Here is a 230,686-nt window from a genome sequence, read left to right on the forward strand (position 1 = left end):
TCTTGGGGGAGTATTATCGGACTGCAAATCGCTAGTCAATATCCCAAATATATAGAAGCATACATCGGCATCGGTCAAATCGTACATATGAAGCAAAACGAAGAATTACTATACCGACATTTAATTAGCTCTGCAAAAAAACATGACCATAAAAAGGCATTAGCTTCTCTTTTAAAGTTAGGGAAACCACCCTTTTTAGATACGAGACGTCTCATTATTCAAAGAAAGTGGCTTGGTACATTTGGCGGAGCAATACAAAACGGATCTTCCTTTTCTTTCATACGAAAAGGTTTCTTTTCTCCTGAATATACGCTATTAGACTGGTTCAAATTTCTCGCAGGAAATTTAAAATCCGGAGTTTTATGGGAAGAGATGCTAACAATCGATTTCTTTTCGTCTATTTCAAGTTTATCTGTTCCTGTTTATTTTTGTTCTGGTCGCTATGATTATCAAACTCCTTATGCACTCGTTCAACAATATTGCGATATCATTCAAGCTCCTATTAAAAAGATGGTTTGGTTTCCAAACTCGGCACATTCTCCAGATTTAGAAGAGCCTGAACTATTCGCCAAATCTTTACAATCAATTAAACAAGAACTATCTTTTCAACATACATAACGAAAGGCTCTTTTACATTTCATAGAAAACATTTTATAATGATATGTCGCAAGTATATGTCACTACAAACACTTGCTTGCCTTAACAGAATAAAAATTAGGGAGATTACATTTATTATGAACGCTGTACTCATCGCAGTAGCAGTCATGCTACTGCTTAGTTTGTTACGTGTCCAAGTCATTGTCGCCATTATCGTTGGAGCTTTAACAGGCGGACTTATCGGCGGACTCGGTATTTCAGAAACAATTAGTACTTTTACAGCCGGTCTTGGGAACAGTGCTCCTATCGCATTAAGCTACGCAATGCTCGGTGGATTTGCTATTTCCCTTTCAAAAACAGGACTTCCTGATGCAATGATCCAATCAGCTTTAAAATGGATCGGCAACGAACAAGACACGAAAAAACAAGTCTATTCTAAAATACTTATATTATTTATCATTTTAACAATGGCTTGTTTCTCACAAAATATTATCCCTGTTCATATCGCCTTCATCCCAATCTTAATTCCAGCACTTTTGAAAGTATTAAATGAGCTGAGGGTGGATCGTAGGCTTGTAACATGTCTTATTACATTTGGATTAATTACCCCTTACATGTGGGTCCCAGCAGGATTCGGAAAAATTTATCATGACGTATTACAAACAAATGCTGCGCAAAGCGGTCTTACATTTGATGTCGCACTTATTCCAAAAGCGATGACTATTCCAGCAATCGGTATGATTATCGGATTATGTGTAGCAGTTTTCATTACATACCGAAAACCACGTACATATGAAACAGAACAAATTCATGCTGCACAGAATGAAATCGTTCCCTATACGAAAAGAAGCATTACTTTTGGTTTATTATCAATACTCGCTACATTAACTGTGCAATTAGCAACAGAATCAATGATTTTTGGTGCTTTAGCAGGTATTATCGTCTTATCAGTTAGCGGTAGTCTCCCTCTTAAAGAAGCCGATGCTATTTTAACGAGCGGAATGCGTATGATGTCCTTTATCGGATTTGTTATGATTTCTGCCGCTGGATTTGGCGCTGTTCTTCGAAAAACTGGACATGTTGAATCTCTTGTGCAAACGAGTGCACATATAATCGGAAATAATAAACCGCTTGCTGCATTTCTTATGCTCGTTATTGGACTTCTCGTTACGATGGGAATTGGTTCTTCCTTTTCAACCATCCCAATCTTAACAACAATTTTCGTACCGTTATGCGTCCAGCTCGGATTTAGTCCCATGGCTACAATCGCAATTATCGGTACAGCTGGTGCACTTGGTGATGCAGGTTCTCCAGCATCTGATAGTACACTTGGACCAACGTCCGGTTTAAATGCTGATGGTCAGCACCATCATATATGGGATACATGTGTCCCAACATTTCTACACTATAATATACCGTTACTTATATTCGGCTTTATTGCCGCAATTACACTATAAAAGGTGCGTTTTAAAAACGCACCTTTTACTTTGTTGTTTCTCTCTCAATACATCTAAATTCTGTTTCCACTTCTTCTTGTTCCACTTGTTTCTTCTTTATTTTTCCTATTAACTGCTGAAAAGCTATTTCCCCATTTTCTTCTATATAACTTCCAATCGTCGTTAATGATGGACTTATCCATTCACCCTCTACACTCCCGTTAAATCCAATGATTTGCAACTTACCTGGTATATGAATATTAAGAGTTTTCGCCGCCCTGATTAGCTCAATAGCGACCTTATCACTTGAAGCTACAACCCCATCTATGTATGGATGCTTTTGTAACAATTCAAGAAACTGTTGATTCGTATACCCTTGGACAATTTCCTCTCGATAAGAAAGTCCTTCTTTCCAAGCAGTATCTAGAAATCCTGCCACATGCTCTTCCATTTCTTCACTCTCGACTCCCTCACCGATATAAGCAAGAAACTGGCAGCCTTTCTCTTTTAATAAAGAAACAGCTTTCTGTCCACTTTCATAATAGCTCATAAGAGATTGTCGTCCTTCAAGCACAGCGAAAGGAAGTGAGATCTCTCCTATACTTCGAAAAACAGATTTCGTCATTATAACGCCTGCAATGTTATTTTGCTCCAACATATCTATGTATCTATTCTTATTTTCTATATTACAAACTATTACTTGATACCCTTCTTTATATGCTATTTCCTCAACGAAACGGAGCAAAGTGATGTATGATGGATTATGCAAATTATCTACAAGTAATGCAATCATCGTTGAAGGCTGTTTAAATAAAGGCTTTGCTGTAGCATTCGGTCTATAATGTAATTCTTCAATTGCTTTTTTTACTTGTTTCACCGTATCTTCATGGACATATCCTTTTTCGTTAATGACTCTTGAAACGGTTGCGACTGAAACACCGGCCAATTTTGCAACATCACGTATAGTTGCCACATCTTCACCCCTTAATATGGTAATAGATTACAATTTTAAACTAAACCAAAATATAACATTCGTCAAGGTTATTGTTTTATATTTCTGAAAATTGTTACACAACTTCCACTCTACTCATAAAGTGAAACTTTAATCAGTGGGAGTTTTACTGCCCTCAAATGCGGGATAAAATATACTCCAGCTGAATTTCATGTGAAATCGCGATATTATCATAACCAATAAACGGGATTTCTTTCTTTATTTTTCGTGCTTCCTTTACCGCATCAATATACAAGTTCGTCATCATGAAGTTACGTTTCTGATAAAAACGAAGTGCGTTCATATTATCATTCGTCGTGATGAGCCACACTTTTTTACATTCGTTCTCTTTTGCCACTTGCAACACACAATCCACCAGTTTTGTACCAATCCCCTTTCCTTCCTCAAAACTATTTAACGATACAATTTCACACATATTTTCTATCACTTTACACGTTATGATTCCCACTATTCTGTTATTTCTAAGTGCAACAAAACCGGGTAATTCTTCTAATTGATGTACTCTGCCTCGCGAGACCATCATTGAGCTTCCCCAGTTTTCACACATAAAATCCTGAATTGCTTCTTTCATTTCTGGTGTGATTTTTTGTATATGAACCATATACGATTTCTCCCCTTTTCACATCATTGTGATACAATGTTAGTGTATCATATGTAGAGGTATTTGGAGGATGAGGTAAAGTATGAAACGTTTTTTTACAGCATTGTTTACTATACTAGGTGCACTAACTGCGATTGGGATTTTCTTTACAAATAAAGTTATGTACTTGAAGAAGAAAACAGAGGAAGAAGTTTTAGAACGCGAAACGAAAAAGCATTTTCATTTAGACGATTTTAAGGCTATTCAAAAAGAAGAGGTTCACATCCCTTCTCAATTCGGATACGAACTTCACGGATATTACATGCCAGCTGGTCATTCCAATAAATTTATGATTTTTTGCCACGGTGTGACCGTAAATAAAATCAATTCCGTTAAATATGCAAACTTATTTTTAAATAGAGGATATAACGTATTTATTTATGATCATCGCCGTCATGGTAAAACCGGTGGTAAAACAACAAGTTATGGCTATTATGAAAAACATGATTTAAAGTCAGTAGTTGACTGGCTAAAAGATCGTTTCGGAACGAATATTACACTCGGAATTCATGGTGAATCTATGGGTGCTGCAACTCTTCTTCAATATGCAGGACTTGTTGAAGATGGTGCTGATTTTTATATTGCTGATTGTCCTTTCTCTGATTTTTATGGACAGTTACAGCATCGTTTGAAAGTTGAGTTTCATTTGCCAAAATGGCCTTTATTACCTTTAGCAAATGCCTTTTTAAAAGTTCGTGATGGCTATACAATTCGTGAAGTTTCACCAATTGATTGTATAAAAAACATTAACAATCCTGTTCTCTTTATTCATAGTAAAGACGATGACTATATTTTATCTGATATGACGAAATCACTTTATGAAGCGAAAGAAAATAATAAACAGCTTTATATTGCAGAACATGGTGCACACGCTTGCTCTTATAATGAAAATAAAGAAGAGTACGAAGATGCCCTCGATCAATTTTTAAACACATATGTAAAAGAAACAAAAAACAGGCTTGCATAAGCCTGTTTTTTTACTGCGCTAAAACGTCTGTAACTTGTTCCATATTTTCAGAAATCCACTTTACTGCCTCGTCTAGCGTTGGGAATTCCGTCGTTTGAAAAGTCACCTCATCTTGAAGTAACCAAACATCTTTCGGTTCTTGTCCTACACCTGCGATTGACCAATGAAGTAAACTATATGGATGATTATCATTCAAAAATGATGCCCATGTGCGCTCATTTGCAATATTTTGTAGTGTTTGTAATTTTTTATCCATCTTTCGTCACCTTACTCTAGTCAGTTATAGAAACTATTATAACACTCTCTTCTCTCTCAAACAAAGTGCTCTTTTTATATTGTCAAGTACTCTCCCTAATTATATGATGAGAGTAAGCGTTTGGAAAGGAGGGATAACGTTGGCAAAAGTACAAATTAAAGTAAATGATAATGGCTCTTTTCGCGTTACAGGGGACGTGGAATTAGTTGACTCACAAGGGAATGTATTCCCAGCAAAACCGGCATTTTCTTTATGTCGTTGTGGTTTATCAAAAAACATGCCTTATTGCGATGCTTCGCATAAAGGAAAATTCGAGTCTGTTGTTAGAGCACCAGAGGCAGAATAAATATTTAAAGAGCATGCACATTTATTTGTGCATGTTTTTTCTTTTGATCAAAGCCTATACAGCCCTTCCCCTTTCAACATTTCTATTACTTTCGTCCCCATTCAAATCGGCATATATTTTCACACAATTCTTCACATTCGAACATTTTTTACTATGCTTTTTTCTTTTTTGTGCTATAATGTGAGCAAACAACATCCTTCGGGGTCGGGTGAAATTCCCAACCGGCGGTGATGAAGCGAAAGCTTCTAAGTCCGTGACCCGTTTTCAACGCGAAAACGGTGGATCTAGTGAAACTCTAGGGCCGACAGTATAGTCTGGATGGGAGAAGGATATGTTTTCTAGTAATTATATATAGCGAATACACTTTTATTTCAGTATGCATATTTTTAAAGGTTCATTTTGACTCTTTATATATGTTTTATTTTGTATACTTATGTTTCTATACTGAAATAAAAAGATACGACTAGCGTTTGAAAAACTCGATATTTTGCTAGGTTTTTTTCTTATACCAAAATATCAGTCATCGTTAGGTTTCTTTCCTATACTTTCGTATTCGAACTATATTTCTAGAAATCACGTCTCCCAAACCCCAAGGATTCTATATCCTTGGGGTTTTTTGATTTTTTCAGGAGAGGTGACGAGAATGACAGATCAAGAATATATGAGGATTGCCTTGCAGTTAGCACAAGGAACATCGGGACAAACAAGCCCAAATCCTATGGTTGGTGCTGTTGTTGTAAAAGATGGCAACATTGTCGGAATGGGTGCCCACATGCATGCCGGTGAAGAACATGCTGAAGTTCATGCTCTTCACATGGCTGGAGAAAGAGCAAAAGGCGCTACCGTTTATGTAACACTTGAACCGTGTAGCCATTTTGGAAAAACACCGCCTTGCTGTGAATTACTCATTGAAAAGGGAGTCCAGCGTGTTGTAATCGCCACCCTTGATTGCAATCCACTCGTTTCTGGTAATGGAAAAAGGAGATTAGAAGAAGCTGGAATCAAGGTGACTACTGGTGTTCTTGAAGCGGAAGCAACTTTATTAAATCGATACTTTTTTCACTATATGAAAACGAAACAGCCATTTGTAACAATAAAAACAGCAATGAGCTTAGATGGAAAAACAGCGACTGTAACGGGGGAAAGTAAGTGGATTACAGGTGAAGAAGCGCGAGCTGATGTTCACCAATATCGTCATATGCATGACGCTATCCTTGTCGGTGTGAATACAGTTATAACTGATAATCCACACTTAACAACACGAATTCCAAACGGAGGTAAACATCCTATACGCGTTATTTTAGATACCCACTTACGAACGCCGCCATCTTCTCATGTCATAACAGATAGCTTAGCTCCGACATGGATTATTGTCGGTAAGGATGTAAATAAAGAGAAAATAGCGTTTTATGAATGTAACAATATAGCTGTATTCCAAATGAAAACGAAGCAAATTGAAATACAAGATGTCCTATCCCTACTCGGGGAGAAACAAATTCTTTCTCTGTTCGTTGAAGGTGGTCAAACAGTACATGCAAACTTCTTAAAAACAAATAGTTTTAATGAAATTGTGACCTATATAAGCCCAAAGTTAATTGGCGGAAAAGATGCACCCACTTTATTTGGCGGAGCTGGTTTTTCGAAGTTACAAGATGCACTTTCCTTAACAATTCAAGAGATGAAACAAATTGGTAATGATATAAAAATTGTTGCAACCTTAAAAAGCGAGGTGACGGAATGTTTACAGGAATTGTAGAAGAGTTAGGAACGATATCAAGCATGACTCAAAGTGGTGAAGCAATGAAGCTAACTATTAGCGCAAATCAAATTTTATCGGATGTTAAGCTAGGTGATAGTATCGCGGTTAACGGCATCTGCTTAACAGTAACTACTTTTACGACTACTTCATTCACTGTTGATGCAATGCCTGAAACAATGAATGCAACATCACTTCGTATGCTAAAGCCAAGTGCCAAAGTGAATTTAGAACGGGCAATGGCTGCGAACGGACGATTCGGTGGACATTTCGTCACCGGACATATCGATGGCATCGGTACGATTTTAACTAAAAAACAACATTACAATGCCATCTATTACAAAATAGCAATTTCTGATGAATTACTACGCTATTGTTTGCATAAAGGATCCGTTGCTATTGATGGCACTAGTTTAACAATATTTGATATAGACGAATCTTCAATTACAATTTCACTCATCCCCCACACAGTAAGCGAGTCTATAATCGGAGAAAAAAAAGCCGGGGACATCGTAAACATTGAGTGTGACATGATTGGAAAATATATTGAACGCTTTATTTCAAAGCCCGCAAAAGGAACTGATTCAATGACCGAAAGCTTTTTACAAGAAAACGGATTTCTATAAGGGGGAAGTACAATGTTTCATCGTATTGAAGAAGCTCTAGAAGATTTAAAACAAGGAAAAGTCGTTATCGTATGTGATGATGAAAACCGAGAAAATGAAGGCGATTTTATTGCTTTAGCAGAGTACATTACACCAGAAACGATTAATTTTATGATTACACACGGTCGTGGTCTCGTTTGCGTACCGATTACGGAGCAATACGCAGAGCGTCTACAGTTAGAACCAATGGTTTCTCATAATACGGATTCACATCATACTGCTTTTACAGTAAGCATCGATCACGTTTCTACAACAACAGGCATTAGTGCTCATGAGCGTGCTACAACAATACAGGAATTATTAAATCCCGCATCTAAAGGAACTGATTTTAACCGCCCTGGACATATCTTTCCATTAATTGCGAAAGAAGGTGGCGTCCTTCGCCGCGCAGGTCATACAGAAGCTGCTGTTGATTTAGCAAAACTTTGCGGAACTGCGCCAGCTGGCGTCATTTGCGAGATTATAAATGAAGATGGGACGATGGCACGTGTACCTGATTTAATACAGTGTGCAAAACAATTTGATATAAAAATGATTACAATTGAAGATTTAATTGCTTATCGCCGCCATCACGAAACACTTGTGACGAGAGAAGTGGAAATTACATTACCTACAGATTTCGGTACTTTTCATGCAATTGGCTATTCTAACTCATTAGATATGAAAGAACATATCGCGCTCGTAAAAGGTGATATTTCAACAGGCGAACCTGTACTTGTACGCGTTCATTCAGAATGCTTAACAGGAGATGTATTTGGTTCATTCCGCTGTGATTGTGGACCACAGCTACATGCTGCACTTGCTCAAATTGAGCGTGAAGGAAAAGGCGTTCTTCTCTATATGAGACAAGAAGGACGAGGCATTGGCCTTCTGAATAAGCTTCGCGCTTATAAGTTACAAGAAGAAGGGTTAGATACTGTAGAAGCAAATGAAAAACTTGGGTTCCCAGCTGATCTTCGTGATTACGGTATTGGCGCTCAAATTTTAAAAGATTTAGGCTTACAAAGTTTACGATTATTAACGAATAATCCACGAAAAATTGCTGGCTTACAAGGTTACGATTTAAAAGTAACCGAGCGTGTACCGTTGCAAATGCCAACAAAAGAAGAAAATAAAACGTATTTACAAACGAAAGTAAGCAAATTAGGACATTTACTAAACTTATAATTAAGGGAGAGATACATTATGGTATTCGAAGGTCATTTAGTTGGTACAGGATTAAAAGTTGGGGTTGTTGTTGGACGTTTTAATGAGTTTATTACAAGTAAGTTACTTGGCGGAGCTTTAGATGGATTAAAGCGTCACGGTGTAGAAGAGAATGCTATTGATGTTGCATGGGTTCCTGGTGCATTTGAAATTCCTTTAATCGCTAAAAAGATGGCAAATAGCGGAAAATATGATGCTGTTATTACATTAGGTACAGTAATTCGCGGTGCTACAACGCATTACGATTACGTTTGTAATGAAGTAGCAAAAGGTGTTGCATCTTTATCACTACAAACGGACATTCCAGTTATTTTCGGTGTATTAACGACAGAAACAATTGAACAAGCGATTGAACGTGCAGGTACAAAAGCTGGCAATAAAGGCTATGAATCAGCAGTTGCTGCGATCGAAATGGCTCATTTATCAAAACAATGGGCTTAAAAAAAGAGGCTGCGGCCTCTTTTTTTTATTTTCTCACCTTTTTTCGTACATCTTCTATTAATTCATCCATCGTTTTTCCTTCTGTTTTTATACGAAGAGTTTGTGCTGTTCTCCACACATTTTCTCTCTTTTTCGCTTCTTCTATAATAGAAATTTCCTTCCTCACTTCTTTTAAATCCTTTCCTTCTGTTTCAAGTCCAAAATGTTCAGCTTTCGTTCGAAAATGCTGTTCAATTCTTTGCTGCATTTCTTTTTGTTCAGGATTTTCAGCCGCCTTAACTGGATCAGCACTTATCGCTTTTATTAAAATCAGACAAGTCATAATGGCTAATATGTATTTGTACATGTAAAATCCTCCAACCCGATATAAATTACATTTTTACTATGTACAATTAGAGCTTGGAAAATTCGTCCACAAAATTATTTTTCTCGTCCAAAAGTGACTACTATCAAGCGTTAATGGACTTTTTTTTTTTTTACAAAAAAAAAAGCAAACCCTTTAAAGAGTTTGCTTTTCATCTATCTTATAGCGCACATTCTTCAATCTCAAATCCTAAATCTTCAATCATACCCCAGTCCGCAGTCGGCTCTTGTCCAGCTGTTGTTAAATAGTCCCCGACAAAGATAGAGTTTGCTGCAAATAAACCAAGTGGCTGTACAGAACGTAAATTAAGTTCTCGACCGCCTGAAATACGAATTTCTTTTGTTGGATTTACAAAACGCATCATCGCCAGCACTTTTAAACATTCTACAGGTGTTAATTCTTTTTGTCCTTCAAGCGGAGTACCCTTTACAGCAACAAGAAAATTACACGGAATAGAATCCGCATCTAAACGTTGTAATTCAAATGCAATTTCAGCGCGCTGTTCAATCGTTTCTCCCATTCCGAAAATTGCTCCAGAGCATGGAGAAATACCGGCTTGCTTCGCTTTTTGGACTGTATCAACACGATCGTCATACGTATGCGTTGAACAAATGCTATCATAATTGTTAGCATGCGTATTTAAATTGTGGTTATAACGATGCACACCAGCTTCTGCTAACTGACCTGCTTGATCTTCATTTAAAAATCCTAAACAACAGCAAATTTTTAAATCTGTCGTTTCACGAATTTCCTTAACTGCTCCAATAACGTGATTTACTTCTTTATCCGTCGGACGACGACCAGATGCAACAATACAATATGTACCTGCTTTACGACGAATTGCTTCGTGCGCTCCTTCAACAATTTTCTCTTGTGTTAACCATGCATACTTATCAATCGGTGCTTCTGAAATAATAGACTGTGAACAGTACCCGCAATCTTCAGGACATAATCCAGATTTCGTATTTATAATCATGTTCAACTTTACTTTCTTACCAAAATGATGATGGCGAATGATGTAAGCTGCATTCATAATTTCTAAAACCTCTGCATCATCAACTTCTAATATTGCAATTGCATCTTCTTTCGTAATCATTTTCTCTTCTACTACGTCGTATGCAAGTTTTTTCCAATCCCTTTTTGTTTGTACTTGTTTCATTTCATCTCTTCCCCTCTTTTGTTATATACGTAAATAAAGCATGATATGTTGCTACTATCCCTTCTTTTTCCGTGAAGTCTCTTTCGTATATACGAAGCATCGTACGAAAGAGTGAAGGGCTTTGACAATAAGACTCTTCATTACTATTGGTCGCTCCTACTTTTCGAATAGAATGTAGGAATTCCCTAACTTCTGCAAATCTTTCTATGTAACATGTTTCAGAAACATGCACATCCCCTGTTTCTATCTTGCATATATGAAGCAACTGATCTTTCGAATAAAAACGTTGACCAATCAAAGTTTCATTTTGAATGTTTTTTTCCTCTTTCGCTCGCTGAAACGAAGCATGGAGCTCTTGAAAAGTTTCTTGTCCAAAGGTGGAAAAGAGTACTATCCCATCTGTAGACAAATGATGAAATAAATTTCTTATCACTTGTTTTACATTGTTAAGCCATTGAAATGTGGCATTCGAAATAATAACATCATATGATTCTTCTAATCGTAATCGTTCAATATCCTCACAATGAAACGTCACATTTTCGGTATTTTGTCTAGTTTTTGCAATCGTAATCATACTTTCAGCAAAATCAACGGCTGTAATTTGTGCTTTTGGAAATAACTTTGATAATTGCTCTGTGACATAACCTGTCCCGCATCCAAGTTCTAAAATACGTATTGATGATGTTTCACTATATCGCCGCTTCAATATAGAAAGTAACGAATGTGCCATCTTTTTTTGTACATTTGCATATTGATCGTAAGATACGGCTGCCCCATTAAACCGTTTTTGTAGTAACGTTTTGTTGATCATGTCGTATCCCCTCTACAAATTGGATTATCTCATTCGCGCAATATTCGAAATTCGTTACACATAATGCATGACCAGCCCCGCTTACTACTTTTAGCGTAGCATTCGTATTCTCCGTCATATTATGAGCTGCGGATAATGGACATATCACATCCTGTTCTCCATGAAGAAGTAACAACGGGACTTTGATATCTGTTAATTCGTTTCTCATATCTGTTTCTATTAAATAATCTAAGCCTAATTGTAAAGACTGAATCGAGTCCCCTTTAAAATTCAGCGCAATCTCTTTAAAACTCGTATTCTCCTTCAGCTCATTTTTTGTAAACATATTTTCATAGAAACGATTCAAAGTATCTTCTTTCTTTCTCGTTAAATTCTTTTTCATACGTTCTACATGCAAAGAATTCCATCCGCTTGTATAGTCGCTCGTATTTGTAAATTTAGCAGTACCACCAATTAGTACAATACCTTTCGCCTTAATCTTTTTATAAGCTTGAATTGCCGCTAATGCTCCTAATGACCATCCAACTAAAATTACATTTTCATCACGTGCTACCTCTATTATTCGTCCCGCAAATTCACTTTGTTCTTTCACATTACGCCAATCTAAACATTGAACAGGATAGTCTTTAAAATACGGAAGTACAAAAGTCCAAACATCTTCTTCCATTCCCCACCCAGGAATAAAAATAACCTTTAGCTCTTTCATACTAAAAACCCCTCTTCTTTACCGATGCGTATAATATGCTGAATGGCCCATTTTAAATCCGCCATTGTATGTTGTGACGTAACAGCAAAGCGAATTCGGGAACTACCAATCGGAACAGTTGGCGGACGAATTGCAATGGCTGCGATACCTATCTCTTGTAATCTTTCACTAAACCGTAAAGCATTTTCATTTGAACCGACTACAATTGGTACAATATGAGTTGAGCTATTCCCAATGTCAAAACCAGCTTCTTGTAAATGCGTCCTGAAATATGCACCATTCGCTATAAGGTTCTCTCTTCTTTCGTTATCTTCTTTTACAATCTCAATTGCTTTTTGCACTGCTCCTAATGCTCCTGGTGGTAAAGCTGTAGTAAAAACAAAGCTTCTCATCATATTTTGTAAGTACTCTATATAAATTGCATCACCTGTTAAATACGCACCATAACACCCTAAAGCCTTGCTAAACGTCCCCATATGTATATCGATTTTTTGAGCAAGATCTTTTTCTATATGAGATAATCCAGCTCCACCGATTCCATATATTCCACTCGCATGTGCTTCATCAACTATAATGATTGCCCCGTATTTCTCTTTCAGCTTCACTAAATCTCTCAAATATGCAGTATCACCATCCATACTAAAAACAGTATCAGTTACGATTAATTTCCTCTTTTCAGGTGACGCTACTTTCAACATCTTCTCTAAATGATCCAAATCATTATGACGATACCTTTTATGTTCTGCACCGCTTAATATAATTCCATCAACAATACTTGCGTGATTTAATTTATCACTAAAAACAATATCGTGACGACCAGCTAAAGAAGATAGTACACCTACATTTGCTGTATACCCACTATTTACGATTAACGCTCTTTCAGTACCTTTCCAGTTGCATATACTTCTCTCAACCTCTTCATACAGTGGATAATTTCCTACAACGAGACGAGATGCTGTCGCTCCAGTTCCATATTTTCTTGTGCAAGCAATAGCAGCTTCTTTCAACCTTTCATCTCCAGCTAACCCTAAATAATTATTTGACGCTAAATTTAGCATCCTTTTCTCATTTCGAATAAGCCATGTCTCTTCCGCTTTCTCTGTCACATGCAAATTACGATACTGTCCTTGCTCTCTTAATTGTTCTATTTTAGATTGAAGATGCGCGCGCCACTTTTGATTCATTTTGGATGGACTCCTCTAATTTTGAAATCATAATATGTTCTTTTGCCGATTCCAATAATTCTTCCCTAGTAAAATCACCTTCAAGGAATGGTAATAAACCTAAAACCGGTACCCCGCTCAACTCCTCAATCATTTCTTTGTTTTCTTGTACTCTTTCTTTTTCACATTCTTTACAACCAGACAAAATGACACCTGCTACTGTTAAGCCATGTGCCCTTGCATAAGAAATCGTTAAGACAGTATGATTCACTGTTCCTAGTGTAGGACGCGCTACTACAATAAGAGGAAGCTGTAATTCTTTTGCAAAATCGATTACTAAAGCATCTTCTGTATATGGGACTGCAAGCCCACCAGCCCCTTCTACAAATAGGCTATTAAACTCTTTTAGTAGTTCATTATAGTGATCAGTAATTTCTTTTAACGTTACTGTCCTTCCAGCTCTTTTCATAGCAAGTCTCGGAGCAAGTGGTTCTTCAATAGAATACGGACAAATTTCTTCTTCTCTTGTCGATACACCCGATAAGGCTTTTAACCTTGCTGCATCTCCCTCTGCGTTTGATGCAGCATGTCCACTTTGCAACGGTTTATATACCCCTACGTTATATCCCAATTCTCTAAATACACCTGCTAACGCACCTGCAACCACAGTTTTTCCAACTTCAGTATCAGTTGCCGTTATGAAAAAACCACTCATTATTCTTCCTCCGTAACATCCGAGATTGCTTTATATAAAATGCGTAACATCTCATCAATTTCAGCAATTGTAGATGCAAGAGGAGGCATAAATACAATGGTGTTACCAAGCGGACGTAAAATCATGCCTAACTCTCTTGAGCGTTTACATACTTGAACACCGACTCTTTCTGTCCATTCATACGATTCTTTCATTTCTTTATTTTTCACAAGTTCAATACCAATCATTAATCCGCACTGACGAATATCACCTACGTGCTTATATTCATTAAGCGCTTCTAATTGCCCCGCTACATATTCTGTTTTATGCGCAACAGATTCTATTAAATTAGTTTTTTCATATAGTTCTAGATTCGCAATTGCTACCGCACACCCTAACGGATTACCTGTGTAACTATGCCCATGGAAAAATGTTTTTTGTTCCTCATACTCTCCTAAGAAGGCATTATATATTTCGTCTGTCGTTACCGTAACAGCAATTGGTAAATATCCACCTGTTAAACCTTTCCCAGCTGTTAAAATGTCCGGCGTCACATTTTCATGTTCACACGCAAACATTTTCCCCGTACGCCCAAACCCAGTCGCTACCTCATCTGTAATAAATAATACATTGTATTTTGTACATAAATCGCGAAGCCCTTTTAAGTATCCTTTTGGCATTGTAATCATCCCACCAGCACCTTGCATTAATGGCTCCACAATGATAGCTGCTACTTCTTCATGTTTTTCTTGCAGCAATTCTTCCATTTCTTCTAAATGTTTCTTTACAATTTGTTCCTTATTATCTCCATAAGGAGAACGATATGTATATGGATACGGCATTTTAATTGCCTCAAATAATAGTGAACTATACACTTGGTGAAACAAGTCTATTGCTCCTACTGAAACAGCACCTATTGTATCACCGTGATATGCTTCTTTTAATGTAACAAATCTTTGTTTTCTCGGTTTTCCTTTATGCTGCCAATATTGAAAAGCCATCTTAATTGCAATTTCAACAGCGGTAGAACCAGAGTCTGAATAAAATACTTTCTTCAAGCCTTCTGGTACAACATCAATTATTTTTTCTGCTAATAAAATAGATGGAACGTTAGCAAGTCCTAACATAGTAGAATGAGCAATTTTATTTAATTGCTCACGAATTGCCTCATCTAGCTCCGGTACTTGATGCCCATGAACATTTAACCAAATAGACGAAACACCGTCCCAATATTCATTTCCATTTACATCGTATAGCTTTCTTCCCTCTCCACGTTCAATAATGACAGGATCTTCTTCTAAATAATCTTTCATTTGTGTAAATGGGTGCCATACGTAATCTTTATTCTTCTTCGATAATTCTTCATATGTATAAGACGATTTTTCACTCGTGTTACTATTAACAGCCACAATTGTCACCCCTAATGTTAACTTGTTTATAAATATAGTTAACATTAAAAACAAATGACTGTCAATTATTTTTAAATCAAATAGTTCTTAAAAAAGAACAACTTATCATACGATAAGTTGTTCTACTTTCCATGTTGTATCTTTCCAATTTCTAAAATAATCTCTTCCTCTTTTTTTCCTTCTGTATCAATTCCAAGTTGCTTAGCATGCTCAATTAATAAATCATGGCGCTGCTCAAACCTAGCGGTATCTACTTCTTTCGTAATCTCTTCTTTTGTTTTCCCTTCAGTAGAAACTCCTAGTTTTGCAGCTGATTTTTCCATCGATTTCTTCTCTTCAGTTTCTTTCACTTTCTTCACTTCTGACTGCTGTATTTGCTTTTGTTTCGACTGCTCTGATTCAGCTGCAAAAGCTGTGTAAATTCCAGCACTTCCGCCAACGACTAGTAAGGTGGTAAAAAGAATTATTTTTTTCTTCACTCTTTCCTCCCCTTTCAAATTCATTATAACGCACATTTTTACAGTATAAAAAACATTTCTCCTTTATTCCCCTAAAAAAATATCGAATATTTTTATTGACATGTATGATGAATATATGATAAAAATTTAACTAACATCATATGAATCGGCGTTGATAGGATTTAGTAGTATTTCGTTTTCTGATTTCAGAGAGCTGGTGGTCGGTGCGAACCAGTACAGAGCGATTTATGAATTACCCCCTGGAGCTTCTTTTACGAAACGTGAGGAGTAGTGAAAGACGGTTTAGACCGTTATGTCTAAAGAGTGGTGAAACGACACTGTTTCACAATTTAGGGTGGTACCGCGAATTTTTCGTCCCTGCATATATTGCAGGGGCGTTTTTATTTTATTAGCGCATATCATATGGCCCTTTATTTTGTGATACATTCCTTTCACAAGCTAGGGTGGTACCGCGATTTCTTCGTCCCTGCATAATTATATGCAGGGGCGTTTTTTTATTCCAATCTTTATTGAGCGATTATCCTAAAAATTTGAGATAGGAGAGATACAAAGCTTGATAAATCCCGATTTTTTAAACTTTATGATGAAAAACAATTACCGGTAATTTGTCACAAAATTCCAAATCTCAAAAGGGAATATACAGTATTGGCGAATTTTATATAAAAAAGAGCTATTTTAGATTAATTAGGAGGGGAAAACAATGATTTCAAAAATTGAATCTATTCTTTTAACATTTTTTATCTTTTTCTGTATTGGCTTTAGTGTTATTCAATTAGAAGTTTCACCACATATCCCAATTTTATTCGGCATCGTTATTTTATTAGCGTTTGGATTTATGAAAAAAATCTCTTGGTCTACTATGGAAAAAGGGATGATAAGTAGTATTTCAGCTGGTATTCCATCTATTTTTATTTTCTTACTTGTAGGAGTATTAATTAGTGTTTGGATCGCAGCTGGAACAATTCCAACTTTAATGGTATACGGATTCCAACTTGTATCTCCAAAAATTTTCGTTCCTACTGTTTTTGTTGTTTGTGCAATTGTTGGAACAAGTATCGGTAGTGCATTTACAACTGCAGCAACAGTAGGGCTTGCCTTTATGGGAATGGGTAGTGCTCTCGGATACGATCCAGCTCTTATTGCTGGTGCAATTATTTCTGGTGCATTCTTTGGGGATAAAATGTCTCCTTTATCTGATACAACAAACTTAGCTCCAGCTGTAACTGGTGTAGATTTATTTGAACATATTCGCAACATGCTTTGGACAACAGTCCCTGCTTTCATTATTGCTTTTATCGCATTTTTCATTTTAGGAAGCGGCACTAGAGGAGACGTTGATTTCACAAACTTTATTAGTACGTTAGAAAAAAATGCAACGATTTCTATCGTTACACTTATTCCGATTTTATTACTGTTCCTATTCGCATTTAAGAAAGTACCCGCAGTTCCAACATTACTTGCAGGAATCGTAGTAGGGATCATCATTCTCTTTATTTTTAACCCTAGTACTTCTTTAGCTGATTTAATGAAAATTATGCAAGATGGTTACGTTTCTAAAACTGGTATAAAAGATATTGATAGCTTATTATCTCGCGGTGGTTTACAAAGTATGATGATGTCAATTGCTCTTATTTTCCTCGCTCTTTGTATGGGGGGGTTACTACAAGGAATGGGCATTATCACGCAGCTGATGAATATCATCTCTAGCTTCGTAAAAAATAGTACACGCTTAATCGTCTCTACCGCTTTCACTGCAATTGGTGTAAACTTCTTACTTGGCGAACAATACTTATCAATCGTTTTAACAGGACAAGCATTCGCTAACAAATACGATGAAGTCGGTTTAGAACGTCGTAATTTATCACGAGTATTAGAAGATGCTGGTACAGTAATTAATCCGCTCGTACCATGGGGTGTAAGCGGCGTATTCTTAACAAACGTCCTTAGCGTTCCAACATTCGATTATGTTCCATACGCAATCTTCTGTTTAGCTTGCCCAGTCTTAACAATTATTGTTGGTTTCACTGGATTTGGTCTTTCATGGAAGAAAGAAAAAGCAGTACCAGTTTCATAATATAGAATAAAAAAAGGATTACCGTAATCGGTAATCCTTTTTTTCATACAACACTTTACTATCTATTTATTTGCTTTCTTTCTTCTAAATAACATAAGTAATCCCGCTCCAACAAACGCCAGACCAGCTCCAATTGTAGAAGCAATACTCGCACCTGTTTTCGGTAAATCACGTTCCTCTTTATCTGCTTCTTTATTTTCACTTACAGTTTCTTTTGAATTTTGATTATCCGTTGTAGTTTGTCCAGATCCTGCGTTGTTTCCATCTTGTTTTGGTTCATTTCCATTATTACCTTCATCTGTTAGCGGTGCCGTTGGATTCTCCCCATTATTACCATCACCTGTTGGTGGTGTCGTTGGATTCTCTCCATTATTGCCATCACCTGTTGGCGGTGTCGTTGGATTCTCTCCATTATTGCCATCACCTGTTGGCGGTGTCGTTGGATTCTCTCCACCCGTTTCCTTATCACCGTCGTTCTTCTTCGTTATATCAATTGCATATTTAGCGAATTCATTTTCAGATGGTCCAACATATGATATTTTTCCATCTTTCTTTATATATTTTTGTGCATTTGGTGAAGAATCAAATGTTGTATTTAATTTATCTGCAATAATCGGTTTAAACGCCCAATTTTGATCTGCTGCTGGATTAATAACTGGTGTTTCTTGCATGTACTTCACAATAATCTGACGTGTTTCATCTTGCGATTGGTATACAACTTCGCCTTTACTTACACCAGGGAACGTTTGGCTACTTCCGCGATAGTTATTTGTAGCTACAATGAACTCTTGATTGTCAGCTACAGGCTTACCTTCATACGTCATATTTACAATACGATTCGTATTTTCATTTACAACTTTGCCATCTTTATCGTATTTCGCTGGTTGCGTTACGTCAATTTCGTATTTTAAGCCATCTAAAACATCAAAATTATATGTAGGATAACCTATATTTACTAGTGGCTGTTCTTCTGTTTTCTTTGAATCAATTTGATTAAATTGACCAGCAGACATTTCAAGCCATTCTTTCACTTGTGCCCCGCTTACTTTTACAGCATATAATGTATTTGGATATACATATAAATCCGCTACGTTTTTAATTGCTAACGTCCCTGCTGGAATATCCGTATAATATGTAGCACCGTTTCGGCCACCTGCTTTAAATGGTGCTCCTGCGGATAATACCGGAATTCCTTTATATTTACTATATTGTCCGTTTTCAGCGAATAACTTTTCTACATACCATTTTTGTGCATTCGTCACAAGTTGTACGGAAGGATCATCTTGTACTAATGAAAAATAACTATTAATTGGTGCTGTCGTTTTACCTACAGCTGTATTTACATAGTTAATTGTTGCTTCATGATCATCTTTAATTTCATTAACTAGTTTTTGATCGGATTCTACTAATGGATTCCCTTTATTATCAGCAATTGGACGAACTTGTGGCTTAGATTGCTCTTTTTGTACTTGCCATTTTCCGTCTACCTTTTTCAATTGCATATCAATAATCCCTAAATTACTTCCAAAAACACCTGGCATTACAACCGGAACACCATTAAATGTATCTGTTACTACAGTATGTGAGTGTCCCATTAATACTGCATCAACACCAGGAATTTCTGTTAAATAATACGATGCATTTTCCATTCCAACGTTGTATCCACTCTTATCAACACCTGAATGAGCTAACGCAACGATAACGTCTGCACCTTCTTCTTTCATTTTCGGTACCATGTTCTTCGCTGTTTGAACAATATCTTTCGCTTTTACTTTTCCTTCTAAATTTGCTTTATCCCAGTTCATAACTTGGGGTGGAACAAATCCCATTACACCAATTTTCACTTTTTGTTTTTGGCCAGATTCATCCTCTACTTCTTTTTCAAAGATATGATATGGTTCAAAGTAATGCTTGTCATTCTCATCATTACCATCATGATCATCTTTATAAACATTCGAGTTAATAACCGGGAATTCTGTTTTACTAATCACTTTGTTTAAATAATCTAAACCGTAGTTAAATTCGTGATTCCCAAGAGAGATGACGTCATACTTCATTAAATTCATTAAACGATATAATGGATGTGTATAACTAGGATCCACAGGCTTCTTCGGATCATTTATTTTATTCGCTACATAATCTCCAAGTGGCGTCCCTTGTAATGCATCCCCATCATCAAATAGGACAGAGTTCTTTGCCTCTTCACGCGCTTTATTAACAAGTGTTGCAGTTTGCACGAGACCTACTTTATTATCTGTTTTCGTTTGATAATAATCGTAATTCATTAAGTTAACGTGAATATCTGATGTTTCTAGAATTCGTAAGTTAACTGTACTCTCCCCAGTTTTCTCATCCGCATGAGCTGTTGTTGGCAACACTTGTGGCGCTATTACACCTATAGCAAGTGTTGCTCCAGCTAGCATTTTTTTTGACTTTTTCACAAAAAATCCCCCTTATACAATTACCAGAAATAATGAAATGAATCCCTATCTGCCTCTAACCACATACCTTTTTTCTTCTATTAGAGACACGATTTTCATTTCATCCTGCGCTAACGAGTAGTCCCCTTAAACGCCCGATTGATGAAAACTAACAATTAACGGGAAATAAAGCCCCCACTAAGCAGAATTTCACCTTATCTGACATTATCATATATAAAGTTCTTTCATATCGTCAATATTTTTTGACAAACTTCAACAAATTTTCTGTAAAGTTATTATAAACTTTTCATAAACATATAATATGCCCTTACATTGCTAATACTGCTGAATATGATACAATTACCAATTACAAGGAGGATGAATTTATGAAAAAAGTCATCTTAACAATTGTTTGTCTCCTCCTTCTAATCATTTCTTATTCTAATTTTGAAAAGAACGATGAGACAAAACAAAACGAACCTGAAGAAAAAACAGAGAAAACATCTGCTCCAAGTTGGATTGATAAGCAAACAAACGACTCCTTTTATCACCTCGTATTAGGTGATTCACTCGCTAAAGGATATGGATCAACACAAGGTGGATTTGCCGAATTAGCTTCTAGACAATTAGAAGGACAAATTCATAAACCAATTACGGTAGAAAACCTCGGTGTAAATGGTCTCACTACAGATCGTCTCGTTAAGAAAGTCCAGTCAGAAGAAGTTCAACAAAAAATTAGGGAAGCAAATATCATTACTATTAGTATTGGAGGAAATAATTTATTCCACTTAAATCGTGATGTAGGTGTTATAGATGGTATTAAAATGTTAAATAAAGAAAAAGCCCGTTTTGAAACGGATGTAAAAAATATTGTAAAGACCGTTCGAGATCAAAATCCGAATGCTTTACTCATTCTCTCTGAACTCTATAACCCTTTACAACTAGATGACTCCATCGCAAGTTATGCAGATATGTTTTTAGACGGTTGGAATGATTCTATTTATTCTATTTCAAAAGCACATCAACCGTCGATTGTTTTACCAATTCGCAAATTAATATCGAATGATAAAAAAGAGTTACTATTTGACCAAGTACACCCAAATGATAACGGTTATGCAATTATTGCCAATACATTTACAAAGCAAGTGTTATCCTACAAATATTAAGGCTACCATGAAACAATTCTATTTTTATACCTTGTCTTTTTTGTTACAATGATAGTGGAAGGGGGCCGTTATATGGAATCACGCGAGTGGGAACGTATTGTTGATCATCTTCTTTCGCTAGTGCCTCTTTTTTATCGCAAATTTATGCTTCCTGGAGAGTTTTCTTCTCAAAGACATATGCCGCCATCACATACGCAAGTGTTACTGCTTTTGCATGAAAATGGTACATTAGCAGTTTCAGAAATTGGCAAGCGGCTAGCGATTTCACGGCCTAACATGACCCCTCTATTAAACAAACTTATTCAAGAAGAACTAATAGAGCGTCATTATAGCGAAAAAGATCGACGGGTCATTTTAATTTCCCTAACAACTGAAGGGAAATTGCTAGTAAATCAGTATCAGCAATTCATTTTAGACAAACTAAAAGAAAATTTTCAAACATTATCTGAGGAAGAGCGTGAAAAGCTCATTCATTCTCTTAAAACCATTCAAAATTTAATTTTGAAAACAAACGCATAAAGCTGCTTCTAAATAGAAGCAGCTTTATGATTCGTAATAATTACCATAGTATACATTTGAATATGGCCATGTCATTAAATACGGCTTTTGTTCTTGGACAGGTTGCTGCTGAGGCTGTTGCATTTGCTGTATTTGTTGCTGTGGATACACTCCGAATTGCTGCCTCATATCATTTACAGCATAATAATTTGTATACGGATATACTTGAGGTACGTAGTAATAATACATTCATTCTCTCCCCCTTTTTCTTAAACATATTCAAAGGAGAAAATGAATGTGACATTCTTTATATTTGTACAAGTGGTTCTCTCACTTGTTTCTTTCTTTTCTTCAAACGTAACTTACGATTCTTTTCATATAAATAATGCACTACGAAATATGAAATTACCCCAAACACAATTCCTATTATCGTCATACCAATTAATACATATACTTCACTCTGTAATAAGCTCTTTAACATCGTAAAAATATGGCTCGAAAATAAATCTGATATCGTAAATGGTTCATGATGTATTTTCTGTACATCAAATGGATAAATCATTTTCCCTAATGCATAAGCAAACGGAAATAAAAATACTGGGAGAAACGATATTTTCCCAATAATATTACCAATGACTGCGGCTGGAAAAGATCCCTTTGCTAACCTGACAATTGGATAAAATATTAAATATACGAGCGATGCCGTATAAATCACCAACATTTCTAAACCAAATCCAATAGCAAAACCTAACGACACTTTCTTTGCTCCTTCTGGCGATCGAAGCAACTTAAAATATTGAAACTTTAATATTCTCCACATTCGCTGAAAAAACGAATATGTTTTCTTAGTTGTTTTCAAATTCATCATCTCTTTAACTATATTTTTTTATCTAGTATGTCCTTACATGATATGAAAAATAAAGTGAAACTATAATCAGTGGGGGTTTTGTTCATCCCCCACTGATTATTAGCCTTCACCAATCGGGCGTTTACGGGCAGTTTATCTCCCACCTAACTTCTTTGCTCCAGCCGAATTTTGAGGTGGGAGTTTTACTGCCCGGCAAATAGCGGGATAAAATTAGTTTTCTCTTTTTATTATAAATGATATAGAGATAATTAACTAAATATACATCAGACATTTCAGCATAAAAAAACCTCCCTTTTAGGAAGGCTCCTCTATATTTTTAAACAAACTCACTAATAAAGCTTTTTGCGCATGCAGTCGATTACCAGCTTGCTCAAAAACGATAGACTGTGGCCCATCTATAATCTCTCCAGTTACTTCTTCTTCACGATGAGCAGGCAAACAGTGCAGGAAACGATATGTTTGCTTTGCATGTATAACAAGCTCTTTATTTACTTGGAAAGGCTGGAATAAAGTATATTTCTCTGCTTCTCCTTCTTGGCCCATACTCATCCAAACGTCAGTATAAATAAAATCCGCTCCACTTACCGCTAATTCAGGATTATGCAAAATCTCAATTTCAGCCCCTGTTTCATCTGCAATCGCTAACGCTTTTTTAACAATTTCTTCATTCGGTTCATACCCTACGGGAGTCGCAACAGTCATATTCATTCCGACTTTTGCACTTGCTAGCAATAGTGAATGACATACATTATTCCCATCACCTACGTAAGCTAATTTAATTCCTTTAAACGTATGAACTTCTTCATATATCGTCATTAAATCTGCCAACGCTTGGCAAGGGTGATGATCATCAGTTAAACCGTTAATAACTGGGATACTGGACTCTTTTGCAAGCTCTTCTACATCTGCATGCGAGAATGTACGTATCATAATTCCATCAATATAATGAGATAGTACTTTCGCAGTATCTGACACCGTTTCTCCTCTGCCAATTTGCATCTCTTTTCCACTTAAAAACATTCCATGTCCTCCGAGCTGTACCATCCCTGCTTCAAAAGAAACGCGAGTACGAGTTGAATGTTTATCAAAAATGAGACCTAATATTTTCCCTTGTAATAAAGGCTCCTGCTTGTTCTTTTTTAAATATATAGCGAACTCAATTAAAGAAATGATTTCTTCTTGCGTCAATTCTTCTAACGTTAAAAGATCTTTCGTATTTAATTTCGGTACTTGTACAGTTGACATGAAATTTCCCCCTTATATTATTGATGCATTTTTTGTACAAACCACTTCTTTTATCATATATACTGCCTGTTCTAGCTCTTCATTCGTTACAATAAGTGGTGGTAATAGTCTTATAACATTAGGCCCTGCTTGTAATACGAGAAGTCCTGCTTTTTCTAATTGTTCTATGAAATTTGCAACCTCATGCTTACATTCGATTCCAATCATAAATCCCTTACCACGAATATTTTGAACACATTCAACGTGTCGTAATTCTTCTTGCAATTTCTTTAATACGTACTCGCCCTTTTCCTGTACCTCTTTAAAAAACGATTGTTCCTTAATGAATTGCAATACTTCTTTCGCTGCAGTCATAGCGATATAATTCCCACCGAAAGTTGAACCGTGTGACCCTGCAGTAAAAGAAGAACCCAGTTCTTTCCGGCCAATCATCGCTCCAACTGGAATACCATTCCCAAGCGCCTTTGCGATGGTAACGATATCAGGACCTATTCCCATTTGCTCATAAGCGAATAGTGTTCCTGCCCTGCCTATTCCAGTTTGTACTTCATCTATAATAAAAAGAGCATTGTACTCATTACATAGTTTTTCAATTTCCTTCAAAAAGGATGGATCAGCTAATATTACTCCTCCTTCTCCTTGAACAACTTCTACCATTACCGCCGCAACTTCTTCATTCATTACTTCCTCTAATGCTTGTATATCGTTAAATGGTGTATGTAAAAAAGACGGAAGTAATGGACCGAATCCTTCTTTCACTTTATCTTGCCCTGTTGCACTCATCGTTCCAAATGTTCTCCCGTGAAAAGATTGTTCACATGTTACTACGAGAGATTTTCCAGTATGCTTACGTGCTAGCTTTAAAGCCGCTTCATTTGCCTCCGCCCCGCTATTACAAAAAAACACATAATCTAATGCTGTATCTTCTGTTAATAACGATGCGACCTCTTCTTGTAAGGAGTTCGTAAACAAATTAGATATATGCCATATGTTTCTAAGTTGCTTTTCTACTGCCTTTACAACAGTAGGATGACAATGTCCTAAGTTACATACGCCAATCCCCGACGTAAAATCTAAGTATTGCGTACCATTTTTATCAATGACTGTTGTTCCATTCCCCTTTACAAACTCAATAGTTCTCCTGCCATACGTTTGAAAAAGATGACTTGTCATATGATACTCACTCCTTTCGTTACCGTGGTTCCAACACACTTTCCTGTGACTTCGGCAAAATCCTTTGTACCATTTACGATACTAACCTTTTTCACTCCCATTTTTAACGATGTAAGTGCCGCCTGTACTTTCGGAATCATCCCGCCTGTAATGACACCTTGTTCTATAAAAGTAAGAATTTCATATTCATCCATTTTCTTTACCAATCTTCCTTCGTGTAATACTCCATCTACGTCCGTTATAAAAATGAGTTCTTTTGCGGATAGTGCATATGCAATTCCAGCTGCAGCAGTATCTGCATTAATGTTATAAACTTCATTACCATTTATCCCGATTGGAGCAATAACAGGAATATAATTCATATCTATCAACCCTTTTAATAAGGCTGTTTCTACATAACTTACTTCTCCTACATATCCTATCTCTTCACCAACAGGTTGAACTTGAAGTAAATTACCGTCACATCCTGAAAGCCCCACCGCAAGTAAATTATGTTTTTGTAAATTCATTACGATTTTTTTATTCGTACTTCCGCATAGCACCATTTGAACAACATCCATAACCTCTTTCGACGTTACTCGTAATCCATCTTTCTTTTCTACCTTGATATTTGAGTCTTCTAACTTGGCATCAATTTCTGGGCCACCGCCATGGACAATAACAACCTTATACTTATTTTGCAATTTCTTTATGCAATCAAAAAACACACTATTTAATCGATTCAACATGCTACCGCCACATTTAACTACAATATAATCACTCATCTTCTCTCTCCTTATGTACGATAACAAGCATTTATTTTCACATATTCATAACTTAAGTCGCAGCCCCAAGCTGATCCCGTTTCATCCCCTAAATGTAAACACGCATCAATTTTTATTTCATGTTCTTGTAATTTCTTTTTCATTTCCTCTTCGGAAAACATTTGAGGCTCACTATTTTTTAATACGGCGATAGATTGAAGAGTGATATCAATTGTATTTGGGTTAATAGTTACTTTACTTTGTCCAATACTACTAATAATTCGTCCCCAATTTGGATCCTCACCATATATCGCTGTTTTCACAAGACTTGAACCGACTATTTGTTTTGCAATTTGCTTTGCTTCTTCATTTGTTCTAGCCCCTAACACGTTTACTTCTATTAACTTCGTAGCACCTTCACCATCTTGTGCAATTTTTTTCGCTAAATCTTCACATACCTTTTGTAAAGCAACTAAGAAAGTTTCCCAGTCTTCATGTTCCATATTCATCGTTTTCGTTTCTGATAATCCACTTGCCATAACGATGACCATATCATTTGTAGACGTATCTCCGTCCACCGTAATTTGATTAAACGTATGATTCGTAATTTGTGATAATGCTGTTTGCAATACTTCATGCTCTATATTGGCGTCTGTTGTAATAAAACTAAGCATCGTTGCCATATTCGGTTTGATCATCCCTGAACCTTTTGCGACCCCAGCAATTTTCACTTCTTTCCCATCAATTATCATCTCATAGCAAGTTTCTTTCGTTATAAGGTCTGTCGTTAAAATTGCTTCACAAAAAGAATAAGCTTCACTTACTTCCTTTGTTGGCACAAGAGATTCAATTCCTTTTCGAATGATATCCATCGGTAAAGGTACTCCAATTACACCTGTTGAAGCGACTGCAACGTACTTTTCTTTTACTCCAAAGTGTTCCGCTCCTAATGTTCGCATCTCATAAGCATCTTGCAATCCTTTCATCCCCGTACAAGCATTTGCATTGCCGCTATTTACAACAATTGCTTGTAATTTCCCTTCTGCCGCTATGCTATCCTTCGTTACTTGCAACGGCGCTGCTTGTATTTGATTTGTTGTATACACAGCGGCACATGATGCTGGCACCTCACAAACGATTGCACCCACATCCTTTTTCACCTTTTTCAGACCATTTGCAGTACCGATTGCCAAAAAGCCTTTTGGTGTAACAATTGAACCATTTGCTAATTTTGTAATAGACGATGCTTTAATCATAATTTCCCCCTTATGGATAAAGCGGTATATGCTGTAAACCCGTTGTCTCTTCTAGTCCTGCTAATAAATTTGCATTTTGAACTGCTTGCCCTGCCGCACCTTTCATCATATTGTCTATAACAGAAACGACCGTAACTCTTTCTGTTCTTTCATCGTAAGCTATCCCAATATCACAATAATTTGAGCCCCTTACTTCTTTCGGACTTGGAAATTCTCCTTGCGAGCGAACTCGAACGAAAGCTGAGTATTCATACGTTTCTTCATACAACTTTTGAAGTTGCTCTATTTTCATTTCCTCTTTCACTTTCGCATAAAGTGTAATCATAATCCCTCGTGATATCGGTATTAAATGTGTACTAAACGTGATTGGCTTCGTTTCACGATTCCACTCTGCAAGCATTTGCTCAATCTCAGGAACGTGCTGATGCTGATTAACTTTATAAATGTGTAAGTTATCGTATAACTCAGGAAAGTGAGTCATTGTTGTTGGCGTTTTGCCCGCTCCAGATACTCCTGATTTCGCATCAATAATAATCGAAGCTTCTTCAATCATGCCGCTACGTACTAACGGCGCTACCGCTAATAATGCAGCTGTAGCAAAACATCCTGGGTTTGCAATTAAATTTGCATTTTGGATCTCAGGCCTTTTCCATTCACTTAATCCATATACTGCTTTCCTAAGAAGTTCTTCCTGTGCAGCTGGCCTTTTATACCACAATTCATATGACGAGGGATCTATCATACGAAAGTCTCCAGATAGGTCAATTACTTTTAAACCTACTGCCAATAATTTTGGTGTTAACTCTGCCGATACTCCCGCCGGGGTTGCTAAAAATACAATTTCAGCTTCCTTCTCTATTTTCTCCGCATCAATTTCTTGTAACGTACGGACAAGAACATTTCGAAAATGCGGGTATACATTTGTTATAAATTCACCAACTTGTGAAAAAGAATGGAGAGATGCTATCGAAAAATATGGATGTTGCTCTAATAACCGAATTAACTCAATACCTCCATATCCAGTTGCTCCAATAATTGCGACTTTCATAAGCTCCTCCTCATATCTATTCTTTAAATTAAGTATGATTATAATATTGCATAATTATAAAGTCAATTAAATATTTATAATTTTTAAAAACTTCAAAATATTAATCTTACTATAAAAGCAATATATACAAGTGGATTTTTATGCAAAAACAATGTATAGTAGCATTTCCATTTCACTTCAAGTACAATAAAACAATACATGTATACATACAGGCGGGGAAAAACATGAATGAAAAATTAATTGAGAAAATGATTATAAAAAGTTTTCGGCAATATCAATGTAATCCTGTTTCAAAAGAGGATCAGGAAATGCTAATTAAACATATTCAAATGATAATTCATTCAAATACTGAAATTGATGTATACGAGGCTGTTGAGGATATCGTTTACGATTATGTGACTGGAAAATAAAAAAATAGGAGATTTCCATATGGAAATCTCCTATTTTTTACTTAATGATTTGCCTGCAACACGTTCAAATAAACCTGGGAATAATACGTAGAGCTTTGGCCCCATTCCCATCCACTTCGGCAAGTTTACTTCACGTTTTTTCGTTTGCATCGCCTTTACGATTTGTTCTGCTACATATGTTGGTTTTAACATGTAACGTCCCATATTTTTCACATATGTACCTGATTGATCCGCTATTTCAAAAAAGTTCGTATCTATCGGTCCTGGGTTAATTGCTGTTACATACACATTTGTGTTAGATAACTCCATGCGCAAACTATTCGTAAATCCTAATACAGCGTGTTTTGTTGCTGCATAAGCACTCGACTTCGGAGTTGCAATTTTTCCAGCCAATGAAGCAATATTAATAATTTGTCCTTCGTTCCTTTTTACCATATAAGGTAATACCGCTTTCGTACTAGCTACTAATCCAAATACATTTACTTGAAACATATCCTTTACTTCATCCATTGAAGCATCTTCAAACGTTTTAAAAATACCAAATCCCGCATTATTTACCAATATATCAATACGTCCTACTTCTTGTAATACCTTTGAAAAAACAGATTGTACTTTCGTTTCTTCACTTACATCTAATACATAGTAATAGCAAGGCGTATTATAAGTTTCTTTAATTTTGTCTGCTAATGCTTGTAACTTCTCTTCTGTTCGAGCCATTAATACCGGCGTCGCCCCTTGCTCTGCAACCTGCATTGCAACTTGCTCTCCAATTCCACTAGAAGCACCTGTAATGACGATTACTTTTTCTTGTAAACGTCCCGTCATTGCTGTCACCTACTTTGCATAATAAATCAATTGTTGTGAAGATTCATCAATCATCACTTGTTGATTATATGCTAAAAAGTCTAATTGTCCAACAGTTTCTGAGATAGTAAGTGGCAATTGCTCTTTATATAATACCGGAAATAGTTTTACACATACTTCAAATGCTGTCATTGGCTTTTCCTTTAATAGTTCAAGCACTTTAAAAGCACGTGTCTCTTGCTTTTGTAATCTTGTTTCAATAAGTTGTTTCATATTCAGAACATCTTCCCCATGCCCTGATAAAATACGTGAAATATTCATTTCACTTAAACGTTTTAACGTTTGATTATACTGCAATAAAGGACGCGCTCTTTCTGTTTGCCCTTCATATGGTGGTTCTAATATTGGATTTGAAGAAATATGACTAATGAGAGCATCCCCACCAATTAATATTCCATCAGATTCTCTATATAATGAAATATGAGTGGAAGCATGACCCGGGGTTTCAATCACTGTAAATCCAGGTAACGAATCTATACGATCTCCCTCTCTCACGGTATGTGTTAACGATCTATTACAAGAATATTTAAGTGTCTTCGTCGTCAATAACGCCTCACCATTCAAAAACGCTGCTGGAACGCCGAACTGCAAGGCTGTCTCTTTAAAAAATTCATGATACCTCTTTAAAAATTCAGCATTCTGTGTAATCCACGGTTCATTCCAAGGATGTCCGATAATCTTTACTTTTTCAGAAAATGTATTTAAAAGTCCGCAATGATCCGCATGGTGATGCGTAATCACTACCGTTTCAATATCTTCTATCTTATATCCTAATGCACCTAATTGACTTTCTAATGCCTTCTTTGCTTCTTCTGTATTTGTCCCTGTATCAATTAACGTTAATGTTTCTCCCTCAACTAAAAACACATTCACTGTCTCAACTGCAAATGGAACAGGAATCTCCATTCGATGAATCGCCGTCATGCTTAGCCCCCCCCTGTCTTTTTCCGGTTCAAAATGAATACCTCTTCAGTTTACAACTTCCCTATAAATTTGTCATTATTTTCAGATAAAAAGAGGTGTTTTCCATAAAAAAACGAATGTATGTACATTTATAAGCATTTCTAACCAAATTCAAAGGAGGCACATCATGTCTATGCAAAACATTTCCTTTCTCGGTGCAGGCTCTATTGCCGAAGCGATTATTGGTGGTTTATTAAACGCAAATGTTGTTAAGGGAGAACATGTCACTGTAAGTAATCGTTCTAACGAGACAAGATTACAGGAGTTACATAAAAAATACGGTGTCAAAGGTACACATAATAAAAAGGAGTTACTTGCTGATGCAAATATTCTTTTTCTAGCGATGAAGCCAAAAGATGTCGCAGAAGCGATTATTCCTCTTAAAGAATACATAAATAATGACTTGCTTATTATTTCGTTACTAGCAGGTGTTTCTACTCATTCAATTAGAAACCTACTTCAAAAAGACGTTCCGATTATTCGTGCAATGCCAAATACATCTGCGGCTATTTTAAAATCCGCTACTGCTATCTCACCTTCAGAACACACAACGGAGGAACATATTCGCATTGCAACATCGTTATTTGAAACGATTGGTCTCGTCTCTGTTGTAGAAGAAGAAGATATGCATGCTGTCACTGCATTATCCGGAAGTGGACCAGCTTATATTTATTATGTGGTAGAGGCAATGGAAGAGGCAGCAAAAAAAATTGGTTTAAAAGAAGATGTTGCAAAATCACTTATTCTTCAGACGATGATTGGTGCTGCTGAAATGCTAAAAGTAAGCGAAAAACACCCTTCTATTTTGCGAAAAGAAATTACTTCTCCTGGCGGAACTACCGAAGCAGGTATTGAAGTATTACAGGAGCATAATTTTCAACAAGCATTAATCTCCTGTATTACACAAGCAACGAAACGATCACACGATCTTGGAAAAACATTAGAAAAAATAGCAGAAGAAAAATAAAAAACGGAGCTCAACTTTATTTGAGCTCCGTTTTTTATTTTAATCATATGATATGCTTTTAGTTATTACTCTTACCAAAAATCTCTTCTTGCAGACGACGACCTGTTGGTGTTGCTGCAAGTCCACCTTCTGCTGTTTCACGAAGTGCTACTGGCATCGTTTGTCCAATTCTAAACATCGCCTCAATGACTTCATCACATGGAATTGTACTAGTTACACCAGCTAATGATAAATCAGCTGAAATCATGGCATTCGCAGCTCCTGCTGCATTACGTTTTACACAAGGTACTTCTACAAGCCCTGCAACAGGATCACATACTAAACCAAGCATATTCTTTAATGAAATCGCCATCGCTGTAGCTGCTTGATCTTGTGTTCCACCAGCCATCTCAACTGCTGCTGCTGCTGCCATTCCACTTGCTGAACCTACTTCAGCTTGGCAACCTCCTGCCGCGCCGGAAATACAAGCATTATTCGCAACAACCATACCGAAAGCTCCTGCTGTAAATAAAAATTCAATCATTTCTTCGCGTGTCGGCTGTAATTTTTCTTGCAGTGCAAAGAGTACACCTGGCACTGTTCCAGCAGATCCTGCTGTTGGTGTTGCACAAATGATTCCCATCGCCGCGTTTACTTCATTTGTTGCGACAGCTCTACTCACTGCGTCCAAAATTGTATCTCCAGATAAGCCTTTTCCACTCTTTAAATACGCTTGGACTTTCACAGCATCCCCGCCAGTTAAACCAGTCGGTGATTTTACACCACGAATACCTCGTTCTACTGCTTGCTCCATCACGACTAAGTTCTTTTCCATTCCAGCAATTACTTCTTCACGTGAGATACTTCTTGTTTCCATTTCACATTGAATCATAATTTCTGCGATTTTTACATTTTGCTCTTTAGCTTGCGCCACTAGTTCCGCTGCGTTCCGAAACATGGTGTGTCCCCCCTGCAATTAATCCATAATAGTTACTTGACAAATATTTTGTTGCCCATTTATTTCTGCGATTACTTCATCTGCTAATAATTCATCTGTTTCAATGACCATAAGCGCTCTTCTTCCTTTTTCTTTACGAGAAACACTCATTGTACTAATGTTAATCTCATGCTTAGCAAGGATCGAAGCTACAGCTGCGATAGCACCAAAGCGATCGTTATTTACAATAAGTAGTGCTGGACTCGTGCCTGTTAATTGAAGATCGAATCCGTTTAATTCTACTACTTCAATTTTACCGCCACCAATTGAGCAAGCAACAACTTCAATTTCCTCTTCACCTTTATACAGACGAATTTTCGCTGTATTTGGATGTGGAGCATTTGCATCTTCTTCAATGAATTCCACTTCAATCCCGCGTTCTTTTGCAATATCTAACGCACTTGGAATACGTAAATCATCTGTTTCAAATCCTAGTATTCCACCGATTAGCGCTACATCCGTACCGTGACCACGGTATGTTTTTGCAAATGAACCATATAATGAAATGCTAACTCTCTCTGGCTCATGACGAAACAGCTGACGAGCAACTTGCCCCATTCTTGCCGCGCCTGCTGTATGTGAACTTGATGGACCAATCATAACCGGACCAATAATATCAAACACTGAGCGGTACTTCATCATAACTCCCCCTAAACCTCTATGAAAATTTTTTCTACTATTCTATTAAGCTGCCGAAACGGTTGCTTTTCCAGTCGTACCACGAATTTGTTCCGCTGTACGAATTGGATAGTTTTTGAATAACAATGAACCAATGTATTTTGAAATAATACCAGTTATAATAATAAATACGAAACTTAGTATTACCTTCATTTAAAAATGATATAAGATAATCCACAATAAAGTCTGGTAGCAATCCAAAGTTTAACACAGAACCCCTTACAAGCATAGCATAAACAAGTGAAACTCCCATTGCTTCCATACCTTTTGGTGCTTCAAAGCTAAAGAGTGAAAAAAGACTTAGTACAAATAATAGTAATATCCTTTTATAATCTCCATGTTGCTCTCTCTCAGTTTAGTCAACTTCACTTGTTACGACAAATGGCTAAAACGCATGTAGCCTACAATAAATTATAATCTGCCCTCATTATAGCTTGTATTTTATAAAACGCTTACTTTTTTTGAATTTTAAAAGTTCTGAATAAAAATCCTTTTTCGCTATTTGTATCACTTGTATGTCGTCTGACTTATATAACAGTTTTTCTAAATAATCGGTATTGTGTATTTCCATCCTATATCTTCACATCATTAAAACCTTCTGTGTCATCCAATATAAAAATAAAATGATAACAGTTTTAGTAAAAAAAAAATTTATTATAAATAAAAAAAATGGCAAACATATGTTACCATTTTTTTGAATATCACTTTTCTACTGGAAATGATTTCAAATCCATCGCGATTTCTGTATTAGAAAATAACTCTCTTGCTTCTTTCAGCAATTCCTTATATGTATCTCCTTGATAACGAGAACTAATATGAGTCAATATTAATCGCTTTACATTTGCATTTAATGCAATACGCGCAGCTTGTTCTGTTGTTGAATGGAAATAGTCATGTGCTTGCTGTTCATCTTCTGCCGCGAAAGTCGCTTCATGAACAAGTACATCAGCATCTTGCGCAAGCTCTCTACTCGCTTCGCAATATCTTGTATCGCCTAAAATTGTAATAACTCTGCCTTTTTGAGGCGGGCCGATAAAATCTTTTCCATTTAACACTGTGCCATTCTCTAATTCAACTACTTCACCATCTTTTAAGCGTTTAAAAACTGGACCAGGTTTCACACCCATTCCCAGTAACTTATCCACTAAAAGAGCTCCCTGTATATCTTTCTCTACAATTCGATATCCGAAACATTCGATTCCATGTGATAACCTTTTTGTTTCTACACAGAATTCATTATCCTCAAACACAATACCTTCTTCCGTAATCTCAACGATTTCAAGTGGATATTTAACATGTGTCGTACTTACTAATAATGCTACTTCAATAAATTGTTTAATTCCTTTCGGGCCGTACACTGTTAACGGCGTCGTTCCTCCTTGAAAAGAACGGCTCCCTAATAAACCAGGCAAACCAAAAATATGATCTCCATGTAAATGAGTAATAAATATTTTTTCAATGCGTCTTGGGCGTACAGATGTATGTAAAATTTGATGCTGAGTCGCTTCACCACAGTCAAATAGCCACGTTTGCCCTCGTTCTTCTAACAATTGTAAGGCGATTGCTGAAACGTTCCTTCCTTTTGAAGGAACACCTGCACCAGTTCCTAAAAATACAAATTCCACTTTCTTTCCTCCAGCTCTTTATATAATCTATCTTTCATCTTACGGAATGTTATTTCAAATGGCAAATTGAATTTACATAACCAATCATCTAGACAACTATATAACACGAACGTTCAAAATAAAAACTTAACAATCGTTCGTGTTTTGTAGTAATATAACTATATCACATATAAAGGGAGCGTTTTATTATGAAAGAAGTATTTCGTTTACAAACTGATTTTTCATCTTCATTTGATCGCTGGGTAAGTTCTTTCGTTTCTGATCACCCAGCACAACTAGAGTGGACGACTTTAAAAGAATTAATTCATGAATATACAACATCACATACAAATGAGACGTTACCAACATATATTTCTTCAGCTTTAACATATTACGCACAACGCGTTTCAACAACAAACAGCTCAGAGATTGTTATTTTTGAAAACCCTACAATCTCATAATCTATAATAAAAAGCACTGTAATCAGTGCTTTTTATTTATATCCATACTCCTTGTTTTAACTTGGCACGGGGCTAAAAAAGGATCTGACCGCTTCTACGCATGGCTAGCTCCTTTCTTCCATCTAAAAAAGAAGGGCTTAATTCCATAACACCTTTTACATATACCCATTTTTTCACTTTCAACAAATAAGCAACAGCTATGAATAATCCGACACACTCCATACTCGTTTGCTCTCCTTGTTTTCAACTTGGCATGGGGCTAAAAAAAGATCTGACCGCTTCTACGCATGGCTAGATCCTCTCTTCTATCTAAAAAAGAAGGGTTTAAATCCATAACTCTTTCTACATAAACTTATTTTCTAATTTTTGCTGAAACGACTTTTCTTGCTTACGTAATAGTTGACTACCTCGCTGTAAAAGAGCTGTTCCGTATTTATCATTAATTTGATTAATAACAGCAAGTAACGGCTCTTCTTTCGCATCTTCTTCAAATGAAAACAAATCTAACTGTTTCACCGATTCTGTCTTCCACTCTAATTCAGTAGCTGTAACACCTAACAGACGAACAGAATCACCATCCCAGTGTTGCTTCCATAAACGGGATGCCGCTTGAAAAATAACCCGTTCTTCCCATATTGCATTTTTCAATTGTTTACTCCGTGTTACTGTGCGGCGATCATGGTATTTAATCATAATTTGAATGTTATAACTAACGAGAGTTCGTTTTTGTAGCCTTTTGCTTACTGATTTCGATAATCTTTCTAACATATCAAGTAATTCTTTTTCTTCGTCCATATCCTTTGAGAAAGTCATCGAATTTCCAACGCTTTTATGTTGTCCCATTTGATTCGGGTCAACTTCCCTGTCATCCATACCTTTTGCACGTTTTTGTAAATCAACACCATGCTTTCCAATTTTAGCGCGAATGATATGCTCGTCTCCTTTTGCTAACTGTTCAATTGTATGTATATGAATGTCTTTTAATTTTTCAGCTGTTTTCTCTCCGATTCCATGCATCTCTGCAACTGATCGTGGCCAAATGATTTCTGGGATATCACGTTTTCGAAGTACTGTAATACCAAGAGGTTTTTTCATATCTGAAGCAGTCTTTGCTAGGAAAAGATTTGGAGCGATTCCAATGCTACATGGAAGCTGTAACTCTGTTAGTAACGCTTGTTGAATCATCTTCGCTATTTCAGGAGGCGAACCGAGCGCATAGCAATCTGTAATATCTAAATACCCTTCATCTATAGAGACTGGTTGTATCTTTTCTGTAAAACGAGAAAGGATTTGAAACATTTGAAATGAAGCTTCTCGATATAATGTAAAATTAGGGTGCCTTACAACTAATTGTGGGCATAACCTTTTCGCTTCCCAAAGAGGCATCGTCGTACGTATTCCATATTCTCTCGCCTCATAACTACATGTTATGATAATCCCTTTTCTCTCTTTTTCATTCCCCGCAATCGCTAATGGCTTTCCTTGTAATGATGGGTCATGAGCAATTTCAACAGATGCGAAAAAACAATTCATATCTACATGTAAAATAACACGTCCATTTTTCGGATACATTTCTCGCATACTACTCACCCCTCGAAGAACATTTGTTCCATCATTATATCAAATTTCTTTAAAAGTTATACTAATTATTGGCTTTTCTCTATCTATTTTTTGCTATACTGTACGTAACAAATGGATATTATTGTAAAGGAGATGAATCGTTATGAAACAACATAATAAACTCAATTATGTATTTATTATTATTATAGTAATCCTTGCGATTAATTATTTGTTACTTCCCCTTTTTAACATTAACATTTACGCTTTAGGAATCTTCTCTCATTTCATACGTTTTACAACAACTTATGTACTTCCATGGGTCTTCTTATATTGGCTTATCCGCCTTGTGAAAGCACTTGAATCAAAATAAAAAAAGACGTGTAAACCATAATTGGTTCACACGTCTTTTTTACTTTATTACTTACTTCGCTACTTCTTCGATAATAGCTACAACTAATTCTGCTGTTTTCGCTAATTCTTCAACAGGAATTTTTTCATTTGTTGTATGAATTTCTTCATAACCAACTGCTAAGTTAACTGTTGGGATACCATGTCCTGCAATTACGTTCGCATCACTTCCGCCACCACTTTGGTGAAGAGAAGGCGTACGACCGATGTTTTCAGCTGCACGTTTCGCAACTTCTACAACGTGATCGCCAGCAGCAAACTTAAATCCTGGATACATAACGTTTACTTCAACGTCTGCATGACCACCCATTTCTTTTGCAGTTGTTTCAAATGCTTCTTTCATTTTTGCAACTTGCACTTCCATTTTCTCATTTATTAAAGAGCGAGCTTCTGCAAAGATTTGAACATGATCGCAAACGATATTTGTTTGTGTACCACCTTCAAAACGTCCAATATTTGCAGTTGTTTCAGAATCGATACGACCAAGTGGCATCTTTGCGATTGCTTTTGCTGCGATAGTAATTGCAGATACACCTTTTTCTGGTGCTACGCCAGCGTGAGCTGTTTTCCCACGAATAATCGCATTCACTTTCGCTTGTGTTGGCGCTGCAACTACAATTTCACCAACTTTTCCATCACTATCTAATGCATAACCATATTTTGCTGTAATACGCTCACGGTCTAACGCTTTTGCACCAATAAGACCAGATTCTTCTCCAACTGTAATAATAAATTCAATTTTACCATGAGGAATGTTTTTCTCTTTTAAGACACGAATCGCTTCAAACATAGATGCTAATCCAGCTTTGTCATCGGCTCCTAAAATTGTAGTACCATCTGATACGATATATCCATCTTTAATAGAAGGCTTAATTCCATTACCAGGAACTACTGTATCCATATGAGAAGTGAAATAAATTGTATCAACACCGTCTTTTGTTGCTGGTAAAGTACAAATTAAGTTACCTGCACCATGACCAGTCACACCCATCGTGTCATCCTCAAATACTTCTACACCTAAAGCAGTAAATTTCTCTGTTAACACTTTGCAAATTTCTGCTTCAAATTTTGTTTCAGAATCTACTTGTACTAACTCCATAAATTCATTTACTAAACGTTCTTGATTAATCATAAGACTGCGCCTCCTGCACTACCATTATGTATGTAACAACATTAATTATAACAGAATTTCGCAAAAGTTTCGAAATACAAGACAAAAAACAGATGGTTAACACATCTAGATACCCATCTGCCTTCTATTACTCGTTTAACAATACCCAGCGCATATGATCTTCCCAGATGCCATTTACCATTAGCATTTTTCGAGATACACCTTCATATTGAAATCCTATCTTCGTCACTACTTGTATAGATGCTAAATTTCGTGGCATAACTGGTGCTTCTATACGATGTAAATGAAATTCTTCAAATGTAACTTGAATTGCTTTTCTAAGCGCTTCTGTTGTGTAACCTTTATTCAATTCTTCCTTATCTAATTTATAGCCAAGTACACAAGATTGATAAATTCCGCGAACAATTAGATTAAATGAAATACATCCAATAATTTTTGTATCATCACCCTTTTTAAAAATCCAAAGCCTGATTATCTTACCTTCCGCGAACTCTTTTCTATCCTTTTGTAACTTTTTCTTTTGATAATCTAACGTGAAAAAACCCTCCGGTCTATACTCTTCCCACGCTTTTAAAAATTCACGATTTTTGTCGTAATATTGAAGAACTTTTTCCGCATACGACTCATCAATTTCTCTTAAATGTAAACGATCTGTTTCGTATATTTTCATCATCGTATCTCCATTCTTCATGCTTGCATAACAAAAAACTAGTACTCTATCTTTTAATATATTCTCTACACACACACACATTTCCTGTTCTACTTTACACACACTTCTCGAAATTTGTCATTTCTCTCCCCTTGTCCACAATTTCATTTCTCGTTACAATGAAATTGTACTGATTTGCAAGGAGGTTTAACGATGCATAAAAAAGCTCAAAAAATTATGGTTTATATAATGCTAATTTCTATGCTTGTAACAACATTACTTACTGGCGCAAGTATGTTTTGGTAAAAAGGACGATTCACTCGTCCTTTTTTTACTGCTTACACATACAAAATAGACCATCTCGAAATCGAGATAGTCTATCTTGTATTGAACATTTTATTATTTTATATATATAATTGCTACAATGCTAAAGGAAAAGGCCATTACAAGTGCTATTACAAAACTTGTATATTGTTTCTGCTGAAATGCCCCAATAACAAAAGTAAGATTGAGTAATGCCATAAATACAATCGCTACAACGTAAGAGCATATATTAAAAGTTGCCAATATGAATGTAATAACAAATAGAAAACCAACACAAAACTGCATGTAAGAAATTTTTGGATTTAAATACATATGAGCAACCCCTTTACTCAATTATCTTTATATATTCTCATTAACGCATGGTTATGTACACATGTCAAGACAACTTATAGAAAAGAAAAAAGCCAACCGTTTCGTTGACTTTTCCAAACGCTATGGCCCCTTTTTCTTTTGCCAATTGCTGAAATGATTTTTTCGATTTCACAATCGATACTTTCGTTCCAAGTGGAATACGATCAAACAAATATTCCACATCATGTTTCTTCATTCTTATACATCCTTGCGAAATATATTTTCCAATTGAACTAGGCTGGTTTGTCCCGTGTATCCCATACTTACTTCCATCCGTTCCTCTTGCATTAAATCCCATCCACCTCGATCCAAGTGGATTTTTTGGAGAGCCCCCAGGAATATCCTTCGCAATATAATATGGATCCTTCGCCTTCAATACAATGTCAAAGGTTCCTTCTGGGGTTAATTCATTTGTTTTCCCTGTCGCTACTGGAAAAACCTTTTGGATCTTTCCATCATCAATGTAAGCTAGTTTATTCGTTGCTTTATTTACAATTATAAAAGGATCTCCAGCACGTGGGTTATCACCAAGAGGCCAGATTGGTGATAAAGAAAGACATAATAATAAAGAAAGAAGATACGGCATACATAATTCCTACCTTCTAAATAAGTTCTTTTATATTATCCTTTCCCTTAAAACGACTTTTAATGAGTAAATATTGCTCCATTTCATACACAAGTTGAACAAGTTTCGCACGTATCTCAAATTCTTCTCGCGAGACTGGTAAAGGCATTTCTCTAAATACTTCTCGCATTTCTTGAAGTTGTCTTAACGAAATGACCCCTGTACTTTCAGGACGAATAGAATTCCCTATATTTTCAATTACGTCTGCAATCATATCCGCTTGTTCATACGTCCAAGATAGTGATGCAGCTAATGGTATCATTCGCTCCAAAATTTCAAATTGTTGCATACGCATATCAAAATACCGATAATAATAGTCATCTTCACGCATAAATTCATTCTCAAGTTTTTTAAATGATAAATCTTTTGCTTCTTTCAGCATCATTTCTGTTTCAATTAATTCGGCCCCACTCCAATTACTATCTCGATTTCGTAAATAAACGACCATTTCAAACAAAATCGTTCTGAAATGGTCTTCTATTTTCCCTTGATACTCTTTCAGTTTATTCTCACTGCTTGGCATGTACATGTTTACTAATAAAGCGACACTAATTCCAATCGTTAATATAGCAATTTCATTACCAACTATAGACCATGTAATTTGCTTTAATGAATACAGATGCATAACGATAACCGAACTCGTGACAATCCCTTCTTGAATTTTGCACATAACTGCAGTCGGAATAAAGGTAAGCAGTAATATGCTAATCGCAAGTGGTGTATAACCAATCGTTTCAAAAATACAAAACGCAAATACCATCGATAATACACAAGCTAAAAAACGGTGCAACGATACTTGAACGGATTTTCGTTTCGTATTTTGCACGCATAAAATGACTAAAATACCAGCTGAACTATAAAATTCTAATCCTAATAACTGAGCAATAAAAACTGCCGCACCCGTTCCAAGCGCTGTTTTCACTGTTCTATATCCAATTTTAAACATATCATTACCCCTATATGTATAAATGTATTTAAAAATAGTATAAAAAAAGGATGACGCAATGTCATCCTTTTCTATCTATTGTTCACTTAACCTTTACATATTACAATATCTTTTGCAAAAATTCTTTTGCACGGTCACTTTTTGGTGCTGTAAAAAACTCTTCCGGATTACTATCTTCTACTAGCTTTCCACCATCTAAAAAGAGAACGCGGTCCGCTACTTCTTTTGCAAATCCCATTTCATGTGTAACGATTGCCATCGTCATTCCTGTCGTAACTAATGATTTCATAACTTCTAACACTTCTTTCACCATTTCTGGATCTAGCGCAGAGGTCGGTTCATCAAATAACATAACTTCCGGTTCCATCGCTAACGCTCTTGCAATTGCTACACGTTGCTTTTGTCCACCTGAAAGACGATTTGGATATGCATCTTTCTTATCTAATAACCCCACTTTTTCTAGGAGTTTCTCAGCTTTTTTTTCAGCCTCTTGCTTCGTTACTCCTTTTACATTGATAGGAGCATACGTAATATTTTCCAATACAGTCATATGAGGGAATAAGTGAAAATGTTGAAATACCATTCCGACATTTTCACGAACGTGCATAATATTTGTTTTCGGATTCGTTACTTCTTCCGTTCCAATCCAAATGTGACCAGCTGTCGGTGCTTCTAGTACATTCATACAGCGTAAAAACGTTGACTTTCCAGATCCAGACGGTCCGATAATTGCAACAACTTCTCCTTTTTCAATCGTTGTTGTAATTCCTTTTAATACTTCATTTTTTCCAAATGATTTATGAAGGTTGTCAATTTTAATCACTTTTCTTCATTCTCCCTTCAATTGCCTTCCCGACTAATGTAAGAATAATTACTAATATATAATAAATAAGGCCAACAAACAGTAATGGCTCAAGATATTTAAATGTTTCACCGCCTACAATATAAGCACGGCGCATTAAATCAGTCGCTCCTATTACAGTTACTACAGCCGACTCTTTCGTAAGTGTCGCAAACTCATTCACAAGCGCTGGTAATATATTTTTTAAAGCTTGAGGAAAAATAATATTTCTCATCATTTTACTGTACGGAATACCTAAAGCCATTGCTGCTTCTGTTTGTCCTTTATCGACCGCTTGAATGCCGGCACGAATTACTTCTGACATATATGCACCTGAATTTAAGCTAAATGCAAGTACAGCTGCTAAAAAGGCTGGTATCTCATATCCAATCATTTGCGGAACACCGAAATAAATAATCATTAATTGCAATACAAGCGGTGTGCCACGAAATATTGACGTATAAATATCTGCTGCAATGTTTAGTACTCTTATTCTAGCAATTTTGCAAAGCGCTAATAACGTCCCTAAAATAAATCCTGCCAAAGCTGATGCAGCTACAATTTTCAATGTAACTTCTAAGCCCTTTAATATATATGGTATTGAAGGCGTAATTGCCGAAAAATCTAAATTCATCCTTTTCATTCCCCTCACAGAAAAGTGAAAGGCAGCTTATTTTCCGCTGCCAAACCATTTCTTCACTAATTTATCCATTTCTCCATTTTCTTGCATTTTCTTAATTACTTTATTAAATTCTTCTGTTTTATCACTGTTTTTCGGAAGAGCAATTGCTGCACCTACTTCTTCTGGTGCTTCTTGAATTTCAACCCCTTGTAGTTCTTTCATTTTTTCTAAATAATTTTTTGCAACTGTGTCTTCTATAATTGCAGCGTCAAAACGACCAGCTTTAATTTCTTGTACGATTTCTGGTATACGGTCACGTCCCTCTGCTTTGAAATCGACTTGTTTTTTAAATTCTTCTGCTTTTTCTTCTTGAATTGATCCTGTTTGTACTCCTACTGTTTTACCTTTTAAATCTTCTAAGGATTTAATATTAGAACCCTTTTTTGAAACAATCATATTTTTAGCAACAAAATAAATATCTGTGAAATCAGCATTATTTTTACGCTCTGCAGTTGGCGTCATACCTGCCATAACGAAATCAACTTTTCCTGAGCTAAGAGATGCTAATAATCCTCCAAAATCCATATCTTTCACTTTCACTTCATACCCAAGTTCTTTTCCGATATATTTTGCAATATCAACATCAAAGCCGATAATTTCATCACTTTTTGAAGCTTCCACGTATTCATACGGTTTATAGTCTGCTGAAGTCCCCATAACGAGTACTTTTTTATTCTCACTCTTCGTCTTTTCTTCCCCATTACTACAAGCACTGAACATACTTACAATTAAAATAAGTGCAAATGATATTGATAATAACTTCTTCATCTTTCTTCCCCCTAATAATGTATATTTAAAAGTTAAATAGAATATTTATTCGATGTTTGTATTGTATCAACACTTTCATTTTTATGCAACATTTAAAATAAAAATAAACACAAAAACATTATTAAGTTCGTTTTCAATGCATAAAAACATGCATAAAAAACATCTCTATGCATGTCCAATCATTATAAAAATTAAATAAAAAAGCGGTACGTCCACTTGTTCCTGGACGTACCGCTTTTTCTCTTCCTTATAGTTCTTCGCAATTATCTTCGAAGTAAGATTGTAGTTTTGCAATTACTTGCATTGGTTCATGACCTTCAATTTCATGACGTTCTACCATCGTTACAATTTTTCCATCTTTCAATAAAGCAAATGATGGAGATGAAGGTGGATATCCTTCAAAATATTCACGAGCTCTTGCTGTTGCTTCTTTATCTTGACCCGCAAATACCGTTACAAGGTGGTTAGGGCGTTTATCATAATGTACGGAATGTGCAGCAGCAGGGCGAGCAATACCGCCTGCACAGCCACATACAGAGTTTACCATTACAAGTGTTGTACCATTTCTTTTAAATGCTTCTTCGACTGCTTCTGGTGTCGTCAATTCTGTATATCCCGCAGAAACGATCTCTTCACGCGCTTGACGGACAACATCATTCATAAAAAAGTTAAAGTTAATCAATCTTTTCCCTCCTCTAATTCTACCTATTTGTATCTTACCAGTTAATGTTTAGAGAATACAAGTAAGTTTACTTGTATTTCAGCATAGAAAAGGTGTTAGAGCAGGGCTCTAGCACCTTTTTGTCACATTTTCATATATTCCACAATCATTTTTTTATGCGATCCTACAATATAATCAGGTAGCTCTGTTACCGGGAAGAATTTAAGCTGAACCGCTTCTTCTTTATTCATAACAAAATTCCCTTCGTATTCATCGGTATAATAGGCTGTCGTTACGGATTGAAACTCATCACCGTTTGTTAATTTTGTAAAGTAGTTCGCTCCAGAAAATACATTGATTAATCGGAGGTTCTTTACTTCTATTCCTGTCTCTTCATATACTTCACGGTAAGCTGTTTCTTCTGGTGATTCACCAAGCTCCATTAGCCCGCCAGGCAACCCCCATTTTCCGTACGGCTCTGTTCGCTGTTGTAATAAAACATAACCATTTTCATTTATAACGAGTACAACAGCACCAACTAAAATTAAAGGGCGATGACCAACTACTTTTCGTAATTCTTCTACATATCCCATGGAAACACCTCCCATTTTTTCGTTGTCCACACTATTGTATCATATGTATGAAACGACAAAATGCGTATATTTTTCATTTTTTTAACAAAATATTTATTTTATGTGCTTCATCTACTGTAGCTAACATAATGGATTCGATTTCTGCACTCTTCTCTAAACACTCTTTCGCCCACTCTTCTGTTTTTCCTAATAAAGCGAGAACATCTTGCTGAATTCTTCCATCTTTCACTAATATAAAAGCAACTGGAGCTTTTTTCCCCGCCACTTTAAGGTCAAGCCGAGAAACTGCTTCATATTCTGGATACTGAAATATAGAAACAACACCACTCGCTTCCCACAATGCTAATTTAATCGTTTGAATATCGCTCACATTTTGTACGCGAAGTTCCGAAAATAAATATTCCACCGTAATTCTCGCTTTTTTTAAGTTACTAAAATCAATGGAACCATTATGTATAAGAATAATAGGTGCTGGCTCTAAAAAACGTCTCCACCTATCCCATTTCAACATTAAAACAGAGCTTATTATATGAAGTACAACGAGTATGAACGTTGTAATCATCGAACCGAGTAATCCAACCTTTTCATCTGATAATGCGTTAGAAATATTCCCCCCTAATAATAACACTAGTACAACGTCTAAAAATCTTAGTTGCGCAATAGACCTTTGCCCCATCGCTTTCGCAACAAGAATTAAAAATATATAAGCTATAATCGCTCGGATAATCCATTCGCCATTAGAAAGATGCCGTGCTCCTTCAAAAATATGCATAACTTTGCACTCCTTAAACGTCGCAAACTACACTTTTTTCTTAGTTTGCGACGTTTAAGGGCATATATGTAAAAAAGCTGATTCGTTTAAAAACGAGTCAGCTTTTTTTTACTTAACTGAAAACATATATTTTTTATACGTTTTCCGTACCGATAATATGAGCCCCATCATAATCATATTCGAGAATAAGGAACTTCCCCCATATGATAAGAAAGGTAACGCGATACCTTTTACAGGCATTAATCCAACGATCATACCAATATTTTGGAATATTTGAACCGTTAGTATTCCTATTGATCCAGCACATAATAATGTACCAAATAAATTATCAGCAGAATAACCGATAATAATTGTTCGATAAAGTAGTAACAGGAACAAGAACACAACTAGTGCTGCTACTATAAATCCGCCTTCTTCAGCAATTGTAGCGAAAATAAAGTCCGTGTGTTTCTCCGGAATATAGACGCTCCCTTCACCGTACCCTTTACCTTCCATACCTCCACTACCTACAGCTAAAATCGATTGCTGCGTTTGATAGCCTTCATTTGCATTTTCAAATGGATCTAGCCAACCTATAATACGTGATTGTTGGTGAGGTTTTAACAGAGTAACTAATTTATTAAAGAAGAAATCTGGATATTTTACAAATATAAATATTAATGTAGACAATATGGTCACCGGAATGACTGTACATATCGCAATTAATTTCTTTTGAATTCCTGACATAAATAAAATACATGCGATAGCTGCTGCATATAAGAACACCATTCCTGTGTCTGGCTGGCTATATACAACGGCCATAGGTGGAAGAGATACTAACATAATTTTCCCGACTAATTTCAAATCAGTTTGGAATGTCCGGGCCATATACTGAGCATTATGTTTCACCGCTAAACTGGCTATTATGAGAAGCAATGAAATTTTGAAAAACTCCGATGGCTGAATTTGTCCAGCTACTGGAAAAACAAACCATCTTTTTGCACCTAATTTTTCAGGTGTAAAACTGGAAACCGGTAGTATTTTCAAAAGAATAAGTGAACCAAACCCAGCGATATAAAGTGGCCAAGACAATTTTTGCCATTGATCTAAGTCGATGCTTGCAACAAGAAGTAACAATACAACCCCAATTATGTAGTTAACTCCCTGCTTCATAGCAAAGTTTGCATCTCCATACTGTCCGGTTTGCTGACTGCTATATATAGCAGCTATACTCGTAACACATAGTGCACACAAAATTAAAATTAATTTTACATCTAAACTTTTTAGAAACTCGGTACTTCTTTTCATGACATCCTCCTGAAACATTGTTACAGCAAAATAAAAAACCAGGAGTCAACATTCTTCATGTTTTGACGACTGATTACACATTATCTATAAAACACTTATATAGAATAACTCTCTTTTTCATACAATACAATATATTATACTACAGTTTCATCAGTAAGATTTGCCAAAAAATTATTCTTTTTTTATTTTATATCTATATACCATATATCAGCAATGTATTTTCGCAAATTCCTAATACATGATCATTCATTGTAAGATTACTGGGAAAGGTTTGTACATATAGTAGGATACAAATGAAGAAATGAAATGATAAAAAGCTCGCAAACGCGAGCTTTTTATTAATATACAGATGTATTGTTCTCTGACGTATTTTCTAAAATTTCTTTTACACGTCCTAAGAATTTACCACAAATTAAACCATCAAGTACACGGTGATCAAGTGATAAACATAAGTTAACCATGTCACGAGCACCGAACATACCATTATCCATAATTACTGGGCGTTTTACAATTGATTCAACTTGTAAAATAGCCGCTTGTGGGTAATTAATAATACCCATAGATTGAACAGAACCGAATGATCCTGTGTTATTAATTGTAAATGTTCCGCCTTGCATTTCATCAGCTTTTAATGATTTCGTGCGTACTTTTCCTGCAAGTTCTGTAATTTCGCGAGCGATACCTTTAATTGTTTTCTCGTCCGCGTGCTTAATTACTGGTACAAATAGTTCTTCCTCTGTTGCAACAGCGATAGAAAGGTTAATGTCTTTCTTCTGAACGATTTTATCGCCAGCCCACATTGAGTTAATTTGAGGATATTCTTTTAGCGCTTGTGCTACTGCTTTTACGAAGAAAGCAAAGAACGTTAAGTTAAAGCCTTCACGCTTTTTGAAATCGCCTTTAATTGAGTTACGGTATGATACAAGGTTTGTCACATCTACTTCAATCATCATCCAAGCATGAGGTGCCTCGTGTTTACTGCGTAACATATTTGCTGCAATTGCTTTACGCACACCTGTTACCGGAATCTCGATATCTCCAGGCATTGTCGGCACAGAAACTGGTTTTGCAGCTTCTACTTTTGACGCTACCGGGGCTACTGCCGCTGATTTTGGTGCTTCTGGACGCGCTGCTACTGCAACAACTGCCTCTTTCTTCGCACCTGCTTGCGGAATATTTCCAGATTCCACTAGCTTTAAAATATCTTTACGAGTAATACGGCCATTTGCCCCCGTACCTTCTACTAAATCTAAATCAACGTTATGCTCACCCGCAAGTTTTAACACAGCTGGTGAAAAACGTGGTTTTCCATCAGTTGGTTGTTTTGCTTTCGGTGCTTTTTCAGGCGTAGTTACTTCTGCCTTTGGTTCTTCTTTCGTTTTTTCCTCTACAGCTGTTGCTGCTACTTCATCTGCGCCTTCTACTTGAATGACACAAACAACTTCACCTACAGCTAACGTTTCACCTTCGCCAGCTATTAGCTCTTTCACAATACCAGTGAAAGAAGATGGTACTTCGGCATTTACTTTATCAGTCATTACTTCTGCAAGTGGATCATACTTGTTTACGTGATCGCCAACATTAACGAGCCATTTACTAATTGTACCCTCTGTAACGCTCTCCCCGAGCTGAGGCATTGTGATATTTTCTACAGCCATGTATAGTCCCCCCGATTAAAATTCCGCAAGTTCACGCATTGCTTTTTCAACTTTATCTGGATTTACCATAAAGAATTTTTCCATTGTTGGTGCATATGGCATTGCCGGAACGTCTGGGCCTGCAAGACGTGCGATTGGCGCATCTAAATCAAACAGACAATTTTCAGCAATAATTGCTGCCACTTCACTTATGATACTTCCTTCTTTATTGTCTTCTGTTACAAGAAGAACTTTACCTGTTTTAGAAGCTGCTTCAATAATCGCTTCTTTATCTAACGGATACACAGTACGTAAATCAAGAATGTGTGCAGAAATGCCATCTTGTGCTAATTTCTCAGCTGCTTGAAGAGCAAAGTGAACACATAATCCGTAAGTAATAACAGTAATATCATCACCTTCACGTTTTACATCTGCTTTTCCGATTGGTAATACGTAATCATCTTCTGGCACTTCACCTTTAATTAAGCGATATGCACGTTTATGTTCGAAGAATAATACTGGATCTTCATCACGAATTGCTGCTTTTAATAAGCCTTTTGCATCATATGGTGTAGAAGGGATAACAATTTTTAAACCTGGTTGGTTTGCAAACATCGCTTCTACAGATTGTGAATGATACAATGCACCGTGAACACCCCCGCCAAATGGCGCACGAATTGTAACTGGACAAGTCCAATCGTTGTTAGAACGATAACGAATTTTTGCTGCCTCAGAAACAATTTGGTTTACTGCTGGCATGATGAAATCAGCAAACTGCATTTCAGCGATTGGGCGCATACCATACATTGCCGCACCAATTGCTACCCCAGCAATTGCAGATTCTGCAAGCGGTGCATCAAGTGCACGATCTTCACCAAATTGATCATATAAACCGTGTGTCGCTTTAAACACGCCACCTTTTTTACCAACATCTTCTCCTAAAACGAATACTTTCTCATCGCGTTCCATTTCTTCGCGCATTGCTAATGTAATAGCATCAATATAAGACATTACAGCCATGAAACGTTCCCCCCTATTCTGCGTATACGTGCTTCAATGCATCTTCAGGTGCTGCATACGGAGCATTTTCTGCATATTCTGTTGCTTCATTTACGATATGCATAATTTCATCTAACATTTGTTTTTCAAATTCCTCAGTTAACACGCCAACTTCTTTTAAATAAGCTGCAAATGTTATAATTGAATCTTTTTTCTTCGCTTCTTCTACTTCTTCTTTATCACGGTAAACACGATCATCGTCGTCACTAGAATGTGCTGTTAAACGATATGATACTGTTTCAATTAAAGTCGGGCCTTCACCACGACGGCCGCGGTCTGCTGCTTCTTTTACAGCTTTATATACTGCAAGCGGATCGTTTCCGTCTATTGTATATCCAGGCATACCGTAACCAATTGCACGATCTGATACGTTTTTACATGCTAATTGTTTTTCAACTGGAATAGAGATTGCATATTTATTATTTTCACACATGAAAATAACAGGTAGTTTGTGTACACCAGCAAAGTTTGCCCCTTCATGGAAATCACCTTGGTTTGAAGAGCCTTCTCCGAATGTAACGAACGTTACTAAATCTTTCTTCTCCATTTTTCCAGCTAGTGCAATACCAACTGCATGTGGTACTTGTGTTGTTACTGGAGATGAACCTGTCACAATACGATTTTTCTTTTGACCGAAGTGACCAGGCATTTGACGACCACCAGAGTTTGGATCTCCAGCTTTCGCGAAAGCAGATAACATAAGTTCTTTTGCTGTCATACCAAACGCTAATACAACACCCATATCACGGTAGTATGGTAATGCATAATCTTTCTCTCTATCAAGAGCGAACGCTGCTCCAACTTGTGCAGCCTCTTGTCCTTGACAAGAAATTACGAATGGAATTTTACCTGCACGGTTTAATAACCACATACGTTCGTCGATTTTACGTGCAAGTAACATCGTACGGAACATTTCTAATACTTGCTCATCACTTAAACCAAACTCTTCATGGCGCTTTTCTTTTACTTCTGCCATTTTTCATAACCTCCTAAATCCACATTTTTATGCGTGTAACGCTCTTCCATCTACAGCTAATGCAGCTTCACCAATCGCCTCAGATAATGATGGATGCGGATGAATTGTATGTGCTACTTCCCAAGGTGTTGCATCAAGTACTCTTGCAAGACCCGCTTCAGAAATCATATCTGTTACGTGTGGTCCGATCATATGAACACCAAGAATGTCATTTGTTTCTTCATCAACTACAAGTTTTACAAAACCGTCTGATTCTCCGTATACAAGTGCCTTTCCGATTGCACGGAATGAGAATTTACCTACTTTTAACTTATAGCCTTTTTCTTTCGCTTCTCGTTCTGTTAAACCAACAGAAGCAACTTCTGGACTGCTATATACGCATTTCGATACCATAGAATAATCAATTGGTGTAACTTCTTTACCAGCAATATGTTCTACAGCAACAATTCCTTCATGCGAAGCAACGTGAGCAAGTTGTAGGCCACCGATTACATCTCCAATTGCGTAAATATGAGATTCCTTCGTTTGATAAAACTCATTTGTTTGAATGTATCCTTTTTCCACAACAATATCTGTATTCTCTAAGCCCATATTTTGCGTATTCGCTTGTCTTCCTACAGATACAAGCATTTTTTCTGCTTTAAATGCTTTATTCTCACCGTTATGTTCAGCTTGAATTGTTACTCCATTATCTTTTACCAATGTTTCTGGTAATACTTTTGCACCAGTTACCACTTTAATACCTTTTTTCTTGAATAGACGCTGCATTTCTTTTGAAACGTCATTATCCTCTAGTGGTAATATGTTTTTCGCATACTCTAATACTGTAACTTCTACACCGAAGTCAGCAAGCATAGATGCCCACTCAATACCAATTACACCGCCACCAACAATAATGATTGAACTAGGAAGCGTTTCCATTTTTAGGGCATGATCCGAAGACATTACATACTCTCCGTCTAACTCTAATCCTGGTAATGAATTTGGACGAGAACCTGTTGCAACAAGTACATTTTTTGGAATTAACATTTCATTCTCTTCTCCACTTGCAAGTTCAACTGAAATTGTACCTGGCATTGGAGAGAAAATAGATGGGCCAAGAATACGGCCAATACCTTCAAACACATCAATTTTACCTTGTTTCATTAAATGCTGAACGCCTTTATGAAGCTGCGTTACAATCTTCTCTTTACGCTCTTGTACTTTAGCAAAGTTTAGTTCTACGTTACTTGCAATAACTCCGAACTCTTCTCCTTTTTTAGCAGTTGCGTATACTTCCGCACTACGTAAAAGAGCTTTACTAGGAATACATCCTTTGTGTAAACAAGTACCACCAAGATTTTCTTTTTCAACAAGTGCAGTTTTTAACCCTAGTTGTGATGCACGAATAGCAGCAACATATCCACCAGTACCGCCGCCAACGATGACTAAATCATATTCTCTTGCCATTATCTCAACCCCTAGCTACTGTTTGTTTTTCTCGTACAACATATTCTTTTGGAGCTTCTTCTTCACGTAATACACGAAGTGCTCCTTCTGCTAACGCTTGTAATTCATCTTCTCCTGGATGTACGATAACATCTGCAATCCAGTGAACACGTTCTTTTATTTCATCGACAAGAATTTTACTGTACGCAAGTCCACCAGTTAATACGATTGCATCGATTTTCCCGTGAAGTACAGCACTAGCTCCGCCAATCTCTTTTGCAACTTGATATGCCATTGCTTTATAAATAAGAGTTGCTTCAGGATCACCTTTTTCAACCATTTGCTCTACTTTAATTGCATCGTTTGTACCGATAAGACTTACAAGTCCACCTTGTCCGACAAGTTTTTTAACCATTTCGTCTCGGTAATACTCACCAGAGAAACACATTTCAACTAATTGTCCTACCGGTACTGTACCAGCACGCTCTGGACTAAATGGTCCTTCTCCGTTTAAGCCATTATTAACATCGATAACTTTTCCTTTTTTATGAGCACCAACTGTAATACCGCCGCCCATATGTGTAACTAATAAATTTAAATCCTCATATTTGTGATTTAATTCATCTGCTACTTTACGAGCAACCGCTTTTTGGTTTAATGCATGGAAAATACTTTTACGTTCCATACCAGCAATACCGCTAATACGAGCAATTGGCTCCATTTCATCTACAACGACAGGATCCACAATGAATGCAGGAATATTTAATCCAGAAGCGATTTCATAAGCTAGAATGCCTCCGAGATTTGAAGCGTGATGACCGCTAAATCCGTTTTTTAAATCTTCTAACATTGAATCGTTTACTGTGTACGTGCCACCTTCGATTGGACGAAGTAATCCACCACGCCCACAAACAGCGTTCAATTTTGAAATGTTAATACCATGAGAATGTAGAACTTCTAAAATTGTTTCTTTTCGAAACTCATATTGATCGATAATTCGCTTATATTTTCCAATCTGTTCTTCATCATGACGAATTGTTTCTTCTAAAACGGGTCTTTCATTATCAAAAACACCAATTTTTGTGGATGTACTACCCGGATTAATAACAAGAATTCGATTTAAGGACAATGTTGCTACCTCCACTAATAAATTTAAAAGGAAGTGGAAACCTCATAAGAGGTAACCACACCTTTCGTAAAAGTTGTATATGAATGATTAGCGACGGCTAATAATGTCGTGACCGTTGCGTAAGTATGTGCTACGAGTGTTTTTCAAGCTTGCGATGCGCTCTTCAGCTAGACGATCTGCTGCTACATAAGTTGCTATGCCATCACGTTTTGAAATTTCGATTACTTTTGCAATTGTGTCATAAATAGACTCAACACGTTTTAATGCACGTTCTCTATTGTATCCATATAATTCGTCTGCTACGTTAATTACGCCACCTGCATTAATAACATAGTCTGGTGCGTATACAATACCCATTTCATGAATGATGTCGCCGTGACGATCTTCTTTTAATTGGTTATTTGCAGAACCTGCGATTACTTTTGCTTTAAGTTGTGGAATAGTTTCATCATTAACTGTTGCACCTAATGCACATGGTGCGTAAATATCACATTCAACACCGTAAATTTCATTTGGCTCAACTGCTGTTGCACCGAATTCTTCTACTGCACGTTGTACAGCTTCTTTATTAATATCTGTAACAATTAATTTTGCTCCTTCAGCGTGTAAATGTTTGCATAGGTGATATGCTACGTTACCAACACCTTGAATAGAAATTACTCTTCCTTCTAGGTTATCTGTACCGAACGCTTCTTTTGCAGCTGCTTTCATACCACGGTAAACACCGTATGCAGTTACTGGAGATGGGTTACCAGAAGAACCGAATGATGGTGAAATCCCTGTTACAAAATCAGTTTCTTCATGGATAATATCCATATCATCTACTGTTGTACCAACATCTTCAGCTGTAATGTAACGTCCGTTTAGTCCTTGAATGTAGCGTCCTAATGCACGGAACATCGCTTCGCTTTTATCTTTACGTGGATCACCGATAATTACTGTTTTTGCACCACCTAAGTTTAAACCAGCTGCTGCATTTTTGTATGTCATCCCTTTTGCAAGACGCAATGCATCTTCAATCGCCGCTTCTTCAGAATCATATGTCCACATTCTTGTTCCACCAAGAGCTGGTCCAAGTGTTGTATCATGGATTGCAATGATTGCTTTTAAACCAGATTCTTTATCTTGACAAAATACCACTTGCTCATAATCATATTTTTCTAAGTATTCGAAGATTTCTAATGTCATTGTCGTTTCCCCCTAATTGTTTTACCCTATTTGGTTTATTTTGAAGCAGTCGCAACTGCCAATGCTAATGAATATACTTTTGTTTCTGCTGAATCAGCACGTGATGTTAAAACAATCGGTGCTTTAGCGCCAGCAATCATCGCTCCTACCTTTGCATTTGCAAAATAGACGAGTGATTTATATAACACATTTCCAGCTTCAATCGTTGGGACGAGTAAAATGTCTGCCTTACCTGCTACATCACTTACTATGCCTTTATGTTCTGCTGCAATTTGTGATACTGCATTATCTAAAGCAAGTGGTCCATCAACGACACAATTTTTAATTTGTCCGCGGCGATTCATTTGAGTTAACATCGCTGCATCAATTGTCGCTTGCATCGCAGGATTAACAACCTCTACCGCTGCAATTGGCGCTACCTTCGGCAAATCAATTCCTATTGCCTGGGCAACTTCTACAGTATTTTGTATAATAGCAGCTTTTTGTGTTACATCAGGTGCAATGTTCATCGCTGCGTCTGTAACAAAAATAAGACGATCGTAATTTGGAACTTCAAACGCTGCAACGTGTGAAAGTACGCTGCCCTTACGAAGCCCCCACTCTTTATTTAATACAGCTTTCAAAATATTTGCTGTTGGGATGTTCCCCTTCATTAGTACATCTGCTTCGCCATTGCTTACAGATTTAACAGAAAGTTCTGCAGCCTCAGCACTTGACGCTGCTGCAATCACTTCAATATGTTCTGAAGTTTGTAACCCATGCTCTTGTAGCATCCCTATTATTTTCTCTTGATTTCCATATAGACGAAATTGAGCTAGCTGTAACTTAATTGCTTTCGCTACAGCTTCAATTACTTCATGATCTTCAGCTACTGCTACAGCCACAGTTTTTTTAGGTTGTCCTGCTGCTTGATCAATTAAGTGTTCTAACTTCATATTTTGTAATCAACCCTTTCCGTCGTCCCTCGTCTATTCATTAAGCAAATACCGTGCCAACTTTTAAAAGTGGTCTTACCAATAATGAAAACGCATTCAAAATGCAGTAAAATCAATACTTTGGAAAACAACGAAATATTCTGTCTCGTTTTGCCGCTTTTTGTATACCATGCAATAAATTGCACGGTACGCAATTTATTGCATGCTATTTTTTGCACAGTCGTACTTTTCTAGCTTGTAATATAAGTTTCGAACTGAAATTCCTAACGCTTTTGCAGTCTTCGTTTTGTTCCCCTCAAATTTCTCTAAATATTCACGGATAATATTCCCCTCAAATTCTGTCACTAGGTGTTCAAGGGCCTTCTCTTCTAATTCAGGTAATAAATTATTTTGTTTCGGCTCTACTTGTTCTTCTTTATGTAAAGGCGGTAAATGATGTACATCAATATATATCTCGTTATAATTCATAAAGATAATAGCTCGTCCTAAAATATTTTCAAGTTCCCTAACATTTCCTGGCCATTCATATGATTGTAAATACGAAACGGCTGAATCGGTGAGTCCTTCTACATTACGACCATAATCTTGATTAATTTTTTGAATTAACCTTTCTGCAATCGCTGGTATGTCTCCTTTACGCTGACGAAGGGAAGGAATTTGAATCGGAATTTTATTTAAACGATAATATAAGTCCTCTCTGAACTTCCCTTCTAAAATAGCTTTTTCTAAATTCACATGCGTCGCAGCGATCACTCGAACATTAATAGGTATCGCTTTTGTTCCCCCTACTTTCACAATTTCTTTTTCTTGTAGTACACGAAGGAGCTTCGCTTGCGTATTTGCAGATAACTCTCCGATTTCATCTAAAAAAACACTTCCATTATTCGCTTCTTCAAAGAATCCTCGTTTCCCGCCTCTTTTCGCTCCAGAAAACGCGCCTTCCTCATAACCGAATAATTCACTTTCTAATAAGCTCTCAGAAATAGCAGCACAGTTTACTCGTACAAACTTATTGTATTTTCGATTACTACCGTTATGAATAGCGTGTGCAAATAACTCTTTCCCCGTACCAGATTCCCCTCTAAGCAATACTGTTGCCGGTGTATTCGCTCCAAGTTTTGCTTGTTCAATAGCTGCCGTCGTTTCATCTGAATCACCAACAATATCATCAAATGAATATTTTGCTTCTAACGTTCGAATAATTTGTCTTGCCCTATTCAATTCATTTGTTAACTTTTGAATTTCTGATACATCGCGAATTACCCCGACGCTCCCTTTCAATATTCCATCAACAATAACCGGTGCTACGTTTACAATTACATCTCGCTTTTTTTGCCCAATCTTCATATGTATCCCTCGTACTGCTCGGCGCGTCCGAAGTACTTTCATATGCATACTTTCACCTTCTACAATATCAGTTGTAGCCGGCTTCCCAATAATTTCTTCTTCAGTCAAACCCGTTAACTTCGTATAAGCAGGGTTTATAACTAGTCCTCTTCCTTTCTCATCAACAACCGAAATCGCTTCCTCAGATGAGTTAATAATCGCCTCAAGTAGCGTTTGAATTTCTTTTAAGTCTGTAACTTCTTCTGCTAAATCTACAACTTCTGTAATGTCTTTAAAAATCGCAAATGCTCCTTGAACCTCTCCATCTTCTTTTAATATTGGAATACGCGTTGTAATGATCTTATTTTCATTCTCTAGCGTCAGTTCATGATTCACTTCTATTTGTTTCGTACGTATAATCCGAAGCAGCTTACTCGTTGGAATAACTTCTAAAATATATTTCCCTATTGCTTCCTCTTTTTTATATCCAGTAATACGCTCTGCGCTTTTATTAAACAAACGCACTTGTCCCTCTTGGTCTATAACAATCATACCGTCGTGCGTAGAATTTAAAATTAAATTCCCTTGTTGCGTCTGTTCTTCTAGCTTCCCAATTAAGCTTTCCTTCTCATGCGCTAGTCTCGTAACAATTTTTGCAATATCCCCTGGTATAAGAAGGGTGTCTTTATGCTTGCTGCCCAATAAAACTTTATGTAAATCATAATCACCTGTCATATCAAACATTACATCAATATGCATAGAAAGAAACGGAGTTACACTATCACCAATTGGAGTCCCATATTCCTTTGCGATTTGTAATCCTTTCGCAATTGGATTAATATCAATAACTCCTATAATTTGAAATATATTCGAATTTTGTAACAGACTCAGCAGTGTACTCCCACCTTCACCCGCTCCAACAATTAACACCTTTTGTTTCATACATTACACTTCCTCTCGAAGTATCTCTGCAAAATTTTTCACATCCTTATCTTACTCGTTCAGCAATCTCTTGACAAACCCCCTTTTCATATAACATCATTAAAATAAACAAAATAATCTGAAAAGGGGCGTTATGTATGCAGCGTTACCTCGCTCTATCATTAGCACTCATCCCGATTTCATTAGCCGTGCTTGGTATTAAACTAATGCGAGATACTGTATTTGGGATTTTATTCTCCCCAATCCCTATATTATGGTTACAATTTTTAATCGGCGCTCTTTGCTTTGCACTCGGGTTTTATATTTTCGGCGGCTTCGTCTTACACAGAGATCGTAAGAGAAATAAAGTACAAGCCCGCTTCAGAAGATAGAACAACGTTTTCACATACCGATAAAAAAATGAGACCATCATATTAGGTCTCATTTTTTATCGGTAATAAAGTTCTTGCTGTTTCAGGATAATCAGTAATAATCGCCGATATGTTCATATCAAAATATTTACGCATAAGCGTTTCTTCATTTATCGTGTAAGGACGAACCTCTACCCCACTTTCCATCGTTAATTCAGCGATGGCATCTTGAAGATAACGATAATTCGGATGCACTGCAGTAGCACCCATCTTTTTTGCATATGCCCACGGGCTATGCAAGCCTTCACGATACAAAATAGCTGTTTGAATATCAGGAGCCATCATATGGCACCGTTTCATACTATAGTGGTTAAACGAAGAAAATATAACCCGATCCTCCAGACTAAACTTACGTACAAGTGTTATAACCTCTTCTTCTAAACCTCTGTATGGAATTTTATCATTTTTAAGTTCAATATTAAGTAGCAATTGCGTTTTTCCAAGCCACTCCAGTACCTCTTCTAAAAGAGGAATTTTACAAAAACCTACTTTTTCACTAAATTTATAACTTGCATCTAACTTACATAAATCCTCGTATAAATAATTTCGAACAGCACCTTTTCCATTCGTCGTTCGATTCACAGTTTCATCATGAATAACGACAACTTTTCCATCTTTCGTTAATTGAACATCGAGTTCAATTCCGTCTGCCCCGAAAGCCTCTGCTGCTTCAAATGAAATCATTGTATTTTCCGGATACGTTCCCGCCGCACCACGATGCGCAAATATAAGAGTCATCCTCACTCCCCCAATCTTATGCTATACTATACGAAAAAGGAGGTACTTCTATGAGACCATTACAAATTTCTCCAGACACTGCAGTCCGCCTATCAAAAGCGTTAGGTGTTCCACTTGAACAACTTATGCATATGCCACAGCATATTTTAATCCAAAAGTTAGTTGAATTAGAAAAACAAAATAAAGACGAAGAATAATATAGTCCTGTTTTGCAGGGCTTTTTATTATCATCTATTATATCACGGATAACTTACCCACTAAAATTATGAATGCATGGAACAACAAAATAAAAAGCCTCTATAAAGAAGCTTTTTCTACAAATTGCAAATTTTAATTTCCTCCAACCTATTGAAGGTCTCCAGATTTGTGTAATTCACCTGTTACTCCATCTCCAAAATTATTTAAAGAAAAAGTTTGCTCTTCTAGCGGATCCATAACTCCTGTAGCTTTTCCGATATTACCACCTTGCAGTTTCCAAAAGTAGTTATGATCGTCCACAACTTTACTAAAGTCTTTGTTTATCCATCTTTCAGCAATCGCTAAAAGTTCTTCTTTCGTTTCAAAATTACTCTCATTTAAGATACTTCTTACTTTTTCAGCATTCTCTTTAGACATCGGGATTGCTCCCCATTTTTGCTCAGCTATTACTTTTTGGTGAGTCATACTATGCATCGCTTTAACTAAGTCTTCTTCAGTAGAATCTTTTGTAATTTGAAGTTTCGCACTTGCGCCACCAATCTCACCAAACTGCGCTTCTTTTTCTTTTGGAACTGTTTTATATTCGCTTGTATCTATTTCAGCACTAGCTTGTTTGTCCGCCGGATTATCTGCAAGTTCTAACATTCCATAAGTTATACCAGCAGTAAGCCCAACTAAGCCTATTGCACATCCAATCCAAATTAAAATTTTCTTTTTCATATAAACCTCCCAATATTCCCTAGTAAATTCCCTAACAAATATCATATCAAGAAATATCCCTTTATAGATAATTTTACTAAATATATGTTTTATTTTCCATATAAATAAATGAATCACCTTTAAATGTGTCATAATCATATTTCTTATGAAATACTACTTCAATATTATCCTTATAACAAAATAAAAGATCAATGAGTGTTTTAAACTCATTGATCTTTTATAAAAAAATTTATTTTGAATATACTAATCTCAGCTAGCCTTATGTTCAAGTCTTAGCTTATCCGCAACCATTGCGATGAACTCAGAATTCGTAGGTTTTGCTTTTGACATCGATACAGTATAACCAAATAAGGACGAAATAGAATCAATATTCCCACGGCTCCAAGCTACTTCAATTGCGTGACGGATTGCGCGCTCGACACGACTTGCTGTTGTATTATATTTCTTTGCGATATCTGGATATAATACTTTCGTAATAGATCCTAGTAATTCGATATCATTGTACACCATAGAGATTGCTTCTCGTAAGTACATATATCCTTTAATATGAGCGGGTACACCAATTTCATGAATGATACTTGTAATACTCGCATCTAAGTTTTTCGGTTTGCCATCAATCGTTGTTGCTGATCGGAAAGATGGTAATGGACGTTTAATGGTAGAATTTTCCTTACCGCTAACTTGACGAATATGACTTGTTAAATTCTCCATATCAAATGGTTTTAATATGAAATATGATGCCCCTAAATCAACCGCTTTTTTCGTCACATCTTCTTGTCCGAATGCTGTCAACATAATAACGTTAGGTTGTCTTAACCTTTCAATATGTCGCATTTTCTCTAGCACAGCTAGACCATCTAAATGTGGCATAATAATGTCTAAAACGAGTATATCAGGCTGCTTTTCTTTCAATAAGTTTAAACATTCTTGACCATTGTAAGCAATTCCAATAACTTCCATATCATCCTGAGCAGCAACATAGCTCTCTAGCATCGATACCAATTCTTTATTATCATCCACAAGACATACTTTAATTTTCTCCACAGTTTTTCCTCCCTTACCGAATCGATTCTTCCGACATGTGTAAGCTTCTAGGCTACATGAATTGTTCGACAATTGTGTGAAAATTCCCTTTAAAGTTTCTTACTTTCCGATAAAATCACAAAAAAATATGTTTATCGTTCATTTTTTTCCTTTCGCAACACATTCCATCATAGAATTACAGCGAAACGTTCAACCCTTTGCTTATATTTTACAACAAAAAACAGCTCTTGCGGAGCTTTTACAAAATTTCAACGAATTTTTCAAAAGAAAAGCGAGCTAATATGTATTAGCTCGCTTTTTTCTCTTGATCATAAATATTAATTCCAGCCTCATGTAACATCCATTCAATATGAACACCGTATCCTGACGTTGGATCATTTACAAATACATGTGTAACCGCACCAATTACTTTCCCATTTTGTACAATCGGACTTCCACTCATTCCTTGTACAATGCCACCCGTTTTTGCTAGTAAACGTTTATCTGTCACTTTTATAACCATACCTTTTGTAGCCGGGAACTTTTGTGGTACTGTACTAACAACTTCAATATCAAACGCTTCCACCTTATCTTGATCAATAACTGTTAATATTTTCGCTGGCCCTTCTTTTACTTGATTGGATAATGCGATAGGCATTGCTTTATCCATTATGCCGTTTGTCATATTTGTATTTAATTTCCCAAAAATACCATACGGGCTATTTATTGTAATATTACCAATCACTTCACGATCCGGTGAAAATCTTGCTAATTTTTCTCCCGGGTTCCCGTGACTTCCTCTTTCAATAGACGTTACCGTCGAACGCATAATTTGTCCATCTTCTACTTGAATTGGCTTTTTTGTATCATTATCGGAAATTACATGACCAAGCGCTCCGTATTTCATAGAATCTGGATGTACAAACGTCATCGTTCCGATACCAGCTGCTGAATCACGAATATACAATCCAATTCGGTAAGAAGATTCACCATTGTCTTTTTGTGGTGTTAGCTTAGCACGAATATATTTTCCATCTCTTAATAAAACAAGATTAAGCGGTTCACCTGTTTCTCCACTATTATGAATAAATGGTGCTACATCACTCATTCTTTCAATTGTTTTACCATTGATTTCAGTAATCATATCTCCAATCTGTACACCAGCTGTTTCACCAGGAGATACTTTACCCTTTTCAGTTTGAATTAAATGATGGCCTACAACAAGTACACCTTTTGTGTTCAATTTTACACCAATCGATTGTCCACCTGGAATAACTTTAAAATCTTTTAATACTTTCACATTTACTTTTTTCACTGGAAAACCAGCAAGTTGAAACACCATATCAGCTTCACCATTTTGGTGAGAATTTACCATAAGTTCTTGTTCATTTGAACTTACAGTAAATACATTACGATTTGTAGATAAAGCCTTAAAAACTGGTAATGATGCTATTTCTGATTGTTGTCCTTCAAAAACAACAAGTTGCTTCGGCGATGAAATAAACGTTCGAAGCGGTTTAAAACATCCAATAAAAACTAGAGAAACAAGGAGACAAAGACCTATTATTTTTCGAAATCTTTCTAATTTCAATTTGTTCACTCTCCTCGCTCCTACCCACATTCAGCCTCTTGGCTTCACTTTTTAATCTCTCCTTGCAGTGCTTTATTTATAACCGGAAGAATTAAGAAATCGTCATTTGAGAACAAAAAGCTATCCATTACTGGATAGCCTCTGCTGTCTGTTTGAAATGATGCGCTTGCGTAAGTAACTCTTTCGCATGCTCTGTCGTTAAATCTGTAATTTCAACACCAGAAATCATTCGAGCAATTTCTGTTACTTTTTCATCCGTACTTAACACAGTAACCGATGTAATCGTCCGATCATTCGCTACTTGTTTTCTAATAAATAAATGCGAGTCCGCCATTGAAGCTACTTGAGGTAAGTGCGTAATACAAAGTACTTGCGAGTTTACTGATACACGATAAATTTTTTCCGCAATAGCCTGCGCAACCCGACCACTCACACCCGTATCCACTTCATCAAAAATAACAGATGCAACACCTTGATGCTTAGAAAAAATGCTTTTTAAAGCTAAAATAATACGAGATAACTCTCCGCCAGAAGCAACCTTTGAAAGTGGCTTTAACGGTTCACCCGGATTCGTTGAAATATAAAATTCCACATGATCGTAGCCATCCGCCGTAAGTTTTACCGGTGTTCCTTCCACGAGAGGTTCTTCTACATTTCCTACCCTCTTCATAATTCTCACTTCAAATTTCGTTTTTTCCATATATAGTTCTTTTAATTCTTGATGAATAGCGCTTGTAAGATGATCCGCAAGCTCATGACGCATAGTACTTAACAACGTTGCTTCTTTTACAATAACACCTTCTAATTTCGTTAACTGCTTTCTCGTCGTTTCAATATGTACGTCTTTATTTTCAATCGTAAAAATTTCTTGTTCAATTTTATCAGCATACGCTAAAATCTCTTCTACAGTATTTCCATACTTTCTCTTTAACATACGGATTTCATTCAAACGTGTTTCAATTTCATCTAGACGTTTCGGATCATATTCCATCATATCTAACTTTTCTCTAAGCTGATATGCAACTTCTTCTAATAAGTAATAACTATTTGCAATGGAATCATGATTTTCTTGATACGCTTCATCTAAGTGCGTAATACTCTCCATTTGTCCCATTGCATTTCTTACGTGATCTAATCCCTGTCCGTCTCCACTTAACGAACGATACGCATCTCCTAATGCTTTATAAATCTTTTCAAAATTGGAGATTTTTAATCGTTCCTCAGTCAATTCATATTCTTCATCCATTTTTAAATCCGCCTTACGAATTTCTTCATGTTGGAATTGAATTAAATCTAGACGATGGGCCATTTGTTGTTCATTTTCACTTAAAGATTTTAGCTGTTTTTTTAACTTCTCATAGTCTGTATATACATTTTGATATATGGCCAATTGTTTAACAATGCGATTTCCATCAAAATGATCAAGCATAAACATATGACGCTCTTCATTCATTAAATCTTGTGTTTCATGCTGTCCATGAATATCAACTAGCGTTTTTCCAATCTCTTTTAATATGCTGAGTGTAACAAGTTTCCCATTTACACGACAGACACTTTTTCCGTTAGCAGCGATGTCACGCTTCAAAATAATCATGCCATCTTCTATTTCTATATCTAACTCTTCTGCCTTTGCGATACATGGATGCTTGGCATCTTCTACATAGAATAATCCTTCTATCTCAGCCTTTTCTGTTCCATATCGAACAAATTCTGCTGAACCACGGCCACCAACAAGCAAACTAATTGCATCAATAATAATGGATTTTCCAGCTCCTGTTTCACCACTTAAAACGGTTAAACCTTTTTGAAAAGAAATATTTAATGCCTCAATAATAGCAAAGTTTCTGATCGATAATTCCGATAACAATGCCCCATTCACCTCGTTATAAACTAATCCCCAATTAAGGGCTTTTCTCAGTATTCTTCATTCAAATAGTTATACTATATGTTTGTATGTATAAATTACTCTTCTAACCCGCTCCATTGTACCAAACATTCGTTTTACGGGTCAATCCACCTATTTTCTAACTTCATTCAAAAAAAATAATGTATTGTATTTGAAAATCCATATTTTTCGCCAATAAAAATATCTTGTTTACTTTCCACTTTACAGAGGAAAGTAAACAAGATTTTTCTGTTACAGCATATTTAAGAAACGATCAGAGACAACACCTGTATCTTCAGGTGTACGGCAAATAATTAAGCAAGTATCATCACCACAAATGGTTCCGACGATCTCATCCCACTCTAAATGATCAATAAGTGCCCCAAGTGAATGAGCGTTACCAGGCAATGTTTTTAGCACAAGCATATGTCCTGCCGTGTCTAATTTTACAAATGAATCCACTAGATTTCGTTTTAATTTTTGCAACGGATTAAATCGTTGATCTGCTGGCAAGCTATATTTATAGCGACCATCATGTAATGGCACCTTCACTAAGTGCAGTTCTTTAATATCGCGCGATACTGTTGCTTGCGTTACATTAAACCCCACATTACGTAAAATATCAACTAGTTCATCTTGTGTTTCAATTTCTTTGTTCGCAATAATTTCCCTGATTTTAATATGGCGCTGACCTTTATTCATACATTTGCACCTCACACTATCTCTTACCATAGTTTAAACATTGGTATACTTCATTTATTTATGTTAACGTATAATCCGTTACTTGTATACAATTGTTTTTACAATAATTATACGATTACAACAAAAAGAGGAACAACATATGTTATTCCCCTTTCCCTTTTTGTTTTAGAACATTATGCGCTTCGGTAACAACTTGTTCAATAGAAACCGGAGAATGATTTTCGCCATTCTCACGCTCACCGTGCCACTTTAGATGAATTAAAAATTCAATATTTCCATCCCCACCTGTAATTGGTGAGAATGTTAAACCTTCGACATTATAGCCTTCCTTAAGAGCAAAATCGACAATCATTTCCACGACAGCTTCATGTACTTTTCTATCACGAACAATGCCTTTTTTCCCGACTTGTTCTCGTCCAGCTTCAAACTGAGGTTTAATCAATGCAGCTACATCACCATTTGGCGTAAGCATTGTTTTTAAAACCGGCAATATAAGCCTTAATGATATAAATGAAACATCAATACTTGCAAACTGCGGTAAACCACGCTCTAAATCTGCCGGTGTCACGTAACGGAAGTTCGTTCGTTCCATCACAACAACACGCTCATCTTGACGCAATTTCCACGCAAGTTGATTATATCCTACATCTAATGCGTAGGATAACTTCGCACCATTTTGAAGCGCACAGTCTGTAAAACCACCAGTTGATGAACCAATATCTATCATAACTTTATCTTGTAAATCAAGTTGAAATGTTTCTAATGCCTTTTCAAGCTTATAGCCACCACGGCTTACATACGGCATAACTTGCCCTTTCACCGTAATCTCCGTATCTTGCGAGATTTTCTCCCCTGGCTTATCGAGTCTCATTTCATTCGCATATACAAGACCTGCCATAACAGCACGTTTAGCCTTCTCACGCGTTTCTATAAGTCCTCGCTCTACTAATAGTACATCTACTCTTTCTTTTTTTATGCTCATTTGTTACGCCCTTTTTTGTTTTGATGGAATCATTGTATGAATACGGTCTACAACAGCATCTGTCGTTAAACCAATTTCTTCTAACAGTTTTGTTACACTACCATGCTCTATGAAGCGATCAGGAATACCCATTCGTTCAATTAAAGCACTATGGTATCCGTTCTCAGAAGCAAATTCAACTACTCCCGTTCCAAAGCCACCGATTAAACAAGCCTCTTCAATCGTTAAAATCGGTATATTTTCCCCTAAAAGCTCATGTAAATATGCCTCATCCATCGGTTTAATAAAGCGAGCATTCACTACTTTCACTGATACTCCAGTTTGTTCAAGACGCTCAGCTGCTTCCATTGCCATCGGGATTGTCGTACCAAACGTTAAAATTGCTGCTTGTGTGCCTTCTTTTAACGTTTCCCATGTACCAATTGGAATCGCCTTTAATTCTTCATCCATTTGAACGCCAAGTCCATTGCCGCGTGCATAACGTAAAGCAATCGGTCCATCTTCGTATTGCATCGCTGTATATACTAAATGTTGTCCTTCATTTTCATCTTTCGGCATCATAAGTACCATATTCGGCAAATGACGTAAAAACGAGATGTCAAATACACCTTGATGCGTTTCACCGTCTGCTCCAACTAATCCAGAACGATCTATTCCAATGAAAACATTTAAATTTTGGCGACAAATATCATGAACAACTTGGTCATAAGCTCTTTGTAAAAACGTTGAATAAATTGCTAAGAATGGCTTCATTCCTTGCGTTGCCATACCAGCCGCCATTGTTGTAGCATGCTGCTCTGCAATACCTACATCAATCATACGATTCGGAAATTCTTTTTGGAATTTCTCAAGTTTCGATCCAACAGGCATTGCAGGCGTAATTGCAACGATACGTTCATCCGTTCTCGCTAGCTTAAGCACTGTTTCACTAACAACAGCACTCCATGCTGGTGCAACTTCCTTCGGTTTAACGAAGTCACCTGACTCAATTTTGTACGGTCCTGTTCCATGCCAAGTTCCAATAACGTCACTCTCAGCTGGTTTATAACCTTTTCCTTTTTTCGTAATAACATGAACAAGTACTGGGCCTTTTGTTTTCTTTGCATATTGCAACGTTTCGAATAACTTTTCATAATCATGCCCATCGACCGGCCCTAAATATGTAAAGCCTAATTCTTCAAAAAAGACGCCTGATACTAGTAAATATTTTAGACTATCTTTTATTTTCTCTGCTGTCGCAGCAACTTTCCCGCCGACTGCTGGGATTTTCTTCAATATATACTCTAGTTCATCTTTTACCCAATGGTACTTCCCTGCGGTACGTAAACGACCAAGTACATTATGAAGTGCACCGACGTTTGGTGCAATTGACATTTCATTGTCATTCAAAATAACAATCATGTCCGTTTTTTCATGTCCAATATGGTTCAATGCCTCTAAAGCCATTCCGCCTGTTAATGCACCATCCCCAATGATTGGTATAACGTATTCTTCCGTTTTCTTTAAATCACGTGCTAGGGCCATTCCCATTGCAGCAGATAACGACGTGGAACTATGACCAGTTTCCCAAACATCATGCTCACTCTCGCAGCGTTTTGGAAAACCACATAGACCTTGGTACTGCCTTAATGTGCCGAATTCTTTCGCACGCCCTGTTAAAATTTTATGTACATAGGATTGATGTCCTACGTCCCATAAAAATTTATCTTTCGGACTATCAAATAATTTATGCAGAGCAATTGTGAGTTCTACTACACCTAAATTAGGTGCAATATGTCCACCTGTTTGAGAGAGCTCTTCAATTAAAAACTTACGAATATCCTCACTCAACCCCTCTAGTTCACTGATAGACATATCTTTCAAAAAACTAGGGTTTTGAATTTGCGTTAGATCCACATGGATCACTCACTTTCATTTCATAATCTGTCAACATGTCAAATATTATAAGAAACATTTACACAACACAAGAAATTATCTTTTCTATTCTTCTTATCTTGTCCTGCTTTCAGAAAACACTTCCATTTTTTCACTTATCATATTATACATCATATTTCTTTACGTGATGAAAAAAATAGCCGCTAACACGAAGTGATAACGGCAATGTAATCTACATATATTTTTGCCAATAACAAGAAAAGAAAAACCTTTTCCTACATTTATATCATAAAATGATGAATGACTCAACAAATGGAAACGCTGTTATATTAGTTATTACGTTTTGCGATTAAATCACAAATAGATAGTAAATATTCATCTTGTAATTGTAAGGAGCTAATAGAATCTTTTGCTTTTGCAATTTTCTCCTCTAAAATAGATTTTGCTCTATCTACAGTAAATAACGTCGTATATGTGCTCTTTTCATTGGAAGCATCACTACCAATCGGTTTTCCAATCTCTTCTTCTGTTCCTTCTACATCCAAAATATCATCTCTAATTTGGAAAGCTAGACCGATATATTTCGCAAATGCAAGTAACTTCTCTTCTTGCTCTTCTGTAGCATCAGAAAGTATCGCTCCTGCAAGTACAGCAAACTCAAGCAGTTTACCTGTCTTATGCTTATGGATGTACTCTAATTCATTAATTGTAAGTCGTTTTCCTTCAGCTTCCATATCTGCCACTTGTCCAGCAACCATTCCTTCAGGTCCTGCTGCTTTCGCAAGCTCAAGTACAAGTCTTACTTTTTTTTCAGCAGAGATTTCTTTTTGCCCATATGCCATAATAACTTGAAAAGCATATGTCAACAAACCATCTCCTGCTAAAACTGCCATTGCTTCACCAAATACTTTATGATTGGTAGGCTTTCCTCGTCTTAGATCATCATCATCCATACAAGGTAAATCATCATGAATTAACGAATATGTATGAATCATTTCAAGGGCACAAGCTGCACCCACTCCAAGATTTCTTTCTTTTCCAAACGCTTGTAACGTTGCAAATAAAAGTAACGGGCGGAGACGTTTCCCACCCGCTTCCAAAGAATATGCCATCGCTTCACGAAGCACATTTGGACATTGTAATTCATTTGCATAGCTTACAAGATTTTCTTCTACGAAAGTTTTACTCTCTTTCAAAAAAGCATCAAAAGCTATATGTGTCACTATGCTTCATCTCCTAAAGCAGTAAACGGTTTAAGCTCTCCATCTTCTCCAAGGATAACTGCCATTTGTTCTTGTACATCTTTCAATTTCTCATCACAAAGCTTAGATAATTCCATGCCTTCTTTAAAATAAGAAATCGCTTCCTCTAAAGGTACATCACCTTGTTCAAGCTTAGAAACGAGATGCTCAAGCTGCGAAATTGCTTCTTCAAAGCTTAACTTATTTTCCATTATTCAATTCACGCTCCTCTATGCTTGATACGCTACAATCTAGTATTCCATCTTGTAATTGAACCGAAACAGCATCTCCAAGGCTAACATCTTTCACGCTTTTTAATACTTGTTTCTCTTCATCGTATACAAGCCCGTACCCTCTCATCATTACTTTAAGCGGGCTTAATACTTCAAGCTTTTGAGCCGCTCTCACAAATACGAACTCCTTCGTTTGAAGTAACGTTTGCATTTCACGTTGCAACTGCTTTTGCAACGTTTCAATTGCCGTTTTCGTTTGTATAATTTTTTGAGATGGGTGGTGCTTTTCTAAATAAAATGAAAGTTGCTTTAATTGATTTACTTTTTTATCTATATAACGCTCTTTCGCTAAAACAAGTTGTTCAAGAGCTCTGTCTAACTGCTCTTCTTTTTGCTCATACACTTGCCTTGGATAACGGAACGCATAAGATTTTTGTAACACTTGCAGTTTTTCTTCTTTTTTATGTACTCTCTCTCTCATTGCTCTTTGCAATCTCAGAGTTCTTTGTAATACCTTTTCTTGTAACTCTATAATGTTAGGTACCGCCAGCTCAGCTGCTGCAGTCGGTGTTGGTGCACGTAAATCCGCGACAAAATCTGCGATTGTAAAATCCGTTTCATGACCTACAGCTGAAATAATCGGAATCTCACTTGTAAAAATTGCTCTTGCAACTACTTCCTCATTAAAGGCCCATAATTCTTCAATAGAGCCTCCACCACGTCCAACAATTAAAACATCAATATCTCCCATTTCATTCGCTGTACGAATTGCTTGTACAATTGAGGGAGCCGCTGACTCCCCTTGTACAAGTACAGGAAACACAATAACATTTCCAATTGGATAACGACGTTTAATTGTTGTTATAATATCGCGAATTGCTGCTCCTGTTGGCGACGTTATAACACCGATTGTTTTTGCATATGCAGGGATTGGACGCTTATAAACTTGAGAAAACAGCCCTTCTTCTTCTAATCGGACTTTTAATTGTTCATAAGCTAAATGAAGATTTCCAACTCCATCAGGCTGCATGTCTTGAATATAAATTTGATAAGAACCACTCGCCTCGTAAACAGAAATCTTTCCTTTTACAAGTACTTTCATTCCATTTTCCGGTCTGAATTTAATGTTACGATTATGACCCGCAAACATAACCGCTGCAATTCTTGCATTTTCATCTTTCAATGTAAAATACATATGACCACGACTATGATATTTAAAGTTGGAAATTTCTCCTTTTAACCAAACAGACTGTAAATGCGGATCATACTCTATTTTTGTTTTAATATAGCGTGTTAATGCTGTAACGGTTAAATATTGTTTCTCCATTGCTCTCTCCTCATAGCCGATTCAAATTATTGACAAACAACTCCTGCACGCTTTGCAGACTCCACAGTGTTGTGAAGAAGCATTGTAATAGTCATTGGGCCGACTCCTTTTGGCACAGGCGTAATGTAACCTGCAACGTCTAATACATTGTCAAAATCAACATCACCACAAAGTTTGCCTGTTTCTAAACGGTTAACACCAACATCAATTACAACCGCACCTTCTTTAATATAGTCAGCTGTTACCATTTTCGGTCGTCCAACGGCTACGATTAAAATATCAGCTAACTTCGATAATTCTTCTATATTTTGCGTCTTAGAATGACAATATGTGACAGTTGCATTTTCATTTAAAAACAGTTGTCCCACTGGTTTACCAACAATATTACTTCTTCCAATTACAACAACATGCTTTCCAGAAATATCAAGATTCGTTTCTTTTACTAATTCTAAAATGCCATGCGGTGTACATGGAAGGAATGTGTCTTGTCCCGTCATCATACGTCCTACGCTGATTGGGTGAAATCCATCTACATCCTTTTCCGGTGAAATTCTTTCAATGATAGCTTTTTCTTCAATATGTTTTGGTAAAGGCAATTGTACCAATATGCCATTAATGCGGTCGTCTCCATTTAAGCGATCGATTTCAGCAAGCAAACGCTCCTCGGTAATCGTTTCAGGAAGTTCAATTAGCTCTGAATAGATTCCTACTTGCTCACAGCCTTTTTCTTTTCCTTTTACATAAGAACGAGATGCTGGATCTTCTCCAATTAAAATAACTGCTAATCCTGGTACAATCCCTTGCTCTTTTAACTTCACAACTTCTTCTTTTAATTGTGCTCGTTTTTTCTCCGCAACTTCATTTCCTTTGATGATTACTGCTACCATTTTAAGTTTCCCCCTTAAAGAAATTACAGTGTATCTTTTATATTAGATAAAACGCCGTTAATAAAACGACGAGATTCCTCATCCCCAAATGTTTTCGCGATTTCAATTGCTTCGTTAATTGTTACATTGTGCGGAATTTCTTCCATGTATTTCATCTCACACACAGCTACACGTAAAATACTGCGATCAACAATACTAATACGCTCAAGCTTCCACTTTTTTAAATTTTGACGAATTGCTGCGTCAATCTCTTCTTTGTTGTCTACAAATCCTACAACAAGTGATTCTAGAAACTCATTTGTTTCTTCGCCTTCATCTAGCGTATTTTCCACCGCTACTTTCGGTTCTAATTCACCTGTAATATCCATTTGGTATAATGCTTGCATTGCTCTTTCTCTAGCCGTCCTACGTTTCATTGTAACTCTCCTTTATACTTCAAGTCTTTCCTTATGTTTTGTTATATTATTATAATTTATAAGCCGTCAATTCACTTACTCTTGCAGTTTTCATTGATTTTCCAACCTTATAATACAATGATAATAACACAATTTATCGTTTCACACACGGGGTACAAGGCTGAAAAATAATAAAAAGATTAACTTCAAGTTCCATATCTTATCACAATGTACGTTTTTTGGAAAAATGAAACATCCCGTTTTATATTTCTTATTTTTTAAAATAGTATAATAATTTGAGGGTTTTAATTTGTGAAGAAATGAAACGATAAAAAAGATGCCTATTTTACTAGGCACCTTTTTTCACTCTTACACTGGTTCGATTTCTGTTTTTTGTGTTTCGAATGTTACGCCAACGATGTGAACGTTCACTTCTTTTGGCTCAAGTCCTGTCATTGTAAAGAGTGCTTGGCGAATATTGTCTTGAATTTTTTGTGCAACAACCGGAATTGCTACACCAAAATACATCACAACATAAAGGTCAACAATAATATCTTCGTTTGCTAATTCAACCTTTACACCTTTACCATGATTTTTCTTACCTAACTTCTCAACAACATCTGTAGCAAAATTACCACGCATTGCCGCTACACCTTCTACTTCAGCAGCTGCAATACCTGCAATTACTTCGATTACTTCTGGTGCAATTTCTACTTTTCCAAGAGTTGTATCTTGACCCATATCTAACATATGTTCAGCCATGAAAAAAACCTCCTTTAATGTATCACTGCGTCACAAGTTCATGCTCTTCCAAAAATTTCGTGTTAAACTCACCTTTTACAAAATCAGGATGATCTAACAATTGCAAATGGAACGGGATTGTTGTATGTACGCCTTCAATGACAAACTCACTGAGCGCTCGCTTCATTTTTGCAATTGCCTCTTCACGTGTTTTTCCGTGAACAATTAATTTAGCAACCATCGAATCATAGAAAGGTGGTATTGAATATCCCGGATATACAGCTGAATCGACGCGAATACCAAATCCGCCTGGTGGTAAGTACATTTCTACTCTACCTGGAGATGGCATAAATTTTTTGGCAGGGTTTTCCGCATTAATTCGACATTCCATTGCCCAACCATTAAATTGTACTTCTTCTTGCTGTAACGATAACTTTTCTCCAGAAGCAACAAGAATTTGTTCTTTAATTAAATCCATCCCTGTTACCATTTCAGTAACTGGATGTTCAACTTGGATTCTCGTATTCATCTCCATGAAATAAAAGCTTTTCGTTTTATATTCATAAATAAACTCAACCGTACCAGCACCTGTATAATCAACCGCTACCGCCGCTTTAACTGCTGCGTCACCCATTTGCTTGCGAATATTCTCATCAAGTGCAGGTGATGGACTTTCTTCTAATAGTTTTTGCAGACGGCGCTGAATTGTACAATCACGCTCTCCTAAATGAATGGCATTTCCATGTGTATCTGCCATTATTTGAATCTCAACATGGCGGAAATCTTCAACGTACTTCTCTAAGTATACACCAGGGTTCCCAAAAGCGGTACTGGCTTCTTGCTGTGTAATTTGAATTCCTTTTACAAGCTCTTCTTCATGGCGCGCAACACGAATACCTTTTCCGCCGCCACCTGCAGTCGCTTTAATAATAACTGGATATCCAATTTGATTAGCAAGCTCGATCGCTTCTTCGGTATTTTTAATAATCCCTTGTGAACCTGGTACAATCGGAACCCCTGCTTCTTTCATTGTATCACGTGCAACGTCTTTTGTGCCCATCTTTGAAATAGCTTCCGGGCTTGGACCGATAAAAATCAAGTTACACTCACGGCATAATTCTGCAAAATCTGCATTCTCTGCTAAAAATCCGTATCCCGGATGAATTGCATCACAACCTGTCAATTTTGCAACGCTAATAATGTTCGTCAAATTTAAATAGCTTTCTTTCGAAATCGTTGGTCCAACACAATACGCTTCATCTGCAATTTGCACATGAAGTGACTCTTTGTCTGCTTCAGAATAAATTGCAACTGTTTCAATATCCATTTCTTTACAAGCGCGAATAATTCGTACAGCAATTTCTCCACGATTGGCTATTAATACTTTTTTTATCATCACAAAGACTCCCTTATTACGCTTTTACAAGAAATAGCGGTTGTCCATACTCAACAAGCTGTCCGTTATTAACAAGAATTTCAACAATTTCGCCCTCTACATCTGCGTCAATTTCGTTAAATAATTTCATAGCTTCAACAATACATACGATAGAATCTTTCGATACTCTGTCCCCAACACTTACATATTGAGGTGTATCAGGCGAAGAAGAGGAATAAAATGTCCCTACCATCGGTGATGTGATTTTATGTAGGTTTTCATTTTGAACAGCTTTCTTCTCTTCTTGTTTTTGCACTTCTACTTGCGCTGCCGCTACTGTTGTTTCTACTTCAACAGATGCTGCTGGTTGTACTACCTGTTTCGTTACCGGTGCTTGCACAGCAACAACTTCATTACCACGTTTTTTCATTTTGATTGTTGTACCGTCTTTTTTGTATTCAAATTCATCAATATTAGAGCTATCAATTAATTTAATTAATTCACGAACTTCTTGAATTTTAAACATGTAAAATCCACTCCCATACTCTTGTTTGTCCCGTTTTTACAGATTGGCATCAAATTGATTTACTGTAAAAATACGATGTATTCTATTAGAAAATTTATTCCTATGACATTTACTAATAGAAATATTTACTATTCCCATCTTACGCTAAATTTTTTAAACATTCCAATTTATATTTCTTTATTATAAATCGAAATTCCTGTAAAAATATTATTCCACCAAAAAATTATTACCTAGTAATAATACCAAGTTTCACACAAAATTGGCAAGACCACTTCCTAAAAAACATTCTTTACTTTTTCAAAACTGTACAGTATAAAAACGTAATTCCCTCAGCATTCTTCATTTTATCTACGGTAAAAAAACATATTTTTACCAAATATTATTTTTTTGTTTACGTGCCGTTCATTCTTCCTTCATAAAAGAATAGTATGTTCAAAGTGTAGAAAATTTATTGTAGTGAGGTGCGGACATATGATATGGCTCATCCTGTTCTTGCCTGCCGTAGTGATTTGGGCATTGGTCCTCTTCATCCACGTCAAATCTGGAAAAAGTAATCACCATCATCATGAACCATTAATCTTTTACTCACAGCGTATTTCCCCGTTTCCAATTGAAAATACTAAATACAACTGCAAAGATGAAATAGAAAAAGGCTATCGAAAACGATAGCTTTTTTCTATTATTCTTTTATCTAATTTGAAGAAAAAACACCCATTATAATGAATATGCCACTTTATTTTACTGATGGATCAAATTTCACACCTACATCTTTTGAACCACCTTCACTTCTTACGAGCTGAATAATTTTATTCGCTTCTTTTTGTGAATGCTTTGCCGATTTAACTGTTACTTTAATGTCCGTTCCATCAGCTCTTACAAGAGCATCCTTATATCCACCTTGAGATTTAATCACTGTCTCAAGTAATTGTTGCTTCGTTTCCATTGTAGTGATTGCATCAAGATTATCTTTCGCTTTACTCTTTTCTTCTGCTGAAGATTTTGATGACTTCATTACATTTTGTAACTTTTCTTTCTCTACACTACGCTGATCTTCCATTTGCATACGTAACGCTGTGAAATTCTCATCGCTTGATTGAACTGTTACACTAGCCTCTTTTTTACTTGTCTCTTTTTTGTCATTCTCTTTTTTGTCTGTTTCTTTATTTGTAGTTTCCTTGCTTGTACTTTCTTTTGTTGTCTCTTTATTTGTAGTTTCTTTCGTTGTTTCTTTTGTAACTGCTTTATCAGCACCTTGCTTTTCTTGTCCCATCTTTTCACCCGTTGCCGGTGCTGCTGTATTCATTTTATCAGGAGTTGTTACGTAATAAACAGATAGCACAACCACTAAACTTAACATCGTTAATAGCCAAACCGTTTGTTTTTTTAACACTTTATTTCCTCCCTATCCATTTTTCGGTGATACTGAAACGCGATGAGCTGGTACATCTAATAATCGCGTCACAGCTTCTTTTACCATTGCTTTTATTTGTATATTATCCACTCCCTTTGCTACGACCAGAACACCTCGTACTTTCGGTTTCTCTGTTCGCAAAACAATTGGAGTTTCTTTATCACCTTCACGTATAATGACTGTCTTTTCATCAAGAGACTCGTCTTCTACTTCCCTTTTACCGCCTGCTTTATCAGTTTCACCTGTCGTTTGTGAACGTTTTACTGTATTTTTCTCGAGTATTTTTTCTTCAGATGAATCTAAGTTCACTTTAATAGTTACGTCTTTTACTCCGGCTATCTCTTCTAAAGAAGCTTTCAATTCTTGTTCATACGCTTTTTCGTATTTTTCTACATTTGACATATTATCATTGTTTTTTTGACCGAAAGTTGGTACATCTTTATCTTGGCTTTGACTTGTCTTTTCTTTAAACACAGGCACTTCTTCTTTTTTAGGTGATAAGAAATTACTAGAAAACATAAGCGCAATCCCAAGTATGAGTAGGACAAGCAAAAACTTAGGTGTTACCTTTTTCCCCTTCTCATTACTTTCTTTTCCATCCCCATTTAATAGGTTTCGAAAAAATGAGAACCTCGAATTTTTATCTTTATTGTCCATTTACGCTACCTGTCCTCCCTTCCGTCTGAACTTGGATTTGTTTATCCTCTAGTTGCCACCTGCTTGAAAAGAAACCTTTCATTTCTACATTCGTTTCTTCTATTTTTTTTGGAGGTTCTTTCATATTAATTTCAATTGGCTTTACTGTTTCGATTGCATCATTTTTACTACGTTCTTTTTCTTTCAACGTCACAACAACAGATTGAATATCTTTCGCTGACTTTACTTCTTCTGCATGTTCCACTGCGACTATTTGTATTTCAGAGACTGTCATACCATACTTTTTCTCAAACTCTTTTCCTACTTCTTTCGTCATTTTGGTAGCCATCTCTTCTAAACTATATGCACGTGTTAGAGCTTGTATTTCTTTTTTCTTCGAATCTATCGAATTTTTTACAGATCCTTCTGCTACGTACTTTTCTTCATTGAAATTTGCGATAACTTCATTTACATCTGTTTGTAACAACTTAAATAGAGGCGTTAAAATTAATACGACTAACAATAGACTTACAACGAATTTAACGTACTTTTGCAAATTTGAATTTGGAAGAATAAGATGAAGCATTGTCGCTAAGAGTAAAAAAACGATAATATTTCTAATCCACTCTGTAACAAATTGCACACTCTTCACCTCCTACCGCATCATGAGAGTAATGTTCCCGGCAGCAATAATAATTGTGATACTTAAAAAGAACATAAATGATACGATAGCTAAGCAAGCAAATACGTAAATGATACTTCGTCCAATGATATCTAAACATTGAATAATTGCTCCTCCGCCTACTGGTTGCAATACTGCTGCTGCGAATTTATAAATAAACGCGATACAAAAAATTTGAATCGCTGGGAAAGCGACAATTAAGCATAAAATAACGAGCCCGATAATTCCGACTGTGTTTTTTAATAATCCAGATGCACTAATAACAGTATCCGCCGCCTCAGTAAACATCCTTCCTACTACAGGAATGAAGTTTCCTGTTACAAATTTAGCCGTTTTCACAGCTATACCATCAGCAACGGCTGACGCTGTTCCCTGTACAGATAATACGCCTAAAAAAACCGTCAAAAAGATACCAATAATCCCTACACTAACGTTTTGCAAAAGCTTGGACAATTTCGTAACTTTATATTGATCACTCATCGTACTTACAATACTTAATATAGTTGCAAGTAATAAAAGTGGTAGAACGATATAATTCATAAGAAGCCCACTCGTATTCATTAAGAAAATGATGATTGGATGAAAAAACGATACAGAAACAACACCACCACCTGTTGCTATGAGTGCAAGTAAAATTGGTAATAACGCTAGTATGAAATCTACCATTGTTTGTATCGTCTCTCTTGCATATGTCATGACGACATAAAAACTATTTAAAGCGAAAATAATAAGTACCATGTATACGACTGCATCAGCGATTTTACTCACGCTACTCTTTGAAAAAGCAGATTGCAACGATTGCAACAATGCACTGAAAATCGTGAGCATAATGAGCGTTCCAAGTAACTTTCCATTTGCAACAAGCTCGTGAAATAAATATTTTAGTAGACCTATCATCCACTCTTTTATGGAGAACTCTTTTTCTCCCTTTACAAACTCCATAAAGCTTCCTTTTTGACTCTCTGGTAAATAGCCTCCATACTTTGTAACAAGCCCGTCCCAAAATTGCTTCACATCTTCAATTCCCAGCTTATCCAATTGTTGATCAACGACGTTTGTTTCTATAGGAGAAGCTTGTACAACAATCGGTAAAGAAAAGAAAAGGAAGCAAGCAAATAGTAGCTTAGCTCCAAACTTCCTCAACATTCACTCCCCCTTATCCCGTAGGTAAAAAACCGAGAATTGTTTCAATTACAACCGTCAAAATAGGAATTGCCATGACGAGAATTAAGATTTTCCCAGCTAATTCAATTTTCGAAGCGATTGCACCTTGACCAGCATCCTTTGTAATTTGCGCACCAAACTCAGCGATATAAGCAATCCCTATAATTTTCAATAACGTTTCTACATATACGTTGCTAACCTTCGCTTCACTCGCCACTCTCTCAATCATTTGTAAAATAGAATGAATTTGATCGATTAAGAGAAGAAACATCATGCTACCAATGAACACAATAAATAACGATGTAATACTAGACTTATGCTGATTCAAAACAGCAGCTAAAAATGTAGCAACGAGGCCTAATCCGACAATTTGTATAATTTCGATTCGAACCGCCTCCTTTACTGGAAGAGAAAGACACTTTTAATCTTGTCGAATAGAGTATTAATTAAAAATGCAACATGAAACAAAATAACGACAAAACCGACAAGGATAACCCAATTTGCAATATCCTCTCGCTTTAATTCTTTTAGTACAGTATGAATGAAAGCTAAAACAATGCCGATTCCGGCGATTTGAAATATTAATCCAACATCAATGGACATCGCCTTTCTCCCCCCTATAGCAGTAAAATTACGATAAGTAGCCCTGCTAGTACCCCTAAACTCTTTATCATTTTTTCATATTGTAGTTGTAATGCTTTCGCTTCTCCTTCTTCTCTCTCCAAATGTGTAATACATAAGCGAATATGTTTTTGCTGTGATTCACGATCATGTTGTCCAAGTGTTTCACCAAATTGTTGCAGTATTTCATACTCGGTTTGTTTAAACGCCGTTAACGTCCAGTTCTCCTTCAAACTATCAATCCAAGCTTCTCTAACTGTTTGCTCCCCGTCCTCTAGCCGTTTCGAAAAGCTTTGAAATATCCAATTTAACGGCTTCGGCATTTGTTTGACTAAACGCTCTGCAGCCTCAGATAACGGCGTGTGTCCATACATAATTTCAGCTTCTAATGATTGCAATGCTGCCTTCAATAACCTAAGTTGCCGCGGTCTCTCACTGTACCTTTTAGCGTATGAAAATCCGAAAAAAGTGCTAACAGCAACTATTAATACCGCACCAAATATTTTCACCATACGCCTTGAACCTTTCTATGGGATAATACTGGTTTTCCATCTCTATTTTTCACTTGCATAACTGTTCCTGGCCCTCTCGCTTTTGATAATTCCACAAACCTATCAAATACACCAAGTTCCAGCACCGCCTGTAACGATGGACGTTTCACAACATCATCATAAGAAAATCCATGTGCACTTATAAAAAGCTGAACGCCGGCATGTACCGCCTCCATAATCGCTTCACTATCTTCTTTACGTCCAATTTCATCTACGATTAATATGTCTGGGCTCATAGAACGAATCATCATCATCATTCCTTCAGCTTTTGGACAAGCGTCTAATACATCTACTCGCACGCCAAAGTCATATTGCGGGATTCCTTTCACACAACCCGCAATTTCTGATCGTTCATCAACAATCCCCACTTTACATGAAGGAATTTTCGAAGCACTTACACCTTGACTCATACAGCGTGCTACATCTCTTAAAAGTGTTGTTTTCCCCGTTTGCGGTGGGCCTATTACCATCGTGTTTAACCATCGTGATTCATAAAGATATGGCAGAAGCGGCTCAGCAATCCCTATTTTTTGACGGGCAATCCGAATATTAAAAGAAGAGACATCCCGAATCATTTTCACTGCACTTTTTTCTGTAATGACTTTTCCAGCTAGACCAATTCTATGTCCTCCTCGTAGTGTCACATATCCACGTTTCAATTCCTCTTCCATCGTATAAATTGAGAATTGACTTAATTTATTCAATAAATGGATTGCATCTTCCGCTGTAGCGATATAGTCATAAAAAAACACTTCTCCATGTGCGATACACTCTAGTGGTCTTCCAATTCGAACACGAATTTCCTCTAGAGCATCGTATTGTTTACAGCCTTCAACTAACTGTCTCATCGTTTTCGGTAAAACTTCTAATACTTCTTTCATAAGCTTCTCCCCACTATACTCGACTTACTATTTCAACAACGCGATAAAAATGCAGCCAATTCCAAGCGCTAGAAAAAAGAGTTTCAAGAAAGAAATCTCACTTGCTACACTCGCTATGCCAATTGTCATTGTTAAAATTAATACGGTCGGTCCAACAAACGCCAACATACCATTTATAAACAATGCTTTCTTCGCATCATTCACGTAAAGCATAAGCAAAGCGGCGAATATTTCCGCGCTACCTGAAAACAACCGAAGTAACCCCATAACAAGCACGGATGTTTCCATTGCCGCTAGCCACTGTTTCATTCTCCCACCTTCTCCCATAACAGTTACTACTTCCTTATTCTGAAAAAAATATATTTGTACAACCATATGCAGAGGTTGTCTATTTCAGAAGTAAAAACATAATTTTTCTCTATCGATTTTATTAAAATCTGAATATTCTCATTAATTTATGGTATATTTAATAGAAAAGGAGCATAGATGATGAAGGAAGTTACTTTATTACCACTCGATTTACGATATGCAAATGTGATTTTTGAGCTATCAAGCAATCCACATGTGAAAAATGCATTAGGGATAAAAGTAGATTCAGTGGAAGATACAAAGGCATTCATTCTTTTTGCAATTGGAGAGGAACGAAAAAAACACTCCTTATCAAGAGTGATTGTAAGTGAGGAAAATGAAGTAATTGGCCTCACGACACTTAAACATATTAATTACGAACAAAAGCACTCACATATTGGAAGTTGGCTCGGCTATCAATATTGGGGAAGAGGATATAACGAAGCTGCTAAAAAAGAGATCTTTAAAATCGCTTTTTTAGACTTGCAACTTACATACGTATTTGCCGGTGCTAAAACGACTAACATTCGCTCTTTAAAAGCACAAGAGAAACTACCTTACATTTCATTACATGTGGAAAAACAATTTCCAGACGTACATGCTGCTTTGGAGAAAGAAGTAAAATCACCTTGCGTACTGCATGTTGTATCATGCGAAAAATTTTCAAATTGGTTGAAAGTACAAAATGAGGGGGGAAAATATGAAGGGATTGAAAATTAGTTTAACAATTGTAGTAGAATTAGCTATTATTTATCTTTTTTCAAAAATGGTTGGCTGGTCATTTATGGAGAGCTTTTTCCTTGGCAGCCTAGCAATATTTGCAATTACGTGGTTAATTATTATGAGTACCTTTAGAAATAACAATATGGATCATGCAACGAATAAAACTTTTACCGGTGTTGAAACTGGTGAAATACGACCATTTCAAATTGTTTTGACTCCATATATTATGGGTACCCTTTCACTCGTCACAGTTAGTTTTGTTATCACCGCAATTTACTATCTTCCCTATTTCCTATAAAGTGAAACTATAATCAGTGGGGGAGTTGTTCATCCCCCACTGATTATTAGCCCGCAAATAACGGGATAAAAAAAAGCACTCGTGATAATCACGAGTGCTTTTCTACTATGCACGAGAAACGTATTTACCTTCACCAGTGTTGATGATAAGCATTTCGCCTTCGTTAATGAAGATTGGTACTTGTACAACAAGACCAGTTTCTAATTTAGCTGGTTTTGTTACGTTAGAAGCTGTGTCACCTTTAATACCAGGCTCTGTTTCTGACACTGTTAATTCAACTGTGTTCGGAAGTTCAACACCAAGTACTTCATCTTGGTATGTCATAATAGATACTCCCATGTTTTCTTTTAAGAATTTTAATTCGCGCTCGATTTGGTTTTCGCCAAGTTCGATTTGCTCATAAGTTTCGTTATCCATAAATACGTGAGACTCACCGCTCGCGTATAAGTATTGCATACGACGGTTTTCGATGTGTGCTTTTTCTACTTTTTCACCTGCACGGAATGTTTTCTCTTGAACAGATCCTGTGCGAAGGTTACGTAGTTTAGAGCGAACGAATGCAGCACCTTTACCTGGCTTTACGTGTTGGAAATCCATTACTTGCCAAAGGGCATTGTCCACTGAAATTGTTAAACCTGTACGAAAATCGTTTACTGAAATCATGTAAAAAAATCCTCCTGTGTATTACAAAATAATAAGTTCTTTTGGTGATTTCGTTATTACTTCATTACCTTCACTTGTTACAATGATATCATCTTCAATACGTACCCCGCCAACACCTGGAATATAAATACCTGGTTCTACTGTTACAGCCATACCTGGTTCAAGTACTGTATCAGAACGGAACGCTAAACCTGGTGCTTCATGGATTTCAAGACCGATTCCATGACCAGTAGAGTGTCCGAAGTATTCACCATATCCTTTTTCCGTTATGTAATCACGCGTTAATGCATCAGCCTCACGACCCGTTAAACCAGCTTTAATACCGTTCACACCACGTAGTTGTGCTTCTAAAACGATATTATAAATTTCTTTTAATTTATCAGATGGTTCACCGACTGCAATCGTACGAGTAATATCAGAGCAATATCCTTTGTAATAAGCGCCGAAGTCTAATGTGACGAAATCTCCTTTTTCTATCACTTTTTCAGATGCCACGCCGTGCGGTAATGCCGAACGAAGACCTGAAGCAACGATAATATCAAACGAAGAAGATGTTGCTCCTTGTTTTCTCATGAAAAATTCAAGTTCATTTGACACTTCAATTTCAGATACTCCCGGGCGAATGAATGATAGAATATGCTCAAAGGCAGCATCTGCAATCTGTGCAGCTTCCTTTAATATCTTAATCTCTGAATCAGTCTTTATCAAGCGTAACTTTTCTACAAGCCCAGAAGTTGGGATGAATTCAGCTTCGATCGCTTCATTATGCGTTACGTAAGAGCTATATGTAAGAGTATCTTGCTCAAAGCCTAGCTTTTGAATTCCAAGTTCTTTAACTTGTTTCGCAACTTCATCAAGAATTAATCCTGCATGCTGCACTATTTCGTATCCAGCCGCTTGCTTACTAGCTTGCTCTACATAACGGAAATCTGTAATAAATAGAGCACGCTCTTTTGAAATTAGTACAACACCAGCTGTTCCTGTGAAATTCGCCATATATCTACGGCTATGTTCATTCGTTAATACGATACCGTCAATACCAGCCTCATCAAACGCACTTCTTAATCTCTCGATCTTTTCCATTACTTTATGCCTCCCTCAATTTCTCCATTAATGCAAATAGCGCTAGCTTATAGCCATAAAAACCAAATCCAACAATTTGTCCCGCACAAACAGCCGCTGTCACAGATTCATGACGAAACGACTCACGCCCGTGAATGTTAGAAATATGTACTTCAATAACTGGAATCGACACGCTTGCGATAGCATCCCGAATCGCGTAGCTATAATGCGTAAATGCTCCAGGATTTAAAATGATCCCTTCATATATATCTTCAGCCTCATGAATGATGTCAATAAGAGCACCTTCATGATTCGATTGGAAACATTCTAATTCCACTCCCATTTTTTCTGCTTCTTGTTTCATATCTGCTTCAAGCGTCGCTAACGTTCCTTTTCCGTATACATTTACTTCCCTAACGCCAAGGCGATTTAGGTTCGGACCGTTTACGAGGAGTAACTTTTTCATTTTCTTAAAACCCCTTAATATTAAAGAATGTCTATACGACATTTTAACATAGGAATCACTTGTTTGAATAGTTTGTCTTCTCGGCCCCTTCTCCTCTATTCGTATTATTCGATTCGAATGCTACAGAATACGAAATAAAAACACCATATAATATAAAGATACATATTGTCGTTACAATTGTTTCTTTCGGTAAATGGAGTGCACTTTTAATAACAGGTGCCATTAGCCCCATCCCCAAAAATAATAATGCCCACCAAAACAAACCGTATAGTACGCCAGGTAATACTCCTTCAAACTTTTTAAAAAGAGCTTTATAGAGAAATGCCACTAAAATTGAAAGAAGTCCCATACAAACGATACCTAGTACATTTCCCCAAACCCCTTCTTTCCAATCTCCAAATGCAAACGGTAAAAGTAAATAGTTAGGGCCAGCTTCTGTAAATGAGAATATATGAAGGAAATACCATATCCCTCCCCAAAATAATCCACCAAATAAACCAATTTGTACAAAGTTTCTTATTGTTGATTGTTCTTGATTCACATTGACACCTCCGCTCAATAGTATGCCCGAAACTATTTTGAAGCATGTTTAAATCCTGCAAAATTTGTCTATAAAAAGAATAAGAAATGTCCGACTCTCGTAACATTTTCACTTGTCATCTACCTGTATTTGTCGATAAAATAAAGGAAACTCGGTGATTGTCTTATTTCAAGATGACAGAACCAAGTATGACAATTGCCTCTTTTTCTACATAAGAGAGAAACAAATACAGGTTGGTGTTAACATGGCAGAAGAGTCAAAACAAATATATGGCGGGCAGGCAGTCATAGAAGGAGTTATGTTTGGCGGTAGAGAATATACTGTTACAGCGGTTCGTCGTAAAGATAAATCGATTGAATTTTATCGTTTACCACGCGTTCGTAATAAAGCATTGTCTCTACTAAAGAAGATTCCATTTTTACGAGGTATTGCCGCTATTGTGGATGCAAGTGCGAATGGAGCGAAACATTTAAACTTTGCTTCAGAACGATTTGATGTCCACCCCGAAGATGATGAACAATTTGCAAATAAAAAAGAAGAACAATCAAAATTAACGATGGTATTAGGAGTTGCAGCAGTTGGCGTTTTATCGTTCATATTCGGTAAAGTAATTTTCACAGCAGTTCCTGCACTTTTAGCTGAATTAACGAGACCGATTTTCCCATCTCATACAGGGCAAATCATTGTCGAAAGTGTCATTAAGCTCATGCTATTATTGAGCTATATATACTTCATTTCTTTAACCCCACTTATTAAGCGGGTATTTCAGTACCACGGTGCGGAACATAAAGTAATCAATGCTTATGAGAATAATCTTCCACTGACTGTAGAAAATGTTCAAAAGCAAACTCGCCTCCATTATCGCTGTGGCAGTAGCTTTATTATATTTACGGTCATTATTGGAATGTTTGTCTATTTCCTCGTCCCTACAGATCCGCTTTGGGCAAGGGTAGTAAACCGAATTTTATTAATTCCAGTTGTTCTCGGTATTTCTTTTGAAGTATTACAATTTACCAATCGATTACGAGATGTCCCTGTTTTGCGAGTACTTGGATATCCAGGGTTATGGCTGCAACTATTAACAACGAAAGAACCAACAGATGATCAAGCGGAAGTTGCAATCGCATCGTTTGAAGAATTATTACGTTTAGAAAACAAACAATAATTATTTAAAAATGGTGTTCAACTCCTTTCCTCATCGTTAATATACTAATTTTAATATATGTTTTTAGGAGGTGTCCCTTATGAACGGTCGTTCGTTTACATTCGCTATATTTGTGCTTATTATCGGATTAGCAATATTCGGCCTTGTTTCATCTGTCATTACAAATCCAATGGAAGTATTGAAAAACATTGGTATCATGTTGGCTGTCGTCGGTATCTTTTACTTACTCTACAAAATGTTTACAAACTCTAGTGGTTCTGCAAATTCGCAAAGCTCATATAAGCGTGCAGCGAAACAATCGAACCGCAAACACGGGAAACAAAATGTAGCACCCCTAAGCAATTCTTTCTTGAAACGAAATGCTTCTGATGACAAGGGGAAAAAGGGTAATTCTCCATCGTTGAAAAGAAAAAGAAAACAATCTCATTTAACTGTCATTGAAGGTAAAAAAAACAAAAAGAAAGACCGTGCTTCCTTTTAGGAAATACGGTCTTTTTTTCCCCCGGTTGGTGCGGGGCTAATAATCAGTGGAAGATGCGAAAAACCCTACTGATTAAAGTTTCACTTTATATGTTGAAGCACTTCTTTCAAACTTTTCTCTTTCATACTTTCGATACGAAGGTGATGGTTTTCAAATTGCAAATTTCTTGTCACATCATTAGGCACGACGACACACTTTAATCCTGCTGCCACCGCTGCTTTCAATCCATTTAATGAATCTTCAAATACAACAGCTTCTGATGGTTCAATTCCTAATTCTTCTATCGTAACTTTATAAAGAGCTGGATCTGGTTTTACCTTCTCTACATTTTCTCGCGTTTTAATCACTTCAAAATAATCTCTAATTTGTAGCTCTTCTAAAAAACGAACGACCCACTCCCTAGATGAACTAGAGGCTAATGCGATTTTCAATCCAAGTTCTTTCGCTTCTTCTAAATATTCTTTTACCCCGTCACGCGCTTTTGGTATTTTCATTTTCTCTTTATGTAAAGTTGTTACTTTTCCCTTTAATGCATGCTCGTTAAATTTTTCTTTTAATTGCTCTTTTAAATATGCATAAAGCACTTCATCTGTCGTTCCAATACATTTTGCAAATTCCTCTAAAGGTAACTCGCCGCCGTATTCACGAACAGCATCTCTGAAAGAGTGAAACCATATTGTTTCTGTGTCCACAATTAATCCATCAAAATCAAAAATAATTGCTTTCATTATTCTCCCGTCCTTTTCGATTGAAATAAAAAAGGAAACGCCACACGTTCCCCTTAATTACTTTTCTCTTCATTTGCTTTTTGAACACCACGAAGTGTTTCTACTCGAACTTCATCTTGTTCAAAGTATTGTACTAAATCACCGATACGGTCAATTGATTCCCAACTTAAATGATGTTCAATTCCTTCTACATCATTATAAATTTTACTTTCATCCACACCGATAATGCGCATAAACTGTTCTAACAATTCATGACGATATACGAGACGTTCTCCGATTTTTTTACCTTTTGATGTTAATACAAGCCCTCTATATTTTTCATAAATTAGATATTCGTCTTTGTCTAATTTTTGTACCATTTTTGTTACAGAGGATGGATGTACACTAAGCGCTTCAGCAATATCAGATACACGGGCATAACCCTTTTCATCAATCAACAAATAAATTTGTTCAATATAATCTTCCATACTAGGGGTAGGCATCGGTTTCCTCCATCCAATTTCATTTTGCTTATTCCGTACGAAGCAATCAATAAAATGATACACCAGAAAGAATAACGTGACAAGGTGGAAACGAGCCTAAATATATAAAACAAAAAAGAATACAGGTTCCCCTTATGTAAAATATTGAATTTCTGCATCAGGAAAATACTCATATATATAACCTCTTATTGTTTCTTCCAATACTTCTGCATCATCCTTTTGATATACATATTTCCCAATCCCGTATCGTCCCCATTTATATTTACGCTTCTCTTCATCCATTTCAAGCTTTGTATTTGGATAACGCTCTTGAATGACCTTTTTTGCCGGTTTCGTAAAGCGATGCTGAATTAATTCGAACGTTAAATTTGGTATCACCATATCTTTCAACGCATTGTACAATCGCTCAAATAATTCTCGGTATCCTTCTTCCCACCCTTCATGCATATAAATTGGCGCAACAATAAAGCCAAGCGGATAATTAGCCCCCGCTACTTTACGAGCAGCCTCAATTCGCTCTTCAAATAGCGACGTTCCCGGTTCAAAATTTTTAATCACATAACGTGAATTAATGCTAAATCGAAAACGCGTTTTCCCATTATGCTTTGCATCTAATAAATGATCAACGTGCGAATATTTCGTAACGAAACGTAAACGTCCATGTTCACTTTCTCCGATAAACTCTATCGCCCGCTTTAATGCATGTGTTAAATGATCAATTCCAACGATGTCTGATGTACACGCCGCTTCAAATCTTGTTATTTCAGGGGCCCTTTCATCCATATATTGCTTTGCCTTCTCAAATATTTCATCTAGATTCACATACACGCGAACGTAAGGTTTACTCCCAAGTGTCGTTTGCAAATAACAATAATGACAATGCCCCATACATCCTGTTGCAAGCGGGATTGCATATTCAGCTGACGGTTTTGATGTATCGAACTTTAACGTCTTCCTCACCCCAACGACAAGTGTCGCTTTTGCATTACGATACTTTTGCAATTCATTTTCGCCTGGCAAATTTCTAATTTGATTGTGTGATGTCGTTTCACGAATTTCTAATCCCATCTTCGTAAACTTCTCATAAAGCTCTTTTCCAAGCGGATATTCGAGTGCCCTCGGTTCAAAGTAAACGAGTTTTGGCATAAATGGTTTCATATGCTTCCCTCCTCTCGTTAGTATGGGAAGCAAAGAAAAATTAACACAGATTAAAGTTTTCCACTTCAGTAACTTGTAAAGCAAGTTACCAGATGTTATAATTTGGATAACAGCTACCTTGCAAGGCAAGTTACCTGGATAAAAGGTGGTGAAATCATGCACAGCCAAATGTTAAAAGGTGTACTAGAAGGTTGCATTCTATATATCATTTCACAAGAAGAAGTGTACGGGTATGAACTAAGTACAAAATTAAATAAATACGGCTTTACATTCGTAAGTGAAGGAAGCATCTATCCTTTATTGTTACGCATGCAAAAAGAGAAACTTATTGAAGGTACATTAAAGGCTTCCTCTCTTGGACCGAAGCGAAAATATTATCACGTAACTGATAAGGGATTAGAACAGCTTGAAGAATTTAAAAAAAGCTGGGGGATGGTTTCAACGACGGTAAACAACTTATTACAAGGGGAGTGATAGGGATGAAGGCGAAAGATATGATAGAACTAAACAACAGAAAACGCAAACTTCTAATACCTGAAAACGAATCTACTTATGGCGATATGCTAGTATACATCCGCTTAGCTAAAGTGCCAGAATACCAAGCAGAAGAACTGCTAATTGAAATTCTAGATCACCTTATTGAAGCTCAACAAGAAGAAAAAAGTGCTTATGATATTTTTGGTGACGACTTACAGGCGTACTGTGACGAGCTAATCGCTGCCCTACCGAAGCAAAGTTTATGGGAACAATTATCGATTCCTTTGTTTATAACTAGTTACCTGTTAGCAATATACTTTGCTATTTCGTCCGTAATTGCATTTGTATTACCCTTATTTTCAAATGAAGCACGTTTTAAATTTGTACACATTGATTTCATTTATCTGCTTGCACTTATAATGTCCGTGCATCTGATTATACGTTTTTTCTTCGATTTTATTCACACCGATTTATTTAAAAACACAACAACTATTTGGAGGCAAATAGGAAGCTTTTTAATACGCCATAGCCTATGGATACTATTAATCAGTATTTCCTTTTTATTTATAAAAAAGCCCTATACTACTTTGCAAATTTCACCTTGGATTGGCGCTTTACTTGCCATCTCTTGCTATGCACTATATAAACTTGTCTTCAAAAAAGAATACTTAGAATTTAAAAAGGAGTAATGAGGTTATGACCGAAAAAGAAATGGTTAAGTTAAACAATGAAAAAAGAAAATTATTAACACCTGAAAACGAAGCTGCTTATGTTGATATGCTTATTTATTTACGCTTTACTAGCGTTCCGCAAAAGCAAATGGAAGAACTGCTATTAGAGATATTAGACCATCTTTTAGAAGCACAAGAAGATGATAAAAATGCACATGATATTTTCGGAGAAGATTTAAAAGCTTACTGTGATGAATTAATTAACTCTTCAGAACATCAAAATTCTTTCCAACAAGCCGCCGTTATTGGGTTTGCAGTTAGTTTATTGTTAGCTATTCAAATTGGATACGATACATTTACTACTCTTATGCAAAAACTATTTACAGATACAAATCACTTAGGAATTCCATTTAGTATTCCCGGAACAATATTATCTGCTATCGTTTTAACAATTGGTTCTTTCATAACTTTTTCGTTATTCAGACGTTTTTCTTTTACAATACTAGTATCTTGGCAACAAAAAGTACTCCTCATACTATCAGTGTTCATACCTTTTGTCTTATCAGTCTTTTCAAACGTATTTTTTAAAACACAGCCGTACTTATTTTATAATTTATCAATTTGGCAAGGTGCCCTTATTACACTTTCTTTTTACATTCTATATAAATTTTTATATAAAACATCTAAATTTTAACAGCCTTTCAAACGGCTGTTTTTCTTCTGTATAATTTTACAAATTGAAAAATTTCATAAAGAAAATAAGAAAAATGCAAAATAATTAAAGTTAATTGTTGACGTGATGCTTTTATTATCGGTATCATAAATCTTCGTGAGCAATTATTTTTCGTTATACGATTTTTTTATTATTACTGAGTTTTTGAGAGGAGAAATTTGATGTCAGTTAAGAAGAAAACGCAAGTACGCACCGGCAAAATGGTACGTGAACTAATGTTAGCAGACGAAGATGTAAATGCTTCGCTAATTATGGTATATAGTGAAAACGGTGTAAACGCAGAAATTAAAATCGAGGGCTTAACGCCGAAATGTAACGAAGAATTATTTTTGAGCGGAAACGTGGATTGGAACAAGAGTGTTATTTATAAAATTGTTGATTTCACTGGGAACGCGGAAGTTGGTAAAGTTACATTAACAGCGATGAATAAGAACAATGTTTCTCTAGAAATTGAACGCGTTATGTGGAGCAAAGAAAATAAAGAAGCTGCTGAGCAAGAAGAAACAGTTGTAGAAGCTACTCCGAACAAAGAAGTAGTTGTAGAGGCTCCTAAAGCAGTTACACCCGCTCCTAAACCTGTTATGCGCGAAACACCTGCTGTAGCACCTAAGCCTACACCGGTACCAACACCGAAGTCAGTAAGTGTTGAAGCAGCTGTAGAACTATCTACTCCAGCACCTGTGAAAAAAGCAGTACCTACTCCAGTTACAAAGCAAGAGACAGCACCGGTTACTCCTGTAAAACCGAAGCAACCTGCTTTGACTGAAACAAATACAAAACTACAAGAAAATTATGTTAAACTTGTGAAAAAGACAATTGAAGTTTGTCAAGATTACGAGCTTGGCATCGACATAGATGATTCTATTGAAGGATTAAAAAAAGAGCTACAAAGCCAAGGTATTAGCGTTACATTCGACAAAGAAATTATGGACGTTGTAAATCGCCTTCGTTCTTTACAAGATAAAGGAATCAAAGTAGAAAAAGTACTTAATTTACTATAAAAAACAAGGAGATGGCGGTCGCCATCTCCTTATTTTTTATAATTCCATTCATTACTTTCATACTTCTCTTTTGCTAAAGTTTGAACTTCATGAAGCTGTTCTTCTGTTAGTTCATACGGCACAAGCTCTATATCTAAACCTTTTTCAAATCCAGTTTCAAACGCTTGAATTAACTGTTCAATCGTAAATGTACGGTCTGTTAATTCATTAATCGCTACTGCTTTAGAAGAAAACATGTTTTTCATACGCTCTTTTACACGTTCATTCGGGAATAAAAATAGATCGTATAACTCATCTAAATCTATTTCTAACGGAATCGAACCGTGCTGTAAGATAACACCTTTTTGACGTGTTTGAGCACTACCTGCGATTTTTCTTCCTTCAACTACAATTTCATACCAAGATGGTGCATCAAAACATACTCCTGAACGCGGATTTTTTAAATTCTCACGATCCGCTTCTGTTTTCGGAACTGCATAATACGCTTCTAATCCTAATGCCTTAAAACCGTCTAATAAGCCTTGCGAAATAACGCGGTATGCTTCTGTAACTGTTTTTGGCATATCCGGATGATCTTCAGACACAATAACACTGTACGTTAATTCTTTGTCATGTAGTACACCCCTGCCGCCTGTTTGACGACGAACGAATCCATATTTCTTTTCGTTAACTACATCCATATTTATATCTTTTTCAACACGCTGGAAATACCCGACTGTTAATGTTGGTACTTCCCATTCATAAAAACGAATTGTTGGTGGCATTTTCTTTTCACTTTGCCAATTTAATAAACATTCATCTAACGCCATATTAAATGCTGGTGAACATTGACCAGAGTTAATATAACACCATTTTTCTTTTCCCATCCTGCACCTCATATAACCAATTATTTTTCACATTCTCTAGTCTACCAAATTCGACAAAATTTGTGAAAGAATACGAAATTTCTTCTTATATACAAATGAATCTGTTGCATAAATACATATGGGCATTATAATATTGAAAGTAGGATAAGAAAAAAGGGAGCGATAGAATCGTGTCAACAAACTTGATTATTATACTAGCCGCAATTGCAGCATTCATCGGCTACACTGTATGGATGTATTTCTATCAGAAAAAATTAATTAAAACACTTTCAGAAGAAGAATTTCGCGCTGGCTACCGTAAAGCACAGCTTATCGATATTCGCGAAGCAGATGAATTTAACGCGGGTCATATTTTAGGTGCGCGTAACATTCCATTATCACAAATTCGCCTTCGCCACAAAGAACTTCGCCAAGATCAACCGGTTTATTTATATTGCCAAAGTGGCTTCCGTACAGGTCGTGCAGCTCAATACTTAAAAAAACAGGGCTACACAGATTTCTACCAATTAAAAGGTGGATTTAAATCTTGGTCAGGCAAAATTAAAAAGAAATAACATACAAAAAACTAGCTGCACGATACAGCTAGTTTTTTTATTCCATATTGTTCGCAATGTACAGTAGATTTTGTTTAATCACATCTTCATCTTTCTCATCTACATTACGATATAATAGCTGGTATTCAATCCCCTTCTCTTTCCATATAAGCGTAGCAAATTCGTCCCCTCGCTCGTAATCATCCTTATTTTTAAAATAAGCAGGTGCTCCATTATTCAATTTCATTTGTTCTTGAAATCGATTCTCTTCTACGAGGTATGGAAAACTGTAAGAAAAGTTGGCCACTGTTAATTCTATATAATCGTGCCTTCCTTTCTCTTGTTGCTTATATTTAATCGTTAAGACAGTATTCTTCTTTCCCATCGTTCTTACCTCTCCCTTCACATCACTCGTAATGTCATAAGGTAAAAACGTTGGAACTTTAAACTTCGCCGGAAAATATTTTGGAAGTTCCTTTAGCGGAATCGGATCAGTAACACGGTCCTTAGCCCCTCCTGTTGTTCCTACAAATGTTTTTTCTTCTTGCATCGTTTGCTGAAATGAACATGAGCTAAGTATTACACTAGAAAACACGAAACAAATGATGCCTTTTTTCAATTTGTTTCCGCCCTTTCATACCGCTCTCTTAACGAGCGAAGCGTTTATACTCTCTTCTATTCGCTTCGTTATCAAACGCTTCCTCCGAAAACTTTCCACGTTATTCTCACACATTTTGACAAAAATTCTTTGCAGACATACAAAAAAGACCCCGCTATTCTTACGCCCAAATAAAAAGGTTACGCGAATAACAGAAGTCATGCTTATAACATAGATTGTGAAAAGCTTTTCAGGTCAAGATTTTTTCATTCTTATTATTTTCCCCTTATAATTAAGTAAAGAGGTGATACATATGGCCAATATAAAACAAATTGCAAAAACTGCTGGTGTATCCATATCAACGGTTTCCCGTGTCCTTAATAATCATCCTTACGTAAAAGAAGAAAAGCGTAAGCGTGTTTTAGATGCAGTTGAAGAATTGAACTATGCAAAAAATATAAATGCTATCCATTTAATAAAAGGTAAAACATATACGATTGGCGTTATGCTACCTTTCATTAATGTTCCGTACTTTAGCACGATCATTGAAGGAATCGGAAACGAAGCGTTAGCAGCTGGATATCATATTAATTTATGCCAAACGAATTACGATAGTATTGAAGAAATTCGCGTTCTTGAAATGATGAAAATGAAGCAATTTGACGGGATGATTATTTGCTCTCGCACGAGTTCATGGGAACAAATTGAACCGTTCGCAAAATTTGCCCCTATTATTTCATGTGAAAAAATGAACCATCCTCTCATTTCATCTGTCTATGTAGATCATTATGAGGGCTTCCGTCTCGGTACTTCCTATTTACTCAGTAAGGGTCATGAAAAAATCGGCATTTGTTTAGCAAGAAAAACAAGTGTTAATTCAATCGAGCGTGAAAAAGCTTTCGCCGATACCCTTCGTCACGAAGGAAAAACCGTTCACCCTGATTGGATTTTTCATCAATGTTATACGATGCAGGACGGGGCAAAAATACTTCACCGTATTTTAAACATGAAAAATCGCCCAACCGCTATTTTCACAGCGAACGATCAAGTTGCTGCTGGTTTATTAACAGAGGCAAAAAAACATGGCATTCGCATACCTGAAGACCTCGCTATCCTGGGATTTGATAACCATGAAATTTCAAAAGCATTAGAAATTTCAACTATTGAACATCCCGGGCTCACAATGGGATCACATGCCTTTTCTTTATTCCATAAACAAATTCAAAGCGAGCAAATTATCGGCAGCACAGAAGAACTTTCGTTCCATTTAATTGAGCGAGAAACAGTCTAAAAAAGGAGCGTTAACTATAGCGCTCTTTTTTTAGTTCTCCGCCTATTGACTTTATATTTTTCATCTCATATAATTAACCTAACGAACGGTAGGTAGGGGATGAAAATGACAGCAAACCGCATTAAATCTGTAGCACTTTCTCATTTCGCGCGCTACGGCTACGAAGGAACTTCATTAGCAAATATTGCTCAAGAAGTTGGGATTAAAAAACCATCGATTTACGCACACTTTAAAGGAAAAGAAGAGCTATATTTTACATGCTTGGAATCCGCTCTTCAAAAAGATTTGCAAAGCTTCACAGACGATATCGAAAATTTTTCAAAATCGTCTACTGAAGAATTGCTCTTAAATTTGTTAAAAGGCTATGCAAAACGATTTGGTGAAAGTGAAGAATCAATGTTTTGGTTACGAACTTCTTATTTTCCGCCGGATGCATTTCGCGAACAAATTATTGATAAAGCGAATGTACACATTGAAAATGTCGGAAAACTTTTATTCCCTGTGTTTAAAAGAGCAAGCGAACAAGATGAACTGCATAACATTGAAGTAAAAGACGCTTTGGAGGCTTTTTTATGCTTACTTGACGGCCTTATGGTTGAACTACTATACGCAGGTTTAAATCGTTTTGAGACCCGTTTAGAAGCTTCTTGGAAAGTATTTTGGCGCGGACTTTCAAACTGACGGATTGCTCCTTTGCAATGCGTCGTTTTTAAGCCCTTTACCTAACGACTGGTAGGAAGGAGAAATGACATATGGCATGGATTTATGTAATCATAGCTGGTATTATTGAGATCTTTTGGGTTATTGGACTTAAAAAAGCGGAGGCACCACTTGAGTGGGCTGGTGTTGCTCTATTAATTACAATTAGTTTCATCTTATTATTTAGAGCTTATAAAGATTTACCTGTCGGCACTGTATACGCAGTCTTTACAGGAATTGGAGCTGGTGGAATCGTTCTGACAGAGATTTTCATCTTCGGAGAACCTTTCTCTATCGTAAAAGTTTTATTAATCGGTTTAATCTTCTTCGGAGTAATTGGTTTAAAACGAGTAACAGAAGAAAAAGAAGCGAAGGAGGCCGCATAAAATGGCTTGGGTATTTTTAATTCTAGCTGGTATTTGTGAAATTGTTGGTGTACTCTTTATGAAAGTAGCCACTGAAAAGAAGGGCTGGGCACCAAAAGTTATTTTAATCGCTAACTTCGGCGTAAGCTTCTTCTTCTTATCCCTTGCAATGAATACATTACCGATGGGAACTGCTTATGCAATTTGGACTGGAATCGGAACTGCCGGAAGTGCACTTCTCGGTATTCTTATTTTCCGTGAATCAGCGGATTGGCGCCGCCTTGCCTTCTTAAGCTGCATTCTATGCGGCGCTGTTGGCTTAAAATTATTAGGCTAACGTGAGGTGAATGTCATGTGGAAAGAAAAAGGAAAACAAATGTTAGCATGGATTACACTCGGGATCGTCATTCTATTACAAATAAGTTTTCATATAATAGACTGGTTGTTTCATAGAGTAATATCCATTCTTACATTCCTTCCTAACATGGCACTTGAAATTGCATCTATCGTTTGGTCAATTATTGCCTCCATTGCAATCATCATTATATGGAGTATTACCAAACTATGGAATAAGTTGTTTAAAAAGGACAGTTCTTCTGAAAAAGAGTAACTGTCCTTTTTTCTGTCTATTTAGATTTTCTATAGAAATTTGATACGATAAGACAAAGCAGACCAACTATGACAACACTCATACCAATCCCTTTATGCAAACTAGGAAATAGCGGTGGTATATCCGAATAAAAATTTGCTAATATGAGACCAATTGAGCATAAAAGTACCCCTATTCTATACAACCATTTTCTTTTTTTCATCATTCTCCCTCCTAAAATTTTCATACCCTCCTTTCTTTTGGACATACTACCTAAAAAAGGAGTGGATCCTATGCAAAATTCTATACATAAGCAGATCCTATTTTTATTTTTTCTCTTTCTCATTCTCATCATCGTTTTCAGCTTTATATTACATACTCCGAAAGATTTGCCGAATAGCGTTTCTGTTTATAAACTGCTGCTTTCATATTGTCATTATTGAAGAAGGTGCCTTTCATGAGGCACCTTTTAAAATTCTCTTTTTTCATATACTTTTACTGAAACGAAGACAGATGCTATGAACATGCATATTGAACCCCCGAATAATAAGCTATTATATAATTGAATTTGTTCCAGGTTGATTTGAAAGAACGTCTCTAAAATAACAATCGGTGCTATAAATATGAATATCGTAATAAAAACAGTTTTTTTATACCCTAGCCAAAATGATATCGGTAAAACAAAGCTTAAATATACTAAAATAAAGCTAATACTAGCAACCACTGTCGTTTCAATAAATTCAAATACATTAGCTCCATTCTTCATTCCCATCGTGAAACAACCAATCGTTACGCTTATGAAAAGAATAATAATTGCTACTATATACTTTGCAAATACAATTTCTTTTTTCAATATTGGTAAACTATTTAATATAACTTCACTCTCATTTTTACTATCCTCATTAAATGTTTTAACGGTTGCCATAACTGTAAAAATGACTGACATAATTATGAATAAATTTTTCGTATCGGTTAAAGCCATATAAAAGAAAATAGGATACAGTATGTACCAAATTAAAAATTTCCATTGGACGATGAAATCTTTTAAAATTAGTTGTTTCAAAGCTATTCTCCCCCCTCACAAATCACGCTCATTATACAAATTAATTGAGAGTAACATAGACATGATATATAAAAGAAGCAGCCCTGCTATAAAACAAATATTTATGAATATACTAGTGTTCCAAGCATTTTCTACACCTAACCATACGTTACTTACAATCAGTCCACTTAAATACCCAAATGCAATTCCGATAAAAGGAGCAATTTGTTTGGCACTGCTATACCCTACTGAAAATTCAATCGGAAGTACGATTATGCTATAAACAAAGCCACCTGTTATTCCTCCAAGAATCGCTCCCCATAGCATAAATCCAGTTATATGTTCATTTTGTAACTGAATTAAACCAACCACAAGTGAGAAAATCCCACCTAAAACAACTAAAATGCTTACAAATATGTATTTTGCTATGACAATTTCTTTTCGTTGAAATGGAAGACTATTTACTAGCATTTCACTTTTATTTTTATTCTCATAACTCATTGACAGCATCATTCCAAGAACAGGTATAAACATGCTAAATGTCGTCAGAAAACTATCACTACGAAAATCAACAATAGCAAGGAAAAACAAACATATAAGATAAGCAAACCCTAACTTTCTTTGCAACATCATATCTTTTAAGACTAGTTGCTTGATCATTTATTGCACCTCCTAATATGAAAATGCCCCTTCTATAACTCTGTCTCCTGAAACATTTTCATTGAGAGCAACATGGATATGACTATACTTACTAACAATCCGATACCAAGAACACTCATTGATAATATAGCATCTTCAGAGTGAAGTACTTTTAGCATGATTGTTTTATCACCAAAAACATTGCACATAAGGCCAATCATACCCATTAAAGGAAAAATCATAATCACATTCAAGACAGTAGTAGCTTTATATCCTCCAATGTAATTAGTAGGTATCGTTACTACACAATAAATCAAAGTTGCTACTATTGCTGAAAATATTGCATATCCAGGAATAACTATATCTCTGTTCAATAAAATGTTTCCTAATATTACGACTATAAAAGTTGTACTCAGACCGGCTATAATAAATAATGTGGTTGCAATATATTTAGCTATAACTATCTCTTTTCTTGTTATAGGCAAACTCACTAATACTTTTTCTGTTTTACTTTTCTCTTCATAATAAAAAGAAATATATATAATCGTACTACATGTTATAAATAATCCTATTGCAATCCCCATTGGTTCTACGGAATTTCTAAAAATAGATAAAATAGGTATTAAAAAATAGAAAGGAAACATCTTCTTCTGTAAGAAAAACTCCTTCAAAATCAACTGTTGCATATGAATTCTCCTCTCTATAAATCACGTGCTCCGTAAATTTTAATTGTAAGAAACATAGAGGCGATATATATACTAGCTAGTGTAATTAATCCAACTATAAATATGCCAAGATGTAATGGATTCATAATCCACTCAATGAATGAAGGTGCTGTTTCATTCAGCCCATCACTAATAAATATCCAAAGTATTCCCCCCACTCCTATTGATGCTGCTGATACTATACTTCTTACTACCTTCGATTTTGTACCATAATAACTAGGGAAAAAGGTGACAACCAAAAATACGGCGTAAACAACCCCATTTACTACTCCATACCATGGAACTTCAATGTATAGATTAGGATGATATGCACCGATATCACCAATAACAGCGATACCTCTTATAAGAAAAGCAAACAACATAGTGGAGAACATACCACCTACAATAAATATTGCACTGGAAATATATCTAGCAATTATGATATCCTTTTTACTTAACGGTAAACTATTAATAATAATGTCACTTGTATTTCGTTCATCTATTACGACTAATATCGTAACTGAGGAAAGAGTTATAAATAAACAACTCATAGGAAACAGCATTCCATCACCATGTTCAAATAAAAAGAATATAAAAGGTATAGTAAGATACACTAACCATATCCCCCGAAAAAAGAACAAATCTTTATATACGAGCTGACGCATAAGCACCTCTCCCTTTCGCAGTGTAAACGATGATGTCATCTAATGTAGGCTTTTCTAGTACAATCTCATTTCCAAACCAGTCTACAATTGCTTGTTTATCCTCTGCTAAACCTTCAAAGCCAAATTTATTTTTTCGTAATCCAACAAATAGTTCTTTTCCTTCTCGATCTAATAAATCATTGCTTCCCTTTACGATTACGTAGTTCTCCATTAATTCATCTTTCTCACCAGTAAATATAATTTCTCCATCATTGATGAACGTAATGTAATCTGCGATGCGTTCTAAGTCTGTTGTAATGTGTGTGGAAAATAAGACAGATACTTCATCTTCCATTACAATTTCTTGCAGCATATCAAGTAATTCACTTCGAACAACTGGATCTAATCCTGCTGTTGGTTCATCCATAATAATGAATTCCGCATGGTGTGAAAGTGCGATTGCAATTGCAAATTTCATTTTCATCCCCTTGGATAACTCTTTAATCTTTTTATACTTTGGAACTTGTAATCTCTGCATATACGATTGATACTGCTTTTCGTCCCACTTTTTATATAACGGTGCAATAATCCGTTTCATTTGCTCACACGTTAAATCTTCGTAATAATGATTTTCATCATATACAAAACCAATATTTTGTTTTATTTCCTTTTCGGCTTTCTTATTGTCCTTACCAAAAATTTTTATATCACCGCTCTCTTTTCTGATTAAATTCATAATCATTTTGATCGTCGTACTTTTCCCAGCTCCATTCGGTCCGATAAATCCCATAATATATCCACGTGGCAATGTAAAACTTACATTTTTCACTGAGAAATCTTGATAAGTTTTACAAACGTTTTTTAGCTCTAACATCTCTTATTCCCCCTCGTATAAACACGCAATCATCTGTTGCAAATCTTCCAGTGAAAGCTGCAACACTTTACTTTCATTCACAATCTCTTCCGCTTTACTTTCCAATAGACGTAGCCGCTGTTCTTTTAATAGTTCATTATTTTTACGTGAAACATAAGTGCCCTTCCCAGCAACAGTTTCTATATATCCTTCTTTTTCAAGCTCCTCGTACGCACGCTTCGTTGTAATTACACTAATTTGTAATTCCTTCGCTAAGCTACGAATAGACGGTAATTGGTCTCCACCCTTCAAACCACCATTTAAAATAAGCTGGCTTAATTGTTTCCTTATTTGCACATAAATAGGGTCTTGGGACGAATTCGAAATAATAATATTCATGTTTTCCTCCAGTGTGTATATACTGTATATACCTTATATACACAGTATATACAAAACATCCTAATTTTGGCAAGAAAAAAAGACCAACATTTTCCTGTTGGTCTTTCGTATATGTATCACTTTTCAAAGCGATCTAACATTTCGTCTCTCATTCCGAAACTAACAACCGCAATTCCTACATACATAAAAAGAAGGAATGCTGGATGAACTGTATTGTACCAGCTGCTATCAACAATTAAATAAATCGTTAACGCCACAACAAGAACAAACGCTAAAATAAACATATAAAAGTGTCTTGTATTATCCATGATAAACTCCTCTCTTCTCTCTTCACCATTCAACAGTATATTGTATCGAATAATTCGATATGACTCAAGGTTAACTTTCTGTTATGTAATCAAGTTCTACCTTTACAATGTCCTCACACGCTATTGAAATGATTGTTCCTTGTTTATCAATCGCTGTCACTTCTCTATTATCCATTACACGGTGCGCTACTCTTTCTAACACTTTTCCTTGGTCTCTGTAACAAAATTCTTTTACATCTTTAATTGTTTCTCCATTTTCTAGATGGTATACCATTCTATAACATCTATATCCCACGCTTCCACCCCCGCCTTGCTCGTTTTTTCACATATACATAAAAATGAGTAATTTCTACCTCATCACATCTTCTTAATTTCAATAAAATTCTAACAAAAATAAATACTTTTATCAAACCGACTTTTTCAACAAAATCACCTATAAAACCGCATCTTTACAGCAATATGAAACAAAAAATATAAATTTTCAACATTTTTTCATTCTAGCCGCACCAATGTTGCAAAAAAAAAAGAACCCGCATGTAGCGAGTTCTTTTTTTTCCAATCACACTTGTACAGGTGCTAGCTTTTCATAACGTAAAACTGGTTTACGAGCAGCCAATGTTTCATCTAAACGTTTTATTACCGTTGTATGTGGTGCTTCTTGTACAACTTCTGGATTTTCTTCTACCTCTTTAGCAATTTGAATCATCTTATCAATGAAACCATCTAATGTTTCTTTTGATTCTGTTTCTGTTGGCTCAATCATAATACATTCTTCCACATTTAATGGGAAGTAAATTGTTGGTGGATGGTAACCGAAATCAAGCAGACGTTTTGCAATATCTAATGTACGTACACCAAGTTTCTTTTGACGACGACCTGACAATACAAATTCATGCTTGCAATGTCTATCGAACGGAAGATCATAGAATGGTGCTAATCTTCTCATCATATAGTTCGCATTTAATACAGCATACTCAGTTACTGCACGTAGTCCATCTGGACCCATAGAACGAATATATGTGTATGCACGAACGTTAATTCCGAAGTTACCATAGAATGGTTTCACACGCCCAATTGCTTCTGGACGATCATAGTTGAAGTGATAGCCATTTTCCGTTTTCTCTAAAATCGGTTTTGGTAAGTACGGAATTAAATCAGCTTTCACACCTACTGGACCAGAACCTGGGCCACCGCCGCCATGCGGACCTGTAAATGTTTTATGAAGGTTTAAATGCACAACGTCAAATCCCATATCTCCTGGGCGTGCTTGGCTTAATACAGCATTTAAGTTTGCACCATCATAGTATAATTTACCGCCTGCGTTATGGACGATTTCTGCCATTTCTAAAATATTTTCTTCGAATAGGCCTAATGTATTTGGATTTGTTAACATAAGTGCTGCTGTTTCTTCGTTTACAACACGTTTTAAATCATCTAAGTCAACAAGACCATGTTCATTTGATTTCACCGTAATTGTTTCAAAACCAGCTACTGTTGCAGACGCCGGGTTTGTTCCATGAGCAGAGTCAGGAACAATTACTTTCGTACGGTTAAAGTCACCATTTGCTTCATGGTATGCACGAATCAACATTAAACCTGTCCATTCTCCGTGTGCACCAGCTGCTGGTTGTAACGTAACAGTATCCATACCTGTAATTTCAATTAAATGTTCTTGTAAGTCGTACATTAATTCCATTGCACCTTGCACTGTTTTTTCATCTTGAAGTGGATGAATATTTGCAAAGCCTGCGAAGCGAGCTACGTTTTCATTAATTTTCGGATTATATTTCATCGTACAAGATCCAAGTGGGTAGAATCCAGAATCAACGCCGTGGTTACGGTTTGAAAGCGCTGTGTAATGGCGCATAATATCAAGTTCAGATACTTCTGGAAGCTCTGCATCTTCAACGCGAATATAATCGCTCTCAAATACATCTTCTAATTTTACTTCTTCTACATCTAATTTGGGTAAGCTATATCCTACGCGTCCTTCTTTAGTCACTTCAAAAATAAGTGCTTGGTCTTGGTTCTTCATTGGATAGCCCCCATTTCGTTTACAAGTGTGTCAATTTCCTCTTTTGTACGAAGCTCTGTTACTGCTACAAGCATATGATTTTCATGCTCTTTATAATCACGGCCTAGGTCGTAACCACCGATAATATTCTTTTGTATTAATACATCATTTATTTCTTTAACTGGACGTTTGCAATCTACAACAAATTCATTAAAGAATGGTCCAGCGAACGTTACAGTGAAGCCTTTCGCTTCGAATTGACGCTTTGCATATTGTGCTTTAGAAATATTTTGACGTGCCATTTCTTTCACACCTTGTTTTCCAAGTGCAGTCATTGCAACTGATGCTGCTAATGCATTTAACGCTTGGTTTGAACAAATGTTAGACGTCGCTTTATCACGGCGAATATGCTGTTCACGTGCTTGTAACGTTAATACAAATCCACGTTTACCATCTGAATCTACAGTTTGTCCGACAAGACGTCCTGGAATTTTACGCATAAATGCTTTCGTTGTTGCAAAGTAACCACAATGAGGTCCACCAAACTGCGTTGGGATACCAAATGGCTGTGCATCACCGATTACAATATCAGCACCAAATTTTCCTGGTGGTGTTAATGCGCCTAATGATAATGGATTTGAAGAAACGATAAATAATGATTTTTGTTGATGAACGATTTTTTCGATATCAGCTAACTTTTCAACTTGTCCGAAGAAGTTTGGATATTGAACGATTACGCAAGCAACTGTATCATCTACTTCACTTTGTAATACGTCTAAATCTGTTACACCGTTTTTATGATCAATTTCAACAACTTCAAGATTTTGACCTTTTGCATATGTTTCAAGTACCGCTCTTGATTCTGGATGAACTGCATTAGACACAAGAATTTTCTTTTTGCGAGTATGACCAGCTGCTAACATTGCCGCTTCAGCTAATGCTGTACCTCCGTCATACATAGAAGAGTTCGCTACATCCATTCCTGTTAATTCACAAATCATTGTTTGGAACTCAAAAATTGCTTGTAATTCCCCTTGTGAAATTTCTGGTTGGTATGGTGTGTAAGCTGTATAAAATTCTGAACGAGAAATTACATGATCAACAATTACTGGAGCGTAATGATCGTATACACCTGCTCCTAAGAAAGAAGCGTATTCTTTTAAGTTCGCATTTTTGCTAGCCATTTGAGATAGCTCTTTTAAAAGCTCTGGCTCTGATTTTGCTTCTTTAATTTTTAAATCCCCTTTAAAACGAACACTCTCTGGAATATCAGAGAATAAATCATCAATCGTCTGAACGCCGATTGTTTGTAACATTTCTTTTTTGTCTTCTTCTGTCATTGGAAGATAACGATGCAACATGAAATCTACCCCTCTCCCCGTTACTTTGAACGTTTATAAAATGGTGTTGGAACAACTACTGCTTTGACGCGTTTATTACGAATTTCAATTTCTACTTCTGTATCAACTGTTGCGTATTTCACATCAATTAGTGCTAAACCAATGCTTTTCTTTAACGTTGGAGATTGTGTACCACTCGTTACTTCCCCGATTTTTTCTTCTCCTATAAATACAGGGTAATGCGTACGAGGAATACCGCGTTCGATTACTTCGATGCCGACTAATTTACGAGATGCACCGTTTTCCTTTTGCTCTTTTAACGTTTCTTTCCCAAAGAAATCTGCTTCTTTATTTGGTTTTACCGCAAAGCCAATTCCCGCTTCAATCGGTGTAATATCTTTTGATAACTCTTGTCCGTATAACGGAAGTGTTGCTTCGAAGCGAAGTGTATCACGAGCACCTAAGCCACATGGTTTTAACCCATCTTCTTCTCCAACTTCAAGAAGTTTCACCCAAAGTTTTGCAGCATCTTCACTCTTACAGTAAATTTCGAATCCATCTTCACCTGTATAACCTGTACGAGATACAAGTGCAGGAATTCCATCTACAAGAATATCGTTTTTAAATTTAAAGAACTTAATTTCTTTCAAATCTTCTGACACAACTTTTTGTAAAATGTCTTGTGCTTTTGGTCCTTGAATTGCAAGTTGCGCAACTTCACTAGAAACATTGACTACCTTTGCATCGCCAATTACATGACTTGCTAACCATTCGTAATCTTTCTCGATATTTGATGCATTGATTACTAATAAATAGTCTTCTTCACCACGTTTGTAGATTAATAAATCATCTACTGTGCCGCCATTTTCATAGCACATAGCTGTATATTGTGCGCCTCCTACCTTTAAGGTAGATACGTCATTTGTAACAACACGTTGTAAAAATGCTAAACTATCTACACCCTTTACCTCTACTTCTCCCATATGAGATACATCGAACAAACCTGCTTCTGTACGTACAGCTTCATGCTCTTCTTTAATGCTTGAAAATTGAACTGGTAATTCCCAACCACCGAAGTCGATTGTTTTCCCACCATACTTCGCGTATACATCAAATAACGGTGTACGTTGTAATGTAATCATGCTCTTTCCCCCTTATGCTCTGACAAATCAATAAAAGTTGCTTCCCATATCTAAACATTTTCATTCTGAAAAGATAAGGTTATACGGAATCTCAGTATATTTTTTTATGAAAGCGTAAATAAAAAGTTACTTTCTTGGATAAAATACGAAAGATTCCACACATTTCACACCATTATCCTAACATCATTCGCTATATTTCATCAATATTCTAGCATAAAAAAAAATTTAGAATTTTTTATTCTTAATCATATTAAATACAACTTTCGAGATTTAGTCCTAAATCATTGCCTATTCTTTAACTTTTAGTAATTGTGATAGTGCCTTATTACGAGGCTTATAATAAAGATTTTTAAAATAATCACTTTAGTTTATAAAAGGTGGGAGAGTCTTAATGAATGTCGATATTTCCGTAGATCGAACGTGGCAAAACAATTTTTTAAAAAGAATTGATGAAGATGGTCCTTGGACAAATTGGGATTTATATCATTTAGCTTATAAAACAGAGAAATCATTACTCGTTCCTACTTTTGATGGATTGCAAGCACCGAAACATTTATCGCATTTCACGCCGCTTCCGCATCAATTGGAGGTCGCTCGAAATGTCATTGAACAAATGAATGGTAAAGCGATTCTAGCAGATGAAGTTGGACTTGGAAAAACGATTGAAGCTGGACTTATTTTAAAAGAATACATGGTTCGAGGACTTGTAAAAAAGGTACTCATTCTCGTTCCAGCTTCTCTCGTATCTCAGTGGGCATATGAACTTAACACAAAATTTTTTATTCCTGCGGTCGCTCAAAAGAAAAGTTATTCTTGGGAACAAGCTGATGTCATCGTTTCATCAATCGATACTGCGAAACGTTCACCGCATCGCGATATCGTTTTAAACCTAGAGTATGACCTTATTATTATCGATGAAGCACATAAACTAAAAAACAATAAAACAAAAAACTATGAATTTGCACAGCGATTAAAAAAGAAGTTTTGTTTATTACTAACCGCAACTCCTGTTCAAAATAAAATTGATGAAATCTTCAACCTCGTTTCTTTATTAAAACCAGGTCATTTAGGCAATCAATCTAATTTTGAAGAATATTATGCTTCAAAAAATCGTTCCACTGAATCCGATGAAGATTTAAAAGCTCTTATCAATAAAGTAATGGTTCGAAATAGACGCCATAACACTGGCATTGATTGGCCGAAGAGGCATGTACGAACAATCTTCGTTGAATTTAATGAAGAAGAACAAGCTTTGTATAATGAAATTGAAAATTGGCGTGAACAAAATGCCTTTACATCTGCTTTCTCATCCTTAACTTTAAAACGGGAAGCATGTAGTAGTCGGGAAGCTGTTTACTATTCATTAAAAAAACATGTAGAAAAACGGCAGAAAGAAAATGAGCATTACATAAAGGACCCACATATTGATGTGCTGATGGATAAAATTAATCATATTCCGTTCAACTCCAAAGCAAATAAAGCACTAGAGCTTATAAAAGAAATTGACGATAAAGTCATTATTTTCACTGAATATAGAGCTTCACAAATGTATTTACAATGGTTCTTACAACAACATGGCATTTCCTCTGTACCATTTCGCGGTGGATTTAAGCGCGGGAAAAAAGATTGGATGAAGGAGCTTTTCCAAAATCGTGCCCAAGTATTAATTGCGACCGAAGCTGGTGGTGAAGGAATTAACTTACAATTTTGTAGCCATATGATTAATTACGACTTACCGTGGAATCCAATGCGACTTGAGCAAAGGATTGGACGTATTCACCGCCTTGGACAAAAAAATGATGTTCATATTTATAACTTAGCAACAAAGCATACTGTTGAAGAGCACATTTTAAAACTACTATATGAAAAAATTAATTTATTTGAACGTGTAATCGGTGAACTCGATGAAATTTTAACGAGAATCAACATGAAAAATATTGATGCACATATTCAAGAAATTTTCGCGCAGTCAAAAAGCGAGGGTGAAATTCGAATCAAGATGGAAAATTTAACATCTATTATCGATTTTGCGAAGCGCAATGAAGCAGAGGTGCAGGACTATGCAGCAAAATGAAATTCATAATTACTTATACAACTTTTTTGAGGCGAATAACTGTGAAATTTTAGAGCGTTCCCCTCACCTATTAGACGTGCAGTTAACAATTGAAATGGATAAATTATTAATGAACCGCCCTTTCTATTGGCACTATCTTGAAAAAACAGGAGGCGTTCCGAACCCGATGCGCCTTACTCTTATTACAAATCCGGAAAACGAAGAAAACGACGGTGAACTTATTCATTACGGTTCACCACGTTTGCATCAAATATTTGAAACGACAAAAGAACTAGGCTCATACATACGTTTATATGAGGAAGTGAAACATAGCGGGGCAACTCATACCCCTCTTCACCCTTGGCTTGGTGTAAATATAAAAGTATCTTATCAATGCGACCGAAAAAAAGACATACTTCATTCCATCGGTATTCATCTTATTTCCGGGACAATGCTTGCAAACTTTCATGACACTTTAGCAGAGATCAAACTCACACCGAAAATACCTGATTTTTGTTTTACGCTCTCACCTATCATTAAGCCACAAAGTGGCTTACAACGTATAGAGGATGCTTTAAAAAGTATAATTGCTGAAGATGACCACACGTGGGCAAAAGAAGCGAGAGTGCGTTGGAATCACGATTTAGACCTTTTAAATCGATTTTACGAAGATAGCGATGAACTTCCAGAAAGCTATGAAATTGAAAAGCAAGCATTACAAGAACAATACGAACCACGTATTACAATACAAATTATAAACGGCGGTCTCTTTTATGTTACCGCAAATCATTTTCTATCTTAAAGAAAGCTCCTTCAACTGTTGAAGGAGCTTTCTTTAAGATGTTTTTCCATCCTATTCTCTATCGTCATTACGCTCTTGTTGTTTTTTCTCTGTCATACGTTTTTGATTTGCACGGTCCTTCGCGCTTACATGATTTGCATCAGTTGGAAGATTTTCTTTTGAACGGCCAATTCCATTGCTCATCTTTTCCCCTCCTTTTTACACACTTCAGAATGCACCTTTATTTTCAGCTAAAAGCACAATCCTTATACAAAAAAATAAGAGCAGCCAGTAGCTGCTCTTACTCATTCACGTATTTTTGAAACATATCATGGATGCCTTGATTTACGAGGTTCGAGATCTGTTCGTCAGATTTATTCGGATAACGATCACGCAATCTGATAGATGCCTTCACCATTAAATTTTCTAATACAGAACGGCCACCTTCTCCATAAATAATTTCAGCATACTTAACAAGTCTTCCATCCTCTAATATTGCTGGATTATGATTGAAGAAAAATTTACTCATTGTCTCCACCTCTCTCTTTGATAACGTTTACATTTATATAGATTATTTATGTTATTTATTTCACAATATTGTATGCATGTATATTTAATTAGTTTCATTATAAAGCAACATATCAATAGTAAATATGTGATTTTCCGTCCATTTTGTGAACAAAGTAAAAAAATGAAAGCGTTTCCTTTATTATATACTAAAAAAACTTACTACGCTAGGGGCAATTTCTTAATCTATTAAACATCTACTTTTCTTTTTTTTCATTAACCTTATACAATTTTCAGAAATTATATTATAAAATATATGTATGACTTAAGGAGGCCATGTATGAATCAAAATAAAAAAGCTATATTAGATCTTGTCTTTTATCTCGTATTCCCATTCCTCATTTGGAAATTTGCAAAACCTTATATCGATCCTTATTACGCAATGTTAATTTCCTCTGTTCCGGGAATTATTTATACACTGTATACCTTTAAAAAAGAAAAACAGTTTAACGTTACAGGGTTCTTTATTTTAATTACACTTATTTCTAATACAGCGGTAGACTTAATATCTGGATCAGCGGAACGAATGCTATGGAATGATGCATATTATCATATCGTACTTGGCTGCATCGTTATATGTACAATCTTTATGAAAAAACCACTTATGTTATATTTCGCAGCGGATATCGCAGCGCTGCAAGGCCATGACCGCGATAAAAGTCGTGAGCTTTACCGGGATAGTCGCATATATCCAGCACTGCAATATTTAACACTATTTTTCGGTCTTCAATTTATATTAAAAAGTTTCTTGAAAATCTATTTCATCACTGTTTTCGGTGTAGATGGATATGGTGAAATGAGAGCTATTATGACCGCTGTTGGGTGGGGCATTTCTATTTGTATCGGAATTGGATTTGTATGGGTAAACAATAAAATACATGCGGTTACTGAAGAAAAAGAATCTGTGCAATAAACCAAAATCCCCTAGCATCTTGTTATACTAGGGGATTTTGGTTTCGCTAAACATATTACGAAAAAGTTAGCTTGATTTTTTTCTTTTATTTTTTACATTTCGATAAAACAAAGCAGCGCTCAGTGGCATAACACCAAACCATTTATTTAAGAATGGCTCTTTCTCCGCACGACGTTGTTGTTTCTGTTGTTTTCGATCCTCTTTTGGAGCATCCATATATGACACAAATTGCTGTGTCACAAAGCGTACATAATCATTAGTAGACATATTATCATCACCTCTACTTGATTAGTATGTCCACTTTTTTATTCATTAATCTTTTGCTTTAATTCATTCATAATTTGCTTTACCGACTTATTTGTCGTATCGATATGAATATCAGCCTCTTCATAATAAGCTCGGCGCGATTCAAATTTCGTTACAAATGCAGCTATATCTTTCTTCTGAAATAGTGGACGTGTCGTATCTTCCCGAAGCCTTTCTGCAATTACATGTGGATCGCAATATAAATACACAACAGTTCCATTTTCCTTCATCCACTTTCGATTTTCCTCTCGTTCAATAATTCCTCCACCAGTTGTAATAATTACATTCTGAACCGGTAGTGAACGTAACATTTCACTTTCATATTCGCGAAAAACCATTTCGCCTTCTTCTGCAAAAATATGCCGAATCGCTTTCTCTTTCTGCTCTTCGATTTTTTGATCTGTATCTACAACTTCCATATGGAGTTCTTTACTTAACGCTTTTCCAATTGTTGTTTTCCCAGCTCCCATATAGCCGGTTATGTATATAGATTTCATTTTCGTTCCTCTCAATCATCCGTTATTATTTGTTATTATAACGAAAGATGCTACTTTATTTAATAAAAAAACGTTTTGTTCTTCTTATGAAATGAAGAACAAAACGTAACATACTCCCTATTTTCTCGCAATCAAACAAGCTGGCTCACTTTTACTTATAAGTACCTCTTCTCACCCACTGCGTTGCAACCCATTTCTCGCCTTTCGTTACAGGTGCTCCTCCATGTAACGTAAGCTCATTTAGTGATTGGTCTTGATAAAAATACTCAAAGTATACTGCCATTCCCTTTCTAGGGTGTACAGAAAGATTTAATTTCGGAAAGAATGTCTCCCCGCCTTCCTCTACATCATTTAAGTACATCACAAGAGTACTTATACGATTATTAGCAGCTGATCTACTATGTTCCGCAAAATAATCATAGTGCGCTTTATATTCTTGATCCACTTCATAATTTAAAATGTGCAATCCTTCTCCATGCGCTACAGGAACATTCATGATAGATGAAATTCGTTTTTCAATCTTCGAAGTTAGTTCATTCTCTTCCAAAAATGCACCGCTACTCGTTCGAATATCATTTACATCACGTGATGAACCAATTTTAGACCGCTCTATTTTATTTTTAGAAAATTCGATTAATCCGTCGCATTCTTCATCACTTAATACATTTGCTAATACGACAATAAGGGGTTCTTCGAATTTTGAAATAATTTGTATTTCCCTATCTTCTGTCATAATCGTATTTCCTTTATGATCAAAAATAGTTTGTTCCTTATTTTCATCTATTTGATTGTTAGTTGTCATTTCCTTATCTCCCTAGAAAAAATGATTGGATAGCATGAATATATCATATTCTTTCTACCTTTCTCTTTTTTGAGAAAATTTAAACTTTTAACTATCCTTTTTATCCCTTTCCACAAAAAAATTGACTCTCAACACATTGGAAATTAATGCTTCTCCCCCGCGTATTTTACACATTATCCTTCTACCCAATCCAATATTTTATTATCCCTTTTCCTATAGCGAAAGCTCACTTTGTAGAAAACTCTCTTTTTTGTAACACATTGCAATGAAATGTTAATAACATCATTTTCAAAGACGTACTTTCCACTCACTTCTCCTCTTTCATACTGAAATAAAAAAACATCCTCTTTTTCTTTTTGCTGTAAGTCTCTTTTTATATCTGAAATAGCTCGATCAATAAGTTCCTCCATAAAAAAACTTTGTTCTATTTCAGAATAAAATTTTTTATCCGAAAGTAACATATTCGTTTCGTACATCAAAAAAGAAATGAATAAAATAAGAAAAATAATTGTTCCTGGCATTGCAAATCCATCTTGTTTTCTCATGTTTCTATCTCAATTTCACTATAGCGTACAGCCACGCCTTCATATATTTCACCACTTATATCTTTCACATATATATAGAGCAAATGAGGTGTTAATTTATACGAAATCGCTTCAATCCTTTGCAATATAGATTCCCTTCCGCGCATATTTACTTTTCTTATTAAATTACTATTCACTTTTTCATACGTCACTTCATCGCCATTACGAAGTTGGAAGTGCAAAATATGTTCATCATTTTCTAGTGCTATCTTCCTCCCACTTAATACTTCACGAAACTCTAATTGCATTTGTCCTAAAAACACATCCCACTCCCATTCATTTAATCCTTTTGAATGTGTATTTTCTATTCCCATAATATGAAGACGTGGTAAAAGTAAAAAGAACATTGATAAAAGCAACAAACATGCAATCATTTCTATTAACGTAAATCCCGCTTCCTTTTTACCTTTTCTCTGCATAAAGGCATTGCTCCATCGCTTTTCCTCTCATATCTTTCCACATCGTACAAACCTCATCTCCTCTCCAATATGTGTAATATACAATTCCTTTTATGACTTGCTCTTTTTCTCGCTTTTCCTCATTCTCATACATAAATAAGGCCGCTTCTTTTTTTAATAGTATTAATGCTTTATAGCTCATTTTTATATTTTTTCTTTCTTGCATAATTAATAATGTTTGCGGGAGCAATAACGATACCGCCATCATTATTAAACTTAACGCTACAACCATTTCAACCATTACTGATCCTTTTTGACACTTCACGATACGTAAATCTCCCTCTGCCAAGCTGAAATACAATCTCATATTTATACCCTCGATAGGAAAGTAAAATCGTACCACCTCTATTAATATTCCCGCTCGGATTATATGTCATCGGATTCGGAAAGGTATGCAAATCAATTTGGACATCTTTATCATATTCTCTCTTAACAATTAAAAAGCCCGTCTCCGATTCCGAAATATAATACATCTGTTTCCCTTTAAACCAGCGTAACGTATAATGTTTTTGACGCTTAATCGCCAACTGCTGCATATACAAAATATCATTTGAAAACTGTTTCAAAAACTGCTCGGCTCTTTGTTTTTCATATAATGAAGTAACGTTAAAATGCGTAACAACACTCAGTACAGAAATAGCAAATAAGACAAGTAGCATTTCTAAAAGAGTAAAACCTTTTTGTTTCACGATTTCCCGGCTGATACTGTGCCATCATCGGAAATATGGATTGGTTCACCTTTCGGACAAGTTTTAGAAGTAATATACTTTCCTGTTTCAAGTTCCTCTATTGATGGAATCTTATTATGTTGCAATTGATATGCTTGTATTTGTGCTTCTATAGATTTCACATAGGCTGCACATCCTTTTCCTTGCACGGATGAGCGCTGTGTAACTACATTTGGAATAATTAATAGTAATAATACAGTTATGACAACCATAACTAATAACATTTCTAAAAGAGTAAAACCTTCCTCATTCTGCATGTAAATCCCCCCTAAATTGAATTCATCATTTGAAACATCGGCATAATCATCGCTAAGTACATCAGAATGACTATAACCCCAAGACATGTAAATAAAATGGGTTGAATCACAAATAACATACGTTTAATTTTTTGTTCTACCTTTTCAATAATGTGCTCACTGTAATCACCAAGCTCATTTGCTAAATTACCGTTTGCTTGTCCATGCGTAATGATATAAGAAAGTTCTTTCTCATAATAACCGCTTTTATCAATAATAGATTGTAACGGTTCTCCTGCAATTAATTGCCGCTCAATTCGGGCTGCTTCATACTGAAAGAATCGATGATACTTTTGCTTCATCATTATTGTTAATGCTTCGTGCACTGACAATCCACCGTGTAATAAACCACTTAATTGAGCGGAAAAATAATGCGAATGATTTAAAATAGAAAATGTTTTCATAAGGGGAATACGGATCATAATCTTTACCTGTTGAGTAGGCGGAAGTTTTCGGAAATAAAATATATATAAACTAAATCCCGTTATAACGATAAGAAAAATGATATAAATGAAGTAGGGTAATAATTTAATTGCAACTAAAATTTGCTCCGTAAGTGGTGGTGCTGTAGAACGTAAAGAACTATACATCATTTCAAACTGAGGCAATAAAATGAGGTTAAAAACAGAAAGCATAATCATTAAAAAAAATGATAAAAACATAGGATATTGCATTACTTTCATCATATCTTTCCTATATTTATCCTTCTTGTAAAGAAGTACACTCCCTTGTTGCAAAGCAAAAGAAATATCACCGTGTCGCTCTGCATAAAACAAATAACTTAACACCTCCGGATGAAACATTAATTGATGAAAAGAAGCGTGCAAACTTTGTCCATTTTTCAATCCCTCGATCATATGCTGTAACTGTAATTTCTTCCCTAACGGTAGTTGAAACTGCAAAAATTCTAACGCCTGTAAAAGTGAGTAACCTTTCTCTAATAAATCACTTAATCTTTTCCATAATAATACTTGATCACTTAAACTCCATTTTCTCTTAAACATATACATCTTCTTCTAAAAAGCCTAAAGCATACCCTTTTCGCACCGACGATTCCAACGTTTCATAGTGATACGTAACATGTTCTCCACTTGCTTCTTTAATCGCTTGTTTTAATTCATATCCATATAACAGTTCATAAATGCTTGCCTGCCTCACTTGCCTCATTGATTTACATAAAGTTGAACACTTCCCTCTGCAAAACGGACATTTTAATTCAACGAGTCGCTGAGCAGCTACAGCCAATAATGATTGTTCAATTTCTTGCCTTGTAATACCATAATCCATAAATCGTAGTATCGCTCCTTTCGCATCATTTGTATGCAAAGTTGTCATCACTAAATGTCCCGTCAAACTGGCCCTTACAGCTACTTTTGCTGTTTCTTCATCACGAATTTCGCCAACTAAAATAATATCTGGATCGTGACGCAAAATAGCCTTTAATCCCGTTTCATATGTGATACCAGCTTTTTCATTTATTTGAATTTGTAATAAACCGTCTTTTCTTCTCTCAACTGGATCTTCCAGCGTAACGATGCGACGTGTTTCTCCTTTTCTTGCTACTTCTAATAACGCATACATTGTCGTTGTTTTTCCAGAACCAGTCGGCCCAGTAAATACGAGTAACCCATGAGAATGCTTTAAAAAAGAGAGTAATTTTTCCGCTGTACTTGGAAATAACGAAAGATGAGACAACGGCTGAACAGATGCTTGTAAATGGAGGCGAATAACTAGACTTTCTTGATATACTGTTGGAAGTGTTGAAAGGCGTAAATACACTTCTGATCCATCAATTTGCAAATATAATGAACCATTTTGAGGCTTTCTCCTCTCTCCTATATCCATTGATGCTAAAAACTTAAAGTGCGAAACAAGCTTTTCTCCAAATTCCTTTTCAATACACCTTTTCGTAATTAAATCTTTCCCTATACGTAATTGAATCGCCACATCCTTTTGCCTGGGCACAATATGTAAGTCTGATGCTTGCACCCTACAAGCTTCTTTCATAATCATATTTGCAAAAAGCTCGACACTATTCATCAAGTTTCCCTCCTCACTATGTATATATCATGAAAAAATGCACAAGAAAAATTAGAGATTTTGTATTTTCACTAAGAGAAAAAGGAAAAATATGTTTGTGAAATTATGAACAATTTCCGAATTATTGTCTGAAATTACCTATATGGAAGTTTATCTGTATTATAATGTTAATATCTTGGATAAAGTGATAAAGGTGGAGATCCTAATGGAACAAGCTTTAAAAATTACAGGTGTATTATCTGACCCTACTCGTTATTATATTTATAAATATATTTCGCAAAAGCATAATTACGTAACTGTACAAGAAATTGCAGATGAGTTTAACATTCATCCAAACGTAGCGCGTTTACATTTATCTAAATTAGAAGATGTTAATATGCTCAAATCAGAAACAAAAAAAACTGGGAAAGGCGGCAGACCAAGCAGACTATACGTCTTGTCTCAAGATGTCATCCAGTTACAATTCCCATTTCGCGATTATCAATTATTAGCGCAGATAGCATTTAATTCACTGCTAAGCTTAGGTAGCGCTGGTGAAAAAGCGCTATATGAAACAGGGAAACAATTCGGCAAAGAATTAATGCAACAACATATGCATCGCTTAAATGTAAGTGCAGAAGCATTGACGATAGAACAAAAAATGCTAATCGCAAAAGAAGCATTCTCAACAGCTGGTTTATCTCCTGCTTTTGAATTAAGTACAGATGGCACAAAAATTTTCTATGATGTACACAATTGCCCATTTAAAGAAGTTGCTGCGCATCATCCGACTGAAATTTGTAATATGCACGGAGATATGATGAAGGGGATTTTTGAAATCCTATTCCCGAACGTGGAATTAACACGAAACGATAGTCTACTAGATGGCTGCAAATCTTGTAACTATAAAGTGAAACTTTAATCAGTGCGGGTTTTGTTCATCCCCACTGATTATTAGCCTTCACCAATCGGGCGTTTACGGGCAGCCCGACTCCCACCTAACTTCTTTGCTCCAGCCGAATTTTGAGGTGGGAGTTTTACTGCCCGTTAATGCGGGATAAAGTTCAAATTTAGTTTTTCAACTAAGAAGAAGTCAATATTATAATTGGCTTCTTTCTTTTATATGAATGAATATTTACAATAGTTAGAAAAATAAACTATAATGAAAAGAGGTTTTACTTTTTTTTAGAAAAGGAGGGAGATGGCATGGAGCGCATGTTTCGCGTTCTCGGCTTTTGGACTGGAATTTTCTCGGTTATGTTTTACGTAGGGGATATGCATTCGGCCGCACTACTATTTTTAGGACAAACAGGATTCTTCGTACTTTTAAGTTATTTAAAATTAACAGAGCGTATGTATATATACGTATTCGGGGCATATTTAACCGTTTTCTTCATCGGATTTACATGGTACACAACATTTTTACTTGTCCCTGGAGCTGGACATTAAAAGATGGCAATTTGCCATCTTTTTTTTAATTCCGCAATTCCCTAGTTGACTTATAGGTTTTATTACCTTATATTCTATATAACACATTGGAATTAGGGGGAATTAACATGAATACACTGCTTGTCGGAATTAACATCACAGTCATGCTCATTTTAGTTGGCGTATTGTATTATATGCAACGTAAGCATGTATCTTTTAATAAACGTGTATTTACTGCTTTAGGAGTCGGAATTATCTTCGGTCTTATATTACAATTTATTTATGAGCCTACTTCTAAAGTAATTATCGAATCAAATACCTGGTTCGGTTTAATTGGTAACGGTTATGTGAAGTTACTTCAAATGATCGTTATGCCACTTATTTTAGTATCTATTATTTCAGCATTTACAAAATTACAATTAACGAAAAACCTTGGTAAAATCAGTGGTCTTATTATCGGAATTTTAATTCTTACTACAGGAATTGCCGCAGCTGTCGGTATAGCTGCAAGCGCAGGATTTGATGTATCAGCAACAGGATTACAACAAGGTGATGCAGAATCCGCTCGTCTGAAATTAGTAGAAGAAAGATTTACTTCTATTGAAAAGACAACAATTCCAGACAAATTATTAGAACTGTTGCCTACAAATCCGTTTCTTGATTTAACAGGTGCTCGTCCAACATCAACAATTTCTGTTGTAATATTTGCAGCATTTATCGGTATTGCCTTTCTCAGTGTAAAAAGAAAGCATCCAGAACAAGCAGAGCTATTTAAGAAGATGCTTGATGCTGTGTATGCAATCGTAATGCGTATGGTAACATTAATTTTACGTCTTACTCCATACGGCGTATTAGCTCTTATGGCAAAGACAGTTGCTGGTAGCGATATTAACGCTATTTTAAAACTTGGTAACTTCGTGTTAGCATCTTACGTAGCACTTATCGTAATGTTTATCATTCACTTATTATTAATCGCATTATCTGGTTTAAATCCAATTCAATATTTGAAAAAAGTGTTCCCTGTATTAACATTTGCATTCACATCTCGCTCTAGTGCTGGTGCAATGCCATTAAATATTGAAGCACAAAAAGAAAAACTTGGTATTTCTGAAGGAATCGCTAACTTCGCTGCATCCTTTGGGGTATCTATCGGTCAAAACGGTTGCGCAGGTATTTATCCAGCGATGCTTGCTATGATGGTCGCTCCAACTGTAGGAATTGATCCATTACAACCACAATTCATTTTAACTTTAATCGCTGTCGTTGCTATTAGCTCATTCGGTGTTGCCGGCGTTGGTGGCGGTGCAACATTCGCAGCGTTAATCGTACTATCTACAATGAACTTACCAATCGGCATTGTCGCTCTTGTTATCTCAGTTGAACCATTAATCGATATGGGTCGTACTGCTCTTAACGTAAGTGGTTCTATGACAGCAGGTCTTATTTCTAGTAAATGGCTTGGTGAATTAGATCAGGATACGTACAATCAAGATGCTGTAAAAACTGGTGAGATTGCATCATAATAAAAAGGACGCTAACAATTTACTGTTAGCGTCTTTTTTTATTATATTCCATCTCTATACATCTTATCTTGAAAGTTATCACTCCAAGTATTCTTCTAGTTGCTCTTTTAACTCCTCTTCAATCTCATAGTAAGATTCATCAACAAGTTCCCCTATTTTCTTACTCCCCAAAATTCTCGATTGAATTGGCATTCCTAAAAAAACATTTTCGCATTTCCAAATTGGAATGATGTAAAATTCAATCATCTCCTCTTCTTCATCTAATACCGCTATAGAAACTGATGAATAATAGCCCATTTCAAAGGGATTCTCCTTATCTCTTGCAAATTCCATACATAATTTCATATTTTTTTCTATGTATAAATGTGAATACTCTTTACAAAGTTTAAGTGATATTCGCTCTATTTCCTTTTCCATACATTGAATTTTCTCTTTCAATTCCAATGTAAAATTTTGTTCTTTATACTTCATTTCCGCCTCCTTACACACAGAAAAAGAGAATACAATAACATATTCTCTTTTCTCAAATATATTTCATTATCTCACAGCCCGTCCTTTTACAAATAACCATTTTGCTCGCACCATGTATGAAATTGTCCTACATCTACTCCAACTAACACGATATCCTTTAGCTCTACAGCAATACTTTGTTCCCCAATTACAATAGCAAAGTGGGTTTCTAATTGTTTTTCATTTTTCTTTACAGTTCCAATTCGGTTCCGATGCGGCCCATCTTTTATATATGCTTTTTGTCCTACAATATCAAAGTTCAAGATTCTCACCTCTTTTACTGCGCTCAAATTGGAAATACAATCTCCACCTCGGAAAATTTCCTTTCATTGCACTATTTCTCTATATATATGACGAAACAATAAAAGAGTCCTTCCTTCTTTACAATTATTTTTTCTTTGTTTCATTTTTATGATTAAAACGTAAAGATTATAATAAAATACACTTGGAAGCGCTTTCTACGTAACTTTTTATGTTATAATATAAAAGTAGAACTTCGTAAAGAGGGTTAAAAAATGAATACAAACATGATTAAAAAAGTAATTGAAGCATTAAAAGTATATGGCTTTCAGGATGTATCATTCTGTGAAGAAACGAAGCAATTTTTATTTCATAACGAAACCGATATTATGAGCGGCTATGCAGCAATAACATATAGTAGTCAATTCGAAAAATTTAACGTACAAATTCATCCAATTGAAACGCATCACCAAGCAGAGTTACAAGAGGTTGAAAGACATATACAAGCTTGCATACGAAAAGTAGAGTATTTAAATGCACTTCTTACTGGACAAACAAAGCTAGATGATAAAATTATTATTATGTAAAAAAAAGAACGTGATATCCTCACGTTCTTTTTCTTTATATGTTCATCTTTTCTTTCAATTGTAATCCTGTAATGGATTGTAATACATCCATTACCTCTCCAAAAGTCATATCAAAAATCGTTTTATCTTCTATGTATGGAAACTGTCTAAAACGCTTTTCTAACATTTTCACTGCATCCGATGTGAAATTTGCGCTATCAATGCCAAATTCTGTTTCAAGAAGCACGATCCAATCTAACACGTGAAAACCTAATCCATTTACGAATGAAATCAGTTTTTCTTCTGGCTGTGAAGCTAAGAATACGTTTCGCTCCATCTCACTAAAAAGTTCTTCTCCTAAAATTCCTGCTAACTCATCATCATGTTCGCGTTCAATAATCTCTTCATAACCGTAATCATCAACAAGCTCTTCTACTTCTTCACTATCTGCAAAAAGTAATTGACTAAGAATTGCATCTTTCTTAAATTCACTGTTTTGTACAACTTCTAAAAAACTTGTTTCCCATCCATTTTCTAATTTCATATTTATAACTCCTTTATATGCTTTACTTATAATAACTGTGCCCAAAATAGACTAATGGTAACCTTCACTCTTTTTTGCAAGAAATATTTCTCGCTACATTCCCACGTCTAACATTCCACTTTATTCAATATATATGAGACAAGCCCCTCAATTTCTCCTTCGAAAATATCAACTTCTCGTAAATGGTAGAATGTAGTTTGCAACTCATTGCCCTTGTGATATATATAAATTTTCTTTTCTAAAGCAATTGCCATCCCTAATTCTGTATGACTTCCATTTCCACCATTTAGTATGAGTAAGAAGACATCAGCTTCTCGAATCGCTTCTTGTTCTTCTTCACCAATCTTTTGCAATTGTTCTCTATTGGTTGCTCTTTCATTTTTCGTCCAATCATATGTATGCTGCCATCCCACTTCTTTCAATTGGCTTGATACGAAACGAACAAGATGTTTATTTTGAAATCCTGAAGCAATATAAAATTTCATTTATATCCACTCCTTCAATATGTATGGGGAAACTCCTTTTTTAGCGTTAATGGGATTTTTCCAAAAAAAATCCCCATCTTTAGAACTTATTTGCGTTTCAATGATGGGGTGCCTCATGATCTTCTTTTATTTTTTGTTTTTTATAACTTTCATCAGCTAACATTTCTAGTTCAGCTGTTATTTCTGATTTTTCAAGCTCTCGTTCTTGTGAAAATTTCCGTGAAATATAAACAATAACACTACCAACGTACAACACAAAGCATATAATAAGTGCAGTATTTTCATAGAGACTTAGCTCCAACACAGTCACTCCTAATCCATTCGTATTTTCACGCTTAATCAATTGGAATTTCCCTATTAACCATTTGTTATTGTAACATAAAAATATCAATTATTGGAATCTTTCATCCTACTAAAAAAGACATGATTGTTTAATCATGCCTCTGAAATATGTTGAATGATAGTTTTAATCGCTTCTTTTCCATTATATTTTTTTAATGCTGTTTTATACATCTCATTATTATGAGATAGCTCTTCTATATGCTTTATAAGCGAGTTCACCGTTACATCCTCTTCGTATAATACCGATGCATACCCTTGTCTTTCAAATGATTCAGCATTTAAAATTTGATCTCCACGGCTTGCAAATTTCGATAACGGAATTAAAACCATCGGCTTTTGCATTGTTAAAAATTCAAAAATCGCATTGGATCCCGCACGTGAAATAACAAAATCTGTTGCTGCTAATATATCCGGCAACTCTCCATGTACATATTCAAATTGTCTATATCCTTCCGTATTTTGTAAGGATTCATCAAGATTTCCTTTTCCGCAAAGGTGCACAATTTGATAATTTTTCAGAAGATCTGGAAGTGCCGATCGAACCGTTTCATTAATTTTCTTTGCTCCTAAACTTCCTCCCATAACAGTAATAACTGATTTCTTACGGGAAAACCCTAGAAACTTTAAACCTTTTTCAAGATTTCCTCTTAGTACGTCTTCACGTACAGGCGATCCTGTATATATTACTTTTTCTTTCGGTAAATGTTTCGCTGCTTCTTCAAATGTAACAAATATTTTCGAGGCAAAACGGAGCGCAATTTTATTTGCTAGTCCAGGTGTCATATCAGATTCATGTAATAAAACTGGCACCCTATTTAGCCATCCTCCAATTACGACTGGTACGGATACGAAACCACCTTTTGAAAAAATAACATCCGGTTTTAGTTTACGAATTGTTACATACGCATCCATAACACCTTTCATCACGAGAAAAGGATCTTTTATATTTTTCAAATCAAAATAACGACGTAGCTTCCCGCTTGCAATACTATAGTATGGAATCCCTTCATTTTCTATAATCGTTTTCTCGATCCCTTGATGAGAACCGATGTAAGAAATGTCCCAGTTTTCTTTCTGTAAATGTGGAATAATTGCTAAATTAGGCGTTACATGCCCTGCCGAACCGCCACCTGTAAAAACTATTTTTTTCATACGTCTCCCCCTTCTACACTATAGTACACTAAAATACCTTGCCTCAGGGTGAGAAAATACCATAGCCGTTACAGACGCTTCTGGCTCCATCATAAATCCTTCTGTTAATGAAATACCAATTTCTTCTGGATGAATTAAGCGAAATAATTTTTCTTGATCAGCAAGTTCTGGGCATGCTGGATAACCAAATGATACGCGTATTCCTCTATATTTTGTACGGAATCTCTCTTCCATCGTCAGTTCAGGTGAATCTGGAATTCCCCAACGATCACGAATGAGCATATGTGTTTTTTCAGCAAGTCCTTCTGCTAATTCAAGTGCTAACGATTGAATTGCATGACTGCGTAAATAATCTCCCTTCGCCTTCCATTCCTCTGCAATATCTCGAACCCCTTCTCCAACGGTAACAGATAAGAAAGCGACATAATCCATCTCATCTCCAATCGGGCGTATATAATCTCCTAAAGTACGGTATGGTGCTTTCCCTTGTCTCGGAAATTCAAATCGCTCTATAATACGTGTGTGATCTTCCGGATCGTATATAATTATATTTTGTCCATCACTTTGCGCCGAAAAAAATTGATACACCGCTTTTGGGCGTAACCAAGATTGTCCTTCTTGTAATAATTCATCAATTAAATCATTTAGCTCATGTGCTCTTTTATCCCCTTCTTGCAGGAGTTTTTTTACGTTTCCTTTTAACCCAAGATGGTGTCCAATTAACATTTGTCTATTTAAAAATGGTGCAAGATGAAGGGCAGGAATATCCCTTAATACAACTCGTTTCGTCGAATCTGGCACTATAACAGTTGCTTTTGGCAACGGCTCAATAACTGCGGGAATTTCTATTTTTTTCTCCTCTTGTTTCACAATATGAAGATGGCGTTCCTTTTTATCTTGCTTCATCTTTTCACGTTCTTCTTCTTTTTGTAATTTGTTAATAATATCAAGACCTGTCATCGCATCACTTGCATAACATACGAGCCCTTTATATGATGGCGAAATACGATTATCTGTAAACTTTCTCGTTAACGCTGCACCACCGACAACAATTGGAATATCAATATTGGCTGCTTTTAAATCTTCAGCAGTCGTTACCATTTGTTGTGCGGATTTTACTAACAAACCAGAAAGACCAATAATATCAGGTTTCTTTTCTTGTACTTCTTGAACAATTCGATCCGAACGAACATTAATTCCTAAATTAATAATTTCATATCCGTTATTTGATAAAATAATTTCAACGAGATTTTTCCCAATATCATGTACGTCACCTTTTACAGTCGCTAATAATACTTTCCCTTTTTTTGCACTATCACTAGATTCCATATGTGGCTCTAAATAAATTACGGCAGCTTTCATACTTTCAGCACTTTGTAATACTTCAGCAACGATAAGCTCATTACCATTAAATAATCGCCCCACCTCATCCATTCCTGTCATAAGCGGCCCGTTAATAATATCCAGAGGTTTTCGTCCTTCTGTAAGCGCGAGACTTAGATCTTCTTGTAGTCCTTGCTTCGTACCTTCTACAATATAGTTTGCCAGTCGTTCATCAAGTGTTAGCGTTTCTTGTATAACGACATCTTTCTTTTTGGCAACACGATAAAAGTTTGTAAATTTTTCTAACGTCTCTTTCGTCGTTTCAAATAATAATGCATCCGCAAGACGTTTTTCTTCCTCTGGAATTGACGCATAGCGCTCTAATTTTTCCGTATTAACAATCGCATAATCTAATCCTGCTTTCGTTGCATGGTATAAAAAGACAGAGTTCAATACTTCACGTCCTGCTGGTGGTAAACCAAAAGATATGTTACTCACACCTAGAATCGTTAAACATTCTGGTAACGCTTCTTTAATAAGACGAATTCCTTTTATAGTCGCTGCCGCTGAGCCTATATATTCTTCATCACCTGTTCCTACAGGAAACACAAGCGCATCAAAAATAATATCAGATGGGCGTATACCATACTTCTTCGTTAGTAATTCATAGCTTCTTTTAGCAATCTCTATCTTTCTTTCTGCACTAACTGCCATACCATCTTCATCAATTGTCCCTACAACTATCGCAGCACCGTATTTCCGAAGAAGGGGTGTCACTTTTTCAAAACGTTCTTCTCCATCCTCTAAATTAATAGAATTGATAACACCTTTTCCTTGAATATAAGTAAGAGCTTTCGCCATAACATTTTCATCTGTTGAATCAATCATAATCGGTACTTTTAACACTTTCGTAACTTCTGCCAAGAATCTTTCCATATCTTCTATTTCATCACGATCAGGGTCTGCCATACAAATATCAATAATATGAGCATTTTTCTTCACTTGCGCTCTTGCCACTTCAGCAGCCTCTTCAAATTTCCCTTCTGCTACTAATCTTTTAAACTTACGCGATCCAATTACATTCGTCCTTTCTCCAACAAATAAAGGCCTCATAGAATCATCGTATTGCAACGCTTCTAGTCCACTAATTCCATGTCCAACCCTTTCATGATGCTCACGAGGATTAATCGAGGCAAGCGCCGATTTCATTACACGTATATGTTCTGGTGTTGTGCCACAACAACCACCAATAATATTAATCCATCCTTCTTCAGCAAAACGTTTTACTTTTTCAGCAAGTGACGCTGGAGATTCGTGATAATGCCCATCTTCATCAGGAAGACCAGCGTTTGGATAACACGAAATATAACACTCCGATAAATCAGATAGAGAACGAATATGTTCCCTCATAAATTCTGGACCAGTAGCACAATTTAATCCAACCGATAATGGCTTCATATGCTCTACCGATAAATAAAAGGCTTCGATCGTTTGACCCGCTAAAGTCGTTCCCATCGGTTCAATTGTTCCAGAAATCATAATGGGTACTATTTTGTTTAGTTCTTCAAACGCCGATTGAATTCCAATGTACGCAGCTTTCACATTACGCATATCTTGACTTGTCTCAACGAGTAATACATCAACTTCTCCTCTTAATAGTCCTCTCGCTTGCCTTGTATAGGCTTCGATTAACTCTTCAAAAGTCACACCGCCTGTAACACTAATTGCTTTCGTCGTTGGTCCCATCGCTCCCGCAACATATACTTCTTTCCCGCTTTCTTTGACCGCTTGCTTCGCCAAAAACGCTGCCCTTTCGTTTAACTCTTCATCTAAATGAGACAATGCATAATCACTTAATACAATATTCGTCGCGCCAAATGTATTCGTTTCAATAATATCTGCTCCAGCTTCAATGTAGACTTTATGAATATTTAAAATAACATCCGGTCTTGTTTTTACTAAATATTCATTACAACCTTCGTATTCTTCTCCTCCAAAATCTTCCGCTGTTAAGTCTTCTTGCTGGATCATCGTTCCCATTGCACCATCTAATATTAAAATTTCATGTTGTAATCTCTCTTCTATTCGTTTCATCAATTAATACCCTCTTTCACTTCTTGCTTTTCTCTCACATATTTCACGAGATGTTCTGTAATTTCATATTTTAAAAACGGCGTAATAAGATAAATACCGTTAAAATATTTCATCGCCGCATCAATCAACTCTTGTGAAATACGAATTCCTTCCTCGATAGCAGCCTCTTTCGTTTTATGTCCATCCATTCTTTGTCTTACATCTTCAGGGAGCATAATACCCGGTACTTCAAAATGAAGAAAATCTGCATTCCGCTTACTTACTAACGGCATAATTCCAATAAAGATAGGTTGTTCCAAATGCTTTGTCGCTTCATATACTTCTTCTATTAAAGCAACATCATAAATTGGCTGAGTTAAGAAATATTCTGCACCAGCATCAATTTTTCGTTCCATTCGCTTTACCGCTGCTTTTAAATGCCTTACATGAGGATTGAATGCCCCTCCGACAGAAAATCTTGTTGCCGGACCAATTGATTTCCCTAAAATAGAACGACCGTCGTTCATCTCTTTAATCATTTTAATTAGCTCTATAGATGACAAATCATATACAGAAGTTGCACCTGGAAAATCACCAACGCGCGCTGGATCACCAGTTAAAGCTAGCACTTCTTCCATACCTAATGCTGATAATCCAAGCAAGTGAGACTGTAGTCCAATGACGTTATGGTCTCTACACGTTAAATGCGTCAATACTGGAATATCATGCTTCGTTAATAATGCACCCATAGCCATATTCGAAACGCGAGGAGATGCTAATGAATTATCTGCTAGAGTAATAGCATCCGCTCCAGCCCTTTTCAGTGCTCTTGCCCCTTCAAAAAAACGCTGCGTGTCTAACGTTTTCGGTGGATCTAATTCCACTACAACTGTCGTTTGTTTCTTTGCCTTTTCTGCGAGAGTAACATGAACTCTCGAACGTTTCTCATGTGTATGGACCACTTTAGGCCTTACAATCGTCTTCTTTGCTATTACAGGTGCAACATTTGCAATAGCACGTTTCATTCCCTCAATATGTTCCGGGGTAGTACCACAACAACCACCTAATAAACGAATACCTTGTTCAATAAAGTTTGGTGTCATCTCTTCAAAATACGCTGGACTTCCCTCATATACGTAACGCCCTTCCACATAATTCGGGAGACCTGCATTCGGATATGCTGATAAATATCCATTTTGAGGAATCGATATCATTTTGAAAGCTTCCGTCATATGAAGTGGCCCTAGTTGACAGTTCAATCCCACAACATTGGCACCGTAATCCAAAAGCTGTTTTAATATTTCATTGACATCATTCCCATTTTGAGTCGTACCTGCCTCATGTAACGCTAACTGAGCAACAATCGGAATATTCGTTTGTTTACGCAATACTTTAACGGCATGCAATAATTCAAATTCATCATAAAAAGTTTCTAATAGTAATCCATCAACCTGTTCTTCTAGTAAAGCACCTGCCTGCTCAAGTAACATAAATTCTCTCTCTATATCAGTCGTTGTAACAGCACCAATATGTTTCATACCTCCAATTGTCCCTAAAATTGCATTCCGCTCTGTTACTGATGCTTTCGCAATATTCACTGCCGCTTTATTAATTTGGACAACTTGATTTTCTAGACCATACATACGGAGTTTCGCTTCATTCGCACCATACGTATTCGTTTGAATAACATCCGCTCCAGCAGCTACATATTGTTTATGGATCGATATAATTAAGTCCGGATCAGACAAATTCAATTCTTCAAAACTACTTTGTAAACCATGCGAATGTAATAACGTTCCAACCGCACCATCACCTATTACAATTCCTTTTGATAATAAATCTAGTAATTTCACGAATCTCCCTCATTTCTATCAATATAAAAACCCCCTCTTCACTTTGAAGAGGGGGACATAATTGTTCCTCCTCTTATTATGCAAAACACACGTTTTGCAGGTTTTAGCACCGTTTCAAACATTTAGTTTGAAGGTTGCCGGGTTTCACAGGGCCTTTCCCTCCACCGCTCTCAATAAGAGTTTGTCTTTATTATTTTATTTATGTAGCTAAAAGGAAATACGTTCCCCTTTTAACAATGTTTGTTAATTTTTTATAAATTTAGCATGCACTAAAATAAAAGTCAATGACACTTGCGTAAAAATAAAAATTATTTAAAATAAAGTTGCAATTCAATTATCTTTTGTTGTAAAGTTAAAAACATAATAAAAATTTCATACGAACATTCTTATCTAGAGAGGTAGAGGGACTGGCCCTATGACGCCTCAGCAACCATTAACATTCATTCGTTAATAAGGTGCTAATTCCAGCAAATTGTGAAAGATTTGACAGATGAGAAGAAGACTCTATTCAATCCGAAAGCCTTCTTCTTAGAAGGCTTTTTTTATTTTCACTTAATTGTTCAATTTAAAAAGGAGGAATTTTCACATGTCAACAATCGAAACAAAACTAGCACAAATCGGGAACCGTAGCGAAACTACAACTGGAACTGTTAATCCACCTGTTTATTTCTCAACGGCTTATCGTCACGAAGGAATTGGTAAATCTACTGGCTTTGACTATTCAAGAACTGGAAATCCGACTCGTAGTCTTTTAGAACAGGCAATTGCAGACTTAGAAAGCGGTGAACAAGGGTATGCCTGTAGTTCAGGAATGGCGGCTGTTCTCCTTGTCCTTTCACTATTCCGTTCCGGAGATGAACTTATCGTATCCGAAGACTTATACGGAGGAACATATCGTCTATTTTCCGAACATGAAGACAGGTGGAATATTCGATGTAGATACGTAGATACACAATCTATTAAACAAATTGAGCAAGCAATCACACCTCAAACGAAGGCTATTTTCATAGAAACACCGACTAATCCATTAATGCAAGTAACTGATATCGTAAGTGTAGCAAGTGTAGCGAAAAGGCACGGACTACTTCTTATTGTAGATAACACGTTCTATACACCTTATATACAGCAACCATTAACAGAAGGTGCAAACATCGTCCTTCATAGCGCAACTAAATATTTAGGCGGACATAACGATGTACTAAGCGGACTTGTCGTTGCGAAAGGGAAATCTCTTTGCGAGGAGCTTGCTCATTATCATAATGCCTCTGGTGCCGTCTTAAGCCCGTTTGATTCATGGCTATTAATTCGAGGCATGAAAACTTTAGCACTTCGCATGAAACAGCATGAAGAAAACGCTCATGCAATTGTTGCTTATTTAAATGATGAAGATGGTGTGACAGATGTATTTTATCCAGGAAGAGGTGGTATGATTTCATTTCGCCTTCAAGATGAAACTTGGATTAATCCTTTCTTACAATCTTTATCCTTAATTACATTTGCTGAAAGTCTTGGCGGCGTCGAAAGTTTAATGACTTATCCAGCAACGCAAACTCATGCCGATATTCCAGAAGATGTTCGAACAGCACGCGGTGTATGTAATCGTCTTCTCCGTTTTTCAGTCGGCATCGAAAATAGCAATGATTTAATTCAAGACTTAAAGCAAGCAATTAAACTTGTAAAAGAAGGTGTAAGAATATGAGTTATTCCATAGATACGCTTTTACTGCATAATCAATACAAACATGACCCACACACAGGAGCTGTTAACGTTCCCATCTATAACACATCAACATTTCATCAGTTTGATGTAGATGCTTTCGGAAAGTATGACTATAGTCGCTCAGGAAATCCAACGCGTGAAGCTCTTGAAGATATCATTGCTTTATTAGAAGGTGGGACAAAAGGATTCGCCTTTGCATCAGGAATTGCAGCCATTTCTACTGCATTTCTCCTTCTTTCACAAGGCGATCACGTACTCATTTCAGAAGACGTATATGGAGGCACTTACCGAATTATAACCGAAGTTCTCTCCCGTTACGGTGTTTCACATACATTTGTTGATATGACCAATGTGGAAGAAGTAAAAGAAAACATTAAACCAAATACGAAGCTCTTTTATGTAGAAACACCTTCTAACCCACTTTTAAAAGTGACAGATATTCGTGCTGTTTCTAATCTTGCAAAATCTATTGGTGCTCTTACTTTTGTTGATAATACATTTTTGACACCACTATTTCAAAAGCCACTTGATCTTGGCGCTGATGTTGTTCTTCATAGTGCAACAAAATTTATTGCTGGTCATAGTGATGTCACCGCCGGATTAGCTGTCGTAAAAGATGAAGAGCTTGCTCAAAAGCTCGGCTTTCTACAAAATGCTTTTGGTGCTATTTTAGGACCGCAAGATTGTTCTCTCGTGCTTCGCGGCATTAAAACATTGCATGTACGTCTCGAACATTCAGCTGCAGGTGCCAACAAAATCGCACATTTTTTACAAGAGCACTCTAAAGTTCAAAATGTCTATTACCCTGGATTACAATCACATCTTGGTTATAGTATTCAACAAAATCAAGCAACATCGGCTGGGGCTGTTTTATCTTTCACCTTACAATCCGAAGATGCACTGCGCCAATTCTTATCAAAAGTTAAACTGCCCGTTTTTGCGGTTAGTCTAGGAGCTGTTGAATCTATTCTTTCATATCCAGCAAAAATGTCACATGCAGCCTTATCACAGGAAGCACGTGATGAAAGAGGTATTTCCAATTCATTACTCCGTTTATCGGTTGGTCTTGAAAATGTTAACGATTTAATATCCGATTTCGAAAATGCTCTTTCTTATGTAGAAGAACCTATTAATGCATAAAGGGAAGAAACAAAGCTGTGTACGAATAATAAAATTCTTCAACAAATAAAATAGTTGTTTAAAAAGATGAACTCTAGAATAAATGACTAATGACTTGCTCATTCTAAGATTTATCAGTTACATCCAAACATTTCATTATCATCATAAAGAAGCTGATCATAATCAGCTTCTTTTCTTTTAACCTGTTATATATTCTGTATATAATATTATAATTCCTTTGTCATATTATTTTAAAAATTTCGTATATTCATTTGAAAGAATAAGAAAATCATGATAAAATTGTGTTACGAATATATCTATATCTTTCAATTTTTGAAACGCATCAAAATTTTCACCCAAAAATGTCATTTTACAAAACTGTGCAAATTTATCTATTTTATTTACATCAGGGTCTCTTTTCTTACAATTTCTTTACTTTAGGACTTTTTTTCTGCAACAACTGTTTTCTTTTCTTTAATTTTTTGGTATGTATAGTATGGTATAACAGCTCACACGGAGGTGGAAAAGAACATGTTAGAAACCTTTCAAAAAGAAATAGAACTTTATGAAAGCAATGCAGAATTATTGAAAGTGCTTGCTCATCCTGTTCGCTTATGTATTGTAAAGGGATTAATTGAACGTGGCCCAAGCAACGTTTCTACAATGTACACAGGCTTAAACATGCCACAATCTACAATTTCACAGCATTTAGCAAAGTTAAAAAGTGCTAAAATCGTTTCTAGTGAAAGAAAAGGATTGGAAATTTACTACAAAGTAGAAAACGAAACAATTATTCAACTCGTTCGCGTATTATTAGGTTAGGGACCTATAGGCAGAGAAAAAGAACGTATTCTATATTTTTCATCTCATATCTTTAATATAAATATATATCATGAGAGAAAATATATAATGCTACATAATTAAAAGTCGTATTAAAAAACAAGACACAGAAATATACTGTGTCTTGTTTTTTTCATATTGTTAAATATTGATTCAAAAGTAAATTCTTCATATCTTTCGTGTGCATAACAACATCAAAGGCACTTCCTAAGCTTCCGTTCAAAATCATAGAACGAACTGCTCGATTTCGTTTTTGAGTTTCAGAAAAAGGGTTGGTATCTTGATGGCTAGCAAGCTGATCTAATATTCCTGCTGCTAACAAAAACTCTGATTGCTTCCTATGCCATATCGTATTAATTCCTTGTAGCTCAAAATTCATCTTCAACTCATCCCAATGAACGTGCGTAGTAAGGTCCATTTCTCCTGGATATGCAAGCGGATTACGAATTAGCTTATGCTTATAATATCCTCTTAAACTTCCTTCATGATGTGCAGGATGCATCCATTCTTCTTTTGTATATCCATAATCAACTGTAATACATATACCTTTCTGAAACCATTTCGCAATCTCTTCTATATACTCTTCCATTGCAATAGGCACTTCAAAGCGCTGTCCCTCAGCAATATGAATGTTATATTTCAATAAGTAACGACCGACTCTTTTCTCTATCGGTCTAAATACTTCTGTAAGGTTTCCCTCATCTGTATACGTGATACGTACTTCATACAAAATTCCATTTCTTTTCTCAACTATCTCAACAGGAAACGCATCAAATAATTCATTCGAAAAAATAATTCCTTCGAAAGACTCTCCCATTTCAATATAAGATGTATAATACGACACATTATCAAATAAACAAAGCTTCTCCTGTTGTAGCCTTCTATGAAAAGGGCTCACTTCAATAATTGAATAGTTTAAATTGATAAAGGTTTCCGGAGATAATTGTTTCCATTCTTGTAAAATATCATAGGCAAACTTTCCTGTTCCCCCACCAATCTCACAAATATTTGGAGAAACTTCTCCCTTTTCAACAAGCCGAATAAAAAACTTAGCAAAAGTCTTCGCAAATACAGAAGATACATTGCTACTCGTAAAAAAATCTCCCTGTCTGCCAATTTTTTCACGTTCTCTCATATAATACCCATGTTCCTCTGCATATAATACGAGGTTCATATACGTACTATATGAAATCGAATGATCCTTTTCTTTTCCCATCCATTCTCTTAAAATGAGCTCCATCCCCATAATGACTCCTTATTGTAAAAATGGATTATTTTCTTTTTCAAAACCAATACTTGTTTCTGGACCGTGTCCACATAGCACCGCTGTTTCATCTGGTAATACAAATAATTTCTCTTCAATACTTCCAATTAATTCAGCAAAACTTCCACCAGGTAAATCCGTTCTTCCAATACTCATTTGGAACAATACATCTCCAGAAAATACAGCATTCGCTTCTTTACTATAATAAGAAATACTTCCTGGAGAATGTCCTGGTGTCTCAAAAATTTCAAAACTAAAAGAACCGATCGTTAATGTACCCTCTTCGTCAATAATATGATCTGCTGGTTTTGCTGTAATACTGCGGTTCATCATAAAAATTTGCGAGCCATTCACAGTTGCATCACCTAACCAATCCGCTTCTTCTTTATGTACGTATACAGGAATATGAAAAGCGTCTCTCACCGCATCAACAGCACCGATATGATCGAAATGAGCATGTGTTAATAAAACCGCAAGTGGTTTTAACTGTGCTTCTTGTAAATATGTAACAAGTTTCTCTCCTTCATGGCCAGGATCAAAGATAATACACTCATTTTGATCATTCGTTAAAATATAAGCATTTGTTTGTAATGGGCCTAACGGCATTTGTATCCATTTCATATGAAAATCTCCTCCAGTTATTTAATTTACTTTTAATGATACAACATTTCTTTCTCTTAGGAAAAGAAGGGGTGTTATCTCGACAATCATTTTTAAAACATGTACAATATAAAAGAGTAAATATTCTAAAAACTCATCCTAAGGAATGAGTAGACAGAGGAGGATATTGTATGGGCCTTGTTATTATTTTTACGCTAGTCACTCTGTTAGCTGTATTTGCTACGCTTAGAACACTTCGCGAAAAAAACTTATTCGCGGGCGGCTTCGCTATTGCAACCGTACTTGTTTTCGGATGGTTTACAATCATGACTGTTCTATATAATGGGTACCCACCAGCAGCTTAATCCATTTACATTTTTATTCTCCAACAAGATCTTGCATAAAAAGAGGAAGGGGGCCCCTTCCTCTTCTCATTATTCACAACTTATATCATCTTCGCCTCGTATTTGTGCTTTTTTACAAGCCACGCTCCTCCAATTACACCTGCATCATTACCAAGTATTGCAATTGCTAACTTTGTGCTCTTTACAGCACGAGAGAAAGCATATTGCTCGAAATAACGTTGAATTGGCTCTAATAGTGCATCTCCAGCTTTGGATACGCCACCACCAATTACGATTTTCTCTGGGTTCAACGTACTAGCAAGGTTCGCTACAGCTAATCCTAAATAAGAAGCTACTTTTTCCACTACTTCACCTGCTAGTTCGTCACCTTGTCCAAGCGCTTCAAACACATCTTTTGATGTAATAAGCCCTTCTTCTGCTAACATAGAACGTAAAACACTTTCTTTATCTGTCTCTTGTATTTTTTGCATAGCAACACGCACAATACCTGTTGCAGAGACTACTGTTTCTAAGCAACCCGACTTCCCGCAATTACATGGAAAAGCGTTCTCTGTAACAACTGTAATATGTCCAATCTCACCAGCAGCACCGCTTATACCATGTACAATCTCACCATTGGCGATAACACCACCACCAACACCAGTGCCAAGTGTCATACAAATTAAATCTTTTGCTCCTTCGCCAGCACCTTTCCACATTTCACCAAGCGCCGCTAAGTTTGCATCATTATCAATCACAACAGGTAATCCTGTTTCTACTTCTAGCAAGTCTTTTAACGGATAGTTTTTCCATCCTAAATTAACCGCTTCATAAATCATTCCAGATGCCACATGTACAGGACCAGGAGCTCCCATACCAATACCAATTAGCTTGCTTTTTAATTCACCTAATTCTTCTAACTTTTTATCAATAGCTTTCGCTACATCAAGTGTAATATGTTTTCCTTGTTCATTCGTATTCGTAGGGATTTCCCACTTATGTAAAATTTCACCGTACACATTAATAAATGCTAATTTAATCGTTGTACCACCAAGGTCAACACCAACTAACCATTTCTCTTCCATGTTACGTACCTACCTTTATCTAATTCTTATTTATCTCTTTTTGAATTTCTTGCTTCAACAAAAATAAAGCTGTTTGATAGTCTTGTGGATCGATTAGCTGTGATTGATTTAATTCACGCAATTCATCTTGCATTAATTGTAAATCAGCAATGCGATTACCCGTATAAATAATCGTGCCAAATTTCTTTAACAATTGCTGAATATCATAAATGGATATCATTTTATCACCCTCTATGCTCACTTACTATAAAAAAATTATAATAAGAAAACGTTCACATATTTTATTATAATCAAGAAGAAAAAGTCTCGTCAATTTTTATTTGTCTATACAAGCCCATTTATAACCATTGTTCCTTTTTCTGTAATAATTTTCTCTACATTTTTATCAAATGGCTCGACCGGAATATGTTTTACAATTTGAAAATCATAAGCTAATGATAGCGTTTTCCCTTTATAGTGCACGAGATAACGATCATAGTAGCCACCGCCATATCCAATCCGTTCTCCTCGCTGTGTATAAGCTACTCCTGGCACGATAAGAAGATCAATTTCACACGCATTTACTTCTTCCGTAAGCCCTGGAATCGGTTCACGTAAATTCATATATACTGTTTCTAATTGGTTAAAATCACTAATTCGCCGGAAAGACATCGTTCTTGCCCCTTTATTACACTTCGGAACAACAATTTTCTTTCCTTCTTCCCAAGCTTTTTCGATAATAGGATATGTATTCACTTCTTGCTCCATCGAGAGAGTGATTCCAATTGTTTTAGCTTCAACCCACTCTTTTTGTCCATACGCCGAAACGGCAATTTGTTCCGATAAAGTTGTATACTGTTCTTCAGATAAAGAATTCATGTGTTCTATTATTTGTTTGCGTAAACGTATTTTCTCTTCTTTCACACACTTCTCCCCCTTGCAGTGACACTTTACTCTACGAGGATAGTGTATCACTTTTACGTAGGAATCGCCTAAAAAAAAAAGAAACAGTAGGAAAATATTCCTACTGCTTACTTTGTTTCACGGTGTAACGTAGACTTCTTGTCACGCTTGCAATACTTTTTAAGCTCGATACGCTCAGCGTTGTTACGTTTATTTTTCTTTGAGATATAGTTACGATCTCCGCATTCTGTACATGCTAGAGTAATATTCACACGCATTCTTATTTCCCTCCAGTCACTAATAACTTAAATCAGACTATACTATAATACCACTTTTAAAATAAAAATTCTACACCTTTTGATATTGTCTAATTTTTTCTATAAGATTTTTCATGTTTTCTCTTGCTATCACTGGGTTTCTAGCATGTGAATACACCAAAAATTTTGGTTGTTTTGTATCAGAAACGATATAAGACCACTCTTTTTCTGTATATTTGAACTGTATCCCTTCAAATATACCTTCTTCTTTTATTTCCATATCGGCCAATAATTTCCTCATTACTTTCCCTTTTTCCTTCCATGAACATACAACTTCATCATAAAGTAGATACAGTGGAGGTGATTGCTCTGCTATGCTAAGTAATGTTTTTCCTTGCAACGCTATTAATTCAAATAATTTTCCAATTCGATATAAAATATCTCGCTTCCATCTTATTTGAAAAGAGTTTTTTTCATTATGCATATAAAAGAGGAGATAACATTCCCCTAATTTCAAAGACATCGGGTAAACATTATCTGCTGATTCGAGTAATAAATCCGGAATATCTACTTCTTCAAAATCAGTTCCTTGGTAAATATTGCTGTGAGTGTCATATAATTCGAAGCGATTTCCATGTTCAGAAAACATAAGCGCCATATTTGCTTTACTCGATTTCATCAGAGCTTTCACATGATCTTTTTGTTCACTCGCATAAATCCATGTAACTGTGCATCCAAGCCTTTGTAGAAAGAGCATAAGTAAATGTTGTAACATATCATTTCTCTTATTAATAAGGAGATGAAACTTCTGTTTTTGTATCGTTTCAATATCAATACGCTCTAACACAGCTTCTACATAATTATTTACAGAAACGTGAACTAGCTTATTTCGTCCCATTTCTTTCTCACAAGCGTAATAAAACGACTCAGACATATATACTTGTTCTATCGCTTTTTGCTGCTTATACGTTAAAAATGAGCCCTCCTTACCATACAATTGTATAACAATCCCTCTTTCGCTTTCCACTTGAACGAAAACTCCACCTGCACATTGCAAATTATGAATGGCATACTGAAAAAGCGACTCATTCATTTCTTTACATTCCATCGTATGAATCCCGCTGCCATGAATGGCATGGAGGAATAAATTTTTAAAGGAAGTTGTTTCTATATTTTCCTGACTTCCAATCAATATACTCTCTCCTTTGGCAAAAAGAGATCCATAAGCCATTGCAACTTTCACAATAAATTGAGGAGTAATTTCAACATTACCCCTTCCTACAATCCGGCTTTTTTGTAACCACCCTGCACTCTTTTCACTCTCTTTAACACCGGCAGAACCTACTATCGAATGACTATCTATCTCCTTATATGGCCATATTTTTCCTTTTTGCTTAATTACTGTACTTTTCCCTATATGACAATGGTCCGCTACAATACTTTTTTGGAAAAGTGTAACATCATCTTCGACCATTGTATGATCTCCTATTGTTGTTTCTAGCAACTCACAATTTTTTCCTATATGAGCGTTTGCAAAAATGATACTTTTTTGAAGATGAGAATAACTTGAAACGATACTATTTTTCCCGATAATAGAGTACGGTTCAATTACAGCCCCCGCACCAATCATTGCTCCTTCTCCAATAAAAGAAGGACCATGAATTTTCGTTCCTTTTCCTATCGTTACACCTTCTCCCATCCACACCATTGGTAATACTTCTGTATATGGAATAGGCACCTTCAATTTTTTCGTCAACAAATCGAATTGAGCTTGCCGATATTGATCAAATGTACCAATATCTAGCCAATAGTCTTCTGATAAATATGCAAATAAAGCATTTTTATTCGCCAATAACGGAAACACATCATGACTGAAATCCGAAAATTCCATGGATGGTATGTAAGAAAAGATTTCTGGCTCCATTATATAAATACCTGTATTCACAATATTAGAAACTACCTCATTCCAGCTCGGTTTTTCTATATATCGTATAATTTCTTGTTCTTTATTCATTACAACTAACCCAAATGAGAGTGGGTTTTCTACTTCTTTCGCAAACATCGTTACCATTCTCTTCTTCTGTTCATGAAATGCAATTCCTTCTGATAATTGAAAGTCAGTTAATGCATCCCCACTAATAACAACAAATGTTTCATCTAAAAAACTTTCCGCTTGCTTAATGCTCCCTGCTGTTCCAAGCGGAGGAGAATCTTCAAAATAATACAAGTTAACTCCCCACTTACTACCATCACCAAAGTATTGCTTAATGGCAGTACTCATATATTGAACTGTAATCGCAATTTCACGAATACCATGCTGACGTAATAATTCAATATTATATTCAAGAACTGGTTTTTCTAACAATGGTAACATCGGTTTTGGAGTATTACATGTTAATGGTCTAAGACGTCTCCCTTTTCCTCCAGCTAAAATAACCCCCTTCATATACTTCAGCCTCCACTTATATAATGTTCAAGAACTCCGTATATCATTTATCCCACATTAACTGCAGGAAAAGTCCGTTTTGGTATGATCTAACAATCAGTGAGAGACAGCCCCACTAATTAAAGCCTCACTTTATGAATAAATGTACCTTTTAACTCCCGATAAAAAAGAAAGCGCTTACCATTAACTTAGTAAAATAATTAATAAGACGTAACTAACACATATGTACTTATTTTTCCATTAATTATGATACATCTTATCATCATAGACTAAAGGAAACAACGAGCTTTTTTTGTCATGTTTTGACTAAAAAAAGCAGGTGATTTCTCATCACCTACTTTTTCCCCTACTCATTCAATAAATAATGCTTTCCTTTTACTAAATAAAATACATTCTCAGCAATATTTGTAACATGGTCTGCTACACGCTCAATATATCTTGCAACAAAGGATAGTTGTGTAATTTGTGTAATCGCTTCTGGTTGTCCAGGGACAGAGGAAATAAATTCACGAATCGCTTTCCCATAAATTTCATCAACTGAATCATCCATTTCAGCAATTTGTTTAGCAAAAGTTAAATTTTCTTTCTCATATGCTTCTAATGCTAAATTTAACATCTTATGAGCAATCTCAAACATTTCCTCAAGATTACGCAAGCTAACGACCACTTCTTTTTCACCAAGACGAATTGTTGATTTCGCAATATTAACAGCATGGTCTGCAATACGTTCTAAATCTGTCGCTGTTTTAATTGAAATGAAAATCCTTCTTAAATCACTTGCTACAGGCTGCTGCTTTGTAATAAGCATAAGCGCAAGGTCATTTATTTCCTCTTCTAAATTATCCATACGATAATCCCCATCAATGACTTCTAACGCTTTCTCTACATCCCTGTTGTGAAGACCTTCCATAGCAATCAATAAAGCTTCCCTTGCTAATTCACCAAGCTCGATCACCTTTTGCTGTAACGTTTTTAAATCATATTGAAACTGTTCTCTTACCATCGTTTCTTCCCCCTCAATATTATGTGCCATTTTATATAAATCCCCTACCCAGCCTCTTGTATGTTTATTAAGCCTTGAGAAAAGAGAAATATTACTCCCCTATTAGAATGAGGTGAAAGTGAGAAATGCCCTCTGTTAAGAGAGCATTTCCTCTTAGCCTTACAGCAATATCAACCAAATCGTCCTGTAATGTAGTCTTCTGTACGCTTATCTGTAGGTGTTGTAAATAACTTGTTCGTATCTGTATATTCCACAACTTCTCCACTTAAGAAGAAAGCGGTTTTATCTGAAATACGTGCTGCTTGTTGCATATTGTGCGTCACGATAACAATACTAAAATCTTTCTTTAATTCCTGAATTAGCTCTTCTACTTTTGATGTTGAAATTGGATCTAGCGCCGACGTTGGCTCATCCATTAAAATTACGTCTGGCTCAATCGCTAAGCAGCGTGCAATACATAGGCGCTGTTGCTGTCCACCAGATAAACCGTATGCATTATCGTGCAAACGATCTTTTAACTCATCCCAAATAGCTGCTCCGCGTAAGCTGTTCTCAACGATTTCATCAAGTGTTTTTTTGTCACGAACACCATGGATTTTCGGGCCATATGCTACATTTTCATAAATAGATTTTGGGAATGGATTTGGCTTTTGGAACACCATTCCCACATGCGTACGCAATTCTTCAACCGGATATGACTTTTCGAATATGTTTCGTTCTCTATATTCGATAACGCCCGTAGTTCGAACGATAGGCACTAACTCTACCATACGATTTAGTGTTTTTAAGTACGTTGATTTACCACAACCACTTGGACCGATAATCGCTGTTACTTCATTCTCATGAATACTTAAGTTGATATCTTTTAAAGCGTGGTCTTCTCCGTACCATAAATTTAAATTTTTCGTATCAAATACCACTTTTTTTGGTGCTGTCTCAATCTTTTTCTCGTTTTTCACCTGTACATTTACTACTGTTGCTACCATTTGAATTCCCCTTTCATCCACTTCCAACTTATTTTCGATTTCGTAACCATAAGACAAATATATTTATAAAGAGCAGCAACCCTAGCAAAACAATCATCCCAGCTGCTGCTACATGCTGAAATTCTTCTTGTGGTCTACTCATCCAATTAAAAATTTGAATTGGTAAAACCGTAAATCTATCAAACATACTGAACGGAACATAATTTGCAAAGGCAAGAGCCCCAATGACTAATAATGGTGCTGCCTCACCAATTGCTCTCGATACCGCTAACGTACATCCCGTTACAATCCCTGGTAAAGCTACTGGCAATACAATGTGATACATCGTTTGCCACTTCGTAGCACCTAATCCGTAAGAAGCCTCTAGTAATGAGCTCGGCACAGTTCGAATCGCTTCTTGACTAGCTACAACAACAGTTGGTAAGACGAGTAAACTCATCGTCAGTGCCGCTGCAATTATGCTCTCTCCTAAATGGAGAGCGTATACGAAAATAGTTAACCCGAGTAAACCAAACACAACGGAAGGTACCCCTGCTAATGTTTGATTATTTAATTCAATTAACTTTTTAAAAATGGACTCCTTCGCATAATGCTCTAAATAAAGAGCTGTTCCGACTCCAAATATAAAAGAGACCGGTATAACAATGCTCATAAATAGTATTGTTCCTGACAAAGCAGCAACAATCCCAGCTTCTCTCGGATTACGTGAGGCGAAGTTTGTAAAGAAATCTATTGAAAGATAACTTATACCTTTTTCAAAAATTTGAAAAAGCAATATAAAAAGTATTACTACCGAAAACAAAATTGCTATATAAAACAAACACTTGTAAATCCGATCCTTTAAAAAACGCGATGCCATATTTTCTTGTATTTTTTTATGGTTTAACATTCGCATATTATGTCACCCTCCTAAAACGGCGCATAATATATTGCGAAATGATATTCATAATAAAAGTAAACATAAATAACGTTGCACCTACAGCATACATGCTGTAATAAGTAATCGTTCCGTGCGGAGCATCACCTAAACTCACTTGTACAATATAGGCTGTTAATGTTTGAATAGAATGAGTCGGATCTATCGATACATTAGGTGTTGATCCAGCTGCAATAACAACAATCATCGTTTCACCAATTGCTCGAGAAGCTGCTAATATAATCGCTGCCATTATGCCCGTAAAAGCCGATGGAAACACCACTTGTTTTACCATCTCAAAACGAGTCGCTCCTAGCGCTAATGAGGCTTCTTTAATTCCTTTTTCTACAGCTCTCATCGCATCTTCAGAGAGAGACGCAATCGTCGGGATCATCATGAACCCTATAACAATACCCGGACTAATAGCATTAAAAAACTGCAAATCTGGTATAACGCGTTGTAAAAGTGGCGTGACAACTGTTAACGCGAAAAAACCATATACAATTGTCGGGATGCCTGCTAGTAGCTCTAACAACGGTTTTAATATTTTCCGAGCGCCATTCGAAGCGTATTCGCTTAAAAACACGGCACAACCTAAACCAATAGGAATTGCTACGAACATGGCAATTGCTGTTACAAGGATTGTTCCACATATAAGTGGTAATATACCGAATTTCGGATCTTCAAAAAAAGGTAACCATTCTTTCTCTGTCAAAAAAGAATACAATGATATCTTTTGAAAAAACATGATTGTTTCATTTGCCAACGTAATAATAATTCCAAGTGTCGTTACAATGGACACGCTAGCAATGACTTTTAGTATTAACGGAACAATTCGATTGATTCGCTGCGTTTTTTTTCTTCTATTTGTATTTCTCTCAATCAAATGTTGTACAGAAAATGTAATTTGACTTTTGTCATTATGAGCCAAAGATGAAAACCCCTTTCCACCCTGACATTACCTTTTTATTTCTGTTAACATTCGCAGCTGTTCATTATATTTTTCTTTTGGTAATTTTACATATCCGACCTCTTCAGCAAGACTTCCAACATGCTTAATCATAAACTCAACATAATTTGCTACATTAATTTTATTTCTGATAGATGCATGATTCACATACGTAAATAGCGGCCTAGATAATGGCTTATACGTACCCGATTGAATGGTCTCTTTCGTTGGAAATACACCATCCACCTGTATTGCTTTTACCTTATCTCGATTGGCCATATAATAAGCATATCCTACAAAAGCAATGGCATTTTTATCATTCATTACCCCTTGCATAATAACTTGATCGTCTTCAGACAAAGAAACCGTTTTTACAAGGCGATTATTTTGTAAGACAACATTTTGGAAATAATCATAAGTACCAGAGTCTACGCCTGGCGCATAAAATTTAACTTGTTCACGTGGCCATGATGAATGAATTTGTGACCATCGTTTCAATCTTCCATTTTCACTCCATAATAGACGTAACTCGTCTATCTTCATATTGTTTATCCACGTATTTTGACGATTCACAACAATCGTTAGACCATCATAAGCAACCTCAAATGGTGTAAATTGAATGGAGTTTTTCTGCATTGCATTTTCTTCTACCGGTTTCATCAATCTCGAAGCATTGTTTATATCTACTTCTCCTTTACTGAAACGATTAAATCCTCCTCCTGTCCCAGAGATACTAATAGAAATTTTCACGTTTGGATGGGCCTTTGTATATTCCTCTGCCACTGCCTCTATAATAGGAAAAACCGTTGAGGATCCATCAACTCTCACTTCTCCCATTTCATTTGTAGCGAATGCAGTAGACATATTAAAACAAAGGAAACATGTCGATAATGTCCAAACTTTAATCGATGCGCTCATCCATTTCACGTGTTCTTCCTCCTAGAAGTAACCGGAAATAACAGGATTACAGATATAAGAATACTGCTAAACTATTAATTCGGTTTTAATTGTTTGTAAAAGTTTTGTAAAGTTCCACAAAAACAACTGTATACACAAACTTAATTGTCAATTTTGTACTTTAGATGCAGGAAATTTTCTAATCATCCATAAAGTGAAACTTTAATCAGTGGGGGTTTTGTTCATCCCCCACTGATTATTAGCCCTCACCAATCGGGCAGCATGGCTCCCCCTAACTTCTTTGCTCCAGCTGAATTTTGAGGTGGGAGTTTTACTGCCCTCAAATAGCGGGATAAAACTGCTATCACCTATCACACAAGACAAACTTAGAGCGTATGCACTCATCTTGTTATGTTCATCGTTTTTGAAACTACATGTTTTTTTCAACATTTTACGCTTGTCCACATTTACTAAACCATATGCATAAAGCATAAAAAAAAGCACACTATCTTTTCAGATAGTGTGCTTTTTTTACAACTTTTTTATTCATCATCTTGTGCATTACTTTTTTTCTCTTTTTCATCTTTTGGAGCTTCACCAGTTAATGCTTGTTTTTTCAAATCAAAGTAAGCGTCCATTATTTCACGACCAATATATCCATTAATCCCTGTTTTATCATCATGTACCCATGGCACAACAACAGAAAATGCTACTTCTGGATCTTCAAGTGGCGCATAACCTACTAATGTTAAATTATATGTTTCAACACGCTCACCTTTTGCATTTCTACCAATCTCTTTATCTCCGCCATATACAGTTTGAGCTGTACCTGTTTTCCCAGCTGCTTTATATGGTGCACCTGCAAAGTATTTTGTAGCTGTACCACCTGTATCGTTAAACACTTGTCTAAATCCTTCTTGAACACGTTTAATTTGTGATTCAGGCATATCAACACGATTTAATACTTTCGGTTCCATGGATTGAACAACTTTTCCAACTTCCTCGGGCTTCGCCGATGGCTGACGAATTTCCTTTACAACTTGCGGTTGCATACGATATCCACCATTTGCAATCGTCGAAATATATTGCGCTAATTGAAGCGGTGTATACGTATCATACTGTCCGATTGATAAATCTAATAAGAAACCTGGTTGATTCCCTTTACCCATTTGACCAGCAGTTTCATTCGGCAAATCAATTCCTGTTTTCACACCAAGTCCAAACTGGCCAAAATAGTAACGCATAGTATCGAATGCTTTTTGCGGGATATCTAACGTACCGCCTCGTACGTATGGAACCCCAGCGATATTCATCGCTGTTTTAAACATATAAACGTTAGAAGACATTTTTAACGCTGTAAGGTCATTAATATACCCCATCGTTTTCCAAGATGACTTCGTAGGTGTCCCTTTTAATTTAATCGGTTCATCTAACTGTACAGATCCAGGTTGAATCGCACCAGTTTGATATCCCGTAAGTACTGTCGCACCTTTTACAGTTGAACCCATCGGATAAGAACTCGTCATCGTTCCTAATGCGAAATCATTTACTTTCGTTTGACCATCTTCGTTAACTAATTGTTTCCCCGCCATAGATAAAACTTCACCATTTTTCGGGTTCATCATTACAACGAATGCACGGTCTAAAAGAGGTTCGCTCCCTTTAAATCTCATTAAGTTTTTCGCAAGAATTTCTTCTACGCGCTTTTGTAATTCCATATCGATTGTTAAATTCAGATCGTTACCTCGTTGTCCTTGTGACACATTAATAGTTTCTAAAATATTTCCGTCTTTATCTGTAACATTTCTCACTTCGGATTTTGTACCGTGTAAACTATCTTCATATTGTTGCTCAAGGTAACTTTTCCCTACGCGATCATTACGATTATAATCGCGAACAAGGTAGTAATCTAATCGCTCTCTCGGTAACCCTTCATCAGCAGTCGTTACACCACCAAGTACACTTCGGAACGTATCATCATACTTATATTTTCGTTCCCAGTCGACATTTGTATCTACACCTGGTAATTTCGCTAAATTTTCACTAATAATCGCATATTCTTCCGGTGTTGCATCTTTTTTAACGATTTGCGGCGTCATTGCATATCCGCTTTCCATCTTACTTTTAATTGCCAGTATTTCTAAATCTTTTGCTGAAAATTGACTAATCTCTTCTTCTGTTACACGATTTCGTTGACGCTCATCTAGCTCTTTCTCTTCAATTTTATTCGCTTTCAACTCTTCACGATCTTTTTTTGTGATTTTTGCTTTTGCTTCTTCTTTATGTAAAGCAAGCCAATAATCTTTTTTATCGCGATCTGTTAACTTATCTGTTGGGACATCAATTAAATCTGCTAACTTTTTCGCCGTTTCTAAGCGATCATCTGCAGTTGATCCCTTCATTTTTGTAAATGTAATTGTACGAATAGGCTCATTATCTACGACTGGTTGCCCATTACGATCAAATATTTTCCCGCGTGGTACAGGATTACTTATCGTTGAATTTTCTTTTTTCTCAACTTCATTTTTATATTCCTCGCCACGAACAATTTGTACGTATCCAAGCCTTACAATAACCGCGGAGAACATTAAAAACACGCAAAAAAACAACACGTTTAACCGAAAGGGAACGTGGGTTTTTGTCTTTGTCTGGTTCTTTTTCTGCTTCTTGCTCATACAAACCCCCTCTACCAACAGCTATGTAATGTGAAAGGGACACCTTCATACAGGTGCCCTCACTGCTGTCTTACATCTTTTTCTATTCTAGCATAAAACAAACGATAAGTTAACCTTCTGGTTCAGTTTGATTCTGCGTGGTTCCTTGCGCTACAACGCTGGTTTTGTTCACATTCCCCTCATCATATTTGACATTTTTAACTGCAAAATAAATAAGAAAATGTCCAGCTCCTAAAATACATAGTAAGAAAGGTAAACTTTTTTCAGGAGGAAAGAATATGACAGCACATAAAAAACTTAAAATGGAACAAATTCTTCCGGCATTTAACCATAATTCCCTGACAACTACATATTCTACACGCCATTCTCTCGCCTGTTTTGCTCTACCAATTACATCGTATGTCATGGATCCGTACGGAACGAGTAGAATGGGATATGCAACCGCGATACATGCTGCATAAATAAGTAATTTCGTATATGTAACATTGAAAATAACTAAGAATACGACCGCATATAAAATAATGCCACCAAGTAAAATTGCTTTTTTTCGCCATTCTTTCTTTAACAGACGAGCAACTAAATAATAGCATACAAATGATACTGCAGAATTCACTAAACTATACTTCCCTAGTGCTAACTCGCTACCAGATGCTAAATAGACGTATACCGAAATAACGAAAATAAACGTTCCCTCTCTCAAACCTTGGAAGAAATGAGCACGCGTAATTCTTCCCCAGTTTTCATCAACTTGCCGCTCTTTCAATACTTGCACAATTTCATAGCGTCCTTCACATTCCCTCTTCGATAAAAAAAAGCTTAGAACGACTGCAACCGCAAATAGCATTAACGAGAGGAAGAAAACGACAGTATAACCGCTCCATTTTTCCATACGTGAAATTGTATATCCTGCAGCTATCGGTCCAATCATTCCAGAGAAAGATGTAAGAAGTCCGAGAAAACCGTTAAAAAAATCTCTTGTTTCTGGTTCTGTAATCTCAAATGTCAACAAGTTAAAAGCGAGCCAATAGAAACCATAACCAACTCCTAAAAGGGCTCCCATTAGTAAAATATAGTGAGATGCACTTTTTCCCGCTACTAAAACGACGATAAAAAAAACAGCTAACGTGCCTACACCGATTCGCAATAAAATCGAGCGATCAATACGTTTCGCTAATTTCCCTCCCACAAGAAATGTTAGAGGCTGCAATACAACGCTGGCCAAATTATACAAGCCCAAATTCACATAATTTTGTGTTTGCTTCCATAAATAAATGTTTACAAACGTATTCGATAAAGAAATTGCGAGCGTGTATAAACCTCCTATAACAAGCAATAATACTAAATCCCGATTCACTTCAACATCACCAATTACATGTTTCCACTTCATACACAACTCTCCTTTACTTCATGTTCTAGTCTTCCAAAGACAAGCTCAATTATGTAAAAGGAGAGCATAGAAAAAAGCTAGGAGAAAACCCCTAGCTTTTTTCTAGCTGTATTAACTTTAATTATTTTGCTTCTTGGTAAAGTTTTTCAGCAACGTTCCAATCTACAACGTTCCAGAATGCACCGATGTAGTCAGGACGACGGTTTTGGTAATTTAAGTAGTAAGCATGCTCCCAAACATCTAAACCGATAACTGGAGTTTTACCTTCAGTTATAGGAGAATCTTGGTTTGGAGTGCTTGTTACTTCTAACTCACCATTGTTTACTACTAACCAAGCCCAACCAGAACCGAAGCGAGTTGCGCCAGCTTTTGCGAATTCTTCTTTGAATGCATCGAAGCTACCGAATTTCGCTTCAATCGCAGTTGCAAGTTCGCCTACTGGTTGTCCCCCGCCGTTTGGAGATAGGATTGTCCAGAAGAATGTATGGTTAGCATGTCCGCCACCATTGTTACGTACTGCTGTACGGATTGCTTCAGGTACTTCGTTTAAGTTTGCAACTAATTCTTCAACGCTTTTGTCTGCTAATTCTGCATGACCTTCTAAAGCAGCGTTTAAGTTTGTAATATACGTGTTGTGATGTTTTGTATGATGGATGTTCATTGTTTCTTTATCAAAGTGAGGTTCTAAAGCATCATACGCATAAGGTAAATTTGGTAATTCGTGTTTTGCCATTGTTATATTCCTCCCGGTTTATGTATTGTCACTACATATGTGACCTACAACTTCATTCTACCCTAATTGCCATAGGGTGCAAACAAATAAATCGCTTTGTCTTGCTATCATTAAAGTAGCAAAATTCCCACTTCTTTTCAATTAAAATGCTCATATATTCCGTAAAAAAAGCTTCCTTCTACAAGGAAGCTTCCTGCTGACATAATAAACATATGAAATGGATATGGACCCTGTAGGACTCGAACCTACGACCGGACGGTTATGAGCCGTCTGCTCTAACCAACTGAGCTAAGGGTCCACAATTATGTATGTAACATTAAAAACAACTAACTTCCCATCGGATATATCGTTTAAAAAATGTAAGATAAATTTACCATATACAAAAGAAAAGTGTCAATTGTATTTTTCTCTACTAAAAGAAGTAAATTAATAAAAAGAAATTTAGTCCTTTCTACTATATGTAAATATAATATATCTTGAGCTTCTCTAGATTCGTACGTTACAATGATTTTACACATACATAAAGGAAGTGAATCTATGTCCATTTTTACACAGCTAGCAAAAAGCGTATATTCGCCTAAAGATATGGCGCTTTTCCGTTTTCAAAAAATCGGTAAAACCATTTTGTATATTATGCTTCTTTGCCTAATCACTACTATTCCAAGAACTTTCTTGTACGGTAGCGTTATTCAAGATGGTGTTAACATGGTAAATAAAGTAATCGAAAAAGATTTACCTGATTTTAAAATTGAAAATGGTGAGCTAACAGCTGATATTGATCAACCTATCGAAAAAGAAGACGGAAATGCCCTTTTCGTATTTGATCCAAATTCAACAGACTTAGAAAAATATCAAAATAAAACAGGTTTATTTGTTTTAAAAGATAAAGTAGTCTCCATGGGGAACGGTCAAACACAAACATACTCCTATAATGACTTATTAGGCGCATCTCTTGAGAAAAAAGATTTACAAGATTTCATTTCGTTATTTGACGGTATTTATCCAATCTTATTATTCGTTATTGGGTTCTTACTGTACTTGTTCCAATTATTTATTACCTTTGTAGGAGTTACATTGCTTGCCTTCATCGGTTCTGCGATGAGCGGTCAACGCAAATTATCTTATAAACAAGTTTGGACATTAACTGCTTACAGCTACACAATTCCAACAATCTTCTTTATGATTATGGATTTATTCAAAATAAACGTACCTGGCGCAACATTCATTTACATTGCAGTTGTTTTAATCGTTCTATACTTAACAATTAAAGAAGTTCCAAAACCGAAAGAAAAACAAGAACTATAAAAAAATGCCTAAATAGGCATTTTTTTTTTGGACAAGCATATATTCCTAGCAAAGGAGTGAAGGATATGAAGAGATTAGGTGTACTCTTATTCGTGCTTGTCCTCGGTTATATATTTTATTACGACATAAAAATCGGTACTTTACCGATGTTAAGTTCATACAAAAAAACCTCTGCTGCCCAAACGATAAAACAAGAAAATACAGATACAAAACAAAATAAAGAGAAAGAAACAGAAAAAGAAACGGATATAGCTTATAAAGCAATCGAAGTAAAAACTGGCGATACAGTTCTTTCTATTACAGAAGCGATTAATAAGAAAAAAATTCCTTCTATTGAAAAAGTAATTGATGATTTTAAGCAATTAAATAAAAATACATCTGCTACAAAAATCCAAGTTGGAAAGTCTTATAAATTCCCGTTATATCAATAAGCAATCACTTAATCCTTGTCAATTACATAAAGGCGCTGATACAATAGTAAAAGTGAAACCGAGTACTTTGGTTTCCATAGCCCTTTCTCACACATACTATCATTGATGTAAGGGACTAAAATAAGAAACTTCTTTTATAAGGAGAGCGATCAATTCGTGAATGAAATGACTCAACGTACAAAAACACGTCCAGTTAAAGTCGGTAATTTAACAATTGGCGGTAACAATGAATTAATTATACAAAGTATGACGACAACAAAAACGCATGATGTTGAGGCTACAGTTGCTGAAATTAAACGTTTAGAAGAAGCTGGCTGTCAAGTTGTTCGTGTTGCTGTTCCAGACGAACGCGCAGCAAATGCTATTGCTGATATTAAAAAACAAATCAACATTCCACTTGTTGCTGATATTCATTTTGATTATCGCCTTGCTTTAAAAGCAATCGAAGGCGGCATTGATAAAGTACGTATCAATCCAGGTAACATTGGACGTCGCCATAAAGTAGAAGCTGTTGTAAATGCAGCGAAAGAGCGTGGCATTCCAATCCGTATCGGTGTAAATGCCGGTTCATTAGAACGTCATATTTTAGAAAAGTATGGATATCCAACTGCTGATGGTATGGTCGAGAGCGCACTGCACCATATTAAAATTTTAGAGGACTTAGATTTCCACGATATTATCGTATCAATGAAAGCCTCTGATGTTAACTTAGCAATTGAAGCATACGAAAAAGCTGCTCGCGCTTTTGATTACCCATTACATTTAGGTATTACAGAATCAGGAACATTGTTTGCTGGAACTGTAAAAAGCGCCGCTGGTCTTGGAGCAATTTTAAGTAAAGGTATCGGAAATACACTTCGTATTTCTTTAAGTGCTGATCCAGTTGAAGAAGTAAAGGTTGCACGTGAACTATTAAAGTCATTTGGTCTTGCATCTAATGCCGCAACACTTATTTCTTGTCCAACTTGTGGTCGTATTGAAATCGACCTAATTAGCATTGCTAATGAAGTCGAAGAATACATCTCTACACTTAAAGTTCCAATTAAGGTTGCAGTACTCGGCTGCGCCGTAAACGGTCCTGGTGAAGCTCGTGAAGCCGACATCGGTATTGCTGGTGCACGCGGAGAAGGTTTATTATTCCGTAAAGGGCAAGTCGTTCGTAAAGTACCAGAAGAAACAATGGTAGAAGAACTGAAAAAAGAAATTGATGTAATCGCTGCTGAAATGGCTGCCGAACGAGAAAAAGAAAAAGAAAAAGAAAAAGAAAAACAAGAACAATAAAAAAAAGGTTGCCCACAATTTTTGTGAGCAACCTTTTTTACATTTAAATTAAAAACTCGTCAGTTATATAACCGACGAGTTCTCTTATTTTGCACATTTTGGACAACGACCATATATTTCGAACTTATGTCCCGTTACCTCATAACCTTTAAAATCTTTATTCATAAAATCCATTGGGCAAGAAGTGATTTCTTTCGTACCACCACAATCTAAACAAATGAAATGATGATGATGTTCCATAATAGAGCACATAAAACGAAAATGTTTTTCACCATTTAATTCCGTTTGCTCTAAAACACCAATTTCAGCAAAAACCGTTAAGTTACGATAAATCGTATCGAAACTAAGTCCTGGATAATCATCCTTCATATGTTCTAAAACATCTTTTGCGGTTAAATACCGATTATGCGCCGCGAATAATCTTAGCATCTCTTCCCTTTTCCCCGTATGTTTATATCCTTTTTCCTTCATTAGGCGTAAAGCTTCTGTTAGATTCATACCTATCCCTACTTTATGCAGTTTTTTTCTTCTTCCATAAAATCGCACCGATTAAAATAAGAACCGCTATCATAACAATTGTACCACCTGGTGCTAGATCAAGTTGATACGAAGCAAACATTCCACCAATTACTGCAATTTCACCAAATAAAATGGAAAAGAAAATTGTTTGTTTAAATCCTTTTGCAATACGAATACTTGCTGCAACTGGTAACGTCATTAAAGATGATACGAGAAGAACACCTACAACACGCATTGATACCGCAATTACAAGAGCAACTAATATAATGAAAATAAAGTGAATCCACTTTGCACTCAAACCGGTTGATACAGCGTATTCCTCATCAAATGATAGTAAAAACAACTCTTTGTATAATAAAACAATCGTTATAATAACTACAATTGCTACTATACCAATAATAATTAAATCCGCACTTGTCACAGCACTTACACTACCAAATAAATAACTAAATAAATCCGTATTGAATCCATTAGCAAGTGAAATGAAGATAACTCCAATCCCCATCCCTGCTGAAAGTATAATCGGAATTGCTAACTCTTGATAATGTTTATATACAGTACGTAATTTTTCAATTAGCAATGCTCCACCGATTGAAAAAAACATTCCCATATATAAAGGGTTTAAAAACCCTCCAGTAAAGATTGTCTTTTCAAGTAATAAACTGGCTGCAATTCCTGATAACGTCACATGACTTAATGCATCCGCAATAAGCGACATGCGGCGAATTACAACGAACACGCCGATAAGTGGTCCGACAAGCCCAATTAAAACACCAGCGTATAAAGAATTACGTAAAAAATCATATTGTAAAAAATCCTGTATCATTATATCCTCCCGTGATGCCCATGTTCATGTTCTAAGCGATGAACATGATGCCCATATAAAATCGACATTTCTGCATCTTCTAACTCTCGGAATTTCTCTACATTCCCATGGAAATGTAGATGCTGATTTAAACATGCAACATGCGTCACCTTCTCTGTTACAGCACCCATATCGTGCGTAACAAGAATTAACGTGATCCCTAGCCTTTTGTTTAAATCCTCTAGTATCTCATAGAAGCTTTCCACATTTTTCACATCGATTCCAACAGTAGGTTCGTCCAAAATAAGCAATTCCGGATTACTTACAAGTGCACGAGCAATAAATACACGCTGTTGTTGTCCACCAGAAAGTTCTCCAATGTTGCGACCTTGAAACTCACTCATACCTACATCAGCAATCGCTTTTTCTACTTTCGCATTATCGTCTTTCGTAAAAAAGCGAAAAAGCCCCTTTTTCGAAACGAGCCCCATTGAAACAACTTCAAAAACAGTTGCTGGGAAACCTGAGTTAAAACTACTTGCCTTTTGGGATACATAACCAACTTTATTCCACTCTTTAAATTTCTTACTATCAATGCCAAACAATCTAATACTTCCTTGCTTTGGTTTTAAAACACCCAATAAACATTTAAGTAAAGTCGATTTCCCTGAACCATTTGGTCCAACTAAACCTAAAAAAGCTCCCTTCGGAACTTGCAAATTAATATCTTCTAACACGTTGCGATCTTCATATCGAAACGTTAATCCTTCTATTTCCAATATATTATTCATATCATCTCACCTATTTTAATTCAGAATGATTCCGATTTATCTCTATTTGAATTATAGTACAGCTTATTATAGTTGTAAACCAATCTGCCTAAAATATATTCTTTATTTCAAGAAACCTTATTATTATAACAAAAAGCAGAGAAGAATTCTCTGCTTTCAAAAGATATTACAATTAACTTTTTAGTGAATTGCTGATTTAAACTTACCACCATTTGTCTCTTGTGTATTCATAATCGTAACAAATGCGTTTTCATCAATTTCATGCACAATTGACTTTAACTTCGTCACTTCCAGACGTGTTACAACTGCATAAATAACTTCTTTTTCTTTATCTGTATAGCCACCTTTAGCAACAAGTTTTGTTGTTCCACGACCAAGGCGGTGTAAAATTGCATTTGATACTTCCTCATATTGATCCGATACGATTAAAACTGCTTTCGTTTCGTCTAATCCTTGAATTACCGTATCAATTGTTTTGAATGCGATATAGTACGTCATAACAGAATACATCGCTTGTTCAACACCAAAAACAAATGCTGCCCATGCAAAAATGAATAAGTTCACAAACATTACGAATTCACCAACAGAAAACGGTAATTTCTTTGTTAATAGAATTCCCATAATCTCCGTCCCGTCTAACGATCCACCATGACGAATAACAAGTCCTACACCAATCCCTAAAATAAGACCGCCGAAAACTGTTGCTAAAATCGGCTCTGTTGTAAATGGCGGGATAGCGTGCAACGTTGATTCAATAAATGCTAAAGCTACAATTCCAAATGCTGAAGATAACATGAATGTTTTTCCAATTTGCTTATATCCGGAGTACATAAAAGGAATGTTGAGGATAACAACTAAAGTAGAAAAACTTAACCACCAAATATTAGGAGTAAGATAATCTAATATAAGAGAAATGCCAATAATTCCACCATCAATAATTTTATTTGGCATTAAAAACAGTTCAATCGCTACCGCCGCACATGCTGCCCCAAAGACAATCATAACTAAACGATATACAAGATGAATAACACTTTCTTTTCGATGTTGCTTTTTCTCCATAAGTCCTCCTTATACTCTTTATCTATAGTTTCGTTCTTATATTATAACATAAGCTTCTTTTCCTCATTGAAAAAATGCACCTTGATACGAATATGTACAAGCTATGCTTACATATATTTCGATAGAAGAACGTGTGAAGGAGGACAACACGATGAACCTCATTAAACAAATTGTGAACAAAAAATTAAATCATATTTCTACAAAAGAGTTATTGAAATATAGTAAAGAATATGAAGTTTCAATTACGACTGCGCAAGCTGATCAAATTGTTTTACTTATGAAGGGAAAAAACATTAACATTTACGACAATAACGAACGACTAGAGCTCTTAAAACAAATAGCAAAAGTAACCTCCCCTGCTACTGCCCAACAAGTAAATACTTTATTTCAACAACTACTAAAATAAGGAGGGGAAAATCCCCTCCTTATTGCGCTTTAATTTTTTCAAGAATTCCTTCATCAAAAGTACCATTTTTCAGCATTTCAATTTCTAATTTATATGGTGGCTTCTTATCTTTTTTATCTTCACCTACATACGGCGTTTCAAGAATTTTTGGTACGTGCGTAAGTTGTGGGTGGTGCACAATGTGATGCAATGCCTTATAGCCAATATGACCAAAACCAATATTCTCATGACGGTCTTTTCCAGCTCCGCGTACATTTTTGCTATCGTTAATATGAAGTACTTGTAAACGATTTATCCCAACAATTTTATCAAATTCGTTTAACACACCGTCAAAATCATTTACAAGGTCATAACCTGCATCATGCGTATGACACGTATCAAAACATACAGATAGTTTTTCATTATATTTCACACCATCAATAATTTTCGCAATTTCTTCAAAACTACGACCGCATTCTGTTCCCTTTCCTGCCATCGTTTCTAGCGCAATATTAACCGTCTGTTCTGGCGTTATTACTTCATTAAGCCCTTTAATAATTTGTTGAATACCAGCATCTGCTCCTGCACCAACGTGAGCTCCTGGGTGAAGAACAATTTGTGTTGCTACCCCTAACGCTGCCGTTCTTTCAATTTCCATACGCAGAAAATCAACACCTAATTGGAACGTCTCAGGTTTCGTCGTATTCCCAACATTAATAATATACGGAGCATGGACGATAATTTCCTCAATACCGTTTAGTTCCATATGTTTTCTTCCTGCTTCTATATTCAATTCTTCAATTGGTTTTCTTCGTGTATTTTGTGGCGCACCTGTATAAATCATGAACGTTGTTGCACCGTATGAAACAGCCTCTTCACTTGCTGCTAATAACATCTTCTTACCACTCATTGAAACATGAGATCCTATCTTTAACATACAATCACCTCTTCAATATACAATAGATATAATGATAGCATAATTTGTAGAAATATGTAGCGAATTGTTTGTTCACACAAAAGGCACTACATAGATTAAACTGACTATTTAAACACTCTGCACTCTATACTTAAATTAACCCAATAAAGTGAAACTTTAGTCAACGTTTTTTCTACCCCTCACTAATTATTAGTCTGCATTAATCGACTTTCTCTCAAGTAGTGAGATAAAAAAAAATAAGGGAAATCCCTTATCTTTTTTTATTGCTATATTTTTTCTTCACTTTGTCACGTTCTGTTGCAAGTTTTCGTTTATAGTTTGGTTTTACTTTTTTCGGCTTTTTAACAACTTTTGTTGCCATAACATCTAGTCCATCATTTGGTTTTTTACGGCTCTTACGACGACGACGTTCACCTAAATCCGCCCATTCATCTCCGCGTAAATCTACATGCTTAAACTCGATATGACGTTGTTTTTCCAAACTATCTAACGCTTCTTCATTTGCTGGATCATAAATCGTTACCGCAATACCTGAATGACCCGCACGTGCAGTTCTTCCAACGCGGTGAACGAAGAAGTCTAAATCTGATGGAAGTTCATAGTTAATAACATGGCTAATTCCTTCAATATCAATACCGCGTGCCGCCAAATCTGTTGCGACAATGTATTGGAACTCTAAATCACGAACTTGTTTCATCATTTTTCTACGATCACGTGGTGATAAATCACCGTGTATACGTCCTACTTTTAACCCACGTTCTGCTAATCCATCGGCTACTTCGTCAGCCTTCTTCTTTGTGTTTGTAAAGACAATTGCTAAATATGGTTTAAATTGAAGTAGCATATTTTTCACTAATTCAGTTTTATTACGGTGTCTTGAAGGCACAAGGTAATGATCAATATTTCCTGCTGCAACTTGCTTCGGATTAATATGAATATGTTCTGGATTCTCCATATATTTCTTCAAAAATGGTTTTAATTTTTGAGGAATTGTTGCAGAGAAAACTAACATTTGCAGATTTTTAGGCATACGTGCCGCAATTTTATCTACATCTTGAATGAATCCCATATCTAGCATTAAGTCCGCTTCATCGACAATAATAGTATCCGCTTTATAAACAAATAGCGCCTTTTCTTCTACTAAGTCTTTAATACGTCCTGGCGTTCCAACTACAATATGAGGTTGTTTTTTCAACTTTTCAATTGATCGTTGTTTATCAGTTCCACCAATTAAACAGCGTGCTGTAATCATTTGATCTTCTGCACAGAACTTTGTTAGTTTCACAATTTCTTCGTAAATTTGTTGTGCTAACTCACGAGTAGGCGCTGTAATAACAAGTTGTACTTCTTCACGACTTGCATCAATTCTGTTTAATGTAGGAAGTAAGTATGCATGTGTTTTCCCAGAACCAGTTTGGGATTGTCCAATTATACTCACACCTTTTTTCACGACCGGGAAAATTTTCTTTTGAATTCCTGTTGGCTCTGTAAAGCGTAGTTCACGAACTGCATCTATTAAAAATGGTTTAAAATCATACTGTGTAAAAGTTTGTAGTGTCATAAGTTACACCTTCTTTCTAAAATTTCTACTGCGCACAAATCAGTCAAGTCTACATTATATCGAAATCTACAAGTAAAATCCATCTTTAGTTTAGGTTTTTATCTCAAAAACTAACCTTCTTTCCTTCCATTGCATATTGTATGTGTATATACCTAACTGAAGAAAGGAGGATTTCTCATATGTATCCGAAATCCCCAATAGGGCAAATGCATCCTAATCAAGGACATCATTCTTATACACCATACCCAATTCCACAACTACCACCGATGGCACAAAAAAAGAAAAGTTTTCTTTCTAAACTCTTTAAAAAACACGATCCTACGGAGCCTTTCATGCAAATGGTCCCTCCCTATCGGCAAACAGATGGGCCACCGATGATGTACCAGCAACCGCAATACCAACAGCAATACTCACAGCAATATCAACCGTATATGCAGCAACATCCTCAACAAATGATACCACCTCAAATGTATGAATCCAATGACACGCGCGGCGTCGCAACAACTGCAGCTGCGGCAACATCTAGCAGCGGCATCGGAAGCTTTCTTTCGAATCTAATTTCGAATCCAACTAATATGATAAATAATATCGAAAAAGTATCCCAAGTTGTTCAATCTGTAGGACCTGTCGTCGAGCAATACGGTCCAATTATGCGTAGTCTACCAAATATCGTCAAAATCCTCACCTCTGGAAAAAGCACGGAGGAAAAACAAATTGAAGACCAACCTAGAGAAGTTGAAGTAGCCACTCCAACTCCTCCACCAAAAAAGAGAAAAAGAAAAAAAATTGTAATTGAACCCATAATAGAAAAAGAATTACCAGAAGAGCCTGTTCAACAAATAGCAACAAAACCAAAACTATATGTGTAACAATCCTTTGTTTTCTATCTCCTCCTCCTTTATAATGTAATGGACTATGCACAAAAGTATCCCTTGTTTAGAAGGAGAGGATTACTCACATGAAGATTGTTAAAATTTCCCCTCGTGGTTATTGCTACGGCGTTGTTGACGCGATGGTTATTGCACGTAACGCCGCATTAGATAAATCATTACCGAGACCCATTTATATTTTAGGTATGATTGTTCACAATAAGCATGTAACAGATGCTTTCGAAGAGGATGGCATCATTACATTAGACGGTCCAAGTCGATTAGAAATTTTAGATAAAATCGATTCTGGTACTGTTATTTTCACTGCACACGGTGTTTCTCCAGAAGTTAAACAACGTGCAAAAGCAAAAGGTTTAACGACAATTGATGCAACTTGCCCAGATGTTACAAAAACACATGACCTTATTGAAGCAAAGAAAGCTGAAGGATACCATGTCATTTATATCGGCAAAAAAAATCATCCAGAACCAGAAGGCGCAGTTGGTATTGCACCTGATATCGTTCATCTTATCGAAAGAGCTGACGATTTAAAAACATTAGAAATCCCAACGGATAAAATTTTAGTTACGAATCAAACGACAATGAGTCAATGGGATGTTCAACATTTAATGGAGGACATTCAGAAAAAATTCCCAACAGCAGAATTCCACAAGGAAATTTGTTTAGCAACTCAAGTTCGCCAAGAAGCTGTTGCTAAACAAGCTGATGTTGCAGATTTAACAATTGTTGTCGGCGATCCGAAAAGTAACAACTCAAACCGTTTAGCACAAGTATCACAAGAAATCGCTGGTACGAAAGCATACCGCGTTGCAGACGTAAGTGAAATCCAATTAGAGTGGCTACAAGGTATCGAAAACGTTGCAGTTACAGCGGGTGCTTCTACTCCAACGCCAATCACAAAAGAAGTTATTGCTTTCTTAGACCAATATGACCCGATGAATCCAGCTACATGGGATAGAACTCGAAATGTACCACTTCAAAAGATATTGCCACGTGTAAAAGTAAAAAAACAACAATAACAAAAAACCGTTGCCTACATGAGCAACGGTTTTTATTTTTCTTATACAAACGTGAATGGATCTGTATGTAACTGCGAAGCATGAATTTGTACATTGAATTTCTTTGCATCTACTTTTTCTTGCAATTGTTTTTGTACACCTTGCTTCATTACTTTTTCAACGTTATGCCCTGGATCGACTATATTTAAACCAAGCATCATCGCATCATGAGCAACATGATAATACATATCACCTGTTACATATACATCTGCCCCTTTAAATTTCGCTTGGTTTATATATTTATTACCGTCACCACCAAGTACAGCTACTTTACGCACTTTATCATCTAACTTTCCAACAACTCTTGCACCCTTCACATGTAATGATTGTTTCACATGCTCAGCAAACTGACCAAGTGTCATTTCTTCTTGTAAATACCCTATTTTACCAAGACCTAAAGTTTCACCTTTATTATCAAGCGGATATACATCATATGCCACTTCTTCATATGGGTGGGCTGCCAACATCGCTTTAATAACTTTTCTTTGTAATGAAGCTGGAACAATCGTTTCGACACGCACCTCTTCCACACGTTCTAACTGTCCAGTTTCTCCGATATAAGGGTTTGTACCTTCTTTAGGGATAAACGTACCTACCCCTTCGCTACCGAACGTACAGTGGCTATAATTACCGATATGACCTGCATCCGCATCTCCAAGAGCTTTGCGCACTTCTTCTGCATGGGTTACTGGAACAAATACAACAATTTTTTTCATTTCTTCTGCATATGTAGGAGCTAATACTTCTGTATTTTGTAACCCTAACGCATCAGCAAGTAAATCATTTACCCCGCCCTTAGCAATATCTACATTTGTATGCGCTGCATACACCGCAATATCATTTTTAATACACGTTTCAATAATTCTTCCGTACACCTTATCCGTATGAATCGCTTTTAATGGATTAAAGATTAAAGGATGGTGCGCTATAATGATATTCGCTCCTAATTGGATCGCCTCGTTCACAACTTCCTCAGTTACATCTAACGCGATTAATACGTGCTGCACAGGTTTATTAAGCGCTCCAATCTGTAAGCCAACCTTATCCCCTTCCATCGCTAAATGCTTCGGATACATACCTTCAAACAAAGAAATAATTTCATGGCCATTCGGAATTTTACTCATGATAAAACCTCTCCTATCATTTTCATTTTCGCATCTATTTCTGCACGCTTCGCTTTTGTCTCTTCAGACTCTGCTGCACGCTCTAACTGTTTTAAAATATTTTGGAAGTTTTTCAATTCTCCTTCCCACTTTTCAACAAAAGCTTCACTTTTTTCTTTTATTAGAAATGGACCCATAAACAATTCAGCTTGTTTATTTTCAGAGTAAGGTACCGCTGTATCTCCTCGCTCTCCGACTAAAATCTCGTAAATCTTTCCGTCTTCTATTACAATTTTCTCACGGATAAGCTCCCATCCATTTTCAATAAACCATTCACGAATATGGTGTGCTGCAATATTCGGCTGTAAGATTAAACGTGTTACACCTTCTAATTTTTCTTTACCACTTTCTAAAATGTCACGAATTAACGCTCCACCCATACCAGCAATCGTAATAACATCTACTTCTCCTGGTGCAATAACAGCTAATCCATTCCCTTTACGAACGTCTACTTTATCTTGTAAGCCACTTTCAGCTACAGTTGCTTGTGCAGAGCGAAACGGTCCATCTACAATCTCTCCTGCAACTGCTTTTGTAGCAATATTATTTATAATTGTATAACACGGTAAATACGCATGATCCGATCCAATATCAGCTACTGTAGAGCCTACCGGAATCTCCCTCACAACTTCTTCTAATCGTTTCGAAAGCTTTACTTCATTCATGTATTTCCATTACTCCTTCTCTTGTCAGTCTGTCTCCATGATAATGAATTTATAGTAGTTGTTGCAAGCCCATAACAATACTTCAATTCTCTATTACTAATCGTATTTTAGATAGTATAGAAAAACAAGCCTTTTGCAAAAAGCAAAAGGCTTGTTTTTCTATACTTTATCCCGGATTAACGGGCAGTAAGACTCCCACCTCAAAATTCGGCTAGAACAAAGCAGTTAGGTGGGAGACCAACTGCCCGTAAACGCCCGATTGGTGAAGGCTAATAATCAATGGGGATGAACCCCCCACTGATTAAAGTTTCACTTTATTTTTTCTTCGATAACCAATCAGCTACTTTTGCCGCTTGATCAGCTGGAACTATATTTGGCGGCATATTTCCTTTTCCTTTTGAAATAACTTCTTTAATTTCATCTTTCGAAAGTTTCCCACCAATTTTTTGTAAATTAGGTCCTACCGCCCCTTGTAACTGATCACCATGACAGCTCGTACAGCTTTGCTTTACAATATCCTCTGGCTTTGATGCTGTTTGTGCTGGTTTCCCGCCATTTTTTGCATCAGCTAACTCTTTAGATTTATTTAGCCCCTGAAATGAAAATACAAACATAACGATAATACCTAATGCTGCAATAAGAGCGAACGGAATCAACGGATTACGTTTCATATCTCTTCTCCCCCCTCTATACCGCTAAATAGTTAGATGATTCAGTCATTTCAATTGTACTTGAAAACACTCTAGCAGAAAAGAGTAAACTACCATTTATTAAAAATATTCCGTAAATTCATTTTATTGATTTTCACTATTTTATCGCATATTATTTCGATAATTACTAACGTTTCTCATCATATTTTTTACTTTTCTACATATTATTTTGTAAAGAATAAACAAAATTAATCGAAAAATCGAAAAATGAGCATTTGCAAATCAAAAGACAATTCTGTAAAATAAATTACAAGAAATTGTAATCGTTGCCGATAGATAAAGTTTAACAAAAATTAACAAAAGAAAAAAGTTTACTTCACAATCGTGAAGTAAACTTAAAATAACCTATTCTAAGAAATCCTTAAGACGTTTACTACGGCTCGGATGTCTTAATTTGCGAAGTGCTTTCGCTTCAATTTGACGAATACGTTCTCTCGTTACGCCGAATACTTTCCCAACTTCTTCAAGCGTACGAGTTCGTCCATCATCTAAACCAAAACGAAGACGTAGAACATTTTCTTCACGATCTGTTAGTGTATCTAACACATCTTCTAATTGTTCTTTTAGCAATTCATACGCTGCATGGTCCGCAGGCGATGTTGCTTCTTGGTCTTCAATAAAGTCACCTAAATGGGAGTCGTCTTCTTCACCAATTGGTGTTTCAAGAGAAACTGGCTCCTGTGCAATCTTTAAGATTTCGCGTACTTTTTCTGGAGCAAGATCCATTTCTTCACCAATCTCTTCAGGAGATGGTTCGCGTCCTAAATCTTGTAATAATTGACGTTGTACACGAATTAACTTATTAATGGTTTCAACCATATGAACTGGAATACGAATTGTTCGCGCTTGGTCTGCAATCGCACGTGTAATAGCTTGGCGAATCCACCAAGTTGCATACGTACTAAATTTAAAACCTTTACGATAGTCGAACTTTTCAACCGCTTTAATTAGACCCATATTTCCTTCTTGGATTAAGTCTAAGAAAAGCATACCGCGGCCCACGTAGCGCTTTGCAATACTTACTACAAGACGTAAGTTTGCTTCTGCAAGACGGCGTTTCGCTTCTTCATCGCCTTCTTCAATACGCGTTGCAAGTCGAATTTCTTCTTCAGCGGATAGTAAGTCAACTCGACCAATTTCTTTTAAGTACATACGAACAGGGTCATTGATTTTCACACCTGGTGGCACACTTAAATCATTAAGGTCAAACTCTTCTTCCGTTTTTGTAATTTGGCGATTATTAGGACCTTCGTCGTTGTCATTGTCACCAACTAAGTCAATCCCTTGTTCACCTAAATATTCATAGTATTCATCCATTTGATCGGATTCAATTTCAAATCCATTCATGCGTTCTGCAATCTCTTCATATGTAAGAACGCCACGTTTTTTCCCAAGCTCAGTGAGTTGTTCTTTCACTTGCTCAAGGGTCATTTCAGTTTCAATTTGTTTAGAACGAGCTGGTTTATCAGCCATCTGTTCCCCTCCTTACGCGAGATACAAACATTCATTATACTAAAATTTTATCGAAAAAGCTATTTTCTTGCTTTTTGACTTTGTAAATATGCCACATAATATTTAGCAGCCTCTACAGGATCTGTTTTTTCCATTTGTTTTACTTTAAAGATAATTTCCATCTTTTCAAGTTTCTCTTTATGGCGTCTTAACGCTTCCAAATGACCTTGTAACGCTTCTTCTGTGTACTCTGGATTAATAAATTCATCCGTCGAAATATCAGTGATAATATTTTTCAACTTTTCATCAGAGAGCCAACTTAAAAATGTTCCGACTGAAGGTTCATTTCCCTTTTCATAATATGCGTATAGTTCATATAAAATCCCTTTATGTTCTTCTGTATAAAAATCTTCTATATGAGGTTCCATACGTACTGTCACTTCTGCACTTTGCAACATATGGTAGATAATTTCTCTTTCTGCCCTTTCAAAACCTGTTAACTTCGGCTTCGTTTGAACAATTTGAGATGGCTTAGAAACCTGCTTTATTTGTTTTTGCTGTACCTTTTGTTCTTTGCGATATTGGTGCAATTGATTCAAAAGTGTTTCCATTGAATACGAAAATTCTTGCGATAATGATTTTAAATATGATTCCGCCTGCATCGCATCCTGTAGCAATGATAACTCTTTTAAAACACTTTTTACATATTCTTCTTTGCCAGACTCATCTTGCAAATTTTTCCCTAAACGCAAATGATTTATTTTGAAACCAACAAAACTTATACTTGATTTCACAAGATTTTCAAAAGCGGTTGTCCCATATTGTTGCACATATTCATCAGGGTCAAGCTTATCTGGCAAGGATGTAACTTTCACTTGGCAACCAACTTGCAATAGTAATTGCCCTGCTTTCATCGTCGCTTCTCGCCCTGCTTTATCACCATCATAGCAAAGAACAACAGTTTCAACGTTACGTCGCAGAAGTTTCGCTTGTTCTTCAGTTAAGGCTGTTCCCATTGTCGCAACAGCTTCTTCCACACCACTTTTCACCGCAGCTAGTACATCGGCATAGCCTTCAAAAAGGACAACCTGCCCACGTTTTCTAATAAACGGCCTTGCTTGGTGGAAATTATACAACAGCTTACTTTTGTAAAAAATCGGTGTTTCAGGACTATTTAAATATTTCGGAGTGTCATCTCCTAACGCCCTTCCACTAAACGCTATCACCTTACCTTGTAAAGTATAAATCGGAAACATAACTCTTCCGCGGAAGCGGTCATAATGACTGCCATCCTTCTCACTTCTTACAAGAAGGCCAGCTTGTTCCATACTAGATAGCGACAAACCTCTTTTTTGTAAAATTTTCGTTGCTGCATCCCAAGCTTGTGATGCATAACCAATTTCAAATTTCTCAATCATCTCTTTTGTAATACCACGTTTTAATAAATATGAAAGTGCTTCATTTCCTTCTTCTGTATTTACTAATAAATGATGATAATACTTTTTCAAAAGTTCATGAGCCTGTTGCATGATGACAGTGTCATCAGATATGTCTTCTTGTTGTTGTTGTCCTTGCCCTGATGTATATTCTGCAACTGCAATTCCATTTCTTTCGCCAAGCTTTTGAACAGCCTCGGTGAAAGCAAGTCCTTCCATTTTCATAAGAAAAGAAAATACATTTCCACCTTCTCCACATCCGAAGCAATGAAAAATTTGCTTATCAGATGAAACAGAGAATGAAGGAGAATTCTCACCATGAAATGGACAAAGACCGAAATAGTTACGTCCCTGCTTTCTAAGTTGAACATACTCACCAATCACTTCTACAATATCAGATGATGTCCGAATCTGTTCAACAACTTCTTCGGGAATTCTGTTCCCCATAAATCCATCTCCGTGTCGTATTTTGTATTCGATATAAATTAAAAGATTCCTTTATAATTCGACAATATTTTTCTGAATTTGTTAGAAAGTACTGTCGATCACATTGTGTAAACGATTTTGGACCTTTCGTATAAGTCCCCAGTCTGCGTAAATTCGCAGATACATACTACTATATAAAATTGTATCCATTTGCTCATCTGTTACAAATGTATCTCTTGGAGACAATACATATACTCCTTTTTCACAAGAAGACTAGCAAGCACTATAACCTGTATGATCATGAGATCTGTAGCTTTTGCATGTTGATAAATATAACAATCCACTTCATCTTGCTCAGAATCTACATAGACCCAATTGCCTTGCTGTTTTCTTGAACGATGAGCATAGGATGCGACAAACAAAATTTCGACATAAAATTTTGTTCCAACTTGCACAATTACATTCTTCACGGGACACGCATCTGCATCAAATAATATCTTACTGATGTTTTGCATATTTCTGTATTCTACATCCCTTCTGTGAATCCTTCCATAATGTGCGTTTTCTTGTCTAGATTTTGTCGATTTAACGTAAATACATGTCTTTTTCGAAAATCCTATCCCTAGTTTATTCTGAAAAATTAAAGTCTAAACGTAAAATATAGGTTTTTATCACAATTTTTTATTATAATATATTTTCTTCAACTACGCTACATATCCCTTTAATTTTCATCTTACATTTAAAGATAACGAAATCGTTCCTTTAGCATAATAAAAAAAACAGAAGAATATAAGTATAACCATTCCGCTATATTCTATTACTAAGCCGAAAGTTCATGCTCTACTTCGCATCTTCCTCTACCGCCTTCTCACGAGCGAAAAAAGCACATTCACCTTTGGTAAATGTGCTAAAACATTTTTTGGTTTTGCACTGCATTCACAATAATATTTGCTGTTTCTTCAATCGCCTTATTTGATACATCAATCACTTGACAATTTATTTTATTAATTACTTCCTCAAAATGACCAAGTTCTTCTTGAATACGATTAATATTTGCATATGTTGCTCCATCACTTAATCCAAGTGATTTCAATCGTTCTTTTCGAATATGATTTAACTTATCCGGTATAATTTTCAAACCGAAACATTTCTCTTTTGCCACTTGATATAATTCCTCAGGTGGATCCACTTCCGGTACAAGTGGTACATTGGCAACTTTCAAACGTTTGTTATGCGCTAAATATTGTGAAAGTGGTGTTTTTGATGTACGTGAAATTCCAATCAACACGATATCAGCTTTTAAAATACCACGTGCATCTCTACCATCATCATACTTAACTGCAAATTCAATCGCTTCAATTTTTTTAAAGTACTCTTCATCTAATCTTCGAACGACACCTGGCTCATACCTTGGTACTTGCCCTGTAATTCCTTCAATTTGATCGATAAGAGGTCCGATAATATCGTATGCCTCTACTCCTTCTTTTGCCGCTTCTGTCAATAAATATTGACGCATATCAGGCTTTACTAACGTAAAACAAATAAGCGCTTGATTGCTCTTGGCAATCGAGATTACTTCCTTTAATGTCCCTGTATCTTCTACATACGGTACACGTCTAATATCAGGAGCGAATGGGAACTGTCCCATTGCCGCTCTAACAACCAAATCAGCCGTTTCTCCTACTGAGTCAGATACGACATATACGATTTTATTATCCATTACATTACCTCACTTTAAACAAATTACACTTATTCGTTATTTACTAAATTTACAAACGCACGTGTAATATTTGTTTTTGTAATTCGCCCAATCACTTCTAAACCTTGTTTCGTATCCTTCACAACCGGCATCGCATCAATCTGTCTTTCTATTAATTCCATCGCAATATCATATAAAGAATCCTCCCTGCGACACATCGCAATGTTTGGCATCCTTGTCATGATAATATTAACCGGAAGAGAGGTTAAATCCTGCTTTCCTAAGCTAGCTCGTAATAAATCTTTACGAGATACAACGCCAACTAATAAAGTAGATTGATCTACAACAAATAATGTACCAACGTCCTCTAGAAACATAGTACAGATTGCATCGTATACTGATACATTTTTATCAATTACAGCCGGTCTAGATTGATAATCTTGCACTTTAATTTTCTTAACAGCTTCAGATAATAGCTGTCCCCCGGTTTTACCCGTATAAAAATAACCTACACGTGGACGCGCTTCTAAATAACCAGCCATCGTTAAAATTGCTAAGTCTGGTCTTAGCGTTGCACGTGTTAAACCCAATTGCCCAGCAATTGACTCCCCTGTAATAGGACCGTGATCTTTTACAATCTGAATGATATGCTCTTGCCGTTTATTCAGCTCTATGATAATCACCACCTTTAATGCACAACGAAAAAAGTTATACTATCTCTTAAATATTATATACTAAATATGCTATTCGAAAAAGAAAGTATGTAAAAAGGACCGTATACGGCCCTTTTTATATTTGAAACTTATCAAGTTGTTCCAAGAAACGCCTTGTTTTCAAATAAATCCCACAATATTCATCATAATATGTATTCAATACTGTGCGCATTTGTTTTTTTGTACTATCCTTCACCGATACATTACCGAGCCGGTGTAGATCGAAGTGAAGAAAGAGACGTAATAATTTATGAACAGCCTCTCCCACCGGAATACGATACGGATCTTGTTCCGCATGACGCGAGCACAGAAAACCGCCTTCCCTGACAGAGAAGGCGACAAAATCTGTTTCTTGATGACAAATAGCACATGTATCAAAGTACGGGTGCATCCCTAATACCGGAAGCATTTTCGTTTGATAAATTAATGATAATGCTTCTGGGTCAACACCCTCACACATATAATGCAACGTTTGATATAACATTTCAAATAAATACGGATTATGCTTCTTATCTTCTGTTGCTTTATCAGTTAATTCGATAATAAATGATGCATAAGCAGTTAAAAATATATCCTCGCGAATTTCTTTCATAGATGAAATAATCTCGCCTTGTTGCAAAGTTCCAAGTCCAGATCCAATTTGAATAAGAAAATGACCATGTGTCATAAGTTGCGAAATAGCCGCTAACCGACTCTTCGGTTTTTTCGCCCCTCTTGCCATTGCACTTATCTTACCAAATTCCCGTGAGTATATTGTAACAATCTTATTTGTTTCTCCGTAATCTGTTGTACGGATGACAATGCCCTCAACTTTTTGAAACATGTTCGTCACCATCCAAGGTTTGAACAAAACGGGTCAAGAAATTGGAGAGTCTAGATGCGCTAACTCCTCTTCATGTTGATCCATCTCATCGTTTACGTCTTTTTCCATTTCTTTCAAAAGCAAATACGTTTCAATGCTTCCTGTTTTGGAGAAAAACTTCCAGGTAAAATCTAGCATAAGAATCCACCTTTCTCAATAAGCGTAGCCTATAAAGCAATTTCTTTTGTTGTTATTAAATTGACCCATTTTGTTCATTTTCATGTGAGAAAAATTTTTCCTAATTTATCAAGGTTCATAAAAACCAATAATCAGTGGATGAACAAAACACCCACTGATCACAACTTTACTTCATATTAATACTCGTCTTCACGGAAACCAAGGTCACGAAGCTGTGACATCTTATTACGCCAATCTTTTTGCACTTTCACCCATACTTCTAAAAATACTTTAGAACCAAGAAGTGCTTCAATGTCAAAGCGAGCTCGCTTACCGACTTCTTTTAACATCTTTCCTTGCTTACCTATAATAATTCCTTTTTGTGATGCACGTTCAACAACAATCGTTGCGTTTATATAAACCGCTCCGCCCTCACGCTTTTGAATTGCATCAATAACAACCGCTACAGAATGCGGTACTTCTTCACGTGTTAAATGTAATACTTTTTCACGAATAAGCTCTGAAATAATAAATCGCTCTGGATGATCCGTTACTTGATTATCCGGGTAATATTGCGGTCCTTCTGGTAAATACTTTTTAATTGCTCCGATTAACGCTTCAACGTTATTACCGTCCAATGCAGAAATTGGCACAATCTCCGCGAACTCATATAGTTTACGGTATTGATCAATTAACGCTAATAATTGCTCTGGATGAACTTGGTCAATTTTATTAATTACTAAAAATACCGGTTGTTTCGTTTCTTGTAATTTCTCAATAATAAATTCCTCACCACGACCATATCCTTCAGTTGCATTGACCATAAACAGAACAATATCAACTTCTTTTAATGTCGTTTGAGCCATCTTCACCATGAAATCGCCTAGTTTATGTTTAGGTTTATGTATTCCTGGTGTATCAATGAAAACTACTTGTGAATCATTTTCTGTATATACACCTTGAATTTTATTACGAGTTGTTTGTGGCTTATCGCTCATAATAGCAATTTTTTGGCCAATAATACGATTTAAAAATGTAGATTTCCCAACATTCGGTCTGCCAATAATAGAGACAAAACCTGATTTATAACCTTTTCTATTCATGTAAATCCTCCGCTAAAAATGCTCCTGGTAACAATTCTCCGACTGTTGTCTCTTGAACATCACCATGTAAGTTTGATAGGTATACTTTCGTATCCTGTTTACATAATTCTACCATAACTTGTCGACATGCTCCACAAGGAGGTACTGGACGCTTTGTATCTGCTACGACTGCAATAGCTACAAACTCGTTATCTCCTTCAGAAATCGCCTTAAATAACGCTGTTCTTTCTGCACAGTTACATAAACCATATGATGCATTTTCAACATTACATCCACGATATATTTTTCCATCCTGAGTTAGTAAAGCTGCACCTACTTGAAATTTAGAATATGGTACGTACGCTCGTTTACGCGCTTCGGTTGCTTCTTGAATTAATTGTTTGCTATTCATATTCCCGCATCCTTTCCGTTCACAGATGTGAATAGATACACTCTTTCACTAAAGGCCTTCACGGCGCTCCCAAAGCTTAATAAAAGCTTCGGAATGCAACTATACCATATACGGTAAAAAGATAATAGCACCAATTACAGCAGCTATAATTGCAAACAATAAAACTGCCCCCGCCGCAACATCCTTTGCAATTTTCGCAAACGGATGAATATCCGCGGTTGCTAAGTCTACTGTTTTTTCAATAGCCGTATTCACCATCTCTAAACCCATTACAATCCCTATCACAATAAGTAATACAATCCATTCCGTTGTTGTAATATGGAAATAAAAGCCGCAGCACATAACAATGACTGCGGCTAAAGAATGAATTTTCATATTTCGTTCATGACGAAGACAAAAGTATATACCAGCTATAGCATATCCAAAACTATCTAAAAGTTTTCCTTTTTTCATCGTCCTAATCCAAAGGCCTCTAAAATTTCTTTTTGTCTTCCAAACATTTCTTTTTCATCTTCTTCTGTCATATGATCATAACCAAGCAAATGCAAAAAGCCATGTAGTGCTAAAAACCCAAGTTCTCGATCAAAAGAATGTCCATATTCTTCCGCTTGTTCTTTTGCTCTTGGAATAGAAATAATAAGATCTCCTAACATACGCGGCATCTCCGCACCGACAATTTCCATTTCACCTTCTCCCATTTCTTCCATGGCGAAAGAAATAACGTCCGTAGGCTGATCCTTATCTCGGTAATCACGGTTTATTTCACGAATACGTTCATTATCTACAAACGTAACCGATAATTCTGCTCCTTCTTCTATCTTTTCCATTTGGGCTGCTTTCTCTACCAACCCTCGAATCAAGCTTATATACTCGTCTTTCACTTCGTCTGTTTCATCAATAAAATCAATTAATAAACTCATTCTTTCTCCTTTTCTTCCGGCGGTTCCGGATATGTAATACGGGAATGGAAAATACCATTTAACGTTTCACATAATGTTTTTCCAACAATTTGTAGTTCCTTAAATGTCAAATCACATTCACTAAATTGACCATCTTGCAAACGATCTCTAATGATACTTTGCACTAAATTATTGATTTGATCTGGCGTTGGATGATTCATTGAACGTACCGCCGCTTCTACACTATCAGCAATACCAATGATTGCCGACTCTTTAGAAGTTGCTTTTGACCCTGGATAGCGGAACATTTCCTCAGTATATTTCTCTTTATCTTCTTTAATCGCCTTATAATAAAAATATTTAAGCAACGTTGTACCATGATGCTGTCCAGCGATATCAATAATTTCTTGAGGTATATGATGTTCTTCTAACATTCTCACCCCATCGGTTACATGCGCAATTATAATATCTTTACTCGTTACAGGGTCTAATCTATCATGCGGGTTTTCAATCCCCATCTGGTTTTCAATAAAAAACTGCGGTTGTACTGTTTTTCCTACATCATGATAATACGCCCCTACACGCGCTAATACTCCGTTTGCTCCAACCGCTTCACATGCAGCTTCTGAAAGATTGGCTACCATTACACTATGGTGATATGTACCTGGTGCTTCTAATAAAATTTTGCGCAAGAGCGGGTGATTCGGACTTGAAAGTTCCATCAACTTCATACTCGATACAATCCCAAGGCCACTTTCTAAATACGGTAAAATTCCCATAGCTAGAACAGAAGAGATAATCCCTGAAACTGCAGCCATTAATAATTGTATCCCAATTTCAAGAGGCGAAAAGTTCCCATTTCGCAATAATAACAACGCCGCTAATACGACTACATTTAATACAGAAACGAGTATACCAGCTTGTAAAATCATCGTACGACGATTTTTTTCTCTCAAGAAAATACTAACTGATAATGAACTTAATAAAACATAAATCCCCACACTATAATTTAGTGTACTCGTTACACCTTCATTAAACATAATACTTCCGCACACAGAAAAGATCATACTCGTTAAAAATACAAATCGATCACCAATCATTAATTTTACAAGTATTGTTCCCATCGCAACTGGAACAACATACGCGATTCCTGCATATTCAAGCTTTTGAAACAAACTAATGATTTTCATTAGAACAATCGTGATAGACAAAATTGTGATATACGCTAAAACATACGGCCTATCTTCTCTTTTTCGCTGTAAAAACACTTCAAACTGCTTATGCATAAAGTACAATAACACACAAATAAGCACAGCCAGACCAACATAAGGTTGGAAGGTATTTCCCTTCTCTAACAATCCGGCTAACTTCAACTGCTCATATGCTTCTCGTGAAATCGTATCGCCTTCTTTCACAAGAACTTGCCCTTGAAGGATAAAAACTGATGCAACTGAATCTTCCGCTATTTTTTGACTATCTTTCGTCGCAGCTGAATCATAAAAATAGTTCGCTGTAACCGCATACTTCCCTAGTGCATTCACCGCATCTTTTAAATCACTACTTATACTTACGCTACTCATTTCAGTAACAAATCGTTCTCTTGCAGCTTCTTCTTGATCCATCTTAATGTGTTCACTCATAATTTTATTAACCGCTGTTACAGCCGCATCCTTCGCCAATGACAATTGACTTGAATTAGCATTAATAAATTTCAGCAATATCGAATCTGTTAAGCTTTTCGCTAAATCTGTTGGTAATTTCTTCTTTAACTTGTCCAATTTATCCACATCAGAAATTTTTTTATACTCGTCTGGACCAGTCGATTTAGCCTCTGCCTCTACTTCACTTACCGCATCAAAGACGGAATTTACAATATCCACTTTATTTTGCTTATATTCGCTTTTATATGTATATTTATCCTCAACCTTTTGAGCGGCTTCTTTTTTCTTTTTCGCTGTTGCGGATTTATCTTCAATTTTAACAGGAGAGTGAATTGTTTTTTTAGCAATATCGAGCTCTTTAACATCTAATTGCTCTGGTTTCACATTATTCATAAGTGCAAAAAACAGTACCGCTCCTAATAAAACGTAAGAAATCCAACTTAGTTTTTTCGAATGTTGTAAATTACGAAACCACTTAGAAATTTCTTGAGATCTTGACATGATTTCAATACCTTCTCCTCTCCAGAAATAAAGTGAAACTATTTATAGCTTTCATTTCTTCCAGCCAACGATGCTTTTTAGGACCATATTTTTATAGACCATCACCTATAGTTTATTTCCCTCGTCTTTAATGATAGTAAAAAATATGTCCTTCGCCAACCTTATCATACAAAAAGAAATGATCCTGACAAATAGGATCATTCCATTTTATCATATGCCTCAATAATACGTTGCACTAACTGGTGTCTCACAACGTCCGTTTGTTCCAATGTAATGAACGAAAGACCTGATACACCAGATAAAATATTAGCAGCAATAGAAAGACCTGACTTTACCCCTTTTGGCAAGTCTACCTGTGAGGGATCCCCCGTAATAACCATTTTAGAACTAAAACCTAATCGTGTTAAAAACATTTTTATTTGAACACCAGTTGTATTTTGCGCCTCATCTAATATAACAAATGAATCATCAAGAGTACGCCCTCTCATATAAGCAAGAGGTGCAATTTCAATTACACCACGTTCCATCATACGTTGTGTATATTCTTGTCCAAGAATATCATGTAACGCATCATATAGTGGTCGTAAATACGGATCTACTTTTTCTTTCAAATCACCTGGTAAAAACCCTAAGCTCTCTCCAGCTTCTACAGCAGGTCTTGTTAAAATAATTTTCTTTACATACCCTTGCTTTAAAGCTCTCACAGCCATTACTACGGCTAAGTATGTTTTTCCTGTCCCAGCAGGCCCTATCCCAAATACAATATCATTCTTTTTCATTGCATGAATATATCGTCTTTGCCCCATCGTTTTCACACGAATGGATTTACCTTTTGCTGTTTTAAAAATTTCCTCTTCATATAACTCTTCGAATTGAGCAATTTTCCCTTGTTGCCCAAGCTGAATCGCATACGCAACATCTCTTTCCGAAATTGATACACCTTTACGGATAACAACAAGTAACTGTTGTAAGATTTTTTCTACGAGCACCACAGTTTCATCTGCCCCAGATACACGAACAGATTCTCCTCTAGTCACAATCGATACACTAAGTTCTCGTTCAATTACTTTTAAATGAGCATCATTTACCCCAAAAAGAGCGATTGCTTCGTTAGGGTTTTCCAATTGTTGGTTCATTTCTACTAATTGTTCTGCCATTACTCAGTCTCCTTGAATATCGAATTCAGATATTGGTTGTGGCTCTGCAATATTTTCAATCACTGTATAATGTAATGTGACCTTTAGGTGATCCGCCTCAACCTCTTTACTCAAAATGTTATCACTTACAATCATAGCATGTTCATCCAATTTTTTCTTCAGTTCTTTTTCTGCCATCTCTTTCGCTACTTTCATTGCTTGTTTTTCGGTATATTCTCGGTTCGCTTCTTCCTCTTCTCGTACAATATCTTTCTCGTATGCAACTGGTAATGTGAATCCAAATAATTTCACATCATGTTTTACACTTTCAGTACGAGAGCGTTTATACTTATCCTGTTGAAATCCCCATATTTTTATTTTAGCACTCCCAAATTTAAGAAAATATTCATTATACGAATTACCAGTATACACTTGAAATTGCGTCTTTAACGGAACATCCACCTCAGATTTGTACCACGTTTCTCCATATACAATCCCTTTAGCCGAAACAATTGTCGGATTCTCCTCATTACCATACATCCCCGAGACGAGAAGTTGCCCCTTTTCTACATGGTCATTTTTCATGACAACAGGCTTCCCAACTTCCACAAATGTTTTTGTAATAATCCCTTCTTTTTTCGCTACTAAGTTTTGTGGCTGTTGTTCACTTTCTTTTTTCGGTTCATTTTTTTCAACAATCTTAAAATGATATGTTGTCCCTCTTATTTCTAATCCCGCCCAAGTAATCGCATTAATATTGTCTGTCAAATGACGTTGAACATCTTCTACACTCGGCATTTGGAACTGTAATTTCCCTTTTTTTATACCCATTTTGTTCAATTCTTTCATCAAGATATATTCCGTTTCAGGTTTTGCTCCTGTAATTTCAATTTTCCACACCATATTTGACAATGCGATCATTCCGAAAAAAAATATTAAAAACCCAATTAAAAATCCACTATTTTTAATTAAACGCTTATTCCAAAACGGAAAACCGTAACGTCCAATAAAATATAATTTACATTCATTTTTTCTATAAATTGGTTTTATCTTTTTCACATCTCGTAATAACATACAAAAAACTAACGTTTCATCAGCTATCTTCTTTACATCCCAAACGAGTAATTTCCTCCGCACACACTCGTTAACAAAGCGTTCCGCTCCTCTACCTTCAATTCGCACCTTTACATACCCAAGCCATTTTATAAACCATTTATTTTTCATCGACTATCTCCACTACCTTTCTAAAAGTAGATACACTACTTTTCAATTCGATTATCAAACTAGCTCGTACTAAATTAGCAGATTCCTTGATCCTCACTAATTATTAACCTTCACGAGCCAGTTTTTTTACGTGGAACTCAATTCCCACCTATCCTCTTTGTACGAACCGAATATTGAGGCCAGAACGTTATCACCTGTTAATACAAGGTAACGAAGAAAAACTTCACAAACGGAAGTTTCTCCTCACTCCTCTTTCTTTTCATTTTCTAAAAACGTCACTTGTTCAATAATCCCTTCAAGTAACAGTTCTTCTGGAAGGATTGTTTTAATAACAAAGGATTGACCTTTAATTAATAATTGACCATGTTTCAATAGCAATCTTACCTCTTTATCTGAAAACACTAATAATCCTCGATGATTTTCTATATAGATATGTACTTGCCCAACAAGCGTGATCCGAGGTAGATCCATTAACACATCCACTGGCAGGTCTATTTGCTTCGTTAACCAATTCTTCATTTGTTCTAATTTCTTCATCTCAAAAGACCCCCTCTCATCCCATATGTATGAAAAAAGAGCTTGTAATATCACGTCCAAACTGAAAAAAGCATAAAAAAACGTCTCATACGAAATGAGACGCTTTTTTATGCTAATAGCTGGATAACCAGCTTATTCACAAGTGATCCGTCTGTTTTACCTTTTACTTTCGGCATAACAGCAGTCATCACTTTACCCATATCTGCTTTAGATGTAGCACCAACTTCAGAAATAACTTGCTTAATTATATCCGCTAGTTCTTCTTCTGTTAATTGCTCCGGCAAATATGCGCTTAAAATCTGAATTTCACTTTGCAGTTTATCAACAAGGTCTTCACGACCAGCTTTTTTAAATTCAAGGAGGGAGTCCTTATACTGTTTTACTTCACGAGCTAAAACTGTTAATTCCTCTTCTTCAGTAAGAGTATGTTGCAGTTTAATACCTTCATTTTGTAAAGCAGCCTTAACCATACGAATAACGGTTAATTTTTCTTTTTGTTTATTCTTCATCGCTTGTTTCATATCATCGTTTAAACGACCGAGAAGACTCATAACTTACACCCTCTCTTAGAACTTACGCTTTCTTGCCGCTTCAGACTTCTTCTTACGTTTTACACTTGGCTTTTCATAAAACTCGCGCTTTCTTGCTTCAGCAAGTGTACCAGTTTTAGAAACCGACTTTTTAAAACGGCGAAGTGCATCCTCCAAAGACTCGTTTTTACGAACGACTGTTTTTGACATTCTCTTTCCCTCCCTCCGAAACATCACACTTACATACTAACTTCAGCATGCAAAAAGAAACACTTCTTCAGCATGTCTTTTACGATTATAATACATTTTATCACTGCAGGTCAACTATTTGGCAGAATAAAAGAAGAATTGATGCTCTTCCTTTTTCAAAAACTATGTTGATAGCCTTTATCTCTTCCCCTAAAAATAAATATATTTTTATCACTGGATCTTTTTTATACAAGGATACGCTCAAAAATCACTCATTTAACGAACAACCCACTGCATCTTCTTTCAATACTTAACTTCTCCATGAACGAAAAAAAAGCATTAACGGGCAGTAAAACTCCCATCTCAAAATTCGGCTGAAGCAAAGAAGTTAGGTGGGAGATCAACTGCCCGTAAACGCCCGATTGGTTCAACAAATAATCAGTGGGGATGAACCAACCCCCCACTGATTAAAGTTTCACTTTATTATGCGCTTGCTGATTCTTTTTTTACATCATCTTCAAGAACACGAACAAACTGCGCTTCATTATATGGATAACCAGCTTTTGTAATTTTCACTTTTACTAGCTTACCAATCAATTCTTCAGATCCTTCAAACACAATTTTTAAGTAGTTATCTGTATAACCTACATATAAACCTTCACGGTCACCATCTTTAAATGTCTCTTCCGGAATGATTTCAAGTACTTCACCTTCAAATCCAGAAGCATACTCTTTCGCTAATTGATTTGATAGCTCAATTAAACGGTGAACACGATCGTTCTTCACGTCTTCAGGAATTTGATCTTCCATACGTGCTGCTGGAGTACCTGTACGTTTTGAATAAGGGAAAACGTGTAATTCAGAGAAACGATTCTCTTTAATGAAATTGTACGTTTCCATGAATTCTTCTTCTGTTTCACCTGGGAATCCAACAATTACGTCTGATGTAATCGCAAGACCTGGTAACGCTTCTTTCAAACGATCTAAACGCTCTTGGAAAAATTCCATCGTATACTTACGGCGCATACGTTTCAATACAGTATTAGATCCTGACTGTAATGGAATATGCAAGTGACGTACAACTACTTCTGATCTATCTAACACTTCAATTACTTCATCAGAAATTTGACTCGCCTCAATAGAAGAAATACGAAGGCGTTTCAATCCGCCTACTTTCGCTTCCATATCGCGCAGTAATCCCGCTAAGTTATACTCTTTTATATCTTCACCGTACCCACCTGTATGAATACCTGTTAATACGATTTCTTTATAGCCCGCATCTACTAATTGCTGCGCTTGTTTAATAACTTCTTTTCCATCACGAGAACGCATTAAACCACGCGCCCAAGGAATGATGCAAAATGTACAGAAGTTATTGCAACCTTCTTGTATTTTTAAAGATGCACGTGTACGGTCCGTGAAATATGGTACATCGAGCTCTTCATATACACGTGTTTTCATGATATTGCGGACAGCATTAATTGGTTGACGCTCTTTACGGAATTCTTCGATGTATCCTAACATCTTCTCACGATCTTGCGTACCAACAACAATATCTACACCTGGAATTGCCATAATTTCTGCTGGAGATGTTTGTGCATAACATCCAGTTACACAAATTACCGCATCTGGATTTTGACGTACAGCACGTCTAATTACTTGACGGCTTTTTTTATCTCCAGTATTTGTTACTGTACATGTGTTAATAACATATACATCAGATTTTTTTTCATATTCAGTTCTTTCATAACCACCTTGTTTAAACAATTGCCAAATCGCTTCTGTTTCATAGTGGTTTACTTTACAACCTAACGTGTGGAACGCAACAGTTGCCATTGATTATCACCCCATCAATTCAAAATGATAAGAAGCGGCACTTAACGCATAAAGCGGAGCCGTTTCTGTTCTTAAAATTCTTGGTCCTAAACTACATGGTACAAATTTATGTTCACGAAGTGCGGTTATCTCTTCCTCCGCTAAACCGCCTTCCGGCCCAAATACAATCAGCAGCTTTTGGCCTCGTTTAATCGTCGATAAAGCTTTCGCAAAATTAGATTTCTCACCTTGTTTCGCTTCTTCTTCATACGCAACAAGACAAACATCATACTCGCTACTCATCGACAGCAGTTGTTTAAATGATGAGGGAACGTGTACTTCTGGAATTTCACTTCTATGCGATTGTTCCGCAGCTTCTTTTACAATTTTTTTCAAACGCTCAACTTTTTTATCTGCTTTTTTCGCATCCCACTTTACAATAGATCGAGATGCTTGAAATGGTAAAAATGCAGCTGCCCCAAGCTCAGTTCCTTTTTGAAAAATTAACTCTAGCTTGTCTCCTTTCGGCAGTCCACTTGCAATCGTCACGAACACAGGAAGTTCGCTTGACGCCTCTACCCATTCTACAATAGTGGTATCCACAAATTCACTGGTAATTTCAGCAATTGAACACTCTGCTGTTTGACCATTTACACAGCAATAAATGTGGTCACCAGCTGACATACGCATCACTCTTGCGATGTGATGAACATCATCACCCATTATACGAATACTTGTCTCATTTACATATTTCTCTTCTACAAAATAACGTTGCATATAATCACCTTAGTAGAGTTTCGTTCCTTTCGTAAGTCAACACTTACGAAAAGAACGAAACGTTATCATTTTCATATAACAAACGGCAAGTCCCTCACCTTATACGGTGAGAGACTCCCCTGTTCTTTATAGACTAAAATCTATATTACGCATTTCGTGCAATAATTGCTACCCAATCTTCCATTCGAAGCACTTCTTCAATTGTAAATCCAGCTTTTTCTAACGCTTCAGAAATTACTTTTTCTTTCGCCCCAATAATACCAGATGTAATAAATAATCCACCTGGCTTCACAACTCTCGCTGCATCTTCAGGGAATAGAAGAATAATTTCCGCTAGTAAATTTGCTACGATTAAATCAACTGGACCTTCAATACCTTCTAATAGACTATTCTGTCCAACATTGACAATGTCATCTGTTTTATTTAAGCGCACATTCATTTCTGCACTTTCAACTGCAACTGGGTCTAAATCATACGCTTGAACAGAAGCCGCACCTAATTTTGCCGCAGCAATACTAAGTACCCCTGAACCTGTCCCCACATCAATCACAGTATCACCTGGCTGAACCGTTTTTTCTAACGCACGAATACACATCGTTGTTGTTGGATGTGTCCCTGTACCAAACGCCATACCTGGATCTAATTCAATAATTTTTTCATCTGGAGAAGACGGTGTATACTCTTCCCACGTCGGCACAATTGTGAATGTATCAGAAATTTGAACTGGATGATAATACTTCTTCCAAGCAGTAGCCCAATCTTCCTCATCGACTTCATTAATTGTAATATTTCCTGTACCAATTTCGATGTCGAAAGATGGTAGTGCATCAATAGATGATTTTACACCTGCAACCGTTTCGTGTAAAGAATCCGTTTGTGGGAAATATGCTTTTACCAAAACACCCTCACTTGGATATTCATCTGGGTTAAGTGCATAAATCTCACCGTATTGTTGCTCGCGCTCTTTCGTCAACTCCGCTGGGTCCTCAATCGCAACCCCGCTAGCGCCTGCTTCATGCAAAATATGAGAGACAGCTTCTACTGCTTCTTCTGTTGTATGAATACTAATTTCTGACCATTTCACAATTTACCAACTCCATTTTTTATTTCCATTATTCCCCTTTGAAAGCACGTTTAAGCTTTCTGAATAAGCTATCATCCTGCTCTTCTTGCCCTGCAAATTCACGCAATAAATCTTTTTGATGTGAAGTTAATTTCGTCGGCACAACAACACGAACGACTACATATTGATCTCCTTGACCATATCCACGTACGTTCGGAGCACCTTTTCCTTTTAAGCGGAATTCTGTTCCTGTTTGTGTTCCTGCTGGAATTTTCAGCTTCACTTTGCCATGAACGGTAGGAACTTCTACTTCCGCACCAAGTGCCATTTGCGCAAATGTTAATGGCATTTCGCAAATAATGTGATCCCCTTCGCGCGCAAAGAATTCATGATTTCTCACATGAACAACAACATATAAGTCACCTGCCGGTCCGCCATTTACGCCTGCTTCACCTTTTCCAGATACACGAATTTGTTGACCATTATCGATACCCGCTGGAATTTTAACATTGATTTTTTTGCGTTTACGAACTTTACCAGAACCATGGCATGTCGTACATTTCTCTTTAATCATTTGACCTGTTCCTGAACAATGCCCACAAGCTTGACGGTTTACAATACGCCCAAATGGTGTATTTTGTTCTACACTTACTTGCCCTGATCCTGAACAATGTTTACATGTTTCTTTTGAAGTCCCTGGTTTTGCTCCGCTACCCTTACAAGTATCACATGGATCCTCCACTGGAATCTCAACATTTAACTCTTTACCAAAAATAGCTTCTTCAAACTCTAAAGTAACTTGATATTGTAAATCAGCACCTTGACGCGGAGCATTCGGATCACGACGTCTGCCGCCACCGCCACCAAAGAATGAACTGAAGATATCTTCAAATCCGAAACCACCGCCGAAGTCGCCTCCACCGAAACCTTGATTCGGACCCGCGTGACCAAACTGATCATACTGCGCGCGTTTTTGATCGTCACTTAATACTTCGTATGCTTCTTGTACTTCTTTAAACTTTTCAATTGCATTTTCTTCTTTACTTACGTCTGGATGGTACTTTTTAGCCAAACCACGATACGCTTTTTTTATTTCATCTTTAGAAGCACCCTTGCTAAGTCCAAGGACCTCATAATAGTCTCGTTTATTCATAAATTTGCAACCCCCGAATCTTTCACATAAACGTAATTTTAACACCGAAAGAAAGTGCTTTGCAACAAAGTTTCCTCACTTACAGTATGCAAAATAAAAAACTTAAGATCCTCACACATTTCTTCTTATTCGTGAAAAAAGCCAAAGCCAAGGCACGCTTGACTTTGACTTTTTGTCATCTTACTTATTTTATTTCACTGTATTACTTGTCTTCTTTTACTTCTTCAAACTCAGCGTCTACTACATTATCTTTTTTCGCGCCAGCGTCTTGTGCTCCTTGTGCACCTTCTGCTTGCCCTGCAGCTGCTTGAGCTTGCTCGTATAATTTAACAGTTAATTGTTGTACGATTTCTTGAAGAGCATCTTTTTTCACACGGATTTCTTCAAGTTCGTTTTTCTCGATTGCCGCTTGTAATGCTTCTTTCGCTTCCGTTGCTTTCGCTACTTCAGCTGCATCTACTTTACCTTCTAAATCTTTTACAACTTTGTCTGTTTGGAATACAAGTTGGTCAGCTTCGTTACGAAGTTCAACTTCTTCCTTACGTTTTTGGTCAGCGTCAGCATTTGATTCCGCTTCTTGTACCATACGATCTACTTCTTCATCAGAAAGACCTGAAGAAGATTGGATTGTAATAGTTTGCTCTTTACTTGTTCCTAAGTCTTTTGCACGTACGTTAACGATACCGTTCGCATCAATATCGAATGTTACTTCGATTTGTGGAATTCCACGTGGTGCTGGCGGAAGGTCTGTTAATTGGAAACGACCTAATGTTTTGTTGTCAGCTGACATTGGACGCTCACCTTGTAGTACGTGAATGTCTACCGCTGGTTGGTTATCAGCAGCTGTTGAGAATACTTGTGACTTACTTGTTGGAATTGTAGTGTTACGCTCGATTAATTTCGTGAACACACCACCCATAGTTTCGATACCTAAAGAAAGTGGAGTTACGTCTAATAATAGAACGCCCTCTACATCACCAGTAAGTACGCCACCTTGAACTGCAGCACCTAATGCTACAACTTCATCTGGGTTTACACCTTTGTATGGCTCTTTACCAGTTTCACGTTTAATTGCTTCTTGTACAGCTGGGATACGAGTAGAACCACCAACTAGGATAACTTTATCTAATTCGCTTGGAGAAAAACCAGCGTCTTTTAATGCACGACGAGTTGGCTCTAATGTTCTTTCAACAAGACCAGCTGAAATTTCTTCGAATTTAGCTCTTGTTAACGTTAATTCTAAGTGTAATGGACCAGCAGCTCCAGCACTAATGAATGGTAATGAAATTTGTGTTTGTGTTACACCAGAAAGATCTTTCTTCGCTTTTTCAGCTGCATCTTTCAAACGTTGAAGTGCCATTTTATCTTGGCTTAAATCAATGCTATTTTCTTTTTTGAATTCAGCTACTAAATGATCGATGATAACTTGGTCAAAGTCATCTCCACCAAGACGGTTGTCACCAGCAGTTGAAATAACTTCAAATGTTCCATCTGCTAACTCAAGGATAGATACGTCAAACGTACCGCCACCTAAGTCATATACTAGAATTTTTTGTTCTTCATCTTGTTTTTCTAAACCGTAAGCAAGTGCTGCTGCTGTTGGTTCGTTAATGATACGCTCTACTTCTAAACCAGCAATACGACCAGCATCTTTTGTCGCTTGGCGTTCTGCATCGTTGAAGTATGCTGGTACTGTAATAACAGCTTTCGTCACTGTTTCACCTAAGTACGCTTCAGCAGAAGCTTTTAAGTTTTGTAAAATGATTGCAGAAATTTCTTGAGGTGTATAATCTTTACCTTCAACTTCTACTTTATAGTCTGTACCCATATGACGTTTAACAGACATGATTGTATTTGGGTTTGTAATTGCTTGACGTTTCGCAACTTCCCCAACTTGACGCTCTTCATTTTTGAAAGCTACAACAGAAGGTGTTGTACGATTTCCTTCTGGATTTGGGATAACCTTTGGTTCTCCACCTTCCATAACAGCTACACAAGAGTTTGTTGTACCTAAGTCAATACCGATAATTTTACTCATAGCGAATCCTCCTACATTTATGTAAATTATTGATTTACTTTTACCATTGATGGGCGAATCACACGGTCTTTTAGTTTATAGCCCTTTTGGAATTCCTCCACAACCGCGTTTGATTCAAACTCACTGTCTTCTACTTGCATAACAGCTTGGTGCTCATGAGGATCGAACTGTTTACCAACAGCTTCAATCGCTTCAACACCTTCTTTAGTCAGCGCTTCTAACAATTGACGATGCACCATTTCCATACCTTGTAATAAGGACTTCATTTGATCATCAGTTGCTTCCACTTGCATTGCTCTTTCAAAATTATCAAGAGCTGGCAGAATATCTGACACAAGACTTTGTGCTCTATATTTTTCAGCAGCCTGTTTATCCATTTGAACGCGGCGCTTATGATTTTCAAAATCAGCTTGTAGACGTAGTGTGCGACCTTCCGTTTCCGTTAGTTTCGCTTGTAACTCATCCACTGTTTCTTGTAAAAGAGCAGCTTCACTTTTCTCTTCTACAGCTTCTTCACTGTTGTCTGTCGTGACAGCTTCTTCAACTTGCGCTTCTTTCACTTCTTCTACCACTTGTTCGTTACGCTCTTCCACAATTTTCACCTCCTTAAAAGGTATTAGGTATCACGCTTAGCACGATTACCTAAGCATTATATATTACACACAGCAATGAAATTTCCATCACTTGAGCGAATGTATTACTCTCATTTATTTTTTAAGTCCATCAGTAAATTGCCTTGTAAATAACTGCAACAAACTAATTACACGAGAGTATTGCATTCTCGTTGGACCTAAAATCGCAATTGTTCCAAGTTGCTCTTCTCCAATCGAATACGTTGCAGAAATTAAACTACAATCTTCCATAGCTATCGAAGAATTTTCCCTGCCAATTTTCACTTGAATACCTACTTGTTTATGACGCAAAATATCATAAAACTCAGCTTCGTTATCAATCATTGTCAGCAAGGATCTTACTTTTTGAATGTCATGGAACTCTGGCTGCGAAAGCATATTTGCTTTTCCTCCAAAGTATATCTTTTCCGATAAAGGAACTTGAAATGTACCATCCAACATTTTTATTGCACTATCGTAATTATGAACATACCCACGCAAGACTGTAACAATCTCTTTAAAGATTTTATTATGAAGTTCTGCCATAGGTATACCAGATAGCTTTTCATTTAAAATATTAACCATTTTTTCTAAATCTGATAAATCAACAGATTCCGGAACGGTAATCGTTTTACTTTGCACATGCCCTGTATCTGTTACAATAATAGCGACTGCTGTTTGACGATCAAGCGGTACAATCTGTACATTTTTAAGTTTATTTGTGCTCAATTTCGGACCAAGAACAATGGCCGTATAATTCGTAAGCTCTGATAAAATTTGAGCGGATTGTTGTGCAATTTTTTCTGCTTCAAAAATTCTTTCAGCAAATAAATCTTTAATTTGTACAATTTCATCAGTTGGTAAATTTTGTGGCGCTAAAAGATGGTCTACATAAAAACGATACCCTTTTTCAGAAGGAACACGCCCAGAAGAACTATGCGTTTTTTCAATAAATCCTAGTTCCTCTAAATCAGCCATTTCATTTCGAATAGTAGCTGAACTAAACGTAATTTCATCTTTCTTAGCCAACGTCCTCGAACCAACTGGTTGCGCTGATCCAATAAAGTCATCAACAATTGTTTGTAAAATTAAGAGCTGACGTTCCGTAAGCATCTCATCATCACCTCTGTTAGCACTCTTTGTCTTCGAGTGCTAAATCTATTAATAACTTACCAAAATTGACATTCAATTGTCAACGGAAACGTCACGAAATAACGAAACTTTTTCACGCTTATGGCACATTTAATTAATCAATCAAAAATGACTGGAATACTTCATTCCCTAATAGTTTCCCTTTCCTCGTTAAACAAACATGTCCATCTCTGTTTTCAAGTAATCCTTGTTCTTGATTACTTTGTAACTGCTTTGCAAAAACATGATCCATCTCCACATTAAATTTCTTTTGGAATTCTAACTTAGAAACACCTTTTGTTTTTCGAAGTCCTAAGAACAACTCTTCTTCCATTTTTTCTTTCTCTGTCACTGCGTGAACATCTAAATATGGAAATCCTGTCTCATCAATTTTAGTGAAATATTGCTTGAGCGGACCTACATTTTGAATTCGTTCCCCGTTCACATAGCTATGTGCTCCAGCTCCAAATCCATAATACTCTTCATTATTCCAGTATGTGAGATTGTGTCTACTTTCATTATCACCTTTTGAGAAGTTACTAATCTCATACTGGTTATAACCATTTTTCTCCATTTCATCCATTACCATTTCGTACATTTTCGCTTCATGGTCTTCACCTGGAAGTCTTAATTTCCCTTTATTCATTAAGTTATAAAATACGGTTTTCGGTTCCACAATTAAGGAATATGCTGAGAAATGTTGTACACCAAGCGTAAAGGCAATGTCTAATGTTTCCTTTACATCTTCTATCGTCTGTCCTGGCAGCGCATAAATTAAATCTACATTAATATTTGTAAAACCGACTTCCTGCGCTTCTCGAATTGCTACGAATGCATCTTCTCTCGTATGCCTGCGTCCAATCTTCTCAAGTAGCTCATCACGAAACGTTTGCACACCAAAACTAATTCGGTTTACTCCACCTTCTAGCAATAAGTTCAACTTCTCTTTCGGTAAATCACCTGGATTCGCTTCAAATGTTAATTCACAATTCGGCGCAAATGGACGCAAACGACGGTTAATGATGTCGAGTAGCTGTTTTGTTTGCTCCATATTTAAAGCTGTCGGAGTTCCTCCGCCAACAAAAATCGTTTTCATACTTTCAAACGGTACTTTTTGAACCGTATTTATTATTTCTTTCTCTAAATATTGTAAGTATTGATCAACCGGTTGGCGTTCAATAAATACTTTATTAAAATCACAATAGTGACAAATATGCTGACAAAATGGAATATGAATATATGCAGCTTGTACCAAATATAGCTCCTACCTTTCTAAAAAGAAAACCTCCGCGTTCCGGAGGGTCCTTTACTTTTATAAAGTGTTACGAATTTGTTCCATTCGCATTTTTCCCCAATCATACATCATTTCAACGATCGGTAAAAGCGACATACCTAATTCCGTCATATAGTACTCAACTCGCGGAGGAATTTCCGGGTATACTGTTCGATCAATAATCCCGTCCTCCATTAACTCTTTCAATTGATTTGACAACACTTTATGAGAAATGCTCGGGAACAGACGTTGTAATTCACTAAAACGATGCGGACCTTCCACACCTAAGTGCCACAATATCACAACTTTCCACTTCCCACTAATAATAGAAAGCGTCAGTTCCTTTTCGCAATTAAAATTACCTTTTTGTATTTTCTCTCGAATATCTTTTCGAATATTTTCGGACATTAATAGTCTCCTAACTCTATATCAATCACTAAAAAGCTCTCTCACTATTGTAAATGAGAGATGCTAAGATGTCTAAAAAGTAGCATATAAAAAAAGAAGCCGAACGAACGGCTTCTACTTTTATCACAATTGGTGCGGGCTAATAATTAGCGAAGAATAGAAAAATCCCCACTAATTATAGTTCACTCTATTAGTTATCATCCATTTTCAGTACAGCCATGAATGCTTCTTGCGGCACTTCTACAGAACCAACAGACTTCATACGTTTTTTACCTTCTTTTTGCTTATCAAGAAGTTTACGCTTACGAGAAATGTCACCACCGTAACATTTTGCAAGTACGTTTTTACGCATCGCCTTAATTGTAGAACGAGATACAACTTTATTTCCGATAGTCGCCTGAATTGGCACTTCAAACTGTTGTCTTGGAATTAATTTCTTTAATTTCTCTACAATTACTTTACCACGGTCATACGCTGAATCACGATGTACAATAAATGATAAAGCATCCACTTGTTCATTATTTAAAAGAATATCCATTTTCACAAGCTTAGATGGTTTATAACCAATTAACTCGTAGTCAAATGATGCATATCCTTTCGTATTTGATTTCAATTGATCGAAGAAATCATATACAATTTCTGATAACGGGATTTCATATGTCAATGTAACACGTGTTTCATCTAAATATTGCATATCAATAAACGTTCCACGTTTCCCTTGGCAAATTTCCATTACAGCTCCAACATAGTCATTCGGAACCATAATTGCAGCCTTCACAAACGGCTCTTCTACACGATCGATAGCCTGTGGATCTGGCATATTAGATGGATTATCAACAATAAGATCTTCACCGTTTGTTAAATACACTTTATAAATAACGCTTGGCGCTGTTGTAATTAAGTCAATCTTGAATTCACGTTCAATACGTTCTTGAATAATCTCCATGTGAAGCAGCCCTAAGAAGCCACAACGGAAACCAAAACCTAAAGCTTGAGATGTTTCAGGCTCAAATTCAAGAGCAGAATCATTCAATTCTAGTTTTTCTAACGCATCACGTAAGTCGTTATAACGTGCAGAATCGATTGGATATAAACCACAGAATACCATTGGATTTAATTTACGATACCCTTTTAACGGCTCTACAGCCTGACGTTTCGCATGTGTAATCGTATCACCTACGCGTGTATCGCCTACGTTTTTAATAGATGCTGCTAAGAAACCTACATCACCTACTGTTAACTCGTCACGTTGCGTTGTTTTCGGTGTAAACACACCTACTTCTGTTACTTCAAATTCTTTTCCAGTTGCCATCATACGTACTTTATCGCCAACTTTTACCGTTCCATTTACAACACGGATATATGCAATTACACCACGGTACGGATCATATAAAGAATCAAAAATCATACATTGTAACGGCTCTTCTGAATCACCTGTTGGAGCTGGTACCTTTTCAACGATTTGTTCTAAAATATCTTCAATACCAATGCCAGCTTTCGCTGAAGCAAGTACAGCTTCCGATGCATCTAAACCAATTACATCTTCTACCTCTTGACGTACGCGTTCTGGGTCTGCACTTGGTAAGTCGATTTTATTAATAACTGGTAAGATTTCTAAATTATTATCAAGCGCTAAATATACGTTCGCTAATGTTTGCGCCTCAATTCCTTGCGCTGCATCCACAACAAGAATTGCACCTTCACAAGCCGCTAAACTACGAGATACTTCGTACGTAAAGTCGACGTGTCCTGGAGTATCGATTAAGTGAAGAATATACTCTTCACCGTCTTTCGCTTTATACGTTAGTTGTACTGCATTTAATTTAATTGTAATACCACGCTCACGCTCCAACTCCATAGAGTCAAGCAATTGCGCCTTCATTTCGCGCTGTGCCAACGCGTTTGTTTTCTCCAAAATACGGTCTGCCAACGTTGATTTCCCGTGGTCAATGTGAGCAATGATGGAGAAGTTACGAATTTTGGACTGTCTTTTTGCTCTTTCTTCTTTATTCATCTATGTTCTCAACTCCTAATAGTCTCGCCAATATACACTAGCACTGATTATATCAATAGAGCAGCAAAGATTCAATGAAAACTCGTGCTGCTTACAATACAAATCACTCTATCTATATCTTATGCGAACAAACCATAAGAGACAAACCTTTTTCAAATTAAAGGACGACTCTCTTACAAACCAATAAGACAACCGTCCTTCCTGCTATCCTTAACTAAAAATCCCTTTTATTGCCCCAACCACTATATCCGTCCCAAACTTTGTCATATCACGAGCAACACTTGCTATCGCCATACCGATACCTTCTACAACATTAAAACTTCTTAAACTTTCTAACTGTTTTTGTTTTTCAATAGCCGAAAACGTATCTCTCGAAATTTCTGATTCAGCCCCAGCGCCTTCTGTTCCTGTCATATGAGCAATTTGTTCATATGACAGCTGACGATACCCCTTCATACTTTTCAGACCATGATTAGCGAGTCCCACTCCAGCTATCATCATAAGCAAGCATAAAACTGTACCGCATATACATAACAGCGTAAATCGACTCAAACTATTTCTGCCTCTTTCCATCAATGTGTATAGGCCCCTGTGTTATCTTGATCAATCTGATGATGCAGTGCTGCATTTAAACCACTTGCTATTACATTTGCCATATCCTCAATAAACGCATCTACTTCTTTTGGGGTTACCATTAAATTATGACCAAGAGGAGATAACACTTCATAAATCAACTTTCTCTTTTCTTCTTCTTCTAACGTACCAATAGCCCCTAAAAACATATTTCGACTCTTTTCATCTGGCATATCTTCTTCTGTTAATTTTTTCTTTTCTCCAAATGTAAAACCTGCTGGCAATAAAGAGCGTGACGGTTTGTTTCCTTCTTTCAGTTCCCGGCCAAAATGTTTCAAAATAAAATCAATTGTATCACTCGTAATCGAAACAGCATCTACCACAGTTGGCACACCAATTGCGATAACAGGAATACCTAATGTTTCTTTACTTAGTTCCTTACGCTTATTCCCAACACCAGATCCTGGATGAATTCCTGTATCAGAAATTTGTATCGTACTATTTACTCGTTCAATAGAACGCGCAGCTAATGCATCAATTGCGATGACAAAGTCTGGTTTTGTCTTTTCAATAATTCCGTAAATGACATCGCTCGTTTCGATTCCTGTAATTCCCATTACCCCTGGACGAATGGCACTAACAGGTCTAAACCCTTCTTCCACACTTTCAGGCTGCAATTTAAACAAATGTCTCGTCACCAGTACGTTCTCTACAACTATCGGTCCGAGTGCATCCGGCGTTACATTCCAATTCCCAAGACCTACGATTAAACAACTCGCTTCTTTTGAAACTCCAACCTCTTCTAAGAAATAAGAAAATTCTTTTGCAAAAATACGCTCTACCTTTTGCTGAAGTTCCGTATCTTGTTGTCGTATACCTTGCACCTCAAGAGTTAAATAATTCCCAGGTTTTTTCCCCATCGACTCAGATGCAATTTCATCAATAGTTACTTTTGTAATTGTAACTCCCTCTTCTTCCCTCTCTTTTACAATAACTCCCTGTATCCCTTTTTGTTCTTCTTGGCGCTCTTGCAGCATTTGGTGCGCCTCTACAGCAAGGTCAGTTCTAACACTATATTTACTTAAATCTAATGGTTCTTTCATCGTATCTCCTCCGTAATTCATAGTAAATATCGTTAGATTTCCCCAAGTTATATTAGGTCATTCTTTCCTTTACGTGAAATTTCATTGATATACTATTGCAATTCTCTTCACCGTTTGATAAAATATCACTTGTTCTATGTAAGAATCGAGTCATTCGATTGCACCAGGGAGGTGAAAAGTATGGCAAACATCAAATCTGCTATCAAACGCGCTAAACTTAGCGAAGAGCGTCGTTCACATAACGCTTCTATCAAGTCTGACATGCGTACTGCTGTTAAAACTGTAGAAACTTTAGTTACTAATAACGATCTTGAAAATGCTAAAGAAGCTTTCAAAACTGCTTCTAAAAAACTTGACAAAGCAGCTCGTAAAGGTCTTATCCACCAAAACGCTGCAGCTCGTCAAAAATCTCGCTTAGCGAAACAAGTAAACGCGTAAGGCGTTTAAAAAACGATCCATTCGGATCGTTTTTTATATACACAAAAAGTTCACGTATTTAGTACGTGAACTTTTTTGTGTTACTACATATGATTTAACCGCATTAAGAAAAACTCAAGCACAAGTTTCTTATCCATCTTTCCAGCCTTCATACTATAATCAGCTTCCGCTAATTCTATAATAACTTTTTTTAATTCTTCAAAAGAGAAAAACTTTGTTTGATTCATCGCCAACTTTACCCGGTACGGGTGCACACCAATATGGGAAGCAATTTGATTTTGTCCGTAACCACGCTGTTGTAATTCTTTCACTTGATGGAGCAAGCGGAATTGACTTACTAATAACGCGAGCAGTTTAATTGGTTCTTCCTGCTGTGTAAATAATCCGTCTAAAATTTGCATCGCACCAGCGATATCTTTTTTCACCACTTTTTCTGTTAAAGCAAACACATTTTGCTCAACAGATTTCGGCACAAGTTCCGTGACAAGTTTTGGCGTAATTTCTCCGCCCATACCGACGTATAACGTTAACTTGTCCATTTCCTTCGCCAACATTGTTACATTACTTCCCACAAGCTCTAACAACAAACTAACAGCTGCATTATCAATATGCACATGCACCTCATCCGCACGAGAAACAATCCACTTCTGAACATCCTGCACTTGCATCGCATTTGCTTCTATTACATCCGCTGTTTTCTTTAATAGTTTTGTAATTTTTTTTCGTTCGTCTAATTTTTCATAAGGCGCAACAAAAACAAGAATAGAAAAAGGAGATGGCTCCCCAATATATTCTTCTAAAATTTTTATATTTTGTTCTAATTTTTCTTTTTGTGCCGTTAAAAATAATGGTGATTTTATTAATATAACTTTACGCTCTCCAAAAAAAGGAAGCGTATGCGCATCCTCAACTACATCTTCTAAATACGCTTCTTCCAAATCGTATGTCACAACATTAAACTCTCGATCTTCCTCTTCAAGCGCTTCCGTTGTAATAAGCTTTATCGTTTCATTTATAAAATAGGCTTCCGTTCCATACAGTACATACAACGGAGCGAACTGTTTCTTTTTAATCTTCTTATGTATATCACTCATATTTTTTCCTACTCCCTAACTTGGCAATATATATTTATACTAATGCCCTAGCTTTTGTTTTACAAGTACAAAGGGACGGGCTTTATAACCCGCCCCTTTATTTATATAAAACGCCACGCAATAAGCCCCGGATTTCTTATTGGTGTGCGGTAATCACCTTCCCTTTATTATTTACAATAATAATCTTAGTATAAGTGCCAACTGTTAACATGATTGGAAATGAAAAATTCACGCTACTTAACTAACTAGAAAAGTATACAAATACTCTATTTCGCTTCATATGGAAATTGTAGATTTTTTTCTGACAATATTCTATACTAAAATGGAATGTTGGGGAGGGATTCTAAATGAATGATTTTGAACAAAACGTTCAAAGTAAACGCAATGACGCTATTGATTCAGGGGTAGGATTTATCGTCTCATTTGGTTTTTTCGCAACACTTTTCATTATTGCAACTGTTATTAAATTCATCGGTTCTTAAAGGCTGCTGCTTAACGGCAGTCTTCTTTTTTTCATCTTCTATGTGTTTCATCATATGTGATTTTACTTTGAAAGGTTCCTTTTTCTCCATTAAAAACATAGGAAATAGCACCTTGCTTATCCGTACGCCATATATCAATACCCATCTTCTTAAAACGCTCTATAACTTCCTTATGCGGGTGCCCATACCTATTACGCTCTCCCACAGAAATAATCGCTACAGTAGGCTGTACAAGGCTTAAAAAAGGATCTGTAGACGATGTTTTACTCCCATGGTGGGCAACTTTTAAAATATTAGCCCGCAAATCAGGATATGTCGATACTATAAACTTTTCTCCTTCTTCTTCTAAATCACCCGTAAATAGCCATGTTAGTCCCCCTAGTCTGGCCCATAGTACAATCGAAGAGTCATTTTCTCCCTTTTCTTTCCCCTTTGGAGCTAATACGAAAAATTCCGCTTCATTTACCCTCCAACCTTCCCCTTCTCCTACTACACTTATCTTCATGCTCTTTTCTAACGCCTTTTTCTTCACCACTTTTTCCAATACAGCATCTTGTTCCTTTCTCCCAAATACAACTTCTTTTACAATAATAGATGACAGCAAATCCAGCGCAGCACCTATATGATCCGCATCTCCATGCGTTACAATTAATTTATCAATCGTTTTTATACCTTCTTTTTGTAAGAAAGGAACCAGAATATCATGCCCAACAGAAAATTCATGCTTTTTCTGTTGCCACACTTCCTTCTTGACGGGAAGGGCTCCACCTGTATCAATAAGATAAACCTCTTTATCGTACGGAAGACGAATTAATATTGCATCTCCCTGTCCAACATCAAGAAATGTAACACTCCCACTTTCGCGAAAATATGGATATACATAATGACAAGTACTAATAAAAAGAAACACACCCACAACTATGCACAAAATTTTTTTCGTTATTACTCTTTCCCAAATCACAAATATACTAACGATACTAAAACAATATATAGCCACAAGAAATAAAGGAGTTTGACCAAAAGTAAGTCGGATGAAAGGGAAACTTTCACAGTAACTTAGAAAGTCATTAGAAATGGTTAAACATAATGAAAGTACATATGCAATTCCTTTTGCGAAAAATGGAATAACCGGCATACATATAAGAATAATAATGCTACACGGCAATACAATAATGGATAGAAAAGGAACATATATAAGATTGAGGAAAATGCTATAAGGAGAAAAATAACCAAAATGATATAACAAGATGGGGGTACTAGCGAGCTGTGAAATTATAGAAATGTAAATAGAATTTCGAACTACTCCATTACTACGCCCTAATAATATCGGCGCAGATAGTAGTAAAGCAAAACTACCTACAAATGAGAATTGAAATCCAATGTTGAAAATAAGATACGGATCGTATATAAGCATACATATAGCTGTTATACTTAAGGCGTCTAGACTAGATAAGCGAATAGAGCACATGAAAGCTACCAACAATAAAACTCCTGTTATAGAAGCCCTCACAACAGATGGCGACGCCCCAGCTACGATCATATATAGAGGAATGCAAACTATAAGGCATACTGTTGCTGTCTCTTTCGTCACACCACTTCTTAGTAAAACAAAATACATTATAACCATTAATAATACGATATGCGATCCTGAAATTGCCAACAAATGTATAAGACCAAATTGTTGATATTGCTCTTCTACTTCAAACGTCATTTGTTGTCGATCTCCAAATAATAATGCGTTCATAAATGCACCTGATTGTTCTGGGAACATTTCTGTAACTTTCGAGATTGTTTGTTGCCTGAGAAGAAAAATCCATTGCACGAGTGACAACGATGTTTTTTGGCATTCAGAAATGTATGTCACATCAAATATAAAATGTATTTTTTGCTGATATAAATAATTACGATAATCAAAAACATGAAAATTCCGGGCAGTTTGTGGTTCTTTCACCTCCCCTTTAAATGTACACGATATACCTGCATGTAATTGTTGCAACTGCTTCTTTTCCGAAGCAGATTGTATTTTATAATTTAACTGCACTAAGTTTTTATTCTGATCCTCAATTTGAAAAGAGAGACGATTTCCATTAATTAGAGGTGTATTTTGCACGACCCCTCGTGTAACTTCGTAGGGCTCCCCTAGCGGCTTATTTAGACTCTGAACATATGTGGTGTACATAGCGCCACTAAAACACGCTATCATACAAAATATGAAGGTTTTACGCGAAGTACGATATAAACAAAATAAAACATAACAAACGAAACAACAAGCAGTCAACAAATGCGACGTGGAAAAGGTAATTGCAATCCCAATTATAAACGAGATTGCAACATAGCCCCATTGTCCATTCAACTCATACTCACTCCTTATAGCATCATTTTCGCTTTAGTGAATACACGCTGTAATTCTTCCATTGATAAATTATCTTTTTCTAAAGCTGCGAATAATTCCTTTAGCTGCAAATGACGCTCTTGTTCCTCTAGCGATGTAATATCATATTCTAGCGGAACGTGCTTCACTGTTACACTCGCCTGTTCAAATAACTCTACGGCATACGGATGATTTTTATAATCCTGTGCATAATAAACTGCTGTAACACCACTTTGAATAATCGCCTTACAGCACTGCAAACAAGGAAAATGTGTGACATAAATTTCCGCTTCCTCTGTTTTTGCACCAAACTTCGCACATTGCAATAAAGCATTCATTTCCGCATGAATTGTACGAACGCAATGATTATCAATGACATAGCAACCATCGTCTATACAATGTACACCACCTTTAATTGAACCGTTATATCCACCAGCAATAATTCGTTTATCACGAACGATTGTCGCTCCTACTGCAAGCCTTGTACATGTACTACGTAAAGATAGTAGATGGCTTTGCGTCATAAAATATTGATCCCATGAAATTCGTTCCATATTTTTCACCTTCTTTTTTGTCTACTTGTAGTGTAGCGAAAAAAGAAAAACTTCGTCAATCTTTTACGGAATAATAATTTGATCTTTTATTTTCTCTAAAGACTTCGCCCCAATCCCATCAATTTCTAATAAATCTTCTATTTTCTGAAACGGACCGTGTTCTTCTCGGTATTTCAAAATACTTTCTGCCTTCCGAGAACCAATGCCTGTAATTTTTTCAAGTTGCTCTTTAGAAGCTGCGTTTATTTGAATCTTTGCCTCGCCCTTTGAAAAAGCGGCCACCTCTTGTACTTGCTCATTTTTATTGGGTACATAAAGGATCATTTGGTCTTGTACAATTTGCGCTAAATTCACCTTCTTCACATCTGCTTCTAGTAAAAAACCACCCGCCTTTTCAACGGCATCCTTCGCTCGGTCCCCCTCTTTCATTTCATACACACCTTCTCTTACAACCGCCCCTTTCACATCAATTATAATTATTTTTTTCTGTTCCTTTGTATCCAATACTTTCGGTTTACTTTTTTTCTCCACATCTTTCGCTTGAACTTCCGTTGTAATGAGCGATGGCTCCGTTTGCTGATTCGTTTTCCAGAAAAAAAGAAAAATCAAAGTGCCAATAATAACCACTAATCCCAACCATTTTTTCGGAAAATCCCACATCATTTTACACCTCTAATCATAAATTTATAACATCATTCATATTGTTTAGGAGAAAGCTGTTACGAAGGAGGGATGAAACATTGAACATAGGAATTATAGGGACAGGGAACATGGGGAATATACTAATCGATGCATTTTTAGAAACCCGTGCTGTCAAACCTTCGTGCCTTACTATTATTAATCGGACGCCTGCCAAAGCATATCATATAAAAGAAAAATACCCTTCTGTTCATATAGCCAAAACAATCCAAGAGGTAATCGAACAATCCCAGCTTATTTTCATTTGCGTAAAACCGATAGATATATACCCTATTCTAAAAAAATACGCTGACCATTTTTCAGACGAAGATTGCTTAGTTTCTATCACAAGCCCCATATCTCCATCACAATTAGAAACACTTATACCTTGCCACGTCGCTCGTATCATTCCAAGCATCACAAACCGCGCCTTATCCGGCGCATCACTATTTACATTTGGAAATAACTGCTCTGAAGAATGGCAACAAAAACTATTTCGTCTATTCAAAAACATTTCTACTCCCCTTGTTATAGAAGAAGATATAACGCGCGTTTCATCTGATATAGCAAGCTGCGGCCCTGCTTTTTTTAGTTATTTATTACAATGTTTCATTAACGCTGCTGTAGATAAAACAAATATTACACATGAAGAAGCCACTACTTTAGTAAGTGAAATGGTCATTGGAATGGGGAAATTACTTGAAAAAGAAATTTTTACATTACCTACTTTACAAGAAAAGGTATGCGTTAAAGGCGGTGTTACAGGAGAAGGTATTCGTATTTTAGAAGAGCACGTTGGGGATATGTTTCATAAATTAATCGAACGGACACATGAGAAATTTGATGAAGATTTAAAATGCGTTGAGCAGCAATTCAATAAACACACATAATAAATACGCCATCGTAATCCCAAACCCTTTTTATTAATACTTATCTTTTTCATGCTACATTTTCACTAAAACTAGCATTTTTACACTTTACACATATCATCTTTTTATTTTTCTAGAACTAAAACTAGATCTTTTCTATAAAACAAAAGCAACCTTATCGGTTGCTTTTCTTTTATCCATTCTTCTTCGCCATAAAAAAGATGCGCTCTGTTTGTTCTGTCACTTCGATTCGTTCAAAGTCACCTGTGACGCGAAGTACTGTAAATCCAGCTTCTTCAAGCCATTTTGTTAACACTTCAACCGAATATGCACGCTGCACGTGACATTCGTCAAAACGATGGTACACATCTTCTTCTGAATCTTGTACAAAGAATGTCAAATCATGTTCCACACTATCTGATTCTTCTCCAGGGAAGCAGTTCCAAATAAGTGATATTTCTTCGCCGTTCACTGTATATGTTTCATTTTGAAATACGTGATGTATTTTATATAAAGAGTGTACATCGAATAAAAACAAGCCATCCTGACGTAAATGGTGGAAAACTCTTCTAAATGTTTCTTGCACTCCATCTTCTTGCAATACGTAATTTAATGAGTCACAAAATATTGTCACACAATCAAATTCACCAGGAACATCGAGCTCTCTCATGTCTTGTTGGTAAAAAGGAATAAAATAACCTTCTCCCCCCAATTTTTGCTGTGCGACAGTTAACATTTCTTCCGAAAGATCTACACCAATTAAATCATAACCTTTTCGTACAAGCGGAAGTGTTACGTTACCAGTTCCACATGCTACGTCAAGAATTTTTGCCTCTTTCATAGATGCCTGTTGCAAACTTTCCTCTGTGAATTCCACCCATTTATCATAAGGGACATCATTCATCAGTTCGTCATACAGCAAAGCAAATTGTTCGTATTTCATTGATCTAGCTCATCTGCAATATCTTCACGCGGCACATCGCCCCATAGACGCTCTAAATTATAGTGATTACGCTCATCTTTATGGAATACATGAGCAACCACATCACCAAGGTCTACTAAAACCCAACGTGCTTCATCAAAGCCTTCCATACGTTGTACGTTAATTTCGAACTCATGTGCCTTCGCTTTAATTTCACGTGCAATTGCTTGTACTTGCTTGTCTGAATTTCCGTGACAAATAATAAAATAGTCTGCAATCGGTGAAATACCTTGCATATTTAGTACAACCATATCTTCTGCTCTCTTATCATCAGCTGCTTTTGCCGCTAATACTAATAACTCTTTATCTTTCATTTATTAATTTCCTCCTTGATAATTGCATTGTATGTTTGGAATGTTAATGGATAAATCGTTTGATCTTTTTCCATTAAAAATTGAATTGTTCGCTTTAAAGCAAACAGTAAAGCTTGATTTATATCTTTATATGCGAGTTTCCTCGCTTCTTCCACACCAGGAAACTTACGTCCTGGTTCAATGTAATCTGCTACATAAATAACTTTATCTAACATTGTCATTTTTTCATGACCACTTGTATGATATGTAATAGCTTGTAGAATTTCAAGATCAGTAATGCCTACTTCTTTTTCTACTAAGTATGCCCCAACAGGTGCATGCCATAACTCTTTGTTATAGTGCAATAGATCCTTTGGCAAAGCTTCTCTCTTAATAATCTCTTCCATTTCTGGAATCGCTCTACATTTTGCATAATCGTGAAATATAGCAGCCGTCTCTGCCTTTTTTTCATCTACACCATATAACCGGGCAAGTTCAATCGCTGTTTCCATTACACCAATCGTGTGTATATAACGTTTTTCATGCATTTGCTGTTTGACAATACTAAGTGCTTCCTCACGATTCATACAACCCATTCCTCTCGACATATACCTGTACTTTTTCGGGGAGTAAATATTTGCACGTTTTCTTCGTCATATATCTCTCCCGTAACAGAGAAGAAGAAACTGCAAACTCTGGAATTTCCACTTTTACGATATCATAAGGCGTATGTAATGTATAACCTGGTCTTGCAACTCCAACGAAAGTCACAAGCTTAAGTAACTTTTCAATGTTATACCACTTCGGCAAATACTCAACCATGTCTCCGCCAATAATAAAGTGAAACTGCACATCCGGATACTTCTCCGTTAATTGTACCATAGTGTCGTACGTATAAGATGGGCCTTCTCTGTCTAGCTCTTCTAAACAAATTGAAAAGTATGCTTCTTCCTCAGTCGCTATTTGCAGCATGTTTAATCGACTTTTCACACTCGTAATGTTACGTCCTTGCTTGTGCGGTGGAATCTGATTCGGCAAAAACCATACCTCTTCCAACCCTAAAGCATGATACACTTCATTTGCAATTAACAAATGCCCATTATGAGGCGGATCAAACGTGCCACCAATAATGCCAATTTTTCTCAAAAGAAACGCTCCTTCCTTTTACATACAGCAACTCTCCCCATACATATTCGAAGAGAGCCACTGTTAATAAAAGTTCAATTGGTTTCGCTTTCTACATATCAAGCGTCCACTACGAAATAACTCACGTATATCTTTTATCGAGGAAGCTTAATCTGCTTATTTTCTCTTGATTCTTTGTATAAAACAATTGTGCTTCCGATTACTTGAACGATTTCAGCTCGTGCACCTTGTGCAAGCTCTTCTGCAACTTCACGACGATCAAATTCACAGTTTTGTAATACGCTCACTTTAAATAGTTCACGAACTTCTAATGCTTCTCCAATTTGTTTCACCATATTTTCATTTACGCCACCTTTTCCAACTTGAAAAATCGGTGTTAAATGATGTACCTTTGCACGTAAAAATCTTTTTTGTTTTCCTGTTAACATATAATTAGCCTCCAAGCTCTCTCATTACTAATTGTTTCATTCTATCAATATTCGGCACACAACCTGTCCACATTTCAAATGCAAGTGCACCTTGATAAACGAACATATCGATTCCATTTTGAATTATTGCACCTTGTTCTTTCGCATCGCCTAAAATTTTCGTCTCAAATGGATTATAAATAATATCAGAAACAATCGTTCCTTGTTTCAATGAACGAATTTCCAGCGGCGTATACGCAACATGTGGATGCATACCTATCGTTGTTGTTTGGATGATAATATCATATTCCCCTTGATTTTCTGCTGCACATTCTAACGATAGAGCATGCGAATTAACATTTGCCATGCACCCAGCGATAAGATTTTCCGCCTTATCTCTCGTACGATTAGCAATATCAATTTCTTTCACACCCACATCTGCAAGCGAGAAGTAAATAGCTCGGCTAGCACCACCTGCACCGATTAATAAAATACGTTTCTCTTGAAGTGGATCTTCACTAATTGACTGCAGGGCACGAACAAAACCAATTCCATCTGTATTATACCCAATCAATTTTCCATCTCGATGAACTACTGTATTTACCGCACCGATTTGCCTTGCTAGCGGGGCAACCTCATCCAAGTACTCCATAACTGCAACTTTATGCGGAGTCGTTACATTAAATCCTGAAATACCTAATGCTTTCAAACCTTTTACTGCTTCCCCTAGCGCTTCTTCTTCTACAAGAAATGCATGATAATGGGCATCCATATTCAAGTGTTCAAATGCATCGTTATGCATAACGGGTGATAATGAATGTCCAATTGGATTTCCGATTACACCATATAATTGTTTCATAAATCCCTCTCCATATTAAATTAAAGATTTACGTAATGAAACACTTACTCCCTTTGGTACATGAGCAACAATTTTCGCTCCTGATTCATTTACAGTAACCCAGCCTAATCCAGAGAATACAACGTCCGTTTTTGGCTCACGAATATTAAATTCATATTTCACAAAATCCGGCATATTTTCTAATTCTTCTGGTGTCGGTGGATTCAACATTTCTCCAGCGTGTCTTTCGTACAATTCATCAGCCTTTTCAAGCTTTGTACGATGGATTGTTAAACGGTTTGAGAAATGACAAGTAAATGCACGACGACCTCCACTTACATAATCAAATCGTGCTAATCCACCAAAGAATAATGTTTGTTCTTCATTTAATTGGAATACCATCGGCTTAACCTCTGTAGTCGGTGTAATAAGCTTTAAGCTTTGTTTCCCAACATAATGCGCCATTTGATGATGATTAATAATACCTGGTGTATCGTATAAAGATGATGTTTCGTCTAATGGGATATCAATTAAATCAAGCGTTGTTCCTGGGAAATGCGATGTTGTAATTACATTCTCAGTCTCATCACTAAACTCTTTAATCATACGATTAATAAATGTTGATTTACCAACATTCGTACATCCAACAACATAAACATCTTTACCTTCGCGGTAATGCTCAATTGCATCAGCAAGTTCAGTGATTCCTTGTCCTTTAGCTGCACTAATCAAAAAGACATCTTCTGGTTTTAAACCAAGTTGCTTTGCACTATAGCGCATCCAATGTTTTACTTTATCATGCTTAACTGACTTTGGAATTAAGTCAGCCTTATTCCCTACAAGTAATACTTTATTGTTCCCTACAAAACGATGTAAGCCCGGTAACCAACTACCATTGAAATCGAAAATATCTACGATTTTAACCACTAGTGCGTCTGATTGTCCAATTCCGTTCAAAATACGAAGGAAATCATCATCTGTTAAAGATACATCTTGAATTTCGTTATAATGTTTCAAACGAAAACAACGTTGGCAAATTACTTGTTCTTTTTCTAAAGATGATACAGGAGCGTATCCTACTTCATTTTTATTTTCTGTTTGAATTTCTACACCGCAACCAATACATTTAATTGTTTCAGTCAAACTTTATTCCTCCCAGTTAATTAAGCCTTTTTTCTTCATGTTTCTCATAATTCTTCGTTCAATTTTTCGATTAAAACGTGTCACCAATCCGTCCGTTTGCGCTACCGGTACAACTAAAATTGTATGAAGTCCCACACGATTCCCTCCGAGCACATCCGTTAGTAACTGATCTCCAATTACTACAACTTCATCTGGCTGTAAATGCATCTCGTGTATCGCACGCTTAAATGCGCGGACAAACGGTTTGCGCGCACTATGAATAAACGGAATACCTAATGGATCAGCGAATTCTTTAACGCGTTGCTCGTTATTATTTGAAACAACCGTTACTTGAATATCATTTTCTTTCATTTTCAAAAACCACTCTTCAAGCTGTGGTGTTGCGTTCGGACGATCCCATTCAATTAAAGTGTTATCTAAATCGGTAATAACTCCTTTAATTCCACGTTTTTTCAAATCTTCCGGTTGAACATGATATACATTTTTCACATATTCATTTGGTAAAAATAACTTCAATTTCTTTCACCTCTTTGAGGATTTTTCATAAAATTTTTCGACAACATTTTTCGATAGATAACCTGTGGATAAACTTGTACACACTTTCCACATTAACTTTTCAGTTAATTCGGAATTTACTAACACTCTATACACACTTTATCCACTGAGGTATGTGGATAACCTCTTGTTTGTGACTGTCATATTTTTTTGGTACATTAAATGCAACAACGAATCAATCCTTATATTATTAGGAGGTGACTCCCCTTGAAAACAAAACATATGGAACAGTTATCTACTGATTTACTCACTGAGTCTTATTATAAAGCAAAAGAACTAAAATTAAATCCCGACTTCATTTTACTTATAAAACAAGAAATTATTAGACGCTCGTTAGAGGACAAGCTCGTCAAATCTTCTTGAGTACATATAGATTGCTGATTGACCTGTAAAAAGAGCCATCCTGCGATGGCTCTCGAATAAACAAGTACTCCCATCTAGGGGATTTCTTCATTAAGCATCTTTGTCCACATTTCTTAATTAGAGCTTCATAAGTATATTATAAAATCTTTTCTTTACTTATGAGATACTCGGGTTGCAATTTTTTCACCAAGACGTAGCTCTTGCCCACTTGTCAATTCCTGCACTGCTTCAATCATATCTTTTTCAAATAATAAAACAACTGTTGAGCCAAATGTAAAGTATGCCATCTCTTCACCTTTTTGAACAGTACTTCTTTCATGAAGGAGCTCAATACTATTAACAAACATAGCACCTACTTTTACAAGCGCCATACGTTCGCCTTCACTATTTACTTCTGTAACAGAGCGATAATTTTTTGACAATGGTTCTTTCCCATACTCCATACCCGCTGCATTTACCGGATATGATTTTCTGCCGAGTACAAATCTTTCAGTCACAGAGCCAGAGAGCGGACTATGAATACGATGATAATGACTTGGACTCAAATAAATTACCATATATGTACCGCCTGCATATCGCTTTGCACGCTCTTCATTACCTAGCATATCCACAATTGAATAACGCTTTCCTTTTATATCGAATGTTTTTGTATCCTCAATAGGACCTTGATCAGCAAAAACACCATCAACAGGACTAACGATACTCGATGCATCAGTATCAATACTACGCTTTCCTTCTTTTAGCCTACGTGTAAATAAATCATGCAATGTTCGATATTCCTTCAAACCCTTTTCCATCTCATCTTGATTAATTTGAAAAACTTTCGCATACGATGGAATAATGATAGAGCTCAAACGAGATTGTGCAAATTTACGTAATATATAAGAAGTAAAACGACCATTTGTAAGTTCGATCATAAGTCGATATAATGTCCGTCGCAAATTACGAAACCTCCTAATCAGCCTATAACTTTAGTTTCCCCTTCTTTTCTCTCTATATCATATGTAAAATTGGTTCTTATTCCCACATATAGAATGGAGCCGTCTCGTTATACACGATGAAAAACTAAGTATAATTTTTATTCTTAAATTGTTTAGCACCTTCTAATATTACAGATAGAATCCGCCATTTTCAACAGTGAACATGTATTTCTTCTTAGAACAGCTCGTTTTCTTTCCGTTTTCCCGAAAGAAAAGCAGCCACTTTTAAAGTGTAGCTGCCTACAATATACATTATTCTTTTGCTTTTTTCTCTTTCTCAGCCCGCACAAATTCGTGGAACATTTTCATTAAAGCACGCTTTTCAATTCGCGATACGTAGCTTCTTGAAATACCGAGTGCCTTCGCAATCTCCCTCTGTGTTTTCTCTTTATCAAGCCCAAGTCCAAAACGCTTCACAATTACTTCTTTCTCTCGTTCGTCTAAAATATCGATATACTCTTTAATTTTTTCTAACTCCATACTAAGCTGAATCATATCAATTACATCTTCTGATTCTGATTTTAATATATCAATAAGCGATATTTCATTACCCTCTTTATCTTGCCCGATTGGATCATGAAGTGAAACGTCTTTTTTCGTTTTCTTCAGCACACGTAAATGCATCAAAATTTCATTTTCGATACAGCGTGCTGCATATGTTGCAAGCTTAGTTCCTTTCCCTGCTGAATAGCTTTCAATCGCTTTAATAAGCCCAATGGTACCAATTGAAATTAAATCTTCTGCATCTTCTCCAGTGTTTTCAAATTTTTTAACGATATGAGCTACAAGCCGTAAATTATGTTCAATTAAAAGATTTCTCGCTTGAGCATCACCTTGCTCCATTAACTCTAAGTACTTTCTCTCATCATCTGATGATAACGGCTGCGGGAACGCATTGTTCTTCACATAAGAAACAAATACAAACACTTCTCGAACCATATATCCAATTGCGGCGAATAGACTCAAACCTTTCACCTCCGCCAAAATAGTGGTCTTTACTATGTGTATGTGGGCATGAGGTTGTTTGTGTCTGTACTACACAAATATGGAATCCTTAGCTTTTTGTCGAACAAAATACACCCTTTATACCTTGAATAATTCTTCCAATGTATTCCAATGCATTACAATGTATTAAGTTCCAAAATTTTGAAAGAGGTGTTTTCATGCGATACGCTACTTCACTAATCAGAAACCTTGTAGTACTCACATTATCTTTTTTCTTACTTTCAGCTTGTGGACAACAAACGTCTCCTACAAAAACTGAAGTTACTAAAGAGGATACTGCAGCATCAAAAGACAGTACAAAAAATGAGGATAGCCAAAAGACCGAAGACAGTGTAAAAACTGAGGACAATGAAAACAACATAAAAACTGAGAACAACACAACAGCTACAAACAATACAAAAACTGAGAACAACTCAACAACTAAAAACGACACAAAAGCTGAGAACAACACAACAGCTACAAACAATACAAAAGCTGAGAACAACTCAACAGCTACAAACAATACAAAAGCTGAGAACAACTCAACAGCTACAAACAATACAAAAGCTGAGAACAACTCAACAGCTACAAACAATACAAAAAATGAAGCAGAATCTAAAAACACACAGACAGATCAACAACCAAATAAACAAACCGATACAATTAAATTCACAAGTGACGATGCTGTGAGGATTCTAGAAAAAAGAATGGGTGCTCGATCAGATCAAATTCATTACGGATCTGGGGAAGACCAACTAATCGGCACAATAAATGGTATTAAGCTATATGACGTTTTATACGCACGTGGTGACGGTGAAAACCAACGCGCTCTAAATTTCGCAGTAGGATCAGATGGTAATGTATATGACTGGTCGAAAGCTCAAGATGGTATTCTTCAACCTCTTAACAGCAATTAATAAATTATTCTATGAACATAGTAAAAGCCAATCGAAACGAATCGATTGGCTTTTACTAATACTCACTCCAAATTTTCTCGCCAGTATACGCATCTATGTAACGAATTTCTCGACTACATTCGAAGGATTCTTTATGATTTTCATTCATCGTTTGTTTATACAGTAGTTCGTATTTCGTTTCCTCTGCATCAACATCTATATGCCATTCTAATTTAACTCGGATGGCCTCTTTGTATATTTCTAGCGCTTTTTCTTTTGTCACTTTTGGTGTTGTTTCATATGTGAGCAATTCTTTTATAATGCTGCTAGATTCTCCTGAGTAGTGCATCACAGCACCATTTTCTGTATTGATGTTAATCGCATATAGTCTATTGGAATCCCATTCACATATACAGAAAAGGTAAATCTTTCAATCCCATCTTCTGCTTCTTCACGTTCTTCCCAAAGACGAAGATATTGTGTGCTATCTGGAATAACTCGTTCTAAAAATTGAAGTGCTTTTTGTAAACATTCCTCTCTAGACAGTATTTGTTTTACTTCTTTATCGTCTGTCAGTTTTATAAAACCAATTAATTCATTGGTTGATTTTTCAATCGTAATGCAAACTAAATTATTATATTTTAACATCGGTAAATGCTTTTTAAAGAATTCATTCATTATCTTTTGGATTCATCATACTCTCTTCTTTATTACAATTTAAGGTAATTATAACAAACAAAACCAAAAGTCATTAGCAAAAAGACAAAAAGCTGAAACAATTAGTTCATACGAATTTCACATGAATCTATTACTATAAGAATTGTACATAGTGAAATTACTAACAATGACGTTTATTCATATATAATTTCATTTGAAAGGGGTTGAAAAGATGAAAACTAAATATCGCTTTATGATCTCATCATTTGCTGCTTGCGCCTACATGATTTGGTGTTTAGTATAATAACAACTTCACTTGTAAATAAGAAAAGGTGTGTATATAAATGGAATATAACCAATCAACCGTTAACTACTGGAAAGCTTTTGTATTACCTTATACATTTGCTTTAGAAGAGTTAAAAACTAAATTTGAAATTATGAACCGGGAAGCTCAATTTTTAGAAGACTACAACCCGTTTGAACATATAAAAACAAGACTTAAACAACCCGAAAGTATCATTAGGAAGCTTGAGCGTAAAAATTTATCACCAACAGTTGAAAATGCTCAAACACAATTACAAGATATTATTGGCATCCGTATTACATGTTGCTTTGTAGAAGATATTTACCATTTAAAAGGGGTTATTGAAAATCGTGGAGACATGGAAATTGTAGAAGTAAAAGATTATATTGCCAATCCAAAAGGAAATGGCTATAAAAGTTTGCATATGATTATTAAATATCCATTGTTACTAAATTCTGGTACGAAAGATGTATTTGCAGAAATTCAATTACGTACACTTGCGATGGACTTTTGGGCAAGTTTAGAACATAAACTTTACTACAAATATGAAGGAAATATACCTGATTATTTGAAGGATGAACTACATGACGCTGCTATGAAAGCTGAAGATCTCGATAATAAGATGGCAACAATCCGTCAAGATATTGATGACATTGAAGCATGTTCAAATCAAATTTTATTACCACTTTAAAAAGGTTCTCTCCTATGAGAACCTTTTTTTATTCCGCTATTTGCGGGCAGAAAGACTCCCCCTGATTAAAGTTTCACTTTATTTCTTCTCTATCGTACGAACTTCTTCAATCTTCCACCCTTCGTCTTCTTTTCCAAGTGCATACTGCATTTTCTTTTGAAGAGTAACCCCTCCATCTACTTCTTTTTCCTCCGTTTCAACAATAACAAGCCCACCTTTAAGAGCTTTCATATTCATATGTTCCAATTCTATTTTCTTATTTCCCTTTTGAAATGCCGCTTCCTTTTGTGTTTTTAAGTCTTCAGCACTAGGCATCTTCTTTGAAAATAACTCCATATGCTCAGCAAGATTTTTTTCATTCGTCGTCCGTACAAATGCCTCAATAACATCTTGAATGGATTTCTCTTCTTCTTTCGTTATATGTACCTTTTCCTCAGTTTTTTCAGCAGATTTTTGTTCTATATTATTCTCTTGAGATTGACACCCAACTAGCAATAATACAAATACTAGAAGGAATCTTAATTTCCCTAAAAAAACTCTCATCTTTCCATCTCCTAAAAAGAAAAGTGAGGCATTTCGCCTCACTTTCATTTATAATTAGCGTCTTCCTTTATTCGGATCACCGCCGCCAACGATGTCAAAGACACGTTTAGCTATATTTGTATTTTCTTGAACGCCAGAGAATAAGTATTTACCTGGTCCGAATGCATATACGTTCACATCTTCACCTGTATGTCCACCCGTTGTCCAACCTGTAACCGAACGCTTATTGAAGATATCTTCAATTGCATTATCAATCTTTGTTACATCTTTTGATGGAGCTATATCATTTACAGCTTTAATTTCTTCTGATGTTAATTGTAGATCAATATACTTTTTCAATGTTTCTTCTACATTTGCACCTTTTACAATCTCATTTGCCATAAAGTCTGGCGTACGTTTCGCAGCTTTAATCGGATCTACTTTAAAGTTATACTCCCCATTCGCACCTAAAGATAATCCGCCAGTAGCATGGTCTGCAGTTGCAACAACTAATGTGTTCTTATCTCTTTTCGCAAACTCAATTGCTGCTTTAAACGCTTTTTCGAAGTCTTCCATTTCACTCATTGCACCGACAATATCATTATCATGTCCAGCCCAATCAATTTGACTACCTTCGACCATTAAGAAGAAACCATTTTTATTTTTGTTCAAGCGCTCAATCGCGGTATTTGTCATCTCTTCTAATGAAGGTGTTTTGTCAGTACGGTCAATCATTTTATCTAAACCACCTGGTGCAAATAAACCAAGAACTTGATCGCTTTTATCATTTAATAATTGATTACGATCTGTTACATAACTATAACCAGACTTCTTAAATTCTTCTGTAAGATTGCGGTCTTTTCTAACAAAGTTATTCACACCGCCGCCAAGCATAACATCTATTTTATGCTTACCTTTAATTTTCTCATCAAAGTAATCATTTGCAATTGCGTCCATATTTTTACGACTAATATCATGTGCACCGAATGCAGCTGGTGTTGCATGCGTAATTTCAGACGTTGCAACGAGTCCCGTTGACTTCCCTTTTTCTTTCGCTTGCTCCAATACTGTTTTCACTTCAGCTTTATCATTATCTACTGCAATAGCTGCATTATATGTTTTTATACCTGCTGACATCGCAGTAGCTGCCGATGCAGAGTCTGTAATATTTTCATGTTCATCTTCTGGATATGTTTTTTGTGTTCCTACAAGATGCTTATCAAATTCTGTAGATTCCATCTCAAATGTTTTTGGATTATCTTTCATATAACGATGAGCTGTCATATATGAAGGCCCCATACCATCCCCAATTAATACAATGACATTTTTAATCTTTGCATTGTTTCCGTTCTCATCCGCATTAACCTCACTAGAACGCGTAAAATTCCATGTTGCTACCGAAGTAACTGCTAACGACGCCACAACTGCAAATGGCCATGCTTTTTTTACAAACTTTTTCACTGTCTTGTCCCCCTAATTAGGTTATTCATTTCCCACTATCAAATTTAATAGAAGACTGTTAAGAGAAAATGAGTTATATGTAAATTTTTTGTTAACTTATGTAAATTTCAGTTATAATTTGTATAAGTTTGTCTTGTCATATCAAACATACTTCCCTTTACAAAGAAAAATATAAACATGTTGGATTTTTTTAATACGAACCTATTATTTTACATTTCGTAATATTATTCTTATTTTTTCTAATTTAAATAGAAATATGGTGAACTTTATGAAAACAGTAAAACTAGACGAATCTTCCATTCCAGATTTACTCTCTCTTTGTAAATCAGTCGGGTGGTTACAGCATGAGATTTTTATGAAAGAGCAATTCCATATGTACCTTTCCATTGGCACAATTTTTGGCTATGTACATGAGAATAAACTTATTGCAGCGGGCGGGGTCTTTTCATTTGCCCCTGGATTTTCTTCTATCGGTATGTTAATCGTGCATCCTGATTTTCAAAGAAAAGGAATTGGCCGTATTTTGTTAAGCAATAGCTTAAAAGTAACTCATCCATCGCTCCCTATTACGCTCATTTCAACAAAAGCTGGCGAACCCTTATATGAATCTTATGGATTTCAATCAATAACAACAATTCATCGTTTCGAAAAACAAGCGGCTCATATAAGTACAAATTCTTTTCCCATAAAACAAATTCAGCAAGCCGATCTTCAATCTCTCATTTTTCTTGATCAAACTGCGACTGGTGCATATCGTTCTAAGCTTTTTTCATCGCTACTATCGAGAGCAACTTACTCCTTTAAAATAGAACGGGATAATCAAATAGATACTTTTGCTTTATGCATACAAAAAGGAGATGTACTATGTATCACTCCGCTTATATCAAAAAAAGAAAAAGACGCTATTCAGTTATTAGAAATGATTTGTAAATCGTGGAGTGGGACGATACGCATTGATGTTCCGCACTCACAATTCATATTCCGCCAATTTCTTCAAACAGCAGATTTCCAGGAAACGCTCCTTTCACCTCTTATGATAAAGAATGGTAATCAACTTCCTGGAAATCGTAATATGCTATTTGCTATGATAGATGCAGCGTTATGTTAGAAAGGGGACACCTAATTGAAGCGATTTAGCTATTTTATGGTAGGTTGTCTTACTCTTACACTATTAGTAGGATGTAGTACAGCAGAAAAGCCAGTAGAACAAGTAAAACAAGTTAAAAATACAATTACAGCGAAACTAGCTACCGAGGAAAAAATGGTAGAGATAGATGGTCAAACGATTTACTTTAAAAAGATTGGTGATGAAAAACCACCTTTACTTATGATCCATGGATTTGGAGGATCATCCGATGGTTTTCAAAAGATTTACTCAGATTTAGCAAAAGATCATACGATTATTTCTGTTGATGCTTTAGGATTCGGACGTTCCTCTAAGCCGATGGATTTTTATTATTCTTTTCCAACTCATGCAAATTTGTATTATAAGTTAATGAAAAAACTAGGGTATGACTCATTCGCAATACTGGGACATTCGATGGGCGGAGAAATTTCTCTTAATTTAACATATTTATACCCTGAAGCGGTTACCCACCTTATTTTAACTGATGCTACAGGCGGCCCTCATACGTTCGTTAATAAACAAGGTTCACCAAAACCAAAGGTGTCGACTGATTTAAGTGCCGTTTCTTCTATTGCAGATTATGATGAGAGAAAAGTTAAATTCAAGCGTAATGATGAAGAGCATTATAATAAAATGAAATTATGGCCTAGGCGTCTTCAAATCAATGCAAATGAAATTAAGCAACCAACTTTAATTATATGGGGAAGAAATGATAGTAGCGTTTCTTGGAAAGAAGGCGAAACTTATCATCAATTCTTAAAAAATAGCACTTTCCATATTATTGAAAAGGGTTATCATGCTCCATTTCGTCAAGAGCCACAAGAATTTGTAGGGTATGTAAAAGATTTCTTCGAGAAAAATCCTATAAATGCTGAAAAATAAACGGGTATCTCTTTTTGAGATACCCGTTTTCATATATTAAGCAGCTTGCTTTTGGCGTTTTTGAGTTTTTGATCCTAGTACTTTTGGAATAACGAAGCCATCAATTCCAAGTTTTCCAGCATTCATACCAGAAACAAGAACGAACATGGATAAGATAACCATTTCAGGGTTTACACCAATTGACCCACTAAACATATAGGAAAAGTTCATTACAAGACCGAAAAAGACCGCTGTTTTTGTTAAACAGCCCACAATTAAACCAATTCCGACTAAAATTTCTCCCCACGTCACAAGTGTATTAAATAAATCAACGTTTGGAATTGCAAAATCTTGTAAGAATGATGCCCACCAGGATTGAACAGCTGGTTGTGCTCCTTTAGATTTTTCAATTGCACCTTGTAAATAACCAGTTGCATCGAAGCCTTTTCCTTGTAGTTTACCGATTCCAGCCATTACCCATGTGTAACCAAGATACACTCGAATTATCGCTAATACAAAAGAAACTGTTTTGTTTTCTCTTAAAAATTGAATAATCATATCTTCCTCCTAAAGTTGTAATTAAGTCAGTTACAGATAATATAATAACATTAGTTACTTACTTTTAAAATGTTAATTGTGAATAATTCGTGACATACATACAAAAAATTAAATACTAACGTATATATAGTAACTTTTATTACCTGTAAAAACTTGAACATATCATACCACAGGTGATAATCATTTTCATTGAAAAAAGTGTAAAAAAAATGTGAGTTAAATGTGAAACACATTTATTCGAATATAGAATAAACGTGTTTCACGCTATTTATATAATCGAAATGTATGTGTCTCCTCATCGATTAATCTCGCTTCTTGAACACCTTCTTCTAACATTTTGTCATGGTTAATAAGCCTGTAAAATAAGCGTATTGTAAACATAAGTGCTACATTTCCATCTACATAAGCTATCGATTTAACATGTGATTTTGTATCTTTATGTAAAATGGATTCTACTAGTTTCAACTCCCTAAATTCACAATATGTGTAATATGCAATTTTGCATATTACTTAATTTCCGCTACGCCAAAGTATACTCTCTGCTCATTTAAGTCGTACACATTTCCCCCTAACTCTTCCATTACAAATCCCCCTCCTATAAGTCCATTTCATATATACCCGTTTCTTTCAAAAAATCAGCTCTAGTTAAAGCGACTTTCTGTAAATATTGCCTATACGCTGTAATTGTTCCATCATGTGAAACGATACAAACTTTTTCTGCTCTTAACTGATAGCACCAGTGCAGAAATTCATCTACTATTTGCTGAAATTCCTTCTCCGAGATAATATTGACTCCCTCATTCCATAACAATTCATTTGTACTTTCTTCTAATGAAAAATGTGGAAATAAATTTTTTATTACCTTTCGATCTAACAATTGATCGCACGGCAATGTTTTGGCGGATTCCCGGTAAGGGAAAATACGCGGGGATATATATGGATGAACAATTTTTTGACAAGCAACTTCCGCACCCCATATTGCCGCAGTTTGTAAAGTTCGAAGTGTAGGACTAGCGATTAATATATCCTTTTCTTGTAATGGTACATCGCACTGAAGTAATTTAGCCTGCTTCTTTCCCACACCCGTCAATGGCGGATTCACCGCTTGTAAACTTAATGGTAAATCTTTCGTATGCTCACCTTCACCATGCCGAACAAAGACAAGTTTCATTCTCCTCTTCCTCTCACTATGAAATAGTCTCACATATTTCTTCCCTAATTTTTTCTTTACTCCTGCTATTTTAAAAAGCAGAATGTAAAAAGTGTTTGACATCAATATTCGGAAAATATTACAATTATATATATGTAAAATATTTTTTACAAGAAGAGGAGGATTACAAATATGAAATGGATTATCTTCTTTATCGGAATGATCATATGGGGATACATAAATGGCTTTTTTAATAGCGATAAAACTGCTAATCCTTGGATTACAGATGATGAACGGGAAACAAAAATTAAGCAGAAGGCAATTATCGCAAGCTGGTCTGGTGTTTTCATGTTTTGTATCTTTAACCTCTTAAACAAATGGTTAGGTTTAGGAACGAGCGATACATCACCTTACTTACCAGCTCCTGTCGCAACTATTTTAAAAGAAAATGTAGAGTTACAAGTTTTACTTATGTCATTCATTACATATGGACTATTTTACGTATACTACCGAAGAAAACTAAGCGCTTAACTTTTATCTCATGATTATCCTCCTAAATGGTTATAGTAACTAGGACGTAATGAAAAAAGGAGAGATATAAAAATGAGTAACTCAAATGATTTTTTAGATACATTACATGAAAAACAAGCAAAAGATGAACAAAACAGAAAGCGCCAAGGGAACGGAAACCCTGCGAAAAAAAAGCCAAATAAAACACATAAATAACATTGAAAAACCTGCCTAAAAATTATATTTTAGGCAGGTTTTTTTACTTGTCTTTAACCGAAACGACATCTTCCCAATCCCATTTCTCATAATACCACTCTGGCACATCTATATTTTCAATCCACTTCTTTTCATATTTCCCATCGCTATGAGCAAGCCATACATCAGCTTTCTTACGATTTGAACGGATCCACATTAATTGGTTGCTCTTCTTAATAAAAATAGGGTTATAATCGCCTTGGCTATTTGATGGCTTTGTAATTTGATTTTGTTCATCGTTTATACTATTTACTTCATATAAAGATGGTAGTGGTCTTTTTTCTAGAGGGACCGATAGCTCTGCTTCCTTTGCCCTTGAAACGATAATTACATTATCGTTCTTCCATGTGAAATCCCAATCAACATAGCCTTTTGGAGTAAATGTATTTTGCTGGAGAGCCGGCAATTCTTTTATTTTTAAATGCTTATTCTCTAAAGCAACTCTCCCGCTTCCTTCAATATAGGCTAATATATTTTTTGATGGCGCCCATTTGAACCATTGTGTGTTTAATAACATTTGATCTACTGTTTCAAAACGACTGCCGTCTGATCGAATTAAGCAAAGTGTATTACTATCCGCTGACAAAGAAGCTGTTGGTACTGCCAAAAAAGAAATCCATTTTTGATCTGGCGACCACTTAAATCCACTTCCAACTAATGCTAAAAAGTCATCATGCTCATTCGGTAGTGCATATAAATGTTTCATCTTATGAGGATTCATATTTGCATCCTTTTGTATTTCATATAACTGAGCACCTGTCCATCCTGTTGGAAGCAAGTACGCTTCTGATGATACAAGAAACTTCTTACCATCAGGATACCATGCATAGTCACCTGCACCATTGGCTACATTTTCATAATCTGCTTTCTTTTTTTCAACATCAAATATATTTAATGTACGTGCAAATACAAAGGCAATTATATTCTCTGTTGGTGACCATTGATAATTCGATGTTGCTGATTGAGATGGTGTAACTTTCTTGCCATCTTTCAGCCGATACAGTTCAAAATGATTTCGCTTCTTTCCTTTTGCATATGCAAGCCATTCTCCATTATGTGACCATTTCGGCCCTGTTATGTACTCTCCTTTTGTAATTTGTTTTTCTTTTTCACCGAATTTAATCCATAGATTATGATTACGAATAAAGGCAACTTTCACTCCATTGTTTTCTGCGCTAGTAATAGAACTTGAACAGAAAAAAAGGCACAGAATCACGATTCCACTTACTATAAACCTTTTCATATAGCACCCCCATTTCCCTCATAGCATTCCTCACTTTCCACTTACAATATGTGAAAAATATCCATTCGACATAATCCCAAAAAATTTCCCAGGAAATTTTCAATTCAAAGAGGATTGGTAGGAATTATGTCGAATGTATAGTTTAGCCAACATCCGTTCCTATAATTAACGACAAAAATGTAATATTTATTTTCGGAATATTGGCACTTTTTATTAGAGGGAGTTTCAATGAAAAAAACTACATCTACACTATTAAGTATGGCGCTCGTCTTTTCGAGTTTTGGAGCTTTAAGCGCCCATGCTGAGTCACTGCAAAAAGAGAAGCAATTTAGTCCACAGTTAAAAGCGAATATTGAACAATGGGGAGCAAACAAAATCGCGCAAAATGTTGAAACAAAAACATCAAAAGAAATTTCAGTCATTGTAGAATTACAGCATGCTCCACTCGCTTCACAAAGTAACATTCAGCATGCTCCGGATCTAAAAAATAGCAATGTGCAATCATACCATGCGCAACTAAAAAAGGCACAAGAGGATACAACAAAGAAAATTAAAGAAAAAGCACCGAAGGCAACGATAAAAGAAACATATAGTACATTATTTTCTGGATTTTCTATTTCTATCCCAGGAGATCAAATTGCTGCTCTAGCTTCTTTACCTGAAGTAAAAGCAATTTATCCGAACTTAACATATAAGTTACATGAAACATCAAAAAGCCCAGCGAATCAAGAAACACCAAACGTTGGAGGCCCTACAGTTGGTGCACCTGAAGCTTGGAAGTTAAAAGATCCAACTGGCAAACCCCTTGATGGAAAAGGAATGAAAGTCGCTATTATCGATTCAGGTGTCGACTATACCCATCCTGATTTACAAGCAAATTATATCGGTGGCTATGATACAGTCGATGAAGATAATGATCCGATGGATGGAAACGTCCACGGTACCCATGTTGCTGGAATTATTGCTGGTAACGGAAAAATAAAGGGGATTGCTCCGAATGCTTCTATACTCGCTTACCGTGTCATGAATGATGGTGGTACTGGTACGACCGAAGATATTATTCAAGGTATTGAGCGCGCTATTCAAGATGGTGCCGATGTTTTAAATCTATCTCTTGGTCAAGATTTGAATGTACCTGATCAACCTGTAACAATGACGTTAGAACGCGCAGCAAAACTTGGTGTTACTGCGGTCGTCTCAAATGGAAATGATGGACCAAAACCTTGGTCTGTTGACGCTCCTGGTAACGCAAGTAGTGTCATCTCTGTTGGAGCATCTACAGTTTCTATTCCATTTCCAACATTCCAAGTAGCTGGTTCCAATAAATCTTACCAAGGATTACCTTTATCAAAAGTAGATTTCCAAGTAGGAAACGATGCTCAGCTTGTATATGTTGGCTACGGTAATCCAAGCGATTACGCTAAACAAGATGTGAACGGGAAGTTCGCCCTTGTTTTACAAGGAACTTCGAGCACGTTAGTAAAAGCAGAACAAGCGAAACAAGCTGGCGCTCTCGGCGTGCTACTAATTTCTAACGAAAAAGAAATTAATATTATGCCCGAATATTTTGGACGTGAAGATGTAGCTCTTCCAGTTATGCAACTATCAAATACAAATGGTGAAGAGTTGAAAAATTTAATTACAAAACGAAAGAAAAATATAAAAATTGGACAACCAAGCCAAACCGAACTTATTGGTAACTTCAGTTCAAGAGGACCATCACAAGGAAGTTGGCTCATAAAGCCTGATATAGTTGCACCTGGAGTGAAAATTACTAGTACAGTACCAAGAGGTGGCTATGAATCTCACAACGGAACAAGTATGGCTGCGCCACAAGTAGCGGGAGCCGTTGCTCTGCTGCGTCAAATGCATCCTGATTGGACGACAGAACAATTGAAAGCAGCTCTTGCCAACACTGCAAAAACATTAAAGGATGTCAATGAAAATACATATCCTGTCATGGCACAAGGATCTGGTTTAATTAACATTCCAAAAGCAGCAAAAGCAGATGCATTAGTGAAACCAAACAATGTAAGTTTCGGTCTCATTAAACCTAATAGTGGCAAAGTGAAGTTAACACAAAATATTACGTTACAAAATCTTTCTAACAAAAAGAAAAACTTTTCAACTCGCATTGAATTACTAGATACAAAAACAAAAGTCCAGACTTCTTTCCCTTCTTCTATTAGCATTAAACCGAATAGTAACATCGAAAAGCCTTTTACTATTACTGTTGATAGCTCCTTACCACAAGGTGTATATACGGGAAATCTATATGTAAAAGAGCAAGGGAAGGCTGAAGAAATGCGTATTCCATTTACATTTAGCATCGATCCGAAAGAATACAAGCGTATTGATGGCCTTGAAATCGTTAATTCTACTTTCAGTCCAAATAATGACAGAATACTAGATGACAACCTTATCAATTACTATTTAGTTACACCAGTTGAGGATGTAACGTTTCATGCTAATTTAATTACGAAAGACCGAGTAACATATAAAGGAATCGTTCATCAAGGTAAGAATGAAACACCAGGTTATAAATCCTTCAAATGGAATGGTACGAAAACTGATGGATCACCTCTACCTGATGGCTTATACCAAATTGAAGCTGTTGCTTCTAATTCTGGAGGAGAAACGAAACAAACAGGAGCTGTATTTGTCGACCGCACTGCACCGAAATTATCGCCTGAAGTAGATCAAGAAAACCTCGTAATTAGAGGAAAAGTAGATGATATACTTTTAGATTGGATGACAGAATCCGGATGGGTTGCTCCAGGACATCCAGTAACACTACAGTATGAAATTAATGGAAATGGCGTATGGGAAAATGCATTCTTGAACCATTGGGAGAAAAACTTTGAAATTTATTTCGATCGCAATCAATTACAACAAGGGAAAAATACAATCCACATTGCAGCAACTGATGCAGCCGGAAATACATCTAATTTAAACGTCGATTTAGAAATGAAATAATAAAATTATTGTTGACAATCTTTTAAATATAGTTTTATAATACAAAACATAGTTTAGTTGAACGAATTATATATCGGCTTTGAAGGAATACTAGTAGCGACTTATATCCCTGTCTCAGAGAACTGATGGTTGGTGCGAATCAGTACATATACAAGCGTGAATTACAATTCTGGAGCTTCTTTCCCGTACTGCTTTTTATGCATGAAGAGAAAGACGGATCTTTCCGTTATCTTAAAGTAAGTGGTAAACAATTAATTGTTTACAAATAGGGTGGTACCGCGATTTTTATCGTCCCTATCGGATTTTCCGATAGGGGCTTTTTTGCGTCCTTCCCTTTTAAATAACTTCATATTATACGCGTTGAAAGAATCGCAGTAGTATCTTATATCCCTGTTTCAGAGAGCTAATGGTCGGTGGAAATTAGCACATATATAAGTACGAATTACAATTCTGGAGCTTCTTTTTCGTAGTGCTTTTATGCATGAAGGAAAAGACGGAGTTTTTCCGTTATCATTAGTTGAGATGTAAGTACCTTTTCACTTACAAATAGGGTGGTACCGCGATTTTTTCGCCCCTATCGGATTTTCCGATAGGGGCTTTTTCTATTTCTCACACAAACAGTTGTTAAATAATTCCGAATCTTATGATAAGATTTTATAAGCGCTTACATTATTTAAGGGAGGTGGTGCAATCTATACGAACCGGTATTCATTTTTATCGAAAAAAAGGAGGATGTCTAAATGACAAAGAAAACAGAAATTCCATCACATTTAAAACCATTCGTATCCACACAGCATTATGATCAATACACACCGGTGAATCACGCTGTTTGGCGTTACATTATGAAACAAAACCATAACTTCTTAAAAGATGTTGCTCATCCCGCCTATGTTAATGGACTACAATCATCTGGTATTAATATAGATGCGATTCCAAAAGTAGAAGAAATGAATGACTGTTTAGCACCAAGCGGCTGGGGCGCCGTAACGATTGACGGACTTATTCCCGGCGTAGCATTCTTTGATTTTCAGGGGCACGGATTACTACCAATCGCAACAGATATTCGTAAAGTAGAAAATATCGAGTATACACCAGCTCCTGATATCGTTCATGAAGCAGCAGGACACGCACCGATTTTACTTGATTCTACATATGCAAAATATGTGAAACGCTTTGGGCAAATTGGAGCGAAAGCTTTCTCCACAAAAGAAGAACATGAGGCTTTTGAAGCTGTTCGTACATTAACGATCGTAAAAGAAAGCCCGACTTCTACACCTGAAGAAGTTGCAGCTGCTGAAAATGCTGTAATCGAAAAACAAAACTTAGTTTCTGGTTTATCAGAAGCAGAACAAATTTCACGTCTATTCTGGTGGACAGTGGAATACGGCTTAATCGGTAATATAGATGACCCAAAAATTTACGGTGCTGGTCTCCTTTCCTCTGTCGGTGAAAGTAAGCATTGCTTAACAGATGCTGTAAAGAAAGTTCCATTCTCAATTGAAGCTTGCACCGGGACAACTTATGACGTAACAAAAATGCAGCCACAGCTATTTGTTTGTGAATCATTTGAAGAGTTGACTGAGGCACTTGAGCAGTTCTCTACAACGATGGCATTTAAAACAGGTGGCACAGAAGGATTAGAAAAAGCAATCCGCTCCGAAAATCATGCTACAACTGAGCTAAGTAGTGGATTACAAATTACGGGTACATTTACAGAGACAATTAAAAATGATACTGGTGAAGTTATTTACACACGAACAAGCTCACCAACTGCATTAGCAATTCATAATAAACAACTAGCAAATCATTCTACATCTGTGCACAGCGATGGATTCGGGACACCAATCGGATTACTAGATGGTGATATTGCATTAGAAAATTGTACAGAAGAACAATTACAATCATTAGGCATTACAATTGGACATAGTGCAGAGTTTACTTTTGCAAGCGGCATTCATGTAAAAGGAACAGTAACAGACATTGTAAAGAATGATAAAAAAATTGCTCTTATCTCCTTTATAAATTGTACAGTTACTCATAAAGATCGCTTATTATTTGATCCTTCATGGGGAGCATTTGATATGGCTGTCGGCTCACAAATCACTTCTGTATTCCCAGGAGCGGCAGATGCGGCTGCATTTTTCCCGATGAATGAAGAAGTACAAGAAACTCCTGATCCACTTGTACTGAATGAGCTTGAACGTATGTATCAAACAGTTCGGGATATACGTAACGATAGTATTTTACACGATACTCATACTGATCAATTAATAGCTATTCAAGAAGTATTAAATAAATTTCATCCGAAAGAATGGTTGCTTCGTCTTGAAATTTTAGAATTGCTTTTAGAACATAATAAAGGCCACGAAGCATCAGCGGCATTATTGCAACAACTTTCTACTTTCACAACTGACGAATCTGTAACACGTCTTATTAACAACGGTCTTGCGTTACTACAGGTAAAGGATGTGAAAAATGATGCTACGACTAACTAATGAAGAGGTACAAGAAGAATTAGTTAAGCTGGATAAATGGACAGTGAAAGATGAAAAATGGATTGAAAGAAAATATATGTTTTCCGACTACTTAAAAGGAGTCGAATTTGTCTCTGAAGCCGCCAAACTATCAGAAGAACATAATCACCACCCATTTATCCTTATCCAGTATAAAGCAGTCATTATTACTTTGTCATCATGGAATGCAAAAGGTTTGACGAAACTAGATTTTGACCTTGCAAAGCAATTTGACCAACTATTTTTACAAAACGAAAAAGCAATTATAAGAAAGTAAAAAAGAGAAGCCTTTTTTAGGCTTCTCCTTTTATTTTGAAATGTATACAATGTCCAAACGGATCCTTGGCCTGTAATATTCCATCTTTGTACGTAGCAACTACGCCAATATATTTTAAGCTTTCACACACTTGCTCTTTTTGTTTTTCATCTGCTAGTACAATGGTGAAATATTTCAAGCCGACGGAATTTGGCATTTGTGGTGGTATCCCTTCACCTTGCCACGTATTTAAACCGATATGATGATGATAACCACCTGCGGATACGAACAACGCTCCATTACGAGCTGGGATTGTTACTTCAAAGCCAAGACCATCAACGTAGAAACGTTTCGCTTCTTCTAAGTCAGCTACATGTAAATGAATATGCCCCATCACAGTACCAGCCGGGAACCCATTCCATGCACTTCCTTGCTGCAATAATTCTTCACCGGCTAATGGGTTACTAACAAATGGTAGCTCTCCATTCTCATCACGCCAAACTTCTTTTTGGCGATCATGATAAATTTCAATCCCGTTTCCATCTGGATCAGCTAAATAAAGAGCTTCACTAAAGTAATGATCGGCTCCACCGTGCAGTGGATATACCATCTCTACAAGATGACGAAGAATGTTCGCTAAGTCCTGTCTGGTTGGTAATAAAATTGCGTAATGATATAACCCTGTTCTCCCTCTTTGCTTTGGTAAAGCTTCTTTCTTTTCTTCAATGATAAGGAGTGGTTCTTCATTTTCATTCCCAAATGTAACGACTGTTTTCTCTTCTTTTAGCACTTTCATACTTAATACTTCTGTATAAAACTCTAGTGATTTCTTTATATTTGATACGTATAGATGAACAACACCAAGTGTTGTTTCGGGATGAAGTTGAAAGCTCATCTTGTTATACCCCCATTTAAATTAGTTCTTCTTTGACATTTTCTCTTTTAAGAAATTATCTACAAAACCATCAGCTTTCGCAACAAATAAATAAGCACCCATTGCTAATAATGCAAGTTCTAATTCGAAGCCAGGATTTTTCCCATCTCCTAATAAACCAGCTGACCATTTCACTTTTACAATTGCTCCAACCATAACAAGTGCAAATAATAATCCAATATATCTTACACCTAAACCTAGAATTAACAATAGACCACCAACTAATTCCACTGTTGCTACACCGTATGCAAGTCCTCCTGGTAAACCAATGCTTGTGAACCACCCTGCAATATTGTCAATTCCTGATTGGAATTTTGTTAAACCGTGCATAAAGAACGTTACCCCTAACACGATACGAATAATTAAGTTACCGATATGTTGATTCATTTCATTCTCTCCTTTATAGTTTCCTTATACAAAACTTTTATTTACATTACAAAACATACACTAATTTTTTTTATTCGTCAATTCATTTTCAGTGGGAAAATATATTTTTTTTTTGCTATGATACAAATAGTTGTTTACAAAAAGGAGCTTGATTTTATGAATATTGGTTCTGCAATACGTGAAATTCGTCAACGTAAAGGCATAACAATTGCACAAATTTGTGAAGGAACAGGTCTTTCTAAAGGTTTTATGAGTCAGGTTGAAAATAATAAAACATCACCATCTATCTCAACTTTAGAAACAATCTCCATTTTTTTAAATGTTCCCCTTCCTTATTTACTGTTAGAACAAAAGGATCGAATGAAAATTATAAAAAAAGAAGAACGGAAATACAGCGTATACGGTAAAGATGAACAAAGAATTGAGCATGTTGCTGAGCAAGGTGGTCTCCGCCTATCTTTAGTAGAAATTTCTGCCGGATTCCCGAAAGAAAACTCACCAAATGCTCATGAAGGCGAAGAGTGCCATCTTGTATTACGCGGAAAACTGGAAGTTCAACATGGTGAAGACATTGCAATTGTAGAAGAAGGTGATTCTTTCTCCTGGAATGCATGCGTTCCCCATATTGTCCGTAACATAGGTGAAGAATCTGCGTTATTACTTATCTCTAGTCATGCTGAAAATCGAAAACGAGTTTACTAATTGATAAAAAAGAAGCCTGTTACGAAACAGGCTTCTTTTTTATTCCCTTATAATTCCATAACTCGTCCCAACCAGTACAGTCTTTTCATGTTGATTGCGATAAACGGACTCAATTGAAACTTTTTTATATCCTTCCATTTGCTCAATATTTGTTAATGTTAATTCACAAGTAATCGTATCACCTGTAAAAACTGGTCTAATGAACTCACTTACTAATTCCCTCGCTATGTAATGTAACTCTTCTCCTACTTTCGTACCAATGCTAGCAGTCAATAGACCATGAACCATTAATCGTCCATTCTCATCATATTCCATATGATGTCTACCTTTATCGCCTGTAATATTTGCAAATTCAAAAACTTCTTCCTCAGTAAACCTTCTTTCGTATTTAAATACATCCCCAACTTTTACATTCATTTTTATCCCCCGTTTAATAAACTGAATTTTCTTTTATTTTATCACAAAATAAGTCTCAGTTCAGTTTATATTATTAAAATAGCGATCCTTTTTCTTCACTACCTTATAATTTTATCGATGCCCATCCTTTTTTGCCACTTGATACCCATAATACGCACATGTTCCATTTCTTGATAACTCTCTTACTTCAAAACCACAACTTCTATAAAAATCAAAATTGCTAGCGGATGTATGCGCAAACCAATCGCCATGCGGAAGCTTTTGTAAACAAAGAGCTACAAGTTTCTTACCTAACCCTTTTCCCCTATACTCACACTTCACAACTAAATTTACTATGTTAGCAACCATGATTTGATCAGAAATCACTCTAACCATCGCGACCATTTCTTCTTCATCCCAAATTGTGAAAGCCCATGTGGAATTTTCAAATGCTATCGTAAATTTTTCAATTTGCCAAGAAGGGATATTATCATTACTCCAACCGGCATCTTCAAATAAAGTTTTAATTGCATATGCTGGTACACCGTTCGTTCCCTCACGAATAATAAGTCCATTATGGTAAATATACATGTAATCCCCCCTTTATTTTTATATACCATTCTCCAAAAAATGCAATTCACCTTTTTTCATCCAACCCGCTTAATGGAATAAACGAGAACATCCATCTCATGAAATGAAGTTGTTTTCTCATAACTAAGCCCTGTTTTTCTAGCAACAAATATTGAAGCTGGGTGGTTCGGATTAATAAGTGAAATTAATTTATTCATTTGTAATGCTTGAAAACCATAGTCTCGAAATGCCGCCGCAGCCTCTTTCGCATACCCTTTCCCCCAATACTTAGGAAGTAACCAATAGCCAATCTCAATTTCCTCTTTTCCATCTACCTTCTGCTTGACAAGTCCTGCATGACCAATTCGTATCCCTGTTTCCTTTTCAATCATTACAAATAAACCGAGACCGTTTTTATAATTTGGAAGTACCCTCTCCTCCAAACTTTTTTTACATTGCATAAATGTTTTTAACGTTCCATTTCCAATATAGCGCATTACCTTCTCATCCCCCCATAAAGAAGCATAAAACGGTAAATCATCCATTGTATATTTGCGAAATTGTAAACGATCTGTATGAAACACTCTTTTATTCACTCCCATCATTTTGAACCTCATTACATAACTATATATTTCAAACTACTTAAATGTTAAATAATTTTTATCAAGACGCCACTAAAAAGAAAGAAAATTCAGTCTTATAAAAATGTATTATATCAAAAAAAGCAGTAGACAAAAGAGTGTCTACTGCATCCATATCATAACTAGTATTAAGAAAACTACAATTGAGGGGGTGTAGGATTTTCATATATACTAGATACTTATCCCGTTCTAACGGGCGGTAAACCTTCCAATCTTTTGAGTGGAAAGTTTACCGCACATAAGAACTTTGCGGTCATTAAGAAAGCACTGTTAAGTATTCAAATACACGCTGAGCTTTTTCTCCACCCATTCGTGCATGTTGAAGTAGCGAAATGCCATGCGGGCCAGGTGCAAATAATGCTTCTGGTTGTACTACTAAAATAGCTTGTACGACTTCAAGTTCACCAAGCATAGCCGCTGCGAAAATATCCATCCGAGCGCCCTTTGCCAGTAAATAAAGTGCAATATCTTTACGTCCTACATGGGCCGCTGCTCCTAAGGCACTTTCCCAATCTGAGCCGCCCCAATTATAAGAGGCATGAAGTAAGCTTGGCGATTCTGCCAATAGTTCCTGTACTTTTTCTAAATCTCCGTGAGCTGCCATAACAAATTCTCTTACTAATTCAATGGTAATACGTTCTTCTGTTTGCATCGCTCTGCTCCTTTTTTAGAAATTCGTTTCGGTGTAAAAAATGGCTTGTCGCTTCCTTGAAAAATATCTACTTCTATGCCAAATACATGTTGAAACATTTGTTGACATAATACTTCTTCTGGTACACCGTCATACTGAATCTTTCCTCGCTTTAATACGAGTAAACGATCACTATATTGAGCCGCTTGGTTAATGTCATGTAAGACCATTATAATTGTCATACCAAACTCCTCGTTTAATCGTTTCACAAGTTCCATTACTTCCAACTGGTGAACGATATCCAAAAAGGTTGTTGGTTCATCTAATAATAAGACATTTGTACGTTGTGCTAGCGTCATCGCAATCCAAGCACGTTGTCTTTCTCCTCCTGATAAGGATTGTAAAAGACGATATTCATACCCTTCAAGATTTGTAACAGACAATGCCCAATCAACAATTTCTTCATCTTCTTTGTTTAAGCGACTACTCCATGATTTATGAGGACCTCTTCCGAACTCTATTAGTTCTTTCACTGTTAAATCTAATTGATGATCATGCATTTGTGGTAACATCGCTAATTGCTTCGCTACATCTGCACTCTTCATCGTATGAATATTTGTCCCATCTAAAATGATATCTCCTTCGCTTTGTTTAAGTAGCCGTGCTATTAAACGCAGCAAAGTAGATTTCCCGGATCCATTCGGACCGATTAAACTAACGATTTCTCCAGCTTTAATATGTACATTCATATTTTGCATTTGAAATCTTTCAGAATGTGCGTAAAACACTTTGTTAACGGAAATCACGTTGTTTTCCTCCTCTATGAATTAAATATAAGAAGAACGGACCACCTAAGAAGGACAATAAAATACCAACAGGCAATTCGATTGGATCGAACCAACTTCGAGCTATCGCATCCGCGAAAACAAGTAATATCCCTCCGCCAAGGCATGATAATGGCAGTAAATATTTATAGTCATTTCCAACTAATAAACGTAACATATGCGGTACAACAAGACCTACAAATCCAATTAGACCAGAAACACTAACCGCAATTCCAGCTAACATTGTACTTACTACTATTAAATAAAACCGACTTCTTTCCACGTTATGCCCTAATAATTTCGCCATTTCATCCCCAAGCATTAATACTCGAATGTGTTTAATACCGAAGAAAGCTAATATAATAGCGAATGTTGCATAGTAAATAATCATATTTAAATGTGCCCAGCTCACACCACCAATACCGCCAGCTAACCACGGTAACACGGATTGTACTTTGTCACTATGTAATAACATTAATGCTGACGTTGCTGCACCAATTAATGCATTGATTGACACACCTACTAAGACGATTCTTGAAGGCGGTGCCCCTTTTTGCCATGATAAAGCATAAATGACCATCGCTGTTATGAAAGCTCCTAAAAACGCTCCTAGCGGTAAAAAAGCCATGTGCTGAGGAAATAGAATCATAATTACAATTGCTACAAGACCCGCTCCAGATGAAACCCCGATAATTCCAGGGTCTGCAAGAGGGTTTCTCATAACCCCTTGCAGTAATGCTCCAGATGTAGCTAAACACGTTCCTACTATAAACCCAACGAGCACTCTCGGTATGCGAAGATCCCATACAATCCGATGAACTGTCGAACTTTCATCTTGTATCCCTGTTAGAATGTCTCGTAAAGAAAAAGATAAACTTCCTGCGAAAAGACCGTAAAAAAGACTTAGAAATGTTAATACGACTAAAGTAACTGCTATTATCCATCTTTTCTTTGCAAAAGGATGTTCCTTTTCTCTTACTATTTCACTACTCTCCATACTTATCATTTCCTTACATCTTGTATACTTTTATACATGAATTCCATCGCTTCTGTAACTTTTGTCCCAGGATTTGATCCAAATAAATCTGGTGGCAAAATAACTACGCGATTTTGTTTTACTGCATCTAAATTTTTCCATGCTTCATTTTTCATCATTTTGCCTTCAAATGCTTTTTTCACACTATTGGGATCTCCATGTGTAATTAAATAAATTACATCTGGATTCGCTTCAATAATACGTTCTACACTTAGCTGTGCATATTGCGGATATTCTTTCATTTCTGGAAAACCCGCTGCGATATTTTTCCCGCCCGTTTTTTCTAAAATATCCCCTGATAGAGATGTTGGTAATGCTGCTAAATAAGTGCCTGGTGCCCCATACACTAGCAATGCTTTAACGTCACTCTTTTTCTCATATTTCTTCATTTGATCATTAATTTTTTGGTTAAGCTCTTTTGCTTTATCTTCTTTTTTCATTACTGTTCCATACATTTCAATACTCTTTTGAATATCTTTTACAGAGTTGGCTGAAGAAATGATTACTTTTGTTCCTTGCCCTTCAACCGTTGGAATATTTTTTTGGAATCCATTATTAGCAACAAGTACGTCTGGCTTTAAACTAGCAATTTGTTCAAAGTTTGGCTGATGTGCATTTCCAATTACTTGTGTTTTTTGCAAATCTTCTGGAAGGGGGATTTTTGCATCTGGACGCCCGACGATTTTTCCTCCTAAAGCGTGGATAACATTCATGTCACCCATACTTAACGTCGCAAAACTTTCAGGAACTTTATTGAATGTTATCTTTCTGTCTGAGAGATCGGTAATTTCGATTTTGTCTGTTCCTTTGTCTGTTTTTGTGGCGGATGCTTTTTCGTTTTCTTTTGCACTGCAACCTATTAATAAGAAAAAAATAGATAAGATCGCTGTGAACAGCGTAATGGATTTTTTCATTCTTTCACCTCTAATTGATAATGATAATCATTAACTACTATTCTACTTTAATTGATATAGATTATCATTGTCAATATAAACCGCATACATTTTCTTCAAAAACGAAAAAAACGCTACAAAAAGACTTTTTCTTTTCGTAGCGCTCTATTTAACAATTTTCTTCATATTCGCTCTCCTCTAATTGGTCACGCATCGTTCTAACACACTTAAAGAAGAAAAAAGCAAGAACTAAAAATACAACAATACTCCCCATCATAACAAAAGACTGCACCATATCTTTGACTCCGCTTGGAATTAATAAACCGATCATTAAAAATGTACTTATAGACAAAAGTACTTGTCCGAAACGGGTATAATCTGCTATTTTTCCTTGTAATTCTTTCATCTCTTTATCACTCCCATCCTCACTTTATCACATTCTATTAAGCTTAAAGACAAGTAAATAGAACCAAACTGGGAGATGTTTTCCAAAGTAAAAAAGAGCCACTTAAATGCGGCTCTTTTTTATCTATTATACGCCTTTATACGCTTCCATATAGACTTCTTTTAGCTCTGAAATGAGCGGCAATTTTGGATTAGCTGTTGTACACTGATCTTCAAACGCTCTTTCTGCTAATATTCCAACAACCGCTTCAAATTGTTCTTTAGCGACTCCTTGTCCTGCGATACTCATATTAATATTCAATTTTTTCCCAAGCGCAATAATTGATTGGATAAGTGATTCCACACCTTCTTCTGTTGAACTTGCTGGAAGCCCGAGCATCCTCGCAATATGTGCATAGCGTTCATCTGCCACAAAGTGCTCATATTTTGGGAACAATGCGTGTTTCCTTGGCTTAATAGCATTATAGCGAACTACATGCGGCATAAGAATTGCATTTGCGCGTCCGTGTGGAATATGGAATTCTGGTCCAAGTTTATGTGCTAAACTGTGATTAATACCAAGGAAAGCATTAGCAAATGCCATCCCTGCAATCGCAGAAGCGTTATGCATTTTTTCTCGGGCCTCTTCATCATTTCCATCTTTATATGCTCTCGGTAAATATTTAAACACGAGATCAATCGCTTTTAACGCTAAACCGTCCGTATAGTCATTTGCCATAACAGACACATACGCCTCAATTGCATGCGTCAATACGTCCATGCCGGTATCTGCTGTTACATGAGGTGGTACTGTCATTACAAATTGCGGATCAACAATTGCTACATCTGGTGTTAATTCATAATCAGCAAGCGGATATTTTATATTATTTTTCTTATCTGTAATAACCGCAAATGGCGTCACTTCTGAACCCGTCCCTGATGTTGTTGGAATGGCAACAAATTGCGCTTTATTTCCCAAGTTCGGATACTTACATGTACGTTTTCTTATATCTAAAAACTTCTGTTTAATTCCATAGAATGTTGTTTCTGGGTGCTCATAGAAAAGCCACATCCCTTTTGCTGCATCCATAGCTGAACCACCACCAAGTGCGATAATTACATCTGGCTTAAAACTTTTCATCATGTCCGCACCTTTAAAAACAGTTTCATCTGATGGATCTGGCTCAACCTCGAAGAAAACTTCAACTTTCACATCATTTGCATGTTTACGTAAATAGTGCGTGACCGTATCTACATATCCATGCTCAACCATCCCTGGATCCGTTACAATAAATGCACGTGAAATATTAGGCATGTTTGCTAAATATGCTGTTGCATGTTTTTCAAAATAAATTTTTGGTGGTAATTTGAACCACTGCATATTCTTTTTTCTATTTGCCAGCCTTTTTATATTTAGTAAATGAGTAGCTGTTACATTTTGGGAAACTGAGTTTTTTCCGTAGGAACCACATCCAAGCGTAAGGGATGGAATAAATCCGTTATATATATCACCAATTCCCCCTTGTGATGAAGGTGCATTTACAATGAGACGGCAAGCTTTCATACGTAATCCAAATTGTTTTTGTACTTCTTTATTTGTAGAATGGATGACTGCTGAATGCCCTAAACCGCCAAGGTCTAGCATTTCTTCGCAATATGTAAATCCTTCTTCTAATGAATTTGCTTTTAAACAAGCTAATACTGGACTCAGTTTTTCACGAGATAGTGGATACGCCGATCCAATCCCTTTAATTTCAGCTACAAGCATTTTTGTATCTTCAGGCACAGTAATTCCTACTAATTCGGCAATATACTGTGCTGATTTCCCAACAATATCACTATTTACTGCACATGTATTTTCATTAATAACAAGCTTTTCTAATTTTTCTCTCTCTTCTTCTGTTACAAAATAACAATTATTTGCAATCATTTCTGTTTTAACATCATTATAGATTTCCTTATCTACAATGATAGCTTGTTCTGACGCACAAATCATACCGTTATCAAATGTTTTCGATAAAATCAAATCATTAACAGCTCGTTTTACATGTGCCGATTTCTCTATATAACATGGTACATTACCTGGACCTACACCTAACGCTGGTTTGCCAGTAGAATACGCTGATTTCACCATACCAGCTCCTCCAGTTGCTAGAACGAGCGCAACACCTTCATGATTCATTAATTGTTTCGTTGCTTCGACAGAAGGTCTGTCAATCCATTGAATGCAGTGCTTTGGTGCACCAGCCTTCACTGCAGCATCGTATACTGTTTTCGCTGCTGCAATAGAACATTTTTGTGCAGAAGGATGGAATGCGAAAATAATTGGATTTCTCGTTTTTATCGCGATTAATGCTTTAAACATCGTTGTCGACGTTGGGTTGGTTACTGGCGTTACTCCAGCTACTACACCAACCGGTTCCGCAATTTCTATTACTTCTTCATGAGGATCTTCATGAATAATTCCTACCGTCTTGTCTTTCTTTATACTATGCCAAATGTATTCAGTGGCAAAAATATTTTTAATGCATTTATCTTCATATACACCACGACCCGTTTCGTCAACAGCCAATTTCGCAAGCGGCATATGTTGATCAACACCTGCTAGTGCCATTTTATGAACAATGTTGTCAATTTGCTCTTGTGTAAAACCTTCTAATGCTTGTAAAGCTTTTTGACCGTTATCTACTAACGAATCAATCATCTCTTTTACTTCCTGCATTTCATTTACAACTTTCTCTTTGACTACCATGTAAATTTCCTCCTATTCTACTATTCCGGTCCTTATATGTCCCTATAGGTCAAAATAAGTCCCAATTATCGCAAAAAAATAGAGTTGCCTGCCTACATGAATTTCATTCTTTGTGAAACATTTCACAAGTTTGTTCGTGAGTAACATTTCATGAATTCAATATACATGAAATTATTTCATTTGTGTATGTCTATTTTGTGAAACATTTCACAAAATGATGTAATAAAAATGCACTGCTCTATATTAGCAGTGCATTTTTATTATGCTAGCGCTTGTGCTAAA

Annotated in this window: 262 protein-coding genes, 1 tRNA gene, 3 pseudogenes, 3 riboswitches and 3 other annotated features (2 of these 272 running past the window's edge); of the genes and pseudogenes, 65 read left to right on the forward strand and 201 right to left on the reverse strand. The window is 36.2% G+C overall.

Annotated features, from left to right (window positions below; genetic code table 11):
* Together NSQ47_RS14050 and NSQ47_RS14055 are read left to right on the forward strand one after the other, a co-directional pair.
* Positions 1–618 carry the 3' portion of an alpha/beta fold hydrolase gene (locus NSQ47_RS14050; protein ID WP_002111650.1) on the forward strand. It extends 384 nt beyond the left edge of the window, so the window shows 618 of its 1,002 coding nt (coding positions 385–1,002); the start codon falls outside the window, past its left edge; the stop codon is at positions 616–618.
* A gap of 116 nt (positions 619–734) precedes the next feature.
* Complete coding sequence (locus NSQ47_RS14055; protein WP_002111651.1) at positions 735–2,054, forward strand: Na+/H+ antiporter family protein; 1,320 nt, start codon at positions 735–737, stop codon at positions 2,052–2,054.
* Positions 2,055–2,079: 25 nt separating this feature from the next.
* On the opposite strand, the gene NSQ47_RS14060 is transcribed toward NSQ47_RS14055, so the two are convergent.
* On the reverse strand, positions 2,080–3,006 hold the full coding sequence (locus NSQ47_RS14060; protein ID WP_002111655.1) for a LacI family DNA-binding transcriptional regulator: 927 nt from the start codon (positions 3,004–3,006) through the stop codon (positions 2,080–2,082).
* Between the two features lie 154 nt (positions 3,007–3,160).
* The gene (locus NSQ47_RS14065) at positions 3,161–3,646 is read right to left on the reverse strand and encodes a GNAT family N-acetyltransferase (protein WP_341037180.1); all 486 of its coding nucleotides are present in this window, start codon (positions 3,644–3,646) and stop codon (positions 3,161–3,163) included.
* Between the two features lie 82 nt (positions 3,647–3,728).
* On the opposite strand from NSQ47_RS14065, the gene NSQ47_RS14070 reads away from it, so the two are divergent.
* A complete protein-coding gene (locus tag NSQ47_RS14070) occupies positions 3,729–4,652 on the forward strand; it encodes an alpha/beta hydrolase (protein WP_341037182.1) in 924 nt (307 codons plus the stop codon).
* A 10-nt stretch (positions 4,653–4,662) separates the two neighbouring features.
* Here NSQ47_RS14070 and NSQ47_RS14075 read toward each other — a convergent pair whose 3' ends face one another.
* On the reverse strand, positions 4,663–4,908 hold the full coding sequence (locus NSQ47_RS14075; protein WP_002111659.1) for a DUF2552 family protein: 246 nt from the start codon (positions 4,906–4,908) through the stop codon (positions 4,663–4,665).
* A 139-nt stretch (positions 4,909–5,047) separates the two neighbouring features.
* On the opposite strand from NSQ47_RS14075, the gene NSQ47_RS14080 reads away from it, so the two are divergent.
* From NSQ47_RS14080 to ribH, 5 genes are all read left to right on the forward strand, one after another.
* The gene (locus tag NSQ47_RS14080; protein ID WP_001151582.1) at positions 5,048–5,254 is read left to right on the forward strand and encodes a CDGSH iron-sulfur domain-containing protein; all 207 of its coding nucleotides are present in this window, start codon (positions 5,048–5,050) and stop codon (positions 5,252–5,254) included.
* A 190-nt stretch (positions 5,255–5,444) separates the two neighbouring features.
* A riboswitch (FMN riboswitch) is annotated at positions 5,445–5,588 on the forward strand.
* Positions 5,589–5,897: 309 nt separating this feature from the next.
* The gene (ribD, locus tag NSQ47_RS14085; protein ID WP_341037183.1) at positions 5,898–7,010 is read left to right on the forward strand and encodes a bifunctional diaminohydroxyphosphoribosylaminopyrimidine deaminase/5-amino-6-(5-phosphoribosylamino)uracil reductase RibD; all 1,113 of its coding nucleotides are present in this window, start codon (positions 5,898–5,900) and stop codon (positions 7,008–7,010) included.
* Complete coding sequence (ribE, locus tag NSQ47_RS14090; RefSeq protein WP_016096153.1) at positions 6,992–7,636, forward strand: riboflavin synthase; 645 nt, start codon at positions 6,992–6,994, stop codon at positions 7,634–7,636. The genes ribD and ribE overlap by 19 nt, the downstream gene beginning before the upstream one ends.
* 12 nt (positions 7,637–7,648) lie before the next feature.
* Positions 7,649–8,842, forward strand: coding sequence for a bifunctional 3,4-dihydroxy-2-butanone 4-phosphate synthase/GTP cyclohydrolase II (ribBA, locus tag NSQ47_RS14095; protein WP_341037184.1), 1,194 nt, complete (start codon positions 7,649–7,651; stop codon positions 8,840–8,842).
* Positions 8,843–8,860: 18 nt separating this feature from the next.
* A complete protein-coding gene (gene ribH / locus NSQ47_RS14100; protein ID WP_002160590.1) occupies positions 8,861–9,322 on the forward strand; it encodes a 6,7-dimethyl-8-ribityllumazine synthase in 462 nt (153 codons plus the stop codon).
* Positions 9,323–9,347: 25 nt separating this feature from the next.
* Here ribH and NSQ47_RS14105 read toward each other — a convergent pair whose 3' ends face one another.
* From NSQ47_RS14105 to NSQ47_RS14140, 8 genes are all read right to left on the reverse strand, one after another.
* On the reverse strand, positions 9,348–9,668 hold the full coding sequence (locus NSQ47_RS14105) for a hypothetical protein (RefSeq protein WP_002111666.1): 321 nt from the start codon (positions 9,666–9,668) through the stop codon (positions 9,348–9,350).
* Between the two features lie 178 nt (positions 9,669–9,846).
* Complete coding sequence (gene bioB / locus NSQ47_RS14110; protein WP_341037185.1) at positions 9,847–10,845, reverse strand: biotin synthase; 999 nt, start codon at positions 10,843–10,845, stop codon at positions 9,847–9,849.
* Position 10,846: 1 nt separating this feature from the next.
* Entirely contained in the window at positions 10,847–11,656 is an 810-nt protein-coding gene (gene bioC / locus NSQ47_RS14115; protein WP_078172857.1) for a malonyl-ACP O-methyltransferase BioC, read from the reverse strand.
* A complete protein-coding gene (locus tag NSQ47_RS14120; protein ID WP_078180676.1) occupies positions 11,622–12,362 on the reverse strand; it encodes an alpha/beta fold hydrolase in 741 nt (246 codons plus the stop codon). Before NSQ47_RS14120 ends, bioC begins: the two co-directional genes overlap by 35 nt.
* Positions 12,359–13,546 carry an 8-amino-7-oxononanoate synthase gene (bioF, locus tag NSQ47_RS14125; protein WP_002160585.1) on the reverse strand — a complete coding sequence of 396 codons (1,188 nt, stop codon included), beginning with the start codon at positions 13,544–13,546 and terminating at the stop codon, positions 12,359–12,361. The genes NSQ47_RS14120 and bioF overlap by 4 nt, the downstream gene beginning before the upstream one ends.
* Entirely contained in the window at positions 13,512–14,240 is a 729-nt protein-coding gene (gene bioD, locus NSQ47_RS14130) for a dethiobiotin synthase (protein WP_002111673.1), read from the reverse strand. The genes bioF and bioD overlap by 35 nt, the downstream gene beginning before the upstream one ends.
* Positions 14,240–15,673 (reverse strand): adenosylmethionine--8-amino-7-oxononanoate transaminase, encoded by a 1,434-nt coding sequence (gene bioA / locus NSQ47_RS14135; RefSeq protein ID WP_078180674.1) that lies wholly within the window; start codon positions 15,671–15,673, stop codon positions 14,240–14,242. The genes bioD and bioA overlap by 1 nt, the downstream gene beginning before the upstream one ends.
* A gap of 77 nt (positions 15,674–15,750) precedes the next feature.
* Entirely contained in the window at positions 15,751–16,107 is a 357-nt protein-coding gene (locus NSQ47_RS14140) for a hypothetical protein (protein WP_002111675.1), read from the reverse strand.
* Between the two features lie 142 nt (positions 16,108–16,249).
* Positions 16,250–16,469 (forward strand) — a binding site (T-box leader).
* A gap of 338 nt (positions 16,470–16,807) precedes the next feature.
* Here NSQ47_RS14140 and nhaC point away from each other — a divergent pair.
* Positions 16,808–18,181, forward strand: coding sequence for a Na+/H+ antiporter NhaC (nhaC, locus tag NSQ47_RS14145; protein WP_002160581.1), 1,374 nt, complete (start codon positions 16,808–16,810; stop codon positions 18,179–18,181).
* Positions 18,182–18,243: 62 nt separating this feature from the next.
* Here nhaC and cpdB read toward each other — a convergent pair whose 3' ends face one another.
* Positions 18,244–20,622, reverse strand: a complete 2,379-nt coding sequence (gene cpdB, locus NSQ47_RS14150; protein WP_341037186.1) for a bifunctional 2',3'-cyclic-nucleotide 2'-phosphodiesterase/3'-nucleotidase — start codon at positions 20,620–20,622, stop codon at positions 18,244–18,246.
* A 365-nt stretch (positions 20,623–20,987) separates the two neighbouring features.
* On the opposite strand from cpdB, the gene NSQ47_RS14155 reads away from it, so the two are divergent.
* Together NSQ47_RS14155 and NSQ47_RS14160 are read left to right on the forward strand one after the other, a co-directional pair.
* On the forward strand, positions 20,988–21,767 hold the full coding sequence (locus tag NSQ47_RS14155) for a GDSL-type esterase/lipase family protein (protein WP_078180672.1): 780 nt from the start codon (positions 20,988–20,990) through the stop codon (positions 21,765–21,767).
* Between the two features lie 72 nt (positions 21,768–21,839).
* Positions 21,840–22,286, forward strand: coding sequence for a MarR family winged helix-turn-helix transcriptional regulator (locus NSQ47_RS14160; RefSeq protein ID WP_002111682.1), 447 nt, complete (start codon positions 21,840–21,842; stop codon positions 22,284–22,286).
* A 24-nt stretch (positions 22,287–22,310) separates the two neighbouring features.
* On the opposite strand, the gene NSQ47_RS14165 is transcribed toward NSQ47_RS14160, so the two are convergent.
* From NSQ47_RS14165 to argC, 7 genes are all read right to left on the reverse strand, one after another.
* Positions 22,311–22,514, reverse strand: a complete 204-nt coding sequence (locus NSQ47_RS14165) for a hypothetical protein (RefSeq protein WP_002067000.1) — start codon at positions 22,512–22,514, stop codon at positions 22,311–22,313.
* Between the two features lie 58 nt (positions 22,515–22,572).
* Positions 22,573–23,124, reverse strand: a complete 552-nt coding sequence (locus NSQ47_RS14170; RefSeq protein ID WP_142344322.1) for a DUF2062 domain-containing protein — start codon at positions 23,122–23,124, stop codon at positions 22,573–22,575.
* 303 nt (positions 23,125–23,427) lie between these two features.
* A complete protein-coding gene (gene argF, locus NSQ47_RS14175) occupies positions 23,428–24,378 on the reverse strand; it encodes an ornithine carbamoyltransferase (protein WP_016106110.1) in 951 nt (316 codons plus the stop codon).
* A gap of 12 nt (positions 24,379–24,390) precedes the next feature.
* Positions 24,391–25,551 carry an acetylornithine transaminase gene (locus tag NSQ47_RS14180; RefSeq protein WP_341037188.1) on the reverse strand — a complete coding sequence of 387 codons (1,161 nt, stop codon included), beginning with the start codon at positions 25,549–25,551 and terminating at the stop codon, positions 24,391–24,393.
* On the reverse strand, positions 25,548–26,315 hold the full coding sequence (gene argB / locus NSQ47_RS14185; RefSeq protein ID WP_341037189.1) for an acetylglutamate kinase: 768 nt from the start codon (positions 26,313–26,315) through the stop codon (positions 25,548–25,550). Before argB ends, NSQ47_RS14180 begins: the two co-directional genes overlap by 4 nt.
* A gap of 11 nt (positions 26,316–26,326) precedes the next feature.
* Positions 26,327–27,550, reverse strand: a complete 1,224-nt coding sequence (argJ, locus tag NSQ47_RS14190) for a bifunctional glutamate N-acetyltransferase/amino-acid acetyltransferase ArgJ (protein ID WP_341037190.1) — start codon at positions 27,548–27,550, stop codon at positions 26,327–26,329.
* Positions 27,551–27,560: 10 nt separating this feature from the next.
* Positions 27,561–28,598 carry an N-acetyl-gamma-glutamyl-phosphate reductase gene (gene argC / locus NSQ47_RS14195; protein ID WP_341037191.1) on the reverse strand — a complete coding sequence of 346 codons (1,038 nt, stop codon included), beginning with the start codon at positions 28,596–28,598 and terminating at the stop codon, positions 27,561–27,563.
* Between the two features lie 224 nt (positions 28,599–28,822).
* Here argC and NSQ47_RS14200 point away from each other — a divergent pair, with 224 nt between their 5' ends.
* Positions 28,823–29,008: a YqzH family protein gene (locus NSQ47_RS14200; protein WP_002160569.1), complete on the forward strand. Its 186-nt coding sequence runs from the start codon at positions 28,823–28,825 to the stop codon at positions 29,006–29,008.
* Between the two features lie 30 nt (positions 29,009–29,038).
* Here NSQ47_RS14200 and NSQ47_RS14205 read toward each other — a convergent pair whose 3' ends face one another.
* Both NSQ47_RS14205 and NSQ47_RS14210 read right to left on the reverse strand, forming a co-directional pair.
* Positions 29,039–29,833: an SDR family oxidoreductase gene (locus tag NSQ47_RS14205; protein WP_341037192.1), complete on the reverse strand. Its 795-nt coding sequence runs from the start codon at positions 29,831–29,833 to the stop codon at positions 29,039–29,041.
* A 9-nt stretch (positions 29,834–29,842) separates the two neighbouring features.
* Positions 29,843–30,796 carry an MBL fold metallo-hydrolase gene (locus NSQ47_RS14210; RefSeq protein ID WP_002111697.1) on the reverse strand — a complete coding sequence of 318 codons (954 nt, stop codon included), beginning with the start codon at positions 30,794–30,796 and terminating at the stop codon, positions 29,843–29,845.
* Positions 30,797–30,962: 166 nt separating this feature from the next.
* Between NSQ47_RS14210 and proI the strand changes: the two genes are divergently transcribed.
* Positions 30,963–31,802 (forward strand): pyrroline-5-carboxylate reductase ProI, encoded by an 840-nt coding sequence (gene proI, locus NSQ47_RS14215; RefSeq protein ID WP_215579604.1) that lies wholly within the window; start codon positions 30,963–30,965, stop codon positions 31,800–31,802.
* Positions 31,803–31,860: 58 nt separating this feature from the next.
* Here proI and sdaAA read toward each other — a convergent pair whose 3' ends face one another.
* The 4 genes from sdaAA to rnz all read right to left on the reverse strand — a co-directional run bounded on the left by sdaAA (position 31,861) and on the right by rnz (position 35,081).
* On the reverse strand, positions 31,861–32,739 hold the full coding sequence (gene sdaAA, locus NSQ47_RS14220) for an L-serine ammonia-lyase, iron-sulfur-dependent, subunit alpha (protein WP_016106116.1): 879 nt from the start codon (positions 32,737–32,739) through the stop codon (positions 31,861–31,863).
* A gap of 18 nt (positions 32,740–32,757) precedes the next feature.
* Positions 32,758–33,417, reverse strand: a complete 660-nt coding sequence (sdaAB, locus tag NSQ47_RS14225; RefSeq protein ID WP_002088527.1) for an L-serine ammonia-lyase, iron-sulfur-dependent subunit beta — start codon at positions 33,415–33,417, stop codon at positions 32,758–32,760.
* A gap of 45 nt (positions 33,418–33,462) precedes the next feature.
* The gene (locus NSQ47_RS14230; protein WP_341037193.1) at positions 33,463–33,609 is read right to left on the reverse strand and encodes a hypothetical protein; all 147 of its coding nucleotides are present in this window, start codon (positions 33,607–33,609) and stop codon (positions 33,463–33,465) included.
* 548 nt (positions 33,610–34,157) lie between these two features.
* Complete coding sequence (gene rnz, locus NSQ47_RS14235) at positions 34,158–35,081, reverse strand: ribonuclease Z (RefSeq protein ID WP_016106118.1); 924 nt, start codon at positions 35,079–35,081, stop codon at positions 34,158–34,160.
* Positions 35,082–35,269: 188 nt separating this feature from the next.
* Here rnz and NSQ47_RS14240 point away from each other — a divergent pair, with 188 nt between their 5' ends.
* Positions 35,270–35,521: a DUF3932 family protein gene (locus NSQ47_RS14240; RefSeq protein WP_002111702.1), complete on the forward strand. Its 252-nt coding sequence runs from the start codon at positions 35,270–35,272 to the stop codon at positions 35,519–35,521.
* Positions 35,522–35,593: 72 nt separating this feature from the next.
* Here NSQ47_RS14240 and NSQ47_RS14245 read toward each other — a convergent pair whose 3' ends face one another.
* Together NSQ47_RS14245 and NSQ47_RS14250 are read right to left on the reverse strand one after the other, a co-directional pair.
* A complete protein-coding gene (locus NSQ47_RS14245; protein WP_341037195.1) occupies positions 35,594–35,743 on the reverse strand; it encodes a hypothetical protein in 150 nt (49 codons plus the stop codon).
* A gap of 120 nt (positions 35,744–35,863) precedes the next feature.
* The gene (locus NSQ47_RS14250; protein WP_002160565.1) at positions 35,864–37,102 is read right to left on the reverse strand and encodes a DNA polymerase IV; all 1,239 of its coding nucleotides are present in this window, start codon (positions 37,100–37,102) and stop codon (positions 35,864–35,866) included.
* 142 nt (positions 37,103–37,244) lie between these two features.
* Between NSQ47_RS14250 and NSQ47_RS14255 the strand changes: the two genes are divergently transcribed.
* On the forward strand, positions 37,245–37,451 hold the full coding sequence (locus NSQ47_RS14255) for a hypothetical protein (protein WP_002111704.1): 207 nt from the start codon (positions 37,245–37,247) through the stop codon (positions 37,449–37,451).
* A 51-nt stretch (positions 37,452–37,502) separates the two neighbouring features.
* Here NSQ47_RS14255 and NSQ47_RS14260 read toward each other — a convergent pair whose 3' ends face one another.
* Entirely contained in the window at positions 37,503–38,621 is a 1,119-nt protein-coding gene (locus tag NSQ47_RS14260) for a tripeptidase T (protein ID WP_002111705.1), read from the reverse strand.
* A 127-nt stretch (positions 38,622–38,748) separates the two neighbouring features.
* Positions 38,749–39,294, reverse strand: a complete 546-nt coding sequence (locus NSQ47_RS14265; RefSeq protein WP_033711020.1) for a GNAT family N-acetyltransferase — start codon at positions 39,292–39,294, stop codon at positions 38,749–38,751.
* Positions 39,295–39,483: 189 nt separating this feature from the next.
* Here NSQ47_RS14265 and prli42 point away from each other — a divergent pair, with 189 nt between their 5' ends.
* A complete protein-coding gene (gene prli42, locus NSQ47_RS14270) occupies positions 39,484–39,576 on the forward strand; it encodes a stressosome-associated protein Prli42 (protein WP_000549036.1) in 93 nt (30 codons plus the stop codon).
* Between the two features lie 93 nt (positions 39,577–39,669).
* Here the strand turns inward: prli42 and NSQ47_RS14275 are convergent, their stop codons facing one another.
* From NSQ47_RS14275 to NSQ47_RS14360, 18 genes are all read right to left on the reverse strand, one after another.
* On the reverse strand, positions 39,670–39,906 hold the full coding sequence (locus NSQ47_RS14275; RefSeq protein WP_341037197.1) for a DUF3894 domain-containing protein: 237 nt from the start codon (positions 39,904–39,906) through the stop codon (positions 39,670–39,672).
* Between the two features lie 64 nt (positions 39,907–39,970).
* On the reverse strand, positions 39,971–40,531 hold the full coding sequence (locus NSQ47_RS14280) for a L,D-transpeptidase (protein WP_016106120.1): 561 nt from the start codon (positions 40,529–40,531) through the stop codon (positions 39,971–39,973).
* 16 nt (positions 40,532–40,547) lie between these two features.
* Positions 40,548–41,516, reverse strand: coding sequence for an aromatic acid exporter family protein (locus NSQ47_RS14285; RefSeq protein WP_341037199.1), 969 nt, complete (start codon positions 41,514–41,516; stop codon positions 40,548–40,550).
* 100 nt (positions 41,517–41,616) lie between these two features.
* Positions 41,617–42,339: an amino acid ABC transporter ATP-binding protein gene (locus tag NSQ47_RS14290; RefSeq protein ID WP_002160561.1), complete on the reverse strand. Its 723-nt coding sequence runs from the start codon at positions 42,337–42,339 to the stop codon at positions 41,617–41,619.
* Complete coding sequence (locus NSQ47_RS14295) at positions 42,332–42,991, reverse strand: amino acid ABC transporter permease (protein ID WP_002160560.1); 660 nt, start codon at positions 42,989–42,991, stop codon at positions 42,332–42,334. The genes NSQ47_RS14290 and NSQ47_RS14295 overlap by 8 nt, the downstream gene beginning before the upstream one ends.
* Before the next feature lie 36 nt (positions 42,992–43,027).
* Positions 43,028–43,807 carry a transporter substrate-binding domain-containing protein gene (locus NSQ47_RS14300; RefSeq protein ID WP_002160559.1) on the reverse strand — a complete coding sequence of 260 codons (780 nt, stop codon included), beginning with the start codon at positions 43,805–43,807 and terminating at the stop codon, positions 43,028–43,030.
* 247 nt (positions 43,808–44,054) lie between these two features.
* Complete coding sequence (locus NSQ47_RS14305; protein ID WP_002015097.1) at positions 44,055–44,468, reverse strand: BrxA/BrxB family bacilliredoxin; 414 nt, start codon at positions 44,466–44,468, stop codon at positions 44,055–44,057.
* Between the two features lie 143 nt (positions 44,469–44,611).
* A complete protein-coding gene (locus tag NSQ47_RS14310; RefSeq protein ID WP_078172844.1) occupies positions 44,612–45,061 on the reverse strand; it encodes an NUDIX hydrolase in 450 nt (149 codons plus the stop codon).
* A 73-nt stretch (positions 45,062–45,134) separates the two neighbouring features.
* A complete protein-coding gene (locus NSQ47_RS14315) occupies positions 45,135–45,833 on the reverse strand; it encodes a DUF421 domain-containing protein (RefSeq protein WP_341037200.1) in 699 nt (232 codons plus the stop codon).
* Positions 45,834–45,941: 108 nt separating this feature from the next.
* Positions 45,942–47,120, reverse strand: coding sequence for an FtsW/RodA/SpoVE family cell cycle protein (locus tag NSQ47_RS14320; protein ID WP_002111722.1), 1,179 nt, complete (start codon positions 47,118–47,120; stop codon positions 45,942–45,944).
* 338 nt (positions 47,121–47,458) lie between these two features.
* The gene (locus NSQ47_RS14325) at positions 47,459–48,778 is read right to left on the reverse strand and encodes a dihydrolipoamide acetyltransferase family protein (RefSeq protein WP_002160556.1); all 1,320 of its coding nucleotides are present in this window, start codon (positions 48,776–48,778) and stop codon (positions 47,459–47,461) included.
* 15 nt (positions 48,779–48,793) lie between these two features.
* On the reverse strand, positions 48,794–49,777 hold the full coding sequence (bfmBAB, locus tag NSQ47_RS14330; protein WP_000290070.1) for a 3-methyl-2-oxobutanoate dehydrogenase subunit beta: 984 nt from the start codon (positions 49,775–49,777) through the stop codon (positions 48,794–48,796).
* 13 nt (positions 49,778–49,790) lie between these two features.
* On the reverse strand, positions 49,791–50,792 hold the full coding sequence (gene bfmBAA, locus NSQ47_RS14335; protein ID WP_002111726.1) for a 3-methyl-2-oxobutanoate dehydrogenase subunit alpha: 1,002 nt from the start codon (positions 50,790–50,792) through the stop codon (positions 49,791–49,793).
* 27 nt (positions 50,793–50,819) lie between these two features.
* Complete coding sequence (gene lpdA / locus NSQ47_RS14340) at positions 50,820–52,241, reverse strand: dihydrolipoyl dehydrogenase (protein WP_002111728.1); 1,422 nt, start codon at positions 52,239–52,241, stop codon at positions 50,820–50,822.
* Between the two features lie 4 nt (positions 52,242–52,245).
* Positions 52,246–53,349, reverse strand: a complete 1,104-nt coding sequence (gene buk / locus NSQ47_RS14345) for a butyrate kinase (RefSeq protein ID WP_088079347.1) — start codon at positions 53,347–53,349, stop codon at positions 52,246–52,248.
* 87 nt (positions 53,350–53,436) lie between these two features.
* The gene (locus NSQ47_RS14350) at positions 53,437–54,537 is read right to left on the reverse strand and encodes a leucine dehydrogenase (RefSeq protein ID WP_002145827.1); all 1,101 of its coding nucleotides are present in this window, start codon (positions 54,535–54,537) and stop codon (positions 53,437–53,439) included.
* Between the two features lie 35 nt (positions 54,538–54,572).
* The gene (gene yqiS, locus NSQ47_RS14355; protein ID WP_002033959.1) at positions 54,573–55,472 is read right to left on the reverse strand and encodes a phosphate butyryltransferase; all 900 of its coding nucleotides are present in this window, start codon (positions 55,470–55,472) and stop codon (positions 54,573–54,575) included.
* A gap of 195 nt (positions 55,473–55,667) precedes the next feature.
* Positions 55,668–57,740, reverse strand: coding sequence for a sigma-54 interaction domain-containing protein (locus NSQ47_RS14360; protein ID WP_088079349.1), 2,073 nt, complete (start codon positions 57,738–57,740; stop codon positions 55,668–55,670).
* Between the two features lie 137 nt (positions 57,741–57,877).
* Here NSQ47_RS14360 and NSQ47_RS14365 point away from each other — a divergent pair, with 137 nt between their 5' ends.
* Positions 57,878–58,111 carry a DUF2627 domain-containing protein gene (locus NSQ47_RS14365; protein ID WP_002111735.1) on the forward strand — a complete coding sequence of 78 codons (234 nt, stop codon included), beginning with the start codon at positions 57,878–57,880 and terminating at the stop codon, positions 58,109–58,111.
* 42 nt (positions 58,112–58,153) lie between these two features.
* On the opposite strand, the gene NSQ47_RS14370 is transcribed toward NSQ47_RS14365, so the two are convergent.
* Positions 58,154–58,888 (reverse strand): glycerophosphodiester phosphodiesterase, encoded by a 735-nt coding sequence (locus tag NSQ47_RS14370; protein WP_002111737.1) that lies wholly within the window; start codon positions 58,886–58,888, stop codon positions 58,154–58,156.
* Between the two features lie 50 nt (positions 58,889–58,938).
* Here NSQ47_RS14370 and NSQ47_RS14375 point away from each other — a divergent pair, with 50 nt between their 5' ends.
* Complete coding sequence (locus NSQ47_RS14375; RefSeq protein WP_001247671.1) at positions 58,939–59,085, forward strand: YycC family protein; 147 nt, start codon at positions 58,939–58,941, stop codon at positions 59,083–59,085.
* A gap of 148 nt (positions 59,086–59,233) precedes the next feature.
* On the opposite strand, the gene NSQ47_RS14380 is transcribed toward NSQ47_RS14375, so the two are convergent.
* The 15 genes from NSQ47_RS14380 to accB all read right to left on the reverse strand — a co-directional run bounded on the left by NSQ47_RS14380 (position 59,234) and on the right by accB (position 74,589).
* On the reverse strand, positions 59,234–59,806 hold the full coding sequence (locus NSQ47_RS14380; protein ID WP_016106126.1) for a PRK06770 family protein: 573 nt from the start codon (positions 59,804–59,806) through the stop codon (positions 59,234–59,236).
* Positions 59,807–60,055: 249 nt separating this feature from the next.
* A complete protein-coding gene (gene spo0A / locus NSQ47_RS14385) occupies positions 60,056–60,850 on the reverse strand; it encodes a sporulation transcription factor Spo0A (protein WP_016100158.1) in 795 nt (264 codons plus the stop codon).
* Positions 60,851–61,136: 286 nt separating this feature from the next.
* Complete coding sequence (spoIVB, locus tag NSQ47_RS14390) at positions 61,137–62,429, reverse strand: SpoIVB peptidase (protein ID WP_341037204.1); 1,293 nt, start codon at positions 62,427–62,429, stop codon at positions 61,137–61,139.
* Positions 62,430–62,547: 118 nt separating this feature from the next.
* The gene (gene recN, locus NSQ47_RS14395; RefSeq protein WP_016106127.1) at positions 62,548–64,287 is read right to left on the reverse strand and encodes a DNA repair protein RecN; all 1,740 of its coding nucleotides are present in this window, start codon (positions 64,285–64,287) and stop codon (positions 62,548–62,550) included.
* 270 nt (positions 64,288–64,557) lie between these two features.
* Positions 64,558–65,007 (reverse strand): arginine repressor ArgR, encoded by a 450-nt coding sequence (gene argR, locus NSQ47_RS14400; protein WP_002015076.1) that lies wholly within the window; start codon positions 65,005–65,007, stop codon positions 64,558–64,560.
* Positions 65,008–65,149: 142 nt separating this feature from the next.
* A complete protein-coding gene (locus NSQ47_RS14405) occupies positions 65,150–65,989 on the reverse strand; it encodes a TlyA family RNA methyltransferase (protein ID WP_002160533.1) in 840 nt (279 codons plus the stop codon).
* A gap of 3 nt (positions 65,990–65,992) precedes the next feature.
* Positions 65,993–67,885, reverse strand: a complete 1,893-nt coding sequence (gene dxs, locus NSQ47_RS14410) for a 1-deoxy-D-xylulose-5-phosphate synthase (RefSeq protein ID WP_002160532.1) — start codon at positions 67,883–67,885, stop codon at positions 65,993–65,995.
* A gap of 308 nt (positions 67,886–68,193) precedes the next feature.
* Entirely contained in the window at positions 68,194–69,087 is an 894-nt protein-coding gene (gene ispA, locus NSQ47_RS14415; RefSeq protein WP_002145801.1) for a (2E,6E)-farnesyl diphosphate synthase, read from the reverse strand.
* Positions 69,087–69,317, reverse strand: a complete 231-nt coding sequence (gene xseB, locus NSQ47_RS14420) for an exodeoxyribonuclease VII small subunit (protein WP_000428422.1) — start codon at positions 69,315–69,317, stop codon at positions 69,087–69,089. The genes ispA and xseB overlap by 1 nt, the downstream gene beginning before the upstream one ends.
* A complete protein-coding gene (xseA, locus tag NSQ47_RS14425; RefSeq protein WP_002111752.1) occupies positions 69,307–70,665 on the reverse strand; it encodes an exodeoxyribonuclease VII large subunit in 1,359 nt (452 codons plus the stop codon). The genes xseB and xseA overlap by 11 nt, the downstream gene beginning before the upstream one ends.
* 26 nt (positions 70,666–70,691) lie before the next feature.
* Complete coding sequence (gene folD, locus NSQ47_RS14430; protein WP_002160530.1) at positions 70,692–71,552, reverse strand: bifunctional methylenetetrahydrofolate dehydrogenase/methenyltetrahydrofolate cyclohydrolase FolD; 861 nt, start codon at positions 71,550–71,552, stop codon at positions 70,692–70,694.
* Between the two features lie 23 nt (positions 71,553–71,575).
* Positions 71,576–71,968, reverse strand: coding sequence for a N utilization substance protein NusB (gene nusB / locus NSQ47_RS14435; protein WP_002067080.1), 393 nt, complete (start codon positions 71,966–71,968; stop codon positions 71,576–71,578).
* 348 nt (positions 71,969–72,316) lie between these two features.
* Positions 72,317–72,709, reverse strand: coding sequence for an Asp23/Gls24 family envelope stress response protein (locus NSQ47_RS14440; protein ID WP_000807630.1), 393 nt, complete (start codon positions 72,707–72,709; stop codon positions 72,317–72,319).
* 22 nt (positions 72,710–72,731) lie between these two features.
* Complete coding sequence (accC, locus tag NSQ47_RS14445) at positions 72,732–74,084, reverse strand: acetyl-CoA carboxylase biotin carboxylase subunit (RefSeq protein WP_002160529.1); 1,353 nt, start codon at positions 74,082–74,084, stop codon at positions 72,732–72,734.
* Positions 74,085–74,100: 16 nt separating this feature from the next.
* Positions 74,101–74,589, reverse strand: a complete 489-nt coding sequence (gene accB / locus NSQ47_RS14450) for an acetyl-CoA carboxylase biotin carboxyl carrier protein (RefSeq protein WP_002199386.1) — start codon at positions 74,587–74,589, stop codon at positions 74,101–74,103.
* Between the two features lie 471 nt (positions 74,590–75,060).
* Between accB and NSQ47_RS14455 the strand changes: the two genes are divergently transcribed.
* Entirely contained in the window at positions 75,061–75,258 is a 198-nt protein-coding gene (locus tag NSQ47_RS14455; RefSeq protein ID WP_078172836.1) for a DNA recombination protein RecO, read from the forward strand.
* Between the two features lie 64 nt (positions 75,259–75,322).
* Here NSQ47_RS14455 and NSQ47_RS14460 read toward each other — a convergent pair whose 3' ends face one another.
* From NSQ47_RS14460 to NSQ47_RS14500, 9 genes are read right to left on the reverse strand one after another with little or no spacing between them, the layout of a single operon-like run.
* Positions 75,323–75,979: a SpoIIIAH-like family protein gene (locus NSQ47_RS14460; protein ID WP_002111756.1), complete on the reverse strand. Its 657-nt coding sequence runs from the start codon at positions 75,977–75,979 to the stop codon at positions 75,323–75,325.
* 12 nt (positions 75,980–75,991) lie between these two features.
* Complete coding sequence (gene spoIIIAG, locus NSQ47_RS14465) at positions 75,992–76,657, reverse strand: stage III sporulation protein AG (protein ID WP_078172834.1); 666 nt, start codon at positions 76,655–76,657, stop codon at positions 75,992–75,994.
* Positions 76,647–77,279 carry a stage III sporulation protein AF gene (spoIIIAF, locus tag NSQ47_RS14470; protein ID WP_341037207.1) on the reverse strand — a complete coding sequence of 211 codons (633 nt, stop codon included), beginning with the start codon at positions 77,277–77,279 and terminating at the stop codon, positions 76,647–76,649. Before spoIIIAF ends, spoIIIAG begins: the two co-directional genes overlap by 11 nt.
* A 12-nt stretch (positions 77,280–77,291) precedes the next feature.
* On the reverse strand, positions 77,292–78,464 hold the full coding sequence (spoIIIAE, locus tag NSQ47_RS14475) for a stage III sporulation protein AE (protein WP_002033983.1): 1,173 nt from the start codon (positions 78,462–78,464) through the stop codon (positions 77,292–77,294).
* Positions 78,465–78,474: 10 nt separating this feature from the next.
* On the reverse strand, positions 78,475–78,858 hold the full coding sequence (gene spoIIIAD, locus NSQ47_RS14480; protein ID WP_078172833.1) for a stage III sporulation protein AD: 384 nt from the start codon (positions 78,856–78,858) through the stop codon (positions 78,475–78,477).
* Positions 78,859–78,881: 23 nt separating this feature from the next.
* On the reverse strand, positions 78,882–79,085 hold the full coding sequence (gene spoIIIAC / locus NSQ47_RS14485) for a stage III sporulation protein AC (protein ID WP_000020914.1): 204 nt from the start codon (positions 79,083–79,085) through the stop codon (positions 78,882–78,884).
* 14 nt (positions 79,086–79,099) lie between these two features.
* Positions 79,100–79,615 carry a stage III sporulation protein SpoIIIAB gene (spoIIIAB, locus tag NSQ47_RS14490; RefSeq protein ID WP_002088574.1) on the reverse strand — a complete coding sequence of 172 codons (516 nt, stop codon included), beginning with the start codon at positions 79,613–79,615 and terminating at the stop codon, positions 79,100–79,102.
* Positions 79,609–80,535: a stage III sporulation protein AA gene (spoIIIAA, locus tag NSQ47_RS14495; RefSeq protein WP_078180992.1), complete on the reverse strand. Its 927-nt coding sequence runs from the start codon at positions 80,533–80,535 to the stop codon at positions 79,609–79,611. Before spoIIIAA ends, spoIIIAB begins: the two co-directional genes overlap by 7 nt.
* A gap of 27 nt (positions 80,536–80,562) precedes the next feature.
* The gene (locus NSQ47_RS14500) at positions 80,563–80,844 is read right to left on the reverse strand and encodes a YqhV family protein (protein ID WP_000816054.1); all 282 of its coding nucleotides are present in this window, start codon (positions 80,842–80,844) and stop codon (positions 80,563–80,565) included.
* Positions 80,845–81,021: 177 nt separating this feature from the next.
* Here NSQ47_RS14500 and NSQ47_RS14505 point away from each other — a divergent pair, with 177 nt between their 5' ends.
* On the forward strand, positions 81,022–81,603 hold the full coding sequence (locus NSQ47_RS14505) for a GNAT family N-acetyltransferase (RefSeq protein WP_215579639.1): 582 nt from the start codon (positions 81,022–81,024) through the stop codon (positions 81,601–81,603).
* Positions 81,584–81,904: a hypothetical protein gene (locus NSQ47_RS14510; RefSeq protein ID WP_088079353.1), complete on the forward strand. Its 321-nt coding sequence runs from the start codon at positions 81,584–81,586 to the stop codon at positions 81,902–81,904. Before NSQ47_RS14505 ends, NSQ47_RS14510 begins: the two co-directional genes overlap by 20 nt.
* A gap of 105 nt (positions 81,905–82,009) precedes the next feature.
* Here NSQ47_RS14510 and efp read toward each other — a convergent pair whose 3' ends face one another.
* Genes efp through NSQ47_RS14530 form a run of 4 tightly spaced genes read right to left on the reverse strand, consistent with a single transcriptional unit; the run spans position 82,010 to position 84,636 of the window.
* Positions 82,010–82,567 carry an elongation factor P gene (gene efp / locus NSQ47_RS14515; protein ID WP_002033989.1) on the reverse strand — a complete coding sequence of 186 codons (558 nt, stop codon included), beginning with the start codon at positions 82,565–82,567 and terminating at the stop codon, positions 82,010–82,012.
* 21 nt (positions 82,568–82,588) lie between these two features.
* The gene (gene pepQ / locus NSQ47_RS14520) at positions 82,589–83,650 is read right to left on the reverse strand and encodes a Xaa-Pro dipeptidase (RefSeq protein ID WP_002160522.1); all 1,062 of its coding nucleotides are present in this window, start codon (positions 83,648–83,650) and stop codon (positions 82,589–82,591) included.
* 4 nt (positions 83,651–83,654) lie between these two features.
* The gene (gene aroQ, locus NSQ47_RS14525; RefSeq protein WP_002160521.1) at positions 83,655–84,095 is read right to left on the reverse strand and encodes a type II 3-dehydroquinate dehydratase; all 441 of its coding nucleotides are present in this window, start codon (positions 84,093–84,095) and stop codon (positions 83,655–83,657) included.
* A gap of 55 nt (positions 84,096–84,150) precedes the next feature.
* Positions 84,151–84,636, reverse strand: a complete 486-nt coding sequence (locus NSQ47_RS14530) for a YqhR family membrane protein (RefSeq protein WP_016106130.1) — start codon at positions 84,634–84,636, stop codon at positions 84,151–84,153.
* A gap of 244 nt (positions 84,637–84,880) precedes the next feature.
* Between NSQ47_RS14530 and NSQ47_RS14535 the strand changes: the two genes are divergently transcribed.
* Positions 84,881–85,801, forward strand: coding sequence for a DUF1385 domain-containing protein (locus NSQ47_RS14535; protein ID WP_002160519.1), 921 nt, complete (start codon positions 84,881–84,883; stop codon positions 85,799–85,801).
* 79 nt (positions 85,802–85,880) lie between these two features.
* On the forward strand, positions 85,881–86,282 hold the full coding sequence (locus NSQ47_RS14540) for an SA1362 family protein (RefSeq protein ID WP_002015046.1): 402 nt from the start codon (positions 85,881–85,883) through the stop codon (positions 86,280–86,282).
* A gap of 80 nt (positions 86,283–86,362) precedes the next feature.
* Here the strand turns inward: NSQ47_RS14540 and NSQ47_RS14545 are convergent, their stop codons facing one another.
* The 3 genes from NSQ47_RS14545 to splB all read right to left on the reverse strand — a co-directional run bounded on the left by NSQ47_RS14545 (position 86,363) and on the right by splB (position 88,650).
* Positions 86,363–87,010 carry an HAD family hydrolase gene (locus tag NSQ47_RS14545; protein WP_341037210.1) on the reverse strand — a complete coding sequence of 216 codons (648 nt, stop codon included), beginning with the start codon at positions 87,008–87,010 and terminating at the stop codon, positions 86,363–86,365.
* 53 nt (positions 87,011–87,063) lie between these two features.
* The gene (gene mntR, locus NSQ47_RS14550; protein ID WP_001143080.1) at positions 87,064–87,492 is read right to left on the reverse strand and encodes a transcriptional regulator MntR; all 429 of its coding nucleotides are present in this window, start codon (positions 87,490–87,492) and stop codon (positions 87,064–87,066) included.
* Between the two features lie 132 nt (positions 87,493–87,624).
* A complete protein-coding gene (gene splB, locus NSQ47_RS14555; protein WP_215572033.1) occupies positions 87,625–88,650 on the reverse strand; it encodes a spore photoproduct lyase in 1,026 nt (341 codons plus the stop codon).
* A gap of 156 nt (positions 88,651–88,806) precedes the next feature.
* Here splB and NSQ47_RS14560 point away from each other — a divergent pair, with 156 nt between their 5' ends.
* The 4 genes from NSQ47_RS14560 (at position 88,807) to NSQ47_RS14575 (ending at position 91,532) form a co-directional block, all read left to right on the forward strand.
* Positions 88,807–89,124, forward strand: a complete 318-nt coding sequence (locus tag NSQ47_RS14560; RefSeq protein WP_002160515.1) for a PadR family transcriptional regulator — start codon at positions 88,807–88,809, stop codon at positions 89,122–89,124.
* Positions 89,125–89,129: 5 nt separating this feature from the next.
* Positions 89,130–89,816, forward strand: coding sequence for a DUF1129 family protein (locus NSQ47_RS14565; RefSeq protein WP_341037212.1), 687 nt, complete (start codon positions 89,130–89,132; stop codon positions 89,814–89,816).
* A gap of 7 nt (positions 89,817–89,823) precedes the next feature.
* Positions 89,824–90,492, forward strand: coding sequence for a DUF1048 domain-containing protein (locus tag NSQ47_RS14570; protein ID WP_341037213.1), 669 nt, complete (start codon positions 89,824–89,826; stop codon positions 90,490–90,492).
* 200 nt (positions 90,493–90,692) lie between these two features.
* Positions 90,693–91,532 carry a hypothetical protein gene (locus tag NSQ47_RS14575; RefSeq protein WP_078180995.1) on the forward strand — a complete coding sequence of 280 codons (840 nt, stop codon included), beginning with the start codon at positions 90,693–90,695 and terminating at the stop codon, positions 91,530–91,532.
* A gap of 29 nt (positions 91,533–91,561) precedes the next feature.
* On the opposite strand, the gene NSQ47_RS14580 is transcribed toward NSQ47_RS14575, so the two are convergent.
* Entirely contained in the window at positions 91,562–92,398 is an 837-nt protein-coding gene (locus NSQ47_RS14580) for a lipoate--protein ligase family protein (RefSeq protein ID WP_002145776.1), read from the reverse strand.
* Between the two features lie 170 nt (positions 92,399–92,568).
* Here NSQ47_RS14580 and NSQ47_RS14585 point away from each other — a divergent pair, with 170 nt between their 5' ends.
* Positions 92,569–92,952, forward strand: coding sequence for a rhodanese-like domain-containing protein (locus NSQ47_RS14585; protein ID WP_002034000.1), 384 nt, complete (start codon positions 92,569–92,571; stop codon positions 92,950–92,952).
* 37 nt (positions 92,953–92,989) lie between these two features.
* Here the strand turns inward: NSQ47_RS14585 and NSQ47_RS14590 are convergent, their stop codons facing one another.
* Positions 92,990–93,526: a DNA polymerase III subunit delta gene (locus tag NSQ47_RS14590; protein ID WP_341038239.1), complete on the reverse strand. Its 537-nt coding sequence runs from the start codon at positions 93,524–93,526 to the stop codon at positions 92,990–92,992.
* A 316-nt stretch (positions 93,527–93,842) separates the two neighbouring features.
* On the opposite strand from NSQ47_RS14590, the gene NSQ47_RS14595 reads away from it, so the two are divergent.
* The 5 genes from NSQ47_RS14595 (at position 93,843) to NSQ47_RS14615 (ending at position 96,494) form a co-directional block, all read left to right on the forward strand.
* A complete protein-coding gene (locus NSQ47_RS14595) occupies positions 93,843–94,820 on the forward strand; it encodes a LacI family DNA-binding transcriptional regulator (RefSeq protein WP_341037214.1) in 978 nt (325 codons plus the stop codon).
* A gap of 99 nt (positions 94,821–94,919) precedes the next feature.
* The gene (locus NSQ47_RS14600; protein ID WP_341037215.1) at positions 94,920–95,501 is read left to right on the forward strand and encodes a TetR/AcrR family transcriptional regulator; all 582 of its coding nucleotides are present in this window, start codon (positions 94,920–94,922) and stop codon (positions 95,499–95,501) included.
* A 71-nt stretch (positions 95,502–95,572) separates the two neighbouring features.
* The gene (locus tag NSQ47_RS14605; protein WP_002160508.1) at positions 95,573–95,905 is read left to right on the forward strand and encodes a DMT family transporter; all 333 of its coding nucleotides are present in this window, start codon (positions 95,573–95,575) and stop codon (positions 95,903–95,905) included.
* A gap of 1 nt (position 95,906) precedes the next feature.
* Positions 95,907–96,221: a DMT family transporter gene (locus NSQ47_RS14610; RefSeq protein ID WP_002015033.1), complete on the forward strand. Its 315-nt coding sequence runs from the start codon at positions 95,907–95,909 to the stop codon at positions 96,219–96,221.
* Positions 96,222–96,236: 15 nt separating this feature from the next.
* Positions 96,237–96,494, forward strand: coding sequence for a DUF3975 family protein (locus NSQ47_RS14615; protein WP_016106140.1), 258 nt, complete (start codon positions 96,237–96,239; stop codon positions 96,492–96,494).
* A gap of 16 nt (positions 96,495–96,510) precedes the next feature.
* Here NSQ47_RS14615 and NSQ47_RS14620 read toward each other — a convergent pair whose 3' ends face one another.
* From NSQ47_RS14620 to gcvT, 12 genes are all read right to left on the reverse strand, one after another.
* Entirely contained in the window at positions 96,511–96,696 is a 186-nt protein-coding gene (locus tag NSQ47_RS14620; RefSeq protein WP_002160506.1) for a hypothetical protein, read from the reverse strand.
* 246 nt (positions 96,697–96,942) lie between these two features.
* Positions 96,943–97,536 (reverse strand): ABC-2 transporter permease, encoded by a 594-nt coding sequence (locus NSQ47_RS14625; RefSeq protein ID WP_078180999.1) that lies wholly within the window; start codon positions 97,534–97,536, stop codon positions 96,943–96,945.
* 15 nt (positions 97,537–97,551) lie between these two features.
* The gene (locus tag NSQ47_RS14630) at positions 97,552–98,175 is read right to left on the reverse strand and encodes an ABC-2 transporter permease (RefSeq protein ID WP_131230514.1); all 624 of its coding nucleotides are present in this window, start codon (positions 98,173–98,175) and stop codon (positions 97,552–97,554) included.
* A gap of 32 nt (positions 98,176–98,207) precedes the next feature.
* Positions 98,208–98,840, reverse strand: a complete 633-nt coding sequence (locus NSQ47_RS14635; protein ID WP_131230512.1) for an ABC-2 transporter permease — start codon at positions 98,838–98,840, stop codon at positions 98,208–98,210.
* 14 nt (positions 98,841–98,854) lie between these two features.
* Positions 98,855–99,523: an ABC-2 transporter permease gene (locus NSQ47_RS14640; RefSeq protein ID WP_131230510.1), complete on the reverse strand. Its 669-nt coding sequence runs from the start codon at positions 99,521–99,523 to the stop codon at positions 98,855–98,857.
* Entirely contained in the window at positions 99,504–100,376 is an 873-nt protein-coding gene (locus tag NSQ47_RS14645) for an ABC transporter ATP-binding protein (RefSeq protein ID WP_341037221.1), read from the reverse strand. Before NSQ47_RS14645 ends, NSQ47_RS14640 begins: the two co-directional genes overlap by 20 nt.
* Positions 100,377–100,379: 3 nt before the next feature.
* On the reverse strand, positions 100,380–100,754 hold the full coding sequence (locus tag NSQ47_RS14650) for a GntR family transcriptional regulator (protein ID WP_078172820.1): 375 nt from the start codon (positions 100,752–100,754) through the stop codon (positions 100,380–100,382).
* 116 nt (positions 100,755–100,870) lie between these two features.
* The gene (locus NSQ47_RS14655) at positions 100,871–101,062 is read right to left on the reverse strand and encodes a hypothetical protein (protein ID WP_002160499.1); all 192 of its coding nucleotides are present in this window, start codon (positions 101,060–101,062) and stop codon (positions 100,871–100,873) included.
* Positions 101,063–101,132: 70 nt separating this feature from the next.
* Positions 101,133–101,336 (reverse strand): DUF3929 family protein, encoded by a 204-nt coding sequence (locus tag NSQ47_RS14660; RefSeq protein ID WP_000262495.1) that lies wholly within the window; start codon positions 101,334–101,336, stop codon positions 101,133–101,135.
* Between the two features lie 285 nt (positions 101,337–101,621).
* The gene (gcvPB, locus tag NSQ47_RS14665; protein WP_002122485.1) at positions 101,622–103,097 is read right to left on the reverse strand and encodes an aminomethyl-transferring glycine dehydrogenase subunit 2; all 1,476 of its coding nucleotides are present in this window, start codon (positions 103,095–103,097) and stop codon (positions 101,622–101,624) included.
* The gene (gcvPA, locus tag NSQ47_RS14670; RefSeq protein ID WP_341037223.1) at positions 103,094–104,437 is read right to left on the reverse strand and encodes an aminomethyl-transferring glycine dehydrogenase subunit 1; all 1,344 of its coding nucleotides are present in this window, start codon (positions 104,435–104,437) and stop codon (positions 103,094–103,096) included. Before gcvPA ends, gcvPB begins: the two co-directional genes overlap by 4 nt.
* Positions 104,438–104,457: 20 nt before the next feature.
* Positions 104,458–105,558: a glycine cleavage system aminomethyltransferase GcvT gene (gene gcvT, locus NSQ47_RS14675; protein WP_002111803.1), complete on the reverse strand. Its 1,101-nt coding sequence runs from the start codon at positions 105,556–105,558 to the stop codon at positions 104,458–104,460.
* Between the two features lie 391 nt (positions 105,559–105,949).
* Between gcvT and NSQ47_RS14680 the strand changes: the two genes are divergently transcribed.
* On the forward strand, positions 105,950–107,632 hold the full coding sequence (locus NSQ47_RS14680; RefSeq protein ID WP_002199369.1) for a DEAD/DEAH box helicase: 1,683 nt from the start codon (positions 105,950–105,952) through the stop codon (positions 107,630–107,632).
* The gene (locus NSQ47_RS14685) at positions 107,619–108,413 is read left to right on the forward strand and encodes a YqhG family protein (protein WP_002160497.1); all 795 of its coding nucleotides are present in this window, start codon (positions 107,619–107,621) and stop codon (positions 108,411–108,413) included. The genes NSQ47_RS14680 and NSQ47_RS14685 overlap by 14 nt, the downstream gene beginning before the upstream one ends.
* 51 nt (positions 108,414–108,464) lie before the next feature.
* Here NSQ47_RS14685 and NSQ47_RS14690 read toward each other — a convergent pair whose 3' ends face one another.
* Complete coding sequence (locus tag NSQ47_RS14690) at positions 108,465–108,596, reverse strand: hypothetical protein (protein WP_002111807.1); 132 nt, start codon at positions 108,594–108,596, stop codon at positions 108,465–108,467.
* A gap of 97 nt (positions 108,597–108,693) precedes the next feature.
* Positions 108,694–108,921 carry a hypothetical protein gene (locus tag NSQ47_RS14695; RefSeq protein ID WP_341037225.1) on the reverse strand — a complete coding sequence of 76 codons (228 nt, stop codon included), beginning with the start codon at positions 108,919–108,921 and terminating at the stop codon, positions 108,694–108,696.
* A 72-nt stretch (positions 108,922–108,993) separates the two neighbouring features.
* Between NSQ47_RS14695 and NSQ47_RS14700 the strand changes: the two are divergent.
* Positions 108,994–109,112: pseudogene (locus NSQ47_RS14700) on the forward strand (GTP pyrophosphokinase).
* 127 nt (positions 109,113–109,239) lie between these two features.
* Positions 109,240–109,872 (forward strand): VC0807 family protein, encoded by a 633-nt coding sequence (locus NSQ47_RS14705; protein WP_078181635.1) that lies wholly within the window; start codon positions 109,240–109,242, stop codon positions 109,870–109,872.
* Between the two features lie 66 nt (positions 109,873–109,938).
* On the opposite strand, the gene NSQ47_RS14710 is transcribed toward NSQ47_RS14705, so the two are convergent.
* The 10 genes from NSQ47_RS14710 to comGA form a co-directional block, all read right to left on the reverse strand.
* Complete coding sequence (locus NSQ47_RS14710; protein ID WP_002015009.1) at positions 109,939–110,139, reverse strand: YqzE family protein; 201 nt, start codon at positions 110,137–110,139, stop codon at positions 109,939–109,941.
* A 38-nt stretch (positions 110,140–110,177) separates the two neighbouring features.
* Positions 110,178–110,675 carry a shikimate kinase gene (locus tag NSQ47_RS14715; protein ID WP_002160495.1) on the reverse strand — a complete coding sequence of 166 codons (498 nt, stop codon included), beginning with the start codon at positions 110,673–110,675 and terminating at the stop codon, positions 110,178–110,180.
* Positions 110,676–110,826: 151 nt separating this feature from the next.
* The gene (locus NSQ47_RS14720) at positions 110,827–111,477 is read right to left on the reverse strand and encodes a 2OG-Fe(II) oxygenase (RefSeq protein ID WP_016106149.1); all 651 of its coding nucleotides are present in this window, start codon (positions 111,475–111,477) and stop codon (positions 110,827–110,829) included.
* 173 nt (positions 111,478–111,650) lie between these two features.
* Entirely contained in the window at positions 111,651–112,022 is a 372-nt protein-coding gene (gene comGG, locus NSQ47_RS14725) for a competence type IV pilus minor pilin ComGG (RefSeq protein WP_002160493.1), read from the reverse strand.
* Positions 112,019–112,480, reverse strand: coding sequence for a competence type IV pilus minor pilin ComGF (gene comGF / locus NSQ47_RS14730; protein ID WP_078181634.1), 462 nt, complete (start codon positions 112,478–112,480; stop codon positions 112,019–112,021). Before comGF ends, comGG begins: the two co-directional genes overlap by 4 nt.
* Positions 112,464–112,760, reverse strand: a complete 297-nt coding sequence (locus tag NSQ47_RS14735) for a hypothetical protein (protein ID WP_002160491.1) — start codon at positions 112,758–112,760, stop codon at positions 112,464–112,466. Before NSQ47_RS14735 ends, comGF begins: the two co-directional genes overlap by 17 nt.
* Positions 112,753–113,208 (reverse strand): competence type IV pilus minor pilin ComGD, encoded by a 456-nt coding sequence (gene comGD, locus NSQ47_RS14740; protein ID WP_002160490.1) that lies wholly within the window; start codon positions 113,206–113,208, stop codon positions 112,753–112,755. The genes NSQ47_RS14735 and comGD overlap by 8 nt, the downstream gene beginning before the upstream one ends.
* Positions 113,205–113,504 (reverse strand): competence type IV pilus major pilin ComGC, encoded by a 300-nt coding sequence (gene comGC / locus NSQ47_RS14745; RefSeq protein WP_002160489.1) that lies wholly within the window; start codon positions 113,502–113,504, stop codon positions 113,205–113,207. Before comGC ends, comGD begins: the two co-directional genes overlap by 4 nt.
* 11 nt (positions 113,505–113,515) lie before the next feature.
* Complete coding sequence (gene comGB, locus NSQ47_RS14750; protein WP_341037228.1) at positions 113,516–114,553, reverse strand: competence type IV pilus assembly protein ComGB; 1,038 nt, start codon at positions 114,551–114,553, stop codon at positions 113,516–113,518.
* On the reverse strand, positions 114,540–115,583 hold the full coding sequence (gene comGA / locus NSQ47_RS14755) for a competence type IV pilus ATPase ComGA (RefSeq protein WP_016106153.1): 1,044 nt from the start codon (positions 115,581–115,583) through the stop codon (positions 114,540–114,542). The genes comGB and comGA overlap by 14 nt, the downstream gene beginning before the upstream one ends.
* 205 nt (positions 115,584–115,788) lie before the next feature.
* On the opposite strand from comGA, the gene NSQ47_RS14760 reads away from it, so the two are divergent.
* The 3 genes from NSQ47_RS14760 to NSQ47_RS14770 all read left to right on the forward strand — a co-directional run bounded on the left by NSQ47_RS14760 (position 115,789) and on the right by NSQ47_RS14770 (position 118,513).
* A complete protein-coding gene (locus NSQ47_RS14760) occupies positions 115,789–116,484 on the forward strand; it encodes a helix-turn-helix transcriptional regulator (RefSeq protein ID WP_002014995.1) in 696 nt (231 codons plus the stop codon).
* Positions 116,485–116,768: 284 nt separating this feature from the next.
* Positions 116,769–117,011, forward strand: coding sequence for a DUF2626 domain-containing protein (locus NSQ47_RS14765; RefSeq protein ID WP_002088627.1), 243 nt, complete (start codon positions 116,769–116,771; stop codon positions 117,009–117,011).
* A gap of 107 nt (positions 117,012–117,118) precedes the next feature.
* Entirely contained in the window at positions 117,119–118,513 is a 1,395-nt protein-coding gene (locus tag NSQ47_RS14770; RefSeq protein ID WP_341037229.1) for an L-cystine transporter, read from the forward strand.
* Positions 118,514–118,591: 78 nt separating this feature from the next.
* On the opposite strand, the gene NSQ47_RS14775 is transcribed toward NSQ47_RS14770, so the two are convergent.
* Complete coding sequence (locus NSQ47_RS14775) at positions 118,592–118,984, reverse strand: hypothetical protein (RefSeq protein ID WP_016106155.1); 393 nt, start codon at positions 118,982–118,984, stop codon at positions 118,592–118,594.
* Between the two features lie 86 nt (positions 118,985–119,070).
* Positions 119,071–119,286 carry a DUF3912 family protein gene (locus tag NSQ47_RS14780; RefSeq protein WP_002160480.1) on the reverse strand — a complete coding sequence of 72 codons (216 nt, stop codon included), beginning with the start codon at positions 119,284–119,286 and terminating at the stop codon, positions 119,071–119,073.
* A gap of 252 nt (positions 119,287–119,538) precedes the next feature.
* Between NSQ47_RS14780 and NSQ47_RS14785 the strand changes: the two genes are divergently transcribed.
* A complete protein-coding gene (locus NSQ47_RS14785; RefSeq protein WP_002160479.1) occupies positions 119,539–119,850 on the forward strand; it encodes a hypothetical protein in 312 nt (103 codons plus the stop codon).
* Between the two features lie 34 nt (positions 119,851–119,884).
* On the opposite strand, the gene NSQ47_RS14790 is transcribed toward NSQ47_RS14785, so the two are convergent.
* From NSQ47_RS14790 to NSQ47_RS14815, 6 genes are all read right to left on the reverse strand, one after another.
* Entirely contained in the window at positions 119,885–120,373 is a 489-nt protein-coding gene (locus NSQ47_RS14790; RefSeq protein ID WP_002160478.1) for a hypothetical protein, read from the reverse strand.
* A 107-nt stretch (positions 120,374–120,480) separates the two neighbouring features.
* Entirely contained in the window at positions 120,481–120,858 is a 378-nt protein-coding gene (locus NSQ47_RS14795; RefSeq protein ID WP_002111842.1) for a nucleoside 2-deoxyribosyltransferase, read from the reverse strand.
* A gap of 97 nt (positions 120,859–120,955) precedes the next feature.
* Positions 120,956–121,198 (reverse strand): DUF3966 domain-containing protein, encoded by a 243-nt coding sequence (locus tag NSQ47_RS14800; protein WP_085960924.1) that lies wholly within the window; start codon positions 121,196–121,198, stop codon positions 120,956–120,958.
* Positions 121,199–121,293: 95 nt separating this feature from the next.
* Positions 121,294–122,352: an undecaprenyldiphospho-muramoylpentapeptide beta-N-acetylglucosaminyltransferase gene (locus tag NSQ47_RS14805; RefSeq protein WP_341037230.1), complete on the reverse strand. Its 1,059-nt coding sequence runs from the start codon at positions 122,350–122,352 to the stop codon at positions 121,294–121,296.
* An 18-nt stretch (positions 122,353–122,370) separates the two neighbouring features.
* Positions 122,371–125,769, reverse strand: a complete 3,399-nt coding sequence (gene metH, locus NSQ47_RS14810; protein WP_341038240.1) for a methionine synthase — start codon at positions 125,767–125,769, stop codon at positions 122,371–122,373.
* Positions 125,769–127,601, reverse strand: coding sequence for a bifunctional homocysteine S-methyltransferase/methylenetetrahydrofolate reductase (locus NSQ47_RS14815; protein ID WP_088079374.1), 1,833 nt, complete (start codon positions 127,599–127,601; stop codon positions 125,769–125,771). Before NSQ47_RS14815 ends, metH begins: the two co-directional genes overlap by 1 nt.
* A gap of 70 nt (positions 127,602–127,671) precedes the next feature.
* Positions 127,672–127,781, reverse strand: a riboswitch (SAM riboswitch).
* Between the two features lie 203 nt (positions 127,782–127,984).
* A riboswitch (SAM riboswitch) is annotated at positions 127,985–128,098 on the forward strand.
* Between the two features lie 89 nt (positions 128,099–128,187).
* Here NSQ47_RS14815 and NSQ47_RS14820 point away from each other — a divergent pair.
* From NSQ47_RS14820 to NSQ47_RS14830, 3 genes are all read left to right on the forward strand, one after another.
* Positions 128,188–129,300 (forward strand): methionine biosynthesis PLP-dependent protein, encoded by a 1,113-nt coding sequence (locus tag NSQ47_RS14820; protein WP_341037232.1) that lies wholly within the window; start codon positions 128,188–128,190, stop codon positions 129,298–129,300.
* Positions 129,297–130,460, forward strand: a complete 1,164-nt coding sequence (gene metC / locus NSQ47_RS14825; protein ID WP_341037234.1) for a cystathionine beta-lyase — start codon at positions 129,297–129,299, stop codon at positions 130,458–130,460. Before NSQ47_RS14820 ends, metC begins: the two co-directional genes overlap by 4 nt.
* A 510-nt stretch (positions 130,461–130,970) precedes the next feature.
* The gene (locus tag NSQ47_RS14830; protein ID WP_000894375.1) at positions 130,971–131,261 is read left to right on the forward strand and encodes an ArsR/SmtB family transcription factor; all 291 of its coding nucleotides are present in this window, start codon (positions 130,971–130,973) and stop codon (positions 131,259–131,261) included.
* Between the two features lie 151 nt (positions 131,262–131,412).
* Here the strand turns inward: NSQ47_RS14830 and NSQ47_RS14835 are convergent, their stop codons facing one another.
* Both NSQ47_RS14835 and NSQ47_RS14840 read right to left on the reverse strand, forming a co-directional pair.
* Positions 131,413–132,525 (reverse strand): class I SAM-dependent methyltransferase, encoded by a 1,113-nt coding sequence (locus NSQ47_RS14835; RefSeq protein WP_002160471.1) that lies wholly within the window; start codon positions 132,523–132,525, stop codon positions 131,413–131,415.
* Between the two features lie 9 nt (positions 132,526–132,534).
* A complete protein-coding gene (locus NSQ47_RS14840) occupies positions 132,535–133,164 on the reverse strand; it encodes an MBL fold metallo-hydrolase (RefSeq protein WP_002015137.1) in 630 nt (209 codons plus the stop codon).
* A gap of 170 nt (positions 133,165–133,334) precedes the next feature.
* Here NSQ47_RS14840 and NSQ47_RS14845 point away from each other — a divergent pair, with 170 nt between their 5' ends.
* Complete coding sequence (locus NSQ47_RS14845; RefSeq protein WP_002111850.1) at positions 133,335–133,508, forward strand: DUF2759 domain-containing protein; 174 nt, start codon at positions 133,335–133,337, stop codon at positions 133,506–133,508.
* Between the two features lie 80 nt (positions 133,509–133,588).
* On the opposite strand, the gene glcK is transcribed toward NSQ47_RS14845, so the two are convergent.
* From glcK to NSQ47_RS14915, 14 genes are all read right to left on the reverse strand, one after another.
* Positions 133,589–134,572, reverse strand: a complete 984-nt coding sequence (glcK, locus tag NSQ47_RS14850) for a glucokinase (RefSeq protein ID WP_341037236.1) — start codon at positions 134,570–134,572, stop codon at positions 133,589–133,591.
* Between the two features lie 19 nt (positions 134,573–134,591).
* Complete coding sequence (locus NSQ47_RS14855) at positions 134,592–134,792, reverse strand: YqgQ family protein (protein WP_002160470.1); 201 nt, start codon at positions 134,790–134,792, stop codon at positions 134,592–134,594.
* Between the two features lie 104 nt (positions 134,793–134,896).
* Positions 134,897–135,475 (reverse strand): 5-formyltetrahydrofolate cyclo-ligase, encoded by a 579-nt coding sequence (locus tag NSQ47_RS14860; protein ID WP_078180597.1) that lies wholly within the window; start codon positions 135,473–135,475, stop codon positions 134,897–134,899.
* A 107-nt stretch (positions 135,476–135,582) separates the two neighbouring features.
* A complete protein-coding gene (gene rpmG, locus NSQ47_RS14865) occupies positions 135,583–135,732 on the reverse strand; it encodes a 50S ribosomal protein L33 (RefSeq protein ID WP_001265616.1) in 150 nt (49 codons plus the stop codon).
* Positions 135,733–135,802: 70 nt separating this feature from the next.
* A complete protein-coding gene (locus NSQ47_RS14870; RefSeq protein ID WP_002160468.1) occupies positions 135,803–138,157 on the reverse strand; it encodes a sugar phosphate nucleotidyltransferase in 2,355 nt (784 codons plus the stop codon).
* Positions 138,158–138,503: 346 nt separating this feature from the next.
* Positions 138,504–139,160 carry a phosphate signaling complex protein PhoU gene (phoU, locus tag NSQ47_RS14875; RefSeq protein ID WP_341038242.1) on the reverse strand — a complete coding sequence of 219 codons (657 nt, stop codon included), beginning with the start codon at positions 139,158–139,160 and terminating at the stop codon, positions 138,504–138,506.
* 170 nt (positions 139,161–139,330) lie between these two features.
* Positions 139,331–140,146 (reverse strand): phosphate ABC transporter ATP-binding protein, encoded by an 816-nt coding sequence (pstB, locus tag NSQ47_RS14880; RefSeq protein WP_002160466.1) that lies wholly within the window; start codon positions 140,144–140,146, stop codon positions 139,331–139,333.
* Positions 140,147–140,174: 28 nt separating this feature from the next.
* Positions 140,175–141,041, reverse strand: coding sequence for a phosphate ABC transporter permease PstA (gene pstA / locus NSQ47_RS14885; RefSeq protein ID WP_002111858.1), 867 nt, complete (start codon positions 141,039–141,041; stop codon positions 140,175–140,177).
* 1 nt (position 141,042) lies between these two features.
* Entirely contained in the window at positions 141,043–141,993 is a 951-nt protein-coding gene (pstC, locus tag NSQ47_RS14890) for a phosphate ABC transporter permease subunit PstC (protein ID WP_002199339.1), read from the reverse strand.
* Positions 141,994–142,020: 27 nt separating this feature from the next.
* Complete coding sequence (locus tag NSQ47_RS14895) at positions 142,021–142,938, reverse strand: PstS family phosphate ABC transporter substrate-binding protein (RefSeq protein WP_341037238.1); 918 nt, start codon at positions 142,936–142,938, stop codon at positions 142,021–142,023.
* 512 nt (positions 142,939–143,450) lie between these two features.
* Complete coding sequence (locus tag NSQ47_RS14900; RefSeq protein ID WP_341037240.1) at positions 143,451–145,583, reverse strand: peptidoglycan D,D-transpeptidase FtsI family protein; 2,133 nt, start codon at positions 145,581–145,583, stop codon at positions 143,451–143,453.
* Between the two features lie 109 nt (positions 145,584–145,692).
* The gene (locus NSQ47_RS14905) at positions 145,693–146,970 is read right to left on the reverse strand and encodes an MFS transporter (protein WP_002111864.1); all 1,278 of its coding nucleotides are present in this window, start codon (positions 146,968–146,970) and stop codon (positions 145,693–145,695) included.
* Positions 146,971–147,091: 121 nt separating this feature from the next.
* On the reverse strand, positions 147,092–147,703 hold the full coding sequence (gene sodA, locus NSQ47_RS14910; RefSeq protein ID WP_070139953.1) for a superoxide dismutase [Mn]: 612 nt from the start codon (positions 147,701–147,703) through the stop codon (positions 147,092–147,094).
* A gap of 224 nt (positions 147,704–147,927) precedes the next feature.
* Positions 147,928–148,001, reverse strand: a tRNA-Ile gene (locus NSQ47_RS14915).
* A 239-nt stretch (positions 148,002–148,240) separates the two neighbouring features.
* On the opposite strand from NSQ47_RS14915, the gene yqgB reads away from it, so the two are divergent.
* The 3 genes from yqgB (at position 148,241) to ispG (ending at position 150,720) form a co-directional block, all read left to right on the forward strand.
* Positions 148,241–149,008: a protein YqgB gene (gene yqgB / locus NSQ47_RS14920; RefSeq protein WP_341037241.1), complete on the forward strand. Its 768-nt coding sequence runs from the start codon at positions 148,241–148,243 to the stop codon at positions 149,006–149,008.
* A 65-nt stretch (positions 149,009–149,073) separates the two neighbouring features.
* Positions 149,074–149,439 (forward strand): hypothetical protein, encoded by a 366-nt coding sequence (locus NSQ47_RS14925; protein WP_002111869.1) that lies wholly within the window; start codon positions 149,074–149,076, stop codon positions 149,437–149,439.
* 165 nt (positions 149,440–149,604) lie between these two features.
* Positions 149,605–150,720: a flavodoxin-dependent (E)-4-hydroxy-3-methylbut-2-enyl-diphosphate synthase gene (ispG, locus tag NSQ47_RS14930; protein WP_131798918.1), complete on the forward strand. Its 1,116-nt coding sequence runs from the start codon at positions 149,605–149,607 to the stop codon at positions 150,718–150,720.
* Positions 150,721–150,804: 84 nt separating this feature from the next.
* On the opposite strand, the gene NSQ47_RS14935 is transcribed toward ispG, so the two are convergent.
* The 4 genes from NSQ47_RS14935 to NSQ47_RS14950 form a co-directional block, all read right to left on the reverse strand.
* Positions 150,805–151,218: a Fur family transcriptional regulator gene (locus NSQ47_RS14935; RefSeq protein WP_002067192.1), complete on the reverse strand. Its 414-nt coding sequence runs from the start codon at positions 151,216–151,218 to the stop codon at positions 150,805–150,807.
* A 13-nt stretch (positions 151,219–151,231) separates the two neighbouring features.
* Positions 151,232–152,065, reverse strand: coding sequence for a metal ABC transporter permease (locus NSQ47_RS14940; protein ID WP_002160460.1), 834 nt, complete (start codon positions 152,063–152,065; stop codon positions 151,232–151,234).
* Positions 152,065–152,835: a metal ABC transporter ATP-binding protein gene (locus NSQ47_RS14945; RefSeq protein ID WP_002111871.1), complete on the reverse strand. Its 771-nt coding sequence runs from the start codon at positions 152,833–152,835 to the stop codon at positions 152,065–152,067. Before NSQ47_RS14945 ends, NSQ47_RS14940 begins: the two co-directional genes overlap by 1 nt.
* A 180-nt stretch (positions 152,836–153,015) precedes the next feature.
* On the reverse strand, positions 153,016–153,894 hold the full coding sequence (locus NSQ47_RS14950) for a YitT family protein (protein WP_002015168.1): 879 nt from the start codon (positions 153,892–153,894) through the stop codon (positions 153,016–153,018).
* Positions 153,895–154,045: 151 nt separating this feature from the next.
* Between NSQ47_RS14950 and NSQ47_RS14955 the strand changes: the two genes are divergently transcribed.
* Positions 154,046–154,300, forward strand: coding sequence for a DUF2624 domain-containing protein (locus NSQ47_RS14955; RefSeq protein ID WP_001048958.1), 255 nt, complete (start codon positions 154,046–154,048; stop codon positions 154,298–154,300).
* Between the two features lie 19 nt (positions 154,301–154,319).
* Here NSQ47_RS14955 and NSQ47_RS14960 read toward each other — a convergent pair whose 3' ends face one another.
* Together NSQ47_RS14960 and NSQ47_RS14965 are read right to left on the reverse strand one after the other, a co-directional pair.
* Entirely contained in the window at positions 154,320–155,216 is an 897-nt protein-coding gene (locus tag NSQ47_RS14960) for a deoxyribonuclease IV (RefSeq protein ID WP_002138366.1), read from the reverse strand.
* Between the two features lie 250 nt (positions 155,217–155,466).
* Positions 155,467–156,777 (reverse strand): DEAD/DEAH box helicase, encoded by a 1,311-nt coding sequence (locus NSQ47_RS14965; protein WP_341037244.1) that lies wholly within the window; start codon positions 156,775–156,777, stop codon positions 155,467–155,469.
* A gap of 179 nt (positions 156,778–156,956) precedes the next feature.
* Here NSQ47_RS14965 and NSQ47_RS14970 point away from each other — a divergent pair, with 179 nt between their 5' ends.
* A complete protein-coding gene (locus tag NSQ47_RS14970; RefSeq protein ID WP_215579680.1) occupies positions 156,957–157,646 on the forward strand; it encodes a YqfQ family protein in 690 nt (229 codons plus the stop codon).
* Positions 157,647–157,735: 89 nt separating this feature from the next.
* Positions 157,736–158,686 carry a 4-hydroxy-3-methylbut-2-enyl diphosphate reductase gene (locus tag NSQ47_RS14975; protein WP_002111876.1) on the forward strand — a complete coding sequence of 317 codons (951 nt, stop codon included), beginning with the start codon at positions 157,736–157,738 and terminating at the stop codon, positions 158,684–158,686.
* Between the two features lie 41 nt (positions 158,687–158,727).
* On the opposite strand, the gene NSQ47_RS14980 is transcribed toward NSQ47_RS14975, so the two are convergent.
* The 33 genes from NSQ47_RS14980 to gpr all read right to left on the reverse strand — a co-directional run bounded on the left by NSQ47_RS14980 (position 158,728) and on the right by gpr (position 190,098).
* Entirely contained in the window at positions 158,728–159,849 is a 1,122-nt protein-coding gene (locus NSQ47_RS14980) for a Nif3-like dinuclear metal center hexameric protein (RefSeq protein WP_088079381.1), read from the reverse strand.
* Positions 159,846–160,553 carry a tRNA (adenine(22)-N(1))-methyltransferase gene (locus NSQ47_RS14985; RefSeq protein ID WP_341037246.1) on the reverse strand — a complete coding sequence of 236 codons (708 nt, stop codon included), beginning with the start codon at positions 160,551–160,553 and terminating at the stop codon, positions 159,846–159,848. Before NSQ47_RS14985 ends, NSQ47_RS14980 begins: the two co-directional genes overlap by 4 nt.
* Before the next feature lie 314 nt (positions 160,554–160,867).
* Positions 160,868–161,224, reverse strand: a complete 357-nt coding sequence (gene cccA / locus NSQ47_RS14990; RefSeq protein WP_002129130.1) for a cytochrome c550 — start codon at positions 161,222–161,224, stop codon at positions 160,868–160,870.
* Positions 161,225–161,608: 384 nt separating this feature from the next.
* A complete protein-coding gene (rpoD, locus tag NSQ47_RS14995; RefSeq protein WP_000764062.1) occupies positions 161,609–162,736 on the reverse strand; it encodes an RNA polymerase sigma factor RpoD in 1,128 nt (375 codons plus the stop codon).
* A gap of 59 nt (positions 162,737–162,795) precedes the next feature.
* Complete coding sequence (gene dnaG, locus NSQ47_RS15000; RefSeq protein WP_002067179.1) at positions 162,796–164,598, reverse strand: DNA primase; 1,803 nt, start codon at positions 164,596–164,598, stop codon at positions 162,796–162,798.
* Between the two features lie 81 nt (positions 164,599–164,679).
* Positions 164,680–164,823, reverse strand: a complete 144-nt coding sequence (locus NSQ47_RS15005; RefSeq protein ID WP_227493659.1) for a hypothetical protein — start codon at positions 164,821–164,823, stop codon at positions 164,680–164,682.
* Positions 164,799–165,092, reverse strand: a complete 294-nt coding sequence (locus NSQ47_RS15010) for a DUF188 domain-containing protein (protein ID WP_242476338.1) — start codon at positions 165,090–165,092, stop codon at positions 164,799–164,801. The genes NSQ47_RS15005 and NSQ47_RS15010 overlap by 25 nt, the downstream gene beginning before the upstream one ends.
* Positions 165,093–165,484: 392 nt before the next feature.
* Positions 165,485–166,297, reverse strand: coding sequence for a pyruvate, water dikinase regulatory protein (locus NSQ47_RS15015; protein WP_002160452.1), 813 nt, complete (start codon positions 166,295–166,297; stop codon positions 165,485–165,487).
* A 29-nt stretch (positions 166,298–166,326) separates the two neighbouring features.
* Entirely contained in the window at positions 166,327–166,959 is a 633-nt protein-coding gene (locus NSQ47_RS15020; protein ID WP_087947415.1) for a helix-turn-helix transcriptional regulator, read from the reverse strand.
* A gap of 106 nt (positions 166,960–167,065) precedes the next feature.
* Positions 167,066–167,812 (reverse strand): DNA repair protein RecO, encoded by a 747-nt coding sequence (gene recO / locus NSQ47_RS15025; protein ID WP_016106175.1) that lies wholly within the window; start codon positions 167,810–167,812, stop codon positions 167,066–167,068.
* A gap of 33 nt (positions 167,813–167,845) precedes the next feature.
* Entirely contained in the window at positions 167,846–167,989 is a 144-nt protein-coding gene (locus tag NSQ47_RS15030; protein ID WP_000883924.1) for a YqzL family protein, read from the reverse strand.
* A gap of 176 nt (positions 167,990–168,165) precedes the next feature.
* Positions 168,166–169,071: a GTPase Era gene (gene era / locus NSQ47_RS15035; RefSeq protein ID WP_002160449.1), complete on the reverse strand. Its 906-nt coding sequence runs from the start codon at positions 169,069–169,071 to the stop codon at positions 168,166–168,168.
* A complete protein-coding gene (locus NSQ47_RS15040) occupies positions 169,064–169,462 on the reverse strand; it encodes a cytidine deaminase (protein ID WP_002111886.1) in 399 nt (132 codons plus the stop codon). The genes era and NSQ47_RS15040 overlap by 8 nt, the downstream gene beginning before the upstream one ends.
* A gap of 99 nt (positions 169,463–169,561) precedes the next feature.
* Positions 169,562–169,915: a diacylglycerol kinase family protein gene (locus NSQ47_RS15045; protein ID WP_016106176.1), complete on the reverse strand. Its 354-nt coding sequence runs from the start codon at positions 169,913–169,915 to the stop codon at positions 169,562–169,564.
* A complete protein-coding gene (ybeY, locus tag NSQ47_RS15050) occupies positions 169,912–170,382 on the reverse strand; it encodes an rRNA maturation RNase YbeY (RefSeq protein WP_341037249.1) in 471 nt (156 codons plus the stop codon). The genes NSQ47_RS15045 and ybeY overlap by 4 nt, the downstream gene beginning before the upstream one ends.
* On the reverse strand, positions 170,379–172,523 hold the full coding sequence (locus NSQ47_RS15055; protein ID WP_341037251.1) for an HD family phosphohydrolase: 2,145 nt from the start codon (positions 172,521–172,523) through the stop codon (positions 170,379–170,381). The genes ybeY and NSQ47_RS15055 overlap by 4 nt, the downstream gene beginning before the upstream one ends.
* Before the next feature lie 197 nt (positions 172,524–172,720).
* Positions 172,721–173,680 carry a PhoH family protein gene (locus NSQ47_RS15060; RefSeq protein WP_002160446.1) on the reverse strand — a complete coding sequence of 320 codons (960 nt, stop codon included), beginning with the start codon at positions 173,678–173,680 and terminating at the stop codon, positions 172,721–172,723.
* Positions 173,681–173,683: 3 nt separating this feature from the next.
* Positions 173,684–174,883, reverse strand: a complete 1,200-nt coding sequence (yqfD, locus tag NSQ47_RS15065; RefSeq protein ID WP_341037254.1) for a sporulation protein YqfD — start codon at positions 174,881–174,883, stop codon at positions 173,684–173,686.
* 243 nt (positions 174,884–175,126) lie between these two features.
* Entirely contained in the window at positions 175,127–175,420 is a 294-nt protein-coding gene (gene yqfC / locus NSQ47_RS15070) for a sporulation protein YqfC (RefSeq protein WP_002088680.1), read from the reverse strand.
* A 107-nt stretch (positions 175,421–175,527) separates the two neighbouring features.
* On the reverse strand, positions 175,528–175,971 hold the full coding sequence (locus NSQ47_RS15075; RefSeq protein WP_000054578.1) for a GatB/YqeY domain-containing protein: 444 nt from the start codon (positions 175,969–175,971) through the stop codon (positions 175,528–175,530).
* Positions 175,972–175,986: 15 nt separating this feature from the next.
* The gene (gene rpsU, locus NSQ47_RS15080) at positions 175,987–176,160 is read right to left on the reverse strand and encodes a 30S ribosomal protein S21 (protein WP_002088683.1); all 174 of its coding nucleotides are present in this window, start codon (positions 176,158–176,160) and stop codon (positions 175,987–175,989) included.
* Between the two features lie 462 nt (positions 176,161–176,622).
* Positions 176,623–177,975 (reverse strand): tRNA (N(6)-L-threonylcarbamoyladenosine(37)-C(2))-methylthiotransferase MtaB, encoded by a 1,353-nt coding sequence (gene mtaB, locus NSQ47_RS15085; RefSeq protein ID WP_341037256.1) that lies wholly within the window; start codon positions 177,973–177,975, stop codon positions 176,623–176,625.
* 6 nt (positions 177,976–177,981) lie between these two features.
* The gene (locus NSQ47_RS15090; protein ID WP_002160444.1) at positions 177,982–178,731 is read right to left on the reverse strand and encodes a 16S rRNA (uracil(1498)-N(3))-methyltransferase; all 750 of its coding nucleotides are present in this window, start codon (positions 178,729–178,731) and stop codon (positions 177,982–177,984) included.
* Between the two features lie 145 nt (positions 178,732–178,876).
* Entirely contained in the window at positions 178,877–179,815 is a 939-nt protein-coding gene (gene prmA / locus NSQ47_RS15095) for a 50S ribosomal protein L11 methyltransferase (RefSeq protein ID WP_002145700.1), read from the reverse strand.
* Between the two features lie 28 nt (positions 179,816–179,843).
* A complete protein-coding gene (gene dnaJ / locus NSQ47_RS15100) occupies positions 179,844–180,947 on the reverse strand; it encodes a chaperone protein DnaJ (RefSeq protein ID WP_088079386.1) in 1,104 nt (367 codons plus the stop codon).
* Positions 180,948–181,149: 202 nt separating this feature from the next.
* On the reverse strand, positions 181,150–182,985 hold the full coding sequence (gene dnaK, locus NSQ47_RS15105) for a chaperone protein DnaK (protein ID WP_002111905.1): 1,836 nt from the start codon (positions 182,983–182,985) through the stop codon (positions 181,150–181,152).
* Positions 182,986–183,011: 26 nt separating this feature from the next.
* Positions 183,012–183,578: a nucleotide exchange factor GrpE gene (gene grpE, locus NSQ47_RS15110; RefSeq protein ID WP_002111906.1), complete on the reverse strand. Its 567-nt coding sequence runs from the start codon at positions 183,576–183,578 to the stop codon at positions 183,012–183,014.
* Between the two features lie 114 nt (positions 183,579–183,692).
* Entirely contained in the window at positions 183,693–184,709 is a 1,017-nt protein-coding gene (gene hrcA, locus NSQ47_RS15115; protein WP_002067157.1) for a heat-inducible transcriptional repressor HrcA, read from the reverse strand.
* Positions 184,710–184,842: 133 nt separating this feature from the next.
* On the reverse strand, positions 184,843–185,982 hold the full coding sequence (gene hemW / locus NSQ47_RS15120) for a radical SAM family heme chaperone HemW (protein WP_002160442.1): 1,140 nt from the start codon (positions 185,980–185,982) through the stop codon (positions 184,843–184,845).
* 57 nt (positions 185,983–186,039) lie between these two features.
* Positions 186,040–186,408, reverse strand: a complete 369-nt coding sequence (locus NSQ47_RS15125; RefSeq protein WP_002160441.1) for a winged helix-turn-helix transcriptional regulator — start codon at positions 186,406–186,408, stop codon at positions 186,040–186,042.
* Between the two features lie 190 nt (positions 186,409–186,598).
* A complete protein-coding gene (lepA, locus tag NSQ47_RS15130; RefSeq protein ID WP_002145694.1) occupies positions 186,599–188,422 on the reverse strand; it encodes an elongation factor 4 in 1,824 nt (607 codons plus the stop codon).
* Positions 188,423–188,632: 210 nt separating this feature from the next.
* Positions 188,633–188,995: a DUF3679 domain-containing protein gene (locus NSQ47_RS15135; protein WP_033710758.1), complete on the reverse strand. Its 363-nt coding sequence runs from the start codon at positions 188,993–188,995 to the stop codon at positions 188,633–188,635.
* On the reverse strand, positions 188,995–190,098 hold the full coding sequence (gene gpr, locus NSQ47_RS15140) for a GPR endopeptidase (protein ID WP_002111912.1): 1,104 nt from the start codon (positions 190,096–190,098) through the stop codon (positions 188,995–188,997). Before gpr ends, NSQ47_RS15135 begins: the two co-directional genes overlap by 1 nt.
* A 180-nt stretch (positions 190,099–190,278) precedes the next feature.
* Between gpr and rpsT the strand changes: the two genes are divergently transcribed.
* Positions 190,279–190,536 carry a 30S ribosomal protein S20 gene (gene rpsT / locus NSQ47_RS15145; protein WP_002088694.1) on the forward strand — a complete coding sequence of 86 codons (258 nt, stop codon included), beginning with the start codon at positions 190,279–190,281 and terminating at the stop codon, positions 190,534–190,536.
* A gap of 83 nt (positions 190,537–190,619) precedes the next feature.
* On the opposite strand, the gene holA is transcribed toward rpsT, so the two are convergent.
* The gene (gene holA, locus NSQ47_RS15150) at positions 190,620–191,630 is read right to left on the reverse strand and encodes a DNA polymerase III subunit delta (RefSeq protein WP_341037257.1); all 1,011 of its coding nucleotides are present in this window, start codon (positions 191,628–191,630) and stop codon (positions 190,620–190,622) included.
* 347 nt (positions 191,631–191,977) lie between these two features.
* Here holA and NSQ47_RS15155 point away from each other — a divergent pair, with 347 nt between their 5' ends.
* Positions 191,978–192,112, forward strand: coding sequence for a YqzM family protein (locus tag NSQ47_RS15155; RefSeq protein WP_000997609.1), 135 nt, complete (start codon positions 191,978–191,980; stop codon positions 192,110–192,112).
* A 31-nt stretch (positions 192,113–192,143) separates the two neighbouring features.
* Here NSQ47_RS15155 and NSQ47_RS15160 read toward each other — a convergent pair whose 3' ends face one another.
* The 3 genes from NSQ47_RS15160 to NSQ47_RS15170 all read right to left on the reverse strand — a co-directional run bounded on the left by NSQ47_RS15160 (position 192,144) and on the right by NSQ47_RS15170 (position 195,700).
* Positions 192,144–194,465, reverse strand: coding sequence for a DNA internalization-related competence protein ComEC/Rec2 (locus NSQ47_RS15160; RefSeq protein WP_341037258.1), 2,322 nt, complete (start codon positions 194,463–194,465; stop codon positions 192,144–192,146).
* A gap of 14 nt (positions 194,466–194,479) precedes the next feature.
* Entirely contained in the window at positions 194,480–195,037 is a 558-nt protein-coding gene (locus NSQ47_RS15165; protein WP_002088698.1) for a ComE operon protein 2, read from the reverse strand.
* A 63-nt stretch (positions 195,038–195,100) separates the two neighbouring features.
* The gene (locus tag NSQ47_RS15170) at positions 195,101–195,700 is read right to left on the reverse strand and encodes a helix-hairpin-helix domain-containing protein (RefSeq protein ID WP_341037260.1); all 600 of its coding nucleotides are present in this window, start codon (positions 195,698–195,700) and stop codon (positions 195,101–195,103) included.
* A gap of 77 nt (positions 195,701–195,777) precedes the next feature.
* On the opposite strand from NSQ47_RS15170, the gene comER reads away from it, so the two are divergent.
* On the forward strand, positions 195,778–196,605 hold the full coding sequence (gene comER, locus NSQ47_RS15175) for a late competence protein ComER (RefSeq protein ID WP_002160436.1): 828 nt from the start codon (positions 195,778–195,780) through the stop codon (positions 196,603–196,605).
* 172 nt (positions 196,606–196,777) lie between these two features.
* On the opposite strand, the gene NSQ47_RS15180 is transcribed toward comER, so the two are convergent.
* From NSQ47_RS15180 to NSQ47_RS15215, 8 genes are all read right to left on the reverse strand, one after another.
* Positions 196,778–197,527: a class I SAM-dependent DNA methyltransferase gene (locus NSQ47_RS15180; protein ID WP_002111917.1), complete on the reverse strand. Its 750-nt coding sequence runs from the start codon at positions 197,525–197,527 to the stop codon at positions 196,778–196,780.
* On the reverse strand, positions 197,524–197,880 hold the full coding sequence (gene rsfS / locus NSQ47_RS15185; protein ID WP_000653209.1) for a ribosome silencing factor: 357 nt from the start codon (positions 197,878–197,880) through the stop codon (positions 197,524–197,526). Before rsfS ends, NSQ47_RS15180 begins: the two co-directional genes overlap by 4 nt.
* Positions 197,877–198,446 carry a bis(5'-nucleosyl)-tetraphosphatase (symmetrical) YqeK gene (yqeK, locus tag NSQ47_RS15190; protein WP_002160435.1) on the reverse strand — a complete coding sequence of 190 codons (570 nt, stop codon included), beginning with the start codon at positions 198,444–198,446 and terminating at the stop codon, positions 197,877–197,879. Before yqeK ends, rsfS begins: the two co-directional genes overlap by 4 nt.
* Positions 198,436–199,005, reverse strand: a complete 570-nt coding sequence (locus tag NSQ47_RS15195; protein WP_002160434.1) for a nicotinate-nucleotide adenylyltransferase — start codon at positions 199,003–199,005, stop codon at positions 198,436–198,438. Before NSQ47_RS15195 ends, yqeK begins: the two co-directional genes overlap by 11 nt.
* A 134-nt stretch (positions 199,006–199,139) precedes the next feature.
* Positions 199,140–199,433: a ribosome assembly RNA-binding protein YhbY gene (gene yhbY, locus NSQ47_RS15200; protein ID WP_204209116.1), complete on the reverse strand. Its 294-nt coding sequence runs from the start codon at positions 199,431–199,433 to the stop codon at positions 199,140–199,142.
* A 4-nt stretch (positions 199,434–199,437) separates the two neighbouring features.
* Positions 199,438–200,271, reverse strand: a complete 834-nt coding sequence (gene aroE, locus NSQ47_RS15205; RefSeq protein WP_002160433.1) for a shikimate dehydrogenase — start codon at positions 200,269–200,271, stop codon at positions 199,438–199,440.
* A 15-nt stretch (positions 200,272–200,286) separates the two neighbouring features.
* Positions 200,287–201,393, reverse strand: coding sequence for a ribosome biogenesis GTPase YqeH (yqeH, locus tag NSQ47_RS15210; protein WP_002160432.1), 1,107 nt, complete (start codon positions 201,391–201,393; stop codon positions 200,287–200,289).
* A 3-nt stretch (positions 201,394–201,396) separates the two neighbouring features.
* Positions 201,397–201,909, reverse strand: a complete 513-nt coding sequence (locus NSQ47_RS15215) for a YqeG family HAD IIIA-type phosphatase (RefSeq protein WP_002160431.1) — start codon at positions 201,907–201,909, stop codon at positions 201,397–201,399.
* 246 nt (positions 201,910–202,155) lie between these two features.
* Between NSQ47_RS15215 and NSQ47_RS15220 the strand changes: the two genes are divergently transcribed.
* Positions 202,156–202,311, forward strand: coding sequence for a sporulation histidine kinase inhibitor Sda (locus NSQ47_RS15220; protein ID WP_002015226.1), 156 nt, complete (start codon positions 202,156–202,158; stop codon positions 202,309–202,311).
* 152 nt (positions 202,312–202,463) lie between these two features.
* On the opposite strand, the gene NSQ47_RS15225 is transcribed toward NSQ47_RS15220, so the two are convergent.
* Together NSQ47_RS15225 and sigK are read right to left on the reverse strand one after the other, a co-directional pair.
* Complete coding sequence (locus tag NSQ47_RS15225; RefSeq protein ID WP_002160430.1) at positions 202,464–203,252, reverse strand: phosphatidylserine decarboxylase; 789 nt, start codon at positions 203,250–203,252, stop codon at positions 202,464–202,466.
* Positions 203,253–203,543: 291 nt separating this feature from the next.
* Positions 203,544–204,257 (reverse strand): RNA polymerase sporulation sigma factor SigK, encoded by a 714-nt coding sequence (sigK, locus tag NSQ47_RS15230; RefSeq protein ID WP_000051382.1) that lies wholly within the window; start codon positions 204,255–204,257, stop codon positions 203,544–203,546.
* 197 nt (positions 204,258–204,454) lie between these two features.
* Between sigK and NSQ47_RS15235 the strand changes: the two genes are divergently transcribed.
* On the forward strand, positions 204,455–205,192 hold the full coding sequence (locus tag NSQ47_RS15235) for a hypothetical protein (protein ID WP_341037262.1): 738 nt from the start codon (positions 204,455–204,457) through the stop codon (positions 205,190–205,192).
* A gap of 55 nt (positions 205,193–205,247) precedes the next feature.
* Here NSQ47_RS15235 and NSQ47_RS15240 read toward each other — a convergent pair.
* Positions 205,248–205,852, reverse strand: a pseudogene (locus NSQ47_RS15240) (YcdB/YcdC domain-containing protein); the annotation flags it as partial.
* A gap of 320 nt (positions 205,853–206,172) precedes the next feature.
* Here NSQ47_RS15240 and NSQ47_RS15245 point away from each other — a divergent pair.
* Entirely contained in the window at positions 206,173–206,823 is a 651-nt protein-coding gene (locus NSQ47_RS15245; RefSeq protein WP_002111928.1) for a GTP pyrophosphokinase, read from the forward strand.
* 78 nt (positions 206,824–206,901) lie between these two features.
* Here NSQ47_RS15245 and NSQ47_RS15250 read toward each other — a convergent pair whose 3' ends face one another.
* Positions 206,902–207,366, reverse strand: coding sequence for a hypothetical protein (locus NSQ47_RS15250; protein WP_002111930.1), 465 nt, complete (start codon positions 207,364–207,366; stop codon positions 206,902–206,904).
* A 54-nt stretch (positions 207,367–207,420) separates the two neighbouring features.
* Positions 207,421–208,806 carry an alkaline phosphatase gene (locus NSQ47_RS15255; RefSeq protein ID WP_070146890.1) on the reverse strand — a complete coding sequence of 462 codons (1,386 nt, stop codon included), beginning with the start codon at positions 208,804–208,806 and terminating at the stop codon, positions 207,421–207,423.
* Positions 208,807–209,074: 268 nt separating this feature from the next.
* Between NSQ47_RS15255 and NSQ47_RS15260 the strand changes: the two genes are divergently transcribed.
* Both NSQ47_RS15260 and NSQ47_RS15265 read left to right on the forward strand, forming a co-directional pair.
* Complete coding sequence (locus NSQ47_RS15260; protein ID WP_341037263.1) at positions 209,075–209,914, forward strand: GNAT family N-acetyltransferase; 840 nt, start codon at positions 209,075–209,077, stop codon at positions 209,912–209,914.
* A 15-nt stretch (positions 209,915–209,929) separates the two neighbouring features.
* Complete coding sequence (locus NSQ47_RS15265) at positions 209,930–210,814, forward strand: alpha/beta fold hydrolase (RefSeq protein ID WP_341037265.1); 885 nt, start codon at positions 209,930–209,932, stop codon at positions 210,812–210,814.
* 36 nt (positions 210,815–210,850) lie between these two features.
* Here NSQ47_RS15265 and NSQ47_RS15270 read toward each other — a convergent pair whose 3' ends face one another.
* The 3 genes and pseudogenes from NSQ47_RS15270 to NSQ47_RS15280 all read right to left on the reverse strand — a co-directional run bounded on the left by NSQ47_RS15270 (position 210,851) and on the right by NSQ47_RS15280 (position 212,522).
* A complete protein-coding gene (locus tag NSQ47_RS15270; RefSeq protein ID WP_070146893.1) occupies positions 210,851–211,351 on the reverse strand; it encodes a DoxX family protein in 501 nt (166 codons plus the stop codon).
* Between the two features lie 264 nt (positions 211,352–211,615).
* Positions 211,616–211,944: pseudogene (locus NSQ47_RS15275) on the reverse strand (delta-aminolevulinic acid dehydratase); the annotation flags it as partial.
* 2 nt (positions 211,945–211,946) lie between these two features.
* Complete coding sequence (locus NSQ47_RS15280; RefSeq protein ID WP_341037266.1) at positions 211,947–212,522, reverse strand: histidine phosphatase family protein; 576 nt, start codon at positions 212,520–212,522, stop codon at positions 211,947–211,949.
* A 171-nt stretch (positions 212,523–212,693) separates the two neighbouring features.
* Between NSQ47_RS15280 and NSQ47_RS15285 the strand changes: the two genes are divergently transcribed.
* Both NSQ47_RS15285 and NSQ47_RS15290 read left to right on the forward strand, forming a co-directional pair.
* Positions 212,694–213,032 carry a phosphoglycerate mutase gene (locus NSQ47_RS15285; protein WP_070146895.1) on the forward strand — a complete coding sequence of 113 codons (339 nt, stop codon included), beginning with the start codon at positions 212,694–212,696 and terminating at the stop codon, positions 213,030–213,032.
* Positions 213,033–213,104: 72 nt separating this feature from the next.
* A complete protein-coding gene (locus NSQ47_RS15290; RefSeq protein ID WP_000071861.1) occupies positions 213,105–213,227 on the forward strand; it encodes a DUF4023 domain-containing protein in 123 nt (40 codons plus the stop codon).
* Between the two features lie 43 nt (positions 213,228–213,270).
* Here the strand turns inward: NSQ47_RS15290 and NSQ47_RS15295 are convergent, their stop codons facing one another.
* Positions 213,271–214,509, reverse strand: a complete 1,239-nt coding sequence (locus NSQ47_RS15295) for a TolB family protein (protein WP_341037267.1) — start codon at positions 214,507–214,509, stop codon at positions 213,271–213,273.
* Between the two features lie 228 nt (positions 214,510–214,737).
* Between NSQ47_RS15295 and NSQ47_RS15300 the strand changes: the two genes are divergently transcribed.
* The 3 genes from NSQ47_RS15300 (at position 214,738) to NSQ47_RS15310 (ending at position 220,275) form a co-directional block, all read left to right on the forward strand.
* Positions 214,738–217,485 (forward strand): S8 family serine peptidase, encoded by a 2,748-nt coding sequence (locus tag NSQ47_RS15300; protein ID WP_341037268.1) that lies wholly within the window; start codon positions 214,738–214,740, stop codon positions 217,483–217,485.
* A gap of 70 nt (positions 217,486–217,555) precedes the next feature.
* Positions 217,556–217,784: a binding site (T-box leader), on the forward strand.
* Between the two features lie 52 nt (positions 217,785–217,836).
* Positions 217,837–218,064: a binding site (T-box leader), on the forward strand.
* A 161-nt stretch (positions 218,065–218,225) separates the two neighbouring features.
* Complete coding sequence (locus NSQ47_RS15305) at positions 218,226–219,980, forward strand: aromatic amino acid hydroxylase (RefSeq protein ID WP_340825924.1); 1,755 nt, start codon at positions 218,226–218,228, stop codon at positions 219,978–219,980.
* On the forward strand, positions 219,961–220,275 hold the full coding sequence (locus NSQ47_RS15310) for a 4a-hydroxytetrahydrobiopterin dehydratase (RefSeq protein ID WP_002111944.1): 315 nt from the start codon (positions 219,961–219,963) through the stop codon (positions 220,273–220,275). Before NSQ47_RS15305 ends, NSQ47_RS15310 begins: the two co-directional genes overlap by 20 nt.
* Before the next feature lie 16 nt (positions 220,276–220,291).
* Here the strand turns inward: NSQ47_RS15310 and NSQ47_RS15315 are convergent, their stop codons facing one another.
* Together NSQ47_RS15315 and NSQ47_RS15320 are read right to left on the reverse strand one after the other, a co-directional pair.
* Entirely contained in the window at positions 220,292–221,149 is an 858-nt protein-coding gene (locus tag NSQ47_RS15315; RefSeq protein ID WP_002160414.1) for a VOC family protein, read from the reverse strand.
* Positions 221,150–221,170: 21 nt separating this feature from the next.
* Positions 221,171–221,575 (reverse strand): DoxX family protein, encoded by a 405-nt coding sequence (locus tag NSQ47_RS15320; protein WP_001071557.1) that lies wholly within the window; start codon positions 221,573–221,575, stop codon positions 221,171–221,173.
* A 156-nt stretch (positions 221,576–221,731) separates the two neighbouring features.
* Here NSQ47_RS15320 and NSQ47_RS15325 point away from each other — a divergent pair, with 156 nt between their 5' ends.
* Positions 221,732–222,277: a helix-turn-helix domain-containing protein gene (locus NSQ47_RS15325; RefSeq protein WP_002160413.1), complete on the forward strand. Its 546-nt coding sequence runs from the start codon at positions 221,732–221,734 to the stop codon at positions 222,275–222,277.
* 39 nt (positions 222,278–222,316) lie between these two features.
* Here NSQ47_RS15325 and NSQ47_RS15330 read toward each other — a convergent pair whose 3' ends face one another.
* The 10 genes from NSQ47_RS15330 to NSQ47_RS15375 form a co-directional block, all read right to left on the reverse strand.
* A complete protein-coding gene (locus NSQ47_RS15330) occupies positions 222,317–222,694 on the reverse strand; it encodes a MaoC/PaaZ C-terminal domain-containing protein (protein WP_002160412.1) in 378 nt (125 codons plus the stop codon).
* A gap of 111 nt (positions 222,695–222,805) precedes the next feature.
* Positions 222,806–223,264, reverse strand: coding sequence for a GNAT family N-acetyltransferase (locus NSQ47_RS15335; protein ID WP_002160411.1), 459 nt, complete (start codon positions 223,262–223,264; stop codon positions 222,806–222,808).
* A 56-nt stretch (positions 223,265–223,320) separates the two neighbouring features.
* On the reverse strand, positions 223,321–223,848 hold the full coding sequence (locus NSQ47_RS15340; RefSeq protein ID WP_002015253.1) for a GNAT family N-acetyltransferase: 528 nt from the start codon (positions 223,846–223,848) through the stop codon (positions 223,321–223,323).
* 292 nt (positions 223,849–224,140) lie between these two features.
* The gene (locus tag NSQ47_RS15345) at positions 224,141–224,536 is read right to left on the reverse strand and encodes an ankyrin repeat domain-containing protein (RefSeq protein WP_002160409.1); all 396 of its coding nucleotides are present in this window, start codon (positions 224,534–224,536) and stop codon (positions 224,141–224,143) included.
* Positions 224,503–225,321, reverse strand: coding sequence for an ABC transporter ATP-binding protein (locus tag NSQ47_RS15350; protein ID WP_002111952.1), 819 nt, complete (start codon positions 225,319–225,321; stop codon positions 224,503–224,505). Before NSQ47_RS15350 ends, NSQ47_RS15345 begins: the two co-directional genes overlap by 34 nt.
* Positions 225,308–226,336 carry a FecCD family ABC transporter permease gene (locus tag NSQ47_RS15355; RefSeq protein ID WP_341037271.1) on the reverse strand — a complete coding sequence of 343 codons (1,029 nt, stop codon included), beginning with the start codon at positions 226,334–226,336 and terminating at the stop codon, positions 225,308–225,310. The genes NSQ47_RS15350 and NSQ47_RS15355 overlap by 14 nt, the downstream gene beginning before the upstream one ends.
* A 5-nt stretch (positions 226,337–226,341) precedes the next feature.
* Positions 226,342–227,289: an ABC transporter substrate-binding protein gene (locus NSQ47_RS15360; protein ID WP_341037272.1), complete on the reverse strand. Its 948-nt coding sequence runs from the start codon at positions 227,287–227,289 to the stop codon at positions 226,342–226,344.
* 148 nt (positions 227,290–227,437) lie between these two features.
* Positions 227,438–227,674, reverse strand: coding sequence for a YrhC family protein (locus NSQ47_RS15365; protein ID WP_002111956.1), 237 nt, complete (start codon positions 227,672–227,674; stop codon positions 227,438–227,440).
* Between the two features lie 126 nt (positions 227,675–227,800).
* A complete protein-coding gene (gene adhE, locus NSQ47_RS15370) occupies positions 227,801–230,404 on the reverse strand; it encodes a bifunctional acetaldehyde-CoA/alcohol dehydrogenase (protein ID WP_341037274.1) in 2,604 nt (867 codons plus the stop codon).
* A gap of 260 nt (positions 230,405–230,664) precedes the next feature.
* Positions 230,665–230,686, reverse strand: partial view of a bifunctional cystathionine gamma-lyase/homocysteine desulfhydrase gene (locus tag NSQ47_RS15375; RefSeq protein ID WP_341037275.1) — the final stretch only. The gene runs 1,112 nt beyond the window's last position; only the last 22 of its 1,134 coding nucleotides appear in the window; its start codon lies off the right edge, out of view — the gene reads right to left on this strand; the stop codon is at positions 230,665–230,667.

Source organism: Bacillus sp. FSL R10-2780, from assembly GCF_038006125.1.
Taxonomy (GTDB): Bacteria; Bacillota; Bacilli; order Bacillales; family Bacillaceae_G; genus Bacillus_A; species Bacillus_A cereus_U.

Bases quoted from the DNA above. Each gene is read 5' to 3' on its own strand.
- NSQ47_RS14055 (WP_002111651.1), top strand. From the start codon at position 735: ATGAACGCTGTACTCATCGCAGTAGCAGTCATGCTACTGCTTAGTTTG.
- NSQ47_RS14065 (WP_341037180.1), bottom strand. From the start codon at position 3,646: ATGGTTCATATACAAAAAATCACACCAGAAATGAAAGAAGCAATTCAG.
- NSQ47_RS14070 (WP_341037182.1), top strand. From the start codon at position 3,729: ATGAAACGTTTTTTTACAGCATTGTTTACTATACTAGGTGCACTAACT.
- NSQ47_RS14075 (WP_002111659.1), bottom strand. From the start codon at position 4,908: ATGGATAAAAAATTACAAACACTACAAAATATTGCAAATGAGCGCACA.
- ribD (WP_341037183.1), top strand. From the start codon at position 5,898: ATGACAGATCAAGAATATATGAGGATTGCCTTGCAGTTAGCACAAGGA.
- ribE (WP_016096153.1), top strand. From the start codon at position 6,992: ATGTTTACAGGAATTGTAGAAGAGTTAGGAACGATATCAAGCATGACT.
- ribBA (WP_341037184.1), top strand. From the start codon at position 7,649: ATGTTTCATCGTATTGAAGAAGCTCTAGAAGATTTAAAACAAGGAAAA.
- ribH (WP_002160590.1), top strand. From the start codon at position 8,861: ATGGTATTCGAAGGTCATTTAGTTGGTACAGGATTAAAAGTTGGGGTT.
- NSQ47_RS14105 (WP_002111666.1), bottom strand. From the start codon at position 9,668: ATGTACAAATACATATTAGCCATTATGACTTGTCTGATTTTAATAAAA.
- bioB (WP_341037185.1), bottom strand. From the start codon at position 10,845: ATGAAACAAGTACAAACAAAAAGGGATTGGAAAAAACTTGCATACGAC.
- bioC (WP_078172857.1), bottom strand. From the start codon at position 11,656: ATGATCAACAAAACGTTACTACAAAAACGGTTTAATGGGGCAGCCGTA.
- NSQ47_RS14120 (WP_078180676.1), bottom strand. From the start codon at position 12,362: ATGAAAGAGCTAAAGGTTATTTTTATTCCTGGGTGGGGAATGGAAGAA.
- bioF (WP_002160585.1), bottom strand. From the start codon at position 13,546: ATGAATCAAAAGTGGCGCGCGCATCTTCAATCTAAAATAGAACAATTA.
- bioD (WP_002111673.1), bottom strand. From the start codon at position 14,240: ATGAGTGGTTTTTTCATAACGGCAACTGATACTGAAGTTGGAAAAACT.
- bioA (WP_078180674.1), bottom strand. From the start codon at position 15,673: ATGTTAACTATATTTATAAACAAGTTAACATTAGGGGTGACAATTGTG.
- nhaC (WP_002160581.1), top strand. From the start codon at position 16,808: ATGATTTCAAAAATTGAATCTATTCTTTTAACATTTTTTATCTTTTTC.
- NSQ47_RS14155 (WP_078180672.1), top strand. From the start codon at position 20,988: ATGAAAAAAGTCATCTTAACAATTGTTTGTCTCCTCCTTCTAATCATT.
- NSQ47_RS14160 (WP_002111682.1), top strand. From the start codon at position 21,840: ATGGAATCACGCGAGTGGGAACGTATTGTTGATCATCTTCTTTCGCTA.
- NSQ47_RS14165 (WP_002067000.1), bottom strand. From the start codon at position 22,514: ATGTATTATTACTACGTACCTCAAGTATATCCGTATACAAATTATTAT.
- argF (WP_016106110.1), bottom strand. From the start codon at position 24,378: ATGTCAACTGTACAAGTACCGAAATTAAATACGAAAGATCTTTTAACG.
- NSQ47_RS14180 (WP_341037188.1), bottom strand. From the start codon at position 25,551: ATGACAAGTCATCTTTTTCAAACGTATGGCAGGAGAACTATTGAGTTT.
- argB (WP_341037189.1), bottom strand. From the start codon at position 26,315: ATGAGTGATTATATTGTAGTTAAATGTGGCGGTAGCATGTTGAATCGA.
- argJ (WP_341037190.1), bottom strand. From the start codon at position 27,550: ATGATTAAAGCATCGTCTATTACAAAATTAGCAAATGGTTCAATTGTT.
- argC (WP_341037191.1), bottom strand. From the start codon at position 28,598: ATGAAAGTCGCAATTATTGGAGCAACTGGATATGGAGGTATTGAGTTA.
- NSQ47_RS14200 (WP_002160569.1), top strand. From the start codon at position 28,823: ATGAATGAAAAATTAATTGAGAAAATGATTATAAAAAGTTTTCGGCAA.
- NSQ47_RS14205 (WP_341037192.1), bottom strand. From the start codon at position 29,833: ATGACGGGACGTTTACAAGAAAAAGTAATCGTCATTACAGGTGCTTCT.
- NSQ47_RS14210 (WP_002111697.1), bottom strand. From the start codon at position 30,796: ATGACGGCGATTCATCGAATGGAGATTCCTGTTCCATTTGCAGTTGAG.
- proI (WP_215579604.1), top strand. From the start codon at position 30,963: ATGTCTATGCAAAACATTTCCTTTCTCGGTGCAGGCTCTATTGCCGAA.
- sdaAA (WP_016106116.1), bottom strand. From the start codon at position 32,739: ATGTTTCGGAACGCAGCGGAACTAGTGGCGCAAGCTAAAGAGCAAAAT.
- sdaAB (WP_002088527.1), bottom strand. From the start codon at position 33,417: ATGAAGTACCGCTCAGTGTTTGATATTATTGGTCCGGTTATGATTGGT.
- NSQ47_RS14230 (WP_341037193.1), bottom strand. From the start codon at position 33,609: ATGAAGGTAATACTAAGTTTCGTATTTATTATTATAACTGGTATTATT.
- NSQ47_RS14240 (WP_002111702.1), top strand. From the start codon at position 35,270: ATGAAAGAAGTATTTCGTTTACAAACTGATTTTTCATCTTCATTTGAT.
- NSQ47_RS14245 (WP_341037195.1), bottom strand. From the start codon at position 35,743: ATGGAGTGTGTCGGATTATTCATAGCTGTTGCTTATTTGTTGAAAGTG.
- NSQ47_RS14250 (WP_002160565.1), bottom strand. From the start codon at position 37,102: ATGCGAGAAATGTATCCGAAAAATGGACGTGTTATTTTACATGTAGAT.
- NSQ47_RS14255 (WP_002111704.1), top strand. From the start codon at position 37,245: ATGAAACAACATAATAAACTCAATTATGTATTTATTATTATTATAGTA.
- NSQ47_RS14260 (WP_002111705.1), bottom strand. From the start codon at position 38,621: ATGATTAATCAAGAACGTTTAGTAAATGAATTTATGGAGTTAGTACAA.
- NSQ47_RS14265 (WP_033711020.1), bottom strand. From the start codon at position 39,294: ATGATGAAAATATACGAAACAGATCGTTTACATTTAAGAGAAATTGAT.
- prli42 (WP_000549036.1), top strand. From the start codon at position 39,484: ATGCATAAAAAAGCTCAAAAAATTATGGTTTATATAATGCTAATTTCT.
- NSQ47_RS14275 (WP_341037197.1), bottom strand. From the start codon at position 39,906: ATGTATTTAAATCCAAAAATTTCTTACATGCAGTTTTGTGTTGGTTTT.
- NSQ47_RS14280 (WP_016106120.1), bottom strand. From the start codon at position 40,531: ATGCCGTATCTTCTTTCTTTATTATTATGTCTTTCTTTATCACCAATC.
- NSQ47_RS14285 (WP_341037199.1), bottom strand. From the start codon at position 41,516: ATGTTTAAAATTGGATATAGAACAGTGAAAACAGCGCTTGGAACGGGT.
- NSQ47_RS14295 (WP_002160560.1), bottom strand. From the start codon at position 42,991: ATGAATTTAGATTTTTCGGCAATTACGCCTTCAATACCATATATATTA.
- NSQ47_RS14300 (WP_002160559.1), bottom strand. From the start codon at position 43,807: ATGAAGAAGTTATTATCAATATCATTTGCACTTATTTTAATTGTAAGT.
- NSQ47_RS14305 (WP_002015097.1), bottom strand. From the start codon at position 44,468: ATGAATGATGTTGTCCGTCAAGCGCGTGAAGAGATCGTTTCTGCGGGA.
- NSQ47_RS14310 (WP_078172844.1), bottom strand. From the start codon at position 45,061: ATGGGATATGTAGAAGAATTACGAAAAGTAGTTGGTCATCGCCCTTTA.
- NSQ47_RS14315 (WP_341037200.1), bottom strand. From the start codon at position 45,833: ATGCATATTTTTGAAGGAGCACGGCATCTTTCTAATGGCGAATGGATT.
- NSQ47_RS14320 (WP_002111722.1), bottom strand. From the start codon at position 47,120: ATGAAAAGAAGTACCGAGTTTCTAAAAAGTTTAGATGTAAAATTAATT.
- NSQ47_RS14325 (WP_002160556.1), bottom strand. From the start codon at position 48,778: ATGGCTGTAGAAAATATCACAATGCCTCAGCTCGGGGAGAGCGTTACA.
- bfmBAB (WP_000290070.1), bottom strand. From the start codon at position 49,777: ATGGCTGTAATGTCTTATATTGATGCTATTACATTAGCAATGCGCGAA.
- bfmBAA (WP_002111726.1), bottom strand. From the start codon at position 50,792: ATGGCAGAAGTAAAAGAAAAGCGCCATGAAGAGTTTGGTTTAAGTGAT.
- lpdA (WP_002111728.1), bottom strand. From the start codon at position 52,241: ATGGCAAGAGAATATGATTTAGTCATCGTTGGCGGCGGTACTGGTGGA.
- NSQ47_RS14350 (WP_002145827.1), bottom strand. From the start codon at position 54,537: ATGACATTAGAAATCTTCGAATACTTAGAAAAATATGATTATGAGCAA.
- yqiS (WP_002033959.1), bottom strand. From the start codon at position 55,472: ATGAAGTTAGAACACTTAATTGATCAAGCAGCAGGACAACCTAAAAAA.
- NSQ47_RS14360 (WP_088079349.1), bottom strand. From the start codon at position 57,740: ATGAAACAAAAGGTGTTAATTGTTGGAGCGGGTGAAGGTGGGAGTACA.
- NSQ47_RS14365 (WP_002111735.1), top strand. From the start codon at position 57,878: ATGCAGCGTTACCTCGCTCTATCATTAGCACTCATCCCGATTTCATTA.
- NSQ47_RS14370 (WP_002111737.1), bottom strand. From the start codon at position 58,888: ATGACTCTTATATTTGCGCATCGTGGTGCGGCGGGAACGTATCCGGAA.
- NSQ47_RS14375 (WP_001247671.1), top strand. From the start codon at position 58,939: ATGAGACCATTACAAATTTCTCCAGACACTGCAGTCCGCCTATCAAAA.
- NSQ47_RS14380 (WP_016106126.1), bottom strand. From the start codon at position 59,806: ATGAAAAAGAAAATTTTAATTTGGATTGGATGTGCAATAGGCTTAGTT.
- argR (WP_002015076.1), bottom strand. From the start codon at position 65,007: ATGAATAAAGGTCAGCGCCATATTAAAATCAGGGAAATTATTGCGAAC.
- NSQ47_RS14405 (WP_002160533.1), bottom strand. From the start codon at position 65,989: ATGAGCATAAAAAAAGAAAGAGTAGATGTACTATTAGTAGAGCGAGGA.
- xseB (WP_000428422.1), bottom strand. From the start codon at position 69,317: ATGGAAAATAAGTTAAGCTTTGAAGAAGCAATTTCGCAGCTTGAGCAT.
- xseA (WP_002111752.1), bottom strand. From the start codon at position 70,665: ATGGAGAAACAATATTTAACCGTTACAGCATTAACACGCTATATTAAA.
- folD (WP_002160530.1), bottom strand. From the start codon at position 71,552: ATGGTAGCAGTAATCATCAAAGGAAATGAAGTTGCGGAGAAAAAACGA.
- nusB (WP_002067080.1), bottom strand. From the start codon at position 71,968: ATGAAACGTAGGACGGCTAGAGAAAGAGCAATGCAAGCATTATACCAA.
- NSQ47_RS14440 (WP_000807630.1), bottom strand. From the start codon at position 72,709: ATGGCTGAACATATGTTAGATATGGGTCAAGATACAACTCTTGGAAAA.
- accC (WP_002160529.1), bottom strand. From the start codon at position 74,084: ATGATAAAAAAAGTATTAATAGCCAATCGTGGAGAAATTGCTGTACGA.
- accB (WP_002199386.1), bottom strand. From the start codon at position 74,589: ATGTTTAAAATTCAAGAAGTTCGTGAATTAATTAAATTAATTGATAGC.
- NSQ47_RS14455 (WP_078172836.1), top strand. From the start codon at position 75,061: ATGATATGGCTCATCCTGTTCTTGCCTGCCGTAGTGATTTGGGCATTG.
- spoIIIAG (WP_078172834.1), bottom strand. From the start codon at position 76,657: ATGGACAATAAAGATAAAAATTCGAGGTTCTCATTTTTTCGAAACCTA.
- spoIIIAE (WP_002033983.1), bottom strand. From the start codon at position 78,464: ATGTTGAGGAAGTTTGGAGCTAAGCTACTATTTGCTTGCTTCCTTTTC.
- spoIIIAC (WP_000020914.1), bottom strand. From the start codon at position 79,085: ATGTCCATTGATGTTGGATTAATATTTCAAATCGCCGGAATCGGCATT.
- spoIIIAB (WP_002088574.1), bottom strand. From the start codon at position 79,615: ATGGTGAAAATATTTGGTGCGGTATTAATAGTTGCTGTTAGCACTTTT.
- spoIIIAA (WP_078180992.1), bottom strand. From the start codon at position 80,535: ATGAAAGAAGTATTAGAAGTTTTACCGAAAACGATGAGACAGTTAGTT.
- NSQ47_RS14500 (WP_000816054.1), bottom strand. From the start codon at position 80,844: ATGAAACAGTGGCTAGCGGCAATGGAAACATCCGTGCTTGTTATGGGG.
- NSQ47_RS14505 (WP_215579639.1), top strand. From the start codon at position 81,022: ATGATGAAGGAAGTTACTTTATTACCACTCGATTTACGATATGCAAAT.
- NSQ47_RS14510 (WP_088079353.1), top strand. From the start codon at position 81,584: ATGAAGGGATTGAAAATTAGTTTAACAATTGTAGTAGAATTAGCTATT.
- efp (WP_002033989.1), bottom strand. From the start codon at position 82,567: ATGATTTCAGTAAACGATTTTCGTACAGGTTTAACAATTTCAGTGGAC.
- pepQ (WP_002160522.1), bottom strand. From the start codon at position 83,650: ATGGAAAAGATCGAGAGATTAAGAAGTGCGTTTGATGAGGCTGGTATT.
- aroQ (WP_002160521.1), bottom strand. From the start codon at position 84,095: ATGAAAAAGTTACTCCTCGTAAACGGTCCGAACCTAAATCGCCTTGGC.
- NSQ47_RS14535 (WP_002160519.1), top strand. From the start codon at position 84,881: ATGGCAGAAGAGTCAAAACAAATATATGGCGGGCAGGCAGTCATAGAA.
- NSQ47_RS14540 (WP_002015046.1), top strand. From the start codon at position 85,881: ATGAACGGTCGTTCGTTTACATTCGCTATATTTGTGCTTATTATCGGA.
- NSQ47_RS14545 (WP_341037210.1), bottom strand. From the start codon at position 87,010: ATGAAAGCAATTATTTTTGATTTTGATGGATTAATTGTGGACACAGAA.
- mntR (WP_001143080.1), bottom strand. From the start codon at position 87,492: ATGCCTACCCCTAGTATGGAAGATTATATTGAACAAATTTATTTGTTG.
- splB (WP_215572033.1), bottom strand. From the start codon at position 88,650: ATGAAACCATTTATGCCAAAACTCGTTTACTTTGAACCGAGGGCACTC.
- NSQ47_RS14560 (WP_002160515.1), top strand. From the start codon at position 88,807: ATGCACAGCCAAATGTTAAAAGGTGTACTAGAAGGTTGCATTCTATAT.
- NSQ47_RS14565 (WP_341037212.1), top strand. From the start codon at position 89,130: ATGAAGGCGAAAGATATGATAGAACTAAACAACAGAAAACGCAAACTT.
- NSQ47_RS14570 (WP_341037213.1), top strand. From the start codon at position 89,824: ATGACCGAAAAAGAAATGGTTAAGTTAAACAATGAAAAAAGAAAATTA.
- NSQ47_RS14575 (WP_078180995.1), top strand. From the start codon at position 90,693: ATGTCAGTTAAGAAGAAAACGCAAGTACGCACCGGCAAAATGGTACGT.
- NSQ47_RS14580 (WP_002145776.1), bottom strand. From the start codon at position 92,398: ATGGGAAAAGAAAAATGGTGTTATATTAACTCTGGTCAATGTTCACCA.
- NSQ47_RS14595 (WP_341037214.1), top strand. From the start codon at position 93,843: ATGGCCAATATAAAACAAATTGCAAAAACTGCTGGTGTATCCATATCA.
- NSQ47_RS14600 (WP_341037215.1), top strand. From the start codon at position 94,920: ATGAAAATGACAGCAAACCGCATTAAATCTGTAGCACTTTCTCATTTC.
- NSQ47_RS14605 (WP_002160508.1), top strand. From the start codon at position 95,573: ATGGCATGGATTTATGTAATCATAGCTGGTATTATTGAGATCTTTTGG.
- NSQ47_RS14610 (WP_002015033.1), top strand. From the start codon at position 95,907: ATGGCTTGGGTATTTTTAATTCTAGCTGGTATTTGTGAAATTGTTGGT.
- NSQ47_RS14615 (WP_016106140.1), top strand. From the start codon at position 96,237: ATGTGGAAAGAAAAAGGAAAACAAATGTTAGCATGGATTACACTCGGG.
- NSQ47_RS14620 (WP_002160506.1), bottom strand. From the start codon at position 96,696: ATGAAAAAAAGAAAATGGTTGTATAGAATAGGGGTACTTTTATGCTCA.
- NSQ47_RS14630 (WP_131230514.1), bottom strand. From the start codon at position 98,175: ATGATCAAGCAACTAGTCTTAAAAGATATGATGTTGCAAAGAAAGTTA.
- NSQ47_RS14635 (WP_131230512.1), bottom strand. From the start codon at position 98,840: ATGCAACAGTTGATTTTGAAGGAGTTTTTCTTACAGAAGAAGATGTTT.
- NSQ47_RS14640 (WP_131230510.1), bottom strand. From the start codon at position 99,523: ATGCGTCAGCTCGTATATAAAGATTTGTTCTTTTTTCGGGGGATATGG.
- NSQ47_RS14645 (WP_341037221.1), bottom strand. From the start codon at position 100,376: ATGTTAGAGCTAAAAAACGTTTGTAAAACTTATCAAGATTTCTCAGTG.
- NSQ47_RS14650 (WP_078172820.1), bottom strand. From the start codon at position 100,754: ATGAATATTATTATTTCGAATTCGTCCCAAGACCCTATTTATGTGCAA.
- NSQ47_RS14655 (WP_002160499.1), bottom strand. From the start codon at position 101,062: ATGGATAATACAAGACACTTTTATATGTTTATTTTAGCGTTTGTTCTT.
- NSQ47_RS14660 (WP_000262495.1), bottom strand. From the start codon at position 101,336: ATGGTATACCATCTAGAAAATGGAGAAACAATTAAAGATGTAAAAGAA.
- gcvPB (WP_002122485.1), bottom strand. From the start codon at position 103,097: ATGAAGAACCAAGACCAAGCACTTATTTTTGAAGTGACTAAAGAAGGA.
- gcvPA (WP_341037223.1), bottom strand. From the start codon at position 104,437: ATGTTGCATCGTTATCTTCCAATGACAGAAGAAGACAAAAAAGAAATG.
- gcvT (WP_002111803.1), bottom strand. From the start codon at position 105,558: ATGATTACATTACAACGTACACCGTTATTTGATGTATACGCGAAGTAT.
- NSQ47_RS14680 (WP_002199369.1), top strand. From the start codon at position 105,950: ATGAATGTCGATATTTCCGTAGATCGAACGTGGCAAAACAATTTTTTA.
- NSQ47_RS14685 (WP_002160497.1), top strand. From the start codon at position 107,619: ATGCAGCAAAATGAAATTCATAATTACTTATACAACTTTTTTGAGGCG.
- NSQ47_RS14690 (WP_002111807.1), bottom strand. From the start codon at position 108,596: ATGAGCAATGGAATTGGCCGTTCAAAAGAAAATCTTCCAACTGATGCA.
- NSQ47_RS14695 (WP_341037225.1), bottom strand. From the start codon at position 108,921: ATGAGTAAATTTTTCTTCAATCATAATCCAGCAATATTAGAGGATGGA.
- NSQ47_RS14705 (WP_078181635.1), top strand. From the start codon at position 109,240: ATGAATCAAAATAAAAAAGCTATATTAGATCTTGTCTTTTATCTCGTA.
- NSQ47_RS14710 (WP_002015009.1), bottom strand. From the start codon at position 110,139: ATGTCTACTAATGATTATGTACGCTTTGTGACACAGCAATTTGTGTCA.
- NSQ47_RS14715 (WP_002160495.1), bottom strand. From the start codon at position 110,675: ATGAAATCTATATACATAACCGGCTATATGGGAGCTGGGAAAACAACA.
- NSQ47_RS14720 (WP_016106149.1), bottom strand. From the start codon at position 111,477: ATGACAACTAACAATCAAATAGATGAAAATAAGGAACAAACTATTTTT.
- comGG (WP_002160493.1), bottom strand. From the start codon at position 112,022: ATGAGAAAACAAGATGGATTTGCAATGCCAGGAACAATTATTTTTCTT.
- comGF (WP_078181634.1), bottom strand. From the start codon at position 112,480: ATGCAGAGAAAAGGTAAAAAGGAAGCGGGATTTACGTTAATAGAAATG.
- NSQ47_RS14735 (WP_002160491.1), bottom strand. From the start codon at position 112,760: ATGGTTGAAATGGTTGTAGCGTTAAGTTTAATAATGATGGCGGTATCG.
- comGC (WP_002160489.1), bottom strand. From the start codon at position 113,504: ATGCAGAATGAGGAAGGTTTTACTCTTTTAGAAATGTTATTAGTTATG.
- comGB (WP_341037228.1), bottom strand. From the start codon at position 114,553: ATGTATATGTTTAAGAGAAAATGGAGTTTAAGTGATCAAGTATTATTA.
- comGA (WP_016106153.1), bottom strand. From the start codon at position 115,583: ATGAATAGTGTCGAGCTTTTTGCAAATATGATTATGAAAGAAGCTTGT.
- NSQ47_RS14760 (WP_002014995.1), top strand. From the start codon at position 115,789: ATGGAACAAGCTTTAAAAATTACAGGTGTATTATCTGACCCTACTCGT.
- NSQ47_RS14765 (WP_002088627.1), top strand. From the start codon at position 116,769: ATGGAGCGCATGTTTCGCGTTCTCGGCTTTTGGACTGGAATTTTCTCG.
- NSQ47_RS14770 (WP_341037229.1), top strand. From the start codon at position 117,119: ATGAATACACTGCTTGTCGGAATTAACATCACAGTCATGCTCATTTTA.
- NSQ47_RS14775 (WP_016106155.1), bottom strand. From the start codon at position 118,984: ATGAAGTATAAAGAACAAAATTTTACATTGGAATTGAAAGAGAAAATT.
- NSQ47_RS14785 (WP_002160479.1), top strand. From the start codon at position 119,539: ATGAATACAAACATGATTAAAAAAGTAATTGAAGCATTAAAAGTATAT.
- NSQ47_RS14790 (WP_002160478.1), bottom strand. From the start codon at position 120,373: ATGAAATTAGAAAATGGATGGGAAACAAGTTTTTTAGAAGTTGTACAA.
- NSQ47_RS14795 (WP_002111842.1), bottom strand. From the start codon at position 120,858: ATGAAATTTTATATTGCTTCAGGATTTCAAAATAAACATCTTGTTCGT.
- NSQ47_RS14805 (WP_341037230.1), bottom strand. From the start codon at position 122,352: ATGAAAAAAATAGTTTTTACAGGTGGCGGTTCGGCAGGGCATGTAACG.
- metH (WP_341038240.1), bottom strand. From the start codon at position 125,769: ATGAAACGAATAGAAGAGAGATTACAACATGAAATTTTAATATTAGAT.
- NSQ47_RS14820 (WP_341037232.1), top strand. From the start codon at position 128,188: ATGTCAACAATCGAAACAAAACTAGCACAAATCGGGAACCGTAGCGAA.
- metC (WP_341037234.1), top strand. From the start codon at position 129,297: ATGAGTTATTCCATAGATACGCTTTTACTGCATAATCAATACAAACAT.
- NSQ47_RS14830 (WP_000894375.1), top strand. From the start codon at position 130,971: ATGTTAGAAACCTTTCAAAAAGAAATAGAACTTTATGAAAGCAATGCA.
- NSQ47_RS14835 (WP_002160471.1), bottom strand. From the start codon at position 132,525: ATGGGGATGGAGCTCATTTTAAGAGAATGGATGGGAAAAGAAAAGGAT.
- NSQ47_RS14840 (WP_002015137.1), bottom strand. From the start codon at position 133,164: ATGAAATGGATACAAATGCCGTTAGGCCCATTACAAACAAATGCTTAT.
- NSQ47_RS14845 (WP_002111850.1), top strand. From the start codon at position 133,335: ATGGGCCTTGTTATTATTTTTACGCTAGTCACTCTGTTAGCTGTATTT.
- glcK (WP_341037236.1), bottom strand. From the start codon at position 134,572: ATGGAAGAGAAATGGTTAGTTGGTGTTGACCTTGGTGGTACAACGATT.
- NSQ47_RS14855 (WP_002160470.1), bottom strand. From the start codon at position 134,792: ATGATATCCATTTATGATATTCAGCAATTGTTAAAGAAATTTGGCACG.
- rpmG (WP_001265616.1), bottom strand. From the start codon at position 135,732: ATGCGTGTGAATATTACTCTAGCATGTACAGAATGCGGAGATCGTAAC.
- NSQ47_RS14870 (WP_002160468.1), bottom strand. From the start codon at position 138,157: ATGAAGGGGGTTATTTTAGCTGGAGGAAAAGGGAGACGTCTTAGACCA.
- phoU (WP_341038242.1), bottom strand. From the start codon at position 139,160: ATGGTAAGAGAACAGTTTCAATATGATTTAAAAACGTTACAGCAAAAG.
- pstB (WP_002160466.1), bottom strand. From the start codon at position 140,146: ATGGTAGCAACAGTAGTAAATGTACAGGTGAAAAACGAGAAAAAGATT.
- pstA (WP_002111858.1), bottom strand. From the start codon at position 141,041: ATGCGAATGTTAAACCATAAAAAAATACAAGAAAATATGGCATCGCGT.
- NSQ47_RS14900 (WP_341037240.1), bottom strand. From the start codon at position 145,583: ATGAGCAAGAAGCAGAAAAAGAACCAGACAAAGACAAAAACCCACGTT.
- NSQ47_RS14905 (WP_002111864.1), bottom strand. From the start codon at position 146,970: ATGAAGTGGAAACATGTAATTGGTGATGTTGAAGTGAATCGGGATTTA.
- sodA (WP_070139953.1), bottom strand. From the start codon at position 147,703: ATGGCAAAACACGAATTACCAAATTTACCTTATGCGTATGATGCTTTA.
- yqgB (WP_341037241.1), top strand. From the start codon at position 148,241: ATGTCCATTTTTACACAGCTAGCAAAAAGCGTATATTCGCCTAAAGAT.
- NSQ47_RS14925 (WP_002111869.1), top strand. From the start codon at position 149,074: ATGAAGAGATTAGGTGTACTCTTATTCGTGCTTGTCCTCGGTTATATA.
- ispG (WP_131798918.1), top strand. From the start codon at position 149,605: ATGACTCAACGTACAAAAACACGTCCAGTTAAAGTCGGTAATTTAACA.
- NSQ47_RS14935 (WP_002067192.1), bottom strand. From the start codon at position 151,218: ATGAATCTAACAGAAGCTTTACGCCTAATGAAGGAAAAAGGATATAAA.
- NSQ47_RS14940 (WP_002160460.1), bottom strand. From the start codon at position 152,065: ATGATACAGGATTTTTTACAATATGATTTTTTACGTAATTCTTTATAC.
- NSQ47_RS14945 (WP_002111871.1), bottom strand. From the start codon at position 152,835: ATGAATAATATATTGGAAATAGAAGGATTAACGTTTCGATATGAAGAT.
- NSQ47_RS14950 (WP_002015168.1), bottom strand. From the start codon at position 153,894: ATGGAGAAAAAGCAACATCGAAAAGAAAGTGTTATTCATCTTGTATAT.
- NSQ47_RS14955 (WP_001048958.1), top strand. From the start codon at position 154,046: ATGAACCTCATTAAACAAATTGTGAACAAAAAATTAAATCATATTTCT.
- NSQ47_RS14960 (WP_002138366.1), bottom strand. From the start codon at position 155,216: ATGTTAAAGATAGGATCTCATGTTTCAATGAGTGGTAAGAAGATGTTA.
- NSQ47_RS14965 (WP_341037244.1), bottom strand. From the start codon at position 156,777: ATGACACTACAAACTTTTACACAGTATGATTTTAAACCATTTTTAATA.
- NSQ47_RS14970 (WP_215579680.1), top strand. From the start codon at position 156,957: ATGTATCCGAAATCCCCAATAGGGCAAATGCATCCTAATCAAGGACAT.
- NSQ47_RS14975 (WP_002111876.1), top strand. From the start codon at position 157,736: ATGAAGATTGTTAAAATTTCCCCTCGTGGTTATTGCTACGGCGTTGTT.
- NSQ47_RS14980 (WP_088079381.1), bottom strand. From the start codon at position 159,849: ATGAGTAAAATTCCGAATGGCCATGAAATTATTTCTTTGTTTGAAGGT.
- NSQ47_RS14985 (WP_341037246.1), bottom strand. From the start codon at position 160,553: ATGAATGAAGTAAAGCTTTCGAAACGATTAGAAGAAGTTGTGAGGGAG.
- cccA (WP_002129130.1), bottom strand. From the start codon at position 161,224: ATGAAACGTAATCCGTTGATTCCGTTCGCTCTTATTGCAGCATTAGGT.
- rpoD (WP_000764062.1), bottom strand. From the start codon at position 162,736: ATGGCTGATAAACCAGCTCGTTCTAAACAAATTGAAACTGAAATGACC.
- dnaG (WP_002067179.1), bottom strand. From the start codon at position 164,598: ATGGGGAACAGAATTCCCGAAGAAGTTGTTGAACAGATTCGGACATCA.
- NSQ47_RS15010 (WP_242476338.1), bottom strand. From the start codon at position 165,092: ATGCAAAACATCAGTAAGATATTATTTGATGCAGATGCGTGTCCCGTG.
- NSQ47_RS15015 (WP_002160452.1), bottom strand. From the start codon at position 166,297: ATGGATAATAAAATCGTATATGTCGTATCTGACTCAGTAGGAGAAACG.
- recO (WP_016106175.1), bottom strand. From the start codon at position 167,812: ATGTTTCAAAAAGTTGAGGGCATTGTCATCCGTACAACAGATTACGGA.
- NSQ47_RS15030 (WP_000883924.1), bottom strand. From the start codon at position 167,989: ATGCTAGATTTTACCTGGAAGTTTTTCTCCAAAACAGGAAGCATTGAA.
- era (WP_002160449.1), bottom strand. From the start codon at position 169,071: ATGAATAGAAAAGGTTATAAATCAGGTTTTGTCTCTATTATTGGCAGA.
- NSQ47_RS15040 (WP_002111886.1), bottom strand. From the start codon at position 169,462: ATGAATAGCAAACAATTAATTCAAGAAGCAACCGAAGCGCGTAAACGA.
- NSQ47_RS15045 (WP_016106176.1), bottom strand. From the start codon at position 169,915: ATGAAAAAAGGAAAACTTTTAGATAGTTTTGGATATGCTATAGCTGGT.
- ybeY (WP_341037249.1), bottom strand. From the start codon at position 170,382: ATGAGTTTATTAATTGATTTTATTGATGAAACAGACGAAGTGAAAGAC.
- NSQ47_RS15055 (WP_341037251.1), bottom strand. From the start codon at position 172,523: ATGTCAAGATCTCAAGAAATTTCTAAGTGGTTTCGTAATTTACAACAT.
- NSQ47_RS15060 (WP_002160446.1), bottom strand. From the start codon at position 173,680: ATGGCAGAACAATTAGTAGAAATGAACCAACAATTGGAAAACCCTAAC.
- yqfD (WP_341037254.1), bottom strand. From the start codon at position 174,883: ATGAAAAATAAATGGTTTATAAAATGGCTTGGGTATGTAAAGGTGCGA.
- yqfC (WP_002088680.1), bottom strand. From the start codon at position 175,420: ATGAAGAAATTAGAACAAATGAAGAATTGGTTAACGAAGCAAATAGAC.
- NSQ47_RS15075 (WP_000054578.1), bottom strand. From the start codon at position 175,971: ATGAGTCTTCTCGGTCGTTTAAACGATGATATGAAACAAGCGATGAAG.
- rpsU (WP_002088683.1), bottom strand. From the start codon at position 176,160: ATGTCAAAAACAGTCGTTCGTAAAAACGAGTCTTTGGAGGATGCACTT.
- mtaB (WP_341037256.1), bottom strand. From the start codon at position 177,975: ATGGCAACTGTTGCGTTCCACACGTTAGGTTGTAAAGTAAACCACTAT.
- NSQ47_RS15090 (WP_002160444.1), bottom strand. From the start codon at position 178,731: ATGCAACGTTATTTTGTAGAAGAGAAATATGTAAATGAGACAAGTATT.
- dnaJ (WP_088079386.1), bottom strand. From the start codon at position 180,947: ATGAATAAACGAGACTATTATGAGGTCCTTGGACTTAGCAAGGGTGCT.
- dnaK (WP_002111905.1), bottom strand. From the start codon at position 182,985: ATGAGTAAAATTATCGGTATTGACTTAGGTACAACAAACTCTTGTGTA.
- hrcA (WP_002067157.1), bottom strand. From the start codon at position 184,709: ATGCTTACGGAACGTCAGCTCTTAATTTTACAAACAATTGTTGATGAC.
- NSQ47_RS15125 (WP_002160441.1), bottom strand. From the start codon at position 186,408: ATGTCCGAAAATATTCGAAAAGATATTCGAGAGAAAATACAAAAAGGT.
- lepA (WP_002145694.1), bottom strand. From the start codon at position 188,422: ATGAATAAAGAAGAAAGAGCAAAAAGACAGTCCAAAATTCGTAACTTC.
- NSQ47_RS15135 (WP_033710758.1), bottom strand. From the start codon at position 188,995: ATGGAAAGAGGCAGAAATAGTTTGAGTCGATTTACGCTGTTATGTATA.
- gpr (WP_002111912.1), bottom strand. From the start codon at position 190,098: ATGAAAGAACCATTAGATTTAAGTAAATATAGTGTTAGAACTGACCTT.
- rpsT (WP_002088694.1), top strand. From the start codon at position 190,279: ATGGCAAACATCAAATCTGCTATCAAACGCGCTAAACTTAGCGAAGAG.
- holA (WP_341037257.1), bottom strand. From the start codon at position 191,630: ATGAGTGATATACATAAGAAGATTAAAAAGAAACAGTTCGCTCCGTTG.
- NSQ47_RS15155 (WP_000997609.1), top strand. From the start codon at position 191,978: ATGAATGATTTTGAACAAAACGTTCAAAGTAAACGCAATGACGCTATT.
- NSQ47_RS15165 (WP_002088698.1), bottom strand. From the start codon at position 195,037: ATGGAACGAATTTCATGGGATCAATATTTTATGACGCAAAGCCATCTA.
- NSQ47_RS15170 (WP_341037260.1), bottom strand. From the start codon at position 195,700: ATGATGTGGGATTTTCCGAAAAAATGGTTGGGATTAGTGGTTATTATT.
- NSQ47_RS15180 (WP_002111917.1), bottom strand. From the start codon at position 197,527: ATGAAATACGAACAATTTGCTTTGCTGTATGACGAACTGATGAATGAT.
- rsfS (WP_000653209.1), bottom strand. From the start codon at position 197,880: ATGAAAGATAAAGAGTTATTAGTATTAGCGGCAAAAGCAGCTGATGAT.
- yqeK (WP_002160435.1), bottom strand. From the start codon at position 198,446: ATGAATCGTGAGGAAGCACTTAGTATTGTCAAACAGCAAATGCATGAA.
- yhbY (WP_204209116.1), bottom strand. From the start codon at position 199,433: ATGTTAACAGGAAAACAAAAAAGATTTTTACGTGCAAAGGTACATCAT.
- aroE (WP_002160433.1), bottom strand. From the start codon at position 200,271: ATGAAACAATTATATGGTGTAATCGGAAATCCAATTGGACATTCATTA.
- NSQ47_RS15235 (WP_341037262.1), top strand. From the start codon at position 204,455: ATGCGATACGCTACTTCACTAATCAGAAACCTTGTAGTACTCACATTA.
- NSQ47_RS15245 (WP_002111928.1), top strand. From the start codon at position 206,173: ATGGAATATAACCAATCAACCGTTAACTACTGGAAAGCTTTTGTATTA.
- NSQ47_RS15250 (WP_002111930.1), bottom strand. From the start codon at position 207,366: ATGAGAGTTTTTTTAGGGAAATTAAGATTCCTTCTAGTATTTGTATTA.
- NSQ47_RS15260 (WP_341037263.1), top strand. From the start codon at position 209,075: ATGAAAACAGTAAAACTAGACGAATCTTCCATTCCAGATTTACTCTCT.
- NSQ47_RS15270 (WP_070146893.1), bottom strand. From the start codon at position 211,351: ATGATTATTCAATTTTTAAGAGAAAACAAAACAGTTTCTTTTGTATTA.
- NSQ47_RS15280 (WP_341037266.1), bottom strand. From the start codon at position 212,522: ATGAAACTTGTCTTTGTTCGGCATGGTGAAGGTGAGCATACGAAAGAT.
- NSQ47_RS15285 (WP_070146895.1), top strand. From the start codon at position 212,694: ATGAAATGGATTATCTTCTTTATCGGAATGATCATATGGGGATACATA.
- NSQ47_RS15290 (WP_000071861.1), top strand. From the start codon at position 213,105: ATGAGTAACTCAAATGATTTTTTAGATACATTACATGAAAAACAAGCA.
- NSQ47_RS15295 (WP_341037267.1), bottom strand. From the start codon at position 214,509: ATGAAAAGGTTTATAGTAAGTGGAATCGTGATTCTGTGCCTTTTTTTC.
- NSQ47_RS15300 (WP_341037268.1), top strand. From the start codon at position 214,738: ATGAAAAAAACTACATCTACACTATTAAGTATGGCGCTCGTCTTTTCG.
- NSQ47_RS15305 (WP_340825924.1), top strand. From the start codon at position 218,226: ATGACAAAGAAAACAGAAATTCCATCACATTTAAAACCATTCGTATCC.
- NSQ47_RS15310 (WP_002111944.1), top strand. From the start codon at position 219,961: ATGATGCTACGACTAACTAATGAAGAGGTACAAGAAGAATTAGTTAAG.
- NSQ47_RS15315 (WP_002160414.1), bottom strand. From the start codon at position 221,149: ATGAGCTTTCAACTTCATCCCGAAACAACACTTGGTGTTGTTCATCTA.
- NSQ47_RS15320 (WP_001071557.1), bottom strand. From the start codon at position 221,575: ATGAATCAACATATCGGTAACTTAATTATTCGTATCGTGTTAGGGGTA.
- NSQ47_RS15325 (WP_002160413.1), top strand. From the start codon at position 221,732: ATGAATATTGGTTCTGCAATACGTGAAATTCGTCAACGTAAAGGCATA.
- NSQ47_RS15330 (WP_002160412.1), bottom strand. From the start codon at position 222,694: ATGAATGTAAAAGTTGGGGATGTATTTAAATACGAAAGAAGGTTTACT.
- NSQ47_RS15335 (WP_002160411.1), bottom strand. From the start codon at position 223,264: ATGTATATTTACCATAATGGACTTATTATTCGTGAGGGAACGAACGGT.
- NSQ47_RS15340 (WP_002015253.1), bottom strand. From the start codon at position 223,848: ATGATGGGAGTGAATAAAAGAGTGTTTCATACAGATCGTTTACAATTT.
- NSQ47_RS15345 (WP_002160409.1), bottom strand. From the start codon at position 224,536: ATGCAAACAGAAGAACGTATTACCATTGAATTAGTAAGAGAATTTGTT.
- NSQ47_RS15355 (WP_341037271.1), bottom strand. From the start codon at position 226,336: ATGGAGAGTAGTGAAATAGTAAGAGAAAAGGAACATCCTTTTGCAAAG.
- NSQ47_RS15360 (WP_341037272.1), bottom strand. From the start codon at position 227,289: ATGAAAAAATCCATTACGCTGTTCACAGCGATCTTATCTATTTTTTTC.
- NSQ47_RS15365 (WP_002111956.1), bottom strand. From the start codon at position 227,674: ATGAAAGAATTACAAGGAAAAATAGCAGATTATACCCGTTTCGGACAA.
- adhE (WP_341037274.1), bottom strand. From the start codon at position 230,404: ATGGTAGTCAAAGAGAAAGTTGTAAATGAAATGCAGGAAGTAAAAGAG.